This window comes from Streptomyces sp. SID12488 (assembly GCF_010548275.1).
GTDB lineage: Bacteria > Actinomycetota > Actinomycetes > Streptomycetales > Streptomycetaceae > Streptomyces.
This window is the reverse complement of sequence record NZ_JAAGLT010000010.1, coordinates 1-228,770: the sequence shown is the minus strand read 5'-3', so window position 1 is coordinate 228,770 and position 228,770 is coordinate 1. Positions and strand designations below refer to the sequence as shown.

200 protein-coding genes, 2 tRNA genes and 9 pseudogenes (1 of these 211 running past the window's edge) are annotated in these 228,770 nt (G+C 69.9%); 114 read left to right on the top strand and 97 right to left on the bottom strand.

Features of this window, described 5'->3' with window-relative positions:
• Positions 1-792, top strand: partial view of an MFS transporter gene (locus tag G3I56_RS18485; protein WP_164410167.1) — the 3' portion only. Its footprint begins 495 nt before the window's first position; only the last 792 of its 1,287 coding nucleotides appear in the window; its start codon lies beyond the left edge, outside the window; its stop codon occupies positions 790-792.
• Positions 793-901: 109 nt separating this feature from the next.
• On the opposite strand, the gene G3I56_RS18480 is transcribed toward G3I56_RS18485, so the two are convergent.
• Complete coding sequence (locus tag G3I56_RS18480) at positions 902-1,825, bottom strand: LysR family transcriptional regulator (protein ID WP_164410165.1); 924 nt, start codon at positions 1,823-1,825, stop codon at positions 902-904.
• Between the two features lie 120 nt (positions 1,826-1,945).
• Between G3I56_RS18480 and G3I56_RS18475 the strand changes: the two genes are divergently transcribed.
• The 9 genes from G3I56_RS18475 (at position 1,946) to G3I56_RS18435 (ending at position 10,645) form a co-directional block, all read left to right on the top strand.
• A complete protein-coding gene (locus G3I56_RS18475; protein ID WP_203690131.1) occupies positions 1,946-2,950 on the top strand; it encodes a fumarylacetoacetate hydrolase family protein in 1,005 nt (334 codons plus the stop codon).
• A gap of 41 nt (positions 2,951-2,991) precedes the next feature.
• Positions 2,992-3,954 carry a cyclase family protein gene (locus G3I56_RS18470; RefSeq protein WP_164410163.1) on the top strand — a complete coding sequence of 321 codons (963 nt, stop codon included), beginning with the start codon at positions 2,992-2,994 and terminating at the stop codon, positions 3,952-3,954.
• Between the two features lie 211 nt (positions 3,955-4,165).
• A complete protein-coding gene (locus G3I56_RS18465) occupies positions 4,166-5,329 on the top strand; it encodes an FAD-dependent oxidoreductase (protein ID WP_164410161.1) in 1,164 nt (387 codons plus the stop codon).
• On the top strand, positions 5,326-6,357 hold the full coding sequence (locus tag G3I56_RS18460) for an amidohydrolase family protein (RefSeq protein WP_164410159.1): 1,032 nt from the start codon (positions 5,326-5,328) through the stop codon (positions 6,355-6,357). Before G3I56_RS18465 ends, G3I56_RS18460 begins: the two co-directional genes overlap by 4 nt.
• The gene (locus tag G3I56_RS18455; RefSeq protein WP_164410157.1) at positions 6,350-7,288 is read left to right on the top strand and encodes a VOC family protein; all 939 of its coding nucleotides are present in this window, start codon (positions 6,350-6,352) and stop codon (positions 7,286-7,288) included. The genes G3I56_RS18460 and G3I56_RS18455 overlap by 8 nt, the downstream gene beginning before the upstream one ends.
• Before the next feature lie 127 nt (positions 7,289-7,415).
• The gene (locus G3I56_RS18450) at positions 7,416-8,387 is read left to right on the top strand and encodes a fumarylacetoacetate hydrolase family protein (protein ID WP_164410155.1); all 972 of its coding nucleotides are present in this window, start codon (positions 7,416-7,418) and stop codon (positions 8,385-8,387) included.
• Positions 8,384-9,133 carry an SDR family oxidoreductase gene (locus tag G3I56_RS18445; RefSeq protein WP_164410153.1) on the top strand — a complete coding sequence of 250 codons (750 nt, stop codon included), beginning with the start codon at positions 8,384-8,386 and terminating at the stop codon, positions 9,131-9,133. The genes G3I56_RS18450 and G3I56_RS18445 overlap by 4 nt, the downstream gene beginning before the upstream one ends.
• Before the next feature lie 73 nt (positions 9,134-9,206).
• Positions 9,207-9,989 (top strand): CoA transferase subunit A, encoded by a 783-nt coding sequence (locus tag G3I56_RS18440; RefSeq protein ID WP_164410151.1) that lies wholly within the window; start codon positions 9,207-9,209, stop codon positions 9,987-9,989.
• 20 nt (positions 9,990-10,009) lie between these two features.
• Positions 10,010-10,645 (top strand): CoA transferase subunit B, encoded by a 636-nt coding sequence (locus G3I56_RS18435; RefSeq protein WP_164410285.1) that lies wholly within the window; start codon positions 10,010-10,012, stop codon positions 10,643-10,645.
• Between the two features lie 56 nt (positions 10,646-10,701).
• Here G3I56_RS18435 and G3I56_RS18430 read toward each other — a convergent pair whose 3' ends face one another.
• The gene (locus G3I56_RS18430; protein ID WP_164410149.1) at positions 10,702-11,151 is read right to left on the bottom strand and encodes a DUF5707 domain-containing protein; all 450 of its coding nucleotides are present in this window, start codon (positions 11,149-11,151) and stop codon (positions 10,702-10,704) included.
• Positions 11,152-11,482: 331 nt separating this feature from the next.
• On the opposite strand from G3I56_RS18430, the gene G3I56_RS44750 reads away from it, so the two are divergent.
• Genes G3I56_RS44750 through G3I56_RS18415 form a run of 3 tightly spaced genes read left to right on the top strand, consistent with a single transcriptional unit; the run spans position 11,483 to position 14,868 of the window.
• On the top strand, positions 11,483-13,804 hold the full coding sequence (locus G3I56_RS44750) for a histidine kinase (RefSeq protein ID WP_164410147.1): 2,322 nt from the start codon (positions 11,483-11,485) through the stop codon (positions 13,802-13,804).
• Positions 13,801-14,481 carry a response regulator transcription factor gene (locus tag G3I56_RS18420; RefSeq protein ID WP_164410145.1) on the top strand — a complete coding sequence of 227 codons (681 nt, stop codon included), beginning with the start codon at positions 13,801-13,803 and terminating at the stop codon, positions 14,479-14,481. The genes G3I56_RS44750 and G3I56_RS18420 overlap by 4 nt, the downstream gene beginning before the upstream one ends.
• 30 nt (positions 14,482-14,511) lie before the next feature.
• On the top strand, positions 14,512-14,868 hold the full coding sequence (locus G3I56_RS18415) for a hypothetical protein (protein WP_164410143.1): 357 nt from the start codon (positions 14,512-14,514) through the stop codon (positions 14,866-14,868).
• Between the two features lie 316 nt (positions 14,869-15,184).
• Here the strand turns inward: G3I56_RS18415 and G3I56_RS18410 are convergent, their stop codons facing one another.
• Positions 15,185-15,631: a hypothetical protein gene (locus G3I56_RS18410; protein WP_164409915.1), complete on the bottom strand. Its 447-nt coding sequence runs from the start codon at positions 15,629-15,631 to the stop codon at positions 15,185-15,187.
• 356 nt (positions 15,632-15,987) lie between these two features.
• Here G3I56_RS18410 and G3I56_RS18405 point away from each other — a divergent pair, with 356 nt between their 5' ends.
• Both G3I56_RS18405 and G3I56_RS18400 read left to right on the top strand, forming a co-directional pair.
• Entirely contained in the window at positions 15,988-16,875 is an 888-nt protein-coding gene (locus tag G3I56_RS18405) for a cyclase family protein (protein WP_164410140.1), read from the top strand.
• A 224-nt stretch (positions 16,876-17,099) separates the two neighbouring features.
• Positions 17,100-18,041 carry a helix-turn-helix domain-containing protein gene (locus G3I56_RS18400; protein WP_343239983.1) on the top strand — a complete coding sequence of 314 codons (942 nt, stop codon included), beginning with the start codon at positions 17,100-17,102 and terminating at the stop codon, positions 18,039-18,041.
• 14 nt (positions 18,042-18,055) lie between these two features.
• Here the strand turns inward: G3I56_RS18400 and G3I56_RS18395 are convergent, their stop codons facing one another.
• Positions 18,056-18,430, bottom strand: coding sequence for an SDR family oxidoreductase (locus G3I56_RS18395; protein WP_343239982.1), 375 nt, complete (start codon positions 18,428-18,430; stop codon positions 18,056-18,058).
• Positions 18,431-18,655: 225 nt separating this feature from the next.
• Complete coding sequence (locus G3I56_RS18390; RefSeq protein WP_239134964.1) at positions 18,656-19,471, bottom strand: AraC family transcriptional regulator; 816 nt, start codon at positions 19,469-19,471, stop codon at positions 18,656-18,658.
• 321 nt (positions 19,472-19,792) lie between these two features.
• Between G3I56_RS18390 and G3I56_RS18385 the strand changes: the two genes are divergently transcribed.
• Complete coding sequence (locus tag G3I56_RS18385) at positions 19,793-20,575, top strand: MBL fold metallo-hydrolase (protein WP_164410132.1); 783 nt, start codon at positions 19,793-19,795, stop codon at positions 20,573-20,575.
• A 208-nt stretch (positions 20,576-20,783) separates the two neighbouring features.
• Here the strand turns inward: G3I56_RS18385 and G3I56_RS18380 are convergent, their stop codons facing one another.
• The gene (locus G3I56_RS18380) at positions 20,784-21,716 is read right to left on the bottom strand and encodes an NADP-dependent oxidoreductase (RefSeq protein ID WP_164410282.1); all 933 of its coding nucleotides are present in this window, start codon (positions 21,714-21,716) and stop codon (positions 20,784-20,786) included.
• A 159-nt stretch (positions 21,717-21,875) separates the two neighbouring features.
• Between G3I56_RS18380 and G3I56_RS18375 the strand changes: the two genes are divergently transcribed.
• Entirely contained in the window at positions 21,876-22,823 is a 948-nt protein-coding gene (locus G3I56_RS18375) for a helix-turn-helix domain-containing protein (RefSeq protein WP_343239987.1), read from the top strand.
• A gap of 126 nt (positions 22,824-22,949) precedes the next feature.
• On the opposite strand, the pseudogene G3I56_RS18370 reads toward G3I56_RS18375, so the two are convergent.
• Both G3I56_RS18370 and G3I56_RS18365 read right to left on the bottom strand, forming a co-directional pair.
• Positions 22,950-23,156 (bottom strand): annotated as a pseudogene (locus tag G3I56_RS18370) (ISKra4 family transposase); the annotation flags it as partial.
• Positions 23,157-23,351: 195 nt separating this feature from the next.
• Positions 23,352-24,188 (bottom strand): calcium-binding protein, encoded by an 837-nt coding sequence (locus tag G3I56_RS18365; protein ID WP_164410128.1) that lies wholly within the window; start codon positions 24,186-24,188, stop codon positions 23,352-23,354.
• 317 nt (positions 24,189-24,505) lie between these two features.
• Between G3I56_RS18365 and G3I56_RS18360 the strand changes: the two are divergent.
• The 4 genes and pseudogenes from G3I56_RS18360 to G3I56_RS18350 form a co-directional block, all read left to right on the top strand.
• Positions 24,506-25,054 (top strand): annotated as a pseudogene (locus G3I56_RS18360) (IS6 family transposase); the annotation flags it as partial.
• 42 nt (positions 25,055-25,096) lie between these two features.
• Positions 25,097-25,744: a hypothetical protein gene (locus G3I56_RS18355; protein WP_164410126.1), complete on the top strand. Its 648-nt coding sequence runs from the start codon at positions 25,097-25,099 to the stop codon at positions 25,742-25,744.
• Positions 25,745-25,909: 165 nt separating this feature from the next.
• Positions 25,910-26,422: a hypothetical protein gene (locus G3I56_RS43925; RefSeq protein WP_239134963.1), complete on the top strand. Its 513-nt coding sequence runs from the start codon at positions 25,910-25,912 to the stop codon at positions 26,420-26,422.
• Positions 26,314-27,324, top strand: a complete 1,011-nt coding sequence (locus G3I56_RS18350; protein ID WP_343239986.1) for an ISKra4 family transposase — start codon at positions 26,314-26,316, stop codon at positions 27,322-27,324. Before G3I56_RS43925 ends, G3I56_RS18350 begins: the two co-directional genes overlap by 109 nt.
• An 84-nt stretch (positions 27,325-27,408) precedes the next feature.
• Here the strand turns inward: G3I56_RS18350 and G3I56_RS18345 are convergent.
• Positions 27,409-27,482 (bottom strand) — tRNA-Gly (locus G3I56_RS18345).
• A 323-nt stretch (positions 27,483-27,805) separates the two neighbouring features.
• Here G3I56_RS18345 and G3I56_RS43920 point away from each other — a divergent pair.
• From G3I56_RS43920 to G3I56_RS18335, 3 genes are all read left to right on the top strand, one after another.
• Complete coding sequence (locus G3I56_RS43920) at positions 27,806-28,006, top strand: hypothetical protein (RefSeq protein WP_239134972.1); 201 nt, start codon at positions 27,806-27,808, stop codon at positions 28,004-28,006.
• 106 nt (positions 28,007-28,112) lie between these two features.
• On the top strand, positions 28,113-28,688 hold the full coding sequence (gene dcd, locus G3I56_RS18340) for a dCTP deaminase (protein WP_164312339.1): 576 nt from the start codon (positions 28,113-28,115) through the stop codon (positions 28,686-28,688).
• Positions 28,685-29,194 carry a phosphoribosyltransferase gene (locus tag G3I56_RS18335; protein WP_164410122.1) on the top strand — a complete coding sequence of 170 codons (510 nt, stop codon included), beginning with the start codon at positions 28,685-28,687 and terminating at the stop codon, positions 29,192-29,194. The genes dcd and G3I56_RS18335 overlap by 4 nt, the downstream gene beginning before the upstream one ends.
• 71 nt (positions 29,195-29,265) lie before the next feature.
• Here G3I56_RS18335 and G3I56_RS18330 read toward each other — a convergent pair whose 3' ends face one another.
• From G3I56_RS18330 to G3I56_RS18310, 5 genes are all read right to left on the bottom strand, one after another.
• Positions 29,266-30,909 (bottom strand): peptide-N4-asparagine amidase, encoded by a 1,644-nt coding sequence (locus tag G3I56_RS18330; protein WP_164410120.1) that lies wholly within the window; start codon positions 30,907-30,909, stop codon positions 29,266-29,268.
• Between the two features lie 144 nt (positions 30,910-31,053).
• Positions 31,054-32,085, bottom strand: a complete 1,032-nt coding sequence (locus G3I56_RS18325; RefSeq protein WP_239134971.1) for a Yip1 family protein — start codon at positions 32,083-32,085, stop codon at positions 31,054-31,056.
• A 97-nt stretch (positions 32,086-32,182) separates the two neighbouring features.
• Positions 32,183-33,493, bottom strand: a complete 1,311-nt coding sequence (locus G3I56_RS18320; protein WP_164410116.1) for a VCBS repeat-containing protein — start codon at positions 33,491-33,493, stop codon at positions 32,183-32,185.
• Positions 33,494-33,629: 136 nt separating this feature from the next.
• Positions 33,630-34,424, bottom strand: a complete 795-nt coding sequence (locus G3I56_RS18315; protein WP_164410114.1) for an FG-GAP repeat protein — start codon at positions 34,422-34,424, stop codon at positions 33,630-33,632.
• 103 nt (positions 34,425-34,527) lie between these two features.
• Positions 34,528-36,819, bottom strand: a complete 2,292-nt coding sequence (locus tag G3I56_RS18310; RefSeq protein ID WP_164410112.1) for a heterodisulfide reductase-related iron-sulfur binding cluster — start codon at positions 36,817-36,819, stop codon at positions 34,528-34,530.
• Between the two features lie 266 nt (positions 36,820-37,085).
• Between G3I56_RS18310 and G3I56_RS18305 the strand changes: the two genes are divergently transcribed.
• From G3I56_RS18305 to G3I56_RS18285, 5 genes are all read left to right on the top strand, one after another.
• On the top strand, positions 37,086-38,114 hold the full coding sequence (locus G3I56_RS18305; protein WP_164410110.1) for an MraY family glycosyltransferase: 1,029 nt from the start codon (positions 37,086-37,088) through the stop codon (positions 38,112-38,114).
• A gap of 95 nt (positions 38,115-38,209) precedes the next feature.
• On the top strand, positions 38,210-40,054 hold the full coding sequence (gene dnaK / locus G3I56_RS18300) for a molecular chaperone DnaK (protein ID WP_164410108.1): 1,845 nt from the start codon (positions 38,210-38,212) through the stop codon (positions 40,052-40,054).
• On the top strand, positions 40,051-40,704 hold the full coding sequence (grpE, locus tag G3I56_RS18295; protein WP_164410106.1) for a nucleotide exchange factor GrpE: 654 nt from the start codon (positions 40,051-40,053) through the stop codon (positions 40,702-40,704). The genes dnaK and grpE overlap by 4 nt, the downstream gene beginning before the upstream one ends.
• Positions 40,705-40,761: 57 nt before the next feature.
• Entirely contained in the window at positions 40,762-41,949 is a 1,188-nt protein-coding gene (gene dnaJ / locus G3I56_RS18290; protein WP_164410103.1) for a molecular chaperone DnaJ, read from the top strand.
• A 5-nt stretch (positions 41,950-41,954) separates the two neighbouring features.
• Positions 41,955-42,401, top strand: coding sequence for a helix-turn-helix domain-containing protein (locus G3I56_RS18285; RefSeq protein ID WP_164410101.1), 447 nt, complete (start codon positions 41,955-41,957; stop codon positions 42,399-42,401).
• A gap of 60 nt (positions 42,402-42,461) precedes the next feature.
• Here G3I56_RS18285 and G3I56_RS18280 read toward each other — a convergent pair whose 3' ends face one another.
• The 3 genes from G3I56_RS18280 to G3I56_RS18270 all read right to left on the bottom strand — a co-directional run bounded on the left by G3I56_RS18280 (position 42,462) and on the right by G3I56_RS18270 (position 49,090).
• Complete coding sequence (locus tag G3I56_RS18280) at positions 42,462-44,876, bottom strand: PA14 domain-containing protein (RefSeq protein WP_164410099.1); 2,415 nt, start codon at positions 44,874-44,876, stop codon at positions 42,462-42,464.
• 1 nt (position 44,877) lies between these two features.
• Positions 44,878-46,947, bottom strand: a complete 2,070-nt coding sequence (locus G3I56_RS18275; RefSeq protein WP_164410097.1) for a PA14 domain-containing protein — start codon at positions 46,945-46,947, stop codon at positions 44,878-44,880.
• A 151-nt stretch (positions 46,948-47,098) separates the two neighbouring features.
• The gene (locus G3I56_RS18270) at positions 47,099-49,090 is read right to left on the bottom strand and encodes a PA14 domain-containing protein (protein ID WP_164410095.1); all 1,992 of its coding nucleotides are present in this window, start codon (positions 49,088-49,090) and stop codon (positions 47,099-47,101) included.
• 406 nt (positions 49,091-49,496) lie between these two features.
• On the opposite strand from G3I56_RS18270, the gene G3I56_RS18265 reads away from it, so the two are divergent.
• Positions 49,497-50,624 (top strand): substrate-binding domain-containing protein, encoded by a 1,128-nt coding sequence (locus G3I56_RS18265; protein ID WP_203690129.1) that lies wholly within the window; start codon positions 49,497-49,499, stop codon positions 50,622-50,624.
• A gap of 65 nt (positions 50,625-50,689) precedes the next feature.
• Here G3I56_RS18265 and G3I56_RS18260 read toward each other — a convergent pair whose 3' ends face one another.
• The 3 genes from G3I56_RS18260 to G3I56_RS18250 all read right to left on the bottom strand — a co-directional run bounded on the left by G3I56_RS18260 (position 50,690) and on the right by G3I56_RS18250 (position 54,104).
• Complete coding sequence (locus G3I56_RS18260) at positions 50,690-51,532, bottom strand: transglutaminase family protein (protein WP_164410278.1); 843 nt, start codon at positions 51,530-51,532, stop codon at positions 50,690-50,692.
• A gap of 86 nt (positions 51,533-51,618) precedes the next feature.
• On the bottom strand, positions 51,619-52,560 hold the full coding sequence (locus G3I56_RS18255; protein ID WP_164410093.1) for an alpha-E domain-containing protein: 942 nt from the start codon (positions 52,558-52,560) through the stop codon (positions 51,619-51,621).
• Positions 52,557-54,104 carry a circularly permuted type 2 ATP-grasp protein gene (locus tag G3I56_RS18250; RefSeq protein WP_164410091.1) on the bottom strand — a complete coding sequence of 516 codons (1,548 nt, stop codon included), beginning with the start codon at positions 54,102-54,104 and terminating at the stop codon, positions 52,557-52,559. The genes G3I56_RS18255 and G3I56_RS18250 overlap by 4 nt, the downstream gene beginning before the upstream one ends.
• 444 nt (positions 54,105-54,548) lie before the next feature.
• Here G3I56_RS18250 and G3I56_RS18245 point away from each other — a divergent pair, with 444 nt between their 5' ends.
• Positions 54,549-55,658, top strand: a complete 1,110-nt coding sequence (locus G3I56_RS18245; RefSeq protein ID WP_164410089.1) for a helix-turn-helix transcriptional regulator — start codon at positions 54,549-54,551, stop codon at positions 55,656-55,658.
• Here the strand turns inward: G3I56_RS18245 and G3I56_RS18240 are convergent.
• Positions 55,609-56,589 (bottom strand): helix-turn-helix transcriptional regulator, encoded by a 981-nt coding sequence (locus G3I56_RS18240; RefSeq protein ID WP_164410087.1) that lies wholly within the window; start codon positions 56,587-56,589, stop codon positions 55,609-55,611. The two genes, G3I56_RS18245 and G3I56_RS18240, sit on opposite strands and share 50 nt — an antisense overlap.
• A gap of 17 nt (positions 56,590-56,606) precedes the next feature.
• On the bottom strand, positions 56,607-57,584 hold the full coding sequence (locus tag G3I56_RS18235) for a helix-turn-helix transcriptional regulator (RefSeq protein ID WP_164410275.1): 978 nt from the start codon (positions 57,582-57,584) through the stop codon (positions 56,607-56,609).
• 380 nt (positions 57,585-57,964) lie between these two features.
• Between G3I56_RS18235 and G3I56_RS18230 the strand changes: the two genes are divergently transcribed.
• The 4 genes and pseudogenes from G3I56_RS18230 to G3I56_RS18215 all read left to right on the top strand — a co-directional run bounded on the left by G3I56_RS18230 (position 57,965) and on the right by G3I56_RS18215 (position 62,604).
• A complete protein-coding gene (locus G3I56_RS18230; protein ID WP_164410085.1) occupies positions 57,965-58,279 on the top strand; it encodes a (2Fe-2S)-binding protein in 315 nt (104 codons plus the stop codon).
• Positions 58,280-58,608: 329 nt separating this feature from the next.
• Positions 58,609-61,191, top strand: a pseudogene (gene clpB, locus G3I56_RS18225) (ATP-dependent chaperone ClpB); the annotation flags it as partial.
• A 226-nt stretch (positions 61,192-61,417) separates the two neighbouring features.
• A complete protein-coding gene (locus G3I56_RS18220) occupies positions 61,418-61,951 on the top strand; it encodes a YbjN domain-containing protein (protein WP_164410083.1) in 534 nt (177 codons plus the stop codon).
• A 167-nt stretch (positions 61,952-62,118) separates the two neighbouring features.
• Entirely contained in the window at positions 62,119-62,604 is a 486-nt protein-coding gene (locus tag G3I56_RS18215; RefSeq protein ID WP_164410081.1) for a prevent-host-death family protein, read from the top strand.
• 14 nt (positions 62,605-62,618) lie between these two features.
• Here G3I56_RS18215 and G3I56_RS18210 read toward each other — a convergent pair whose 3' ends face one another.
• Positions 62,619-63,221, bottom strand: coding sequence for an ATP-binding protein (locus G3I56_RS18210; RefSeq protein ID WP_164410079.1), 603 nt, complete (start codon positions 63,219-63,221; stop codon positions 62,619-62,621).
• A 150-nt stretch (positions 63,222-63,371) separates the two neighbouring features.
• On the opposite strand from G3I56_RS18210, the gene G3I56_RS18205 reads away from it, so the two are divergent.
• From G3I56_RS18205 to G3I56_RS18195, 4 genes are all read left to right on the top strand, one after another.
• Positions 63,372-64,286 carry a helix-turn-helix transcriptional regulator gene (locus G3I56_RS18205; RefSeq protein WP_164410273.1) on the top strand — a complete coding sequence of 305 codons (915 nt, stop codon included), beginning with the start codon at positions 63,372-63,374 and terminating at the stop codon, positions 64,284-64,286.
• Positions 64,243-64,365: a DUF397 domain-containing protein gene (locus G3I56_RS43915; RefSeq protein WP_343239981.1), complete on the top strand. Its 123-nt coding sequence runs from the start codon at positions 64,243-64,245 to the stop codon at positions 64,363-64,365. The genes G3I56_RS18205 and G3I56_RS43915 overlap by 44 nt, the downstream gene beginning before the upstream one ends.
• Positions 64,366-64,662: 297 nt before the next feature.
• Entirely contained in the window at positions 64,663-65,634 is a 972-nt protein-coding gene (locus G3I56_RS18200) for a hypothetical protein (protein WP_203690128.1), read from the top strand.
• An 84-nt stretch (positions 65,635-65,718) separates the two neighbouring features.
• Positions 65,719-65,904, top strand: a complete 186-nt coding sequence (locus G3I56_RS18195) for a hypothetical protein (RefSeq protein ID WP_239134960.1) — start codon at positions 65,719-65,721, stop codon at positions 65,902-65,904.
• Here G3I56_RS18195 and G3I56_RS18190 read toward each other — a convergent pair.
• The 5 genes and pseudogenes from G3I56_RS18190 to G3I56_RS18170 all read right to left on the bottom strand — a co-directional run bounded on the left by G3I56_RS18190 (position 65,897) and on the right by G3I56_RS18170 (position 70,170).
• The gene (locus G3I56_RS18190) at positions 65,897-67,903 is read right to left on the bottom strand and encodes a hypothetical protein (RefSeq protein WP_164410077.1); all 2,007 of its coding nucleotides are present in this window, start codon (positions 67,901-67,903) and stop codon (positions 65,897-65,899) included. The two genes, G3I56_RS18195 and G3I56_RS18190, sit on opposite strands and share 8 nt — an antisense overlap.
• Before the next feature lie 359 nt (positions 67,904-68,262).
• A pseudogene (locus G3I56_RS18185) lies at positions 68,263-68,466 on the bottom strand (aminotransferase class I/II-fold pyridoxal phosphate-dependent enzyme); the annotation flags it as partial.
• Between the two features lie 80 nt (positions 68,467-68,546).
• Positions 68,547-68,807: a Txe/YoeB family addiction module toxin gene (locus G3I56_RS18180; RefSeq protein ID WP_164410075.1), complete on the bottom strand. Its 261-nt coding sequence runs from the start codon at positions 68,805-68,807 to the stop codon at positions 68,547-68,549.
• Between the two features lie 10 nt (positions 68,808-68,817).
• Complete coding sequence (locus G3I56_RS18175; RefSeq protein ID WP_164410073.1) at positions 68,818-69,075, bottom strand: type II toxin-antitoxin system prevent-host-death family antitoxin; 258 nt, start codon at positions 69,073-69,075, stop codon at positions 68,818-68,820.
• 243 nt (positions 69,076-69,318) lie between these two features.
• On the bottom strand, positions 69,319-70,170 hold the full coding sequence (locus tag G3I56_RS18170) for a helix-turn-helix transcriptional regulator (protein ID WP_164410071.1): 852 nt from the start codon (positions 70,168-70,170) through the stop codon (positions 69,319-69,321).
• Positions 70,171-70,255: 85 nt separating this feature from the next.
• Here G3I56_RS18170 and G3I56_RS18165 point away from each other — a divergent pair, with 85 nt between their 5' ends.
• Positions 70,256-71,041: an SDR family oxidoreductase gene (locus tag G3I56_RS18165; protein ID WP_164410069.1), complete on the top strand. Its 786-nt coding sequence runs from the start codon at positions 70,256-70,258 to the stop codon at positions 71,039-71,041.
• 207 nt (positions 71,042-71,248) lie between these two features.
• Here G3I56_RS18165 and G3I56_RS18160 read toward each other — a convergent pair whose 3' ends face one another.
• Positions 71,249-72,454: a pyridoxal phosphate-dependent aminotransferase gene (locus tag G3I56_RS18160; RefSeq protein ID WP_164410067.1), complete on the bottom strand. Its 1,206-nt coding sequence runs from the start codon at positions 72,452-72,454 to the stop codon at positions 71,249-71,251.
• Between the two features lie 872 nt (positions 72,455-73,326).
• On the opposite strand from G3I56_RS18160, the gene G3I56_RS18150 reads away from it, so the two are divergent.
• The 13 genes from G3I56_RS18150 (at position 73,327) to G3I56_RS18090 (ending at position 87,328) form a co-directional block, all read left to right on the top strand.
• On the top strand, positions 73,327-73,845 hold the full coding sequence (locus tag G3I56_RS18150; RefSeq protein WP_164410063.1) for a DUF2617 family protein: 519 nt from the start codon (positions 73,327-73,329) through the stop codon (positions 73,843-73,845).
• A 156-nt stretch (positions 73,846-74,001) separates the two neighbouring features.
• Positions 74,002-75,630, top strand: coding sequence for a polyamine aminopropyltransferase (locus G3I56_RS18145; RefSeq protein WP_164410061.1), 1,629 nt, complete (start codon positions 74,002-74,004; stop codon positions 75,628-75,630).
• Between the two features lie 95 nt (positions 75,631-75,725).
• The gene (locus G3I56_RS18140; protein WP_203690127.1) at positions 75,726-76,607 is read left to right on the top strand and encodes a carbon monoxide dehydrogenase subunit G; all 882 of its coding nucleotides are present in this window, start codon (positions 75,726-75,728) and stop codon (positions 76,605-76,607) included.
• A 91-nt stretch (positions 76,608-76,698) separates the two neighbouring features.
• Positions 76,699-77,499 carry an aldose 1-epimerase gene (locus tag G3I56_RS18135; RefSeq protein WP_164410059.1) on the top strand — a complete coding sequence of 267 codons (801 nt, stop codon included), beginning with the start codon at positions 76,699-76,701 and terminating at the stop codon, positions 77,497-77,499.
• Between the two features lie 23 nt (positions 77,500-77,522).
• The gene (pyrE, locus tag G3I56_RS18130; protein ID WP_164410057.1) at positions 77,523-78,104 is read left to right on the top strand and encodes an orotate phosphoribosyltransferase; all 582 of its coding nucleotides are present in this window, start codon (positions 77,523-77,525) and stop codon (positions 78,102-78,104) included.
• Between the two features lie 198 nt (positions 78,105-78,302).
• The gene (fbaA, locus tag G3I56_RS18125; protein ID WP_164410054.1) at positions 78,303-79,334 is read left to right on the top strand and encodes a class II fructose-bisphosphate aldolase; all 1,032 of its coding nucleotides are present in this window, start codon (positions 78,303-78,305) and stop codon (positions 79,332-79,334) included.
• A gap of 356 nt (positions 79,335-79,690) precedes the next feature.
• The gene (locus tag G3I56_RS18120) at positions 79,691-81,199 is read left to right on the top strand and encodes an MFS transporter (RefSeq protein WP_164410053.1); all 1,509 of its coding nucleotides are present in this window, start codon (positions 79,691-79,693) and stop codon (positions 81,197-81,199) included.
• Positions 81,200-81,290: 91 nt separating this feature from the next.
• Positions 81,291-81,707, top strand: a complete 417-nt coding sequence (locus G3I56_RS18115; RefSeq protein WP_164410051.1) for a DUF3151 domain-containing protein — start codon at positions 81,291-81,293, stop codon at positions 81,705-81,707.
• Positions 81,708-81,865: 158 nt separating this feature from the next.
• A complete protein-coding gene (locus G3I56_RS18110) occupies positions 81,866-82,711 on the top strand; it encodes a tryptophan 2,3-dioxygenase family protein (RefSeq protein WP_164410049.1) in 846 nt (281 codons plus the stop codon).
• On the top strand, positions 82,704-83,987 hold the full coding sequence (kynU, locus tag G3I56_RS18105; RefSeq protein ID WP_239134959.1) for a kynureninase: 1,284 nt from the start codon (positions 82,704-82,706) through the stop codon (positions 83,985-83,987). Before G3I56_RS18110 ends, kynU begins: the two co-directional genes overlap by 8 nt.
• 255 nt (positions 83,988-84,242) lie before the next feature.
• Positions 84,243-85,139 carry an alpha/beta hydrolase gene (locus G3I56_RS18100; RefSeq protein ID WP_164410047.1) on the top strand — a complete coding sequence of 299 codons (897 nt, stop codon included), beginning with the start codon at positions 84,243-84,245 and terminating at the stop codon, positions 85,137-85,139.
• A gap of 150 nt (positions 85,140-85,289) precedes the next feature.
• Positions 85,290-86,657, top strand: a complete 1,368-nt coding sequence (locus G3I56_RS18095) for a histidine kinase (RefSeq protein ID WP_239134970.1) — start codon at positions 85,290-85,292, stop codon at positions 86,655-86,657.
• The gene (locus G3I56_RS18090; protein WP_164410043.1) at positions 86,654-87,328 is read left to right on the top strand and encodes a response regulator transcription factor; all 675 of its coding nucleotides are present in this window, start codon (positions 86,654-86,656) and stop codon (positions 87,326-87,328) included. The genes G3I56_RS18095 and G3I56_RS18090 overlap by 4 nt, the downstream gene beginning before the upstream one ends.
• Positions 87,329-87,395: 67 nt before the next feature.
• On the opposite strand, the gene G3I56_RS18085 is transcribed toward G3I56_RS18090, so the two are convergent.
• On the bottom strand, positions 87,396-88,553 hold the full coding sequence (locus G3I56_RS18085; RefSeq protein WP_164410041.1) for a peptidoglycan bridge formation glycyltransferase FemA/FemB family protein: 1,158 nt from the start codon (positions 88,551-88,553) through the stop codon (positions 87,396-87,398).
• Between the two features lie 252 nt (positions 88,554-88,805).
• Here G3I56_RS18085 and G3I56_RS18080 point away from each other — a divergent pair, with 252 nt between their 5' ends.
• Positions 88,806-90,029 (top strand): cytochrome P450, encoded by a 1,224-nt coding sequence (locus G3I56_RS18080; protein WP_164410039.1) that lies wholly within the window; start codon positions 88,806-88,808, stop codon positions 90,027-90,029.
• A 577-nt stretch (positions 90,030-90,606) separates the two neighbouring features.
• Here the strand turns inward: G3I56_RS18080 and G3I56_RS45075 are convergent.
• The 5 genes from G3I56_RS45075 to G3I56_RS18055 form a co-directional block, all read right to left on the bottom strand.
• The gene (locus tag G3I56_RS45075) at positions 90,607-92,943 is read right to left on the bottom strand and encodes a CHAT domain-containing protein (protein WP_164410038.1); all 2,337 of its coding nucleotides are present in this window, start codon (positions 92,941-92,943) and stop codon (positions 90,607-90,609) included.
• Positions 92,944-93,074: 131 nt separating this feature from the next.
• Positions 93,075-94,613 carry a CATRA conflict system CASPASE/TPR repeat-associated protein gene (locus tag G3I56_RS18070; RefSeq protein ID WP_164410037.1) on the bottom strand — a complete coding sequence of 513 codons (1,539 nt, stop codon included), beginning with the start codon at positions 94,611-94,613 and terminating at the stop codon, positions 93,075-93,077.
• Positions 94,606-95,064: a CATRA system-associated protein gene (locus G3I56_RS18065; RefSeq protein ID WP_164410036.1), complete on the bottom strand. Its 459-nt coding sequence runs from the start codon at positions 95,062-95,064 to the stop codon at positions 94,606-94,608. The genes G3I56_RS18070 and G3I56_RS18065 overlap by 8 nt, the downstream gene beginning before the upstream one ends.
• A gap of 235 nt (positions 95,065-95,299) precedes the next feature.
• Positions 95,300-96,913, bottom strand: coding sequence for an ABC transporter permease (locus G3I56_RS18060; protein WP_164410035.1), 1,614 nt, complete (start codon positions 96,911-96,913; stop codon positions 95,300-95,302).
• Positions 96,910-97,833, bottom strand: a complete 924-nt coding sequence (locus G3I56_RS18055) for an ABC transporter ATP-binding protein (RefSeq protein WP_164410034.1) — start codon at positions 97,831-97,833, stop codon at positions 96,910-96,912. The genes G3I56_RS18060 and G3I56_RS18055 overlap by 4 nt, the downstream gene beginning before the upstream one ends.
• Positions 97,834-97,906: 73 nt before the next feature.
• On the opposite strand from G3I56_RS18055, the gene G3I56_RS18050 reads away from it, so the two are divergent.
• Together G3I56_RS18050 and G3I56_RS43905 are read left to right on the top strand one after the other, a co-directional pair.
• Complete coding sequence (locus tag G3I56_RS18050) at positions 97,907-98,422, top strand: MarR family transcriptional regulator (protein WP_239134958.1); 516 nt, start codon at positions 97,907-97,909, stop codon at positions 98,420-98,422.
• Positions 98,423-98,534: 112 nt separating this feature from the next.
• Positions 98,535-98,711, top strand: a pseudogene (locus G3I56_RS43905) (IS1380 family transposase); the annotation flags it as partial.
• A gap of 112 nt (positions 98,712-98,823) precedes the next feature.
• Here G3I56_RS43905 and G3I56_RS18045 read toward each other — a convergent pair.
• The 5 genes from G3I56_RS18045 to G3I56_RS18025 all read right to left on the bottom strand — a co-directional run bounded on the left by G3I56_RS18045 (position 98,824) and on the right by G3I56_RS18025 (position 105,970).
• Complete coding sequence (locus tag G3I56_RS18045; protein WP_164410032.1) at positions 98,824-100,263, bottom strand: gamma-aminobutyraldehyde dehydrogenase; 1,440 nt, start codon at positions 100,261-100,263, stop codon at positions 98,824-98,826.
• Positions 100,264-100,524: 261 nt separating this feature from the next.
• Positions 100,525-102,840, bottom strand: a complete 2,316-nt coding sequence (locus tag G3I56_RS18040) for a N,N-dimethylformamidase beta subunit family domain-containing protein (RefSeq protein WP_164410031.1) — start codon at positions 102,838-102,840, stop codon at positions 100,525-100,527.
• A gap of 17 nt (positions 102,841-102,857) precedes the next feature.
• Positions 102,858-103,205, bottom strand: coding sequence for a hypothetical protein (locus tag G3I56_RS18035; protein ID WP_164410029.1), 348 nt, complete (start codon positions 103,203-103,205; stop codon positions 102,858-102,860).
• Positions 103,206-103,386: 181 nt separating this feature from the next.
• Entirely contained in the window at positions 103,387-104,766 is a 1,380-nt protein-coding gene (locus G3I56_RS18030; protein ID WP_164410027.1) for an APC family permease, read from the bottom strand.
• Between the two features lie 220 nt (positions 104,767-104,986).
• Positions 104,987-105,970 (bottom strand): LuxR C-terminal-related transcriptional regulator, encoded by a 984-nt coding sequence (locus tag G3I56_RS18025; protein ID WP_164410025.1) that lies wholly within the window; start codon positions 105,968-105,970, stop codon positions 104,987-104,989.
• 303 nt (positions 105,971-106,273) lie between these two features.
• Between G3I56_RS18025 and G3I56_RS18020 the strand changes: the two are divergent.
• Positions 106,274-106,534: pseudogene (locus G3I56_RS18020) on the top strand (IclR family transcriptional regulator C-terminal domain-containing protein); the annotation flags it as partial.
• A gap of 360 nt (positions 106,535-106,894) precedes the next feature.
• Here the strand turns inward: G3I56_RS18020 and G3I56_RS18015 are convergent.
• Entirely contained in the window at positions 106,895-107,254 is a 360-nt protein-coding gene (locus G3I56_RS18015) for a hypothetical protein (RefSeq protein ID WP_164410023.1), read from the bottom strand.
• 32 nt (positions 107,255-107,286) lie between these two features.
• On the opposite strand from G3I56_RS18015, the gene G3I56_RS18010 reads away from it, so the two are divergent.
• The 3 genes from G3I56_RS18010 to G3I56_RS18000 all read left to right on the top strand — a co-directional run bounded on the left by G3I56_RS18010 (position 107,287) and on the right by G3I56_RS18000 (position 109,262).
• A complete protein-coding gene (locus G3I56_RS18010; RefSeq protein ID WP_164410021.1) occupies positions 107,287-107,913 on the top strand; it encodes an HAD family phosphatase in 627 nt (208 codons plus the stop codon).
• A gap of 140 nt (positions 107,914-108,053) precedes the next feature.
• Positions 108,054-108,491 carry a hypothetical protein gene (locus G3I56_RS18005; protein ID WP_164410019.1) on the top strand — a complete coding sequence of 146 codons (438 nt, stop codon included), beginning with the start codon at positions 108,054-108,056 and terminating at the stop codon, positions 108,489-108,491.
• Between the two features lie 96 nt (positions 108,492-108,587).
• A complete protein-coding gene (locus tag G3I56_RS18000) occupies positions 108,588-109,262 on the top strand; it encodes a class I SAM-dependent methyltransferase (RefSeq protein ID WP_164410017.1) in 675 nt (224 codons plus the stop codon).
• A 138-nt stretch (positions 109,263-109,400) separates the two neighbouring features.
• Here G3I56_RS18000 and G3I56_RS17995 read toward each other — a convergent pair whose 3' ends face one another.
• Complete coding sequence (locus G3I56_RS17995) at positions 109,401-110,930, bottom strand: APC family permease (RefSeq protein WP_164410015.1); 1,530 nt, start codon at positions 110,928-110,930, stop codon at positions 109,401-109,403.
• Positions 110,931-111,084: 154 nt separating this feature from the next.
• Between G3I56_RS17995 and G3I56_RS17990 the strand changes: the two genes are divergently transcribed.
• Together G3I56_RS17990 and eutC are read left to right on the top strand one after the other, a co-directional pair.
• Positions 111,085-112,497, top strand: coding sequence for an ethanolamine ammonia-lyase subunit EutB (locus tag G3I56_RS17990; protein WP_164410013.1), 1,413 nt, complete (start codon positions 111,085-111,087; stop codon positions 112,495-112,497).
• A complete protein-coding gene (gene eutC / locus G3I56_RS17985; RefSeq protein ID WP_164410011.1) occupies positions 112,494-113,300 on the top strand; it encodes an ethanolamine ammonia-lyase subunit EutC in 807 nt (268 codons plus the stop codon). Before G3I56_RS17990 ends, eutC begins: the two co-directional genes overlap by 4 nt.
• A 145-nt stretch (positions 113,301-113,445) precedes the next feature.
• On the opposite strand, the gene G3I56_RS17980 is transcribed toward eutC, so the two are convergent.
• Positions 113,446-114,336: a diacylglycerol kinase gene (locus tag G3I56_RS17980; protein ID WP_164410009.1), complete on the bottom strand. Its 891-nt coding sequence runs from the start codon at positions 114,334-114,336 to the stop codon at positions 113,446-113,448.
• Positions 114,337-114,531: 195 nt separating this feature from the next.
• Here G3I56_RS17980 and G3I56_RS17975 point away from each other — a divergent pair, with 195 nt between their 5' ends.
• Positions 114,532-115,815, top strand: a complete 1,284-nt coding sequence (locus tag G3I56_RS17975; protein WP_164410007.1) for an adenylosuccinate synthase — start codon at positions 114,532-114,534, stop codon at positions 115,813-115,815.
• 79 nt (positions 115,816-115,894) lie between these two features.
• Here G3I56_RS17975 and G3I56_RS17970 read toward each other — a convergent pair whose 3' ends face one another.
• A complete protein-coding gene (locus tag G3I56_RS17970) occupies positions 115,895-117,886 on the bottom strand; it encodes an Ig-like domain repeat protein (RefSeq protein WP_164410006.1) in 1,992 nt (663 codons plus the stop codon).
• A 264-nt stretch (positions 117,887-118,150) separates the two neighbouring features.
• Here G3I56_RS17970 and G3I56_RS17965 point away from each other — a divergent pair, with 264 nt between their 5' ends.
• On the top strand, positions 118,151-119,983 hold the full coding sequence (locus G3I56_RS17965; protein WP_164410005.1) for a 5'-nucleotidase C-terminal domain-containing protein: 1,833 nt from the start codon (positions 118,151-118,153) through the stop codon (positions 119,981-119,983).
• A 73-nt stretch (positions 119,984-120,056) separates the two neighbouring features.
• Here G3I56_RS17965 and G3I56_RS17960 read toward each other — a convergent pair whose 3' ends face one another.
• Complete coding sequence (locus G3I56_RS17960; RefSeq protein WP_164410004.1) at positions 120,057-121,352, bottom strand: hypothetical protein; 1,296 nt, start codon at positions 121,350-121,352, stop codon at positions 120,057-120,059.
• A gap of 342 nt (positions 121,353-121,694) precedes the next feature.
• On the opposite strand from G3I56_RS17960, the gene G3I56_RS17955 reads away from it, so the two are divergent.
• Positions 121,695-122,666 (top strand): hypothetical protein, encoded by a 972-nt coding sequence (locus G3I56_RS17955; RefSeq protein ID WP_164410003.1) that lies wholly within the window; start codon positions 121,695-121,697, stop codon positions 122,664-122,666.
• A 13-nt stretch (positions 122,667-122,679) separates the two neighbouring features.
• Positions 122,680-123,354 (top strand): hypothetical protein, encoded by a 675-nt coding sequence (locus tag G3I56_RS17950; RefSeq protein WP_164410002.1) that lies wholly within the window; start codon positions 122,680-122,682, stop codon positions 123,352-123,354.
• Between the two features lie 10 nt (positions 123,355-123,364).
• Here G3I56_RS17950 and G3I56_RS17945 read toward each other — a convergent pair whose 3' ends face one another.
• Positions 123,365-124,141, bottom strand: coding sequence for a helix-turn-helix domain-containing protein (locus tag G3I56_RS17945; RefSeq protein ID WP_164410001.1), 777 nt, complete (start codon positions 124,139-124,141; stop codon positions 123,365-123,367).
• Between the two features lie 242 nt (positions 124,142-124,383).
• Here G3I56_RS17945 and G3I56_RS17940 point away from each other — a divergent pair, with 242 nt between their 5' ends.
• On the top strand, positions 124,384-125,055 hold the full coding sequence (locus tag G3I56_RS17940; protein ID WP_164410000.1) for a DUF4097 family beta strand repeat-containing protein: 672 nt from the start codon (positions 124,384-124,386) through the stop codon (positions 125,053-125,055).
• A 497-nt stretch (positions 125,056-125,552) separates the two neighbouring features.
• Complete coding sequence (locus tag G3I56_RS17935) at positions 125,553-125,909, top strand: DoxX family protein (RefSeq protein WP_164409999.1); 357 nt, start codon at positions 125,553-125,555, stop codon at positions 125,907-125,909.
• 97 nt (positions 125,910-126,006) lie between these two features.
• Here the strand turns inward: G3I56_RS17935 and G3I56_RS17930 are convergent, their stop codons facing one another.
• The 3 genes from G3I56_RS17930 to G3I56_RS17920 form a co-directional block, all read right to left on the bottom strand.
• A complete protein-coding gene (locus G3I56_RS17930; protein ID WP_164409998.1) occupies positions 126,007-126,441 on the bottom strand; it encodes a hypothetical protein in 435 nt (144 codons plus the stop codon).
• Between the two features lie 103 nt (positions 126,442-126,544).
• A complete protein-coding gene (locus G3I56_RS17925; protein WP_164409997.1) occupies positions 126,545-127,468 on the bottom strand; it encodes a CU044_5270 family protein in 924 nt (307 codons plus the stop codon).
• The gene (locus G3I56_RS17920) at positions 127,465-128,106 is read right to left on the bottom strand and encodes an RNA polymerase sigma factor (RefSeq protein ID WP_164409996.1); all 642 of its coding nucleotides are present in this window, start codon (positions 128,104-128,106) and stop codon (positions 127,465-127,467) included. The genes G3I56_RS17925 and G3I56_RS17920 overlap by 4 nt, the downstream gene beginning before the upstream one ends.
• 195 nt (positions 128,107-128,301) lie before the next feature.
• On the opposite strand from G3I56_RS17920, the gene G3I56_RS17915 reads away from it, so the two are divergent.
• A complete protein-coding gene (locus G3I56_RS17915; RefSeq protein WP_343239980.1) occupies positions 128,302-128,712 on the top strand; it encodes a hypothetical protein in 411 nt (136 codons plus the stop codon).
• Between the two features lie 435 nt (positions 128,713-129,147).
• Here G3I56_RS17915 and G3I56_RS17910 read toward each other — a convergent pair whose 3' ends face one another.
• The gene (locus G3I56_RS17910) at positions 129,148-129,834 is read right to left on the bottom strand and encodes a GntR family transcriptional regulator (protein ID WP_164409995.1); all 687 of its coding nucleotides are present in this window, start codon (positions 129,832-129,834) and stop codon (positions 129,148-129,150) included.
• A gap of 89 nt (positions 129,835-129,923) precedes the next feature.
• On the opposite strand from G3I56_RS17910, the gene G3I56_RS17905 reads away from it, so the two are divergent.
• The 4 genes from G3I56_RS17905 (at position 129,924) to G3I56_RS17890 (ending at position 132,954) form a co-directional block, all read left to right on the top strand.
• Positions 129,924-130,571: an NAD(P)H-binding protein gene (locus tag G3I56_RS17905; protein ID WP_164409994.1), complete on the top strand. Its 648-nt coding sequence runs from the start codon at positions 129,924-129,926 to the stop codon at positions 130,569-130,571.
• Positions 130,572-130,739: 168 nt separating this feature from the next.
• The gene (locus tag G3I56_RS17900; RefSeq protein ID WP_164409993.1) at positions 130,740-131,849 is read left to right on the top strand and encodes an NADH:flavin oxidoreductase/NADH oxidase; all 1,110 of its coding nucleotides are present in this window, start codon (positions 130,740-130,742) and stop codon (positions 131,847-131,849) included.
• 97 nt (positions 131,850-131,946) lie between these two features.
• Entirely contained in the window at positions 131,947-132,378 is a 432-nt protein-coding gene (locus G3I56_RS17895) for a VOC family protein (protein WP_164409992.1), read from the top strand.
• A gap of 189 nt (positions 132,379-132,567) precedes the next feature.
• Positions 132,568-132,954, top strand: coding sequence for a nuclear transport factor 2 family protein (locus G3I56_RS17890; protein ID WP_164409991.1), 387 nt, complete (start codon positions 132,568-132,570; stop codon positions 132,952-132,954).
• A 234-nt stretch (positions 132,955-133,188) separates the two neighbouring features.
• Here G3I56_RS17890 and G3I56_RS17885 read toward each other — a convergent pair whose 3' ends face one another.
• Together G3I56_RS17885 and G3I56_RS17880 are read right to left on the bottom strand one after the other, a co-directional pair.
• Entirely contained in the window at positions 133,189-133,443 is a 255-nt protein-coding gene (locus G3I56_RS17885) for a DUF397 domain-containing protein (RefSeq protein WP_164409990.1), read from the bottom strand.
• Positions 133,440-134,276, bottom strand: coding sequence for a helix-turn-helix transcriptional regulator (locus tag G3I56_RS17880; protein ID WP_164409989.1), 837 nt, complete (start codon positions 134,274-134,276; stop codon positions 133,440-133,442). The genes G3I56_RS17885 and G3I56_RS17880 overlap by 4 nt, the downstream gene beginning before the upstream one ends.
• Positions 134,277-134,400: 124 nt before the next feature.
• Here G3I56_RS17880 and G3I56_RS17875 point away from each other — a divergent pair, with 124 nt between their 5' ends.
• The 5 genes from G3I56_RS17875 to G3I56_RS17855 all read left to right on the top strand — a co-directional run bounded on the left by G3I56_RS17875 (position 134,401) and on the right by G3I56_RS17855 (position 137,198).
• A complete protein-coding gene (locus tag G3I56_RS17875; protein ID WP_164409988.1) occupies positions 134,401-134,853 on the top strand; it encodes a hypothetical protein in 453 nt (150 codons plus the stop codon).
• Between the two features lie 159 nt (positions 134,854-135,012).
• The gene (locus tag G3I56_RS17870) at positions 135,013-135,930 is read left to right on the top strand and encodes a hypothetical protein (RefSeq protein WP_164409987.1); all 918 of its coding nucleotides are present in this window, start codon (positions 135,013-135,015) and stop codon (positions 135,928-135,930) included.
• 117 nt (positions 135,931-136,047) lie between these two features.
• Positions 136,048-136,314: a hypothetical protein gene (locus G3I56_RS17865; RefSeq protein ID WP_239134957.1), complete on the top strand. Its 267-nt coding sequence runs from the start codon at positions 136,048-136,050 to the stop codon at positions 136,312-136,314.
• On the top strand, positions 136,311-136,754 hold the full coding sequence (locus G3I56_RS17860; RefSeq protein WP_164409985.1) for a hypothetical protein: 444 nt from the start codon (positions 136,311-136,313) through the stop codon (positions 136,752-136,754). Before G3I56_RS17865 ends, G3I56_RS17860 begins: the two co-directional genes overlap by 4 nt.
• Before the next feature lie 153 nt (positions 136,755-136,907).
• Complete coding sequence (locus G3I56_RS17855) at positions 136,908-137,198, top strand: DUF3303 family protein (protein WP_164409984.1); 291 nt, start codon at positions 136,908-136,910, stop codon at positions 137,196-137,198.
• A gap of 24 nt (positions 137,199-137,222) precedes the next feature.
• Here G3I56_RS17855 and G3I56_RS17850 read toward each other — a convergent pair whose 3' ends face one another.
• The 4 genes from G3I56_RS17850 to G3I56_RS17835 all read right to left on the bottom strand — a co-directional run bounded on the left by G3I56_RS17850 (position 137,223) and on the right by G3I56_RS17835 (position 142,915).
• Positions 137,223-137,873: a hypothetical protein gene (locus tag G3I56_RS17850; RefSeq protein ID WP_164409983.1), complete on the bottom strand. Its 651-nt coding sequence runs from the start codon at positions 137,871-137,873 to the stop codon at positions 137,223-137,225.
• A gap of 251 nt (positions 137,874-138,124) precedes the next feature.
• A complete protein-coding gene (locus G3I56_RS17845) occupies positions 138,125-140,563 on the bottom strand; it encodes a dolichyl-phosphate beta-glucosyltransferase (protein WP_164409982.1) in 2,439 nt (812 codons plus the stop codon).
• Positions 140,560-141,432 (bottom strand): GntR family transcriptional regulator, encoded by an 873-nt coding sequence (locus tag G3I56_RS17840; protein WP_164409981.1) that lies wholly within the window; start codon positions 141,430-141,432, stop codon positions 140,560-140,562. Before G3I56_RS17840 ends, G3I56_RS17845 begins: the two co-directional genes overlap by 4 nt.
• 118 nt (positions 141,433-141,550) lie before the next feature.
• Positions 141,551-142,915 carry an aspartate aminotransferase family protein gene (locus G3I56_RS17835; protein WP_164409980.1) on the bottom strand — a complete coding sequence of 455 codons (1,365 nt, stop codon included), beginning with the start codon at positions 142,913-142,915 and terminating at the stop codon, positions 141,551-141,553.
• Between the two features lie 145 nt (positions 142,916-143,060).
• Here G3I56_RS17835 and G3I56_RS17830 point away from each other — a divergent pair, with 145 nt between their 5' ends.
• A complete protein-coding gene (locus G3I56_RS17830) occupies positions 143,061-144,818 on the top strand; it encodes a serine/threonine-protein kinase (protein WP_164409979.1) in 1,758 nt (585 codons plus the stop codon).
• Positions 144,819-144,861: 43 nt separating this feature from the next.
• Here the strand turns inward: G3I56_RS17830 and G3I56_RS17825 are convergent, their stop codons facing one another.
• Positions 144,862-145,251 carry a hypothetical protein gene (locus tag G3I56_RS17825; RefSeq protein ID WP_203690125.1) on the bottom strand — a complete coding sequence of 130 codons (390 nt, stop codon included), beginning with the start codon at positions 145,249-145,251 and terminating at the stop codon, positions 144,862-144,864.
• 165 nt (positions 145,252-145,416) lie between these two features.
• Complete coding sequence (locus G3I56_RS17820) at positions 145,417-146,187, bottom strand: SLATT domain-containing protein (protein ID WP_164409977.1); 771 nt, start codon at positions 146,185-146,187, stop codon at positions 145,417-145,419.
• 308 nt (positions 146,188-146,495) lie between these two features.
• On the opposite strand from G3I56_RS17820, the gene G3I56_RS17815 reads away from it, so the two are divergent.
• The 3 genes from G3I56_RS17815 to G3I56_RS17805 all read left to right on the top strand — a co-directional run bounded on the left by G3I56_RS17815 (position 146,496) and on the right by G3I56_RS17805 (position 148,259).
• Positions 146,496-146,861 (top strand): YbaB/EbfC family nucleoid-associated protein, encoded by a 366-nt coding sequence (locus tag G3I56_RS17815; RefSeq protein WP_164409976.1) that lies wholly within the window; start codon positions 146,496-146,498, stop codon positions 146,859-146,861.
• A gap of 146 nt (positions 146,862-147,007) precedes the next feature.
• Positions 147,008-147,607 carry a recombination mediator RecR gene (gene recR / locus G3I56_RS17810; protein WP_164409975.1) on the top strand — a complete coding sequence of 200 codons (600 nt, stop codon included), beginning with the start codon at positions 147,008-147,010 and terminating at the stop codon, positions 147,605-147,607.
• Positions 147,600-148,259, top strand: coding sequence for a DUF5063 domain-containing protein (locus G3I56_RS17805; RefSeq protein ID WP_164409974.1), 660 nt, complete (start codon positions 147,600-147,602; stop codon positions 148,257-148,259). The genes recR and G3I56_RS17805 overlap by 8 nt, the downstream gene beginning before the upstream one ends.
• A 280-nt stretch (positions 148,260-148,539) precedes the next feature.
• Here the strand turns inward: G3I56_RS17805 and G3I56_RS17800 are convergent, their stop codons facing one another.
• Positions 148,540-149,529, bottom strand: a complete 990-nt coding sequence (locus G3I56_RS17800; protein WP_164409973.1) for a hypothetical protein — start codon at positions 149,527-149,529, stop codon at positions 148,540-148,542.
• Positions 149,530-149,800: 271 nt separating this feature from the next.
• Between G3I56_RS17800 and G3I56_RS17795 the strand changes: the two genes are divergently transcribed.
• The gene (locus G3I56_RS17795) at positions 149,801-150,301 is read left to right on the top strand and encodes an SgcJ/EcaC family oxidoreductase (protein ID WP_164409972.1); all 501 of its coding nucleotides are present in this window, start codon (positions 149,801-149,803) and stop codon (positions 150,299-150,301) included.
• Between the two features lie 85 nt (positions 150,302-150,386).
• Here G3I56_RS17795 and G3I56_RS17790 read toward each other — a convergent pair whose 3' ends face one another.
• Positions 150,387-151,739, bottom strand: a complete 1,353-nt coding sequence (locus G3I56_RS17790) for a HAMP domain-containing sensor histidine kinase (protein ID WP_164409971.1) — start codon at positions 151,737-151,739, stop codon at positions 150,387-150,389.
• A complete protein-coding gene (locus tag G3I56_RS17785; RefSeq protein WP_164409970.1) occupies positions 151,736-152,485 on the bottom strand; it encodes a response regulator transcription factor in 750 nt (249 codons plus the stop codon). The genes G3I56_RS17790 and G3I56_RS17785 overlap by 4 nt, the downstream gene beginning before the upstream one ends.
• A gap of 208 nt (positions 152,486-152,693) precedes the next feature.
• On the opposite strand from G3I56_RS17785, the gene G3I56_RS17780 reads away from it, so the two are divergent.
• From G3I56_RS17780 to G3I56_RS17765, 4 genes are all read left to right on the top strand, one after another.
• Positions 152,694-153,974 (top strand): aspartate kinase, encoded by a 1,281-nt coding sequence (locus G3I56_RS17780; protein WP_164409969.1) that lies wholly within the window; start codon positions 152,694-152,696, stop codon positions 153,972-153,974.
• A 215-nt stretch (positions 153,975-154,189) separates the two neighbouring features.
• Entirely contained in the window at positions 154,190-155,266 is a 1,077-nt protein-coding gene (locus G3I56_RS17775; RefSeq protein WP_343239979.1) for an aspartate-semialdehyde dehydrogenase, read from the top strand.
• 389 nt (positions 155,267-155,655) lie between these two features.
• Positions 155,656-156,321: a SigE family RNA polymerase sigma factor gene (locus tag G3I56_RS17770; protein WP_164409968.1), complete on the top strand. Its 666-nt coding sequence runs from the start codon at positions 155,656-155,658 to the stop codon at positions 156,319-156,321.
• Between the two features lie 302 nt (positions 156,322-156,623).
• Entirely contained in the window at positions 156,624-157,679 is a 1,056-nt protein-coding gene (locus G3I56_RS17765; protein ID WP_164409967.1) for a hypothetical protein, read from the top strand.
• Between the two features lie 54 nt (positions 157,680-157,733).
• Here the strand turns inward: G3I56_RS17765 and G3I56_RS17760 are convergent, their stop codons facing one another.
• A complete protein-coding gene (locus G3I56_RS17760; protein ID WP_343239978.1) occupies positions 157,734-158,561 on the bottom strand; it encodes an SURF1 family protein in 828 nt (275 codons plus the stop codon).
• A gap of 242 nt (positions 158,562-158,803) precedes the next feature.
• Here G3I56_RS17760 and G3I56_RS17755 point away from each other — a divergent pair, with 242 nt between their 5' ends.
• Positions 158,804-159,337, top strand: a complete 534-nt coding sequence (locus G3I56_RS17755) for a hypothetical protein (RefSeq protein ID WP_164409965.1) — start codon at positions 158,804-158,806, stop codon at positions 159,335-159,337.
• A 68-nt stretch (positions 159,338-159,405) separates the two neighbouring features.
• Here the strand turns inward: G3I56_RS17755 and G3I56_RS17750 are convergent, their stop codons facing one another.
• On the bottom strand, positions 159,406-160,920 hold the full coding sequence (locus tag G3I56_RS17750) for a helix-turn-helix transcriptional regulator (protein ID WP_164409964.1): 1,515 nt from the start codon (positions 160,918-160,920) through the stop codon (positions 159,406-159,408).
• A gap of 194 nt (positions 160,921-161,114) precedes the next feature.
• Here G3I56_RS17750 and G3I56_RS45070 point away from each other — a divergent pair, with 194 nt between their 5' ends.
• The gene (locus tag G3I56_RS45070) at positions 161,115-164,024 is read left to right on the top strand and encodes a LuxR family transcriptional regulator (protein ID WP_164409963.1); all 2,910 of its coding nucleotides are present in this window, start codon (positions 161,115-161,117) and stop codon (positions 164,022-164,024) included.
• Between the two features lie 42 nt (positions 164,025-164,066).
• Complete coding sequence (locus G3I56_RS17740) at positions 164,067-165,869, top strand: prolyl oligopeptidase family serine peptidase (RefSeq protein ID WP_164409962.1); 1,803 nt, start codon at positions 164,067-164,069, stop codon at positions 165,867-165,869.
• Between the two features lie 303 nt (positions 165,870-166,172).
• On the opposite strand, the gene G3I56_RS17735 is transcribed toward G3I56_RS17740, so the two are convergent.
• Positions 166,173-166,565 carry an ester cyclase gene (locus tag G3I56_RS17735; protein WP_239134956.1) on the bottom strand — a complete coding sequence of 131 codons (393 nt, stop codon included), beginning with the start codon at positions 166,563-166,565 and terminating at the stop codon, positions 166,173-166,175.
• A gap of 126 nt (positions 166,566-166,691) precedes the next feature.
• On the opposite strand from G3I56_RS17735, the gene G3I56_RS17730 reads away from it, so the two are divergent.
• Both G3I56_RS17730 and G3I56_RS17725 read left to right on the top strand, forming a co-directional pair.
• A complete protein-coding gene (locus G3I56_RS17730) occupies positions 166,692-167,270 on the top strand; it encodes a PadR family transcriptional regulator (protein WP_164409960.1) in 579 nt (192 codons plus the stop codon).
• 20 nt (positions 167,271-167,290) lie between these two features.
• On the top strand, positions 167,291-168,274 hold the full coding sequence (locus tag G3I56_RS17725) for an NADPH:quinone reductase (protein WP_164409959.1): 984 nt from the start codon (positions 167,291-167,293) through the stop codon (positions 168,272-168,274).
• 227 nt (positions 168,275-168,501) lie between these two features.
• Here the strand turns inward: G3I56_RS17725 and G3I56_RS17720 are convergent, their stop codons facing one another.
• Together G3I56_RS17720 and G3I56_RS17715 are read right to left on the bottom strand one after the other, a co-directional pair.
• Positions 168,502-170,451, bottom strand: a complete 1,950-nt coding sequence (locus tag G3I56_RS17720; protein WP_164410246.1) for an NAD(P)-binding protein — start codon at positions 170,449-170,451, stop codon at positions 168,502-168,504.
• A gap of 146 nt (positions 170,452-170,597) precedes the next feature.
• On the bottom strand, positions 170,598-171,767 hold the full coding sequence (locus tag G3I56_RS17715; RefSeq protein ID WP_164409958.1) for a cobalt-precorrin-5B (C(1))-methyltransferase: 1,170 nt from the start codon (positions 171,765-171,767) through the stop codon (positions 170,598-170,600).
• A 43-nt stretch (positions 171,768-171,810) separates the two neighbouring features.
• Here G3I56_RS17715 and G3I56_RS17710 point away from each other — a divergent pair, with 43 nt between their 5' ends.
• Entirely contained in the window at positions 171,811-172,590 is a 780-nt protein-coding gene (locus tag G3I56_RS17710) for a cobalt-precorrin-6A reductase (protein ID WP_164409957.1), read from the top strand.
• A 68-nt stretch (positions 172,591-172,658) separates the two neighbouring features.
• Positions 172,659-173,738, top strand: a complete 1,080-nt coding sequence (locus tag G3I56_RS17705; RefSeq protein WP_164409956.1) for a HoxN/HupN/NixA family nickel/cobalt transporter — start codon at positions 172,659-172,661, stop codon at positions 173,736-173,738.
• Between the two features lie 63 nt (positions 173,739-173,801).
• Here G3I56_RS17705 and G3I56_RS17700 read toward each other — a convergent pair whose 3' ends face one another.
• Positions 173,802-174,443 carry a precorrin-8X methylmutase gene (locus G3I56_RS17700; protein ID WP_164409955.1) on the bottom strand — a complete coding sequence of 214 codons (642 nt, stop codon included), beginning with the start codon at positions 174,441-174,443 and terminating at the stop codon, positions 173,802-173,804.
• Between the two features lie 344 nt (positions 174,444-174,787).
• On the opposite strand from G3I56_RS17700, the gene G3I56_RS17695 reads away from it, so the two are divergent.
• On the top strand, positions 174,788-175,165 hold the full coding sequence (locus tag G3I56_RS17695) for a hypothetical protein (RefSeq protein ID WP_164409954.1): 378 nt from the start codon (positions 174,788-174,790) through the stop codon (positions 175,163-175,165).
• Positions 175,166-175,550: 385 nt separating this feature from the next.
• Here the strand turns inward: G3I56_RS17695 and G3I56_RS17690 are convergent, their stop codons facing one another.
• The 3 genes and pseudogenes from G3I56_RS17690 to G3I56_RS17680 form a co-directional block, all read right to left on the bottom strand.
• Complete coding sequence (locus tag G3I56_RS17690; protein ID WP_164409953.1) at positions 175,551-175,898, bottom strand: hypothetical protein; 348 nt, start codon at positions 175,896-175,898, stop codon at positions 175,551-175,553.
• Between the two features lie 175 nt (positions 175,899-176,073).
• On the bottom strand, positions 176,074-177,075 hold the full coding sequence (locus tag G3I56_RS17685; protein ID WP_164409952.1) for a helix-turn-helix domain-containing protein: 1,002 nt from the start codon (positions 177,073-177,075) through the stop codon (positions 176,074-176,076).
• A 269-nt stretch (positions 177,076-177,344) separates the two neighbouring features.
• Positions 177,345-177,775 (bottom strand): annotated as a pseudogene (locus tag G3I56_RS17680) (ATP-binding protein).
• An 86-nt stretch (positions 177,776-177,861) separates the two neighbouring features.
• Here G3I56_RS17680 and G3I56_RS17675 point away from each other — a divergent pair.
• The gene (locus G3I56_RS17675) at positions 177,862-178,755 is read left to right on the top strand and encodes an aminoglycoside phosphotransferase family protein (protein ID WP_164410243.1); all 894 of its coding nucleotides are present in this window, start codon (positions 177,862-177,864) and stop codon (positions 178,753-178,755) included.
• 297 nt (positions 178,756-179,052) lie between these two features.
• Complete coding sequence (locus tag G3I56_RS17670; RefSeq protein ID WP_164409951.1) at positions 179,053-179,925, top strand: GNAT family N-acetyltransferase; 873 nt, start codon at positions 179,053-179,055, stop codon at positions 179,923-179,925.
• 79 nt (positions 179,926-180,004) lie between these two features.
• Here the strand turns inward: G3I56_RS17670 and G3I56_RS17665 are convergent, their stop codons facing one another.
• Together G3I56_RS17665 and G3I56_RS17660 are read right to left on the bottom strand one after the other, a co-directional pair.
• Positions 180,005-184,162 (bottom strand): WD40 repeat domain-containing protein, encoded by a 4,158-nt coding sequence (locus tag G3I56_RS17665; protein WP_164409950.1) that lies wholly within the window; start codon positions 184,160-184,162, stop codon positions 180,005-180,007.
• Positions 184,163-184,539: 377 nt separating this feature from the next.
• On the bottom strand, positions 184,540-184,719 hold the full coding sequence (locus G3I56_RS17660; RefSeq protein ID WP_164409949.1) for a hypothetical protein: 180 nt from the start codon (positions 184,717-184,719) through the stop codon (positions 184,540-184,542).
• A 59-nt stretch (positions 184,720-184,778) separates the two neighbouring features.
• On the opposite strand from G3I56_RS17660, the gene G3I56_RS17655 reads away from it, so the two are divergent.
• Positions 184,779-185,963, top strand: a complete 1,185-nt coding sequence (locus G3I56_RS17655; protein WP_164410241.1) for an FAD-dependent monooxygenase — start codon at positions 184,779-184,781, stop codon at positions 185,961-185,963.
• Between the two features lie 56 nt (positions 185,964-186,019).
• Here G3I56_RS17655 and G3I56_RS17650 read toward each other — a convergent pair whose 3' ends face one another.
• From G3I56_RS17650 to G3I56_RS43900, 7 genes are all read right to left on the bottom strand, one after another.
• The gene (locus G3I56_RS17650) at positions 186,020-187,216 is read right to left on the bottom strand and encodes a sugar ABC transporter permease (RefSeq protein WP_343239977.1); all 1,197 of its coding nucleotides are present in this window, start codon (positions 187,214-187,216) and stop codon (positions 186,020-186,022) included.
• Entirely contained in the window at positions 187,213-187,989 is a 777-nt protein-coding gene (locus tag G3I56_RS17645) for an ATP-binding cassette domain-containing protein (RefSeq protein WP_343239976.1), read from the bottom strand. The genes G3I56_RS17650 and G3I56_RS17645 overlap by 4 nt, the downstream gene beginning before the upstream one ends.
• Before the next feature lie 22 nt (positions 187,990-188,011).
• Entirely contained in the window at positions 188,012-189,121 is a 1,110-nt protein-coding gene (locus G3I56_RS17640; RefSeq protein WP_164409948.1) for a substrate-binding domain-containing protein, read from the bottom strand.
• Between the two features lie 132 nt (positions 189,122-189,253).
• Entirely contained in the window at positions 189,254-190,000 is a 747-nt protein-coding gene (locus G3I56_RS17635; protein WP_164409947.1) for an ANTAR domain-containing protein, read from the bottom strand.
• Positions 190,001-190,012: 12 nt separating this feature from the next.
• Positions 190,013-190,867, bottom strand: a complete 855-nt coding sequence (locus G3I56_RS17630) for a GAF domain-containing protein (protein WP_164409946.1) — start codon at positions 190,865-190,867, stop codon at positions 190,013-190,015.
• A 22-nt stretch (positions 190,868-190,889) separates the two neighbouring features.
• Entirely contained in the window at positions 190,890-192,764 is a 1,875-nt protein-coding gene (locus G3I56_RS17625; protein WP_164409945.1) for a CheR family methyltransferase, read from the bottom strand.
• Positions 192,765-192,772: 8 nt separating this feature from the next.
• On the bottom strand, positions 192,773-193,441 hold the full coding sequence (locus tag G3I56_RS43900; protein ID WP_343239975.1) for a chemotaxis protein CheB: 669 nt from the start codon (positions 193,439-193,441) through the stop codon (positions 192,773-192,775).
• 202 nt (positions 193,442-193,643) lie between these two features.
• On the opposite strand from G3I56_RS43900, the gene G3I56_RS17615 reads away from it, so the two are divergent.
• Entirely contained in the window at positions 193,644-194,018 is a 375-nt protein-coding gene (locus G3I56_RS17615; protein WP_164409943.1) for an STAS domain-containing protein, read from the top strand.
• Between the two features lie 149 nt (positions 194,019-194,167).
• Here G3I56_RS17615 and G3I56_RS17610 read toward each other — a convergent pair.
• The 3 genes from G3I56_RS17610 to G3I56_RS17600 all read right to left on the bottom strand — a co-directional run bounded on the left by G3I56_RS17610 (position 194,168) and on the right by G3I56_RS17600 (position 196,041).
• Positions 194,168-194,241: transfer RNA gene (locus G3I56_RS17610), tRNA-Pro, on the bottom strand.
• A gap of 42 nt (positions 194,242-194,283) precedes the next feature.
• Positions 194,284-195,060, bottom strand: a complete 777-nt coding sequence (locus G3I56_RS17605; protein WP_164409942.1) for a Pr6Pr family membrane protein — start codon at positions 195,058-195,060, stop codon at positions 194,284-194,286.
• 54 nt (positions 195,061-195,114) lie between these two features.
• Positions 195,115-196,041, bottom strand: coding sequence for a metallophosphoesterase (locus G3I56_RS17600; protein ID WP_164409941.1), 927 nt, complete (start codon positions 196,039-196,041; stop codon positions 195,115-195,117).
• A 78-nt stretch (positions 196,042-196,119) separates the two neighbouring features.
• Between G3I56_RS17600 and G3I56_RS17595 the strand changes: the two genes are divergently transcribed.
• Positions 196,120-196,584, top strand: a complete 465-nt coding sequence (locus tag G3I56_RS17595) for a GatB/YqeY domain-containing protein (protein ID WP_164312488.1) — start codon at positions 196,120-196,122, stop codon at positions 196,582-196,584.
• Between the two features lie 31 nt (positions 196,585-196,615).
• Here G3I56_RS17595 and G3I56_RS17590 read toward each other — a convergent pair whose 3' ends face one another.
• Both G3I56_RS17590 and G3I56_RS17585 read right to left on the bottom strand, forming a co-directional pair.
• On the bottom strand, positions 196,616-197,098 hold the full coding sequence (locus G3I56_RS17590) for a hypothetical protein (protein WP_164409940.1): 483 nt from the start codon (positions 197,096-197,098) through the stop codon (positions 196,616-196,618).
• A gap of 62 nt (positions 197,099-197,160) precedes the next feature.
• On the bottom strand, positions 197,161-199,446 hold the full coding sequence (locus tag G3I56_RS17585; protein WP_164409939.1) for a transglycosylase domain-containing protein: 2,286 nt from the start codon (positions 199,444-199,446) through the stop codon (positions 197,161-197,163).
• Between the two features lie 420 nt (positions 199,447-199,866).
• Between G3I56_RS17585 and wblA the strand changes: the two genes are divergently transcribed.
• Positions 199,867-200,205 (top strand): transcriptional regulator WblA, encoded by a 339-nt coding sequence (wblA, locus tag G3I56_RS17575; protein ID WP_053745774.1) that lies wholly within the window; start codon positions 199,867-199,869, stop codon positions 200,203-200,205.
• Positions 200,206-200,251: 46 nt separating this feature from the next.
• On the opposite strand, the gene G3I56_RS17570 is transcribed toward wblA, so the two are convergent.
• Positions 200,252-201,655, bottom strand: coding sequence for an ArsA family ATPase (locus G3I56_RS17570; protein WP_164409938.1), 1,404 nt, complete (start codon positions 201,653-201,655; stop codon positions 200,252-200,254).
• Entirely contained in the window at positions 201,652-202,629 is a 978-nt protein-coding gene (locus G3I56_RS17565) for an ArsA-related P-loop ATPase (RefSeq protein ID WP_164409937.1), read from the bottom strand. The genes G3I56_RS17570 and G3I56_RS17565 overlap by 4 nt, the downstream gene beginning before the upstream one ends.
• 95 nt (positions 202,630-202,724) lie before the next feature.
• Here G3I56_RS17565 and G3I56_RS17560 point away from each other — a divergent pair, with 95 nt between their 5' ends.
• From G3I56_RS17560 to G3I56_RS17545, 4 genes are all read left to right on the top strand, one after another.
• Positions 202,725-202,883, top strand: coding sequence for a DUF4177 domain-containing protein (locus G3I56_RS17560; protein ID WP_164409936.1), 159 nt, complete (start codon positions 202,725-202,727; stop codon positions 202,881-202,883).
• Positions 202,880-203,347 (top strand): RidA family protein, encoded by a 468-nt coding sequence (locus G3I56_RS17555; protein ID WP_164409935.1) that lies wholly within the window; start codon positions 202,880-202,882, stop codon positions 203,345-203,347. The genes G3I56_RS17560 and G3I56_RS17555 overlap by 4 nt, the downstream gene beginning before the upstream one ends.
• Before the next feature lie 147 nt (positions 203,348-203,494).
• Positions 203,495-204,370 carry an NUDIX hydrolase gene (locus G3I56_RS17550; RefSeq protein WP_164409934.1) on the top strand — a complete coding sequence of 292 codons (876 nt, stop codon included), beginning with the start codon at positions 203,495-203,497 and terminating at the stop codon, positions 204,368-204,370.
• Positions 204,367-205,197, top strand: a complete 831-nt coding sequence (locus tag G3I56_RS17545) for an MBL fold metallo-hydrolase (protein WP_164409933.1) — start codon at positions 204,367-204,369, stop codon at positions 205,195-205,197. The genes G3I56_RS17550 and G3I56_RS17545 overlap by 4 nt, the downstream gene beginning before the upstream one ends.
• A 15-nt stretch (positions 205,198-205,212) precedes the next feature.
• Here the strand turns inward: G3I56_RS17545 and G3I56_RS17540 are convergent, their stop codons facing one another.
• The 3 genes from G3I56_RS17540 to G3I56_RS17530 form a co-directional block, all read right to left on the bottom strand.
• Positions 205,213-206,076 (bottom strand): nucleotidyltransferase domain-containing protein, encoded by an 864-nt coding sequence (locus G3I56_RS17540; protein WP_343239974.1) that lies wholly within the window; start codon positions 206,074-206,076, stop codon positions 205,213-205,215.
• Between the two features lies 1 nt (position 206,077).
• Complete coding sequence (locus tag G3I56_RS17535) at positions 206,078-207,157, bottom strand: PQQ-binding-like beta-propeller repeat protein (RefSeq protein WP_164409932.1); 1,080 nt, start codon at positions 207,155-207,157, stop codon at positions 206,078-206,080.
• Between the two features lie 131 nt (positions 207,158-207,288).
• Positions 207,289-207,963 (bottom strand): Crp/Fnr family transcriptional regulator, encoded by a 675-nt coding sequence (locus G3I56_RS17530; protein ID WP_006382668.1) that lies wholly within the window; start codon positions 207,961-207,963, stop codon positions 207,289-207,291.
• 431 nt (positions 207,964-208,394) lie between these two features.
• Between G3I56_RS17530 and nth the strand changes: the two genes are divergently transcribed.
• The 3 genes from nth to G3I56_RS17515 all read left to right on the top strand — a co-directional run bounded on the left by nth (position 208,395) and on the right by G3I56_RS17515 (position 211,528).
• Positions 208,395-209,480, top strand: a complete 1,086-nt coding sequence (nth, locus tag G3I56_RS17525; protein WP_164410233.1) for an endonuclease III — start codon at positions 208,395-208,397, stop codon at positions 209,478-209,480.
• Between the two features lie 100 nt (positions 209,481-209,580).
• Entirely contained in the window at positions 209,581-210,315 is a 735-nt protein-coding gene (locus G3I56_RS17520) for a CoA pyrophosphatase (protein ID WP_164409931.1), read from the top strand.
• Between the two features lie 13 nt (positions 210,316-210,328).
• Positions 210,329-211,528 carry a MarP family serine protease gene (locus G3I56_RS17515; protein ID WP_164409930.1) on the top strand — a complete coding sequence of 400 codons (1,200 nt, stop codon included), beginning with the start codon at positions 210,329-210,331 and terminating at the stop codon, positions 211,526-211,528.
• A 13-nt stretch (positions 211,529-211,541) separates the two neighbouring features.
• Here the strand turns inward: G3I56_RS17515 and G3I56_RS43895 are convergent, their stop codons facing one another.
• The 6 genes and pseudogenes from G3I56_RS43895 to G3I56_RS17485 all read right to left on the bottom strand — a co-directional run bounded on the left by G3I56_RS43895 (position 211,542) and on the right by G3I56_RS17485 (position 219,779).
• Positions 211,542-211,721 (bottom strand): hypothetical protein, encoded by a 180-nt coding sequence (locus tag G3I56_RS43895; RefSeq protein WP_164409929.1) that lies wholly within the window; start codon positions 211,719-211,721, stop codon positions 211,542-211,544.
• Between the two features lie 154 nt (positions 211,722-211,875).
• Positions 211,876-212,856, bottom strand: a complete 981-nt coding sequence (locus tag G3I56_RS17505; protein ID WP_164409928.1) for an alpha/beta hydrolase — start codon at positions 212,854-212,856, stop codon at positions 211,876-211,878.
• Entirely contained in the window at positions 212,853-213,329 is a 477-nt protein-coding gene (locus G3I56_RS17500) for a phage holin family protein (RefSeq protein ID WP_164409927.1), read from the bottom strand. The genes G3I56_RS17505 and G3I56_RS17500 overlap by 4 nt, the downstream gene beginning before the upstream one ends.
• A gap of 108 nt (positions 213,330-213,437) precedes the next feature.
• Positions 213,438-214,889: a Na+/H+ antiporter NhaA gene (nhaA, locus tag G3I56_RS17495; RefSeq protein WP_164409926.1), complete on the bottom strand. Its 1,452-nt coding sequence runs from the start codon at positions 214,887-214,889 to the stop codon at positions 213,438-213,440.
• A 214-nt stretch (positions 214,890-215,103) separates the two neighbouring features.
• Positions 215,104-217,151, bottom strand: a pseudogene (acs, locus tag G3I56_RS17490) (acetate--CoA ligase).
• Between the two features lie 153 nt (positions 217,152-217,304).
• Positions 217,305-219,779 carry a SulP family inorganic anion transporter gene (locus G3I56_RS17485; protein ID WP_164409924.1) on the bottom strand — a complete coding sequence of 825 codons (2,475 nt, stop codon included), beginning with the start codon at positions 219,777-219,779 and terminating at the stop codon, positions 217,305-217,307.
• A 307-nt stretch (positions 219,780-220,086) separates the two neighbouring features.
• Between G3I56_RS17485 and G3I56_RS17480 the strand changes: the two genes are divergently transcribed.
• Positions 220,087-221,364, top strand: a complete 1,278-nt coding sequence (locus G3I56_RS17480; protein WP_164409923.1) for a hypothetical protein — start codon at positions 220,087-220,089, stop codon at positions 221,362-221,364.
• Between the two features lie 94 nt (positions 221,365-221,458).
• Here G3I56_RS17480 and G3I56_RS17475 read toward each other — a convergent pair whose 3' ends face one another.
• Entirely contained in the window at positions 221,459-222,448 is a 990-nt protein-coding gene (locus G3I56_RS17475; protein ID WP_164409922.1) for an ATP-binding protein, read from the bottom strand.
• A 100-nt stretch (positions 222,449-222,548) separates the two neighbouring features.
• Here G3I56_RS17475 and G3I56_RS17470 point away from each other — a divergent pair, with 100 nt between their 5' ends.
• Positions 222,549-223,373, top strand: coding sequence for a Fic family protein (locus G3I56_RS17470; protein ID WP_164409921.1), 825 nt, complete (start codon positions 222,549-222,551; stop codon positions 223,371-223,373).
• A gap of 407 nt (positions 223,374-223,780) precedes the next feature.
• Here G3I56_RS17470 and G3I56_RS17465 read toward each other — a convergent pair whose 3' ends face one another.
• Positions 223,781-224,614, bottom strand: coding sequence for an HAD-IB family hydrolase (locus G3I56_RS17465; protein ID WP_164409920.1), 834 nt, complete (start codon positions 224,612-224,614; stop codon positions 223,781-223,783).
• Positions 224,615-225,132: 518 nt separating this feature from the next.
• On the opposite strand from G3I56_RS17465, the gene ssd reads away from it, so the two are divergent.
• The 4 genes and pseudogenes from ssd to G3I56_RS17445 form a co-directional block, all read left to right on the top strand.
• Entirely contained in the window at positions 225,133-226,239 is a 1,107-nt protein-coding gene (ssd, locus tag G3I56_RS17460; protein ID WP_164409919.1) for a septum site-determining protein Ssd, read from the top strand.
• Complete coding sequence (locus tag G3I56_RS17455; RefSeq protein ID WP_164409918.1) at positions 226,236-227,441, top strand: TadA family conjugal transfer-associated ATPase; 1,206 nt, start codon at positions 226,236-226,238, stop codon at positions 227,439-227,441. The genes ssd and G3I56_RS17455 overlap by 4 nt, the downstream gene beginning before the upstream one ends.
• Complete coding sequence (locus tag G3I56_RS17450) at positions 227,438-228,307, top strand: type II secretion system F family protein (protein ID WP_164409917.1); 870 nt, start codon at positions 227,438-227,440, stop codon at positions 228,305-228,307. Before G3I56_RS17455 ends, G3I56_RS17450 begins: the two co-directional genes overlap by 4 nt.
• 70 nt (positions 228,308-228,377) lie before the next feature.
• Positions 228,378-228,770: pseudogene (locus G3I56_RS17445) on the top strand (hypothetical protein); the annotation flags it as partial.

Below are 228,770 nucleotides of genomic sequence, written 5' to 3'. Positions count from 1 at the left end.
GCCTCGGCGTCGGCCACCGTCTTCTTCGTGGTCGGCGGCGCCGCCGGATCGGCGGGCTGGCGTGTGCCGTTCTGGGTGTACGCCGTGAGCCTGGTGCTCGCCCCGCTGATGGCCACCGTGCTGCCCGACCCGGCGGCTCGCGCGGCCCGCGAGGTCGGCGCGGCCGGTGACGAGGCCCTGGCCGAGTCGGAGGCCCACCGTTCGTTCCCCTGGCGGCAGTTGGCGGGCATCTGCGCCCTCACCTTCTTCGGGGCGATGGTCTTCTACACCGTCCCGGTGGAGATGGCGTACCTGCTCGACGACCTCGGGGTGGAGAACCCCGGCGTGATCGGTCTGGCGACCGCGATCGCCAGTGCCTCCACCGTGGGCGGAGCGATCACCTTCGCCCGGCTCAAGCGTTCTCCCGACCCGATGCTGCCCGCCGTTCTCGCGGTCTGCGCGGTCGGCTTCGGCGTGATGTTCCTCGCGGACAGCACACCGCTGCTGGTCATCGGGGCGGTGGTCAACTGTGTGGGCACCGGCATGCTGCTGCCGGCTCTCCTGACCAGTGCGATGTCCCGGCTGTCGTTCGAGGACCGCGGGCGTGGGACGGGGTTGTGGACGGCGGCCTTCTTCGGCGGTGAGTTCGTCTGCCCGCTGGTGCTGCTCGCCGGGGAGTCGGCGGTCGGCAGTCTCGCCGGTGCGGTGGGCCTGCTGGGGCTGGCTGCCGCCCTCGTCGCGGCGGGGCTGTGGGCGGCCCGCCGCCGCGTGGGCGCAGTCGATCCCCGGCCGCTGCCGGAGCAGTTGGCCTGACGGCCGGTCCAGAGACTGAATGCTCCACTGTGAGTGCCACGATCGCCGTCACTCGCCTGCGGCGCCATCGTGGCCGGTCGCGCAGTTCCCCGCGCCCCTTACGGGGCGCTCAGGCCCCCGCCAAGCCGTTGCCCGACAGCGTCGCGCCCACCTCCGCGGCCTTCTGTCGCAGCCAGATGTGGCCCGCGTCCTGAGCGTGCACCGGGTGCCACCACATCGCCTCCCGCACCGGTACCGCCTCGAAGGGGCAGGGCAGGACGCGCACCGCGGCGGAGCGAACCGCCTTGCGCGCCAGGCGCTCCTGGATCATCGCGATCCGGCGGGTGCCCTCGACCATGTAGGGCAGCAGCTGGAAGGTCTGCACGGACACCTCCACCTGGGGGCTGATCCCTATCATGCTGAGCTGGCGGGCGGCCGGGGCGTCGTAAGGGCGCTGGTAGACGGCCCAGGGCAGACGCCCCAGTTGGTCCAGGGTGAGTTCGTCACCGACCTCGGGGTGATCATCGGCGACCAGGAACAGCCAGCGGTCCTGGTGGAGGTCGACGGCGGGGAAGCCGTCGATGACGCCGTGCGGCATCAGCAGTCCGTCGACGGTGCTCAGCACTGCCGCGGTGTTATCCACGACGGAGGGTGCCGGGTGCTGGAAGGTGAGCCGGATGCCGGGCGCGTCCTCGTGCAGGGTGCGGGCGAGTGCGGCACCGAACACGGCCGCGCCGTAGTCGGAGGCGAGCAGGGTGAACTCGCGGGTCTCCGCGGCCGGGTCGAAGTCGGCCTGGCTGGCGAAGACCCGCTCCAGCAGGTCGCACGCGGTGGCGCTGCGGTCGCGCAGGGCGGCGCCGAGCGGAGTCAGCTCGTAGGCGTTGCCGGTCCGGGCGAGCAGTTCGTCGTCGAAATGGCGGCGCAGCCGGGACAGCGCGGCGCTCATGGCGGGCTGGCTGAGGCCGATGCGCTCGCCGGCCCGGGTGACGTTGCGCTCCTCCAGCAGCGCGCGCAGGGCGAGGACCAGATTGAGGTCGAGGCGGGACAGGTTCACCGGGCAACCACCTAGCAGCGAGAGTCATCCATGGCATGGATTTGGCACATCCACAGGATTAATTTCCGTGATTGGCCGATCGGGGCCAGAGTAGACCGCAACCCAGCAGGAGGAAATCTGATGGCAATGCTCGCGCAACCTGCCGGCCCGTTCGTGCTCGGCACGTTCTCCGCCCAGGACGGGGAGCCGTTTCCCGGCCTCCTGGCCAAGGAACGGGTACTCGATCTGCGCAGCGCCCTGGACTGGGCGCCGTCGGATCTGCGCGCCGTGGTGGAGCGGTGGGAGGAGACCCTCCCCCTCCTGCACGCCCTGGCGGACGACCTGCGCGCACGGGCAGACGACGACGCCCTCGGCCGGCGTCCGCTGGAGGGCCTGCGGGTGCACGCGCCCGTCGAGCCGCGGCAGATCTTCCAGTCCGGCGCCAACTACCGGCAGCACGTGATCGACCTGGAGGTCGCCCACCGCTCTCCCGACGACCCGCGTACGGTCGAGGAGGCACGCGCGGAGATCGCCGCGGTCATGGACCGCCGGGCGGCCGAGGACCTGCCGTACGTCTTCATCGGACTGCCGAGCGCGATCACGGGCCCCTACGACGACGTCACGCTGCCCGCCTGGGCCGAAAAGCCGGACTGGGAACTGGAGTTGGCGGCTGTCATCGCGAAGGCCGCCTACCGGGTGACCGTCGACGAGGCCTTGGAGTACGTCGCCGGATACACCATCGCCAACGACCTCACCGACCGCGCCACCGTGTTCCGCCGGGACATGAAGGCCATCGGCACCGACTGGCTGCGCAGCAAGAACGCTCCCGGTTTCACACCGCTCGGCCCGTGGCTCGTACCGGCCGAGTCGATCGCCGACACCGGTGACCTGCGGGTCACGCTCAGGCTGAACGGCGAGACCATGCAGGACGAGTCCACCAAGGACATGCTCTTCGGGGTCGCACGGTTGGTGTCGTACGCCTCGCAGACAGCTCAACTTCTGCCCGGCGACCTGGTGTTGACCGGCAGTCCGGCCGGCAACGGCATCCACTGGGGACGCCTGCTGCGCGACGGCGACGTCATGGAGGGCTCCATCACAGGTCTGGGCGTGCAGCGCACCCGCTGTGTCGCGGAGGGAACGGCGTGAGAAGGAACGGCGTGAGAGGGAACAGAGTGAGAGGGAACGGCATGAGCCTGGACCGCCGCGACCCGGAGGGCGCGATCGCCGACGCCGCCAAGGCGTACTCCAACTGGGGGCGTTGGGGCGAGGACGACGTGCTCGGCACCCTGAACCTCCTCGACGAGGCCAAGCGTCGTGAGGCAGCGGCCCTGGTCCGGCGCGGCGTCAGTTTCTCGCTCTCGCAGTCCTTCGACATGAACGGCCCGCAGAAGGGCTGGCGCCGGCGCACCAACCCGGTGCACACCATGCTCGACACCGGCACCGACGCCGCCCTCGGCAACCAGGGCTTCCCGCACGGCATCGGCGGCGCCGACGACGTGATCGCCATGCCGCTGCAGTGCTCGACCCAGTGGGACGGGCTCGGCCACATCTTCGACCACGGCAAGGCATGGAACGGCCGGGACTCCGAGAAGGTCGTCACCTCTGACGGCGACCTCGTCACCGGCATCGAGCACATGGCGCCGTACGTCGCCGGCCGCGGCGTGTTGCTCGACGTGGGCCAAGTGGTCGGCGACCAGGGCGAGTTGCCCGACGGGTTCGCCATCACCGAGGCGCATCTCACCGCGACCGCCGAGGCCCATGGGGTGACCGTCGGCCGCGGCGACATCGTCCTCGTCCGCACCGGACATCTCGCCCGCGCCCGGCGGGACGGCTGGGGCGACTACGCGGGCGGCCCCGCGCCCGGCCTGTCGTTCACCACCGCAGGGTGGCTGCACGGCAGCGACATCGCCGCGATCGCCACCGACACCTGGGGTTTCGAGGTCCGCCCCAACGAGTTCGACAACGCCTTCCAGCCGCTGCACCAGGTCGTCATCCCCAACATGGGTCTGCTGATCGGCGAGATGTGGGACCTCGACGCGCTGGCCGCGGACTGTGCGGCGGACGGCGTGTACGAGTTCTGGCTCACCGCCGCTCCCCTCCCCATCACCGGAGCCGTCGGCTCCCCGGTCAACCCGATCGCCGTCAAATAACCGGCTAACCCGCTAACCCACTGACCCGCACGACTGCCGGATGCGCCGTTCCCCGGACAGCGGCGGCGCATCCGGCCCGCACCCCCGGCCCACTCCCTCATCCCCCCTCATCCCCACCCCCGTCCCCACCTCTGGCCCGTGCTCCCAGCGGGCGAGCCGAAGTCCCCGCCGCCCGAAGTCGCGCGGCCCAACCCCGGGAGGAATCCCCGACATGGCTGACAGCCGCACTCTCCCCCAGCCTCCGCCCGGGGGCACACCCACCGTCCTGGTCATCGGCGGGGGCGCCTCGGGCAACGCCGTCACCGTCCTGTTGCGCCGGGCCGGCATCGTGGTCGACCTGATCGAGGCCAGGCCCGACTGGAACGCCACCACCGGCTCCGGCATCACCCTCCAGGGCAACGCACTGCGGGTTCTGCGCGAACTGGGCGTGTGGGAACAGGTGGAAGCCTCGGGATACGCCTTCGGCTCGCTGGGCGTGACGGCGCCCGACGGCACCGTCCTGTTCGTCGCCGAGGACATCCGGACCGGCGGGGAGGACCTGCCCGCCACCCTCGGCATGCAGCGGCCCCAGCTGCAGCGGCTCCTCATCGACACGGTCCGCGCCTCCGGTGCCGACGTCCGCCTCGGCACCACCGCCGAGTCACTGGAGCAGGACGCCGACGGTGTCTCGGTGCGCTTCAGCGACGGCAGCGAGCGCCGCTACGACCTGGTGATCGCCGCCGACGGTCTCCACTCCGCCACCCGCGCCGAGATCGGCATCACGGACAAACCCGAGCCGACCGGCATGGCCATCTGGCGCATCGCCGCCCCGCGGCCCGAGAGCGTGACACGCACCGACCTCGCCTACGGCGGCCCCGTCTACATCGCCGGCTACTGCCCGACCAGCGAGAACACCATCTACGCGTACCTCGTCGAAGGGTGCCGCGACCGCGCCTCCATCGACCCGGCCACCTACGCCGACGAGATGCGCCGCCTGGCGCAGGGCTACGGCGGGGTCTGGCCGGAGATCTCCGAGCACATCACCGACCCGAAGAAGGCCAACTACACCCGGTTCGACCACCTGCTGGTCGAGGACTCCTGGCACCGGGGCCGGGTCGTGCTCATCGGCGACGCCGCCCACTGCTGCCCGCCCACCCTGGCCCAGGGCGCGGCGATGTCCCTGGAGGACGCCCTCGTCCTCGCTGAGCTGCTCACCAGCGGACTGGACTGGGACGGCGAGCTGCTCCAGGCCTACTACGACCGCCGCATCTCCCGGGTGCGGACCGTCGTCGCGGCGTCCATGCAGATCGGCCAGTGGCAGCTGGACGGCGTGCGCGACGCCGACATGCCCGGGCTGGTCGGCCGCACCATGAACCTCCTCAAGGAGCGCCCGTGACCGCCACCCCATCCGCCGCGCCGACCATCGACGTCCACGCCCACCTCGTGCTCCCGGAGATCGAGGAGGCCGTCGCCGGCCATCCCGGTCTCGCCGAGGCCCTCGCCCTCGACGCCCGCCGCAACGGCCCGGCGGCTCTGACCGTGAACGGTCCGATGGTCGGCGCGCGCATCCCGAAGCTGACGGACGTCGCGGTGCGCCTGGCGGCCATGGACGCGCAGGGGGTGGACGTCCAACTGGTCAGCCCCTCGCCGTCCCACTACCACTACTGGGCCGAGCCCCAACTGGCCGAGAAGGTCTGCCGGTTGGCCAACGAGGGCACGGCCGCACACTGTGCGAAGGCTCCCGACCGGCTGTACGGCCTGGGCCTGGTGCCGCTCCAGCATCCCGACCTCGCGGTCGACCTGCTCGGCCACGCCCTGGACCAGGGACTGAGGGGTGTGGAGATCTCCTCGCACGCGCCCGGCCGGGAGCTGTCGGATCCGGCGTACGAACCCTTCTGGTCCTGTGCGGAGGAGGCGGGCGCTCTCCTCTTCCTGCACCCGTTCGGCTGCACCCTCGACCATCGCCTGGACCAGTGGTACCTGTCCAACACCGTCGGCCAGCCCACCGAGAACGCGGTCGCCCTCTCCCACCTGATCTTCTCCGGCGTCCTGGACCGCCATCCGGACCTGAAGCTGATCGCGGCGCACGGCGGCGGCTACCTGCCCACCCACATCGGCCGCTCCGACCACGCCTGGCGGGTCCGCCCCGACGCCCGAGGCTGCGAGCGGGAGCCGAGCAGCTATCTGGAGCAGCTGTACTTCGACTCCCTCGTCCACGGCCCGCACGTACTACGGGAGTTGATCGGGGCCGTCGGCGCCGGCCGGGTCCTGCTCGGCTCCGACTTCCCCTTCGACATGGGCACGGACGACCCGCTCGGCGCACTGCGCGCCGCCGACCTGCCCGACCACGACTTCCACTCCGTCCGCGGCGGAAACGCCGCCGCCCTGCTCAACCTCGTCCGGGAAGGTTCCCCCCATGAGTAACCGACTGCTCACCCACCTCCGGCACGTCGACCTCGCCGTACCCGACTACGACAAACAGCTCGACTTCTACGCCGGCGTCTGGGGCCTGACCAAGGTCGCCGAGGACTCCGGCATCTCCTTCCTCGCCGCCGAAGGCAGCCCCGAGCAGTACGTCGTACGGCTGCGCAAGGCCGACGAGAAGCGCCTCGACCTCGTCTCCTACGGCGCCGCGAGCCCGGCCGACGTCGACACGCTCGCCGAACAACTCCTCGCCGGTGGCGTGCAGTTGGTCACCCAGCCGGGCAAGGTGGAAACGCCCGGCGGCGGTTACGGCTTCCGCTTCTTCGACGTCGACGGCCGCACCATCGAGGTCCTGGCCGACGTCGAGGTCCGACAGCACCGCAGGATCGAGGAGAAGGAGTCGATCCCGGTCAAACTGAGCCACGTCGTCCTCAACTCGCCGGATCTGGACAGGACCAAGGAGTGGTACGAGGAGCACCTCGGCTTCCGGCTGTCCGACACGCTCGGCCATCCGCACATCGGCGACGTCATGCACTTCATGCGGATCAGTAACCAGCACCACTCCATGGCCATCGCCAAGGGCCCGCACACCTCGCTGCACCACATCTCCTTCGAGATGCGCGGGATCGACGAGTACATGCGCGGCTCCGGCCGGGTGATGCGCTCCGGCGCCCGCAAGATCTGGGGTCCGGGCCGGCACATGGCGGGCGACAACACCTTCACCTACTTCCTCGACCCGCACGGCAACACCGTCGAGTACACGACGGAGTTGGAGCTGCTGGACGAGGACACCTGGCACCCGCACGTCTACGACTTCTCGAACCCCGAGGTCACCGACCAGTGGGGCACCGCCAACCCCATGAACGAACTGGTCACCAAGGAGTCCTTCAACGACGTCGACCGCGGCGTGTTCGTCGCCCCGCCGGTCTGACCGGCGAAGCCCCGAGTCCCCGAGGGCGCGGTGGCCCTGTCACCGTCCTGACTCCCACCCCGCGCCCCGGCCTTCGTGCCCACCCGCACGCCGACAGCCGACAGCTGACATCCGACAGGAAACCGCCATGCGTTTCGCCACGTACGAGTACCGCAGCCGACGCCAGGTGGCTGTCGTCGAAGAGGACGGCACGCTCCACGCCCTGCCCGGCGTCAGCTCACTGACCGGCCTCCTCGCCGAGGGAGGCGGCCTGCCCGAGCTGCTCGACGCGGGCTCCGCGGTCCTCGACGTCCCGGCCGGTCCCCATGTCTCCGAGGTACGGCTGTTGCCGCCGCTCCAGCCGCCCACCGTGCGGGACTTCGTCACCTTCGAGGAACACGTCGAGGGTGTACGACGGTCCGTGGACGGGGCCGCCGGGGTACCGGAGCGGTGGTACGCGGCCCCGACGTTCTACTTCGGCAACCCCTACGCGATGTACGGCCCGCACGACGACATCCCCGTGCCCCCGGGCTCGCAGGTCCTCGACTTCGAACTCGAAGTCGCCGCCGTCATCGGCCGCGAGGGCCGCGACCTCACCCCCGAGCAGGCCCGCGACCACATCGTGGGCTACACCGTCTTCAACGACTGGTCGGCTCGCGACCTCCAGTCCGCCGAGATGAAGGTCGGCCTCGGCCCCTGCAAGGGCAAGGACACCGCCACCACACTCGGCCCGTACCTCGTCACTGCCGACGAGCTGGAGAAGTACCGCGACCCGGACGGCTTCCTGCGGCTCGGCCTCACCGCCTCGGTGAACGGCGAGGTCGTCGGCAAGGACCTGCTGTCCAACATGAGTTGGACCTTCGAGGAGATGACCGCCTACGCCTCACGCGGCACCGTCGTCCGCCCCGGCGACGTCCTCGGCTCCGGGACCTGCGGCAACGGCGGCTGCCTCGCCGAGCTGTGGGGTGTACGGGGTGAGCAGTCCCCGCCTCCCCTGAAGCCCGGCGACACGGTCACCCTCACGGTCGAGGGCATCGGCTCGGTCTCCAACACCGTGGTGGCCGGCGCGGAGCCCGTGACCGTTCCGGTCGCCCGCCGCCGCACCAGGGAACGGCCGTGAGCGGCCTCCGTCCCCAACGTCTCCTCGGCAGGGTCGTGGTCGTCACGGGTGCGGCCCGCGGCCAGGGCGCCGCGGAGGCCGAGGCGCTGATCCGCGAGGGCGCCCAGGTGATCGCCGCCGACGTCGCGGAGTCACCCGGCTGCCGCCGTCTCGACGTCACGAGCGAGCAGGACTGGGCCGAACTCGCCGCCGAGCTACGGGAGTCGTACGGCCAGGTGCACGGCCTGGTCAACAACGCGGGCGTCACCTGGCGGGTCCGGATCGGCGACGTACGCCCCGAGGACATGGCCCGGGTCCACGCGGTCAACGTCACGGGTCCACTGCTGGGCATCCAACATCTCACCCCGCTGATGCCGCCCGGCTCCTCGATCGTGAACGTCGGCTCGACCGCCGCGCTCACCGGCCACTACCCGGTCGCCTACACGGCCAGTAAGTGGGCGCTGCGCGGCCTGTCGCGGACCGCCGCCATGGAACTGGGGCCCGCCGGCATCCGCGTGAACACCATCCACCCCGGCTTCATCGAGACGGAGATGACCGCCTCCGCGGCGCCCGCGTTCCGCGAGGCGAACATCCGCGAGACACCGCTCGGCCGCACCGGAACCGTCGACGAGATCACCCCGCTCGTCGCCTTCCTCCTCTCCGACGAGGCGTCCTTCATCACGGGGGCCGAGATCCCGGTCGACGGCGGCCTCACCGCGCACGGCGGCGCCAAGTCCATCTCGGACGCCCTGCGCGCGGACGCCTGAACCGACGACCACGCACGACAGCCACAAAAGACACGACAGCCACGACCGACACCACAGAAAGGCCCTGCCTCCCATGGACAAGGTCTGTGCGAGCGCCGCCGAGGCGGTCGCCGACATCCCCGACGGCGCGTCGCTGGCCGTCGGCGGCTTCGGCCTCAGTGGCATCCCCGGCGTGCTCATCCAGGCACTCCATGCCCAGGGCACCACCGGCCTGGAGGTCGTGTCGAACAACTGCGGTGTGGACGGGCGGGGTCTGGGGGTGCTGTTGTCGGCCGGCCGCATCGCACGCGTGACGGGCAGTTACGTGGGCGAGAACAAGGAGTTCGCTCGCCAGTACCTGTCGGGCGAGCTGGAGGTGGAGCTGGTGCCGCAGGGCACGCTGGCCGAACGGTTGCGCGCCGGGGGAGCGGGCATCCCCGCCTTCTACACCCCGGCAGGGGTGGGCACCCAGGTGGCCAAGGGAGGGCTGCCTTGGCGCTACCGGCCCGACGGCACGGTCGCCCTGGCTTCCCCGCCCAAGGAAACGCGCGACTTCGCGGGCCGCGCGTACGTCCTGGAGCACGGCATCACCACCGACTTCGCCCTCGTACGGGCCTGGCGCGGCGACCGCCACGGAAATCTGGTCTTCCGTAAGTCGGCCGCCAACTTCAACCCGCTAGCGGCGACGGCCGGGCGGATCACCGTCGCCGAAGTCGAACAGCTTGTGGAACCGGGGGAGTTGAGCCCGGACGAAGTCCACCTGCCGGGCATCTTCGTCCAGCGCGTGGTGGAACTGACGGCCGCTCAGGCCACCGACAAGCAGATCGAGCACCTTTCCCTTTCCACGTCTTCGACACGAGGGACCGTACGCGCATGAGCTCCACCCTCGGAACGCGGCTGGGCTGGACCCGGGACCAGATGGCCGCCCGCGCCGCCGCCGAACTCACCGACGGCTCCTACGTCAACCTCGGCATCGGCCTGCCCACCCTCATCCCCGGCCACCTCCCGCCGGGCGTGCACGTGGTGCTCCACTCCGAGAACGGCATCCTGGGCACGGGCCCGTACCCGACCGAGGCCGAGGTCGACCCCGACCTGATCAACGCGGGCAAGGAGACCGTCACGGTGCTGCCCGGGGCCTCCTTCTTCGACTCGGCCCTGTCCTTCGGGATGATCCGGGGCGGCCACATCGACACCGCCGTGCTCGGTGCCATGCAGGTGTCGGAGAGGGGCGACCTGGCCAACTGGATGATCCCCGGCAAGATGGTCAAGGGCATGGGTGGCGCGATGGACCTCGTCCACGGCGCCCGCCGGGTCATCGTCCTGATGGAACACACCGCCAAGGACGGCAGCCCGAAGATCCTCAGGGAGTGCGCCCTCCCGCTCACCGGCGAACGGTGCGTCCACCGCGTCATCACCGACCTCGGCGTCCTCGACGTCACACCCGAGGGACTCGCTCTCGTGGAATGCGCGCCAGGCGTCACCGCCGAGGACATCGCCGCCCGCACGGACGCACCTCTGATCCGGAGGTCATGAACCCTGGACGTGTCGGGCGGGCCGGGACCACGATCCCGGCCCGCCCGACGTTCTGCTCAGCGTGCGAGGTCGAACGTGGCGGCGCTGGGCACGAACGTCGTGTCCCCGTCCTTGGCCGTCGCCAGTGCCGAGACGTACCAGGTGCCCTTGGCCAGTTCGGCCGCCTCCTGCTTCGTGACCTTCAGCGTGTAGGTGCAGCGGGTGGTCTCGCCCGAGGTGCTCCCGCACTTGGCGCTCTCCGCCGAGCGAAGCTCCGCCTCGGTCGGGTTGAGCTTCGAACTCGCGGGCCAGGCAAGGACCTTGAGGCTTCGGATGCCCGAGTCGTCGCTCACGTCCACGGTGTAGGTGAGCGAGCCCGCGCTGCTGTCGGTCGGAGCCGTGTAGCGAGCCGTGCCGCGATCCAGGGTCGGCTCCGTGGGGCCTGCGGCCAGGGCGAGACCACCGGCGGCCACTCCGCCGAGGACGACGACGCCGATGAGGGACGAGAAGAGAATGCGCTTGGACATGGGAGATCCCCCTGAATTGGTTGGAAGGTTGGGCCGGATACGCGGAAGAGCGCGGAAGAGCATGGAAGAACAGCTGGCAGAACCGCTGGTGGAGCCACTGATGGAGCCGGTCTTGGAAGCGGTCGTACAAGCCGTAGAAACCGTAGAAGCGGTGGCCGACCGCGTTCTCGATGTGTTCGAGCCTAGGGCCGGGGGCATGGCGCCGTCCTCACGCCGCAGGACGAGTGGCGCCTCGAACCACAGGTAGAGACTCTGCAACCCAGGTAAGAGGCCGGAATCCGCCTCCAGCCGGAGTCGGGCCGCTCACCTGCGGCCATAGCCTTGATCCGCCATGAATCGAACCGACGACCGGCTGCTCCCGGTCCTGCTGATCTGCGCCCAGGCCGTGGTGTGGCCCGGGGCGCCGCTGGCGCGCGGGACCGTCCCTCCCGTGTCCGCCCTTCTCGTGGCGACCCTCGTCGCCGGAGTGGTGACGGCCGCGCTCGCCCTGCGCCGTACCCGCCCGGTGGCCACCCTCGTCGTGGTCGCCGCCGCCTGCGCGCTGGGTGCCGGACCGCTGCCCGCCGGGGCGATGGCGGTGCTCGGGACCGCGGGTGTCGCGCTGGCCCTGTTCACCGTGGCGACCGAACGCGACGCCTTCACCGCCGTGCTGTGTGTGGTGGCACTTGCCGTCTGGCAGCTCCTGCAGGAAATCAGCCTGCACGGGCTCAGCGACCGCGACGGGCTCGACCTCGTCCTGACCGCTCTGCTGTACGCCGCCGTGTGCGGCGCCGGCCTGCGCGTACGGCGAATCCGTCGCGCACGGCGAGCCGCCGAACAACTCCTGAAACGGGCCGAGTTCGAGCGCCACCGGCTCCCGGCGGTCGAACGGCGCCGTATGGAAAGGGAGTTGCACGACATCAGCGCCCACCACCTGACGGCCGTGGTGGTCACGGCGGGAGCGGCCCTCGGGTTGCGCGACCGCCGACCCGAACTGGCCGAGGAGGCGCTGGAGTTCGCGGTCGAGACCGGCCGCGAGGTCACCCGCGCGCTCGGCGCGGTACGAGCGCCGGCGCCCTCCCGCGGGGATGTGCCGTCACCGGAGGAACGGCTGCTGGACCTGGTCGCCGGGTTCCGGCGCCTGAACCAGCGGGTGGACTGCGAGATAGACCCCCTGCCGGACGGCACCGTCGCGGAGGCGGCGTACGGCATCGTGCGCGAGGCGCTGACCAACGTCGCACGGTATGCCCCAGGCGCGCATACGAGGGTGCTGTGCCGGTACGGCGACACCCGCACCGACGTCGCGGTCACGAGCACGCCTCCGCCGGCCGGTGCGGTGGCGCACGCCATGGGACTCGGCGGTGGCCGCGGGCAGGGCTTCCTGCGCTCCCGGGCACGGGAGGCGGGCGGCACGGTGCACAGCGGCCCGACGGCGGAGGGCGGTTGGGAGGTACGGGCGGTACTGCCGGGCCGGACGGCCACGACGGTGGAGCCGTCGACTCCGAGGAGTTACCGCGTGGCGCAGATGGTGGCGGGGGCGGGCCTGGTTCTGCAGCCGCTGCTGCCCGTGCTGGTCATCCGGGCCGATGAGGCGTCGAGCACGACGCGGGTGTCCGCGGGTGTCTTCTTCGCCCTGCTGGCGGCGGGCCAGGCGGTGGCCCTGCTGTGGCTGCGGAGGGCTCCGCGGACGGCGTACGGGATGCTGCTGGGGCTGGCGCTGCTGTGGCCGGTGGCGATGGCGGTGGGAAACTACGGCGGTCCCGTCCTCCTCCCGCCCGCGCTGAGCCTGTTGGCCACGTGCGCGGCCCTCGCGATGGGGGTTGCCCATGAGCGGGGGAGCGACCGGTCCTCACCGGCCCGCGGCCACGTCACGACCCTTCTCCTCACGGTGCTGGTGCACGCCGCAGCCGCCACCATCGCGGTTCTGGACCGAGGTACGGCCGCTCCCGTCTGGGCGGTCGTCGCGGGAACGACGGTCGGCGCAACCCTCACAGGAACCGCGGCTCACCTGGCCGGACGCCTCCGCACCCGGCGCCGACAAGCCGACCGCCGCGCCCACGACGAACGCCTCGCCGCCTGGACCGAGGAGGCCGTCCGGGACGCCTGGACCGAGCGCCGCCGCATCGCCGCCGGTCTCGAAACCACGGTATTGGCCCGCGCCGCCGACATGGTCACCGAGGCGGAGGCAGGCCGACTCGACGCGACAGCGACCCGTGCCCGGGAGGCCCTGGCCGCGATGCGTACCCTGCTCGACACCGCCCGGGAGGGCGAGACAGAGGCCGAACTACGGCCGCAGCCCACCCTCCAGGCACTCGACCTGCTCGCCCACCAACTCCGGGCCACCGGCCGGGACATCGAGATACGGCTGACCGACCGCGTACCGGAACGACTGCCCACCGCCGTCGACCTGGCCGCCTACCGCGCCGCCGAGACGCTGCTCGCGGCCGGCGGCGAGGAGCCCACCATGCTCGAACTCGACGTGGACAACGGTACGTTGACGCTCACGGCCACCGGGGTGCCCCGCGCCGCCGCCTTGGCCGTACAGGAGCGGCTGACCACGCGGGTCGCGGCGCTCGGCGGCACCGTGACCACCGGCCCGAAGGGGACGGTCCGCCTCCGACTGCCACTCGCCGTCGCGCAGGACATCCCGGACAACGAGGAGAGACACCGATGAGCCTCAACGTGCTGGTCGTCGACGACCAGGGCATCGTACGGGCGGGGTTCGCGGCCGTGATCGACGCCGAGGACGACATGACTGTCGTCGGCGAGGCCGCCGACGGCGCCGCCGCGGTGCGGCTGGCCGAAGAACTGGCTCCCGACGTCGTCGTCATGGACGTACGCATGCCCGAACTGGACGGCATCGCCGCCACCCGCATCATCACCGGACGGGAGAACGCGCCCCGCGTCCTCGTCCTGACCACCTTCGACCTCGACGCGTACGTCTTCGACGCACTGCGCGCCGGCGCCTCGGGCTTCCTCCTCAAGGACGTACTCCCCTCCCAACTGCTGCAGGGCATCCGGGAGGTGGCGGCCGGCGAGAGCGTACTCGCCCCGTCCGCGACCCGCCGCCTCATCGGCCACTACGCGTCCGGACCACCCGCCGCGGTCCCGGTCGGGAGCTCCCCCGAACTGGACAGCCTGACCGGTAGCCAGCGGGGCGTCCTCGCCCTGGTCGCGGCCGGACTCACCAACACGGAGATCGCCGAGCAACTCGGCATCACCGTAGGCACCGTGAAGTCCCACGTGAACGCGCTGCTCCGCAAACTCGGCCTGCGCGACCGCGTACAGGCGACGATCCTCGCGTACGACCTCGGCCTCGCCCGCCCGAACCCGCCGGGCACCCACCTCTGACCACCGAGACGCAACAAGGAGTCCTTCCCCATGACCGGTACCGATTCTGATTCCGATTCCGGGCGATCCCTCCCACGGCGACTGCGCGACCACGTCGGCGTCGTCGGCCTCGCCTACCTCGGCGTCTGTTTAGTCCTGCTCGCGTGGGCACTGGTGGTGACCATCGGCGACAGCTCGGACGAGTCCATGGCCGGCGTCATCCCGCTCCTCGCCACCGCCCCCGCCAGCCTCGTGCTCCTCGCGCTGCCGGACAACATCGTCATGGCCATCATCGCCGTCACTCTCGGGGCAGCGGTCAACACCGCGATCATCGGCTGGTGCACCCGCGCACTGCGCCGCGGCGGTCACATGGACCAACCAGACAACGAACAAACCCCGGGCCACTGACGGGGGGTTTCACTCTGGAGCGGGTGACGAGAACCGAACTCGCACTCTTAGCTTGGGAAGCTGCGGGCATTTGGGGCTGCTTGTGGCGCTGACCTGGGCGAACGGCCAGGCGGCGACCGCGTCGGGCTCTGCCGCTTTCACCGTGGTTCCCCGCTCGCTCTGGTGCGGTTGTGGTGCAAAGGCAGACTGCGCGCCTGCGTCTGTCAGGAGCGGGCGTGGACGGTCCCCGTTCCGTACGGTGTGCTGCTGTCGGGGTGTTCGTGGGGCAGCGGGGCCCGCACAAACTGGTCGTGTCCCTCGCCGTGGTGTTGGGGGATCAACCAGTGTGCGTGTTCGGAGTGTTGGGCAGCGCCGGGGCGATTTCGGGGAGTTCGCGGTAGATCTCGCCCATGCTGCCTTCGGGGAGGTAGCGGCGGGGGAAGGCGATCCATTCGTCGTGCATCTCGAAGAGCACGGCGGTGACCAGCCCCGGGCAGACGACCGCGCACTCCCGGCCGCTGATCCCGTACACCACAACGAGGGACACCATCCGGCCGAACAGCTCGGGAAGGGAGGGGCGGAGGGGGTCCCGCGACGCGAGTTGCTCGGGTTGGACATGCCGAAGGCGGTAGAGCCGGCCGACTTCCGGGAGCGGGGCGGCGTGGAGATGTCCGTCGTCAGGGAGCGGGAAGGCCATGAAGTGGGCCGGGGTCAGGAGGCGCTTGTGCGGTCGCGGATCCGTCAGGCCGCGTCGGCGGGGGCGCGCGTCCCGCTCCTGGTCCACTGCCGGAGCTTCGCTATCCGCCCGAGCCAGTCCATGGCGGTGATCGTAGTGAGGGTTTGAGTTGCCGGGGCTGACCCGAGTCGCCGGAGACGTTCCCTGCTGGACGGCGGCTTGGTGAGATCGCCGTTCTTCGGGTTCTGAGGACCACGTGTCGCAGATGGTCACCCGTCGTGGCACATGAGGTCACCTCGCGAGCCGTGCCGACCGGGATGCTGGCCAACAGACCAGCACGACATCTCCACCCTGTTCAGGGCGGGCTGTGACAGGCCACTGAGCCGGTGTCCACGAGGAGGGACTACCGGCCGCATTTGATGGCGTGCTTGAACCGGTAGTGGCTGAGAAAACGGAGAATTGCCATGAGCAACGAGGAAGAACTGCCCAGCAACTGGGGCCGCTGGGGCGATGAGGACGAAAAGGGCACGCTCAACCTCATCACTGACGAGGTCCGTGCCCGCGCCGCCGCTGAAGTGCGTACAGGTCACTGGGCGTCACTCGCCAGGCCGATCGAGCCCGCGGCGATCATGAGCGGTCCTTTCGTGCCCTCGAGTATCAAAGAGTCGCCGGTGCAGCAGCTGGTGGTTCATCCGGTGAATCCGGGCGACACGACCTGCGCACATGTTGATGTCCTCTTCGTGACTAATCACCATCCGCGCTCCACGCACCTCGACTCGATCTCCCACATCTCCAACAACGGCATGGTCTATCCGGGGAGGCCGGCTGCCGAGGCCATCACCCCGGCAGGGGTCAAGTTCGGCTCCAGCACAGGGTTCAGTGCGGGAATCGTCACCCGCGGAGTCCTGCTGGACCTGGCAGTCGACGGGCCGCTCCCCGAGGGCTACGCGGTGACGGGTGAGGATCTGGAAGGCGCCGAGAAACGTCAGGGCGTTCACGTCGAGTCCGGCGACGCCCTTGTCGTGCGAATGGACTGGGAGTTCGGCCCCAACCCGGAGGTGTCGCAGCCGGGCATCAGCGTCGACGCCGTTCGCTGGATGCACCGGAGGGGGGTTTCGCTGTACGCGGGGGATGTGGGTGACGCGTTTCCGGCGCTCGACCCCGCACATCCCTCTCCGTTGCACTCCATAGGCATCGGGCGCATGGGAATGCCGCTGGTCGATGCTCCGAACGTCGAGGAACTGGTCGTCCTGTGCAGGGAGTTGGACCGCTACAGCTTCATGCTGACCGCGGCGCCTCCGCGCGTCTCGAACGCGACCGGGCTGCCCGTGAACCCCCTCGCGCTGTTCTAGCCGCTCCATGGGGCTCAGGCGGGGCCGGGGGCGAAAACGCGTCCCCGCCCCGAGCCGCTCACCGGGTGCTACCGGGTTCCTCGACGCCGGCGGGTCTGCCAGAACACCGGCAACCACCCTCACCGGTCGCTGAGCAGGACGATGCGCCGGCTTCCCCGCCCTCCCGGTGGCACCATGGACGTGTGCAATCGCCTGTACCACACAGCTTCTGGTCCACATCGGACGTGGCCACCGAGGACACCGGAAACTGGGCGGACGCCATTCGCGACGCCCTCGTGGCATGTTCGAGCCGGCCGGCGAAGGGTGAGGAGCCCTTCGCCGGCCGGCTCGAACATGCCGCCCTGGGCGGAATCGGGCTCTCCACGGTGGTGTCCGGGCCCCAGCAGGTGGCGCGTACGAGCCGGCTGATCGCCCGGGACCGCAGGGAGCTTCTCCTGGTCAACATCCAGACCGAAGGACAGTCCCTGGCCAGACAGGACGGGCGGTCGGCCACGCTGCTGCCGGGGACCATGACCTTCCTGGACAGCACCCGGCCCTTCATGCTGGAGTTCTCCGGGAGTTTCTCCCAGGTCGTCGTCCAGATCCCGCGGGCCCTGCTGCCCGGCCGATCGTTGGTCGGCGTGACGGCGCTGGAGCTGGACGATCACGGGCCCGGCCGGCTCGTCGCCGACTTCCTCCTCGGTCTCGGCCGGCAGCGGCGAAACGAGCCGGGGGTGGCTGCCGCACTGCTGCCGCACGCGGTGGGCCTGCTGGAGTCCGTCCTCGACCTGACCACACGCGACAGCGCAACGCAGACATCCGCCGAACTCACCAGCCAGCGGATCCACCGATTCGTCCGGCAGCACGCCCACGACCCCTCGCTGGACGCCACCGGCGTGGCGGCGGGCTGCGGCTGCTCGCGGCGGACCCTGTACCGTGCGCTCGCAGCCGACGGGCAGACGCTCACCACGCTGATCCGACGTCTACGCGTGGCGCGTGCCCAGCGCCTGCTGCGCGACCGGCCGACTCTGACCCTGACGGCGGTCGCCGTCCAGTCCGGCTTCGGCGGTGCGGCACAACTCCACCGGGCGTTCCAGTCGGTGGCGGGCATGACTCCGGGAACATATCGGGCAGCGGCCATGGACGGCGAGGCGTCCCCCACCGTGGTCGGCAGCGAAGTCCGCTGACCGGCCGACCGGGGTCACTGCACGTGGCATCCCCCGTCGACCTGCAGATTCTGGCCGGTCACGACATCGCTCGCCGCATCGAGCAGGAAAACGACCTCGTCGGTCACGCCGGCGGGGTCGTCGATCCGGTCCAGGGGCGCTGCCTCGGCCCGCTCCCGGATCTGCGACGCCGTGAACAGGCCGGTGTTGAGGTCCGTGTCGGTGAACCCGGGCGATACCGCGTTGACCCGCACATCGGCTCGGGAGACCGTGATCGAGGTACCGCCGGAGCTGGATGCTGTCGCTCGGCCTGTCGCGCGCGGCGAACGTCGGTGATTCGGCGCAGGACCACACAACTGAGCCCCTACCCACGACCAAGCCCACCACCATGCGCACCCAGGCCCAGACACCCGCCGCAGACGACGACGGCGCTCTGCGGCTGACCGCCATGAGCTGCCCAGCGGACAGCGGACAGCGGACAGCGGACCTGCGCACCACGTTCGCCTTGCCGTCCGGAGCGGGCATCTGCTGCGCCAGGGCGGTTCGCATCACCGACTCCCCTTCGGGAAGGTGGTCCGCGGCGTCCGCCCCATCCATATGTGGGACTCGTCTACGCGGTCAGGTGGCGTGGGCGGCTACGCAGGCGGCGACGCGCGTTGGGAGGCGCGGAAGGTCAGAGGGGTTCGGCCGGTGTGGCGTTGGAAGAACTTGCCGAAGTGGGTGGCGCTGGTGAAGCCGAGGTGGGCTGCGATGGTGGCGGCGGGTTCGGTGCCGTGGGCGAGGAGGCGCTTGGCCTCCAGGGCGAGGCGCTGGTCGAGGTAGTCCTTTGCGCTGAGGCCGGCCGCGGTCTGGGTGGCGCGGGTGAGGGTGCGGGTGGTGTAGCCGAGCTCGCGGGCGTATGCGTCGATGCGGTGGGTGCGGGAGAAACCTCGTTCGACGGCGTCGCGAAACCGTAGGAAGGGCTCGGGGGCGGATTCCACGGCCTGACCGTGCTGCTGCAGGTTGGCGAGGCGCAGCAGCACCACGTCGAGCAGGCGGTGCAGTAGGGCGGTGTGGACCGGCAGCGGATAGCGGTCCGACTGGGGGAACTCCGCGGCCAGTTGCTCGGCCGCGGCTGCCAGTACGGGGGCATCCGAGGAGTTGGGGCTGTACAGGGGCGTCGGGGCAGCGGTGACGCCGAGGCCGGCCAATTCCGCGCTCTCGGGGGAGACGAAGTCCTCCTGGAAGAGGATCAGGATGGCCTCGGCCTGGTCGGGATTCTGCCACTGGTGCACCTGGCCGGGCCGGATCCACAGCCAGGAGCCGGGCGCCAGTACGTACGCGGTGAAGTCGACGCGGTGGCGCAGGGTGCCGGAGGTGACCAGGATCAGAGCGTGGAAGTCCTGCCTGTGCGGGTTGGCGATGTGCCAGGGCCAGTCACGGGTGCGGTCGCGGAAGTCGGCCAGGGTCATCACCTCCAGGCCGGCTGGGGACCCTACCGGAGGCTGGAAGACCACCTTCGGAAGTCCCATTTCCCGCCGACCGGGCTTCTGCCGCGCTTGTCGCCTGTGGACCATCACGAGACCGCAGCGTATCTCGCGGGACATGCGGTTCCGCCGAAGTATGGAGTTGTTCCGGAGGCGACCCGCCCGCAGCGTGGAAGGCCGGCCATGTCCGTTGCGGCCGATGGTCGGTCGCGAGCCCGAGCACCAACCATCCGCCCCTTCCCATGCCTCATCACCCCTCACCTCCCACCGTTCACCTCTCACCCGCACTTCGACAGGAGCAGAGCCATGCACGGCACCATCACGGTCATCGACAAGGGCCCGGTCCGCATCCACAGCTACACCGCGCCCGAGGACGGCCTGGACGTCAACACCCAGCTGATCGAGACGCCGTCGCGGATCATCGCCGTCGACGCGCAGTTCGCCCTCGCCTACGCCGACGAGGTCGTCGCCTACGCCAAGCAGCTCGGCAAGTCGCTCGACCGCCTCGTCGTCAGCCATGCGCACCCCGACCACTACCAGGGCACGGCCCGCTTCGGCGTCCCCGTGCACGCCCTGCCGGAGACCACCGCGGAGATCGTCGCCACAGGCGACAAGACCGACCTGCCCACCGGCACCCCGATCCCGCTCGCCGACATGACCCCGACCGTGGAGATCACCCCCGGCACCGAGGTCATCGACGGCATCCCCTTCGTGTTCGAGAAGGTGACCGGCGGCGAGATCCACACCACGCTCGTGATCAAGCTGCCCGAGCAGGGCGTCCTGGTCGCCCAGGACGTCGTCTACAACCACACCCACCTGTGGTTCCTGGACAAGGACTTCGACGGCTGGCAGGCCAACATCGACCGCTTCGCCGCCGAGACCGAGTACGACACGATCCTGCCCGGTCACGGCGAGCCGACCACTCCTGCCATCTGGGCCGAGCTGACCGACTACGTCAACGCCGGCCGGGAACTGCTCGATGACGACGGCGATGCCTACAAGAAGGCCATCACCGAGCGTTACCCCGCCTACAAGGGCGCGGCACTCATCGCCGTCGCCAACGCCTACATGTTCGGCCCCAAGAGCTGACGCGTCTCCCGGGCCGGCGACGCCCGCGTCCATGTGTCTCTCCCTCGAAGCGACACCTCGCCCGCCCTGCCCCGCCTGGCCGTCTCCAGCTGCGACCACGCGCGCACAGCGGGCGAGGTCGTCGAGGCTGGACAATGCGCTGCCGCGCAGGGGGACGTGGAGGGGCCCGGGTCACGGCAGCCGTGACCCCGGCATCCGGCCCGGCGGGTCAGCGGACGGTGAGGACGATCTTGCCCGTCGTGCGGTCCGTCTCACCCAGCGCGTGTGCCTCGGCCGCCTGGGCGAGCGGGAACGTAGCCTCGATGTGGGCCCGGAGTTTGCCCGAGCCGGCCAGGTCGGCGATGGCACGCATGCCCTCGTGGTCGGCCTCAACGAGCATCCCTTCGAGCCGCACACCGCGTTCCGCGGCCTTCTCGGCCTGCTCAGGCGTGCCGCCGCCGAGGAGCGATACCAGGGTTCCGCCCTTGCGCAGCACGCCCAGAGAGCGGGTACGGGTCTCGCCCGCGAGGGGGTCGAGGACCACGTCCACGTCGCTGACGGCCTCGGTGAAGTCGACGGTCCGGTAGTCGATCACCTCGTCGGCGCCCAGCTCACGCAGGAACGCGTGCTTGCCCGCGCTCGCGGTGCCGATGACGTACGCGCCGCGGGCCTTGGCGATCTGTACGGCGAGGTGGCCGACCCCGCCCGCGGCCGCGTGGATCAGGACGCGTTGTCCCGGGCGGACTTCGGCGGTGTCGACGAGGGCCTGCCAGGCGGTGAGGGCGGCGAGCGGGAGGGCGCCCGCCTGGATGTGGTCGATGTTGGAAGGCTTGGGCACGAAGGACCGGGTGGGGGCGGTGACGTACTCGGCGTGGGAACCGGCGCCGTGCGGGTAGGGCAGCATGCCGAAGACCTCGTCGCCCGGCTTGAAGAGGGTGACACCGAAGCCGACCGCCTCGACGACGCCGGAGACGTCCCAGCCGAGGACGAACGGCGGCTCGCCGACGAACGCGCCGCCGGCCCGGTGCTTCCAGTCGGTGGGGTTGACACCCGCCGCGTGGACGGCGACGAGGATTTCGCTGACGCCGGGAGCCGGCCGCGGAACCTCGATCTCCTTCAGTACTTCGGGGCCGCCGTGGACGTCCTGGACCACCGCACGCATCAATGCATTCGAATCAGTCATACGTCAACACTGCGGCAGCGGCCATCACCCGGCAATGGCAAGATTGCCAGCATTCGATAGGATCCTGCCATGGGGCATGAGGTTCATCCCGGTCAGGGGAGTCATCCGGTCCAGCTTCTGGGGCGTCGCCCCCATAGCGTGGCCGTGCTGGCACTCGAAGGCGTCTACCCCTTCGAACTCGGCATCCCGAACAGGGTCTTCGCCGACGCTGACGGGCGGTACGACGTGCGCACCTGCACCGTCGACGGACGCCCGGTGCGCACCAGTGCGGACTTCACGGTGGCCGTCGACCACGGCCCCGAGGCGCTGGAGACCGCCGACACGGTGGTCATCCCACCGTTCGACCACACCCTCGTCTCGGACCGGCTGACGGAACCGATGGCGACCGCACTCGCCCGGATACGGCCGGGCACGCGGATCGTGTCCATCTGCACGGGCGCCTTCCTGCTCGCGGCGGCCGGCTTGCTCGACGGGCGGCCGGCAACCACGCACTGGGTGTTGGCCGACACCTTCCGCCGGCTGTTCCCGAGGGTCGCGCTGGACGCCGAGGTGCTGTTCGTGGACGACGGCGACATCCTCACCTCGGCCGGGGCCGCGTCCGGACTGGACGTCTGCCTCCATCTCGTACGCAAGGACCACGGCAGCGAGCTCGCCAACCGGGTGGCGCGGCGCTGTGTCGTACCGCCGTGGCGGGAGGGCGGACAGGCCCAGTACATCGAGCAGCCCGTCCCAGACCTGTCCTCGGCGGGAACGGCGGCGAGCCGGCAGTGGGCCCTGGAGCGCCTCGACCAGCCGCTGACGCTCGCGGATCTGGCCGGGCACGCGCGGATGAGCGCACGGACCTTCGCGCGCCGCTTCCAGGAGGAGACCGGCACCAGCCCCGGCCGCTGGCTCATCCAGCAACGGGTCCACCGGGCACGGCAGTTGCTCGAGTCCAGCGATCTGTCCGTGGACCGGATCGCGGGCGAGGTGGGCTTCGCGACGAGTGCCTCGCTGCGGCAGCATCTGCACGCGGCGATCGGGGTGTCCCCGCTGGCCTACCGGCGTACGTTCCGCACGGCGCCGACGGGACTGAGCCCCATCTGAACCGGGCACCCCGAAACGGGTCTGCTGAAGGCCCGCCCAAGCCCTACCCGGGAGCAGGCCGCGCCTCGCCCATCCGCGGGACCCTCAAATCGGATGGGTGTGGCTCTCCTTCAGGGACGTTCCTGATCAGGCCGTGAGGTCGTAGTTGTGCTGGTCGGGGGTGGGGTAGAGGCGTTCGTGTTCGCGGGCGAGGTGGTGTCGCCAGTAGGCGGCGAAGTCGCCGTTGTCGATGAGGGCTCGGAGCGTGAGGACGGCCTCGGCCCCGTCGAGTCCCCAGCGGCTGCCGGTGATGTCGAGGCGGTCGCCGATCAGGTGTCGGCAGGCGCCTTCTACCGCCCTGGTGGTGAGTGTCGCGCGCGTGACTCTGTGCCCCTGGCAGGTATGAGGAGGGGTGGTAGGTGTGGGGGAAGCAGAAGACCCATGTCGCAGGGGGCCCGCTGGCCGGGCCCTGTCCGAGATGCCGGGCAGGGGGAGCGTGAGGGAGACCGTGTTCCCTCACGCCTCTGATGGCCCTGAGTTCTGGTTGTTCTAGTTCTGGTAGACCTTGTCGGTGCCCGGGCCGCCGGAGAGCGTGTCCGTGCCCGTGCCGCCGTGGATCAGGTCGTTGCCGCTGTTGCCGTAGATCTTGTCGTTGCCGCTGTCGCCGTACAGCTTGTCGTTGCCCTTGCCGCCGTAGATGAGGTCGGCGCCGGCGCCGCCGTGGATGACGTCGTTGCCGTCGTCCCCGTACATGCCGAAGTCCTGCCCGGCGGCGGTGCCCGTGATGGTGTCGTTGCCGGTGCCGCCGTGGCACTCGGCGTCGCAGTTGGTGATCGTGTCGTTGCCGGCGCCGCCGAACGGGCCCATGGCCCAAACGCCTCCGCCGCCGTCGAGGCGGTCGTTGCCGTCGTCCCCGTAGAACACGGCGGCGGTGCTGCCCTTGAGGACGTCGTTGCCCTTGCCGCCGTGGATCGAGGTGTACGCGGAGCCGGTGACCGTCGCGGTGTCGTTGCCGTCACCGAGGTCGACGTCATAGTCGTCCGAGTCGTCGGAGCCCAGGGGGGCGGCCACCGTGCACTCGGCGACCTTGTGGTTGGTCGCCGACGGGTAGCTGCACTCGTTCGTGGAGATGGTGATGTCGAACGTGTCGCGGAAGGTGAGGAGGTAGTCCTCACCGAACTGCGAGGGGTCGACGTCGACGACCTTCGCGGTGACCGTCAGGTTGTTGGTCTGTCCGGCCCCGGCTTTGTACCAGAGCTCGCCGTCGGCGTGGACGAGAGAGGCCGAACTCGCCGTGACCGCCTGGGCGGTGGACGCCGCGAACACGCCTCCGCCGAGGGCGAGAGCGAGAGAGGCGGTGGCGGAAATGGTCCTTAACGTGCGCATGCAGAAATAACCCTTCGCGGAATCAGTGATGATCAGGCCCGACGAAGAAAGACGCCGGTGAATTCGTCGTCACCGCAACCGCCGTTCGTCACGGCGGTCAGCGGTCAGCGGTCAGCGATCGGCGATCGGCGATCGAGTCGTGAGGCCGCACCTATGTGCGGGGTTGTTGTTTCCGATCACACGTTCAGACACCGCACCCCGGGCAGGGGTTGTACCGGAATTTCACTCAGTTCTCGCAGACCCTTGGTTTGGCACTGTCACGTTGGTTGGCCGGGTGGGATTGATCTTCTGGTTGATCGTGCTGGAGGGGGTTGTCTGTGGGGTCCGTGTCGCTGTCGTACGAGGGGCATCGGTACCCGGTCGAGGTGATCTCCCACTGTGTGTGGCTGTATCACCGTTCCCCGTTGTCGTTGCGCGAGGTCGAGGAGCTGATGTTCGAGCGCGGCGTGACCGTCTCCTACGAGACGATCCGCCGCTGGTGCGCCAAGTTCGGGCCGGCCTACGCCAACGCGCTGCGCCGCCGGCAGCCCCGGCCTGGGGACAAGTGGCACCTGGACGAGGTCTTCATCAAGATCAACGGGGAACAGAAGTACCTGTGACGGGCCGTCGACCAGGACGGGATGGTGCTGGACATCCTGGTGCAGAACCGGCGTGACACCGCAGCGGCCAGGCGCTTCTTCCGCCGCCTGATGAAGAACACGGGTGCGGTGCCGCGGGTGATCGTCACCGACAAGCTCCGCCCCTACGGCGCGGCCCACCGCGAGGTCATGCCCTCCGTCGAGCACCGCTCGCACAAGGGACTGAACAACCGGGCGGAGAACAGCCACCAGCCCACCAGGCAGCGCGAACGGGCGATGAAAGGCTTCGGGTGCGGCTCTTCTGCAGTGAGCTGGTGATGCCGTGCGCCGTTGCCGTTCGTGGTCGGACGGCGGATCGTCGTGTTCCAGGACGTGGTCTTGGAGGCGGCGATGGTGTCGTGGCTGGAGGAGCTTGATCGGCGGGAGACTGCCGCGCGGGAGGAGATCGCCGAACTGCGGGACCAGATCGAGGAGTTGACCAGCCGTCTGGCTGAGCGGGAAGACGTGCTGTCCCGGCTGCAGATCACGCGGGAGACGATGACCGAGATCCTGTCCGGCAACGATACGGTCTCGGTTGCCGGGGTGGAAGCTGGCGCGGGCGAGGCGGAGATGGAGGAGCCCCGGTTGCCGGCGGGCTCGCCGGTCGGGGTGCGGCTGGTGCCGCAGTGGACGCCCGAGCTGTCCGTGGAGGTGCTGCCGGGTCCGTACCGGGACATCGTCGAGGTTCTCCAGGACGCGGTGCATCCGATGCGGGCGCATCACCTGTGTGCCGCGCTGGGCCTGTCGACGGACAAGAGCAAGGTGGAAGGCTTCCGGTCGAAGCTGAAACGGCTGGTCGAGCGGGGCTGGCTGATGGAAGAGGGGCCGGGACTGTTCACGCCGCGTGAGGCTCTGGCGGCGGGCGGGGATGCGCCGGAGCAGGCCGGGTCCTCCGCCGTGCGCCGCCGCGCCGATGTGGGGTCGGGCTCTCGTCCCTAGCGTCGAAGGTGCCACCCATTCGTCCGCCCGAAAAGCGAGAGCCCGATGACCGCAGGCTATGCGGCCGCCGCGACGGCTGACCCCTTTGACCGAGCCGCTTCTTTCCTCACTTGTCTCATCGATTCCCTCTCCCGTCCCGAAGCTCTGCTCCTGCCCCATGAACGGGTGGAGGAAGACGCCGAGAACGGGGCGAGGGAGCTGGCCCGCCTCCTCCTGCAGGGCCACTTCGACCTGCGCGCCCGCCGGGAGGAAGTCGAACTGTCGGCCCTCGACACCGGCGGCCGGGCCCAACTGGCCGCGGGCCGGACCCGGCTGGAGAAAGGCCACCGGCGCCAACTGGCCACCGTGGTCGGGCCGGTGACGGTCACCCGGTGCGCGCTGCGCGCCCCGGGCCTGCCCAACCGCTATCCGGCCGACCAGGTGCTGGGGCTGCCGCGCGAGCGGCACAGCCTGGGACTTCGGCGTCTGGTCGTGCTGGAAGCGGTCCGCGGCTCCTACGACCACGCCCTGGAGGCGATCGAACGCCGTCCGGGGCGCGGGTGGTGGGCAAACGCCAGGCCGAACAGCTCGTGCGGGCAGCCGCGGTGGACATCGCGGCCTTCTATGCCGCGCGCACCCCTGACCCGGCAGCGAGCACGACGCTGCTGGTGCTCAGCGTCGACGGCAAGGGGATCGTGATGCGCCCGGGGCATCTGCGGGAGGCAACAAGGAAGGCGGCGGAACGGGCGACGCGCACGTTCCGCACCCGTCTGTCCGCCGGGGAGAAGACCTGCCGCAAGAGGATGGCCACGCTGGCCGTCGTCCACGACGCGGATCCGGCCGTGCGCCGGCCGCACGACATCATCGCCCCGCCCGGCGGCCGCACCACCCACCGCACCCCGCGCAAGGGGCCCAAGGCTCGCGCGAAGTGGCTCACCGCCTCGGTGGAGCACGACGCCGACCAGGTCATCGCTGCCGCGTTCGACGAGGCGGAAGCCCGTGACCCGCAGCACCGCCGGTGCTGGGTGGTCCTGGTCGATGGTGCCGAGCACCAGTTGGAGTTGCTCCACGCGGAGGCCGCCCGACGCGGCGTCACCATCCATGTCGTTCTCGACATCGTCCACGTGATCGAGAAGTTGTGGGCAGCCTCGCGGTGCTTCCACACCGCCACCGATCCGGACACCGAGACCTGGGTCGGCACCCAGGCCGCCCGGATCCTGGCCGGCGACGCCTCCGGCTCCGTCACCGGCATCCGTACTCAAGCCGACCGGCTGGGCTTGTCCGCAGATCAACGGGCCGCGGCCGACTGGGCCTGCCGCTACCTGGAGAACAACGCCGCCCATCTCCACTACGACCAGGCGCTCCGGGCGGGATGGCCGATCGCCAGCGGCATCGTCGAAGGAACAGCACGTCATCTGGTGGCCGACCGGCTCGATATCACCGGCAGCCGGTGGACCGTCCCCGGAGCCGAAGCCGTCCTGACCCTCCGGGCGCTCATCAGCAACGGCGACTTCCCGCAGTACTGGACCTTTCACACCCGCAGAGAACACGAACGCCTCTACCCCCGGCCCGACCAGCACAACAACGAACTCCCGGCCTGACCGGCGAGCTCACCGCAGAAGAGCCGCACCCAAATCGGATTAGCCAACAAACAAACCCCAGGTCACTGACCTGGGGTTTCTCTCTGGAGCGGGTGACGAGAATCGAACTCGCACTCTCAGCTTGGGAAGCTGATGTTCTACCACTAAACTACACCCGCGAAAGACGCCGAATGGACCGGTGTCCGAACGCTCAGTCACTCTACCGCACGCCAGGCCCCCGGCATCGAAGCCGTGGGGCCTGCCCCGTTTCCGGGGGATTCCGGGGGCGTTCCGGACGTGGGCAGGGCGTGAACCGGATGCGGACCGGACGCGAACCGGACGCGTTTTCGCGGTGCGACCCGGCTGCGAGGGGCCGGAGTTGGGGCGTACGGTGGGGCGCGGAAGAGGGGGCGGCGGGATCGGAGTGCCGCCTGGAGGGTCGCCCTTTTCGTCCCGTAATGTGACGTTCCTCGTCGGTCTCGACAGTGACCGGCGACGGCTCCTGGGGAAGGACTCTGAGGACTTGATCGAGCGCACCGTCGTCCGTTGTGCCGAAGGGCACGTGTTCAGCACCGCTTCGTTCCCGATGCAGCAGGCCGAGCGGCTCGGCCCCGGCCGGCTGGTCCGGTGTCCGCGCTGCGCGCGGCTCCGCAGTGTGGTGCCAGTGACGTTGGAGCAGCAGCGGAGCACCAGCAGTAAGTAGACGCAGTAAGTAGATGCAGTAAGTAGACGCAAGCATGTGAAGCAGTGGCAGGCGCGCGGAACCGGCCGGTGGTGTCGGGTTCGCGCGTCTTGCGTATCCTCGGGGCGTGCTTCTCTCAGACAAGGACATCCGGGCCGAGATCGACTCCGGGCGAGTACGGATCGATCCCTACGACGAATCCATGGTGCAGCCGTCGAGCGTCGACGTGCGCCTCGACCGCTTCTTCCGGGTGTTCGAGAACCACCGTTACCCCCACATCGACCCCTCCATCGAGCAGGCGGATCTGACGCGGCTGGTGGAGCCCGAGGGCGATGAGCCGTTCATCCTCCACCCCGGGGAGTTCGTGCTCGCCTCGACCTACGAGGTCATCAGCCTCCCCGACGACCTCGCCTCCCGCCTCGAAGGCAAGAGCTCGCTCGGGCGGCTCGGGCTCGTCACCCACTCCACCGCCGGGTTCATCGACCCCGGGTTCTCCGGACACGTGACGCTCGAACTCTCCAACCTCGCGACGCTGCCCATCAAGCTCTGGCCCGGTATGAAGATCGGCCAGCTGTGCCTGTTCCAGCTGAGCTCGTCGGCCGAGTTCCCGTACGGCAGCGAGCGGTACGGCTCCCGCTACCAGGGGCAGCGCGGGCCCACCGCGTCCCGTTCCTTCCTCAACTTCCACCGGACGCAGGTATGACGGTCGTACGAGAGAACCTCTCCTACGAACAGTTCGGCGTCTCCGTCCGTGAACTCGCGCAGACCATCGTCGACGACGGGTACGAGCCCGACGTCGTGCTCAGCATCGCGCGCGGGGGTGTGTTCGTGGCCGGCGGGCTCGCGTACGCCCTCGACTGCAAGAACATCCATCTTGTCAACGTCGAGTTCTATACCGGCGTCGGAACCACGCTTCCCATGCCCGTCATGCTCGCGCCCGTCCCCAACACCATCGACTTCTCCGACAAGAAGGTCCTCATCACCGACGACGTCGCCGACACCGGTAAGACGCTCAAACTGGTGCGGGACTTCTGCCTGGACGCCGTCGCCGAGGTGCGTTCCGCGGTGATCTACGAGAAGACGCAGTCCCTCGTGAAGTGCGAATACGTGTGGAAGCGGACCGATGACTGGATCAACTTCCCGTGGAGTGTGTTGCCTGTAGTACGTAAGTCGGGGCAGCCGGTCACCCCGTCCAAGGACGCGCTCTGAGAGCTGAGAAGAACGCCGGGCGGTCCTCGCGTCAAGCGCGAAGGGCCGCCCGGCGTCTTTCCGGCTCGCTGCTAACAGCTCCGCCCGTCCTTCGTCAGTACCCCCTGTTCCGTGCCCAGTGTGCGGTCGTAGCACAGGCCCGGGCCGCGGAGGCGGTAGTGCTCGGTGGTCGTCGCGACCGCGTGGCGTTGGTCGCGGGCCACGCCGAGGGTGAAGGTCGCGTCGCCGTCGTACGTGTCGTCCAGGCGGACGCCGTCGATGCGGGCATGGTCCCCGAAGGACATGATCACGCGGAGGCGGTTGTCCGCGTCGATGGTGGAGCGGCCGTCGAGGGTGTACGTCCGGTCGGTATGGGACGTCACCGGGTGCCTACCGCCGCCCGCGCCGGTCGTGCGGACCGTCTGGTCGTCCGTCCAGCGGCCCTTCTGGTTGTCCGTGGTCTCGTCCGGCGTCCAGGTGTGCGTGATGGCCGTCGTCAGGCGTCGGTCGACCGTCGTCGTCACGCGGCCGTGCGAGGTGTTCAGGTAGCCGGTGGCCGTGAAGTGGCGGCTGCCGGTGGTGTCCAGGGTGCGTGTGGAGCCGTCCGCGTAGGTGTTCGTGACGGCCGGGTCGGTCGCCTTGTACGAGGTCAGGGCGCCCGTCACCACCGACTTGTGGGCGTCCTGCCAGACCAGGATGTTGGTCGGCGCGCTCCAGCCGGTCTGGCCCGCCGGGACGCCTGCCACGGTCACGTCGACCGTGTGTGCCCTGCCGTCGTTCAGGAGGGCGGCGAAGGGAGTGAGGTCGAACTCCAGGGGGCGTACGTCGAAGGCGGTGGGGGAGGGGATCACGCTCCACAGGTACGGCGACCAGCCGCCCGTCCAGATGTTGGGGTAGGGGGAGGCGATCCCGGCGAGCTTTCCGTCGATCGTGACCTGGACCTCGCGGTACGGGCCGTCGTCGCCGCCCTGGCAGGAGTAGGACGCCGACGGGGTGACCGCCGAGTACCAGAACTCCTCGCAGCCGCCGCCCGAGCCGGTCGCGTACACCTCGGCCAGGATGCGCTCGGAGTTGCGCGGGGTGGTGAGCTTCGCGCCCGTGGTGACGCTGTTGCCGTCGCTCAGCGGGATGACCTGGTCGGGGACTGAGCCACCGGCCTTGGCGGGCCGGGTTCCGGGCTCGGGGGCGTAGAACGTCAGGGTGACCTTGACGTCCAGGATGCCGGTGTAGGTGTCGTTGACGACGTTGCCGATGAGCATGTCCACGGACCGGGACTTGCTCAGCGTCTTCTCGTACCGTGTGACGTCCTTCTCCACCGACCAGTCGATGCCGTCCTGCGACGGTTCGGGGGTCGAGGTGCGGAGTATCTGGACGCCGCCGATGTCGAGGTAGCCGAGGCGGTCGTACTGACGGCCGGCGACGCTGCCGTCGAGGCGGAGCACCACCTTCGACCAGTGGCCCGGGGTGCCGCAGGCGGTGGGCGGGGTGTAGGTGCCGGTGTAGGGCGTGAAGTCCTTGAACTTCGCCTGGGCGACGGTCACTTCGCAGGACCTGGTGTGGGGCGTGGAGATGGGCGGAGCGGCCGTCACCGGGTCGTGGTAGTCGGTGCCGAACTCCGACGGGACGGTGGGGGCAGCCCCGGCGGCCGTCGTGAAGGCCGTCAGGGTGAGGCCGAGGGCGGCGGAGACGAGGGTGATCGTCCGGCCGGCTCTCCGGGCGTTGTGGGGAATCGTCATGCCGCGCAGTGAACACCGGTGGGTATGGGGTGGACTAGACCTCTTGGGTCTAATTTGACCAAAAGAGGTCACAGGGACCGACGAAAAGGGAGGTCCCCCGACGTGCGGCCGGGAGCCCTCCCCTCATGTGCGTCAAGGTCGTCCCTAGAACGTCCCCAGCTTCACGATCGACAGCAGGGCGACCAGCTGGATCGCCGACGCGCCCAGGGCCTTCGGCCAGGGGAGGTCGTGGGAGCGGCGGACCATGACGGTCAGGAGGACGCCTGCCGCGACCCACGTCGCCCAGCCCAGGATCTGTACGAAGGGGGCGTCGCCGCCCGCGAACATCGCGACGAGGAGGCGGGGGGCGTCCGTGATGGACATGATCAGCATCGAGAAGCCGACCGTCGGCTGCCAGGCGCCGTCGCCGCCGAGCTGGCGGGCGAGGGTGTGGGTGACCACACCCAGGACGAAGGCGCTCAGGACCATCGCCACGCCCGTCGTCAGCACGATCGGGATCGCGTTGCTGAGCGTCGCGTTGATCGTGGTCTCGCGGGTGTCGTCGAACCCGAAGACGGCGATCAGGCCGTACAGGAACGTGACGACGAGGGCCGGCGCCCAGACCTGGTAGTCGCGCATCTGGAGGAACGTGCGGTCGGGGGAGGTCACGATGCCCCGCAGCAGTTCCTTCCAGCGCAGGCGAGGACCGGACGGCGGCGCCGAGGCGGCGCCGGCGCGGTAGGTGCCGCTCTGGCTGTACGGGTCGTCGTCGACCGTGAACGCCTGGGTGTGACCAGGGTTGTTGGCCGCGTACGGGTCCACCGGGGCGTTCGGGTGCCCGGGCCCGTGTCCCTGTCTGTCGTCGCCGAAGTACTCCGGCTCACCGTGTCCGCCGTGCGAGCCGTGTGCGCCGTAACCACCGCCTGCGGTCGCCTGCGGGGGCCACGGCCGTCCGGCGCCGCTCGAGCCGCCGTACGGCTGCTGCTGCGGCGCGGACGGGTAGCCGTACGACGGGCCGCCCTGCGGGGGCTGCTGGCCGTACGGCTGCTGCCGCGGTTGTTGTTGCGGTCGCGCTTGCGGGGCCCGGTTGTCCCGGCCGCCGCGTCCGATCCTGAATCCAGCCACGTCATCGAACGTACCTGGTCCCGGAGAGTGACGCGTGGGGCCTGGGCTTTTGGGCCCGGCTTTGCTGCCCAGCTGTTACATCCACTAAGGGCGCCCTCAGGCTTCCCCTAGGGGGCGTCGGGGAGGCATTCCGCCTCCGACGCCGAGCCGCGCGGGCGTCCGTCGGCCGTTACAGGAACTCCGAGCTGGAGAACGTCACCGAGGCCTCCGCCGCGACCAGGCCCTTCTTCACCCCGGGGTAGACGGCCACCTCGTCCCATGTCTCGCCCCGGTACGTCCGCACCGCCAGGTCGGCCCGGCCGTCGCCGTCGAAGTCCCCGACCGTGAGGACCCGGGTCGTGCCCCGGTCGGGCGGTGCGACGGTCACCATGCCCGCCGCCGAGAGCCCGGCCGCCGCTGTCGGTGCCCGGAAGATCCTCAACCGCGAGCCGCTGGAGACGAGTTCGTCGCGGCCGTCGCCGTCGAAGTCGCCGGTGTCGAGCATCGAGCCGGGGGAGGCGAGGGTGCCGTCGGTGGGGTCGGGGAGGTCGTAGCGCAGAGACGTTTCGCCCATCGTGCCCACCGCCGCGTCCAGGTCCTTCCCCTTGCCGAAGCGGCCGAGGGCGACGTCGATGCCCTCGGGCAGCACCGTCCCCGTGCGCGTGGGGCCGTTCGGGCCGCCGAGGACGACCGCCGACTTCGCGGTGCCGTCCGCCGTACGGACGACGAGGTCGTCGTATCCGTCATGGTTCACGTCGGCCGTCGGGCCCGTGGGGACGTTGCCGGGGGCGGTGATCGGCGCACCGGCCTTGTTCGGGGCGCCCTTGCGGGTGAACGGGCCCCGCAGATAGCTGAGTTGCACGTCCGATGCGTGGACGACCAGGTCCTGGGCGCCGTCGCCGTCGAAGTCGCCGCACACCGGCTGGTCGGGCCAGTCGTTGCCGGCGCGGGCCTGTGCGGGGATCGTGAGGGCGACCGCGCGGCCGGTGAGGCCGTCCGGGGAGCCGAAGAGGAGCTGGAGCGGCACCGGGGGCTGCCCCTGGCCGTTGTACGGGGGATCCGTCGACACGACCAGGTCGGTGAAGCCGTCCCCGTCGAGGTCGCAGCGGGCCTCCGCGTCGAAGACCGCCGGCAACTGGCCCTTCGTACGGGCCGCTTGACGTGCCGGGGTCAGCAACTGCCGGGCGCCCGGGACGAGTCCGCCCGGGGAGCCGTAGACGATGCCGATACCGGCGTCGTCCGTGTGGAGCTGGTCCTTGACGAGGTCGTTGAGGACGAGGTCGCGGTGGCCGTCGCCGTTGAAGTCGTCGGCGACCTTGCTGCCGTCGCCCTGCGGTATCGGGCGCTGGGCGGGGGCCTTGGCGACCCGGACGGGGGTCTGGTCGGCGGCTGCCGGGTCGTCGCCGGACAGCGGGCCGCAGGCGGTGAGTGCCACCAGGGCGCCGAGGGCCGCCAACCCGCTGGTGGCCGCCGTACCGCGACCGCCTCTTCGCACGCGCACGCGCGCCCGCGCTCGTAGCCGCAATCGCACCCTGCACCTCGTCCGGATCATTGGCCCCATTGACAACGACTCAGCTCAGTAATGATGCACGCGTTCGAGATGCGAAGACACCCCCGTGGCGGTGCGGAACACCACATCAGGGGGTGTCTGGCATCAGGTGGCCGAGGGCGTCGTCAGTCCGCCAGCCTCGCCCCCATGAACGGCCGTGCCCCCCCAGACCCAGCTGCGGGACGGTGAGCGTCAGGGAGCCCGTGCCCGTCGGGCCGGACGAGGTGCCGGGGAACATGTGGAGGCGGCCCGCCTCGTCGGCCGTGGCGATCAGCTCGGCGCGGCCGTCGCCGTTGAAGTCGCGCAGGAGGAGAGAGCCGCCGAGCCCGGCGTTGTCCGGGGCGACGTTGGGAAGGCCGGGGGTGTTGCGGTCGTACTGGCGGGCGTTCCTGCCGGTGAGACCGGTGGAGCCGCCGCGCAGGACGGTGATGGAGCCGTCGGCCCAGCCGTCGGCGCCGATCGCCTCGGAGGGGGCGCCGACGGCCAGGTCGGGGTAGCCGTCGCCGTTGGTGTCGGCGGCTGAGACGTCGTAACCGAAGTAGTCGTAGTCCTCCACGCCGCCGGGGACGCCCGCGGTGTTCTGCGTCAGGGTGGTGAGCCGGCCGGCGGGGCCGGTGGCCGTCCCGGGCAGGATGTGGACCGCGCCGCCCCTGCCGGAGCGGGAGACGCCGATCGCGAGGTCGCCGTAGCCGTTGCGGTCGAAGTCGGCGATCACGGCGCTTGATCCGACGAGGTCGGAGGAGGCGGGCAGGCTCCTCTTCCAGGGCTTGGCGGGGCCGTTCCTGCCGCCCTTGTAGAACCAGACACGGTTGCTGTTGGTGTCCGAGTCGTACCCGATGAGCGCGAAGTCGGTGGTGCCGTCCTTGGTGACCTTGCCGGCCACCACCATCTCCGCCTTGATGTCCTCGCCGTCCCGCGGGTCGACGCCGTCGGCGTCGACCCCGTTCGCCCCTGTTCCAGGCCTGTTCCAGTTCCTACTTCACCGGCTACTTCACCGGCTGCGGCTCCGGCGCGCTCTCCGGCTCCGTCTCGCCAGCCGGGGGCTCGTCGTCCGCCGGGGTCTTCACGGACTCCAGGAGGAGCTGGGCGACGTCGACCACCGTGATGGACTCCTTCGCCTTGCCGTCGTTCTTCTTGCCGTTGACCGAGTCGGTCAGCATGACGAGGCAGAACGGGCAGGCGGTCGACACGATGTCCGGGTTCAGGGACAGCGCCTCGTCGACCCGCTCGTTGTTGATGCGCTTGCCGATCCGCTCCTCCATCCACATCCGCGCGCCGCCCGCGCCGCAGCAGAAGCCGCGTTCCTTGTGGCGGTGCATCTCCTGCTGGCGCAGGCCCGGGACGGCCGACATGATCTCGCGCGGGGGCGTGTAGATCTTGTTGTGGCGGCCCAGGTAGCAGGGGTCGTGGTAGGTGATGAGTCCCTCGACCGGGGTCACCGGGAGCAGCTTGCCGTCGTCGATGAGGTGCTGGAGCAGCTGGGTGTGGTGGACGACCTCGTAGTCGCCGCCGAGCTGCGGGTACTCGTTGCCGATGGTGTTCAGGCAGTGCGGGCAGGTTGCGACGATCTTCTTGGCCGACTTCGGCTTCGCGGACTCCGCGACGACCTTGCCGTCGTCGTCCAGTTCCTCGCCGAACGCCATGTTCAGCGCCATGACGTTCTCCATGCCGAGCTCCTGGAACAGGGGCTCGTTGCCGAGACGGCGGGCCGAGTCGCCGGTGCACTTCTCGTCGCCGCCCATGATCGCGAACTTGACGCCCGCGATGTGGAGGAGCTCGGCGAACGCCTTCGTCGTCTTCTTGGCGCGGTCTTCCAGCGCGCCCGCGCAGCCGACCCAGTACAGGTACTCGACCTCGGTGAGGTCCTCGATGTCCTGGCCGACGACCGGCACCTCGAAGTCGAGCTCCTTGAGCCACTCCAGGCGCTGCTTCTTCGCCAGGCCCCAGGGGTTGCCCTTCTTCTCCAGGTTCTTGAGCATCGTGCCCGCCTCGGAGGGGAAGGCGCTCTCGATCATCACCTGGTAGCGGCGCATGTCGACGATGTGGTCGATGTGCTCGATGTCCACCGGGCACTGCTCGACGCAGGCGCCGCAGGTGGTGCAGGACCACAGGACGTCCGGGTCGATGACGCCGTTCTCTTCGAGGGTGCCGATGAGGGGGCGCTCGGCCTCGGCGAGGGCCGCGGCGGGCACACCGGCGAGCTGCTCCTCGCTGCCCTTCTCCTCGCCCTCCGCCGTCTTGCCGCCGCCCGCCAGGAGGTAGGGAGCCTTGGCGTGGGCGTGGTCCCGCAGGGACATGATCAGCAGCTTGGGGGAGAGCGGCTTGCCGGTGTTCCAGGCCGGGCACTGCGACTGGCAGCGACCGCACTCCGTACACGTGGAGAAGTCGAGCAGGCCCTTCCAGGAGAACTGTTCGACCTGGCTGACGCCGAAGACGTCGTCCTCGCCGGGGTCGGTGAAGTCGATCGGCTTGCCGCCGGACGTCATCGGCTGGAGGGCGCCCAGGGCGGTGGCGCCGGTCGCCTCGCGCTTGAACCAGATGTTCGGGAAGGCGAGGAAGCGGTGCCAGGCGACGCCCATGTTGGTGTTGAGCGAGACGACGATCATCCAGACGAACGAGGTGCTGATCTTCACCGTCGCGGTGAGGTAGATCAGGTTCTGGAGTGTCGCCGTGCTCAGGCCCTTGAAGGCCAGGACGAGCGGGTACGAGGCGAAGTACGCGGCCTCGTAGTGCTCGACGTGGTGGATCGCGCCCTCCAGGCCGCGCAGCACGTAGATCGCGAGGCCGATGGTGAGGATGACGTACTCGACGAAGTACGCCTGGCCCGCCTTGGAGCCCGCGAAGCGGGACTTGCGGCCGGGGCGCGAAGGCAGGTTCAGCAGGCGGATGACGATCAGCACGGCGATGCCGAGGATGGTCATCACGCCGATGAACTCGATGTACAGCTCGAACGGCAGGAAGCCGCCGATGACCGGCAGCGTCCAGTCCGCCGAGAAGAGCTGGCCGAAGGCCTGGGCGAGGGTCGGCGGCAGGGTCAGGAAGCCGACCGCCACGAACCAGTGGGCGAAGCCGACGATGCCCCACCGGTTCATGCGCGTGTGGCCGAGGAACTCCTTCACCAGCGTCACACTGCGCTGGTACGGGTTGTCCGTCCGCAGGCCGGCCGGGACCGGCTGGCCGAGTTTGAAGTAGCGGACGAACTGACCGATGGCGCGTGCGAGCAGCGCGACGCCGATCACGGTCAGGACGAGCGACACGATGATCGCGGCGAGTTGCATGTCGGGCTCCTCAGGCCTGCGCGCGTAACGACTGACGAAGATTGGTGCTGACGGTGATGGGGGATGACCGGTGGAGAGTATTACTAAGCGGTAACTTAGGCAGCCTGTCAGAGACTACCCAACATCCTGGCCCGCACTGTAGTCAGGGGCGGAGTGATCTGGATCGCTGAGGCTTACCTGAGTCGTGGATCGAAGCCGATCGGATCAGACGATGTTAAGTCGTGTTATTCGTACAGAATTGTTACGTTTGCGCCTACCGTGAGCGCGTGCTCTACGGGATCCTCGCCGCCATCGCCGCCCTTCTCCTCGCCGCCGTCCTAGCCGCCCTCCTGCGGACACTCGCCCTGCGCCTCGGCGTACTCGACCGGCGCCGGGCGCGCCCCCTGCCTCTGCTCGGCGGCCTCGCCGTCGTGCTCGCGACGGGGCTGGTCGCGGGGGCGGGGGAGTGGACCGGGTACGCCCCCCTCGGGGACGGCATCGCCACCCTTCTCCTCGCCGGTGCGGGCGTCGGCGCGCTCGGGCTCGTGGCCGACGTACGGCGGGTGAAGGCGCGGTTCCTTGTCGTCGGTACGGCCGTCGCCGCCGCGTTCGTGGTGCCGTACGGGGAGCTGGGGCTCGGCGCCGGACTGCTCGCCGCCCTCTGGATCGTGTTCGTGACCGTCGCCTTCCGGGCCCTGGACCATGCCGACGGGCTGGTGGGGACCGTCGGGGTGCTGACCGCCTTCGGGGTGGCCGTGTGTGCCGCCGTCGAGGTGCTCGACGGGCTCGCCGTGCTGCTGAGCGTGCTGGCCGCCGCGCTCACCGGGTTCCTCATGCACAACTGGCATCCCGCGCGGATCGCCCTCGGCGCGTGCGGGTCCCTGTTCACCGGGTTCGTGCTGGCCTCGGCGGCGGTGGTCGTGCGGACCGGGCACGAACTGGCGTCCAGTGCGGGGGTGCTGTTCGCGCTCACGGCCGTGGCGGGCGCGGATGTGGTGCTGGTGGTGGTGTCGCGGCGGACGGCCGGACGGCCGCTGTCCCGCAGTGGGCCCGATCATCTCGCGCACCGGCTGCGGCGGCTGGGGCTCACCGCGCGCGGGGCGGCCGTTCTGCTCGGCGCGGGTGCCTTCGGGGCGGTGCTGGTGGGGGTGCTCGCGCACGGCGGGTGGGCCGGGGAATCGGGGCTGTGGTGGGTGGCGGGGGTGGCCGGGATGGTCGTACTGGGGCTGCTGAGAGTTCCCGTGTACGGGCTCCGGCGACCTCCGGCCGCACAGTCGGCGCAGGTCAGGGCGGCATTGCGCGTAAGGAACGGATAAGAGTTGAGTGTGGTCGACTCAGCTCTGTTGACCACGCGACGGGAGTGATGCACACTTGAGCCTGTTCCACTCAAGTCATCTCCTGGAGGATCCAAATGGCACGTGCGGTCGGCATCGACCTGGGCACGACTAACTCCGTCGTCAGCGTTCTGGAGGGCGGCGAGCCCACCGTCATCACCAACGCCGAGGGTGCCAGGACCACGCCGTCCGTCGTCGCCTTCGCGAAGAACGGTGAGGTGCTGGTCGGCGAGGTCGCCAAGCGCCAGGCGGTCACCAACGTCGACAGGACCATCCGGTCGGTCAAGCGCCACATGGGCACCGACTGGAAGATCGAGCTCGACGGGAAGAACTTCAACCCGCAGCAGATGAGCGCGTTCATCCTGCAGAAGCTGAAGCGCGACGCCGAGGCGTACCTGGGCGAGAAGGTCACGGACGCGGTCATCACCGTCCCGGCCTACTTCAACGACTCCGAGCGTCAGGCGACGAAGGAGGCCGGCGAGATCGCGGGCCTGAACGTCCTGCGCATCGTGAACGAGCCGACGGCCGCCGCTCTCGCGTACGGCCTCGACAAGGACGACCAGACGATCCTCGTCTTCGACCTCGGTGGCGGCACCTTCGACGTGTCCCTCCTGGAGATCGGTGACGGCGTCGTCGAGGTGAAGGCCACCAACGGTGACAACCACCTCGGTGGTGACGACTGGGACCAGCGCGTCATGGACTACCTGGTCCAGCAGTTCCGCGCCGGCCACGGCGTGGACCTGGGCAAGGACAAGATGGCCCTCCAGCGTCTGCGCGAAGCCGCCGAGAAGGCCAAGATCGAGCTGTCCTCGTCCACCGAGACCTCGATCAACCTGCCCTACATCACGGCGTCCGCCGAGGGCCCGCTGCACCTGGACGAGAAGCTCACGCGCGCCCAGTTCCAGCAGCTGACGGCCGACCTGCTGGAGCGCTGCAAGACGCCGTTCCACAACGTCATCAAGGACGCGGGGATCAACCTCTCCGAGATCGACCACGTCGTTCTCGTCGGTGGCTCCACCCGTATGCCCGCCGTCGCCGAGCTAGTCAAGGAGCTGACCGGCGGTCAGGACGCCAACAAGGGCGTGAACCCGGACGAGGTCGTCGCCATCGGTGCCGCGCTCCAGGCCGGTGTCCTCAAGGGCGAGGTCAAGGACGTCCTGCTCCTCGACGTGACGCCGCTGTCCCTCGGTATCGAGACCAAGGGAGGGATCATGACGAAGCTCATCGAGCGCAACACCACGATCCCGACCAAGCGTTCCGAGATCTTCACGACGGCCGAGGACAACCAGCCGTCCGTCCAGATCCAGGTCTACCAGGGCGAGCGCGAGATCGCGGCGTACAACAAGAAGCTCGGGATGTTCGAGCTGACCGGCCTGCCGCCGGCCCCGCGCGGCGTGCCGCAGATCGAGGTCGCCTTCGACATCGACGCCAACGGCATCATGCACGTCACGGCCAAGGACCTCGGCACGGGCAAGGAACAGAAGATGACCGTCACCGGTGGCTCCTCGCTGCCGAAGGACGAGGTCGACCGCATGCGCCAGGAGGCGGAGCAGTACGCGGACGAGGACCACCGTCGCCGCGAGGCCGCCGAGACCCGCAACCAGGGCGAGCAGCTCGTCTACCAGACGGAGAAGTTCCTCAAGGACAACGAGGACAAGGTCCCCGGCGACATCAAGATCGAGGTCGAGGCCTCGATCGAGGAGCTGAAGGCCGCGCTCAAGGGCGAGGACGTCGCCGAGATCCGCACCTCCACGGAGAAGGTCGCCGCCGTCTCGCAGAAGCTCGGCCAGGCGATGTACGCCGACGCGTCCGCGGCGCAGGCCGCCGGTGACGACGCGCCCGGCGCCGAGGCCCCGAAGGCCGACGACGACGTGGTGGACGCCGAGATCGTCGACGACGAGCGCAAGGACGGTGCCGCGTGACGGAGGAGACTCCGGGCTTCGACGAGAAGCCCGACGTCCCTTCCGGCGCCACCTCCGACGACGCCGAGCCGAAGGACGCCCCCTCTTCGGAGGGGGCGTCCCCGGCCGGGGACGCAGCAGCACAGGTCGCCGGTCTGACGGCGCAGCTGGACCAGGTACGTACGGCGCTCGGTGAGCGCACGGCGGACCTCCAGCGGCTCCAGGCCGAGTATCAGAACTACCGTCGCCGGGTCGACCGGGACCGGGTCGTGGTCAAGGAGATCGCCATCGCGAGCCTCCTGACCGAGCTCCTGCCCGTGCTCGACGACATCGGCCGCGCGAGGGAACACGGTGAACTGGTCGGCGGGTTCAAGTCCGTCGCCGAGTCGCTGGAGACCGTCGCCGCCAAGATGGGCCTGCAGCAGTTCGGCAAGGAGGGCGAGCCCTTCGACCCGATGATCCACGAGGCCCTGATGCACTCGTACGCGCCGGACGTCACGGAGACGACCTGCGTGGCGATCCTGCAGCCGGGCTACAAGTTCGGCGAGCGCAACCTGCGTCCCGCGCGGGTCGCGGTGGCCGAGCCCCAGCCCGGGGCGACGCAGGCCGACAAGGGCGACTCCCCGGAGTCGGCGGACGGCAAGGAGAACGGTGGCCCGGAAGAGGGCTGACGTGAACGCTGACGTGAACAACGTCGAGGGTGACGCGGGGAAGGAGGGACGTCGGGGATGAGCACCAAGGACTTCATCGAGAAGGACTTCTACAAGGTCCTCGGCGTCCCGAAGGACGCCACCGAGGCCGAGATCAAGAAGGCGTACCGGAAACTCGCCCGCGAGTTCCACCCGGACGCCAACAAGGGCAACGCCAAGGCCGAGGAGCGCTTCAAGGAGATCTCCGAGGCGAACGACATCCTCGGCGACCCCAAGAAGCGCAAGGAGTACGACGAGGCCCGCGCGCTCTTCGGCAACGGCGGTTTCCGTCCGGGGCCGGGCGCGGGCGGCGGCTCGTTCAACTTCGACCTGGGTGACCTCTTCGGCGGCGGCGCCCCGGGCGGGGCCGGTTCCGGCCCCGGCGCGGGCGGCTTCGGCGGCGGCATCGGAGATGTCTTCGGCGGCCTGTTCAACCGGAGCGGCGGCACCACTCGTGCGCAGCCCCGGCGCGGCCAGGACATCGACACCGAGGTCACGCTGAGCTTCACGGAGGCGGTGGACGGCGCGACGGTCCCGTTGCGCATGACGTCCCAGTCACCGTGCAAGGCCTGCTCGGGAACCGGCGACAAGAACGGCACGCCGCGCGTGTGCCCGACCTGCGTCGGGACCGGCCAGGTGGCGCGCGGTTCAGGCGGCGGTTTCTCCTTGACCGACCCCTGCCCGGACTGCAAGGGCCGGGGCCTGATCGCGGAGCACGCCTGCCTGGTGTGCAGCGGTTCCGGGCGCGCCAAGTCCTCCCGGACGATGCAGGTGCGCATCCCGGCGGGCGTGGCGGACAACCAGCGCATCCGCCTCCGAGGCAAGGGCGCCCCGGGCGAGCGTGGCGGCCCGGCGGGTGACCTGTACGTCACCGTCCATGTCGACACCCACCCGGTCTTCGGCCGCAGGGAGGACAACCTGACGGTGACGGTGCCGGTGACGTTCGTCGAGGCGGCACTCGGCGGCGAGGTCAGGGTCCCGACCCTGGCCGGCCCGCCGGTCACCCTGAAACTGCCCCCGGGAACGCCCAACGGGCGCACGATGCGCGCGCGGGGCAAGGGCGCGGTCCGCAAGGACGGCACGCGGGGCGATCTGCTGGTCACCGTCGAGGTGAGTGTCCCGACGGAGCTGACGGGGAAGGCTCGTGACGCACTGGAGGCGTATCGCGAGGCCACCGCGGACGAGGATCCGCGGGCGGAGCTGTTCGAGGCAGCGAAGGGAGCTTGACCGAGATGGACGGTCGTCGACGCAACCCGTATGAACTGACCCACGAGACACCGGTCTACGTCATCTCGGTGGCGGCCCAGCTCTCGGGCCTGCACCCGCAGACCCTGCGCCAGTACGACCGCCTCGGCCTGGTCTCCCCCGACCGCACAGCCGGCCGGGGCCGCCGCTACTCGGCCCGCGACATCGACCTGCTCCGCACGGTGCAGGCCCTGTCGCAGGACGAGGGCATCAACCTGGCCGGCATCAAGCGGATCATCGAACTGGAGAACCAGGTCGCCGCGTTGCAGTCGCGGGTGGCGGAGATGGAGTCCGCGCTGGACGGCGCCGCTGCGGCCATGCAGCAGCGGGAGGCGGCGGTGCATGCCTCGTACCGGCGGGATCTGGTGCGGTATCAGGAAGTGCAGCAGACGAGCGCGTTGGTGGTCTGGCGGCCTAAGCGGCAGCAGGACTGACGTAGGTGGACAGACACGCGAGAGGGGCCCGGAGGATTCTCCGGGCCCCTTTCCACGTGGTCACAGCCAGTTGTTCCAGATACCGTAGGCCACTTCGCGCGTGGCGAGTTCGACGCCCGAGGTGTCGGTGAACACCACTCGGTAGTAGTACAGGTTCAGCAGGTTGTCGTGCACGGTGTAGTCCACGTAGAGGGTCGGGCGGCCGACCTTGGCGGTGGCGAGGGTGGCGTAGGTGCCCGAGGCCGGGTCCCAGCGGTCCACTCGATAGTCGGTCAGCAGGGAGCAGTCACCCAGACCGTCGGTCGCTTCGCAGCCGACCTCCAGCGTCGGGTACTGGCCCTCGCGGACCGTGGTCCCGACCCAGCCCTGGGGCCGGGTGTCGGACAGGGGGACCGAGATGTCGGCCGTGTGGAAGAAGTCCGGGCCCTCGTCGAGGTAAGCCCAGTCGTCCGTGGCGGCCACCCGGTAGACGTGGGTGGTGCCGTCCGGGACGGTCGGGCAGAGGATCTCGGTCCCGGCGAGCGAGTCCCCCTTCCAGCAGTTCTTCTTCCAGACGGTGTCGCCGGTGTCCGGGTCGGTGATGCCCTGCCACACGTAGTACGCGGCGACGTCGTCGTCGGCGGGTGGCGTCCAGGTCAGGCGTACGCCGAGCGGAACCTCCTCGGCGGTCAGGTTCCGTACCGGGGACGGGCGCTCGGTGTCCGGCGTGGCCTCCGTGGCCGCTGGGCCGGGCTGCGAGGCGTGTCCGTACCGGTCGACGGTGACGACCCGGTACTCGTACGTCGTCCTGGAGGCCCCGGAGACATCCCAGCAGCTGCCGCGGACCACCTTGCGTCCGGCGTACGCCGGGGCGTCGTCACCGGCCCACCACCAGCTGACCGAGGGGTCCGTCAGCGGCTCGTCGAACGCGCTGCCCGGTTTGCACTTGTCCACGACGACGCTCTCGCCGGTCGCCGGGTCCGTCCGCACGATCCGATACGTCAGGAGCGGTCCGTCGTCGTAGGTCCACGGGTCGGCGCTGCTCCACGAGACGATCACCCCGGGGCCGGCCCGGTTCGCGGTGGTCTCGTACGGGGGGATCGCCTCGGGCCGGTCAGCCATCGACAGGGGCACCTCCGCCGGGGCAGCGGCGTTGTGCCTGGCGTCCGTCGAGCGGACCGCGTACCGGTACGTGTCGGCGGTCGCTCCCAACTGGCGCGGCACGACGTCGGTTTCCTTGGTGGTGTCTCCGCCGGGCAGCGAATCGAGCCAGCTGCCGGTGGCCGGGTCGTACTGGACGACCTGATACGAGGAGGCCCCACCGACGGGTGACCAGACCAGGTGCGGAACCCCCGACCGGTACTCGACGCGGGCGTCGGTGACCGGCGCCGGGGGAGTCAGGTCGGGGGTGGTCAACGTGGTGGCGGCTGAGTAGGCGGACCAGTTCCCGGCTTTGTCACGGGCCCGCCCCCGGTAGGTGACCTCGCTGCCGTCGGCGGGGTACCCCGTGTCACAGATGACGCCCTTGGGACCGGAGTAGACAGTGCTCCAGGTGCCGGTGACGAGCCGCTGCAACTCGTACCAGGCGATGTCGGCCCTGTTCGCCGCGGTGGTGACGAGCTGGGGGCCAGAATAGGGCTGGCCGTCCGGGCACCCGTCCCAGGCCACGGACGGTGCGGCGGGCGGGGTCCTGTCCTCGGTGGTAACAGGCAGGTCGGCGGTGCCCGTCGACTCGTTCCCCGCCCTGTCGAGGGCGCGAACCTCGTAGTAGTACGTCGCGCCTGTCTTCGGGAGCGTGGTGTCGGTGTACGTCGTGGCGGTGGTCGACACGATGGGCTTACTACCGAAGGGGCCGCTCTTCAGCCGCCTGTAGACCCCGTACATCGCGAGGTCCATCTCCTTGTTCTTCGCCCAGGTGAGCTTCGCTTGGCCGGTGACCTTGTCGTACGTGACGGTGGGTGCTGTCGGGGCGAGGGGTTTGACCTTGTCGACGGTCGCCGAAGTGCGGGGTGTGTAGGCGAAGTTGACGTTCGCGTTGCCTGTCCAGGCGGCGTAGTCGACGCGGAGGGTGTGCTTGCCGGACGGGATGGTGAGGTTGACGGCCTTCTTCTGGGTCGTCGTGACGTTCTTCCAGAGGTCGACCTTGGCCTTGCTGTCCAGGTACACCCGGATGCCGTCCTGCGCTGCCACGGTGAGGGCGAAGGGTCCGCCCGACCCGAAGTCCCGTGTCACGGTCCAGCGGACGGAGAAGTTGTCCTTCGGGAGGCCGGTGGCGGGGGCTTTCGCTCCCCAGTTCTCGGCGATGGCGGAGTCGCAGTCCGTCTTCTTCGGGGTGCCGGAGAAGGTGGTGTTCGCGAAGAACTGCCGCTTGTAGACAGGGGAGTTGCAGGTGGTCGCGGCAGCGGCGGGCGTGGCGGCGACGGTGGTGAGCAGGCCGGCCGCCGTCGTGATGACGACGGCGGAGGCGAGCAGGGAGTTCCTGGCTGCGGTCGTCATCTCACGCCTCACTCGGCAGTGTCACGGTGTAGTCCACGTTGGTGAAGGCCTCGGTGCCGTCAGCTGCCACGACCGAGACCACGTAGTGGTTGGTGGTGCCGGTGGGTGCGGTGAGGTCGGTGTAGCGCTTGGTGGTGGCGGCCAGCGGCACCTCGGTCAGCCGGACGTACGTGCCCGTCGAGCCGTCCCAGCGGTAGACGTTGAAGCCTGAGGTGTCACACGTGACGGTGGAATATGCGACGCAGCTCCACGACAGCACCCCGCTTCCCGTCGTCGCGTTTGCCGACGCGGACAGATACCACTCCGCCGTGTCCTCGTGGACGACCGTCGGAGTGAGGTCCAACTCGGTGTAGGTGACCTGGGAGACACTGCTGTCCCAGGCAGCGCGGTCCTCGTCCTCGTACGTCAGGGAGTTGCCGTAGATGTCAACGGCGATGACGTAGTACGTCTTGGTCTCGCCGTTCGCGGGCAGTGGGCCGTCCGTGTACGTGGTGGTGTCGGCATTCACGGTGGCGATGTACTCGCAGTTGTGGTTGCTGCCGCAGTGGTCTCCGTCGGGGTCGCCCGCATAGACCCAATAACGGTCGAGGTCGGTCGCCGTGCTGGCGTCCCAGTTCAGCCGGACGCCGTATTCCAGCGGCTCGGCGGTCAGGCCGGTCACGGGCGGTGGCGGGCTCTCGTCACCGGGGCGAGTGACGGTGATCTCCGAAGAGTCGCCGGAGTAGCGGCCGGCGGTGTTCACACGGTCCATCACGTAGTGGTACGTGACGCCCCGGCGGGCGTCGTAGTCCGTGCAACGGTGGATCGTGTTGCCGGACGCGTCGGTTCCGTCCGCGCTCTTTGTGCAGTCGATCCGCGTGTTGTTGTCGGAGACGACCGGGGACGTCCGTGAGCGATACACGGAGTAGTCCGCGGTCTTACTGCCCAGGGGATCGGTCCAGGTGAACACCACACCCCAACTGGGGGTGGTGACCGCGATGTTCGACGGCGGCGCGATGCTCCGCGTGCTGCTGACGACGTTGGATGCCGCGCTGTTCCCGGCCGCGTCGACCGCGACGACCTCGTAGTCGTACGGATCGCCGTATCTCGCCGACGTGTCGGAGTAGCTCGTGGACGTGGTCTCGGTGAGCTTGGTGAACGAGTTCTCGTTGTCGGCCTGACGGAAGACCCGGTAGGTCTTCACCCCCTTGGACGCCGCCCAGGAGAGGTTGTTGGCCGCTTCGACGCCCTCGGCGGTGAGTACCGGACGGGTGGGCGGAGTCCTGTCGTCCGTGGGAACGGGGCCCTGGTCGGTGCTGCCCGCGGACTCGTTGCCCGCCTTGTCGTAAGCGCGGACCTCGTAGTAGTAGTCGTCTCCCGTGGAGGGCTGGTTGGTCGTGAACCGCAGGCCGGTTGTGGTGCCTGCCCTGGTCCAGTTGCTGGAGCCCGCGATCCGCCGGTAGACGCGGTATCCGGCGAGGTCCAGTTCCTTGTTCGGCGCCCAACTCACGATGCCCACCGCATCGGCGGTCTGGACCAGGAAATTGATGTCGGCCCCGGTCGGCGCGAGTGGCCTGACCTTGTCGACCGTCGCCGAAGTCCTGGGCGTGTAGGCGAAGTTGACGTTCGCGTTGCCTGTCCAGGCGGCGTAGTCGACGCGGAGGGTGTGCTTGCCCTTGGGGACGGTGAGGTTGACGGTCTCCTTCTGGGTCGTCGTGACGTTCTTCCACACGTTGACCTTGACCGCACCGTCGACGTAGACGCGGATGCCGTCCTGCGCTGCGACGCTGAGGGCGAAGGGCCCGCCGGACCCGAAGTCCCGCGTCACCGTCCACCGCACGCCGAAGTTGTCCTTCGGGAGGCCGGTGGCGGGGGCTCGCGCGCCCCAGTTCTCGGCGATGGCGGTGTCGCAGTCCGTCTTCTTCGGGGTGCCGGAGAAGGTGGTGTTCGCGAAGAACTGGCGCTTGTAGACGGGAGAAGTGCACGTCGTAGCGGCGGAGGCGGCCGGGGCTGCGGTGCTGAGCAGGGCGCCGGCGGTGGCGAGCACGAGGGCGGTGGTGGCTGCCTGCGTCGTGCGTCTGGCTGGGTTCAAAGCGGTCCTTCGAGTCCTGATCGTCAAACGACGAGAAGTGGGCCGTTGACGATCAGGACCGGCGAAGGTGTGAATTGGTTGTACGGCTGGTGTGATTTTGTTCGAAAGGTAAGAACGGGCCGCGTGGGGCGCGTGGGAACCGCGGCCGGGCTCAGCCCACCTTGAACGAGATCGTGCTCGCCGGGCCCTTCCGGCCCCCGTAGTAGTCCACCGTCCGCACCTGGAGTATGTAGAAGCCGGACCTGGGCGCTGTCCACGTGAGGGTCGAGTTCGTGGTCGTGGTGTAGCCCGTGTCGCTGGTGAACTTGTACTCGTAGCCCCAGATCAGGCGGTCCGAGGTCGGGGTCAGGGTCGCGGTGAGCGGAGTGTCCGCACCGCCGTGCGCCACGCAGTCGTTCGCTGTGCACTCCGTGTACGGGGCGGACAGGGTGATCGTCGGCGGCAGCGGCGCGGTGGACGTGGCCGGGGTCTCCCGGGTCACCGTGACCACTCCCTCGGGGGCCGACTCGTTGCCGTACTGGTCGAGGGCGACCACGTAGTAGGACGCGCGCCCGATCGGGGCCGTCCTGTCGTCGTAGAGGGTGGCCGTCACCTTGTCCGCGCTGATCCGCGTCCAGGCGTCGTTCGTACCCGTGCGGCGGTAGACCCGGTAGCCGTAGTGGGCGTCCGTCGAGAAGTCCCAGGTGAGTACGGTGGCGCTGTCGCGGAGTGTGCCCGTCAGGCCCGTGGGCGCCGCCGATTCGCCGGGCGCGGGGCGGGTCGCCGTCACCGCCTCCGACACCGGGGAGATGTTCCCGTACGCGTCGATCGCCTGGATCGTGTAGGTGACCGGGACGCCTGCCTCCGCCAGCTGGTCGTTGAACGAGGTGCCGAGGGCGATCTCCGGGCCGTCGGGGTCGGACCCGCCGGCCGGGGCCGCCCACACCTCGTAGCGCTCCACGTCGGCCGAGGAAGCCTGCCAGCGGACCGCGTTGCCCGCCGTCGTACCCTCCGCCGTCAGGCCCGTGACCTGGTCGGGCGCGGTGGTGTCCGGCTCACCCGGGTCGACCGTCGCGGACGGGACGGACTCGTTGCTGTACTTGTCCACGGCCGTGACGCGGTAGTACGCGCGCTGCTTGATGTTCTCCGTGGAGTCCGTGTAGTAGGTGTCGCCGATCGCCCAGCTGATCCGGGTGTACGGGCCCTGCGGCGCGCTCGCGCGGTAGACGCTGTAGGAGAACGCGTCGGCGACCGCGTTCCAGTCGAGCCGCAGCGTGGACGCGGCCACCGTCACCTTGACCCCGGTGACCTGCACCGGCGCTGTCTTGTCGACGGTCGTCGCTGTCACGTCGGTGCTGCCGGTGGACTGGTTGCCGGCCTTGTCGTGGGCGCGTATCTCGTAGGCGTACGTCTGGCCGGTCTTCGGGATTGTGGAGTCCGTGTACGTGGTGGTGGCGGCGGTGGTCGTGGCGAGGGGGGTGCTGCCGAACTTCGTGCCGTTCAGGGCGCGGTAGATCTTGTAGCCGGAGAGGTCCATCTCCTTGTTCTTCGCCCAGGTGAGCTTGGCCTTGCCCGTTGCCTTGTCGTACGTGACGGTGGGTGCTGTCGGGGCGAGGGGTTTGACCTTGTCGACGGTCGCCGAAGTGCGGGGTGTGTAGGCGAAGTTGACGTTGGCGTTGCCGTTCCAGTTGGCGTAGTCGACGCGGAGGGTGTGCTTGCCGGAGGGGATGGTGAGGTTGACGGTCTTCTTCTGGATCGTCGTGACGTTCTTCCAGAGGTCGACCTTGACCTTGCCGTCCAGGTACACCCGGATACCGTCCTGCGCGGCCACGGTGAGGGCGAATGGTCCGCCGGACCCGAAGTCCCGTGTCACGGTCCAGCGGACGCCGAAGTTGTCCTTCGGGAGGCCGGTGGCGGGGGCTCGCGCGCCCCAGTTCTCGGCGACGGCGGTGTCGCAGTCCGTCTTCTTCGGGGTGCCGGAGAAGGTGGTGTTCGCGAAGAGCTGCCGCTTGTAGACGGGGGAGGCGCACGTCACGGTGGCCGCCGAGGCGGGGGTGGCGGCGGCCACCGCGGTGAGCAGCCCGCCGGCGGCGGCGAGCACGACAGCGGTCGCGGTGGTGCTCCTCGCGGCTCCCGTGACCGTCGTACTTCTGGCTGAGATCATTCGGTCCTTCGCATTCTTCGCGTCCGTTCCGGAACGGCGGTATCCAGCCGTCGATCTTCAGGACTCGTGAGGAACGCGCTTGGTTGTACGGATCTTGGACGGGGTCCGGACGGGCACTGGGCGGGTTCTGGACGGGTTCCGGACGGGTCTCCGTGCGCTCGGTCCGCTCGGTCCGGACACTTGATGGAGAGGGTGCGAAGGCTGTTGACGCAGACTTCCGCCACTTCTTCACGCAGGCGACGGAGTGTGATGTTGCACTCCGGATCAGTAGTTCCGCTTGACGCGTGCGGGCTCGCGCGCGTTGTCTTTTCAGACACATGGGCCGCACTGCTGCGTCCACGTCCTAAAAGCACCTGAAGTGAGCACCCGAATGTTTCGTCTGACTCGTCCGGCTCGTCCGATTCACATGAGTCGCGTGGCTCGTTTGCGTCGTTCCGTCACGGCCGTGGCCGCCTCCGTGGTCACGGTCTCCCTTGCCGCAGGCTGCGGCGCACTCGACGCCGGCGGGGAAACCGCTTCCGCGACCCCCGCCAAGGGCAACGACATCACGGTGGGGCTGCTGCTTCCGGAGACGGCGAACACTCGGTACGACAAGTTCGACTACCCGATCATCAAGAGCAAGGTCGAGTCGCTCACCAGCGGCCAGGGCAAGGTCGACTACGCCAACGCCGGTGCGGACTCCGCCAAGCAGGCCAGGCAGTTGCAGCAGATGATCGACGACAAGGTCGACGTCCTGCTCCTCGACGCCGTGGACGCGCACGCCATCGCGGGCGAGGTCAAGAAGGCCAAGGACGCCGGGATTCCGGTCATCGCGTACGACAGGCTGGCCGAGGGCCCCATCGACGCGTACATCTCCTTCGACAACGAGCTCGTCGGCGAGGTGCAGGGACGTTCCCTCCTGGAGGCCCTCGGCGGTGGGGCCAACGAGTCGAAGAAGATCGTCATGATGAACGGGTCGGTGACCGACCCGAACGCCGCGCAGTTCAAGAAGGGCGCCCTCTCCGAGCTGAACGGCAAGGTGACGATCGCGCAGTCCTTCGACACCAAGGACTGGAAGCCGGAGAACGCCGAGGCGAACATGACGAAGGCCATCGCGGCCATCGGAGAGGACAACATCGCCGGCGTCTACTCCGCCAACGACGGCATGGCGGGCGGCATCATCGACGCCCTGGAGGCCGCGGGCGTCACCAAGCTGCCGCCGATCACCGGGCAGGACGCCGAACTGGCCGCCGTGCAGCGGATCATCTCCGGCGAGCAGTACATGAGCGTCTACAAGTCGTACCCGCAGGAGGCCCAGACGGCGGCCGAGATGGCCGTCGCCCGCATCCAGGGCCGCGACATCCAGTTCGACGCCCTCACCCGGGACAAGGTCGACAGCCCCACGACCAAGGACGTCCCCGCCCAGCTGGTGAGCGTCGTCGCCCTGACGACGGCCAACATCAGGAGCACGGTCATCGAGGACGGCATCTACAAGGTGTCCGACATCTGCACCGCGAAGTTCGAGGACGACTGCGAGGCCCTCGGGCTGAAGTAGCCGCACACCGTCCGCGGGCATGGCGTGTACCCCGGGGTACACGCCATGCCCGCGGACGGGTCATTTCAGGCCACTCGCGTGAACTCCACCGTCACCTCCGGCGGCCCCCCGGCCACTCCCCGGTACACGCCCTTGTGCGGTGTCACGTCGTCGTAGTCGCGCCCCCGGCCGACCACCACGTGGGACTCGTCGGCGCGCGTCCGGTTCGTCGGGTCGTAGCCGCACCAGTCGCCCGCCCAGTACTCGACCCAGGCGTGGGACTGGCCCTCCACCGGGCGGTGCAGTTCCGCATCCCGCTCGGGGTGGAGGTAGCCGGAGACATAGCGGGTGGGCAGGCCGAGGCCCCGCAGCAGCGCGATCGTCACATGGGCGATGTCCTGACAGACGCCCGCGCCCTGCTCCCACGCCTCCGCCGCCGACGTGTTGACGCCCGTCGTACCTGGCAGGTACGACACCCGGTCCGCGACCAGCGCCGACACCGCCGTCGCCGTCTCGTGCGGGTCGAGACCCACGGCCACCTCCCGCGCCCGCGCCACCAGCTCGGGCGGCACCGTCGTCCGTCCCGTCGTCGTCGCGTACTCCAGCAGCCGGGAGGTGGCCGTCCGGTCGGCCACCTCGGCCCAGCTCGGCGCGGGGCCCAGGGGACCCGGCGGGGCCGTCTCCACCAGGCTCTGGGCGGTGATCGTGAGGTCGGCGTGCGGATCCATCAGGTCGAAACCCGTGACCTGCGTGCCCCAGTAGTCCCAGTACGACCAGGTCGACGTTGCCGGGTTCACGGTGACCCGGGCGTCCAGCGTGGTCTGGCCGGGGAGCGTCAGCGGGGTCATCCGGACCTCGTTGTGCGAGGAGATCACGGCCTGCGCGTACGCGACATGGGTGACGTGCCGGATACGGAGCCGGCGGGTCATCGGCGCGCTCGTCGACATGATGCTCGTCCCGCCGCTCGGCAGGCCATCGGCTCCGCCGCTCGTCATGCTGCCCGTCTCATTGCCGCTCATACTGCTCGCGCTCCTTCCTGTGCCCACTCCACGGGCCCCTGGTACGGGAAGAACTTCTCCGCGACCGCCTCCGCCGAGGCCATGCAGGCGGCCTGCAAGTCCTGTAGCAGCACCGGGAGTTGGTCTTCCATGGCCTGCGAGTCCAGATACTCCAGGCGGGTGCGCAGCCGCCCGATCGGGCGCCGGGCCGGGTCCTGGCGCGGGCGGCCCAGGGCCGCGAGGCACTCCTCCGCCGTGGTCAGCGCGTGCAGCGCCGAGCGCGGGAAGTCCCGGTCCAGGAGCAGGAATTCGGCCACTCTTGGAGTGTCCCCGAAACCGCTGTAGATACGCGCGTACGCCTCGTCCGCGCCGCTCGCGCTCAGCAGCGTCGGCCAGTCCGGGGCGTGGGCGGCGTCCAACACCCGTACCGACAACAGCCGTACGGTCATGTCCACCCGCTCCAGGCTGCGCCCCAGGATCACGAACCGCCAGCTGTCGTCCCGGCTCATGGTCGAGTCGGCGAGACCGAAGAAGAGCGCGGATCTGCGCCGTACGAGCTCCAGGTAGGCGTACGGGCCCGTGCGTCGGGCCGCGAGCCGCTGGTCGGCGAGGGCGTGCCAGGTGGAGTTGAGGCACTCCCACATCTCCGAGGAGACGGCTTCCCGGGCGCTTCTGGCATTGAGCCGGGCCGCACCGAGCGCGCCCTCGATCGCGCACGTCGAGCGGGCGTCGAAGGCGAGCTGGTCCAACACCTGTTGCATGTCCACGGGTTGGCCGCCCGCGTCGACGCCCAGGATCGCGTAGAGGGAGCGGCAGGCCGCGTCCTCGTCGCGCCAGGGGTCCTCCAGCAGGCGGTGCAGATAGGCGTCCAGGATGCGGCTCGTGGCGTCCGCCCGCTCCACGTAACGGCCCGTCCATGTCAGGGCCTCGGCTATCCGGGAGAGGATCACGTCGTTCACTGCTGCTGCGCCCCTTCCTGTACGAGGGTGAGGTTGCCGTCGGGTCCGTGCTGGCGCGGGGCGACCTCGGGCGGTGCGCCGGCCGGTGGTACCGGGGTCGGGGTCTCGGCGGGCCCCTCGGCGAGCACCCAGGTGTCCTTGGAGCCGCCGCCCTGGCTGGAGTTGACGATGAGGTTGCCTTCCTGGAGGGCGACGCGGGTCAGCCCGCCGGGCAGGACCCAGACCTCGTTGCCGTCGTTCACGGCGAACGGGCGCAGGTCGATGTGGCGCGGCGCCATCCGCTCGCCGGCCAGGGTCGGGGAGGTGGAGAGCGCGACGGGGCGCTGCGCGATCCAGCCCCGGGGGTCGGCGGCCACCGCCGCCCGGCACTGCTGGAGGGTCTTCCGGTCGGCCTTGGGGCCGATGACGATGCCCTGGCCCCCGGCGCCGTCGACGGGCTTGATCACCAGCTGGTCGATCTGGTCGAGAATGGCTTCCAACTGGCCCGGCTCGTCCGGACGGAACGACTCCACGTTCGGAAGAATCGGTTCTTCGGAGAGGTAGTACCGGATCAGATCGGGTACGTAGGTGTAGAGCAGCTTGTCGTCCGCGATGCCGTTGCCGACAGCGTTCGCGAGGGTGACGGTGCCCGACTGGGCGGCGTTCAGGATGCCCGGGCAGCCGATCAGCGAGTCGGGCCGGAAATGGAGCGGGTCGAGGAAGTCGTCGTCCATTCGTCGGTATACGACATGGACGGGCACCTCACCGCGCGTGGTCCGCATCCACACCCGGTTCTTACGGCACACCAGATCGTGCCCCTCGACCAGCTGCACGCCCATCAGCCGGGCCAGCAGGGCGTGTTCGAAGTAGGCGGCGTTGCTCGGACCGGGGGTCAGGACCACGACCCGCGGATCGGTGACCCCGGCGGGCGCGGCGGCGCGCAGCGCGGCCAGCAGGCGCTGCGCGTAGCCGTCGACGGGGACGACGTGCTGCTCGGCGAAGAGGGACGGGAAGACGCGGGTCATCGCCCGCCGGTTCTCGATGACGTAGGACACCCCGGACGGCACCCGGACGTTGTCCTCCAGCACCCGGAAGTCCCCGGCCTCGTCCCGGACGAGGTCGATGCCGGCGACATGGATGCGTACCCCGCCCGGTGGCTCGATGCCCTGGGCGGCCCGGTGGAAGTGCGGTGAGCTGAGCAGCAGCCGCCAGGGCACGACGCCGTCCTCGAAGGCCCGGCAGGGCCCGTAGGCGTCCGCGAGATAGGCCTCCAGGGCCCGTACCCGCTGGGCGACCCCGCGCTGGATGAGATCCCACTCCAGCGCTTCGAGGATCCTCGGTACGAGGTCCAGCGGCCAGGGCCGTTCCTCACCCGCGAAGGCGTAGGTCACCCCGCGGTCGGTGAACGCCCGGGCCATCTGGTCGGCCCGGAAGCGCAGCTCGGTCGGCTCGATGGGCTGGAGTGCCGCCAGTACCGGCTCGTAGGCGGCCCTGACCTCACCCGGCCGCACAAACATCTCGTCCCACGCGTCGGCCAGCGCGTACGCGTCAAATATGTCCGCCATGGCCTGACGGTAGGGGCGGGACGTAACGGGACGATCTCCGAGTGATTTCCGGCAGCTCACGCGAAAGTTGTGGTACGCGCTTTCACTCCGGTCTCCTCGGATCTCCTCAGACCTTCTCAGGTCTCATCGGGTCCCTTCGCGCCGCGCCGGGCAGGCTGATGGCCCCGGCCGGACGGTGACGTCCTGCCGGGGCCGCTTCGGGCGTTCCCCCGTTCGCGCCTCGCGGCGGCCCCGTTACGCCCTTGGGAAGCGATTTCCACAATGCCCTCACGCGCAACGTCCCACCACCGTCAGCTTGTTGCAGGGACACGGGCGGAGGAGGGGCGAAAGTCGGACATAGTAAGGGGATTGGGGGCGCGTGGCGGACCTCGCCTTGTTGCGGACCACGTCCGGGCCGCGCATAGTGGCGCTGCAAAGTGCTGGAACCAGTAGTGGGATGGGGCGATGGCCGGGCACGGGACGGACGAGCATCCACACGGTGCTGACCGACTGTGCGAGGCCGGGGATCGCGTGTATTCCCGGGCCGTACGGCGGGGCCGTGTGCCGCGCCGGGACGCCGAGACGGCGCCGTGCCTGCTCGAACTCGCCCTGCTGCACCCCGACCCCGACGACATGGCCTGGCTGGTGCCGACCTCCCCGCAGGAGGTCATGACCCGGCTGCTGCGCGGCGTCTACGACGAGGTCAGCGCGAGTCAGGGCCGGGTGGGCTCGGCGGTCGCGGCCTTCGAGCGGTACACCTCCCTCGGCGGGGAGAGCCAGTACGCCGGCTCCGGTTCCCGTACCGGGACCGGTACCGGCGGTGGCCCCGGGTTCGGCTTCGGCGAGGGCACGGCCCTGCGTGTCCTGGACGGCCTCGCCCGTATCCAGACCGCGATGGACGAGGCGACCCAGGCGTGCACGACCGAGGTGCTCACCGTCCAGCCCGGCGGCATCCGCCGCGAGTACGAACTCTCGGAGGGCCTGCACCGGGCGCTCGAACTGCGCGGGCGCGGTGTGCGGATGCGCGGCCTGTACAACCATGTGGCCCGGCACGGTCAGGGACTGCTCAACTACCTCGAACTGGTGGGCGGAGCCGCCGAGGCGCGCACCCTCGACGAGGTGATCGAGCGGCTGATCCTCTTCGACCGCACGGTGGCCTTCATCCCGGCGAACGCGGAGCGGACGGTCGCGCTGGAGATCCGCCACCCGGCGCTGGTGCGCTACCTGGGCACGGTCTTCGACCGCCTGTGGCGCCTGGCGGTCCCGCTGACGGCCTCGCTCCCCGACACGGGCATCGAGGGCATCTCGCACCGGGAGCGGTCCATCGCCACCCTGCTCGCGGAGGGTCACCAGGACGCTGTGGTCGCCGAACGCCTGGGGATCAGCGTCCGCACCTGCCGGGCACACATCGCCCGGCTCTCGGAGACGCTGGGGGCGGCCAGCCGGACGCAGCTGGGGGTACGGATAGCGCAGGCGGGCCTGGACTGCCCACCGGCCGTCACCGCGCCGGGCGGCGGCACGGCACTCAGCCTTCCGGCGCCGACTCCGGCTCCAGAATCCCCGACTGCCCGATGAGGTAACCGAGTTGGGCGCGGCTCTCGCTGCCGAGGGTGGCGGCGAGCTTGGCGATGTGGACGCGGGCGGTGCGGACGTTCATGCCGAGGCGGGTGGCGATGACGGCGTCGGTGTGGCCCTCGACGAGCAGGGCGGCGATGGCTTGCTGACGTGGCGTGACGCCGTCGAGGGACGGGAGTTGAACGGCCTGCGGATACATCGGGGTGGCCAGCTGCCACAGCCGATCGAAGGTGGTGGCGAGGTAGTCCACGAGGACCGGGTGGCGGATCTCCAGGGCGAGGGTGCGTTCTTCGTTGGCGGGGATGAAGGCGACGGTCCGGTCTACGATGATCAGCCGCTTGGTCAACTCGTCCAGGGTTCGGGCCTCGACGTCGCCGGTCAACTGCTCGTATCGGGCGCGGACGACCAGGGAGTGGCGGAACGTGTGCTGGTAGAGGGTGCGGATCCGTGCGCCCCGGTCGAGGAGCGCCTGATCACGCGTCAGAGCGTCGGCCAAAACCACAGGGGCGCGACCGTTGTGGGGCTGGATCGTGAGGAGTTCGCTGGAGGCGTCTGCCATGCTCTGGGAGATGGCAAGGTTGATCCGGTCGATGCCACTGAGGACGCTGATCATGGGTGTATCGGCCACCGCGTCCGGGACATCGATGCGCATGAGCGGCTCGAACGCTTCGGCCAGCAGCGACTCCTGCCGCCGCCTCCTGGCCGTGTCCTCCGCGCTCTCGTGCAACAGCCGGGAGAGGGCCACTGCGGCGGCCAGCGGACGCAGTCGGCGCGGGTTCTCGAGGTCGGGCCGAAGCAGCCCGAAGTCGATCAGGCAGGGAGCATCGCCGGCCTCGTCGTCCGGCACGTGGCCCTCGCGCAGCGCGCGGACGTAAAGGCTCATGCCTGCCTCGCACAGTTCCTCAGCCCCGTGCGGGTGCCGTTCAGCCACCGGTGACTCCCTTGTGCTCAGTGTTCCTGGTCGAGGATCCCCGACTGCGCGATCAGGAACCCGAGCTGGGCGCGGCTGCCGCTGCCGAGGGAGGTGGCCAGCTTGGCGATGTGGGCGCGGCAGGTGCGCACGTTCATCCCGAGGCGGCGGGCGATGGCCTCGTCGACGTGGCCCTCGATGAGGAGCTTGGCGATGGAGTGCTGGATGTCGGTGAGGCCGTCGGGCGCGGTTTCGTAGGGGGCGCCAGCACTCAGCGGGACCGAGCGGGACCACATGAACTCGAACACCTTGATCAGATAGCGGACGAGGCCAGGGTGACGAAGCTCCAGGGCGACCTTCTGGTCGTCGCGAGTCGGGATGAAGGCGACGGTCTCATCGCAGATGATGAGGCGCTCGACCAACTCGTCGATGGTCCGGTACTCCACCTTGCCGTTGGAGAACCGGTCCACGTAGGCCTGTTTCTCGGCGCTGTAGCGGGCGGTGTGCTGATAGAGGGTCCGGATGCTCACACCACGTTCGACCAGCGGCCTGTCGCGCTCCAGCCCCTGGATGAGGCTGCGCTCGGGGCGGTGGCCGCTGGGCTGGACGGTGAGCATCTCGGTCCGGCACTGGGCTGTGGCCAGGTCGAGTGCGGCGTTGATGCGGTCGTTGCCCTCCAGCACGGTGATCGAGTGTGTGCTTGCCGTTGACTGGGCACTGAGAGCCATGAACGGCCCGAACGCGTCGGCCAATTCGATCGACAACCGACGGCGCTCGGTGATCTCGGTTTCTATGGGGTTGAGCCGCTGAGCCAGAGCGACCGCCGGAGGCACGGGACGCAGCCATTTCACGTCGTCGGGATCAGGATGAAGCAGGGCGAATTCAATCAGGCAAGGAGCGCTTTCCGCGTCGGTGCGGGCTATGCGTCCGGTGCGCAGAGCGTCCGCATAAAGGCGGCCACCCTCCTCGCATAGATCGGTCACCGCGTGGGGATGTGTCGCTTTAGTCCTATTCATCACCAAATCTCCACCCCCCAGGGTCCTGAACGTGCAGGAACATGATGCATCGATTATGTGGCCATGACGTGCCCGAATGAGCCATCGTTCTACTCAACGGGGGAAGAGGGACCTTCAAGTGAGGATGAAGCCGACTATGCGTAACAGAATGCTTCACTCGGTGCTTGTCGCCGCCTTCTCCGCCGTCGTGGGGTTCGGAACGCTCAGTGGCATCTCCGGCGGGAAGGGCGACACTCGAGCGGACAGTGTCTGGCCGACGGCGGTCGAGACCGTCACTGTTGCCGGTGACAGCGTATGGCCGGTTGCTCCTGCGCGCCCAGATGACAGCGTTTGGGCCTGATGTGACCACTCCCCCTGACGACCGCTCCTTCCGTCGCGAAATGGCAACCGCCTACCGCTCCGGCTGGCACTTCATCGACCTGGTCACTGCCGTCCCCCACAGTGGTGACTCGCTCATGGTGACCGTGTTCGGAGAGCCGGTCGTCGTGACGCGGGACGACGAGGAAGACGTAAGGGCATACCGGTGTCTGCGGCGGCCTCGGGGGGCGCCGCAGCCCGTACGGTGTGCGATTCGGTACGGAATGATCTTTGTGAACCTGGATCAGCGCGATCACCGGCTGGACCACCCCGACATCCCGGACATCCCCGATTTCCAGGACGTACAGACCATCTCAGCCACCCCCCGCAGTGCCTGACGCGATTCCCCCGTCGCAGTAGATCGCTCAGGTACTTCCCCCCAGTAGCGGCGTCACCGTGACCTGAACACGGTGACGCCGCTGCTGTTTCCGGTGAAATATCAGGGTTTGAGGGTGTCCCGTCCCGGATGCCGCGCCCGCTCGCTTGGCTGAAAACGGCCGCCCGCCGCCTCTGCTTCCGCCGCCCATCCGTCAATGAGGATGGGCGGTTTTTGGTCTGCCCAGCCACCCCGTCCACCTTGAGTTGAATAGACTCAACTTTGTGTACGCTGGCTGTGTCAGCCATGACCGGGATCAGTACCGGGTTACAGGGAAGGGAGACAGCGACTGTGGACGCCGAGCTGACCAACAGGAGCCGGGACGCGATCAATGCGGCCACCAGCAGGGCCGTGTCCGGGGGGCACCCGGACCTGACCCCCGCGCACCTGCTGCTGGCGCTGCTCGCGGGGGAGGACAACGAGAACATCGTCGACCTCCTGGTCGCGGTCGAGGCCGACCAGGCGGCCGTACGCGCGGGCGCCGAGCGCGTCCTCGCGAACCTGCCCAGCGTGACCGGCTCGACCGTCGCGCCCCCACAGCCCAGCCGGGAACTTCTTTCGGTCATCGCCGATGCGGCCGAACGGGCGAAGGAGCTCGGCGACGAGTACCTGTCCACCGAGCATCTCCTCATCGGCATCGCCGCGAAGGGCGGCCCCGTCGGGGACGTACTCTCCCAACAGGGCGCCGGCGCGAAGAAGCTGCTGGACGCGTTCCAGAAGAGCAGGGGAGGGCGTCGCGTGACCACAGCCGACCCCGAGGGCCAGTACAAGGCCCTGGAGAAGTTCGGTACGGACTTCACGGCCGCCGCCCGGGAGGGCAAGCTCGACCCGGTCATCGGCCGGGACCAGGAGATCCGCCGGGTCGTCCAGGTCCTGTCCCGCCGTACGAAGAACAACCCGGTGCTCATCGGTGAACCGGGCGTGGGCAAGACGGCCGTCGTCGAGGGTCTCGCCCAGCGCATCGTCAAGGGCGACGTACCGGAGTCGCTCAAGAACAAGCGCCTCGTCTCCCTGGACCTCGGCGCGATGGTCGCCGGGGCGAAGTACCGGGGCGAGTTCGAGGAGCGCCTGAAGACGGTCCTGGCGGAGATCAAGGGCTCCGACGGCCAGATCATCACCTTCATCGACGAACTCCACACGGTCGTCGGCGCGGGCGCAGGCGGCGACTCCTCGATGGACGCCGGCAACATGCTGAAGCCGATGCTGGCCCGTGGTGAGCTGCGCATGGTCGGCGCGACGACCCTCGACGAGTACCGCGAGCGGATCGAGAAGGACCCCGCCCTGGAGCGCCGCTTCCAGCAGGTCCTGGTCGCGGAGCCGAGCGTCGAGGACACCATCGCGATCCTGCGCGGCCTCAAGGGCCGGTACGAGGCCCACCACAAGGTCGTCATCGCGGACAGCGCCCTGGTGGCCGCGGCGACCCTCTCCGACCGCTACATCACCTCCCGTTTCCTCCCCGACAAGGCGATCGACCTGGTCGACGAGGCGGCGTCACGCCTCCGTATGGAGATCGACAGCTCCCCTCTTGAGATCGACGAACTCCAGCGCGCCGTGGACCGGTTGAAGATGGAGGAACTCGCGCTGGAGAGGGAGACCGACCCGGCCTCGCGCGAGCGCCTGGAACGGCTGCGCCGCGATCTCGCCGACAAGGAGGAGGAGTTGCGCGGCCTGACGGCCCGTTGGGAGAAGGAGAAGCAGTCCCTCAACCGGGTCGGCGAGCTGAAGGAGAAGCTCGACGAACTCCGCGGCCAGGCCGAACGGGCCCAGCGCGACGGCGACTTCGACTCCGCCTCGAAACTCCTCTACGGCGAGATCCCCACCCTGGAAAGGGACTTGGAGGAGGCCTCAGAGGCCGAGGTGGAGGCCTCCAGGGACAAAATGGTCAAGGAAGAGGTCGGCCCCGACGACATCGCGGACGTGGTCGGCGCCTGGACCGGCATCCCGGCCGGCCGTCTCCTGGAGGGCGAGACCCACAAACTCCTGCGCATGGAGGAGGAGTTGGGCCGCCGTCTGATCGGCCAGTCGGAGGCGGTCCAGGCGGTGTCGGACGCGGTACGGCGTACACGCGCGGGCATCGCGGACCCGGACCGTCCGACGGGCTCCTTCCTCTTCCTCGGCCCGACGGGCGTCGGCAAGACGGAACTAGCGAAGGCCCTGGCCGACTTCCTCTTCGACGACGAGCGGGCGATGGTCCGCATCGACATGTCGGAGTACGGCGAGAAGCACAGCGTCGCCCGCCTCGTCGGCGCCCCGCCCGGCTACATCGGCTACGAGGAGGGCGGCCAGCTGACGGAGGCGGTGCGCCGCCGCCCGTACAGCGTGGTGCTCCTGGACGAGGTCGAGAAGGCCCACCCGGAGGTCTTCGACGTCCTCCTCCAGGTCCTGGACGACGGCCGCCTCACGGACGGCCAGGGCCGCACCGTCGACTTCCGCAACGCGATCCTGATCCTGACGTCGAACCTCGGCAGTCAGTACCTGGTCGAGCCGCTGACGTCGGCGGAGGTGAAGAAGCAGCAGGTGCTGGAGGTGGTCCGGGCCTCCTTCAAGCCGGAGTTCCTGAACCGCCTGGACGACATGGTCGTCTTCTCCGCCCTGAACGGGCAGGAACTGGAGCGCATCGCGGGCCTCCAGATCGGCCGCCTCGCCAAGCGTCTGGCCGAACGCCGTCTGACGCTGGACGTCACCCCGGCCGCCCTGGCCTGGCTCGCCGACGAGGGCAACGACCCGGCGTACGGCGCCCGCCCCCTGCGCCGCCTGATCCAGACGGCGATCGGCGACCGCCTCGCCAAGGAGATCCTGGCTGGCGAGGTGAAGGACGGCGACACGGTACGGGTGGACGCGTTCGGGGAGGGCCTGATCGTGGGACCGGCGACGGATCCGGAAACGGGACCGGGAACGGGACCGGCAGCGGGACCGGAGGCGGGACCGGCCACGGGCAAGACGCTGTAGTCGTTGGCTGCGGCACGCTGTTTTCGGACGCTCACGGCCGGTGCGGGAGGGCGACTGTTGCCGGTCGGGGGCGAAGCAAGAGAGGGTGGGGAGCGTACGTCTGGTCTCAGCGATGGCCGGACGAGCCAGACGACTGCAGGAGTGTTCACGTATGACCATCGACCCGTCCTCGATCCCTAACTTCGGGGGCCAGCCCGAGCCGCAGCAAGGCCCGGCAGGCCCCGTCGTTCCGGACCAGGACCTTGTGAAGCAGCTCCTGGAACAGATGGAGCTGAAGTACGTCATCGACGACGAGGGTGACCTCGCCGCGCCGTGGGAGCAGTTCCGCACGTACTTCATGTTCCGTGGTGAGGGTGACCAGCAGGTCTTCTCGGTGCGGACGTTCTACGACCGACCCCACCCGATCGAGGGGAAGCCCGCGCTGCTCGAGTCGATCGACGACTGGAACCGGCGGACCCTGTGGCCCAAGGTGTACAGCCACACGCACGACGACGGCACCGTTCGCCTGATCGGCGAGGCGCAGATGCTGATCGGGACGGGCGTCGCCCTGGAGCACTTCGTGTCGTCGACGGTGAGCTGGGTGCGGGCCGCGATCGAGTTCGACAAGTGGCTCGTCGAGCAGCTCGGCCTGGAGCCGGACGCCGAGGACGCCGAGGACGAGAAGCCCGCGGACGACGCAGAGTAGTCCTGTCTGCACGTTTTTACGTCTTTACGCCTGTGCATGGAGGAGCCCGGCCGGGGAGGCCGGGCTCTCGCCGTTTCCGGGCCGGGGTTCTCGGCGCAGCTGAACAGCCCGAGCGCGCCGACGGAAATCAGAGTGCAGTCTGATTGCAGTCCGAGTATGGTCTGAGTATGACCATCGCGCAGTGGGTACCCGAATCGGACGCCGTCACGTTCACCGATCTGTCGCGGAACCCGAAGGCCGTGGCAGCCAAGGCCGCTGCCTTGGGATGTCTGCGTGTCACGCATCGGGACGCCCCCGACATGGTGCTGACCACGGCCATACACGCGGAGCGCGCCGCGGAGAACCTGACCACCGCGTCCCGGTTGTTCCTTGCCCTGATGAAGCAGGACGACGGTGTCAAGTCGCTCCTGCTCGCGCTGCCCGAGGTGTTCCCGTGGGTACGTCACCTGGACAGCGACGAGGCCCGGGAATTCACTGTTGAGCTCCTGGATGCACTGTCCGATGCCGCTGAGCTGGGTACCAGGGAGGCTGTGCACCGAGCGATCGTCTCGTGGCGAGCGACCGCCCGCATCAACGCCGACCCTGACCGGCTCAGGGAAGCACTCCGTCCGCTGGGTGACGTCGATCTCGGTCCGGTCGAGGACGCCGAGTAGCGTCCGTCGATCGTTCAGCTCACGGCAGGGCGACGACCATACTCGCCGACCTCTGCGGGGGCAGACGTGTGAGACGGCACGACGAGGGGCCCGGCGGCTGCCGGGCCTCCGTCGTTGACGGTTTGAGCCCGCGTTTCGATCTGTACGTCCGCCCATACCGTCTTGCCCACGGGTTGCCGAGGCGCCCACCCCCAGCGCACGGCCAGGACGTCCACCAGGAGCAGTCCTCGCCCGGACTCGCCCACGGGGTACGACGACGGCGTCGCCGTGGGTGGCCGCTTCGCGGAGGCGGCGTCCGCGACCTCGACGCGAACCAGGCCCGCAGCCGTGTCGAGAACGAGCCGGAGCCCGAAGTCCCGCCCGGCGATCCGGCCGTGCCGCACGGCGTTCGCGGCCAGCTCGCCGACGACGAGGGCGACCGCGCACGACGCGTCCGACGCCGACGGGTGACCCCACTCCTCCATGCGCCGGACGGCGAGGTGCCGGGCGAGCCGGGCGCCTCGCGGCGAGGAGGCGAACTGCTCGGTGAATGAGGGGAGTTCACGCGACTCGTCTCCCGAGGTGGTCGTTCCTGTCAACACGGCTGGTCCGTCCTTGTCTGTCGAGTTCGGCGCCATGGCGTCATCCCTTGGCGTACGTGATTCGTCACGTTCCGTACTCAAGAGTCGTCCGGTCGACCTACGCTCGACAGGTGACACAGCCTTACTTTTCACCCCGTAAGGAACGGAAGTGACGCTTTGGCCAACGGAATTGACCCCAGCGCGTCGATGGCGGCGCTGTTCGGCTCCCGGGTGCGCAGGCTCCGTACGGCGGCCGGACTGACCCAGGCCGAACTCGGCGTCAAGGCACACGTGGTGAGCACCCGGATCACACAGGTCGAGCGGGCGTCCGGAGCGAGGCCGACGCTGGAGCTGGCGCGTGCGCTGGACGTGGCCCTCGGCGCGAACGATCTGCTGATCGACCTGTGGCCGTACGTGTACCGGGAGGCGTTTCCGGACTGGTTCCAGAAGTTCATGGAGTACTCGGCACGGGCGGTGGTCATCAGGCAGTACGCGGCTCACGTGGTGCCGGGTCTGTTGCAGACGGAGGACTATGCGCGGGCACTTCTGCGGGTCGGCCGAACGCTCGGCAGCGAGGAGCAGTTGGAAGAGCGGGTCGCCCTCCGCATGGGACGACAGGAGCGTCTCGGCGCGCCCGGTCGACCCGAACTGTGGGCGGTCCTCGACGAGTCGGTGCTCAGGCGTCCGGTCGGCGGACTGGAGGCGATGCGGGAGCAGTTGGCGCGGCTGCTGGGGACGGTGACGGAACCTCACATCACTCTGCAGGTGCTGGCGTTCGACCAGGGCGAGCACGAAGCCCTGGGCGGCTCGCTCACGGTGCTCACCATGCCGGACGGCTCGGAGATCGCCTACACGGAAGGCGCGCACTACGGCCAACTCATCGAGGATCCGGACGAGGTCAGGAGTTTCGTGCTGACCTACGATCGGCTGCGGGCGGCTGCTCTGCCCCCGCTCATGTCACTGGACATGATCCGATCCGTGATGGAGGACAACCACCGTGGAGCGAAGGTCCCTTCCCGAACTGAACGGCGCCGCCTGGCGCAGGAGCAGCTACAGCAATCAGGAGGGGGGCGACTGCGTGGAGGTGGCCGACGGGTTCCCGGCCGTCGTCCCGGTGCGTGACAGCAAGGTCCCGCACGGGCCGGTGCTGTGCGTCGAAACCGCCTCCTGGGCAGCCTTCATAGGCGAGTTGAAGGCCTGACGCCACCATCCCCGAGGCGACCGGGCCCCGGTCGCCGTCCGTCGTACGGGCTCACCGGGCCCTTGTCCGCGAGGGTCCGGCGGGCCACTGACCTCCCCAAAGAACCGGGGGAAAGAACTACCCACCCACCCACCCTCCCCGGCCGCGAGGCCCGCGTCACCCGTACGAGTGACCGGCTTGCAGGGGCGGGATCCGGGCGGTTACGTTCGCCGCGACAACCGAAAACAGAAACGGCCCCCGCCGGGATTCCCGTCCCGAACGAGGGCCTGACCAACTCAGGAAGAAGCAAGCTTCCCGATGGCTGAGCCGCAGTCTAACGCGCGCCTGCGCGCCGACGCCGGAGCACCGACCTCCGGCGTGATCCATGTCCGCACCCGCCTCACGGCCGACTTCACCGTGATCTCCAACGCCCTCGCCCAGCGACGCGGCAGCGCGGTCACGGTCGGCGTCGCGGCGTACATCGCCTCGCTCCCCGACCGCTCCTCGGTGACCATCACCGCCCTGTGCGAGCACTTCAGCGAGGGCGAGATCCTCATCTCACGGGCACTCAGGGAACTCGAAGCGGCCGGATATCTGGAACGCCGCCGAGAGCGACTGCCCACCGGGCAGATCCGCACCCGGACGTACTTCTACGACGTCCCGGGCGGCGATCCGGGAGCCGACTCGGACTCGGACTCGGACTCGGATCCGGATCCGGATCCGGACGGGCCGCCCGAGCCGCCGAAGCCGCCTCGGCCCCGAAAGCGGGCCGCCGCTGCTGCGGTCACCCCCGCGTTCGTACCTGCACCCGTCGAGGAAACGGTGGCGGCGCCCGTACGGGCCGAGGTGGAGGCGGAGGCACCGACCCCGCTCGCCGACAGCGACAGCGGCAGCGGCAGCCTGGCCGAGGCCGACCCGCAGGCCATCGCCGTACTCGCCGCCCTGCGCCGGGTCGACCCCCGCCTTGTCCTGACCGCGCGGGAAGCCGCCCGCCTCGCCCCGGCCGTCTCGCAGTGGCTCGCTGCGGGCCTCCTGCCCACACACATCACCGACCACCTCACCGCCCGGCTCCCGGACACCTTCCTGACCCGCCCGGCGGGCATCCTCGCCTACCGGCTCAAGGAGACTCCGCTCGCCCTGCCCGCACCGGCCAGAGGCACAGGTCCCGCAGCCCGCCCGACAGCCGTGCCCATGCGGAACTGCGACGGCTGCGACCGGGGATTCCGCGCGACGGAACCCGGCCGCTGCCGAAACTGCAGGTCGGGGCAGCACCTCCGTGCGGCCGGCTGAGGCGGTGGCTGGGCATGTGGTCCACCGGCAGTTGGAAGCCTTGATGTGCGTCGATGCGAAACTGCGCCAAGAGGTCTGCAACACGTGATGCAGACCCTCCAGTTGCACTCGCTCTCCGACGCCTTGCGTGAAGGGCTTCGGCTGCTCACTCGCGAGGCGACCGAAGTCGCCGCCTCGCGGGAGATCCGCGACTTCTACCAGGGCGCGAAGGCTCCGACTCCCGCAGGTGTTCTGCCCGCGACCGCGGACGACATTGTCAGGATCAGCTGACCTTGACCGTCCAGGACGAGGAGTACGTGTTCGTCAGATCGGTGGTGGCCGGGCGGTAGACCCGTAGCGTCCACGTTCCCGCGCGCGAGAAGGTGATCTTCGCGGTGGCGCTGCCGCTGCTGGTGAGGGTGGCCCTGGTGAGGGTCACCCACGTGCCGTCCTTCTTGAGGGACTGGAAGAGCAGTCCGGTCCCCTGGACGTAGGGGGAGCTGAGCGCGGTGTAGGACACGGGCCTGGCGTGGACCGCGGTCCTGGCCGGGTTCCTGACCGTGAGTACGGCCCTGACCTGCGCGGTCAGGGCCTTGCTGGTCGAGGACGCCCACGTCGGGTTCTTCGCCGCGGTGACGGCACGCCAGGTGCCGTTGTACCTGGCGGTCGTGGTGTAGGAGGCCTTGCCGGTGCTGTCCGCGGTGACGGTCGCCTGGGTCTTCCAGGCGGTGGTCCCCGTCCGCTTGTACTGGAAACCGACCTTGGCACCGGCCGCGGCCTTGGCGCCGGTCTGGGTCACGGTGGCGGTGAAGGTCGCCTTACTGCCGTAGGTGCTGGTGGCCGGGCCGGTCAGCTGGGTCGTCGTGGCGGCCAGGACGCGGATCGGCCGGCTGCTGACGGTGGTGTCGCCGTACTGGGAGACGCTGGTCAGCGTGACGTCGTGCATCCCGGTGGTCGTGGTCTTCCAGGTGCCGGAGGGCCGCGCGGGATAGCTGCCGGTGGCGAACGTCGTGCCGTCGACGTCGAGGGTCCAGTGCTCGGCCCGGCTGACGCCGTCGGCTGCGGACGTCGTGGCGGTGAACTTCCGGCTGCTGCCCGCTACGGGGAAGTCCTGGAAGCCGTCCGTCCAGGTCGGTGTGACCTCGGACACCACCCTGACCGGCAGGTCCACCCGGCCGTGGGCGCCACGGTTGTCGACCGTGTCGAACGCCAGCGTGTGGGCGCCGTAGGGGAGTTGGCCGAGGTCGGCGAAGAAGCGGTCAGGGTTTCCCTCGTAGGTGTACGCGCCGACCGGCGTTGTCGCCTGTGCCTTGCCGTCGAGCGACACGGTGGTGCTGACCGGGTAGGCGTAGTTGAAGTTGGACGGAAACGCCTTGTTGAGCGACGGCGGGTAGGCGTAGTTCACCATCACCGGCGTCTCGCCCGGGTGGATGACGGTGTCGAGCTTCGGCGTGATGGTGAAACCGTGGTCGACCAGGGTGGCGGCCCGGGCCGGGGAACCCGGGCGGCCGTCCTTGTCGTAGGCCACGACATAGACCTCTCCGGCCCACAGGCCGGCCCGGACCGCACTCGTGTCCAGGGTGGTGGTCCATGTCGCGCCGCTTGCCGGGGCGGTCAGGTCGACGGGGGCGGGCCAGGTGCTGTTCGAGCTGAAGTACCGGACGCGCGAGACGCCGTTGTCGCCGGTCGCGGTGGCTCGTAGGGACAACTCGCGGTCCGCGGACAGGCCCACGGGCTGGTGGTTGGTCCAGGCCTCGTCTCCGGGCAGATCGGGCAGGGTGACGACCGGCCGCTCGTTGTCGACGGTGACGACGGCGTTGGCCGTGACGGTCCGCGGGCGGGGGCTGTCCACCTCGACGTGGACGGTGTTCTCGCCGTCGTTGACCAGCGGCACGGTCACCCCGTTCGCGGAGCCCCCGAACTGCTGGGTGGCGGCGGTGCCCAGGGTCGCGTGCAGGGTGCAGGAGGGCAGGCAGTCACCCGGGCTCAGCCGGAAGGCCTGCTTGACCGTGCCGGTGCCCTGGTACACGCCGCTGCCGGTGATGCTGACCACGGCAGTGGTCGGCTCGTCGCCCGGGTCCGCGTGCACCGTGAAGGTGACATCCGTCGTGCCGGTGATCGTCTGCCCGGCGCTGACCGTGCCGTCGCCTCCGGCGTCCGAGGAGATGCCGTCGAACGTGATCACGGCACCGGTGTCGTCCGCGACAGCCGCCGACGCGGGCACGACGGCGCACAGCATGGCAGCGCTCGCGGCAACGGCGAGCGATCTGACGGATCGGGATATACCCACGTCTCTCCTCCTGGGCCTTTGACCCTGGCTCGGCGGAGGCGCCGGGTGCGGTCCGCACGCCGCCTCCGACCAGAGCCCGGTTCCATGGCGGACCCGGAAACGAGGGCGGAACGCAGACCACCCCCGGGCCACTGTGCGTGGGCGGGGAGTGGTTGGCCTGTGTGGCGGCAACTCGATGATCTTTGGACGGACTCCGATCGCGTGTCAAGAACCTCGCCATTTGTCCCAAGGAGTGGAAAGCCCGTCGACAGCGGACTTCGAGTTCACCGTCGCCGGCGAGGAACCGGCAGTGAGCCACCCGGCCGATTCAGGACGCCAGGCGCCGCAAGCGGCTGCCGGCCTCGGTGAGGACGTCGTCCTTCGAACCCGGCCGCGCGCAGGCCGTCGCCGAGCAGGTCGCGCTTGCGGTGGAGGTCGGCGCGGAGACTGTCGAAGTAGGAGTCCGGGAGCGCCAGCGCCTCCGCCACCGCGTACTGGAACGGGCCCGACGCCACATACGTCAGGAACTGCTTCGCCGAACGCACGGCCGTGACCAGGTCCGGGGTGGATGTGACCCAGCCCACGCCGTGTTCACGCACTCATTCGTAGTGATCACTGCGCGATGCTGGGACCGGCAGAGGGTGTGCTCGATCCTTGAGTCCTGTCAGTTTTCGTAGTGGTAGCGGCACTGTGCGATCAGGACGCCGTCCTCGGTGGCCTTGTGGATCAGTCGGTGCTCGTCGTTGATGCGGCGCGACCAGTAGCCCTGGAATCCGTGCTTGAGCGGCTCGGGTTTGCCGATCCCCTCGTTGCCGTTCCGGGCGATGTCCGCGATGAGCGTGTTGATGCGCTTCAGGATCTTCCGGTCCTGAAGCTGCCACCACAGGTAGTCCTCCCAGGCGCGGGAGGAGAAGGTGATCTTCAACTTGCGGCCCTTATCTGTCGGTCGTCAGCTCGCGTACGGTGCCGCCGCCGTTTTCCAGCTCGTCGATGGACGCGAGTAGGCGCCGGGCGTTGGCTGGGCTTCGCAGCAGGTACGCCGTCTCTTTCAGGGACTCGTAGTCCTCAAGGGAGACAATGACGACCGGCTCATGTCCGGCCCGGGTGATAACGACTTCTTCGCGGTCGTCGGTGACGGAGTTGAGTACCTCGGCGTACCGAGCGCGCGACTCGGAATAGGTCATGGTCTTCACGATCAGGCCTCCTTGACGTACAAGAAATTGTACGTTGATGCCTGTGGTAGGGCAAGCGTCAGAGTGACGACCGTCGCCGGGCGGCTCCGGGCGTGAAAGTTCCGTGCGGTGCGGGATGGCGGGCGATGAGGAAGATGAGGAATGCGACGGCTGCGACCGCGGCTTCCGTGCGGCGGAATCCGGCCGTTGCCGGGACCTGCCGGGACCTGCCGGCGACGGTGTTCGCCGTGGCCGGCCGCGACGCTACCGCAGATAGTCGCTGGCCTCGGCTCCGAGGACGTTCAGCAGAGCCAGGGCCTCGGCGCTGCGGGATCCCTGCGGCGCGCTGTAGAGCACGAGGTTCTGGTCGCGGTCCGTGAGCGTGAGTGAGTCGCAGTCGACGGTGATCTCCCCGACGACCGGGTGCCGGAAGGTCTTGGTGAGCATCGGCGCGGCGTGTACGTCGTGCCGCTCCCAGAGTCGGGCGAATTCGGGGCTGGAGTCCCGGAGTTCGTCGACGAGTGCGGTCACCGCGGGGTCGGAAGGGTATCGGGCGAGGGTGGACCGGAGCTCCATGACGACGTGGTGCCGGAACTCCGCGGCGTCGGAGATCCCGTACAGCGGCGCATCGGCGCGGGCCGGTCGGAGGAATGCCCGGCGTGCGAGATTGCGGTTCTCCGGGGCGAGCTCGGCGAAGTCCTCCATGAGCGCCGCCGCGAGGTCGTTCCACGCGAGCACCTCGAACACGGCGGAGGTCACGAAGGCGGCCGTCTGCGGCAGCCGCTCCAGCAGCGCGAGGATGCTCGGGCGGACGTCGCGCCGGTGCAGTCTCGTCCGGCTCGGCGCGGTGCCCGCGAGGACGTGGAGGTGGTCGGACTCGGCGTCCGTGAGCCGCAGCGCGCCCGCGATGCCGGCCAGGACCTCGCCCGACGGCCGCGGTGCCCGGCCCTGCTCGAGCCGGACGTAGTACTCCGTGGAGATGTGCGCGAGGACCGCCACCTCCTCGCGGCGAAGACCCGGTGTCCGGCGTCGCGGGCCCGACGGGAGGCCGGCATCCTCCGGCCGGAGCCGCTCGCGGCGGGTGCGGAGGAACGCCCCGAGCTCATGCTTGTCCATACCCCAAGTGTGCACGCCGCGCGGCGACGGATCCTGGTACCGCCTGTGCCTGAATGCGTTCCGGAGACCGGATGACACTGGCGGCATGACGAACATCATCGACACCGCACCCATCGGCCTGCTCACCGGCAAGGTCGTCTTCATCACCGGCGCCAGCCGCGGCATCGGCGCGGCCGCGGCCCGGCTCTTCGCACGGGAGGGCGCCGCCGTCGTGCTCGCCGCCCGCAGCACCGACGCCCTCGACCGCATCGTCACCGAGATCCGCGCCGACGGGGGCGTCGCCGACGCCGTCGCCCTGGACCTCGCCGACCGTGCCGGCGTCCGCGCCGCCGTCGACCGTGTCGAGGAACTGCACGGACGGCTCGACGGCGCTTTCAACAACGGTGCGGCCGGACAGCAGCAGCCCGGCCCGCTCGACGCCACGACCGACGAGGACATCGACGAGCAGTTCAACGTGAACTTCCGTTCGCACTGGACCGCCATGAACGCCGAGGCCGCACTCATGCGAAGGAACGGGGGTGGGGCGATCGTCAACACCTCGAGCATCGGCAGCCGCCGCGCGAACCCCGCCCTGCCCGCATACGGCGCGATGAAGCGCGCGCTCAACAGCATCACCGAGACCGCCGCGGTGAGCTGGGCCCGTGACGGCATCCGGGTCAACGGCATCACCCCCGGCGGCACCGCCACGGAGATGATCGACGCATGGGAGGCGGCGACCCCCGGCATCGTCGAGCACATCAAGGCATCGATCCCGCTCGGACGGATGGCCGAGCCCCGCGAGGTCGCCGAGGCGGCCGCGTGGCTGCTCAGCGACCGGGCGTCGATGGTGACCGGTGCGATCGTGCCGGTCGACGGCGGAGCCGGCGCCTGAAAACAGCGACCCGGGCCGCTGCCCGCTGGTGACCCCAGGTGCCGCACTGGGTGGGGGCGACCCTGCGTCCAGCAGTGCGGCACCTGGTCTACGCATCGACCAGGCATCCCAAAGACACCGAGTAGTCAGTCCTTTGGGGAAACGGCCCGGTTTTCCTGGGTGAGCGGATGCCGGGGCGTTCGTCCGCGGTGGTCGTCCGGCGCGCTCTCAGGCGGCGAGCCGCTTGAGACGGGCCACAGCCTCGTCTAGAACGTCGGTCCGCTTGCAGAAGGCGAAGCGGACGAAGGGTGCGCCCTCTTCCCGGTGGTCGTAGAAGACCGCGTTCGGGATCGCGACCACGCCGGCCAGTTCCGGCAGGGCGCGGCAGAAGGCGAAGCCGTCGCCGTTTTTGGACAGCTCCGCGCCGAGGGGGCGGATGTCGGTGGTGATGAAGTACGTGCCCGAGGGCCGGAACACCTTGAAGCCCGCCTCCGTGAGCCCCGCTGACAACAGGTCCCGCTTGACCCTCATGTCCTCGCGGAACGCCTCGAAGTAGGAGTCCGGGAGCGCCAGCGCCTCCGCCACCGCGTACTGGAACGGGCCCGACGCCACGTACGTCAGGAACTGCTTCGCCGAGCGCACCGCCGTGACCAGGTCCGGCGTCGATGTGACCCAGCCCACTTTCCATCCGGTGAACGAAAACGTCTTCCCGGCGCTCCCGATAGAGACCGTTCGTTCGCGCATCCCGGGGAAGGAGGCCAGCGGCAGATGGCCGGCGTCGTCGAAGACCAGGTGCTCGTACACCTCGTCGGTGACCACCAGCAGGTCGCGCTCCACGGCGAGCTGTGCAATGGCGGTCAGTTCCTCGCGGGTCAGGACGGTGCCCGTCGGGTTGTGCGGGGTGTTGATCAGGAGCAGGCGGGTGCGGGGGGTCAGCGCCGCCCGGAGCTCGTCCAGGTCCAGGCGGAACGAGCCCTCGTGGGGGCGCAGTGTGACCGGCACGCGAGTGCCGCCCGCCATCGCGATGCACGCCGCGTAGGAGTCGTAGTAGGGCTCCAGGGCGATCACCTCGTCGCCCGGCTCCAGCAACGCCAGCAGGGTCGCCGCGATGGCCTCCGTCGCGCCCGCCGTCACCAGGACCTCGCGGTCGGGGTCGTACGACAGCCCGTACCGGCGTTCCTGGTGCGCCGCGATGGCCGTACGCAGCTCGGGGACGCCCGGACCCGGCGGGTACTGGTTGCCGCGGCCGTCGCGCAGCGCCCGTACGGCCGCCTCGCGGATCTCCTCGGGGCCGTCGGTGTCCGGGAAACCCTGGCCGAGGTTGATCGAGCCGGTGGTGACGGCGAGCGCCGACATCTCGGCGAAGATCGTCGTCCCGAACTCGGCGAGCCGGCGGTTGAGGAAGGGGCGTTCGCTGCTGGTCATGGTCGTCATCCTGCGCCGAAGCTCTGGACTTCCTCAACTCTGCTTTGGCAGGTGAGACAAGCGGGCATCCCCCCGTCACGCAAGACGGTGAGGCGCCCACGGGGGGCCGCCTCGGGGGAACGAAAGGAGGGTGACGTCATGGTCGTAGCCATCTTCGCCATTGTCATCCTGGTGGGCTTGTTCATCGCGGTGAGCGGGGTGACCGCGGCGGTCCGGGCTTCCCGGGGGAGCCGGCAGCGAGCCCAGGCGGCGCACTACAGGCGGGGGCGGCGGAGCCGGGGAAGCGACAGCTGGTGGGCCGGGGGAGTGGCGGGCTCCAGCAGTTCCGGTGACGCCGGGAGCAGCTCGTCGTGCGGTTCGAGTTCCTCCTGCGGAGGCAGCTCGTCCTGTGGCGGCGGATCGTCCTGCGGGGGAGGCGGGGGCGGATGCGGTGGAGGCAGCTGACACGGGGCAGCTGAGCTCCGGCAGGGGGAACCGTATCCGGACCGCAGGGTGAGCGCCCGCCGGGACGACGTGCTGACACGTCGTCCCGGCGGGCGTTCGTACGACCGCTTGCGGGCGTCCTTCGCACGCTCGGGCGTACGCCACGGTTGAACAGTTGAGCTGCGAAGCCCTCTGAGGGATGGAAACCGCACGAAGTTGGGTAAAAACGCTGTGACGGTGCCACTGTTCATGATTCCCTCTAAACCACCAACACAGCCCCTCGGACATCCCCTGCCCCTGGATGTTCCTCATGACTGGGCTGACCGGGCCGATCTCCCGGTGTCGACCCGTGTCGACCGGTAGCGCGCCGGACCCCCACCTCGCTCGTGCACACCTCGTTCACCCGTACGTTGCTCACCCACATCTCACCTCCCTTTGCGTGCTAGCGGAGCCGATCCATGCTCACGACCCTGAACACCACCTACACCGACACGCGCGCGGCCGACCTCGCCTGGGCCCTGGGCCGGGAGCCGTTGCCCGCCCTCGCCACCCTCGACCTCGAACTGGCCGACGCGAAACTTCAGTTGAGACTCCTCGGCGCCTCCCACCAGGTCCTTCTGGAGGAGCGGCAGGGCATCTGTTCGGAGACGGTCGCGTGCATCCCGGGCTCCAGTACCCCCCTCCCGCTCGGCGTGGCCAAACGCGTCGACGACTGGGAGTACGAGTTCGCCGCGAGAGTCGAGATCCTGTCGCCGGAGTCGTTCGCCGGGCGCGCCCAGGAACTGCTGGCCCTGGTCGCCGACCACCCCCACGGCCTGGCGGGCGTCTTCCCCGGCAGCCCGTACGCCTTCACCGCGATGCTGGCCCAGCGCCACGAGGGGCAGGTGCACTGGCGGACCTGGCACGCCTATCCGCAGGACGGGCAACTGGTGGCGACCAGGACCCGGGTGGGGGTACGGGTGGCGGCGGCCCTCTGAGATGCCCTGCGGGTTGCGGCGGCCCACGGGTCGCGGCGGCCGTCCGAGGGACGGCCGCCGGCGAATCGGGGCCCTCGCGCCGACTGCCTCCGCGTAAACAAAGACCACACGTGTGGGTGACGAAGCGTGCCGATGGTGTGACGTAGCGTTCCCAGCGTGATTGAACCGCACGTGTCGGCCCCGCCGGGCAGTCCCCCGTCCTGGGGCAGCCCCGCGCGGCTGCCCGTCCGGCCCGGCGCCGGGCGGTTCCTGGTCCTCGCAGGCGCGTTCGTCTGCGCGGCCTGTGGACTGGTGTACGAACTGGAACTCGTCGCGCTCGCCTCGTACCTGATCGGCGACTCGGTCACCCAGGCGTCCGTCGTGCTCTCCGTGATGGTGTTCGCGATGGGCATCGGCTCGCTCGCTGCGAAACGCCTGCGCTGCTTCGCCGCGGCCGGTTTCGCCGCGGTCGAGGCGGCGCTCGCACTGGTCGGCGGATCGAGCGCGATGGCCCTGTACGCGGTCTTCGCCTGGACCGGCGACTGGGGCGGCCTGTGGGCCAACGGCCCCCGCGTCCTCCTTGTCACCTTCTCTCTCGTCATCGGCCTGCTCATCGGCACCGAGGTGCCGCTGCTCATGGAGCTGATCCAACGCATCCGCCGCCAGGACGCGGGCGGCGCGGTCGCCGACCTGTTCGCCGCGGACTACGTGGGCGCGCTGGTAGGGGGCCTGGCCTTCCCCTTCCTCCTGCTCCCCTGGCTCGGCCAGCTCACCGGCGCCCTGCTCACCGGCACGGTCAACGCGCTGGTCGGCGGCGCCCTCGTCCTGGGCCTGTTCCGACGGGACCTCACCCGGCGCGCGTGCTGGCTGCTGGTGGTGGCCAACGTGACCGTGATCGGAGTCCTGGCCGCCGCGGCCGTACTCGTCGACGACTTCGAACGCGCCGCCCGGCACGCGATGTACGGCGACGACGTACGCGTGGCGCTGCGGACCGGCGTACAGGAGGTCGTTCTCACCGGCGGCTCGGACGGCCGGCCGCTGAATCTGTTCCTGGACGGTCGGCTGCGGGTCGGCGGGCACGACGAGCGGCGCTACCACGAGGCGCTCGTCCACCCCGCGATGGACGGCCCGCACGCGCGCGTGCTCGTCCTCGGCGGCGGCGACGGGCTCGCCGTGCGGGAGGTGCTGCGCCATCCGGGAGTACGGCGGGTGGACGTCGTCGAGCTCGACGCGGGCGTGGTGCGGCTGGCGCGCCGGGACCCGGCCCTCGCCGCGCTGAACGCGCACGCGTTCGACGACGCGCGCGTCCATGTCACGACGGCGGACGCCTTCCGGCTGCTGCGCGGTGCGCGGGCCGCGTACGACGTGGTCGTCTCGGACCTGCCGGACCCGGGCATCACGGCGAGTACGAAGCTGTACTCGCAGGAGTTCTACGGGCTGGCCCGGCAGGTGCTGACCGACGGCGGCCGGCTGGTCGTGCACGGCGGCCCGGTCTCCGCCCGGCCGCGCGCGTTCTGGACCGTCGAGACGACCATGCGGGCCGCCGGGCTCCGGACGGTGCCGTATCGCGTGGCCGGCCCGGACCGTACGGGGCCGGGGGCGGTGCGGGCCCCGCAGGACTGGGGGTTCGTGCTGGCGACGGCCGAGGGGCCCACGCCCCGGCTGCGGGTGGACGGGCCCACCGCGCCCCGGCTGCGGACGCTCACGCAGGCCGGGCTGGCGGCGGACGCGCGGGCTGCGGCGCGGATGCGGGTGGTGGGGGCGGCGGGGGTGCGGGCTTCGACCTTGGTACATCCGCGTTACTGAGGGGTGGGGCCGCGCGGGTGGGATCCTGGGGGATCCCGTGGGAATCCCCGGATGCGCGGGTGCGGTGCGGGTCGTGCTGGGTACCCTCGGGTTCCATGGACCATGAGGTGTTCGTTCCGGTTTTGGCGGAGCGGCTGAGGGACGTGCTCGCCGACCCCGCGCGCATCGCCAGGGCGGTCCCCGGACTCCAGCAGGACGCGGGCACCGAGCCTGCCGTAGCCGGGGTCGCCGGGCGGCTGAAGGTGCGGGTCGGGGGGCACACGATCACGTATCGCGGGGCCTTGCGGGTCGCTGTGGCGGACGGGCAGGACGGCGGCCGGGGCGGTGGCCGGAGCGACGGGGAGTACGTGTACGTCGTGGAGGGTGACGCCGTCGAGGTGCGTGGTGGTGGGGCGGTGAAGGTGGCGCTGACGTTGCGTGTCCGGGAGGTCCAGGGCGGAGGCGGGTCCTTGTTGGTGTTCGGGGGCACGGTCACGGCGGACGGGCGAGTGGCCGACCTTCCCGCGGATGCCGTTGTCGCGGCGGGGGTGCGGTTGCTGCGGCGGTTCGGGGAGGGGCTGGGCGAGGTCGCGGGGGAGCCGGAGGAGGCTGAGCCGTCCGAGGTGTTCGAGGAGTTCGAGGAGCCGTCGGCGGTTGTGGAGATCCAGGATTCCGACGTCGATGTTCCCGAGGTGCCCGACGATCCTGGCGCACTTGCTGACGACGACCCCGACGACGAGGGGGAGCAGGCCGAGCAGGTCTCCGAGGGGTTCGTGGATCCCGGTGAGCCGCCTGCCGAGGCCGCGCACGCGCGTCGGACGATGATCGGGCGCAGCGCGGAGGAAGTGGACCACGCGCCGCCCCGGGGGCGGTATGCCCCGGTGCCGCCTCCGGAGCAGGTGGCGGGGAACGTGGCGTTGCGGTGGGCCGCGCCGGCTGCGGCGTTGGTGGTGGCGTCGGTGATCGTGGTGGGGCGGGCGTTGAAGAAGCGGCGTTGACGCGGTGAACCGGTGGGTGGGTGGGAAACCACGGCCCGGGCCGCAGCGGCCTCGGCTGAACGCCGGGTGAGGGGGCCGGTAGGGTCGGTGTGTGAGTAACGATGAGATCACGCTGGCCGCGGGTGACGCGGAGGTGACCGTACAGCCGGGGAACGGCGGCCGGGTCGGAGGGCTGCGCGTCGACGGAGTCGAACTGCTGTGCCAGGGAGAGCGGTTCGGGTGCTTCCCGATGGTTCCCTGGTGCGGGCGTACCCGCGACGGCCGGTTCCTCGACGGCGGCACCGTACGCCAACTCCCCCTCAACTCCCCGCCGCACGCCATCCACGGCACCGTCCGCGACGGCGCCTGGCGCGTCGCCCGCACCACCGCCGACGAGGCCGTGATCACGTACGACCTCGTGGAGCCGTGGCCCTATGCCGGGCGCGTCACGCAGGTCGTCACGCTGACCCCGGACAGCCTCACGCTCACCATGTCCGTGGAGACGTACGCCGATTCCTTCCCGGCGCAGATCGGCTGGCACCCCTGGTTCAACCGGAACCTCGGCGGCGCGGACGCACCGGCTGAGGTGCAGGTCGCCTTCACGCCCGCCTGGCAGGAGGAGCGTGGCGACGACCACCTGCCCACCGGGGAGCGGATCGACCCGAAGCCCGGTCCCTGGGACGACTGCTTCGGTATGCCCGACGGCGTCGACGTCACCCTCACCTGGCCGCAGCGCCTGGAGCTGAAGGTGACCAGCCCCGAGAAATGGGTCGTCGTGTACGACGAGCAGGACGCCGCCGTGTGCGTGGAGCCGCAGACCGGTCCGCCCAACGGGCTCAACACTCTGCCGCGTCTCGTCACGCCCATCGAGCCCCTGGAAGCCACGATGACGTGGAGCTGGCGAGCCCTCTGACGACCCCGTCTAGGCTGGCTGCCATGAGTGCAGGCATTGATAGCGACAACGACGTAGACGTACGCGGCGCGCTGCTGCGGCAGATCAAGGACAAGGCCGTCGTGCACGGCAAGGTGACCCTGTCGTCGGGTCTCGAGGCCGACTACTACATCGACCTCCGCCTCGTCACCCTCGACGGGGAGGCCGCGCCGCTGGTCGGGCAGGTGCTGCTCGACCTGGCGGCCGAGGCGGGGATCGAGTTCGACGCCGTGGGCGGGCTGACCATGGGGGCCGACCCGGTCGGCACGGCGATGATGCACGCCGCCGCGGCCCGCGGACAGCGCCTCGACGCGTTCGTCGTGCGCAAGGCGGCCAAGGCGCACGGGATGCAGAAGCGCGTCGAGGGGCCGAGCATCGAGGGGCGGCGCGTGCTGGTCGTCGAGGACACCTCCACGACCGGCGACTCGCCGCTCACCGCCGTGGCTGCCGTGCGCGAGGCCGGCGCCGAGGTGGTGGGCGTGGCGACCATCGTCGACCGGGCGACGGGCGCCGCCGAGAAGATCGAGCAGGGCGCCGGAGTGCCGTACCTCTTCGCGTACTCGAAGAGCGACCTCGGCCTGGACTGACCACCTCGGGCCACCGCTCCGAGTGCAGCTTCGAGTACCGGGCCGGGCATCTGGACGGAAACGTCTGGAAAGATGGGGTCGACGATGACGTCGCTTCCCAGGTCTCGCAGCCAGGTCTAGGTCAGGGCCGTAGGTACGCAGTACGCCAGATCTCCAGATCTTCGGATCGCCAACCCGCACATCACGAGGAGCGGACACATGCCCATCGCAACCCCTGAGGTCTACAGCGAAATGCTTGACCGGGCGAAGGCAGGCAAGTTCGCCTACCCGGCCATCAACGTGACCTCGACCCAGACCCTCCACGCCGCCCTGCGCGGCTTCGCGGAGGCGGAGAGCGACGGCATCATCCAGATCTCGACGGGTGGTGCGGAGTTCCTCGGCGGCCAGTACAGCAAGGAAATGGTCACCGGTTCCGTCGCCCTGGCCGAGTTCGCGCACATCGTCGCCGAGAAGTACCCGGTCACGGTCGCCCTGCACACGGACCACTGCCCGAAGGACAAGCTCGACGGGTATGTGCGACCGCTGATCGCCGTCTCCGAGGAGCGCGTCAAGGCCGGCCGCAACCCGCTGTTCCAGTCGCACATGTGGGACGGTTCCGCCGAGACCCTCGCGGACAACCTCTCCATCGCGCAGGAGCTGCTGGCCCGCGCCGCCGCCGCGAAGATCATCCTTGAGGTCGAGATCACGCCGACCGGTGGCGAGGAGGACGGTGTCTCGCACGAGATCAACGACTCCCTCTACACGACCGTCGACGACGCCCTGCGCACGGTCGAGGCCCTCGGTCTCGGCGAGAAGGGCCGCTACCTGCTCGCCGCGTCCTTCGGCAACGTCCACGGCGTGTACAAGCCGGGCAACGTCGTCCTGCGCCCCGACCTCCTCAAGGAGCTGAACGAGGGCGTCGCCGCGAAGTACGGCAAGCCGGCCGGGTCCCAGCCGTTCGACTTCGTCTTCCACGGCGGCTCGGGCTCCTCGGCGGAGGAGATCGCCACCGCGCTGGAGAACGGCGTCGTGAAGATGAACCTCGACACGGACACGCAGTACGCCTTCACACGTCCCGTCGCCGACCACATGTTCCGCAACTACGACGGCGTCCTCAAGGTCGACGGCGAGGTCGGCTCCAAGTCGACCTACGACCCGCGTACGTGGGGCAAGCTGGCCGAGGCGAGCATGGCCGCGCGTGTCGTCGTGGCCACGCAGGACCTGCGGTCGGCCGGCACGAAGATCAAGTAGTTCACTGGCCGAGTGGCTGGGTGGCCGAGTGGTCGAGTGGCTCGGTGGTTCGGTGGGTCAGTGGTTCGTCCGCTGGCCCACCGGTTCGTTCACTGGCTGGGTGGCTGGGTGGCTGGGTGGCTGGGTGGCTGGGTGGCTGGGTGGTTCGGTGGTTCGGTGGTTCGGTGGTTCGGTGGTTCGGTGGCCGAGTGGCCGAGTGACCGAGTGACCGAGTGACCGAGTGGCTGGGTGGTCCGGTGGCCGAGTGGTCCGGTGGGTCTGTGGTTCGGCCACTGGGGCACCGGGTCACCGAGCCGTGGGCCCTTTTGTGAGCCCGGCGGCTGTTTGCGGCGCCGGGCTCGCTGTATACCTGGGGCATGTCGGACGTACGCCTCGCCTCGCCCCAGGGCCGGTGGATCCTGCTGACCACCGTGCTCGGCTCCAGCATGGCCCTGCTGGACTCGACGGTCGTGAACGTCGCGCTGCCGCGCATCGGCCGCGACCTCGATGCCGATCTGGCCGCCCTCCAGTGGACGGTCAACGCGTACATGCTGACGCTGGCCGGGCTGATCCTGCTGGGCGGTTCGCTCGGTGACCGGTACGGCCGCCGCAAGGTCTTCGTGGTCGGAGTGGTGTGGTTCGCTGTCGCCTCGCTGCTCTGCGGCCTCGCCCCGAACGCCGGTGTCCTCGTTGCCGCCCGCGCGCTGCAGGGCATCGGCGGCGCGCTCCTCACCCCCGGCTCCCTCGCCATCATCCAGGCCTCCTTCCACCCCGACGACCGGGGGCGGGCGGTCGGCCTGTGGTCCGGCTTCGGGGGCGTCGGCGCGGCCGTGGGCCCCTTCCTGGGCGGCTGGCTGGTGGACGGTCCGGGCTGGCGGTGGGTGTTCCTGCTGAACGTCCCGGTGGCGCTGTTCTGCGCCCCCATCGCCGTACGCCATGTCCCCGAGTCCGGCGACGGCCGTACGCGGCACGGGCGCTTCGACGTGCTCGGCGCTGCTCTGGGGGCTTTCGCCCTCGCGATGGTGACGTACGCGCTGATCGAGGCCAGGTCCGGTTCCGTGGTTGTCGTGGTCACGGCCGTCCTGGGCCTCGTGGCGGGGGTGGCCTTCGTGTTCGTCGAGCGGCGGCGCGCCGAGGACGCGATGATGCCGCTGGACATCTTCGCCTCGCGCCAGTTCACGGCCGTCAACCTGGTCACCCTGTGTGTGTACGCGGCCCTCGGGGGCTTCTTCTTCCTCTCCGCGCTCCAGCTCCAGGTGGTGGCCGGTTACTCGGCCCTGGGCGCCGGTACGGCCCTGCTGCCGACCACCGCCCTGATGCTGCTGCTGTCGGCGCGCTCGGGCGAGCTGGCGGAGCGGATCGGGCCGCGTGTGCCGCTGACGGTCGGGCCGTTGCTGTGTGCGGCGGGGATGCTGCTGATGCTGCGGGTGGGCGCCGGGGCGTCGTACGTCGCCGATGTGCTGCCCGCCGTGCTGGTGCTCGGGCTGGGCCTGGTGACGCTGGTCGCGCCGCTCACGTCGAGCGTGCTGGCGTCGGTGGGGACGGAGCGGGCGGGGCTGGCGAGCGGGGTCAACAACGCGGCGGCACGGGCGGCGGGACTGGTGGCGGTGGCGGCGTTGCCGCTGGTGACGGGGATGGGGGCGGAGGCGTACCGGTCGGGGGCGGTGTTCGACGAGGCGTTCCGGCGGGCGATGGTGATGTGCGCGGGGGTTCTGGTGGTCGGTTCGGTGCTGGCGTTCGTGACGGTGCGGAGGCCTGAGGTGGGGTGCGCGACGCCGGAGTGCCGGACGCACGGGTGCGTGACGGCTCCGCCGCTGGAGGGGGTGGGCACGGGGGAGGGTGACCGGCCCCTGGAGGCTGTGCCCCCGGACCCCCCTTCGCACTGAACGCGCTCGTCCTCAATCGCCGGACGGGCTAGAGGTGCCGGCCGGGGCTGACAATTCCGGCCCGCCGTGAGCGATGCAGCAGACTGGGGCCATGAGCCTTCACGAAAACCTGCTTGGCGGCCCCGCCCCCACGCATCTCCCCGACTACCCCGAGCCCCGCGAGCTCCTCGCGAACGGGACCGCCCCCGCCGACGTCGCCGCGAAATACCCCACCTCCTCCCTCGCCTGGGCTCAGCTCGCCGACGACGCGTTCGAGCGCGGCAGTGTCGTGGAGTCGTACGCCTACGCCCGTACCGGATACCACCGCGGCCTCGACTCCCTGCGCCGTGCCGGCTGGAAGGGGCACGGCCCGGTGCCGTGGGAGCACGAGCCGAACCGTGGCTTCCTGCGGGCGCTGCACGCCCTCGCCCGTGCCGCCGGTTCGATCGGTGAGCAGGAGGAGTACGAGCGCTGCACCCAGTTCCTGAAGGACTCCTCCCCGACCGCGGCCCAGACGCTCGGTCAGTAGTCCTCCAGCCGCTTTCCGGCTGTCCGCAAGGCCCGTCCGTGAACAGGCGGGCCTTGCGTATCCGGGGCACGATTGTGTTGAATGCCCCGGGGACCGGGGCCCCCGTGTCGGAATTCGGCAGGGGCGGACCGCTACCCTGAGTACAACAGGAGACAGCGATGTCCCTCCAGGCCCAGCCCCCCGAGGCTTCGGAGCCCGAGACCCCGCATCTCGACTTCGCCGGTACCACCCCGTACGAGGACTACGTTCAGGCCGATGTCCTCACCCACCTCCAGCACACCCTCTCCGACGACCCCGGAGAGATGGTCTTCCTGGTGACCACCCAGGTCATGGAGCTGTGGTTCACGGTCATCGTGCACGAGTGGGAGACCGCGGCGAAGGCGCTGCGCGGGGACGACGTGCCCACCGCCGTCGCCGCCCTCAAGCGTTCCGTGCGTGAGCTGGACGCGCTCAACGCCTCGTGGCGTCCTCTCGCCCAGCTCACCCCGGCCCAGTTCAACTCGTACCGCGCCGCCCTCGGTGAGGGTTCCGGGTTCCAGTCCGCGATGTACCGGCGGATGGAGTTCCTGCTCGGCGAGAAGTCCGCGTCGATGCTCGTACCCCATCGGGCCGCACCGCGCGTGTACGCCGAGCTGGAGAAGGCGCTGCACGAACCGAGCCTGTACGACGAGGTGTTGGCGCTGCTCGCGCGACGCGGGTACGCCGTCCCGGATGCCGTCCTGTCCAGGGACGTGTCCCAGAAGTACGAGCCGTCGGCCGAGGTCGAGGCCGCCTGGACCGCGCTCTACTCCGGTGACCCCGAGGCCGAACTCGCCCGCCTCGGTGAGGCGTTGACGGACGTAGCCGAGCTGGTGTGGCGTTGGCGCAACGACCATCTCGTCGCCACCCGGCGGGCGATGGGCGCCAAGGCCGGTACCGGTGGCTCCGCCGGGGTGGCCTGGCTGGAGAAGCGGGCGCAGAAGAACGTGTTCCCCGAGCTGTGGACGGCGAGGTCCCATGTCTGAGCTGCCGTCCCCCAAGCCTTTTTCCGCCGAGCCCCTTTCCCCCAAGCTGCTGCCCGCCAAGGACGATCTGGCCCGGGAGTTGGACTCGCGCGATGAACTCGCCAAGGTGCGAGAGCGGTTCGTGCTCGACTTCGGCGTCACCTACCTGGACGGGAACTCGCTCGGCGCGCTGCCCGCGTCCGTCCCCGGCCGGCTCGACGACGTCGTGCGCCGGGAGTGGGGCGAGCTGCGCATCCGGTCCTGGGACGAGAGCGGGTGGTGGACCGCGCCCGAGCGGATCGGTGACCGTATCGCTCCGCTGGTGGGCGCGGCGGCCGGACAGGTCGTCGTCGGCGACTCGACAAGTGTCAATGTTTTCAAGGCGCTTGTGGGGGCTGTGCGGCTGGCGAGGGGTGGCGAGGGGAACGGGAAGGGCAGTGGAAAGGGCAGTGGTCGGGACGAGATCCTTGTCGACGCCACCACCTTTCCCACCGACGGTTACATCGCCGAGTCCGCCGCCCGGATGACCGGCTGCACCCTGCGTGCGCTCGAACCGGGCGCCGTGCCGGGGGAGTTGAGCGACCGTACCGCCGCCGTGCTGCTCAACCACGTCGACTACCGCAGCGGGCGGCTGCACGACCTGCCCGCCCTCACGGCCGCGATCCACGCCTCCGGCGCCCTGGCCGTCTGGGACCTGTGCCACAGCGCGGGCGCCCTGCCGGTCGGGCTGGACGAGCACGGGGTCGATCTCGCCGTCGGCTGCACCTACAAGTACCTGAACGGCGGGCCCGGTTCGCCCGCCTACCTGTACGTGAACCAGGCGCACCAGGAGCGGTTCGACTCCCCGCTCCCCGGCTGGACCTCGCACGCCGACCCCTTCGGTATGCGGCCCGAGTACGCCCCCGCTCCGGGTGCGACGCGCGGTCGGGTCGGTACGCCGGACATTCTCTCCATGCTCGCCCTGGAGTCGGCCCTTGAGGTCTGGGACGGGGTCGGCATCGACGCGGTACGGGCCAAGTCCCTCGCCCTGACCGACTTCTTCCTGGAGTGCGTCGACGAGTACGTCCCGGAGGGGCGCGTCGAGTGCGTGACGCCGGTCGCGCATGCCGAGCGCGGGAGCCAGATCGCGCTGCGGTGCTCCGACGCGGGCGAGGTGATGGCGCGGCTCATCGAGCGGGGCGTCGTCGGCGACTTCCGGCGGCCGGACGTCCTGCGGTTCGGGTTCACGCCGCTGTACGTCGGGTTCGCGGACGTGGAGCGGGCGGCCCGGGTACTGGGCGAGGTCGTGGCCGGCTGAGTTCTGTGCGAGTTCGGGCTCGGGTTCGGGCTCGGACTTGGTCTCAGGCTCAGGCTCAGGCTCAGACTCGGGCTCGGGCTTGATTCGGCGGCGGTCGGCGTGACATTTACGTCGGCCGTCGCCGGGAATGTACATATGTGCACCGAGCGTCACTTCCGCGTGTCAGCGCACGTCATGGGGCCTGATAGCGTCCCGGCAACGGCCGAATTTCTCGCCAGGTCCGCCAAATCCTTTACGTCGCTGAGAGGTTGGAGCATGCCGGACGATGCCGTAGCACGGGAGCACGCCGCTGCGGGGGCTGCCGCGCGCGCTGCGGAAGAGGCGTCGGCCTTCTCGCATCCGCCCGTCGACCCCGAGGCCACCGCCGCGTACGGCGACCATCCCGACCAGGTGATCGACTTCTACGTCCCGCGCGGCCCCGAGCCGCTGCCGGACGACGCGAGCGTGCCGCTGGTCGTCGTGCTGCACGGGGGTGCCTGGCGGGCGCCGCACGACCACCGGCACATCACGCCGTTCGCCGGATTCCTGGCCCGGCGCGGGTTCGCCGTGGCCAACGTGGAGTACCGGCGGGGCGGGGACGACCCCGCTGTGGCCGGCCGCTGGCCCGACACCTTCGACGACGTCGCGGCGGCGCTGGACGCCCTGCCCGCGCTCGCCGCGACCCACCTCCCACAGGCCGACCCGCGCCGCATGGTCGTCACCGGGCACTCGGCGGGCGGTCACCTGGCCCTGTGGGCCTCCGCCAGGCACCTCCTCCCCGCCGACGCACCCTGGTTCCTGGCCCGTCCCGCCCCGCTGCGAGGCGTGGTCGCCCTCGCTCCGATCGCGGACCTCACCGTCGCCGAGAAGCTGGACGTCTGCTCCGCCGCCGCCCGTCAACTCCTGGGCGGGGAAGGGCACTTCGCGGAGCGTCAGCCCTACGCCGACCCGGCGCTGCTGCTCCCCACCGGCATCGCGACCACCCTCGTACAGGGGCGCGCCGACACGGTCGTACCGGAGATGGTCGCCGAGTCGTACGCGGACGCGGCCGCGAAGGCCGGTGAGGTGGTCGGTGTGACGCTGCTGGCGGACGTCGGTCACTTCCCGCTGATCGACCCGGTGGCGGACGCGTGCGCGGTGGTGGCGGAGGAGATCGCACAACTGGCGTGGTGAGTACTGCCTTTCGCCGTCCTCGCACTCGCACTCGTCCTCACACTCGTCCTCGTGGCGGGTGCCGTAGTACCTGAGGTGGACGGCGGAGAACCCCTCTCACTGCGGACGACCGCGGCCCGCCCGCCGCCTACCTTGCTCTATGTGACTGAGATGACGTACACGCGGATGAACACTGAGCCGAGGACGGCGGTCGACGGGCCGTCGCGCAGCCCCGAGTTCCGGCTGGCCATGGATGCGCTGAAGGGGCTGCGCGCCGACCTGTTCGACGACTTCTTCACCTACCGCCCGCTGCCCCCGAAGGACAAGCCCGGCCGGCTCGCCCGGGTGCTGCCCGGGCCGCTGCGCCCGTTGGAGGTCTGGACGCGGCACGTCCTGGTGGTCGTCGCCGGGATGCTGGCCGTGCGTGTCTCCTTCGACGACAGCGAGGGGGATTTGCTGGCGGCGCTGGCGATGACCTTCTGCTCTCTGGGGCCGATCCTGCTGACGCTGGTCCGGCCGGTCGGGGCCTTCTGGTTCTCCCTGGTCTCGATCCCGGCCGTCGCCTGGGTCCAGGACGGGAACAGCGACTTTCCCTGGCTGCCCGCGAGTTTCGTCGCCCACCTGGTGGTGCTGACGGTCGTGGCCGCCCGGACCCGGCCGCGTACGGCCGCCTGGATGTGGGTGCTGACGGCGGCTTACGGCATAGGCGCCGAGGGCCTCTACGGTGACCGCTACTTTGGCAGCAACGCCATGCCCTTCCTCTCCGTCTCCGCGCTGGCGCTGCTCGTGGTGACCGTGGCGCTGGTGCGCCGGGCCGCTGAGGAGGAGGTGACCGCCCAGCAGACGGTGACCGCGCACGAGCGTTCCAAGCGCACCGTGCTGGAGGAGCGCACGACCATCGCGCGTGAGCTGCACGACGTGGTCGCGCACCACATGATGGTCGTCGCCATCCAGGCGGAGGCGGCGCCCTACCGGGTGGAGAACCCGCCCGAGGAGCTGGCGAAGGCCTTCTCGACGATCCGTGAGAACGCGGTGGCCGCGCTCACCGAACTGCGCCGGGTCCTGGGCGTCGTACGCGCGGAGGACTACGAGGCTCCCGACTCCCCGCAGCCCACCCTGTCCGACCTCGACGGGCTGCTCGCGAACGTGCGCGAGGCGGGCCTCGCCGTCGACAAGGTGGTGACGGGCGCGGTACGTGAACTCCCGCAGGGCGTCGAGCTGTCGGCGTACCGGATCGTGCAGGAGGCGCTGAGCAACACGCTGCGGCACGCGCCGGGTGCGAGCGCGCGCGTCGAAATCGGGTACGTGCTGGGCGGGTTGGGCCTGCGGATAGTCAACGGCCCTGCGGGAATCATGTCGTCGTTCGTGAAGCAGACGCCGACCCAGGGCGCGGGGCACGGTCTCACGGGGATGCGCGAGCGGGTCGCCATGCTCGGCGGCGAGATGACGACGGCCCCGGCGGCCGACGGCGGCTACGAGGTCACGGTCTTCCTCCCGGTCGCGCGCGTCACGGACGAGGACGGAGCGGGCGAGGCATGAGCGCCCCTGCGATCCGCGTACTGATCGTGGACGACCAGGTGATGGTCCGCGAGGGCTTCTCCGTGCTGTTGAACGCGATGCCGGGCATCGAGGTCGTCGGTGAGGCGGTGAACGGCCGCGAGGCGGTGGACCGGGTGCGTGAACTCGCCCCGGACGTCGTCCTGATGGACATCCGTATGCCCGAACTGAACGGTATCGAGGCGACCCGGGAGATAGTCGCGGCGGACGACTCGGCGAAGGTGCTGGTGCTGACGACGTTCGACCTCGACGAGTACGTGTACCAGGCGCTGCGGGCGGGCGCGTCGGGCTTCCTGCTGAAGGACGCGTCGGCACGCCAACTGGCCGAGGGGGTAAGGGTGGTGGCGGCCGGGGAGGCGCTGCTGGCCCCCTCGGTCACCCGGCGCCTGATCACGGAGTTCTCGAAACTCTCCGAGGCGCCGCGTGTCATGGCGGGCGCGCGGTCGGCGTACGGCGAGCTGACCGACCGGGAGACCGAGGTGCTGGTGCTCATCGCGGAGGGCCTGTCGAACGTGGAGATCGCGGGGCGGCTGGTGATCGCCGAGTCGACGATCAAGACGCACGTCAGCCGCATCCTGGTGAAACTGGGCCTGCGGGACCGCACGCAGGCGGCGGTGTTCGCTTACGAGGCACGGTTGGTGACGCCGGGGTGAGAGGCGGCTGGCGGCGGGTGAGGGACGGCTACTGACGTTGGGGGGGTGAGTGGCGGAGGAGGCCCGGTCAGGGGCGTCTGCGGCCGAGGTAGGCCCGCAGCGCCCGTTGCAGCAGCTTGCCCTGGCTGCCCACCGGTAGTTCCCACTCCCCGAGGTACTCCACTGGCCTGCCGCCGGCCCCCGTCTTGAAGTGGAGCCGCCCGAGGAGGCGGTCCTCGGTGAGGGCGGGGGTGATGGAGCGCAGGTCGTACGTCTCGGCGCCCGACGACAGCGCGTCGCACATCATGCGCCACAACAGGGCGCTGCTGGGCCGGAGTTGACGTCCCCGGCGGCCGGAGGCGGGGTACGAGTGCCAGACCCGGGAGCCGACGTTGATCATGAGGGCCCCGGAGAGCACCTCGCCCTCGTACTCGGCGACGTAGAGGCGGAGCCGGTCGTCGTCCTCGGCGTTCAGGGCCTGCCACATGCGTCGGAAGTAGTCCAACGGGCGTGCCTTGAAGCCGTCGTGGGCGGCGGTCGCGGTGTACAGGCGGTGGAACTCGGGCAGGTCGGCGTCCGATACCCACGAGACCCGGACGTCCGCCGACTCGGATGTGTGCAGGGCCTGTTCCCAGTGCGGGGCGAGGCCGGCGCGAAGGTCGTCCTCCGAGCGGCCGGCCAACGGGATCTGGCAGCCGTAGCGCGGCTGGCCGAGGCCGAAACCGCTGCCGTCGTCCTCCTCGCACGGCCGCCACCCGAGCCGCCGCAGCCGTTCCGCGGCGTCGAGGGCGTGCCCGTCGATGCCGGCGGCGGGCAGCTCGCGCAGATGCCGTACGCCGGGGTCGGCGAGGCCGGCCGTCACGGTGGCCGCGTCCCAGTGGCGCACGACCAGGGGTGGCCCTATCCGCACCGAGAACGCCCCGATCCGCTCCAGATGGGCGACGAGCGGATCCAGCCAGCGCTCCAGGCGAGGGGTCCGCCAGTCGATCGCGGGCCCGTCGGGAAGGTACGCGAGGTAGCGCCGCGTCCCGGGCAGCGGACGGTACAGGACGAGCGCCGCAGCGACCATCGCGTCGCCCACCGCCTGATTCGCCGCCTCGCCCTCGAACCAGCCGATGCTCTCCGGAAGCCAGTCGGGCTTCACACCGCCCCACTCGGGGATCTGGAGATGGCTCGCGTCGGGATGCTGGCGGAGGTGGGCCAGATGCTCCTCGCGCGTGATCTCCCGCACGTACAGGCTGGTCATGGGTGGGGTACTCCTGTTCGGGGCGGCCACCCTAAGCCGGGGATCACCGGACGGGTCAAGGGTTCACGGGTTCTCCGTATCCCAGTCGGGCCCGGTGTACCGGACGGGCGGGACAGACGAAGGACAGGCGAAGGGCGGCTGACGGGAACCCGAACTCCACCCGCCGCCTGCTGGGTGCCCGCCGGGTGCCTGTGGCGCCGTACGGTGAGACGTCCCTGGTCAGATGGGGGCGGCTCGGGCTAGCGTCCGTGCATGGCTGCTGCTTCCGACCTGGCTTTCGACCCCTGGGACCCGACGTTCGTCGCGGACCCGTACCCCGCGTACGCCGAACTGCGAGCCCGGGGCCGGGTCGTGTACTACGAACCCACGAACCAGTGGCTGGTCCCGCACCACGCGGACGTCTCGGCGCTGCTGCGCGACCGCCGCCTCGGCCGCACCTACCAGCACCGCTTCACCCACGAGGACTTCGGCCGCACGGCGCCCCCGCCGGAACACGAGCCGTTCCACACCCTCAACGACCACGGCATGCTGGACCTGGAGCCGCCGGACCACACGCGGATCCGCCGCCTGGTGTCGAAGGCGTTCACGCCGCGCACGGTGGAGGGCCTGAAGCCGTACGTGGAGCAGCTCGCGGCGAAGCTGGTGGCCGACCTGGTGAAGGCGGGCGGCGGTGACCTGCTCACGGACGTTGCCGAGCCGCTGCCGGTCGCGGTGATCGCGGAGATGCTGGGCATCCCGGAGACCGACCGCGCCCCGCTGCGCCCCTGGTCGGCGGACATCTGCGGGATGTACGAGCTGAGCCCGTCCGAGGAGACTGCGGCGAAGGCGGTACGGGCGTCGGAGGAGTTCACCGAGTACCTGACCGGCCTGATCGCGGCCCGCCGCAAGGAGCCCGGCGAGGACCTGATCTCGGGCCTCATCGCCGCGTACGACGAGGGCGACCGCCTGACGGAACAGGAAATGATCTCGACGTGCGTGCTCCTGCTCAACGCGGGCCACGAGGCGACGGTCAACGCGACGGTGAACGGCTGGTGGGCCCTGTTCCGCAACCCGGCCCAGCTGGCGGCGCTGCGCGCGGACCCCGCCCTGATCCCCTCCGCCGTGGAGGAGCTGATGCGCTACGACACCCCGCTCCAGCTCTTCGAACGCTGGGTACTGGACGACATCGAGATCGACGGCACGGTGATCCCGAGGGGCAGTGAGGTGGCGCTGCTCTTCGGTGCCGCCAACCACGACCCGGCGGTGTTCACCGACCCGGCCCGCCTGGACCTGACGCGGGCGGAGAACCCGCACATCTCGTTCAGTGCGGGGATCCACTACTGCATCGGGGCTCCGCTGGCGCGGATCGAGCTGGCGGCGTCGATGGGTGCGCTGCTGGAGCACGCGCCGACACTGAGCCTGGCGGCGGAGCCGGTGCGCAAGCCGAACTTCGTGATCAGGGGGCTGGAGGGACTGAGTGTGAGCGTCGAGACCTGAGCCGGGATCCGAGTCTGGATCCGACGCTCCGCAGGACCGCCCGCAGGACCGCCCAGAGGGTCAGGCCTCCGGCGGTTCCGGCGAGGAACAGCAGCGGCAGCTCGGCGTAGAAGACGCTCCAGTCGGGGCCCTGTTCGAAGCGGCGGACCCGGCCCTGGGCCCTGACAGCCCACACCGTCAGTCCGGCGCCCACCCCGAGAGCGACGGTCAGACATCCTGCGGCGGCCTGTCCGCGTTGTCCCATGCCTGTGAGGGACGCCCCTGCGGCGCCGGAGGTTCCCGTTGCCAACTTCCTTACGGGTGCGGCTTCTTGGCTGCCGATGTGCACGGGCGGCGGCTGCCGGCTTGGTGATCGGCCGGGCGGCGTGAACGGTCCGGAGTTCGAGAACGGCTTCGGCACCGTCGAGGTCCCCGCAGGCGCCGGAACTGTCGTCTTCACAAGGTCCGCGTCTGCCTCACCGAGGGTCTCGGTGACCGTCTCCAGGGGTGATCTCCAACCGGGCCGGACGCTCCTCGGCCTCCGCCGGACGCTCGTTCAGCACGGATCGGCACACCTGACGCAGCACAACCAGTCGGTTCAGACGCCATAGTGGACGAAGGAGACCCACGCGCTCGGGTGGTCGGGGCGCCGTGCGCGTTCGCTGAGCAAGGCCCTCCGCAAGGCGTGCGCGCTGCGGCGGGAATTGAGATCGACCCGCCGGGACGCCGGCTCCTGTGACTCCTGCCCGGAACTGGTGATCAGCCTCCGAAGCCAACGAACGAGCCTGCGCCGCATCGGCGGCTTGGCAGTAGTGCGGTCGGTGGTCCCCTCCGCGGGCAGCGGAATGAGCTCCGCGTAGATGTCCTGCGCGATGCGTGCGGTGGGTCCGTCGGGCACCGGCCAGAGCGTCCCGATGACGGCTTGGAACTCGGAATACATGAGAGCGGCGGCGAGGCTGACCCATTCGTCGCGGACCAGGCTGCCTCCCGCCGCCGTCGTGCAGGCCGCGAGCAGCGCGAAATCGGCCTCGCCGGAGGGGAGCTCGGCAAGATCCGCGACGGTCAGCGGGCGGTCGTGGAGCGACAGATGACTCTTGAGAGGCTCGTCCAGACTCTGTACGGCGTGGCAGTCGATGTGGGTCCAGGCGTGCTGTGGGAGCGCCTTGCGTACTTCGTCCCACGTGGCCTCAGGGCCCACCAGGGTGGTGCGCTGCTTCCTGGGCAGTAGCACCGCCAGCTTGGCCAGGGTCCGGGCCGCCGCTGGGAGGTGACCGGCGGCGGGAGCGACCAGGAGGTGACGTTGGCCGGCCCTCTGGCCAAGGACCGGTGTGTCGCGTGTCTTTCGGGCACGAATCAGCGCGCTGACAGTAGGTGTGTAGGAAGACGTCACCCGGTCGAGGACCGAGTAACCGTCCGCTGCGGTCGCAGCGTGCAGCGGCAAGGTGGTCAGAGGCCCGGTGGGAATCCACCACACATGCGTGTCCTCCGGTGCCCCGGGGAGCTCGGGCAGGGCTGCGAGAGCGTCGAGGACGGGCGAGGCCACGGTGCGCCAGAGCCAGCGCAGCACCTCCCGGATGGTGTCCTCACGCCCTTCACCATCGGTCGTGGTCATGGCGGCGAGATAGGTTTGAGCCTGCTGCTCGGCATCGGCAGCGGTGAGGTCCGGGAGGTGGACGACGGCCGGGTGCTCGGCGTCCCGAGTGACGATCACGGCGTCACAACGCCAGGGGCTGACGTTGATGTAGACGACGGGACCTTCCGAAGCCGCAGGCCGGATATGGCGGACGTAGTCCGGTCGCAAGAAGCTGATGTAGGGGAAACCGCGCTGTGCCGTCCGGCTCAGCGAATCCCATTCTCGAACGGCGTCAGAGAGCTCGGCCACACCTGGGGTTCCCCGCCACAGGACGCCCCAGCGGTCGGTGTCCATCCGTGGATCGCCCTTCGCCGAAGCGGACAGGGAGGGCCCGGACGCGCCTGTCGGCGGACCGAGTTGGGTGAGCCCGGCAAAGGCACGGTCCATCCTCGTCACGATGTCCGACGGCAGCCGGGGCGCTGTGGGGACGGCAGCCGCCCCCGGCCGCTCACGCCGGTTCTTTCGCGACTCCTTGTGCGACTCCCCGTGGGTGGACTTCCCGTGGGTGGACTTCCCGGTGGAGGCGCTTGGAGAGGATCCCTGCTCGACGAGTCGCTTGAGCAACTCCTCCTGAGGCGTACGGTTCGTGAGATCCTGCTCCCACACCACGGCCCGTCCCTGTTCCAGGACGCGTGCCGCGAGGGTGGCGTCGCCCGCCGACAAGGCGCTGGCCGCGGCTTCCGAAGCCAACCCCCGGTAGTCGGCCAGGAATTCCAGTACCTGGTCGCGGGCGCCCCAGACGATCAGAGGGAGGAGCGCCACGGCATAGCTCAGGTCTGGGCAGCCGGCCGCGGGACCTTCCTTCGCCACCGCCGCGTGCCCGCTGTCACGCGCAGCACTCAGACGCTCAAGTGCGGTCAATCCTGGCGTACGGCTCTTCTCCCGACGCAGCGACTCGACGGTGGGGAGACGCTCACGCTGAGCGTCGGACAGCGGGGTTCCGGTCAGCGCAAGCCGCAGCTCAAGGGCGTCCGACAGATTGCGCAGCACCCGGGCCCGGGCCAGCGTGTTGCGGGCGGCGTTCTCGTAGGCGATGACCAAGTGGTCGAGTGCCTCGTCGAGATCAGCGATGTCCTCGGCGAGCCGATAGCGGTCGAGCAGAGCGACACCAAGGCTGTTGGCGTACTTGCCCCGGTGCGGATCGTCGCCCGCCGCCGCAGTGATGGCGCGACGGAAGCAGGTGATGGACATGTCGAGGCCGGCCCGGTTCCGGCCTCCCAACGTGGCGGCGTGTGCCGTCAGGCCCTCCTTGAAGGCCTCCGCGACATTCTGCAACCCGGTTGTGGTCTTCTGCCGCTCCACGCTTCGAGACTGGGCCTGCCGTTCGCTTCCCCACTCTGAGCCGCCCCACTGACTGCTGTAGGACATGACGGCATCACTGCCTCTCTCGAACCGGCGAGCCGTGCCCGCCTCATCCTTCGGTTCCGGCCCTGTCATTCCCGCCTGTTGTTGCGTCCGGATGCCGCGAGCACACCCAGGACCGCTCCCACTGCCGCGCCCGCGCAGGTCCACCCCGCGCCGATGTCTCGTCCCCCCAGCGTCGCCATACCTACCCAGGCCAGCGTCGCGCCGACCACTCCCGTGCCCAGGCGCACCTGGACCAGTGGCCAGCGCCGCTCCGGCGCCATGACCCGGAGCACCACAAGCGAAGCGAGCAGGGCAAGGGCGCCGAGAGCCGTGATGACGGCTGGTTTCACCGGGTTGGGCAGCGGCACCGTGTACTGCAGTGACTGGACGGCGGCGAGACTCATCAGGATGGCGCCGATCGCGCCGGTCAAACCGAGGTTGACGGTCTCCTGGCGGCGTTGCCAGCTCCGCTGGACCAGTTGGTCGGCGAGGGCGCCGACCTGCTCGGAGCGGCGCAGCGCGGCCTCCACATAGGTCGCCTCGTCATCAAGGCGTTGGACAAGCCAGTCCGCCAGCGCCTTGTCGTCGGCGAACGGTCCCCCAAGTGCCGGATCGCCGGCGAGGGTGGCTAGGTTGGCGGCGGCGATTTCCACAGTGCGGGCCATCTCACGGCTGTGGGTCGAGCGGTCGACGAGGCCGCGCTCGCGGGCCTGAAGATCCACCAGGGCATGGGCCGCCTTGATGAGCTCCGACTGACGTCCGGGCGCTGTTGGTGCGGCGGCGGTCTGTTTCAACAGTTCCGCGATGGCGGCGTCCGTAGCGGCACGCAGCGTTGCGATGTCCTCGGCCGCTCGCCAAACCCGCAGTTGATAGCGGAGCTTGGCGGCGTGGAGCAGATACTTCGCCAGGCGTGGTAGTTCCCGGTTCCGGTTCGTCCAGGCCCAGGCCGTCAGCTCGGGATCCTTCTCGTGCCCGGCCACGACGACCAGACGGCGTTCGGCCCGTGCGTCCGGGGCAGGCGAGACCTCCCAGACGGCGAAGCCCTGGGGCGTCACAACTCCCGCCGACTCATGGGCGGGCGCGCCGGGTATGCGTGACCGCACAGCCGCGGCCAGGGGGTCGTTCGGCTCGATGGACGGTCGGGACTCGGGCTCGGCCAGCCGGGCCAGATACAGCCGGGCTTCCCCCAGCAGCCCGTCGACGGGCTGCTGGGGTTCCGGTGACGCTCCGACCGGCTGAGCTGCATGGACGGCCCCGGACCACTGCGCGTCCAACTCCGGCCACCCCAGATTCTCGGCGGCGTTCGGAGCCAGCATGACCGAGAGGCAGATGGCGTCGTGTTCCCGGCGTAGAGCGGCCTGACGCAGCCCAGGGCCGGGACTGCTCCTGACAGCCAGCAGCCCCCGCGTGTGCGAAGCCCAGGCCGGTGGGGCGGGATCACCGGGGCCGGACTCCCAGCCGCCCTCGGGCTCCAGACCGACGCCGACCTGTGTCACCGGCTCCGTCATGCCGAGCCGCTCGCCGCACTGGGCCCACAGGTCCCTGATGAATCCGAACGCAGCCGCCCGATGCTCGCCGCCCGTGACGACGAACACATGCACCCCCAGGGCCTCGGCCTCAATCATGCGGGCCCGCACTGTCGGAGTCCGCGTTGCCATGCGGCAGGCCTTCGACGGGTGCGGCACCCAGACTGTGGATCAACTCGTCGATCCGCTCGCGGTATTCCTCGGGAAACGGCAGTGAAGACGCCTCCTCCAACCCCGAAATGCGATGAGGGCCGGCCATCTCGACATCCGCCACAGCACGCCGGAATCCGGTGAGATCCCCTGCCGCGAGAGTTCGCTCCATACCTTCCAGGCTCAGGCCGACCCGCTTCCACCTAGAGGCTTTCAGCGACCAGAGCGGAACATCCCCGAGAACCTCCACAGCCATCTGCCGCAATCCCTCGTCCATATCTGAAGAGCGTAACGACACCTGCTGCAACGTGCCGCACCAGAAGCTGACTTGACGTCCACACCGGGCAACACCGGTCCCCTGTCCCAGCTGCGGCGTCGGCTTCTTCAGTACGTCATCCACGGCCGCACGGTAGGAGACGAACACGAGCAGTCCGGCCACTGCGCCGCGCTGATCGAGAAGATCGCGGAGTCACGGAGCCAGTGACCCCGCAGCGGCACGGGCGAGTCGGGCGTCGACGCAGCCCTCGACCTCGGCCGCTGTCGGCACCCTCGTGAACCGATAAGAGCCTGCGCCACTGGGGAGTTGAGACCGTACGTCGACAGGGGGATGGGTAATTCGGCCGTGTCCGCTCCTGTTACGCGCTCAGGTCCCGCCTCCGCACCCCGACCAGCCCCGCCGAAACCAGCCCCACCGCCACCCCCGCAAGTACCAGCACCGGCGTCCAACTCATCTCCCCGCCCGGCAACTTCGGCAGATGCCCGAACGGCGACAGGTCCAGCACCCCCTGCGGTACGTCCAGCGCCGGTCCGATCCACCCCACCAGCAGCGCGAACCCGGCAACACCCCAGGCTCCGACCGCCAGTCGGGGCGACACCCCGTACAGCAGAACCGCCAGTCCGCCCAGCACCCACACTGCGGGGACCTGCACGAGGCTCGCCGCCAGTACCGGGCCCAGCTCCTTGCCGTACCCGAGTGCCAGGCCCAGGCCGCTCAGCAGCAGGATCCACACCGCACCGCCGAAGGCGATCACCAGGTGGCCGCCGGCCCAGCGCAGCCGTCCCACCGCGTTGGCGAGGACCGGCTCGGCCCGCTGGGAGGTCTCCTCGGCGTGCAGCCGGAGGACCGACGAGACGACGTACAGTGCCGCCACCATGCCGAACATGCCGGCCATCGTGGCCAGGAACGCGTCCTCGATGCCCGACTGCCCGCCCATCCGTTCGATGATCTCCCGGGTCTTCGCGTTGTCGCCGACCAGGTCCGCCGCGCCCTTCGTCAGCCCGCCGAAGGCGACCCCGGCCGCGAGGAACCCGACGCTCCAGCCGAGGACGGCGCCCCGTTGCAGCCGCCAGGCCAGCGCCCCCGCCGTGCCCAGGCGGCCGGTCGCCGGTCCCGGCCGGGTCGGGAAGAAGCTCATGCCGACGTCCCGGCGGCCCGCCAACTCGTAGGCCAGCCAGCCCTGCAGAGCCGTCGCGGCCACGAACAGGCCGAGCACCCACCACCGTTCGTCCGCGAACGGTCGTACGTTCTCCAGCCAGCCGAGCGGTGAGGCCCAAGTCAGCGGTGAGGAACCGTCGTTCGTCGCGGAGTCACCCGCCGCGCGCAGCACGAACGCCGCGCCGAGCAGGCCGCCCGTCAGGCCCTTCGCCAGCCGCGCGCTCTCGGTGAACTGCGCGACGATCGCCGCGAGGGTGGCGAACGCCGTTCCCACGCCCCCGATGCCCAGACCCAACGCCAGCGCACCTGACGCGCCCTGACCTGCCAGCCCGCCCGCGATCAGCAGCGCCAGCGCGGTGTTGGCGACCAGGGCGGTGAGCAGGGCCGCCGTCAGCGGGGCGCGGCGGCCCACCATCGCCGACGAGATCAGCTCCTGACGTCCGCTCTCCTCCTCGTCGCGGGTGTGCCGTACGACGACGAGCAGGCTCATGATCCCGGCGAGGACCGCCGCGTAACCGCCGATCCGCCAGGCGGTCAGGCCGCCGATCGAGTCGCTGAACACCGGGCCGTACGTGGCCCGCAGCGAGCTGTTGGTGAACAACTGGCGGGCGATGTCGGCCCGTTCGGCGGGGGTGGAGTACACGCTCTCCAGGGAGCCCGGGAGGGACAGGACCATGAGGGCCGTCACCGCCACCCATACCGGGATCATCACCCGTTCGCGCCGCAGGTTGAACCGCAACAGCGTTCCGGTGCCAGCCAGTTGGCGTGCACCGGCGGTCCTTCGTACTGCCAGGGCCGACGTGCTGACGGTCATCGGGTCACCGCTTCGTCCTGGTAGTGGCGCAGGAACAACTCCTCCAGCGTCGGTGGCGTCGACCTCAGCGACCGCACGCCCGCCTGCGTGAGGGAGCGCAGCACCGCATCCAACTTGTCGGTGTCGACCTGGAGTTGGATACGGGAGCCCTGGCCGCTCTCAATTTGTTGGATGGCGAGGTCGTGGACGCCGGGCAGATGTGCCAACCCGTTCGGCGCGCCCGCCAGTTCCGCCGTGATGCTCGTCCGGGTGAGGTGGCGCAGGTCGGTGAGGGAGCCGGTCTCGACGGTGCGGCCCTTGCGGATGATGCTGACACGGTCGCACAACTCCTCGACCTCGCTGAGGATGTGGGAGGAGAGCAGGACCGTACGGCCCCTGTCCCGTTCCTCCTCCACGCAGGCCTGGAAGACCTCCTCCATCAACGGGTCGAGTCCCGAGGTCGGTTCGTCGAGGATCAGCAGGTCGACGTCCGACGCGAACGCCGCCACAAGGGCCACCTTCTGGCGGTTGCCCTTCGAGTACGTGCGGCCCTTCTTGGTCGGGTCCAGCTCGAACCGTTCGAGCAGGGTGGCGCGGCGCGCCGGGTCGAGGCCGCCGCGCAGCCTGCCGTACAGGTCGATGACCTCTCCGCCGGAGAGGTTGCGCCACAGGGTGACGTCGCCGGGGACGTACGCGATCCGGCGGTGCACCTCCACCGCGTCCGCCCACGGGTCCCGGCCCAGGATCCGCGCGGTGCCCGAGTCGGCGCGGAGCAGGCCGAGCAGGACGCGGATGGTCGTGGACTTCCCGGAGCCGTTGGGGCCGAGGAAGCCGTGCACTTCGCCGGTCTCCACGGTCAGGTCGAGACCGTCCAGGGCGTGCGTCCTGCCGAACGACTTGTGCAGTCCGGACACCTCGACAGCGGGGCTGGCCTTCGTCATGTTTCCGAACGTACGCTTACTTCAGAAGTTTGTGAAGTTAAGGAAATGTATGAATGGTGGATACACTTCGAGTATGACGACGGAACCGAATCCGGGTGCGGCGGAGAGCGGGCGGGACCCCGAGGCGCTGTCCAAGTTCGTCGAGGGCTTCGCCGCCCAGCTCGTCGAGGCAGGGATGCAGCGCATGGCCGCCCGGGTCTTCGCCGCGCTGCTGGCCTCCGACGCCGGCGCCCTGACCTCCGCCGAACTCGGCGAACAGCTCCAGGTCAGCCCGGCCGCCGTGTCAGGTGCCGTGCGCTATCTGTCCCAGGTGCACATGGTCTCGCGGGAGCGCGAACCCGGCTCGCGGCGCGAGCGGTACCGGGTGCACAGCGACCAGTGGTACGAGGCGCTGACCAGCCGCGACGCCGTCCTCAAGCGCTGGGGCCAGACCTTGCGGGTGGGCGTCGACAGCCTCGGCGCCGAGACACCCGGCGGCATGCGCATCGCCGAGACGCTCGCCTTCTTCGAGTACCTGGAGGGCGAGCTCACCCAGCTGATGGACCGGTGGCGCGAGGAGCGGGCCAGGACGTTCGGGCAGGGGGCCTGACGCGTACGAACGGTGCGATGTGTGCACGTCAGGGACTCCGGCCAAAGAAATGTGCTCAACTCCCGTACTGCTACTGTTCCTCGCTTGGTGAATCGGCGCAGGTTGCATGTCCGTTTGTGTGACCATCACCGACACCATCCACCATGCCGTACTGAAGATCCAGGCATCGGCCTGGACACCCGCCGTCGGACCGGGCTGCGAGATCCGCGATGGCGCCTGGGTCGCCGAGCTCGCCAGGGACTGCCTGACGGGCTGGCGGATGGGGATGCGCCTGATCGTCCGCAAGGAACCCATACTGAGGGGTTCTCGAACTCCTTCGCAGCGGATCCCTTCCTCACTTCGGGCGGATGTCGGGGCCCTGCGGGGCGATCCCACTGGCACTGGCGGCGTCGGCGCGAGCGTCACGCGTCCAGTGACGTCATGACGTGCTTGATACGGGTGTAGTCCTCGAAGCCGTACGCGGACAGATCCTTGCCGTAGCCGGATTGTTTGAAGCCGCCGTGGGGCATCTCGGCGACCAGCGGGATGTGGGTGTTGATCCACACGCAGCCGAAGTCCAGCTTCTTGGACATGCGCATCGCGCGTGCGTGGTCCTTGGTCCACACCGACGAGGCCAGGGCGTAGGCGACGTCGTTGGCATATTCCAAAGCCTGTGCCTCGTCGCGGAAGGACTGGACGGTGATGACCGGGCCGAACACCTCGTTCTGGATGATCTCGTCGTCCTGTTTGAGGCCGGAGACGACGGTGGGGGCGTAGAAGTAGCCCTTGTCGCCGACGCGGTGGCCGCCTGCCTCGATCTTGGCGTGGGCGGGCAGCCGCTCGATGAAACCGGAGACCTGCGTGAGTTGGTTGGCGTTGTTGAGCGGTCCATACAGCACGTCCGGATCGTCGGGCCGACCGGTCTTCGTGCCTGTGGCGGCCCTCGCCAGCGCCGTCACGAACTCGTCGTGGACCGACTCCTGTACGAGGACGCGGGTCGCGGCCGTGCAGTCCTGGCCGGCGTTGAAGAAACCGGCCACCGAGATGCCCTCGACGGCCTGGGTTATGTCGGCGTCGGCGAAGACGACGACGGGGGCCTTGCCGCCCAACTCCAGGTGGACGCGCTTGACGTCTTTGGCGGCGGACCCGGCGACCTGCTTGCCAGCCCGTACGGAGCCGGTGATGGAGGCCATCGCCGGAATGGGGTGTTCGACCATCAGGCGCCCGGTGTCGCGGTCGCCGCAGACGACGTTCAAGACACCCTTGGGCAGGATGGATCCGACGATCGCGGCCATCAGCAGGGTGGAGGCCGGGGTGGTGTCCGACGGCTTCAGGACCACGGTGTTGCCCGCGGCCAGCGCCGGGGCGAACTTCCAGACCGCCATCAGCATCGGGTAGTTCCACGGTGCGACCTGCGCGCAGACCCCGACGGGCTCACGCCGGACGATGGAGGTCATGCCGTCCATGTACTCACCGGCCGAGCGGCCCTCCAGCAGGCGCGCGGCGCCGGCGAAGAAGCGGATCTGGTCCACCATCGGCGCCACCTCCTCGCTCGCCGTCAGCCCCAGCGGCTTGCCGGTGTTCTCGGACTCGACGGCGACGAGTTCCCCGGTTTTCGCCTCGAAAGCGTCCGCGATCTTCAGTAGCAGGCGCTGTCGCTCGGCAGGGGTGGTGTCGCGCCAGGCCGGAAAAGCGGCCGCGGCCGCGTCCATGGCGGCGTCGACGTCCGCCCGGCCGGACAGCGGCGAGGTCGCGTAGGGCTCGCCGGTCACCGGATTGACGATCTCGATGGTCCGCCCGTCGGCGGCGTCCAGGGTCTCGCCGCCGATGTAGTTTCGCAGCGTGCGCAGAACGGTGGTCACTGGGTCTCCAGTTGGCACGTAGGTGGTTCTCGCGTGTTATTGCGGGTCCGGTTGCCGAGGACGATGTCGGACGGCAGCCGCTGGGCCACGTGGACAGGGATGAGGACAGCAGCACCAGCACGGTGCCGGGTACCGGGGTGCGCGAAAGCCGCCGCAGAGCGTGGCCTACGCCCCTGGGCCACGTGCTGGTCTGCGCAGCCGGATGGCGTAAGGCGAGCCGCTCCGCCGGCGGAGCGGCTCGCCTTCGGCAGCAGGGGCGGGCTACTCCAGTGGCTTCTCGTCGCGGAAGCGCCGTAGTACGTTGCCTGTGATCTTCGCGATGTTGTTGTCGTACCCGTTGTGGGAAAGCGATCCGGTCCAGGCGATGGATCCGACCGAGAAGAATCCGCCGCCGCCCTCCAGCGCGCAGTAGACCATGTCCGAGCGGACCGCCGGCTGCTCGGTTCCGCCCATCCCCGGGAGCATCTCGAAGATCTCCTCGGTCACCAGCAGGTAGTTGTCGGAGAAGGGCCCGGAGGTGGCCAGGACCAGGGTTCCTGGCGGCGAGCCGAGCGCCGGGTTCCAGCAGTCGATCTCGGCACCGGCCGCGCCACCACCGATGATGCCGAAGTCGCCCAGGACCTCGTTCTCGCCGACACCTTCGAAGACGAAGGCCGCCCGCGGATCTTGGCTGTCCGCAAGGCGCTCGTAGTAGGTGCAGCGGTCGAAGCCCTGGGCCGCCATGCCGACTCCCACCAGACGCTGCGGAGCCTTGCCCTTGTTGCGCCACAGGCCGCTGGCCTCGCCCGAGGTGGTGTGACGGCGTTCGGCGAAGGGGGACTGGTGGGGGCGGGTGCCGCCGTCGGCCCGGCGCAGCTCCATCAGGTGCGGGGCGTCGGGGTCGTAGGAGACGGTCGCGAAGAACCCGTTGCCGCCCAGGTACATCAGCCTGCCGCCGTTCGCGGTGAACTCCTCAAGGGCGTCGAGCTCGCGCCGCGTGACGTATTCGGGGTGGCTTCCGGTGATCACGACACGGTAGTCGCGCAGCAGGTCGTGGCCTTCCCGGTCGAGGTCCTCGTCTGTGAGGGCGTCGAATTCGCACTCAGCGGTCTCCAGCCAGTGCACGAGGGACAGGTCGGCGGGCAGGCCCCAGGGGCCTTCGCTCATGAACGAGGCCCGATACCGCGGCTGCAGGCTGATCAGCGGGCGGCGGACGCTTCCGAACACCACGCCGGACCCGTCATTGTGGATTTCGTACAGGGAGCGGCCGAACTCGGGGTGGTCCTGCAGGACCAGGTCTTCCTTGTGGACGATGGGCGTGTGCCCGAGGAGCATCTCCATGCCGTCCGCCTCAAACGCGATCCGGTCGTTGGCGTACGCCAGGTAGGTGGCCGTGGGGAACAGGACGGCGACGTCCTTGCGCCGTCGGCCCGGCCCGACGAGGAAGGGCACGTGCTGCTCGACGCCCTCGGCCAGCAGCCGTACCGCGTAGACGCCGCTGGGCAGTTCCTCGGGCACTTCGAAGGTGAACGCCGCAGGCCACTGGGCGTCAGCGAGGTCGTCGTCGTGGAAGTGGATGGCATCGAACTCGTCGGGCGCAAGCCGGAAGTCCTCCACGACACCTTGGAACGTGGGCCCGGTGACGCCCCGGACGGGCGCGTTGACGCAGCGGCCGTGCAGCATGTGCGGCCCCTCGTCGAGCACATCCCACAACAGCAACCCGTCGGGGCGCCGGCTGCGGCCGAAATGCCAGGCAGCCACCGGCTCGCGCGCCTTGAGGGCGTCGTCGGTGGCGCGTTCGACGCGGACGCCACCGATCTTCCCGTTGAACGCGGTTGCCGCGAGCAGTCGGTCACCGTCCGCCCGAGCCAGCGCGCCGATACGGAACGGCATCGAGGAAGCCGTCCAGACCGCCGAGGCGGTTGCGCTCGCCTGCTCGGGTACGGCGGCTGCGGCGGCCGGTGCCACCCGGTCCGCGCAGTGGTCCAGCGGGGTCTGCCGCAGGGTGATCTGCCCCGCCGAACTCGGCAGTTCGACCTCCAGCCGGTACCACTGGTGGGCCGTCAGCTCCTGTTCCAGGGTGAGGGTCCGCCGCTGACCGCCCTCGCTCCATACGAAGGACGGCTTGCCGTCATCGAGCAGCAGGGCCCAGCCGGTCATGGTCGCCGCGTCCCAGGTACCCATGACCGCCTGGCGCTCGCCGGTGAAGCCGACCGAACTCTGGCTGACCCGATAGGCGCCCAGGCTCCCCGAGCGGTTGTCGCGCGGGAGCGTCGGGAAGACAGCGGCGCGGATGACCAGCGCGTCGGGGTTCGCCAGCAGGCCCTTTGGGTCGGGGACTTCGACGTACGAGCCTGGCCGGCAGGCGTAGTACTGCCCCGGATACGTCCCGTCGATGGCGGAGGGGACCTCGGCCTCCAGGAAGCCCGGCCCCGCCTGCCCGTCGTAGCCGTGTCGCAGGCGTACCAGAGCGGCGTCGTAGGCCGGTGGGCCTTCACAGCTGATGTGGAACGACAGTCGCTCGCCGGGGCGGGCGGAGAAGCGATCGGTGTAGCCGAAGACGTTCTGGGTCGTCGTGCGGCCGCTCGAGAGTGCCATGGGCTCCTCGTTTCTTTCTAGTTCTGCAGCAGTTGCGCGCGGCGCGCCGTGAAGATGTACCGCATGGCGTCTTCGTAGTCCTCGAAGGACTGCTGGGTCAGGAGCAGGTTGCCCGGCATGCCCAGGACGATCTGCGCCACGTGCCAGGGGCCGTCGGGACCTTCGGAGAAGATGATGTGCTTGCCCGAGACGGGGAGGCTGCGCAGCGCCCGCAGCACACGTTGAGTGCGGTCGTTTTGCAGTCCCAGCGGAGCCCCGTCATGGGCGGCGGCGACCTCGTCGGTGCACTCCTTGCGCAGGCGTTCTTCGCTGCGCAGACGGAACACTTCGAGCAGCTCGGCGGAGCGGTCTGCACTGGTGCGCATCAGTTCACCTGCTGCTGCTGGGACACCGTTGCGGTGCGGCGGGACAAGGACGATGGGCTCACGGAAGGTGGCCTTTCTTGTGCTGAAGGAGCTCGCGAGCGCCGGGCAGCGACTGAGGCGCCTCGATGTGACGGTGTCTCAGGCCGATGCCTGTGCTGCCCGGCGGTATGCGCGAGTGCGGTCAGGCGTCGGAGCCACCGAGCGCACGGCCGGTGAGCTTGAAGTACGCCGCCACACCGAGGCCGATGACGAGCCAGCACGAGCCGACGATCTTGGCGTTGGGGTCCGCGTTCCACAGCGCGACCAGGAGGAGCGCGGCGCCGAGGATCGGGGAGACCCAGTGGACGAAGAAGCGGCGGCTGCGGCCTCGGACGACGAAGTGGGTGAAAACGCTGACGTGGAGGAGGACGTAGGCGGTGATCGCGCCGAAGGTCACCAGGGTGATCAGCAGTCCCGACTGCTCCACGCCGAGGATGCCGACCCCCACCGACAGGACTGCGATGAAGATCATCGCGTTGAGGGGGACCTGGTGCTTGTCGCTGACCCGTGACAGGAACTTCGGCAACTGCCCGTCGCGGGCCATGCTGAAGACCAGGCGGGCGGAGGTGGCGTTGGAGGCGATGGTGTTGGCGAAGATCGCGATCAGGGCGGCGGTCAGCAGGAGGACAGTCTTGAACCAGCCCGCCATGGCCGTGCCCACCACGTTGTAGAAGGCGTTGTTGACCGGGTCGCCGTCGGCGAATTCCGTCCCGCTCGGGACGAGGATGCCCGCCACGAAGACCTGCACGACGAACAGCGCGGTCACCTGGTAGAGGACGATCATGGTGGCCTTGGAGACGGTTTTGCCACCGCCCTCGGCTTCCTCGTTCAGTGTCGAGATCGCGTCGAACCCGATGTAACTCAGGGCGGCGACCGGAACCGCACCGAGGATCAGGGACCAGGAGCCGCCGTCGGCGGGAACGAACGGGTTGAGCGACAGATGGGCCCGGCCCTGGAGGATGAGCACGGCTGCCCAGACCAGGAACACGGCCAGCACGACCAGCTGGATGTAGAGGAAGATCTTGTTCATCGTCGCGGTGACACTGATGCCCATGATGTTGATCAGGGCGGTCGCGGCGACGAAGATCACCACCCAGATCCAGGCGGGCACCCAGGAGACCACTCCGGTCATCGCGCTGGCCGCGAAGACGCACAGCAGCGCCGGCAGCAGCAGGTAGTCGAGCAGGATGGCCCACCCGGAGACGAACCCGAGGAAGCGGTTGCTGCCCATCCGTACGTAGCTGTAGACCGAGCCGGCGACCGGGAACCGGACCGCCATCTCCTTGTAGCTGACGGCACTGAACAGCATCGCGATCGCGGCCACCACGTAGACCGAGGCGACGGCGCCGGCGGACATGTTGTAGACGACGCCGAACACCGCGACGGGGGCGAGCGGCACCATGTAGATCAGGCCGTAGATGACGACGTCGGCCAGGCTGAGCGTGCGGGCGAGCTCCTGCTCGTATCCGAGTTCATGCAGCCGGTCGCGGTCGTCATCTGTGCCGCCGGGTCTTTCGGACATGGCTTGCGGAGCTTCTGGAACGTTCATGGCCGGGCCTCCTGAGGGATGAACGAGCCCCGGTCGGCTGTCGGTGCCGTGAGCGGCGACAGCAGGGGAAGACGCGGGGTCGGCAACAGCCGGCTCGGCGGGTGAGGACCGCCTACAGCGCGGGCTTTCTTCACCTCGAATATGGCGCTCGGCCACCTTGCGCCTCAATACGCATTCCTACCGACAGCGGCGGTCAGCGGTTCAAGCTGAGAATCCCGTCGCGCAGCGCCGACGCCACCGCGCCGGCTCGCGACGGCTGCTCCATCTTGTGGAGGATCCGCTCCACGTGCGTGGTCACCGTGCGCAGGGAGACGTCTCGCTGCGATGCCAACTGCTGGTTCGAGAACCCCGCCGCCATCCCGTTCAGGATGTCGTACTCGCGCGGCGAGAGTGAATAGGGCAGGGCGGCCGTCGGAAGCTCCTGCACCAGTACGGCCGGTTCCGGCCGTCCCAGCGGATCGGCCACCTTCAGGACCTGCAGCGCGAGCCACCCTTCGCTCGACGCCTGCAGCCCGGTCGCGGCAACCTGCGCCGAGGCCATGAAGCGACGCAGAAAGCCGGTGAACTCGGGCTGCGTGGGCGCGAGCGCCGGGGCGCACGACTCGACGGCCCAGGCACGGCCGGTGTAGTCGATCAGGGTGGCGTTCGCTCCCGGCGGTATGGCGCATCCGGTGGTCTGCCGTCGAGCCACGTCGCACATCCGCGCCAGCGCGGGCACCAGGGCCTTGAGGAGTTCGGCCGCGTCATCACGGAACGCGCCGCGCCCCGCCGCGGAGAAATGCAGCATGCCCGTGTACACACCGCTGTCCGAGAAGAGGCAGGTGGTCATGCCGTCTGCGAAGCCGGCAGGTCCGAGCACCTCGCGGTACATCGGGGACCGTCGGTAGTCGCCCGGCACGTCGTCGATCCGCATCGGCAGGCGCCGCTCCCAAACCAGCCGGTTCTCAGCACTCGCCGCATAGCGGTCACCCAATGCGGCAACCGTTTCATCACCGTAGGTGACCACAGCGAGCGCGCGGTGCGCACGGGCCATCGGGTCCCAGAGCAGGACGGCGCTGGCATCGTGGTGAGTCACCGGCTCAAGCAGCCTCAGCACCGTCATCGCGGCCTCGCGCCGGTCACCGGCTCCGGCTGCATAGGCAGCCTCGACCAGGACTTGGGTGTGGGATGGCTTCATCAGCGGATCCCTCTCGAAGCTGGGCTACCCCACCCCACGATAGCAACGTCCTTCAAGGATCTGAGGGTGAGAGCTGCGGTTGCACATCGCGCTCGGGGTGACCGCGTGGGAGAAGGAGTCGGCTGGTCCTGCTTCTGATCGGTTAACAGGATCCAACGACACGGTCCGGGCGGCAGGCCTGTGCGGGCCGGGCAGGTCGTTCCTCATGCACCAGCGTATTGCGACGTCCTTGCCGAGCCCAGCAGGTTCGGCGTCCCCTCTCTCTCTGGCAGCTCGACACCGAACTGAGGGCGCGGATGGGCCGTCGCGGACGAAGGACTCGCCGCCGATATCCGCTCCGTCGCCGTCCCGATCCGCGAGGGCGACGGACGCGCCTTCGCAGCGATGGACGTCACCGTGCATGCGGCGGAGACATCGCTGGACGCGTTCACCCAGCATCACCTGCCCAAACTCCGGCATGCGGCCAGCGCAATCAGTTCTGACTGGGACGCATGGCAACGCATGCCCGTAACCATTGCCTTCGGGCTTTCATGCTGGGCCACCACTGGCCCTGGACCGACGTGATCACCAGCGCGATCGCTCGCCTGCACGCCCTGCCGGACCCTGGCTGACCAGCGACATCACCCCATCCCGACGAGCAGCAGACCAGTTCCGGAACCGTGGAACCCGGCGCCCACCCGATGCGACAGTCGGGCCCTCGACACTTCCACAGGCAGAAGACCCAGCCCGGACAAGCAGAAACGTCCCGCCCGGCCGAGCTGGCGAGCCGTCATGCAAGATCGAGGTTAGGACCATCCCCTGGAGCACGGTTCGGCTCCTGCCGCCGGGGCCTGCGTAGAGGCGAGTCCCGGCGCGCCGCCTGTTGCTCGGGCCTCCGGCGGCCTGGGGTCTGTAAAGCGAGCGGTGTAATTGGGTTTGGTGTGGCTACAGTTGGCCTGCGGTGAGGCGGCCATCGAAGGCCAGGTCGAAGGCGTTCATGGCGCCCTTCCAGCGCATGGGGACGGAGGGCGCAGCGCGGGTGGAGAGGCGGGCATTCGTAGGGTCGCTGGCCTCAGGTTTGGCCGGGGCGTTCGGTGCGCTGGGCCCACAGCCCACGCCGATCGGGCCGACGCTCATGCCGCCGCCGGACGCCACGAGGCTGCTGTTGCTGACGCCCATGCCTCGTTGACCTTGCTGGAAGAGGTCCACCACACGGAGACCCTGCGGCGCATCACCGTCCTCCACCAGACCCTGCGCACCTCGCATACTCCCGCGAGCCGATCCCTCGCCGAGCACCTCATCCACGCGCGATCCACCTTGACGACAAGGAGCCCGGCATGACCCGGCACGGCCTGATTCTCGACTTCGGCGGGGTGCTCACGACCTCGGTGCCCGCTTGCGCCGCGTGGTTCGACGCTCAGCAGGGATGGCCGGTGGGCACGTTCCTCAACGCCATCGCGGTGGATCCGGTCGGGCGGGACCTGTACGCGGATCTGGAACGCGGGGCCATCACACAGACCGAGTGGAACGAGGGGACCGCCGCCATCCTCGGCACCAACCCCCTCAACCTGCTGGGCCGGGTGCTCGCCGGCCTGCATCCCGAGCCCATGATGATCGACGCGGCCCAGGCCGCCCGGCGTGCCGGGGTGAGGGTGGGTATCTTCTCCAACAGCCTCGGCAGCAACCCCTACGACCCGTACGCGGGCTACCAGTTCGACGAGTTTTACGACGCGGTGCTGATCTCCGAGCACTACGGGATGCGCAAGCCGGACCCGGAGATCTACTCGATCATGCTCGGCCTGATGGGGCTGCCTGCTGAGGACTGCGTGTTCGTTGACGACACCGCCCGCAACCTCCCGCCAGCGGAAGCACTCGGTATCACTACCGTCCTCGCCGCCACCCCGGACGACACGATCCAGCAGGTCGAGGCGTTCCTCGGCCTCACCCTGCGCGAACAGGTCTAGACCCATCCGCAGTGGCGCTGCGACCTCGCAGCGCCACTGCGCACCACCACGCGATCCACGCGGTTCACTCCCTGTCAGCACGTCGCCGAGCACCAACCACCACAGGAGGTACAGCCGTGACGATCGTTCAGGAACGCCCCATGACTGATACGGGAACCCTGCTCACCCCCGAGCTGAGGAACCTGCTCGCAGCCGATGCCCGTAAAGCCGACCCCACCATCACCGCCGACATCGCGGCCCGGGGCGTCGGTCAGATGGCGGCCTTCCTCGCTGCAGGCAGCCGAACCCACCTGCCGCTGAGCCCGTCCGAGCTGGTGGACACCTTCTGGCACGTTTTCATCCTTCGGACCGAGGCGTACTGCGAGTTCTCCCAGCAGGTCGCCGGGCGCATGATCCACCACCGGCCCGAACTGTTGGAGCGCTCCGAACACGGCGGCGCGAAGGCCGTCCGGCAGCGCACGATCGACGCCATCGTGGCGGCGGGCTTCGCCGTCGACCTCGACTTCTGGCCGGAGCTCGACATCGCCGACTGCAACCAGTGCCACGCTGGTTGCCACGACAGCCCCAAGTTGACCTGACCTTCAGGCCGCTCGGTGAACCCACGTATGCCCGGCAGCCTTTCCCGCTGGCCGGGCATACGGTCCTGACCGCCCCACCGCGAGGAGCACGGCACGATGACCGACACGTTGGCCTGGGACACCTACTCGCAGAAGAAACCGGCCCGGCGCGAGACGAACGCGGCGGGCGAGACGACGTGGTTCAACTGGACGCAGTACCCCGACCATGGTCCGGGCGCCGAAGTGATCGGCGCGGGACCGGGTGCCTCGGTCCTGGAGCTGGGGTGTGGCAAGGGCGGGAACCTGGCGCACGTGGCCGCGCTCGGCGCACGGGCTGTCGGCGTGGATCTCTCGGCCGCCCAGCTCGACGCGGCCCGCGAGCGGTGGGACGGCCTGGAGCTTCACCAGCGTGATGCCGTCGACCACCTGGCCGGATGCGGTGAGCGGTTCGACGCGGTGTACTCGGTCTTCGGCGCGGTGTGGTTCACCAACCCCGACACCCTGTTGCCGGCGGTTCGGGACCGACTCTCCCCGGGCGGGATTCTCGCGTTCTCCCAGCGGCCCGCGATCGAGGGTTGCTACGGCTGCCAGGCGTCGTACGTCAACCGGCACGACGACCCCGAACCGCTGGTCGTCAGGCGCTGGGACTACACCCCGGAGGCGTGGGTCGAGCGCCTGAGGGCAAATGGGTTCACCGACGTGACCGCAGAAGTGATCCCGGCCCCGGAGGGAAACCGCAGGACCGGAACACTCCTGGTGCGCGCCGCCCGTCGCTCAGGTAATCAGGGATGAGCAGTCGGGCCCCTGCCCGAACCGCCCCGCCCTCGACCGCCCCGCGAGCCCGGCACCAGGGCTGACGCAGGTACGGTGCGTCGGCCCCGGCCGAGGGGCGTGTTCAACTCACGTGATCAACTCCCGTACCGCTAAAGGCTAACGCTCCTTCGTCTCCTCCAGCACCGTCCGCCCCAGCAGTGCGTACCTCTCGGGGGCGCGGTGCTTGAGGTAGGTGGCGTAGCCGATGCCGCCTGCCGCGATCAGGGCGACCAGCCACGGTGTCGCCTTGAGGACCAGTGAGCCCGACTCGGTGCCCGCCGCGACGCCCATGTTGGACACCAGGAGCACCACCACCGCGAGCATCGCGATGCCGCCGATGAGCGGGGCCGTGAACGTCCGGAACCAGTGGCGGCTCTCCGGGTGGTTCTTGCGGAAGTAGGCCAGGACCGCGAAGGAGCAGACGGCCTGGACGACGAGGATCGCCATCGTGCCGAGGATGGCCAGCAGGACGTACGTACCCGTGTACGGGTCCTTGTGCGCGGCCCAGAAGGCGAGCAGCAGGAGGGCGCTGATGACCGTCTGGACCAGGCCCGCGATGTGCGGGGAGCCGTGGTCGGGGTGGGTGCGGCCGATGGTCCGCTTGAGGGAGGGGAGTACGCCCTCGCGGCCCAGGGCGTACATGTAGCGGGCGGCGCAGTTGTGGAAGGCCATGCCGCAGGCCAGCGAGCCAGTGATCATCAGCCACTGCATGACGACGACCGCCCAGTGGCCGACGTACTGCTCGGTGGGGTTGAAGAACAGGGCGAGGGGGTTCGAGGACGAGGCCGCCTTGACCGCCGCCGCCTCGCCGTTGCCCGTGATCGCCATCCAGGAGACGAAGACGTAGAAGACGCCGACGCCCAGCACGCTGATCATCGTCGCCTTGGGGATGATCTTCTTCGGGTCGCGGGACTCCTCGCCGTACATCGCCGTCGACTCGAAGCCGACCCACGACCAGAAGGCGAAGAAGAGGCCGAGGCCGGCGCTGGTGCCCTGGAAGGCGTTGACCGGGTTGACCGGGCCGAAGGTGAAGCCGTTCGGGCCGCCGCCGTGCAGGGCGACCGAGATCGCCATCGCGGCGAGGATCGTCACCTCGGTGCCGAGGAGGACGATCAGCAGCTTTTCGGCCACCGACACCCCGAACCACGTACCCGTGGCGTTGATCGCGAGCATGATGATCGCGAACACCCACCAGGGGACGTGGGCGCCCGTCTGGTCCTTGATGGTGTCGGTCGCGAAGGTCGAGAAGATGCCGATCAGGGCGGGCTCGAAGACGACGTACGCGAAGGTGGCGAGCAGCCCGGAGGCGAGGCCGACCGTGCGGCCGAGGCCGTAGGAGATGAAGCCGTAGAAGGCGCCGGTGGACGTGATGTGCTTCGCCATCGACGTGAAGCCGACGGCAAAGATTGCCAGGACGACCATTGCGACCAGATAGCTCGCGGGGGCGCCGATGCCGTTGCCGGACGACACCATGAAGGGCACGTTGCCCGTCATCGCGGTGATCGGCGCGGCCGTGGCGACGGCCATGAAGACCACGCCGAGCAGGCCGATCGCGTTCGGCTTCAGCCGGTGAACCGTGCCGTCGTCGCCGGGACTTGTCCCCGTACTCGTATCCCCCGCCGGGGCTACGCCCTCGTCCACTGCCATCGGGTGGCCCCTTCCTGGTTGCTTTGCCGCGCACTGCCGGTGGAGTGGAACTCTGTAGTCCGAATGAGTCGGTAAAGGGTGTCGGCGCGTTAAATGTTTGTCAACCAGACCTTTAGAAATCTGACGGCAACACGTGGCTCGTACGGTCGTCGCCATGAGCACGTACACCTCCACCTCCACGTACTCCTCCACACTCGGTGGCCACAGCTACCGCTTCGACTCCCTCGCGCGCCTGCTCGCCGCCGCGAGCCCCGAGCGCTCCGGCGACCGGCTGGCCGGCCTCGCCGCGGACTCGGCGCAGCAGCGGGTCGCGGCGCGCTGGGCGCTGGCGGAGGTTCCGCTGGCTCAGTTTCTCGCCGAGCCGGTGATTCCGTACGAGGACGACGACGTGACCCGGCTGATAGTGGACACGCACGACCTGGCCGCCTTCGCGCCGGTGGCCGCGCTGACCGTGGGCGGGTTCCGGGAGTGGCTGCTGTCGGAGGCGGCGGACGCCCAGACGCTGGCCGCCGTGTCGCCCGGGCTGACGCCCGAGATGGTGGCGGCGGTGTCCAAGCTGATGGGGAACGCCGATCTGGTCGCGGTGGCAAGGAAGGTGCGGGTGGTGACCGCCTTCCGGTCGACGATCGGGCTGCCCGGGCGGCTGGCCACCCGCCTTCAGCCCAACCATCCGACCGACGACCCGGCGGGCGTCGCGGCAGCCCTGCTGGACGGACTGCTGCTCGGCTCGGGCGACGCGGTGATCGGCATCAACCCGGCGACCGACAGCCCGAGGGCGGTACGCGACCTGCTGGAACTGCTGGACGGGGTCATCCAGCGGTACCAGATCCCCACGCAGTCCTGCGTGCTGTGCCATGTCACCACCAGCGTGGACCTGATGGAGCGCGGGGCCCCGGTCGACCTGGTCTTCCAGTCCATCGCGGGTACGCAGGCCGCGAACGCCTCGTTCGGGGTGACCCTGGGGCTGCTGGACGAGGCGTACGCGGCGGCGGGGGAGCTGAACCGGGGGACGGTCGGACGCAACGCGCTGTACTTCGAGACCGGGCAGGGCAGCGCGCTGTCCGCCGACGCGCATCACGGGGTCGACCAGCAGACGGTGGAGGCGCGGGCCTACGCGGTCGCCAGACGCTACGACCCCCTGCTCGTGAACACGGTGGTCGGCTTCATCGGCCCCGAGTACCTCTACGACGGCCGCCAGATCCTCCGCGCCGCCCTGGAGGACCACTTCTGCGGCAAACTGCTCGGCCTGCCCATGGGCCTGGACATCTGCTACACGAACCACGCCGACGCCGATGACGACGACGTGGCGACCATGCTCACGATGCTCGGGGTGGCGGGCGCGTCCTTCGTGATCTGCACGCCGGGCGGCGACGACATCATGCTCAACTACCAATCCGCCTCGTACCACGACGCGTTGTACCTCCGTGAGGTCCTCGGGCTGCGTCCGGCACCGGAGTTCGAGGCGTGGCTGGACGGCATCGGTCTGCTGGACGAGCGGGGAGCGATCCGGGACGTCTCCGGTACGGCACATCCGCTGACGGCGATCGGAAAGGAACTGGCGGCATGACGGAGCGTCAACTGTCGGCTGTTGCCGATGACTTGACCATGTGGGCGGCGCTACGGCGGCACACGCAGGCCAGGATCGGCCTCGGCCGCGCGGGCTCGGCCCTCCCCACCCGCCACCGCCTGGAGTTGCAGGCCGCGCATGCCGCCGCCCGGGACGCGGTGCACTCGCCCTTCGAACCGGAGGTCGTCGCGGCCGGCCTGACGGGCGAACCGACGGTACGGGTACGCAGCGCCGCCGGTGACCGGCTGACCTACCTCCAGCGCCCCGACCTGGGGCGCCGTCTCGACGACATCGACCGTGCGCATCTCCCCGGCGGTGGCTGGGATCTGGTGTTCGTCGTGGCCGACGGGCTGTCCAGCCGGGCGGTGCACGAGCACGCGGCGCCGATGGTGCGGGCGACGACGGCACTGCTGGATCCGGGGCTGCGGGTGGCGCCGGTGATCCTGGCCGAGCAGGCGCGGGTCGCCCTCGGCGATGACGTGGCCCATGCGATGGGCGCCGCGATGGTGGTCGTCCTGATCGGCGAGCGCCCCGGGATGTCGGCGGCGGACTCGCTGGGCGCGTATCTGACGTACGCCCCGAGGCCGGGTACGACCACTGACGCGGACCGCAACTGCCTGTCCAACATCCGGCCCCCGCTGGGCCTGACGTACGAGACGGCGGCGGGAAAGCTGGCGGCGCTGATGGTCAGGGCGCGGGAGCTGGGGCTGACGGGGGTGGCCCTGAAGGATGAATCGCCCCCGCCGCCCCTTCCCGTCCCATCCCTGGGGGCTGCCGCCCCCAGACCCCCGCTGTCGGCCTGAACGGCCTCGTCCTCAAACGCCGGACGGGCTGAAAGATCAAGCCCCGGCCGGCATCATCCAGCCCCTCCGGCGTTTGAGGAGCGGGGGTTCGGGGGCAGCGCCCCCGAGGACGGGACGGGTAGGGGCGGCGGGGGCGAAAAAACCTTCACCCCGGCAGCGTCAGCCCCCACGCCCCCTCCCGCACCACCCACGTCCGCCGCCGTACAGGCCCGCTGACCAGCCCCGAGTCCGCCCGGTACCGGAAATCCGTCCCGGACACCGTCACCCGCACCCCCACCGCCCCCAGCGGAGACGCCTCCGCCCCCACCGACGCCGGGCGGACCTCCACCCGGGCGCCCCCGGACACCCCCGGCGTCAGTGTCACCGCCTCCACCGGCTGGTCGAGGTCCACGAGGGTCACCCCGTCCACCTCGACGCGCAGCCGCGAGGGCCCGGGGCCGCCCGGCAGCGGGGCCACCCGGGCTCCCCGCGCCCCCCGGACCGGCCGTGCCGCCAGTGTCCGTACCAGGGACTGGCAGCTACGCAGCCAGGGATGAGCCGCGGCCCCCGTGTCCATGTCCGCCTCCGCCTCCTCGGAGCCGTCGGCCGGCCCCCGTAGCGCCGGAATGCGGACCGCGCCCACCACCACCCCGTCGCTGTCGTCGACGAGGAGGTCCAGTCGGCGTTCGGTGCCCTCCAGGACGGCCCGTGCCGCGGCCACCGCGCCAGTGGGGACGCCGAGGGAGCGCGCGAGGGAGAGCACTCCGATCGCGCCCACCGGGACGATCGACAGCGCACATCCGGCCAGTTCCCGCTGCCGGTGCAGCAGGGCCACCGTACGCAGCAGGGCCCGGTCGTCGCCGATCACCACCGGCCTCCGGGATCCCCTCCTGGCCAGTGCCCGAGCGAATTCCTCGGTACTTTCCGGGAGGCACACTTTTGTTCTCGCACCCGCGCTGAGCACGTCTTTCGCGATTCGTACAGACTCGCCGTCCGTCCGCCGGGCGACCGGGTCGATGACCACGAAGAGCTGGTCGGAAGTCGCCACCTCGGTCATGCCTCGCTTCCTCGGGTAGCATCTTTGTGCAAGAGCCCCTTGCGCTATTGCGCCAGGGGCTTGGTCTATTCCGGGGCATCCGGGTCCGACGGGTTGCGGCCGATGATGGTCGCCGGTGTACGAGGCATGAGCTGTCAGCTCTGTCGCGTAAACCCCTGGCCTTGGACATGCCCCGCCCGGAAGGGGTGTACGCGCGTGCCCGCACTTGTGCTGCTCGGTGCTCAGTGGGGTGACGAAGGTAAGGGGAAGGCTACCGACCTGCTTGGCGGGTCTGTGGACTATGTGGTGCGCTACCAGGGCGGCAACAACGCCGGCCACACGGTAGTCGTGGGCGATCAGAAGTACGCCCTGCACCTCCTCCCTTCCGGAATCCTCACACCTGAATGCACACCCGTCATCGGCAACGGCGTCGTCGTCGACCCGTCGGTCCTGTTCTCCGAGCTGAACGGGCTGAACGAGCGAGGCGTCGACACGTCCAAGCTCCTGATCAGCGGTAACGCTCACATCATCACGCCGTACAACGTGACCGTCGACAAGGTGACGGAGCGCTTCCTCGGGAAGAGGAAGATCGGGACCACGGGCCGTGGCATCGGGCCGACCTACGCCGACAAGATCAACCGTGTCGGCATCCGCGTCCAGGACCTGTACGACGAGTCGATCCTGACGCAGAAGGTCGAGGCGGCGCTGGACGGCAAGAACCAGCTCCTCACCAAGGTCTTCAACCGCCGGGCGATCGAGGCCGACCAGGTCGTCGAGGAACTCCTCACCTACGCGGACCGGCTCAAGCCGTACGTCGCCGACACCGTCCTGCTCCTCAACAAGGCGCTCGACGACGGCAAGGTGGTCCTCTTCGAGGGCGGCCAGGGCACGCTCCTGGACATCGACCACGGCACGTATCCCTTCGTCACGTCGTCCAACCCGACCGCGGGCGGCGCCTGCACGGGCTCGGGCGTCGGCCCGACGAAGATCAGCCGGGTCATCGGCATCCTCAAGGCGTACACGACCCGCGTCGGCGCCGGCCCCTTCCCCACCGAGCTCTTCGACGAGGACGGCGACGCCCTGCGCCGCATCGGCCACGAGCGGGGCGTCACCACCGGCCGTGACCGGCGCTGCGGCTGGTTCGACGCGGTCATCGCCCGCTACGCGACCCGCGTCAACGGCCTGACCGACTTCTTCCTCACCAAGCTCGACGTCCTCACCGGCTGGGAGGAGATCCCGGTCTGCGTGGCGTACGAGATCGACGGCAAGCGCGTCGAGGAACTCCCGTACTCCCAGACCGACTTCCACCACGCGAAGCCGATCTACGAAACCCTCCCCGGCTGGTCGGAGGACATCACGAAGGCCAAGACCTTCGCCGACCTCCCGAAGAACGCCCAGGCGTACGTGAAGGCCCTGGAGGAGATGTCCGGCGCACCGATCTCGGCGATCGGCGTCGGCCCGGGGCGCACGGAGACGATCGAGATCAACTCGTTCATCTAGGGCAGCGGAACAGTTGAGGGGCACCCCGTCCGACGGGGTGCCCCTCAGTCGTTCAGCCGTTTCCCGGGTCAGTTCTTACTCAGCTCGTGAAGATGAAGTACTTCCACGCCCCGTGCGTCGTCGTGTTCACGTTGTCGCCCGATGCGCCGTCGAGGTAGGACGAGCGGATGCGGAAGCGGAAGCCGATGTCGTGCGTGCCGCCCAGTTCGACGCGGGAGATGCCGGACGAGTCCAGGGCGAAGTACTGGGAGCCGCCCTCGTACCACGTGCCCTCGTAGAAGTACTCGATCTGGAGGCGCTGCCGGCGGTGCGGGTACGCCGTCATGGACGTGGTGAACAGCGGGACCGTGGCCTGGTGGAAGTAGGCGTACGTCTGGCCGTACACGTTCTTGTTCTTGTACTGGCGGCTGATCGACGTCGACACCTTGACCCTGGTGTAGACCGTGCTGGCCACCGTCTTGGGCGCGTAGCGCGCGTCGCCCGTGAAGCGTGCCGTCAGGCGGGTGTCGCGGGTGGGCTTGTACGTGACCGAGAAGTCGCCGTTGCTGTTGACCGTGCCGGACTTGACCAGCTTGTTGGGCCGGTCGGAGCCGTGCGGGTCGGCCCAGATCTCGACCTTGCGGTTCTTGTAGGTCTTGCCGAGGTGCGCCGTGAACTTGACGCTCTTCGCGTAGTCGTACGTCTTGTTGTTGTTGGAGAGCCCGAGCGAGGTCGCCGCGCGCGAGACGTCGACCGTGTCCGAGCCGGAGGACGCCAGGTGGTCGGCGTCACCCGCGTACGACAGCGAGTACGTCACCTTGCCGCCGGACGGCGGGCTGTTGGTGAAGGAGAACGTGCCGTTCGCCGCGACCGTCGCCGTGCCGATCTTCAGGCCGCTCGGGTTGGTGAGGTCTTTGCGGGTGATCGTCAGCTTGGTGCCGGCGGGGACCGCCACCTTGCTGGTGAGCTTGCCCTTGACCGTCAGCTTCTTCGCCCGGTCGGACTTGGCCGGGGCGGTGACGGAGACGCTGGTGACGGCCTTGGTCGGGTTGTTCAGAATGCGCAGGTCGTAGTTGTTGTCCTGGGCTTCCGTCACCGCGAAGAGGCGGGACCTGTCCGGTGCCCAGCCGAGGCCCGCCGTGGCGAGTCTGCCGGTGCTGCCTCCGTTGACGAGGTCGTAGTCCCGGACCGAGGCCGCGCGGCCCGGCCGGTAGACGTTCAGGCCCTGGCCGAAGTACGTGTCGTTGCCCGCGGCGACCGTGCCGTCGGGGGCGACGGCCACCGAGTTGGCGGACCCCGCGGTGTTGGAGTACTTGCCGTCCGACGTGAGGTCGGAGGTCTTGTACGTCACGTGGTTGTACGGGTCCTGGGCGGCCAGGACGATCCGCCCGCCGTCCGGCGTGACCGAGAGGTCGCGCAGTTCGCTGCCCGCGACGGTCTTGCGCGCGGTGGCGGTCGCGGTGCCCGACGAGACGTCGTACACGCCCACTTCGGTCCAGGCCAGGCCAGGCAGGCCCGCGACCAGGCTGTTCGAGCCCGGCGCGGCGTCCAGGAGGGGAGCGGCGCTCCAGGGCTTGGCCGCGTCGGCGTCCAGGGTGACCTTGTGCTCCGGGTCGGTCAGGTCGACCGAGCCGATGTTGCCGGTGCCCGGGGTGCCGTATCCGAACCACAGTTTGCCGCCCGCGAGGGCCACGGACTGCGGGTTCACGTCACCCGTCGCGTACCGTGCCGACTCCGTGGCCGTGGCCGTGTCGACGGCGACGATCGCGTCGGCGGTGCCGCCCACGTTGTCGGGCACCGTCGCGTACAGCGTGCCCGAGTCGGCCGACAGCTCCAGACCCCTGACGCCGCCCAGGCGGGACAACTCCTTGACGCGGTTGCCCTGGTAGTCCGTGACGACGATCCGGTCGCCGGACGGATCACTGACGAAGACCCGCTGGTGAACGCCGTCCACGACGATGTCCCCGAACGAGACGACGCCCAGGCCCCGCTGGTCGTCCGCCATGGCGGTGCCCGCGACGCCGGTCGTCAGCGCGACGGAACCGAAAGTGAGTGTGACCGCGAGTGCGGTCGAGAGAGTGCGTCTTTGCACGATGATTTCGAACCCCCCGGTACGAAAACGCCCCGGAAACGGGGCCGCTCGGCCCTGAGTGGGCCAGTGGGGAAGAGATTAGGTCACACCACTGACAGAAGGGTCACAGGGGGTTAACGGGAGGGGTGGGATCCGAACCTTTCGCTGGAATTGACCGGGACATGGCCTGTCATGGCCTGTTCTTGGTTCCTGGGTGACCGGTCTGGCGCCACGATCTACGCGTGTAGCCACGCGTGCAGCCACCGATTGCTCAGGAGTTCCCTCATGCCCATCTCGCCCATGAACCGCCGTCAGTTCATGCACAAGTCGGCCGTCACCGGTGCCGTCGTGGCCGCCGCCGGAAGCGTCGCGGCAGCCCCCGCGCAGGCCGCCGACCGCCCCGACAGCGCGCACTGCAAGCCGCCCCGCACCTGGTCCTTCTCCATCCTGGGCACCACCGACCTGCACAGTCACGTCTTCGACTGGGACTACTACACGGACGCCGCCTACAAGGACAAGGCCGGCAACTCGGTCGGCGTCGCCCGCGTGGCCACCCTCATCAAGCAGCAGCGCGCGGAGAAGGGCGAGGACCGTGTCCTGCTCGTCGACGCGGGCGACATCATCCAGGGCACGTCGCTGGCGTACTACTACGCGCGCGTGGACCCCATCGACGCGGGCAAGGGCAAGCGCGGCCCCGAGCACCCCATGGCCATCGCCATGAACGCCATGCGCTACGACGCCGCCGCCCTCGGCAACCACGAGTTCAACTACGGCATCGACACCCTCCGCAAGTTCGAGAGCCAGTGCCGTTTCCCGCTCCTCGGCGCGAACGCCCTCGACGCGAAGACGCTCAAGCCCGCCTTCCAGCCGTACACCGTCAAGCGCATCCGGGTCCCCGGCGCACCGGACATCAAGGTCGGCATCCTCGGCCTCACCAACCCCGGAATCGCCCTGTGGGACAAGGACAACGTCGCCGGGAAGATGACGTTCACGGGGCTCGTCGAGCAGGCGAAGAAGTACGTCCCGCGGATGCGAGCCCTCGGCTGTGACGTCGTCTTCCTCACGGATCACTCGGGCCTGGACGGCAGTTCGTCGTACGGGACCGAGCTGCCGTACGTCGAGAACGCGTCGAACCTGGTGGCGGAGCAGGTGCCCGGGATCGACGCGATCCTCGTCGGGCACACGCACACCGAGGTGTCGTCCTACACGGTGACCAACAAGACGACCGGCAAGGACGTGGTCCTCTCCGAGCCGTACTGCTACGGCATGCGCCTGACCGTCTTCGACTTCGAGCTCGAACTCGAGCGCGGTCAGTGGAAGGTGACCAGCACGAAGGCGAAGACCCTCAACAGCAACGCGGTCGCCGAGGACGAGCAAATCACCAAGCTGCTCAAGGCCGACCACGATCTCGTCGTGAAGTACGTGAACACGGCGGTCGGCACGTGTACGGCGGACCTGTCGGCGGCGGAGGCGTGCTGGAAGGACGTCCCCGTCATGGACTTCATCCACCAGGTCCAGATGGCCACCGTGGCCACCGGCCTGTCGACCGCGGACGCCGCCCTCCCGCTGATCTCCGTCGCCGCGCCCTTCAGCCGCAGTGCCGACATCCCCAAGGGTGACGTCAGCATCCGCGATGTCGCCGGGCTCTACATCTACGACAACACCCTGTACGGCAAGAAGCTGACAGGCGCCCAGCTCAAGGACTACCTGGAGTTCGCGGCGAAGTACTACCACCAGGTGCCGGCGGGCACGGCCGTCGACACCGCGACGCTGACGAACGCCAACAACTTCTGGGACTACATGTACGACACCGCCGCCGGCGTCGACTACGACATCGACATCGCGCAGGCTGAGGGTTCCAGGATCAAGAACCTTTCCTACAAGGGCACTTCGGTCACCGACGACCAGGTCTTCGTCGTGGCGGTGAACAACTACCGTGCCAACGGGGGTTCCGGGTACCCGCACATCGCCGCCGCCGACATCGCGTACAGCTCGACGAACGAGATCCGCCAGCTGATGATCGACTACGTGACGACGAAGGGCACCCTGAACCCCGCCGACTTCGCGGTCACCAACTGGAAGCTGACGCAGGGCGGTACGGCGGTGTTCCCCGCCTGACGTACTTGCCCCGAACGGGCCGCTGACGTACCCGCCCCGGCGAGGGTGGGTACGTCAGCGGCCTCGAACTCCCTTACGCGCGGCGCTGCAACCGTGTGTAGGCGGCCAGGGAGCCTCCGCCGAGCATCAGTGCGGTGCCGCCGAGGGCCAGGACCAGCGTGCCGCCGTTGTCGCCGCCGGTGCTGGCGAGTTGGGTGCCGGTGCCGGCCGGAGTGGTGGCGGGCGCGGTGGATGCGGCGGGCGTGGGCGTGGGCGTGGATGTGGGTGTGGGTGTTGGTGTGGCGCCGGTCGATGCGGATGCGGATGCCGATGGTGCTGCCGACGTGGTCGGGCTCGGGCTCGAGATCGGGCTCGGGGATGCCGACTGGCCGGCGGTCAGCGTGAGCTGGGCGGATGCGGCGCCCACGTACGTACCCCGGAACGGGACGGAGCCGGAGCCGCTTTCGTCGACGATGACGCTCTGAGCGAGGCGGGTCCTGCCTAGCGGAGCGTTCGCCTTCCAGGAGACGCGTACCCGTACGGTGCCGGTGTCGCCCGCCGGGGCCGCGTAGTCGTGGCCGCGCAGGTAGAAGCCCGCGGTGTCGGGTTCGGAGGCCGCGAGCACCGGGGTCAGCGCGGCCCACTCGCCCTCGCGGTACACCTGCACGGTGGTGTGGCGGTCGGTGAACAGGACGCTGCTGACGTTGACGTAGTCGGACGCCGTCGTGTTGGCCACGGTGGCCTCGAACTCGACGGGAGCCCCGCCGGACACGGCCGTGGCGGGTACGCCGGTGAGGGTGGCGGTCAGGCCCTCGACGGGGATGGTGCGCACGTCACGGGCCTGGAGAGCCGAGGAACCGTCGGCGGCCCCCACGGAGGAGGTCAGCTTGACGGACCGGGTGCCGCCGTTGCTGTCGCCGTTGTGCGGCTCGCCCGTCGGCAGCCCGAGGCGCAGGTGGAGGACGCGGCTCTCGCCGGGGCCGAGCGTGATGGTGGGCGGCAGCGTCCCCTGGAACGAACCGCTGCGGTACTCCAGCGGCACCTTCTCCCAGGCCCCGCTGTCGGTGCGGTACCAGATGGCCAGGCCGTTCTCCGGCATGCCGGTCCCGGCGTCCGCGACCAGGCCGAGGAGGACGTCCTCCGGCTCGGTCGCGGAGGTGTTGGTGAGCTTCTCGGTGAAGTCGACCGGCTGTCCGGCCGGCCCCAGCGTGCCGGGCCCGTCCACGGCCAGCTCGGTGTGGCAGCAGGTCTGCGAAGGCCCGGCCGACGGAGTCGGTTCCCCCGGCGCGGCCCACACGGCGGGCGCGGCGACAGCCACCGAGCCCAGCGACATCAGCGCACCGGCCGCCCCCATGGCGAGTGGGCGGCCGATACGGATGGTGCGAAACATGAATCCCCCCGGATTCGCCAAAGGTGTGGTGCGAGGCAGTGCGGTGGTTCAGCGCGCCGCGGTGCGGTGCGAGATACGCGAGCGATACGCGACGCGGCACCGATGTGCCTGACCCGTACGTCCTGGTCCGGAGCGAGCCCCTGCGGCTGTAAGACGCTGCCGGGGCCGGATGGTTGCCGGAGAATTGGGGTTTTTATCCGGACTCAATCACTCCGTGACCTGGGGCGATGTCGAGTGGGGCGGGCGCCCGCATCCGATCTTAGCTATAGAAACGCTTGCGTTTCGATCGGGGTCACCGTAGCTTGTCGGTACGAAACCGTTTCGTATCGATGGGAATATGTGATGACGAGCTCTCCAGTACTCCTGGCCGTCGCTCTCTCCCTCGTTTCCGCGCTCTGCTACGCCACGGCCGCCGTGGTCCAGGAGCGTACCGCCGCCGGAACGGCCAATCTGCGCGGGGCGCTCGCCCGGGGCTCGTGGTGGGGAGCGGTCCTCCTCAACGCAGGCGGCGCGCTGCTGCACGTGGTCGCCCTGCGGTACGGGCCGCTGAGTCTGGTGCAGCCGCTCGGCGTACTGACCCTCGTGGTGGCGGTGCCCCTGGGCTCGCTGGCCGCTCGCCGCCGGACCTCGGGCACGCAGTGGCGCGGTATGGCCCTCACGCTCCTGGGGCTGACGGCACTGCTGACCGTCGCCGCCTCGGGCAGCGGGCCGGACGGCACCCTGAGCACCACGGAGATCCTGCTGGTCGCGCTCGCCGCCGCCACCGTCATCGCGGTGCTCGTACGCCTGGCCTCGGGCCGCTCGGCCATCCACTCGGCCACGGGCGGCCTCGCCTTCGCGGCGGCCTCCGGCATCGCCTCCGGAGTCGGCTCCACGCTGGCCCAGAAGCTCGCCGTCGGGGCGGGGACGACGTGGAGCACGGCGCTGGTCGCGGTCCTCACCGTCGGATTCGCCGCAAGCGGGCTACTGCTCGCCCAGAAGGCGTACGGCAGCGGTCTCGGCGGCCCCCTCGCGCTGCTCACCCTCGTCAACCCGGTCGCCGCGTCCGCCATCGGCGTCACGCTGCTCGGCGAGGGCTTCCAGTACGGCGGGACCGGCACCCTCCTCGCCCTGGCCGGCGCGGCGACGGCCGCCCATGGGGTGGTCCTGCTCAGCCGGCCCCAGCCCAAGATCCGGCCACAGCAAGCACCGCGCCGGACAGGCCCGAACGCCGTACCCGTACCGATGCCGATGCCGATGCCGATGCCGATGCCGATGCCGACGCCGGACCTGCGACCCACCCGGATTCTCACCGGCACGAGCCGGGCGGCCTGAAATGGAGAGCACGATGACGACGCCGATGATGACCGCGCCCATGATGACGATGCCTCAACTGCGCCCTCTGGCGGCCGTACGCGCGGCGGAACTGGTTGACGTGCCCGCGGTGGTACGCATGATCGCGTCGCCCGCATCCGCATCCGCATCAACGCTTCCGGAGGGCTCCCTGCCGGACTGGGAGCAGACGAGGAGTGCCATGCGGCTGGTGCTGGCCCACTACGCCCTCGAAGAGGGCCGGATATGGGTGGCCGAGAGGTCGGACGGCGGGCTCCTCGCGGCTGCCGTCTGGCTGCCGCCCGGCGTCGGGTCCGAGCCCCCCGACACCCGCTTCAGCAGTCTGCTCGCCCGCGAGCTCGCCACCGGCCCGGACGACTGCCCGGCCCTGCCGATGTGGCTGAAGGACGTAGGACCCGACCTGCCGCACTGGAAGGTGTTCCTCGTCGGCGCGCTGCACGACACGAGCGCCTGGGACCACACCGTGGCCGCCGACCTGCTGGCACCGGGCCTGCGAGCTGTCGACGACGAGGATGCGACCGCCGTCGCGATCACGATGTCCCCTCGGCATGGGGACCAGTTGAGGTCCCTCGGGTTCCGCGGCCCGAACGAGGTCCACCTCGGACCGGGCGCGAACGGATGGCTGACGACTCGTCACCCGATAGGCGGGGTAAGCCGGTTGAGCGCCTGAGGGGGACTTGTCACCGATCTTCTCGCGGTGGTTCGGCGGTGGCATCGCCCGAGTCGTCCGAGTCGCCCGAGGGTGCCGCGGGCTTCGTGTGGAGGATCTCGCGGGCCTGCTCCGCCGCGCGGGCGATGCTCTCAGAGACGAAGTCGAGGAAGCGGGCGATGTTCTCCAGGCGGGCGGCGGCCGGGGTGCCGGAGCCGAGGACGCCGACGCCCCGCCGTGCGATGCCGACGAGCTGGGCGGTGGATCGGGCGCTGGCCATCATCGACTCGTACCAGATGTCGTCGTCGACGACATAGCGCTCGCGGCGACGTTCGCCCGGTTCCCGGCGGACCATGCCCTGGCTCTCCAGGAACGCGATCGCCTTGGACACGGACGCGGGGCTGACGTCGAGGCGCTGGACGAGTTCGGCCGCGGTGAGGCTGCCGGAGTCGGTGAGGGTGAGGCAGGCCATCACCCGGGACATCATCGTGGGCATGCCCGAAGCGGTGAGGACGGTGGTGAACACCTCCTCGTACTCGCGTACGGCCTCGGCGTCACGTCCGTAGGCGGGCGCCGGCGTCTGCGGCCCTCGGGGTGTGGTGGTCCTGCGCCGGTGGGCGCGGCGTTCGGTGGCGCGGTGAGCTGCCTCGGCGCGGTAGGAGGTGGGACCGCCGTTGCGCATCACCTCACGTGTGACGGTGGAGGTCGGCCGCTCCAGGCGCCGGGCGATCTCCGCGTAGGCGAGGCCGTCGGTCAGCCCGAGCGCGATCTGCTGACGTTCGGGCTGGGTGAGCCTGCCTCCCGGCATCGCGGTCTCCTCCGTGGTTCCTGCGGTTCCGTAACACCTCAACCATAGCGTTCGCTTCCATTTCATTGCAACGCGCCGAGTGTTCATTGTTGCGTTAAATCGGAAACTATTGCAACGAAATCTCTGCGTTCACCTGCAAGAATGCCGACTGATCGCAACAAGTCTGTTGCTAGATATGTGAACGCAACGTAGCTTTTCCATTGTTGGAAACAAGGGAACGAAATAAGTCCAAGGAGAGCACGATGCAGAAGTTCGACACTCCCGCACCGGTCCTGACCGTCCTCGACATCCCCGCGGGACGTATTCGGTTCATCGCCGCCGACCGCACCGACACCACCGTCGAGATCCTGCCCGCGAACGCCTCCAAGAGCCGCGACGTGAAGGCGGCCGAGCAGATCACGGTCGCCTACGGCGAAGGCGTCCTGCGCATCGAGGCCGCACCGGCGAAGAACCGCGTCCTCGGCCAGTCGGGGGCCGTCGAGGTGACCGTCCAACTGCCCGCCGGCTCCCGCGTCGAGGCGAAGACGGCCAGCGCCGAACTCCGGGGCGTGGGACGGCTCGGCGACGTCACCTACGAGAGCGCGCAGGGCACGGTCAAGCTCGACGAGACCGACAGCGCCCGCCTCACCCTCCAGGCCGGCGACATCACCGTCGGCCGCCTGGGCGGATCCGGCGAACTCCGCACCCAGAAGGGCGACCTCCGCATCACCGAGGCCGTACGCGGCACGGTCACCCTGCGTACCGAGTCCGGCGAGATCACGGTCGGCGCCACCCGCGCAGTCTCCGCGACCCTGGACGCCGCCACCCCCTACGGCCGCATCGACAACGCCCTCAAGAACACGGACGGCGCCACCGCCCAACTCGCCATCCACGCGACCACCAGCTACGGCAACATCAGCGCGCGCAGCCTCTGACCCGGTGGAAGGGCGGCCCTGGTTCCTCTCCCGCTCCTGGGCCCTCTCAAGATCCGTCCCAGATCCCCAGGCGCTTGAGCCGGCGCTGCCGGAGTCGCTCCGCACCGGCTGTGAGGGCAAAGATCAATCCCATGGCCAGCCCTCCCAGTACGGCGGGCAGGGGCCCACCTGCTTCGTCCTCGGCTGACGCCATCAGGAGGAAGAGCGCGATGGGAACGGCCACGCAGAGACCGGTACCGATCGGGTGTCGGGCAACCCACTTCTGGACCCGAGTCGGAGGCAGCTGCCCGCCCAGGGCCCGATCCACAGCCCAGAATCCACGACCAAGTGACCGCCGCCAGTTCGCCATGGCACCAGGTTAGGAGGGCGTTCGGCACGACTGGCGAATCCGGCCGACCACCCATGTCACAAATCCGAGTGGCCGACTCGTCCTCCTGGAGAACGGAATCCCATCCGGAGTGCCCAGTCGCTCTGTTCCCGACAGAAACGGAGAATTCGTGTTCGCCGCCTACCTCACGGTCACGATCCTCGGCGCGGTCTTCAACGGTGCCGCCGCCGTCACCTACTTGATCGGCCACGAATACCCCAAGACCCAGGCGGACATGAAGGGCATATCCCGGAAGTGGGTCCCGGTGCTCGGCATGCTGCTGGCAGCGGGCACTGTGGGGCTGCTGGCCGGGCTCGCGGTGCCGCTCCTGGGAACCCTCGCCGCCTGCGGCCTGGTGCTGTACTTCATCGGTGCGATCATCGCCCACCTGCGGGTGGGCTCCCGCAACATCGTGGGCGGGATCGTGTTCCTCTCCACCGCGACGGCCGTCCTGACCCTGGGCCTGATCGACCACGGCCCTTGGTGACCCGCGGGGCCCGGTTTCATGCGTTCGCCGACCGTCCCCCGGCCGGCCAAGTGTTCAGTCCGTGGCTCGCGGAGTGTCGATGGAAGTTCGCACCTGGTCAGTCGGCCAGATCGCGCGCTTCGTAACTGAGGAGACCGGCAGGCAGAAGGGCGGGGACCAGGGCGTTCAGGTACCAGGCGATGTCGGTGAGCCTGGGTGCTCCCGGAAGGCTTCGCCGGTAGATCGTCGGGAGGAAGTAGCACCGCGTACGGCCTGGCGGGAACAGCAGTTGGCCACCGGTTCCAGCTTCCGGGTGGTAGACGCAGATCGCGACATCGAATGCACGATTCTCCGGGGAGTCCAGCAGGGAAAGGATCTCATCGGCCCGGTCGACGGATGTCGCCTGCCAGTCGAACGAGTCGTCGTCGTTCACCACGTAGGAGAGCCCGAGCGGCTCCTCCAGCGACCATCCCGCTTCCGCCAAGGCGCTCACCACGGTGCTCACGGTGACGGCACGCGCGAACACAAGGTCCACGTCTGCGGTCCTGGACATGTCCGGCTCCTGGTGTGAGGTCCGATCGGAAACGAGCGTATCGTCGCCGACCGAGTCACCGGAGCCGGAGCCGGCACCGCCCCCTCGGAGGGGCGGGCCGCCCTCAGGGGCGTTGCATCACCCGGTCCACGACGCCGCCGACGGCGTGGTAGGACCACTGCTGGTACGTCGTCCCTCCTTCCTTGCGCTGGCCGCGCGTGCCGAGGTACTGATACGTCTTCGCGTCGAAGACCAGCACCTGTTCGACGCCCCCCCGGGGCATGTTGGGGTCGACGTACTGGATACCGACGCCCGGGCGGCCCGCCGCGTCCGTCAGGCCCGGCAGCAACTTGATGCCGGGGACGGTGGCGAGTGCCTCGAACGCCGCGGGGCGCAGCCCCTTCGGCAGAACGGCCTTGCGGAGAAGGTAGGAGAGGCCGGTCTGGACCATCAGCCACTTAAACGGCCCGTCGGGGTCCGGCTTCCCGAGGAGACCGAGCAGCGCGATCGGCAGCTTGACAGGGTCGGTGGGCAGTTGCTTCAGCTCCGACCACCTGTTCGGCGGCCAAAGGCGCTCCCCCGGCTTGAACGGCGGGAACCATTGGGCATTGCCCAGCTCGCCGCCGTACGACTTCTTGGAGCCGTCGACCGAGCTCCAGCTCTCGTCGACGTATGTCTTGGTGCGGCCGCCTCCGACCGGGGTTTCCTTGGTGATCTCCTTGCTGTAGATGAACTGGTCGTCGCGCGGCGCGATCGGCTTTTCGAGCTTGCGTTCCTCGGACGCCGCCCCTCGCAGCACGGTGGCCGCGCTCACCGGCTGGGTGTGAGGAGAGGTCCCCGTGTTCTGCGCGACCACCACGGTCGCGGTGACCGTCCCAGCGGCTACAGCGGCCACCGCGACCCGCAGCAGCGGACGGCGGCCGATGGTCATGGGGGCGGCGGGCTCCCGCATCGCCTGGTGCAGGCGGAAGCGGGCACGGGTACGGGCGGCGTCCGTGAGAGCAGGCGCGTCCGCGTCCCACTCCCTGAGGAGCTTGAGTTCATTCATCGCCGGAAACCTCCATCGTCTGATTCCTCGGATTCCTCTCGGAGAGCGGTTGGATCGGATCCGCCCAATGCCTCGCGAACCTTTCTGCGGGCCCTGTGCAGCCGTGACCGGACCGTCCCCACCGGCACGTTCAGGGCGCGCGCGACCTCCTCGTAGCCGAGGTCGGCCCAGGCGACCAGGAGGAGGACGTCCCGATGCCGGGCGGGCAACCGGGCCAGGGCACCGGCGAGTTCAGGCCCTACCGCCTGCGCGGTGACCCGCGCCGCCACCTGGTCGGCGACCGTCTCCTCGGCCCGGCCGCCGCCGGTGCCGTCCGGGGGCAGCCGTCCGAGCGCTCTCAGCCGCCGTGCCTCGGCACGCCTGTGGCGGCTTATGAGGTTTGTCGCGATGCCGAACAGCCACGGACGGGCGCCGGCCTGCCCCGTGTTGTACCGGAAGCGCTGCTGGAACGCGGTGGTGAAGGTCTCCGCCATCACGTCCTCGGCCGCCTCCCCACCGAGCCGGCGCGCCGCATATCGGTGCACCGAGTCGGCATGGCGGTCGAAGAGCACGGCGAACACCTCGGGCTCGTGCCACGACCGTTCCACCACCGAGGCGTCACTCTCCTGCCCCACTCTGACGTCTGGTTCGACGGTCACCGGGGCTCCTTTCGTCGGATCGATGGTGCTGAAGTCATGTGCCTTTACCGGTACTTCGCCGTTCGCCGGATTCCGGTTCCCCACGTCGTGACCATGCGGGCCCGAGTGGGCCGCGGCTCTTCTCGAATTCAGTCACACCGGGATCCCCGGCCGCGAGAAAATCGCGACGGCAGGAGCAGGACGTAAGGGGCCCGGGTGACTGGTCAGACAGCGAAGATCGCATCGCGCTGCGCGTGCGGCAGCGCGGCGGTGCGACAGCTGAACCAGTTCATCAACCACGGTGAGTTGTGGTGGGATGCCGAGTTCTCCTGCGACAGCTGCGGCACCTACCTGTGTGAACAAGCGGGCCAGGGGCCGGCTCCTGACGATGTGCGGGAGGCGCTGCTCGCGGTGCACGGCCCCGCCAGACTGCGGCTGGCCGAGCCGGTGTCCAGCCTTGTCCCGGCGCTCAAGGCCTTCCGCGAGGCCGAGGCCGTGTCGTTGTCGCAGGCCCGCGAACTGGCCGACAGACTGAGCCACGAGGGTGTGGTGGGCACACTGTCGGAGATGCAGCTTCTGAGGACCCGACTGCGACTCCGCGGGGTTCCGGTGGACATCGACGGGTAGCAACTCGGTCCGACGAACGCCCGGACGGGACAAACCGGCCTCTGTACTTGGTTGGTCGGGCTTCAGTCCGACGCCTGCGCGTGCTCGACGAGCTGGCCTACGGGCGCAGTTGGAACGCTCACCGGTTCTTCCCGCACCTTCCGGGCACGGCCGAGGCGACCCGTGTCCTGACCGCAGACGAGTCGCGGACCTGGTTCGCCCGCGCATCACCCGCCAACGGGGCCCGCCGACCGTCCTGACGCCAGAGATTCGGCTGGCACCCCTTCAGGCGGACACCAGGTAGTGCCGGAACACGGGCACGGGCAGTTGGGTGGACGGTACGCGCCCCGGACTATCGCGGCGTGACCGGATCAGGGGTCAGGGCCCGGGTTCCAGAGACGCTCAACCAGCGCTGGGCAGTGCCCAGTTGGTGGCGGGATGGTGGCGGGCCGATGGTCAGGCCGGGTGGTTCGACGTGCCGGTGACGACGTCCAACGCGTGGCGGCGGTGGGCGGCGAAGAGGGGGAGGGCGGCCTGGGGGTCGCGGGCGCGCAGGGCGGCGGCCAGTGCGTGGTGCTCCTGGGGGATGCAGCCGAGATAGCCCTCGGTGCTGAGGCCGATGCGGGTCAGCAGGAACAGGTGGACCTGGCAGCGGATGGTCTCCCAGGCCGCGGCGAGACGCTGGTGGCCGGTGGCGGCGAACACGGCGTCGTGGAAGGCGATGTCCAGGCGGACCATGGTGTGCGGGTCCGTCGTGCGGTCCATCACGCCGGCCGCCTTCTCGATGGCGGCAAGGTCCTCCTCGCAGGCGTGCGCGATGACCTGCTGGACGGCGAGATCCTCAAGGGCGCCGCGCAGGCTGTCGAGCTCGGCGACATCCTCGGCGGACAGTGTCGTGACCACGGTGCCGCGGTGCCAGGCGCAGTGTACGAGCCCCTCGCGCTCCAGCACGCGCAGAGCCTCACGCACCGGCCCCCTGCTGACCTGCAGTACGCCGGAGAGTTCGACCTCTCGCAGCGGTGCGCCGGGGGCGTATGCACCGCTGAAGATCGCCTCCCGGATCCGATCGGCGACCTCGTCGGCCAGTCCGCGGCGGCGGGCGGGGGCCACCGCACGCTCTCCTGTGGGTTGACTCTTCTCCATGTCCTGATGTTAACATTCTGCCGTTGTCGCAATGTCAACATTAAGACAAGTGGCGCGACTGGTCATCCGGCCAGGAAGGAGACGATTCCGTGAAGGTGTTCCAGATCGGTGCCGCCGGAGGTGTCGGCAGGAGGCTCGCCGCCCTGCTGTCCGAGCGCGGCGACGAGGTGACCGGCATGCACCGCGGCCCGGCCCAGGCCGACACGATCCGCGCGACCGGTGCGACGCCGGTGACCGGCGACCTGATCGCCGACTCTTTCGAAGAGCTGGCAGGCAAGCTCGCCGGGCACGACGCGGTGGTGTTCTCGGCCGGCGCCCACGGAACCGGCATGGACAAGACCACGCTCATCGACGGCAAAGGCCTGGAGAAGGCAGCCGCTGCGGCCGAGGCCGCCGGAGTCCCGCGCTTCGTCCTCGTCTCCGTGTTCCCCGACGCCCTGCGCGGCGACGGAGCGTCCGAAGGCTTCGAGCACTACGTCAGGGTCAAGAAGAGTGCCGACGTCCATCTCACCCGCACCGGTCTTGACTGGCTGATCGTCCGCCCCGGCACGCTGCTGGACGGACCGGGTACCGGGCGGGTCACCGCCGGGCCCGCCGTCGAGTACGGCGACGTACACCGCGACGATGTCGCCGCGTTCATCGACGCCGCCCTGCACGAGCCCGCCCTCAGCCACGTCATCGTCGAGCTGACCTCCGGCGACACCCCCGTCGCGGATGCCGTCGCCCGCCTCGCCTGAACCCGGCGCTCCCGCCCGCCCCCGCATCTCGACGGCGTCTTGAGCGAGTCCTCGAAGCGGCCTACGCCCCAGCCCGTGCAACCTCTGCGCCCGCCATCGCCACGGACCACCCGACCCGCCCGATGGCATCGACCACCGGCCACCGACCACGAAAGAAGCACCACCCGCATGAGTTCCCTGTTCACGCCCCTCACCCTGCGATCCCTCCAGATACCCAACCGGGTGTGGATGTCCCCGATGTGCATGTACTCCGCCGCCTCCGAAGGCCCGGACACCGGTGTGCCGACCGACTTCCACCTCACCCACCTGGCCGCCCGCCCCGCCGGCGGCGCGGGCCTGGTCATGGCCGAGGCCACCGCCGTACGCCCCGACGGACGCATCACCCCCTGGGACCTGGGTCTGTGGAACGACCGCCAGCAGGAGGCGTTCACCCGCATCGTCGAGGCCATCAAGGCGCACGGCGCCGTCCCGGCCATCCAGCTCGCCCACGCCGGCCGCAAGACGTCGATGGACAAGCCCTGGCTCTCCGACCGGTACGTGCCCGAGGCCGAGGGCGGCTGGCAGCCCGTCGCCCCCAGCGCCATCGCGTTCGGCGGACTGGCCGTTCCTCATGAACTGACCCTGGAGGAGATCCAGCAGCTCGTCCGGGACTTCGCGGACTCCGCGCGGCGCGCGCTGGCCGCCGGTTTCCAGGTCGTCGAGGTGCACGGCGCCCACGGCTTCCTGATCAACTCCTTCCTCTCCCCGGCGTCCAACCACCGCACCGACGCCTATGGCGGCAGCTTCGAGAACCGCCTCCGCTTCGCCCTGGAGGTCGTCGACGCCGTCCGCGCCGTGTGGCCCGAGGACCTGCCGGTCTTCTTCCGCACCTCGGCCACCGACTGGCTGACCGAGAATCCCGAGGACGAGCGCGAGGGCTGGACCGGGGACGACACCGTCCGCCTCGCCAAGGAACTGACGGCCCACGGCGTCGACCTGCTCGACGTGTCCACCGGCGGCATGGTCCCCGACGCCAAGATCGTCGCCGGGCCCAACTACCAGGTGCCCTTCGCCGCCCAGGCCCGCCAGGCCACCGGCATCCCCACCGGAGCCGTCGGCATCATCACCGAGCCGCAGCAGGCCGAGGACATCCTCACCAGCGGGCAGGCCGACGCGGTCCTCCTCGGCCGTGAACTCCTGCGCAACCCCTACTGGCCACAGCACGCCGCCCTCACGCTCGACGCCGAGCCGACCTGGCCCGACCAGTACGCCTATGTCGTCGAGCGCCGCAAGCGCTGACACCTCCGCAACCTCATCGCTGCAGCTGCATTGCCCCCGCCCGCCAGAACTGGCAAGCGCCAGACACTCCACGCCCCACGGAAGGAACCCCAGGCCCATGGCCGGTCTCGCTCCCCCCATCCCCCGCTTCCACCTCGCTGTCCCGGTCGACGACCTGGACGCCGCCCGCCGCTTCTACGGCGAGACGCTCGGCCTGGAGCAGGGCCGTAGCGCCGACACCTGGGTGGACTGGAACCTGCACGGCCACCAGTTCGTCACCCACCTCGCCCCGGCCCGTACCGAACAGATACACAACCCGGTCGACGGCCACGACGTCCCCGTACCGCACTTCGGGCTGATCCTGACCATCGACGCCTTCCACCGCCTCGCCGACCAACTACGCGCCGCGGACACCGAATTCATCATCGAGCCCTACGTGCGCTTCGCAGGCGAAACCGGTGAGCAGTGGACGATGTTCCTGCTCGACCCGGCCGGCAACGCCCTGGAGTTCAAGGCGTTCGCCGACGACTCCCAAGTGTTCGCCACGTGACTCCGCCGGGACCCTGCGGCGCGTCCCGGCGGTGAATCGGCAGGTACGCCAGCTATTCATGGGCTGGTGGCTCAACAACCGGAACAAGCCCGGTTCGGGTCTTGGCCAAGTGGCCGCCGACGCAGCCTGACCCACGTCTCGACCAACCCGGCGCAAGAGCGCGCCTCAACCTCAGACCGGAGACACACCATGTCGAAACCGACCTATGTCGCTGACCACATCGCCATCACCGAAGTGCTGGAAAAGTACAATCAGGGCGTCGCCAAGGCCGACAGCGCCATCATGAAGCCCGCGTTCGCCGAAGAGGCGACAATTTTCGGCGTCGAGAACGGCAAGCTCTCCGGCGGTGCGATCACGGGCCTCTACGAGGGGATCGACAGGGATTTCCGACCCTCACCGGAAGGCCGCGCCGTGATCGCCTACATCAACGTCACCGGCACAGCGGCCAACGCACGTGTCGATACCAACGATGTCTCCGGCCTGTGCTTCACCGACTACTTCAACCTGCTGAAAGTCGATGGCACGTGGACCATTGTCAGCAAGATCTACCACACCAACGACGCGCCGAAATCCTGATGCGAACACGGCCGGGCGGGCATGACCTTCCCCCTCTCGGTGGACACGTGGCGTGAGTTGACCGTGAGGTTGCCGGGCAAGAAACGTCCATGTCAGCAGCACACCCGCCGCAGTTCCGTCAGAGCGTGGGCGGAAAACCGGCGAGCAGCCGACGATGTTCCTGCTTCGCCGTGGTCGTCCTCGACGTCCTTTGCCACTGCTGAGGCGCACGCCCAGGCCACGCTGCCGTGTAGTTCAGGAGGTAAGGGCGACGAACGCGGCCCAAGCCTCGCCGGTGACCGTGAGGTTGGGGCCGGTCGGGTTCTTGGAGTCGCGGATGTGGATGGCGGCGGTGGGGGTGTGGGGGCAGGCGGCGATCTCTACGCAGTTGCCGCCGCCGCTGTCGCTGTATGTCGACCTGCGCCAGGCGTAGGCGACTTCGACGCAGTCCCCGCCGCCGCTGTCGCTGTAGCTGGACTTGAACCACCGCAGTGCACTGGCGTCGCTCATGGTTCCTCTCCCGCCAACCGTTCGATGAGGCTGAGTGAGTCGTCGGGACTCAGAGCCTGTGATCGGATCTTCGCATAGCGGTGCGCGAGTTGGGCCACCTCGGGTGGATCGCTTACCAAGATGCCCTGGTCCTCGATCTCCATGAAGACGACGTGGTCGTGGTCCTCGGTGACGAGGAGTTTCATGGGGCCTCGGTCACCGGCGTGCGATCCTCGCAGCCCGCGATCCAACGGCAGTACTTGCAGGCACACATTGTCCCTCTGCGCGTCCTCGGCGAGCGAGCGCAGTTGCCCGTGCATGACGTCCCAATCGCCGAACGGCCGCCGCAGCACGGTCTCTTCGAGGATCAGCTCGATCATCGGGGCCGGGTCGCGGTCGAAGAGTGCCCGGCGGGCGAGCCGCGCCTCGACGAGTTCTTCGCGCTTCTGGTCGGAGATCGCCGGATAGCCGCCCCGGATGAGTGCCTGGGCGTACGGCTCGGTCTGGAAGATCCCGTCGACGACGAAGGTCGCGTACGAGGAGATCGTCACCGCGCCCCGCTCCAGCCCCGCGACTCCCCGGAACCGAGCCGGATACTTCTCGATCAGCATCCACTTCCGAGCCTTCTCGAAGACGCCGAGCCCACCCCCGAGCACCTCCTCCAGCTTGACGAGCATCTTGTCGCTGGCGGGCTGCGCGCACGTCTCCATCGCGCTGACCGCCGATGCGGTGTAGCCGATCAGCTTGCCCAACTCCTCCTGGGTGAGCCCCATTTGCTCGCGCAGGGCCTTGGCGAGGGCGGCGACCATGTGTGCCGTGCCGCCCGCTTCCACCTTGTTGTCCGAACTCGCCATCCGGTCACTCCCGAACTCAACCGAACTCAACTGGTCACCACCGACCCACGCCGAATTCCGACAGCTACCAACTCTCGACGCAGAGTTATGGAAGAAGCTAGCCCCGCCTGCCGAAACTGTCCGCATGAATACAGAAAGTGACGAGACAAACCTCGCCGAACCCCCACTCACCCCTGAGATCCCCGACACCTTCGACATCCCCGACTGGGTCCCGCCCACCGGCATCCAACTCCGCAAGGCGGGCGTCCAGTTCGACGCGGTACGGGTGGACGGCGACGAGGGCAGGGCGGCGGCGGACCGGCTGGCCCGGATGACCGGCGGCGCGCCGGGGCCCGTGGTTGAGGAGGCGAACGGGAGTCGTGCCGTCTACTTCCTCGTGCCCGTGGGTGCGACGACCCACCGGGTCTGGCCGCCGGGCGTCACCTGTCTCTCGTCCGGCCCGTGCCGTATCGCCTTCATCCCCGTCCCGGCGCTCAACGGCCAGACATGGCCGCTGACTTGGCGTTATCGGCCGACGGGGAGAGATCACCTCGTACACGCGTTGCTTTTGAAGGCGGCACTTCACCCCGAAGAGTGAAGAACGCGAACTTCCGCCCCGGAAAAGCCTGTTCAGCTTGCATTCGTCGCTCTGCGTGCCCTTAGAGTCACGGCAACAAAGAACGCCCCCGCGGTGCGCCAACACCCGGGGGCTCGGCACAAGGAGCGCCAGCTCCAAAGCGAAAAAGCGGTGCTCCTCATGCGCATTCATCGTACGACGCCCACGCGCGCCTTTTCAGTGTTCAGCAACGCCCTTCTCCGCGACCGGAGTCTCTCCTGGTGCGCGGTAGGCGTACTGACGTACCTCCTCAGCTTGCCGAACGGCGCCCGCGCCACCATCCGCACCCTTGCCGAGCAGCGCAAGGAAGGGCGGGCGCGGATCGCCGCCGCCCTGCATGAGCTGGAGGAATCCCGGTATCTGCGGCGGGTGGTGCGCAAGGACGAGGAGTCCGGGCAATTCTCCACCGTGTACGAGGTGTTCGACACTCCGTACGACGACGAGCCCCCTGCGGGTGAACCCGAAGAAGTTCAGAACCTGGCCTCCGGTGAGTCGGGATCCGGGGCCTCGGGAGCTCTCCCTTCGGTAGAAAAGACCAGGGAACAAGAACCTCCCTCCCCGCCGTCGGCCGACGCGCCAGCGGCCGAGGTCGAGGCTGGGGCCGACGCCGAGTCGGCGTCGGGCGAGCCCGAGGCTCCGCCGAGCGAACGCACCGCGCTCGCCGCGCGGTTGCTCGACTCGCTCCGGCGCACCGATTCCCGGCTGGCCCTGGGTGCCGCCGAGGTGTTGCGGCTGGCGCCGCTGGTCGAGGAGTGGTGGGCGGCGGGGGCGAGCAGTACTGAGGTGCGCGCTGCACTGACGCAGGGGCTGCCCTCGCCGCTGTACTCACCCCGCGCCATCGTCGAGGACCGCCTGCGCCGCAAGCGCCCGGCTGCTCCAGCCGCGCCGGTCGCTGCTGTCGCGGAGTCGGCCGGGCAGGTGTCGGCCAAGCCAACGGCCGTACCCGTCACGACCGTTGAGATCCGCAAGCCCGGCGCCGCCGGCGGTTATCGCGAGGCGGCACGGCGCGGCGGCGCCCTGGCCCGCGCGCTGATGCAGGGGCGGCCCGCGCCCGCGTAGGCGCGCACAGACTCCCGGTCGTGCGTCCGTGCGGCCGGGTCCTTCGCAAGAAACGGAGTGTCGATGACCGTCACACTCGAACGCCCAGAGGCGGTATACCGTCGGTATACTGTGCTCATGGCTGACACCACGATCAAGGTCGACCCCGCTGTCCGAGACCGTCTTCAGGAGCTGGCGCGGGAGCGCGGGATCAGCATGCGGGACCTCGTGGCGGGGCTTGCCGGGGCCACGCCCACCAAGGAAGAGTTGCGCAAGCGGTACGAGGAGACGCGGGCGTACGTCGAGGAGCACTTCCTCGGCAGGCCGTACACCGACGAGGACGAGAAGGCCGGCGAGAAGCTGTGGGCCGACCTTGAGGCCGGGCGCATCGGAGAGGTTCAGTGACCGAGGAGAAGTCGTACCCGCTGCCGCGTGCCGTCGTCTTCGACGACACCGCCGCGCTCGCGCTCGGCGCGGGCAACAGCATGGCCTCCCGGCTGGTCGTCGAGGCCGAGAAGGACCCGGCGCTGAAGGTCTACGTTCCGGCGCTCAGCCTGGCCGCAGCCGAGTTCGAGCGGGCGGGGGTCGCCGAGCACGTGGGCGCGCTGCCGTCCGTCACCATCGAAGGGCTCGACTTCGCGGCGGCGACCGCCGTGGGCAAGCGCCTGCGGGTCGCGGGCGGCGCCGACGCCGAGGGTGACAAGGGGGAGGCGGACTGGAGTGGGGCCCACGTGCTGCACCTGGCCCTGCCCACCGTGGAGTGGCCTCGCGGCCGGCCTGTCCTGACCCGGGTCCCCACCCGGTACCGGGGCACGGGCATCCGTACCATCCGCGTCGTCGAGTAGAAACCGAAGCTTGAGGGCCCGCGCTCCCAAAGGGACGCGGGCCCCGGGTCGCCGGGTGAGGCGAATGCGCGTACGCCAAGGGGGCGTATCGGGCATATCCTGATTTCGCACGAGTGTGTGCCCGTGTGTGCCGGTCAGGAGAAGGTGAGTGCGATGCGCGTCATGATCAAGGCGCAGTTCGACACGGAGAGGGCCAACGAGGCCATACGCAGCGGCAAGCTGCCGGAGCTGATGAAGGAGACCCTGGATCATCTCAAGCCGGAGGCCGCGTACTTCGGGCCCGAGGACGGTTGCCGGACCTGCTGGCTGGTCGTCGACATGAAGGACAGCTCCGAGATCCCGGCCACCGCCGAGCCGTTCTTCACCCAGTTCAACGCCAAGCTCACGTACACCCCCATCATGAACGCCGACGACCTGCAGAAGGGCCTCTCTCAGATCCGCTGAGCGCGCGCCGCTGAGTGCTCGCGCTCAGCTGAAGACGATCATCGACCCCTGGGCCAGGCTCCGCGTCGCCGCCGCGTTCAGCCCCAGCCACACGTGCCGTTCCCGGGCGAACGGGCTCGAGTCGTGTGGGGCGGGTGCCGCCGGTTCCTCCAGCGAGGTGGGGGTCAGCGGCGGGGACGGGGCCACCGGCGGGTTCGCCGGATCGATGCCGAGCGAGGGGGCCACGAACTCCAGCTCCCTCAGCAGGGTTTGGGACGAGCCCAACGGGCCGCCCCCCGCGAGGAGTTCATCGCTCGAGAGAGGGTGCGGGAAGTCCACGGGGACGTAGGCGCCCGCGTGGTCGTAGTGCCAGACCAGGTGGGACTGCTGGGCGGTCGCCTCGAACATCTCCAGCAACTGCTCGTAGTCACCGCCCAGTTCGTCCACCGGCGTCACCGGCAGACCGCACACCTGGAGGAGATACGCGCGGCGCAGGAAGTGCAGCGCGTCGTAGTCGAAGCCCGCGATCGGGGCCACGTCGCCGGACAGTCCCGGCATGTACGCGTACACCGGGACCGGAGGCAGTCCCGCCTCGCCCAGCACCTTGTCGTAGAGCGCGAGTTCGTCGGCGAAGGGGTTGTCGGGGGTGTGGCAGAGAACGTCGACGAGTGGGACCAGCCACAGGTCACAGGCCAAAGGAGAACTCCTCGCATCGTCGAAGGCGGTGGTCAGGCACCGTTGGCGGAGCAGTCAGGGAAGCGTAATGGGTGACGGGTGGGTCGGACCCCCGTGTGACGGGCCAGACACCGAAAGGAACAGGTCAGGAACGGGTCGGGTCGGGCTGGGTCGGGTCGGGAACGGTCAGGGAGTCAGCGGCTGATCGCGACCGGCCATCCTTCCGGGAAGCCCGGAAGCCCGGAAGCCCGGAAGCCCGGAAGCCCGGAAGCTCACGACCTGTCGTGCAGGTCCCATACCCACACCCCGCCCGTCCACTTACCCTTCTCGCCCGTCAACTGTTCCAGCGTCTCGCGCAGCACCCCGTCGTTGCCCTGTGGGGCCAGCACCAGCACGCCCGCCTTCCAGTACGCGAAGTCCTTCTTCGCCTGCGTCCGCCAGTTGACGCCGATCGTCGGCGCGACGCCCGTGTAGCGGACGTCCCGCAGCATGTTGGAGGTGAAGCGGGGCGCGGCACCGTAGATACCGACGCGCTCGTCACCGTAGGGCCCGTTGAAGTACCCGCCCGGCAGCTTGAAGTCGAGACCGGCCGCCGTCTGCCAGTGCAGCGCCTCCGCGTTCCCGGGATCGGGCAACGGTACCGGGACGAGCGACTCGCCCTTCCCGACGTACGACTTCCACGTGCCGTCCGCGATGAAGGCGGGCACGGGCGTGCGTTCCACCGTCTTCAGTGGGGCCGGGACGATCGGCAGCACGGCGAGGAGGACGGCCAGCGTGCCGAAGTACTGCGAGGTCAGGTTGCGGGTGGCCGCAAGCCGTTCCAGCGCGATGGCCAGAAGCATGCCCAGCGCGGGCGCGCAGATCATCGCGACCCGGCCCTCGATCACCGACTCGAACAGCGGCTTCTTGGCGAGCAGCGCCCAGGGTCCCGGCAGCACGGTGTCGGTCAGCGGGACGCGGAACTCGGGGCCCAGCGACAGGAAGGCGGCGGCGACCGCGGTGAAGGCGAGCGCCTTCACGGCCGTGCGCTCCCACATCCGTACGACGATCGCGAAGGCCAGCAGGACCAGCGGCCAGCCGTAGAAGGCGTTCTGTTCGGTCGGGTTGAGGGAGAGGGCGTTCGCCCGGTCTGCGTTGCCCGCGACTAGGGAGCGTTCGGCGAAGGAGAGCAGCGCGAGCGGGCTGTTGCCCGCGTTGTCGCCGTGCAGGACGCTCTTGTAGCTCTGCGGTCCGGCGAACTGCCAGTACAGGGGGAAGGCGACGATCGGGAGGCAGACCGCGCCCCCGATCAGCAGACCTCGCAGCAGCGGACGCCAGGCGGCCTTCGCCGCGTCCCGGCGTACGGCGGCGTAGGCGAGGGCGAACAGCACCATCCCCATCGCCGCCAGCAGGAGCGGTTCCTCGCCGAGGAAGATCTGGTACGCCGCCATCAGGCCCAGGATCACGCCGTTGCGGCGGACCCGTTCGCCCTCGCACAGCCGTAGGGCGCGGTCGATGATCAGCGGCATCATGAAGAGGATGACGAAGTTGGGGTGCGCGTTGGCGTGGCTGACCATCGGGGGCGCGAAGGTCGCCAGGGCCGCGCCGGCGAAGGCCGCTCCCCGTTGCCGTACGACCCTTTTCACGATCAGCCAGTACCAGGCCGTGGCGGTCGCGGCGAGGCCCAGGGTCATCACCAGGGCGAGGGAGATGGCCGGTCCGGCGAGGAGCGTGATCGGTGCGAAGGGGACGGAGAGGCCGAGCATGACCGTGTTGGCCATGAGGTTCACGCCGTCGGGGAAGCCCTGGAAGTCGGTGAAGAGCGGGTTGCGGAAGTGGCTGATGTTGTCGGCCGTCACCGCGAAGAACCACTCCCACTGGTTCTGGTCCTGGAGGGAGTCGGGGAGGTAGCGGCCGGCCGGGTCGAGCCAGCGGCCCGCGTACAGGGCGACCGCCATGAGGAGGAAGAGGGTGACCGCGAGGAGGTCGGCCGGGCGGACCGCGCGCGCCTTGAGGGCCGTCAGTTCGGCGAGGACGCGGGCGTAGTCCAGCGGGCGTACCTTCGAGCCGGACTGGTGGGCCCAGCGGACCGGTATCTCGGCGACCGGCCAGTCCGCGCGGCGGAAGTGCTGGAGGACCTCGACGTCGATGCCCCAGCCGTTCAGCCGGGACGCGGCGAACGCCGTCCGGGCACGGTCGCCGTCGAACAGTTTGAAGCCGCACTGGGTGTCCCTTATGCCGGGGACGGCGACCCTGCGTATCAGGAGGTTGCCGGCCCGGCCGAGGAGTTCGCGCACCCGGTGCTGGTGGTGCTCGATGGTCGCGCCGGGGACGGAACGGGAGCCGATCGCCGCCGCCGCGTGCCCTTCGGTGAGGGCCTCGTCCAGCACGTCGAGTTCCTCTATGGGCGCGGCCAGGTCGGCATCCGTCACCAGGACACGGGCGCCGCGCGAGGCGGCGACGCCGAGGCGCAGGGCGTTGCCCTTGCCGCGGTTGCGCGGGCTGGTGACGAGCTGGACGCGGGGGTCGGCGAGGCCGGTGACGATGTCACGGGTGCCGTCGGTGGAACCGTCGTCGACGACCACCACCTCCCAGTCGCCCCAACGGCCCTCGTTCTCCCGGAGGTGGCCGGTGATCGCGGCGAGGGTGGGGCCGAGCCGCTGTTCCTCGTTGTAGGCGGGGACGACGACGGTCAGATCGAGGGTGCCGGTGGTGCGCGTGGGGGCGCTCATCCGAGGGAGCCCCCGTTGCCGGCCGGTGCGGTGACCCCGTCGTCCTTCTTCTCCTCGTCGTCCTTGTCCTCGCTTCCGACGGAAGCGAGGACGGCCTGGTCGTTGGCCAGACCCTCTATGAGGGCGAGGGAGTGCAGGTCGTAGTCGTCGACCATCCGGTGCGCCTCGGCGAGGTCGCGGAGGGTCAGCGCGTCGATGACCTCGGTGTACCTGGACCACAGGTGACCGCGCAGGTCGCTCAGCCGGCGCAGGTGCTGCACCGCGCACACCCAGGACTGGACGCGCAGCCGGTGCAGGAAGTCGGTGAGGTACTGGTTGCCGAACAGGGCGCCCAGTTCGCGCCAGAAGCGCAGGTCGTAGCCGATGAGGACGTTCAGCTCACCGGCGGTGGCGGCACGCCGCGCCTCCTCGCCCCGGCGGCGGACACCGGCGAGGACGGCGGCGGCACGGGGGTCGCCGACGCGGACGAAGAAGCCGCGCGGACCCGGGCTGTCGACGGCGAAGCCACTCACCCGGCCGTCCGCCGGACGACCCGCCACACCGGTCGCCAGGCCCTTCGCCAGGCCGTGGAACATACCGTCGGTGACCAGGCCGCGGGCCTCGATCATGCCCCGGAAGTCGGCCGGCGAGTACTCGTGCACGCGGAAGCCGCGGTGCTGGTCCGCCTCCAGCAGGCCCTGGGCCGACAGATCGACCAGGGCCTCGCGGACGGGCGTCGCGGAGACGCCGTACTGCTCGGCGATCTCCTTGACCGTGAACTCCTGACCCGGCTGGAGACGGCCGGCCAGCACCTCGTCGCGGAGCGCGGTCGCGATCTGCTGACGCAGGGTGCTGCGGGTCACGGCGCCGTTGCCGCTGCTGGCGGGCATGGTCGGGGCCCTCCCCCTTCGCGCGTGTGGATGACTACTCGCATATGACTACGAGCACGTCACCTTACGCGTTCGGGTTCCGGGGAGACTTTCCCGTGCGCTTGCCCACTTTCTTGTCCTACGCGGCGGACTCCGTGTACTCGTCGGCGACGGAAAGGGCAGCGTCCAGGGCGGCGAGACCCTCCTTGGCCTCGGCCTCCGTCACGTTGCAGGGCGGGACGACATGGGTGCGGTTCATGTTGATGAACGGCCACAGCCCGTTCGCCTTCGCGGCGGCGCCGAACGCGGCCATCGGGGCATTGGCTTCCCCGGCCGCGTTGTACGGGACCAGCGGCTCCCGGGTCTCCTTGTTCCGTACGAGGTCCAGGGCCCAGAAGACACCGGTGCCGCGGACTTCGCCGACGCTCGGATGCCGTACGGCCAGTTCCCTGAGCGCCGGTCCGATGATGTTCTCGCCGGTGCGGGCGGCCTGCCCGACGATGTCCTCCTCCGCCATCACGGTGAGCGTGGCGACGGCGGCGGCGCAGGCGAGGGGGTGCCCGGAGTAGGTGAGGCCGCCGGGGTAGGGGCGGGTGGCGAACGTCTCGGCGATGGCGGCCGAGATCGCCACGCCACCCAGGGGCACATAGCCGGAGTTGACGCCCTTGGCGAAGGTCATCAGGTCGGGCACGACGTCGAACAGGTCGGCGGCGAACCACTCACCGGTGCGCCCGAACCCGGCCATGACCTCGTCGAGGACGAAGACGATCCCGTACTGGTCGCAGAGCGCGCGCACCCCGGCGAGATAGCCGGGTGGCGGGATCATGATGCCGGCGGTGCCGGGGATGGTCTCCAGGATGATCGCCGCGATGGTGCCCGGTCCCTCGAAGACGATGGTGTCCTCAAGGTGCTGAAGCGCCCGGGCACACTCCTGCTCCTCGGTCTCGGCATAGAACCTGGACCGGTAGAGATAAGGGGCCCAGAAGTGCACGACACCGGCGGTGCCGTTGTCGGAGGGCCAGCGGCGGGGGTCGCCGGTGAGGTTCACGGCCTGCTGGGTACCGCCGTGGTAGGAGCGGTAGGCGGACAGCACCTTGGGCCGCCCGGTGTGCAGCCGAGCCATGCGCACGGCGTGCTCGACGGCGTCGGCGCCGCCGTTGGTGAAGAAGATCTTGTCCAGGTCCCCTGGGGTTCGCTGGGCGATGAGCCGAGCCGCCTCCGACCGCGCCTCGACGGCGAACGCGGGCGCGAACGTCGTCATCCGCCCGGCCTGCTCCTGGATCGCCGCGACGACCTTCGGGTGCTGGTACCCGATGTTCGTGAAGACCAGCCCACTGGTGAAGTCCAGATACCGCCTGCCGTCGTAGTCCCAGAAGTACGACCCCTCGGCACCGGCGACGGCGAGCGGGTCGATGAGCTCCTGCGCGGACCAGGAGTGGAACACGTGCGCGCGATCGGCGGCCTTCACGGCCGCACCGGCCTGGGGATTGGGCTGAGGGGTCATGTGGGGAGCGTAGGCGCCCCGGGTGACCGCGGGATATCGGCGTCCTGTCTGCGGTCCGGCGCTTTACACGACAGGTTGTCGTGTGTCCTAGTGGGAAAGTAGGGGAGCGGGGGAGGGGAGAAAGGGAAGGGGAGGCGGCGCGGGCATGGAGAAGCTCCGGGACGGGGATCCGGTGCGGATCGGGGCGTATCGGCTGGTCGCGCGGCTCGGTGCGGGCGGGATGGGGCATGTGTACGCCGCGCGGTCCGAGCGGGGGCGCACTGTCGCCGTGAAGCTGGTCCGGCGGGAGCTGGCCGAGCAGGACGAGTTCCGGGACCGGTTCCGGCAGGAGGTCGCCGCCGCGCGTCGCGTCGGGGGCCACTGGACGGCGCCCGTCCTCGACGCGGACACCGAGGCCGAGGTCCCCTGGCTCGCCACCGGATACGTCGCCGGGCCGAGCCTGAAGCAGGTCGTCGGGCACGATCACGGGCCGCTGCCCGAGTACTCGGTGCGGGTCCTCGCCGCCGGGCTCGCGCACGCCCTGCACGACATCCACGCTGCCGGGATCGTCCACCGCGACCTCAAGCCGTCCAACGTCCTGGTCACCATCGACGGGCCCCGGGTCATCGACTTCGGTATCGCCCGCGCCCTGGAGACCGTCACGGAGGGCGGCCTCACGCGCGCGGGCGCGCTCGTCGGTTCACCCGGGTTCATGGCACCCGAGCAGGTGCGGGGCGACCGGGTCACCGCCGCGGCCGACGTCTTCTGCCTCGGTTCCGTCCTCGCGTACGCCGTCACGGGCACCCTGCCGTTCGGCGCGGTCGGCAGCGGGGCCCACGCCATGATGTTCCGCATCGCCCAGGAGGAACCCGACCTGACGGGTGTCCCGGAGAGCCTGGCCGCCCTGGTCCGCGACTGCCTCCACAAGGACCCGGCCCAGCGGCCCACACCGGAACAGATCCTGGCGCGTACGGGGGTGTCGGCGGCCCCCGTCGTGGCCGGGACCGACGGATACGAGCGGGACACCTGGCTGCCGGGCGCGCTGATCGCCCAACTGGGGCGGCACGCGGTGCGGTTGCTGGAGATGGAGGCGGACGAGGGCGAAACGGACGAGGCCGAGGCGGAGGCGGTCGAGGCGGAGGCGGAGGGCCACGGGGAAGCGCCGGACGATGTCACGCCCGAACACGCGCCGCCCACCGGACAACCCGCCCATCCCGGCCAGGGACACCCACAGCACCACCCGCAGCCCTTCGCCGCCACCCTCGGTGACAGTCGGCAGCCCCCTGTCTGGCCCGGGGACCCGGCGCTCGAAGAGCATGCCGTCCCGGCCGCGTGGAGCACGACGCCCCCGAACGGGCCCACCCGCGGCGCGACAGGGCGTGCGGATCACGCGGAGAAGCGGAGCAGGAGGTCACGCCTGTCGTTGGCGCTCGGCGTCGCCGCGCTGGTCGTCGCCCTCGGGGCCGGCGCGTCCATAGTCGCCCAGCTGAACGGCGACGAAGGCACCCCGGTCGCGCCCCCGCCCCCGAGCCCCACGCCGACCTCGGCGACCTCGCCGCAGGACGGTGCCGTACCGTCCGGCTTCCTCGGCATCTGGACCGCCTCGATCGACAACTCCACGGGCCACAACACGCGTCAACTGACCATCAGGCAGGGCGAGGTGGGCGACCGGGTGCTGACCCTGGTCGCCGACGGTCCCACGGCTTCCACGGGCACCTACCACTGCGTGTTCGTCGCCGCCCTGTCCGAACAGCCCACCAAGGGCGCCCTGTTGAGGATCACCCCGTCCCAGGTAACCACCGGCGAACCACCCTCCGCCTGCACCCCGGGCGCCGCTTCCACGCTCACTCTCCGCAAGGACGGCACGCTGGAGCGGGCGACGGAGGGGAGCGGCGGAAAGCTGACGTACGAGAAGGAGAGCTGAACCTCGCCGTCTCGTCTCGGACGGGGCGGCGAGGTTCTTGCCGTCACGGGCAGGTGGCCGCCGTGTCGATCCTGATGCCGGTCACGGTGTACGCGGAGGTGAAGACCGCGGTTACGTTCGGTAGCACGCAGATGTACTCGGTCGCGCCGGTGCTGTTCCGGATGTAGCGGAGGTAGGCGCGGTCGTCGTTGCGGGTGTTGTGCACACGGTCCGCGCCCCGGCTGTTGGCGCCGAGGTTCTGGTAGCCGGTGGTGACGTCCTGGTACGCGGCGTTGGGGCTGCCGCTGTTCCAGTCGCTCGTGGTGAGGTAGAAGCAGACGCGAGGATAGGTGCAGCCGTTGTAGGAGTCAGCCGAGGCGGTGGGAGCCATGACCAGTGCGGAGGCGGCAACGGCAGCTGTGGCCGCTCCCACGATGGCAAATCTCTTCGTCATGTTCATGTCGCGAGACCCTGCTCCCGGAATGCCTGATTCAGGAGTGTTCATTCGGCCAGATGCTCCCCGTCTGGCAGACGTATTCGGCCACGAGGAAGCGCCGGCCATCGGTCGTGACGAGCGCCGACGGCACGGGGGCGGTTCCTTCGGCCGCAGCCACCTACCTCACCGCGCCTCCGGCGGCCGTTGCCGGGGCATGTTCGGGCGGGCTCCCGGGGCGACCCCGAACCGGCCCTGATGCACCGTCGCGTCCTGTCGGGGCATCACCATCCCCGCCGACTGGATCCCCAGCGGCGCGGAGCCCGTGCGGAACTCCACCATCCAGTCCGCCGTCTCCGCCCGCACCAGCTCCGTCACGTCCTCCGAGAACCTTCGCAGCACCCCCAGGCACCGGTCGGCGGCCTCGCCCGCCGTTCCCTCCGTCGGGCCCAGGACCTCGCGAACGCTCTCCGACGCCCAGTCGAACTGCAGCACCTGAAGCCGCCGCTGCACGGCCTGCGCGGTCGCGACGTCCCTTATCCACCCCGAGGTGACCCCGAAGAACCGGTCGGCGGCCACGCACGCCACCGCGACCAGCATCGCCAGATACCCCCAGGGGGCGACCCCGCCCATCACCCCGGTGAGATCGAGCAGCGGCAGCGCGGCCCCGGAGACCGCACCGAGCGCGGCCCCCGTACGCAGCGCCCGGGCCCCCCGCCGTTTCCAGACGCGGTCGGCGAGGTACCAGGCCGCCGTCTCCAGGGCCCCCTGCTCCACCCACCGGTACAGCTCGTCGAGGCGCGGTGCGGGCTCGCCCCAGTCGCCGAGGGGGAAGGGCCGGCCGGTCAGGTCCCCGGGCCGCAGCCCGGGGAAGCCCAGCTCAGGGGGACCTTCGCTCCGCCCGTCGTGGGGCGGTCTCTGCGGCGGCCCCTCGGGCTGCATCTCCGGCTGGCTCACCCGGCACTCCCTTAGCTGAGCAGACTGACCACATCACCGTGCGTGACACCGTAAGACGCCCGCGTGACGTCCGATGCCGGTGTAAAGCTGTCGCGCCGCCCTCTTCTTACCGCCCAATGGGTGGCGGTGACCGGGCTTTCGTTTCTTTTCCGCTCGGAAGAAGTCCTTGATCAGGTATAGGCCACAGGACCGGCTCACTCGAAAGAGTGCTGGAGCGACGGCCTACCCGACCACGTAGGCTCGTGCTGAACGCCGAACAGGTAGGTGTTCGCAGGCGGACAACACGTACGAGCAACGAGGAGCTGATCGTGATCCCCGGTGGTGGCCAGCCCAACATGCAGCAGCTGCTCCAGCAGGCCCAGAAGATGCAGCAGGACCTGGCGAACGCGCAGGAGGAGCTGGCGCGGACCGAGGTGGACGGGCAGGCGGGCGGTGGTCTGGTGAAGGCGACCGTGACGGGCGCCGGCGAACTGCGGGCCCTCAAGATCGACCCGAAGGCGGTCGACCCGGAGGCTGCATCTGTTGAGGAGACAGTGGAGACCCTCGCCGACCTGGTCGTGGCGGCCGTACAGGCGGCGAACGAGAACGCGCAGCAGCTTCAGCAGCAGAAGCTGGGCCCGCTGGCCCAGGGTCTGGGCGGCGGCGGAAGCGGCATCCCGGGCCTGCCGTTCTGACGTTCGCGCCGCGCGCCCCGCGTCCCGCCTTCCTCAGGTGGGCGGCGGCCAACTACGGTACGTACAGCAGGAAAGACGGAAACGAGTAAGGAACCACTGAACCACCGAAGTACCGAAGCACCGCAACACCCAGGAAAGGCAGTCCGTTGTACGAAGGCGTGGTCCAGGACCTCATCGACGAACTGGGGCGGCTCCCCGGCGTCGGTCCCAAGAGCGCGCAGCGGATCGCCTTCCACATCCTCCAGGCGGAGCCGACGGACGTACGGCGCCTCGCGCACGCCCTGCTCGAAGTGAAGGCGAAGGTCCGCTTCTGCGCGACCTGCGGAAATGTCGCGCAGGAGGAGTTGTGCGGCATCTGCCGTGACCCGCGCCGGGACACGACGGTCATCTGTGTCGTCGAGGAGCCCAAGGACGTCGTGGCGGTCGAGCGGACGCGTGAGTTCCGGGGCAAGTACCACGTCCTGGGCGGCGCGATCAGCCCGATCGAGGGGGTGGGCCCGGACGACCTCCGTATCAGGGAACTGCTGACCCGCCTCGCGGACGGCACGATCACGGAACTGATCCTGGCCACGGACCCGAACCTGGAGGGCGAGGCCACAGCGACGTACCTCGCCCGCATGATCAAGCCCATGGGCCTCAAGGTCACCCGCCTGGCCAGCGGCCTCCCTGTGGGTGGCGACCTGGAATACGCGGACGAGGTCACCCTTGGCCGCGCCTTCGAGGGGAGACGACTTCTAGATGTCTGACGCCACGCTGCACGACACTGCGCAGGACCCGGACGACTTCGCGGTCCAGATCGCCGACCAGGTGGAGAGCTTCCTGGTGGCCGTCACGGAGGTGGCGAAGGGCGACGAGCCGGACTCGGCGGTGCCCTTCCTCCTCCTGGAGGTCTCCCAGCTCCTGCTGGCGGGCGGTCGCCTCGGCGCGCACGAGGACATCCTCCCGGACGAGCGCTACGAGCCCGACATGGGCCCGGAACCGGACGTGGACGACATCCGCGAGCGGCTTGCGCTGATGCTGGACCCGGTGGACGTCTACTCGGAGGTCTTCGACCCCTACGAGCCCCGCAAGCCCCCGGTCCCGGCCCGTATCTCCGACGACCTGGCCGACGTCATCGCCGACCTCCGCCACGGCATGGCCCACTACCGCGCGGGCCGCACCACGGAGGCCATGTGGTGGTGGCAGTTCTCCTACTTCTCCAACTGGGGCTCGACGGCGTCCGCGACCCTGCGCGCGCTGCAGTCGCTGGTCGCCCATGTCCGTCTGAACCAGCCCCTGGCGGAACTGGACGGCCTGGACACGGACCAGGAACTCGGCGACGAGACCCTGGCCGAGGAGGCCGGCAAGGTGATGGCGGAAGAGATCGCGGAGCCGCTTGGGCTGCGGACGGTCAAGTAAGCGTCATGTAGGTCGTGTTGAGCAGTTGGGTAGCGGTCGGGCGCCGGACGCGGGAGACCCAGCCCGAGGTGTCCGGCGCCGAACAGGAGTCCCGCAGACAGGTGGCGCGTACGGTGACCGGGGCGCATGCGCCGGGTCACCGGCTGGCTGCCTTTCGGCGCCACCGCCAAGCTCCCCGACCCCGTGAACATCACGTTCGACACCGAGCCCCTCAAGGGGTTCGTGGACCGACCGCTCCTGCCGCCGCTCCCGCCTCCTGCGGCCATTCCTGACGGCGTCGCTACTGCGAGTTCACGATCCGGTACTCGCGGGCCGTCACCGACGGCTTCCCCGTCTTCGGGAGGATGGCCAGGGCCATGCCCTGGTAGGTGTTCACCACGGTGTCGCGATCCCGGCCGTTGAAGACCGACTCCACCTCCGTCGGCGTGATGTCGTAGTTCTCGCGGTACGACGCCTTCAGCACGTACTGCGAGGCGTGCGCGGTCGGCAGCGCGGCCAGGACGCCGCCGTCCTTGAGACGCAGGGCGTAGACCGTGTCGAACTCGGCGGGTGTGCTGACGAACACCTTGGTCGCGAACTTCGCGCCCTTGCCGCTGTCACGCTTCGCGTGGGTCTCGATCGCGTCCTTCGCGGCCTCGGTGCTGTGCGAGATGTCCACGCCGGCCTTCTTGCCGCCGGTCGTGTACAGGTCCTCGTACGCCGCGGAGATCTGGTTCGGGGCGAGTGTGCCGACGCGGGTGCCCGCGTCGACGGCGGCGGCGAGGCCGGAGTCGTCGGTGGCGATCGCCGGGAGCGGTACGTCCGAGTGGACCGCCGAGATCAGCTTCCAGTCGTCGTACTCCTTGCCGAAGACCAGCAGCGCCTCGTCCTTCGAGTTGTTGGACGTGGTCGTCACCGCGAACCAGTCCTTGCCCGCCGGGATCCAGTACTTCCGGCCGGTGTAGTGGAACGGGTTCCGGTAAGCGGCCTGGTCCTCCTTCGACTCGGTCTCGAAGAGGCGGTAGTCGGCCTTGCTCTGCTCGTACAGCTGCCCGCCCTCGACGGTGCCCAACAGGGCCGAGTCCTGCTGGGCGTTGGCCTTGTTGTTGACCGACTCGTAGGTGTCGAGGATCTTCGCTGCCTGCGCCTCGGTGACGGCACCCTTCGCCGCGGGGCTCGCCGAGGCGCCGCCGGCGCTGTCCTCCGAGCCCATGTCGCATCCGGTGAGCGCCAGTGCGGCGGCCACCGTCGTCGTCATGCCGAGCGTGAACAGCTTCTGCCGGGAGGTCATGCGGGTGGGTCTCCTCTGCGGGGGGCTTGCGGACCGGGCTTACCGTACTGGGGCAACTGTGCGTGTCCTGGGGAGGACCGGCGGGCCGATGGTGCAGCCCGCGCCGCTTCGGAACGTGACCAGGCCGTCGCCTCAAGTGAGTTGGCGTCTTCCTTCCCGACCCCTGTACGTCCCTTGCACGGGCGCTAACCGGCGAAAAGAGAGGCTGGAGTCACTTCCACCGCAGGAGCTGCGGAGGAGGTGAACCCCCCTCACCCGTACAGGAGTTGCGATGAACCGCAAGACCCGCATACGCGCCGCCCTCGTCACGGCCACCGCCCTCGTCACCGCAGCCACGGTGACGGTCGGGGTCAGCGCGGCGGGTGCCGACCATCAGCCCAAGAAGCCCACCAAGAAGCAGATCGCCGCCCTCTTCGACGGCTGGAACAAGACCCTGCAGACCGGAGACCCGGAGAAGGTCACCGACCGGTACGCGAAGGACGCGGTGCTGCTGCCGACCGTCTCCAACAAGATCCGGACCAACCACGCCGAGATCGAGGACTACTTCGACCACTTCCTGCTGAACAAGCCGGTCGGCACGAAGACCAAGACGATCATCAACATCCTGGACAACAACTCGGCGATCGACACCGGCTCCTACTACTTCATCCTCACCGACCCGAAGACCGGCGAGAAGAGGCGGGTCGACGCGCGCTACACGTACGAGTACGAGAAGCGGGGCGGCAAGTGGCTGATCGTCAACCACCACTCCTCGATGATGCCCGAGGGCTGACCAGCCCGGACCGAGCAGAACGGTCCCGATCAACCAGGTCAACCCAGGTCAGCTAGGTCAACCCAGGTCAGCCAAGTCGGTCAGGTCAGCCGGTGCTCTTCTGAGTTGCCGCCCGCAGGCTGATCACCACGCTCAACCCGCCCCCGGGCGCGTCCGCCAGGGCAACCGTGCCGCCGTCGTCCGTCACCAGCTGTTTGACGACGGCGAGGCCGAGCCCCGAGCCGGAGCGCCCGGTGAGGCCCTGGCCGCGCCAGAAGCGGTCGAAGGCACGGGACTTCTCGGCGTCCGACATGCCGGGACCCCCGTCCGCCACCGTCAACTCCATCTCGTCGCCCCGGGGTTGTGCCCGTACGGTGATCGTCCCGCCGTCCGGTGAGACCTCCAGGGCGTTCGACAGCACGTTGTCCAGTACCTGGTCCAGATGACCGGGGCTGGCCAGCACAAGCAGCCGGCCGTCGGCACTCCCCCTGAGCGCGATGGTGACTCCGCGCTCGTCGGCGGCCGGCCTCCACACCGACAGGCGTTCGTCCACGATGTCCCTGAGGGACAGCGGCTCCGCCGCCGTGACCTTCGCCTCGGCCCGGGCCAGCACCAGCAGCCCGTTGACCAGACGGCTCATCCGGACCACCTCCGCGGTCGCCTGCTCCACGTCCTCCCGTACGAACTCGTCGTCGGTGCCGTCCGCGATGTTGTCCAGCGAGAGGCGCAACGCCGTGAGGGGGGTACGGAGTTGGTGCGAGGCGTCGGCGACGAAGATGCGCTGCGAGGCGACCAGTGTGTCCAGGCGTTCCGCACCCTGGTTGAGGGTGCGGGCCAGCGTCTGCGTCTCCGGCGGGCCCGTCACCGGCGAGCGTGCGGTCAGGTCGCCGTCACTGAACTTGCTTGCCATGCTGTTGAGTTCGCGCAGGGGAGCGGTGATGCGGCGGGCGGCGTACGCGCCGATCGCCGCGGCGGCGGCCAGCACGAGCACGGCCAGTCCCGCCCGGAACCCCCAGATGCTCCACAGCCGCTTGGTCATGTCCGACGTGGAGTACACGATCCGCACGGCCGACTCCCCCTGCGCGGGGACGGTGACCGTCAGTTGCTTGCCCCAGATGAAGTCGGAGCCCCAGTCGGTAGTGACTTCGTTGTCCCGTACGGCCCGGGTCAGGGCGGCGTCCGCCTCGGGCCTCGGCAGTTTCGCGGCGCAGCTGTCGGTGGCCACCTGAACCCTGCCGAGCGTCTCGCGGTCGTACGCCTTGGCCACCTTCTCCAGGGCCTCGCACGAGATCCTGTCGCCGTTGCCGAGGAGCAGCGCCATGGTCTGGGCCTCGCGCTGGACGGACACCTTCGTGTCGTCGCGCAGCTGCTTGGTGAGCGTGAAGGCGACCGGCACCGTGAACAGGAAGATGGCCACCGCGACGAGCAGGATGTAACTCCGGATGAGCTGACGGTTCACGAGGGCTCAGCGTCCTTGGCGATCTCGTTCGGCTCGGGCGTCTCGTTCTTCCCGGTCGTCTCGTTCTTCTCGTTCCTCTCGTCCTTGACGATCTCCAGCCGGAAGCCGACGCCCCGTACCGCCTCGATGGCGATCGCGCCCGTCAACTTCCGCCGCAGCGCCGCCACATGAACGTCGAGCGTCTTCGTCGGCCCGAACCAGTTCGCGTCCCAGACCGCCTCCATGATCTGCTCGCGCGACATCAGCGCGCCCGGCTCCTCGGTGAGGAAGGCCAGCAGGTCGTACTCCTTGGGGGCGAGGGCGACCTCGTCGCCGTCCAGGCGGACGCGGGCGGCCTTGCGGTCGATCGTCAGGCGGGTGCCGTACCGGTCGGGGCCGGCGGCCCGGTCGCGCGGCTGGACGCGCCTCATCACCGCTCTTATGCGCGCGATGACCTCTCGTACGCCGAAGGGCTTGGAGACGTAGTCGTCCGCGCCGAGTTCCAGGCCGACCACCCGGTCCGTCTCGTCGCTGCGTGCGCTGATGACGATGATCGGGACGTCACCGCGTGCGCGCAGCGCCTTGCAGACGTCCAGGCCGTCGGTGTCGGGCAGGCCGAGGTCGAGCAGGACGACGTCGTACGGCTCGGTGTGGCTGAGTGCCGCGCCGCCCGTGGACACCCACGCCACCTCGAAGCCGTAGCGCAGCAGGCCGCGACGGAGTGACTGGGCGACCGGTTCATCGTCTTCCACCAGGAGTACGCGCACAGGCGAACCTTAGCCCGCAGTCCTTGAAACTTAATTCACAGTCGCGACGCGTATGACGCGTATTCCACGGCGAGGTGGGCATGTGCCGTCCGGAGCGGCCGAAGATCGCTGCGGTGAGCGGGACATCTCACCATGCGATACCCCGAAGGGGGAATTCGGCCGCTCGTTAGACTGAGCCGACCGCAGACGGACTGAGCGAGGAGCGCACGTGGGCCTGGTCGTGCAGAAGTACGGAGGCTCATCCGTAGCCGATGCCGAGGGCATCAAGCGTGTCGCCAAGCGAATCGTGGAAGCGAAGAAGAACGGCCACCAAGTGGTCGTCGTCGTTTCCGCGATGGGCGACACGACGGACGAGCTGATCGATCTCGCCGAGCAGGTGTCTCCGATGCCTGCCGGGCGTGAGTTCGACATGCTGCTGACCGCAGGAGAGCGGATCTCCATGGCGCTGCTGGCCATGGCGATCAAGAACCTGGGCCATGAGGCCCAGTCGTTCACCGGCAGCCAGGCAGGCGTCATCACCGACTCGGTCCACAACAAAGCCCGGATCATCGATGTCACGCCGGGGCGCATCCGGACCGCGCTGGACGAGGGCAACATCGCCATCGTCGCCGGGTTCCAGGGCGTCAGCCAGGACAAGAAGGACATCACCACGCTGGGGCGCGGCGGGTCGGACACCACCGCCGTCGCACTGGCCGCAGCCCTCGACGCCGAGGTGTGCGAGATCTACACCGACGTCGACGGTGTGTTCACCGCCGACCCGCGCGTGGTGAAGAAGGCCCGGAAGATCGACTGGATCTCCTCCGAGGACATGCTGGAGCTGGCCGCGTCCGGCTCCAAGGTGCTGCTCCACCGGTGTGTGGAGTACGCCCGCCGTTATGACATTCCGATCCACGTTCGCTCGTCCTTCTCCGGACTGCCGGGCACCTGGGTCAGCAACGAGAATCCCAAGTCGCAAGGGGACCAGCAGGTGGAGCACGCCATCATCTCCGGAGTCGCCCACGACGTCTCCGAGGCCAAGATCACGGTCGTCGGCGTCCCGGACAAGCCGGGCGAGGCCGCGGTGATCTTCCGCGCGATCGCGGACGCGGAGATCAACATCGACATGATCGTGCAGAACGTGTCGGCCGCGTCGACCGGTCTCACGGACATCTCCTTCACCCTCCCCAAGTCCGAGGGCCGCAAGGCCATCGACGCCCTGGAGAAGGCGAAGGGCGGGATCGGCTTCGAGTCGCTGCGCTACGACGACCAGATCGGCAAGATCTCGCTGGTCGGCGCGGGTATGAAGACCAACCCGGGCGTCACCGCGTCCTTCTTCCAGGCGCTGTCCGACGCGGGTGTGAACATCGAGCTCATCTCGACCTCCGAGATCCGCATCTCGGTGGTCACCCGCGAGGACGACGTCCCCGGGGCCGTCCGCGCCGTGCACTCGGCCTTCGGCCTCGACTCCGACAGCGACGAAGCCGTCGTCTACGGAGGCACCGGCCGCTGATGGCTCCGCCCCGATCGACCGCGACCGGACCGGCTGCCGCGCCCCAGTCGGCCACCGTGAGCGGAACGGCCGGTCCTCGGGCGGCCGGGTCCGGACCGGCCGCGTCCCGGTCGACCGGAGCCGGGTCGACCGTCGGTCCTCGGTCGGGCGGGTCAGGATCGGCCGCCGTGCCCCGGTGGGCCGCCGTGAGCGGATCCGTCGGTCCTCGGGCGGCCGTGTCGCGATCAGCCGCAGCCCGGCCGGCCGCGCGGCCCACGCTCGCCGTCGTGGGGGCGACCGGTGCCGTCGGTGCCGTCATGCTGCGGATCCTGTCCCAGCGTGCGGACGTCTGGGGCGAGATCCGTCTCGTCGCCTCTCCGCGCTCGGCCGGTCGCAAGCTGGCCGTGCGCGGTGAGGAGGTCGAGGTGGTGGCGCTGTCGGAGGAGGCCTTCGACAGCGTCGACGTCGCCATGTTCGTCGTGCCCGACGACATCGCCGAGCGGTGGGCGCCGGTCGCCGCCGCCAAGGGCGTGGTCGTCGTCGACAACTCGGGCGCCTTCCGGATGTACCCGGACGTGCCCCTCGTCGTCCCCGAGGTCAACGCGCACGCGCTGCGGCAGCGCCCGCGCGGGATCATCGCCAACCCGCACTGCACGACCCTGTCGATGATCGTCGCCCTGGGTGCGCTGCACGCCGAGTACGGCCTGCGCGAGCTGGTGGTCTCCACGTATCAGGCGGTGAGCGGGGCGGGCCGGGCCGGCGTGGACACCCTGCGACGGCAGCTGTCCCTGGTTGCCGGTACGGAACTGGGGACCAGCCCCGGAGACGTACGGCGGGCCGTGGGTGAGGGGACGGGGCCGTTCCCGGAGCCGGTCGCGCTGAACGTCGTACCGTGGGCCGGTTCGGTCCGGGCGGACGGCTGGTCGTCGGACGAGATGCAGCTGCGGGACGAGACCCGCAAGATCCTCGGGCTGGCCAAGCTCCCCGTGGCCGTGACGTGCGTACGCGTGCCGGTCGTCACCGCGCACGCGCTGACCGTCCACGCCCGTTTCCAGGGCGAGGTCACCGTCGCCGGGGCCCGGGAGATCATCGCCACCGCGCCCGGGGTCGTGCTGTTCGACAACCCGGAGGCCGGCGAGTTCCCGACACCGGTGGACGTCGTCGGCACCGACCCGACCTGGGTCGGCCGGATCCGGCGGTCACTGGACGACCCGACCGCGCTGGAGCTGTTCGTGTGCGGGGACAACCTGCGCAAGGGCGCCGCGCTCAACACCGCGCAGATCGCCGAGCTGGTGGCGGCCGAGCGTGCCTGACGGCACCCTGACGTTTCCCTGACGCCGACCTGACCATTCCCCGACATGCCCTGACCTGCGGGTAACCCTCTGTTCTGGTTCGTCGCGGTCTGTTGATCTTGTCGGAAATCACTCCGGTTACGACAGAAAACGTTTGTAGGATCCAGGTGAGATCGGCGAGAACGAACAGAAAAGAAGATTTTGCTCCCCGCCCTCCGCAACCGCGCGGACGACGGGGAGCGTCTTTGCGGTCGGCCTTCCGGGGCGTGGGACGTCGTGACCATGCGGGGGACGCGCGGTGACCATGGACTTAGGGGAAGTGCGGGACGCATGAGGGTGGCTGTGTCGGATGACGCAAAAGTGATGCCGGATGCGTACAACCCTGACGGGGGTACGCGTGTCCAACATGCGTGGCAGAGGTACTGGACTTCAGAGCGGCGACGCGCGGCACAGCCCTGCGTCCGCCCCGCCGACCCCGCGCGCCCGGTGCGTCCGGCGGCATGCCGGTGATCGCGCCGATGCCCGCAGCGCGGCCGACCCGCATACCCGACCAGCGCGACGGCGCCGACGAGAGCGTGGCGGCGGGGACGACGGTCGATCACCTGACCGAGACGTACCGCGCGCACTACCGCTCACTCCTCGGCCTCGCCGCCCTCCTCCTCGACGACACCGCGTCCTGCGAGGACGTCGTCCAGGAGGCGTTCATACGGGTGCACTCGGCGCGCAAGCGCGTCCGTGACCCGGAGAAGACGCTCGCCTATCTGCGCCAGACGGTGGTGAACCTCTCCCGCTCCGCGCTGCGCCGCCGCATCCTCGGCCTGAAGCTCCTCTCCAAGCCGATGCCCGACATGGCGAGCGCGGAGGAGGGGGCGTACGACCTGCTGGAGCGCGACTCCCTCATCAGGGCGATGAAGGGACTGCAGCGCCGCCAGCGCGAGGTCCTCGTCCTGCGCTACTTCTCGGACATGACGGAGGCGCAGGTCGCCGCGACGCTGGGCATATCGCTCGGCTCGGTGAAGGCGTACGGCTCGCGGGGGATCGCCGCGCTGCGCATCGCCATGGAGGAACCGGCATGAGTGGCGATCAAGGCCGGGATCAAGGCCGGGATCAGGGCGAGGACCGGGAACGGGGCCAGGCCCATGGACCCGAGAGGCAAGCGGCTGAGGGGCCGGGACACGAGGAGCCGGGCTCGGCCGATGCCGGGCGCGAAGGGCGCGGGGGTGCCGCCCCGGGGAGCGGCGGTTTCCGGACCGATAAGTTCCAGGCCGGTAGAGTTCCTGTGAACGGGGCACGATCAAAAGGGAGTTGGCGAGCCGGAGTCCAAGGACCAGGCCGCCATGAGCAAGAGCACAAGCAATCGCACGCAGGGAACGGAACTGTGAATCACGGCCCCGACGACCAGAGCCTGGACGGGCTCGGCTCGGAAGAGCTGGCACTGCGCACGATGCTGCACCAGGCGGTGGGCGGAATCCAGCCGACCGACGCGGTGCTGGACCATCTCCGGCGCGCGGTACCCGCCCGACGGGCCCGCAAGCGGCACGCCGCCATCGGTATGGCCGCCGCCGCGCTCTTCATCGGCACGGCCATCCCGGCCCTGCTGCACGTCTCGAACGTCACCGGTCCCCAGCCCGATCCCTCTCTGATCGCGGGCCACGGCGCGCAGACCGAGGGGGGCTCGGACAACGGCAAGGGCCCGGACGGCGGCGAGAGCACCTCCGTGGGCGGCTCCGACACGGTCAAGGACAAGCCGACGAGCAGTGCCTCCGGCGGTGCGGCCGACCCGGGCAAGGGCAGCGGCAACAGCGGCACGACCGGCGGCGCCAATCCGACGGCCAGCTCCGCGACGACGCCCGCCTGCGAAGGGACCCAGCTGGGCTCGGCCACCGGTTCGGTCGGCAGCCCCGACGGCAGTGGCGCGGTCTACGGCACGTTTCGCGTCGTCAACGTCTCCGCCGCCGCCTGCACGGTCGGCGGCAACGGCACCGTGACGCCGCTCGCGCAGGCGGCGGCGGACCCGTCGAAGGTGAGCGTCGCCGACCATACGGCGGGGGACGCGGCCAGTGGCCTGCCCGACCCGTCGGCCTCGGTCAGCGGACTGGTGCTGGCGCCGGGTGCGGCGTACACGGTGCAGTTCGCGTGGGTGCCCTCGGAGACATGCCCGACGACCGGCACTACCGACGGCGGCAGCACGGGCGACCCCTCGTCGTCACCGACGCCCACACCGAGCGAGAGCACCGACTCGGCCACGACCGGCACCAGTGGCGGCGACATCGGCACCTCGACCCAGATGTTCACGGAGGACGGCACCGTGGCCGACGGCAGCGTGGCGGTGTCCTACACGGCAGAGGGCGGCTCGCCCACGGTGACGACGACTGTGTCGAACGCATGCGCGGGCACGGTGTACAGGACCGGTGTCATGGGGGAGACCACGTAGTACCGGGTAGACCGCACCGCGTACACCGGGTACCGGCGGTATGAACCCGGGCGGTCAGGAGACGGGGGCGTCTTCCCGCGCGGGTTCATCGGCCGGAGCGGCCGGAGTGTCGGATGCGGCGGGTGTGGGCGTGAGCCCCAGCTCCGCGTCCCGCGCGAACTCCGCCTCGCGGCGCACCAGCCGGAACCACATGAAGACGACGAAGCCCGCGAAGACGAACCACTCGCCGGTGTAGCCGAGGTTCTGGAACGCCTTCAGGTCGAGCCCGGTGTCCGCGGGCGCGGTCGCCGGTACGGCCTTCATCCCGGAGTCGCCCTTGTCGAGGGTGACCCAGGCGTCGTACAGGTCGTACGGGACGAGGTTCACCAGCGAGGCCGCGCTGATCGCGCCGGTCTGCCCGGCCGGGAGACCGCCCGCCGCGCTCACCCCGTTGGACCCCGGCGTCTCGGACGCCTGGAGCGCACCGGTGACGGTGACCTCACCGGCGGGCGGGGCGGGGGCCTTCGCGGGGTCGGCGGTACCGGGCAGCCAGCCGCGTACGACGGGCAGCGCCTTGCCGCCGTCGGTCCGCAGCAGGGTCAGTACGTAGTAGCCGCTGCGGTCGTCCAGTTGGCGGCCGGGGACGAGGAGCTGCGTGCCGTACCGCCCGGTGGCGGTGACGCGGTCCCCGGAGGTCTTCTTGTCGACGGGCAGCAGCTCGGCGAGCGGCCGGGCGGCCTCCCCCTTCTCGGCGGAGACCTCCTCGGTGGCGGTCCTGTGGTCCTGCACGCGGTCCTCGAACCGGCTCAGCTGCCACGACCCCATGAACACGCAGAAGGGGATGGCGAGCAGCACGAAGACGTTGATCCCCCACCAACGGGGCGTCAGCAGAAACCGGTACACGCCTTCCAAGGTACGGGGCGGGGGTGGGTGCCGGGTTCGCGGGGTCGGCCAGGGCCGTCAGCGCTGTCAGCTGGTCATGCGGGAAGGCCGCACCCTGCCGCCGGCAATCGGATGGCCGTCGCTCGAGCGGCGGATTGTCCACACCAATCGGCAGGGGATAGCTGGACAATTGCTCGGATGTGAGGATTTGCCGTAAGCCGCCGAACACGGCGGAGTGGCAAGTGAAAGAGAATCCGATCAGCATGAAGAAACTCGTTGTCAAGAGCAGGCGTGCGTTCGCCGTGGGCTTCGTCGCCTCCACGCTCGCCCTGGGAATAGGTGTCGCCGCCCCCGGTGTCGCCTCCGCGCAGCCGGCGCCGGTCTCGGGTAGTGCCCAGCACACCCAGAATCCGCCGAGCAACATGGAATTGGGCATCGACTTCTGGGAGAATATGGGATGGCCGAACTGGCGCAACCTCGGTGACCGGGAGTGGATCGAGGCGGCCCACTGGACTGACAGCAACGGGGTTACCCACTCCGACTTCGTCTTCACCGGCGGCCGGTTCTACGACCGCGACCAGGGCCTCATCAACTTCATGAACAGCCCGGCGGCCCCCAGCTCCAGCCACGGGTACACGGGGACCTTCCAGGAGTACAACACGACCATCTACGACCGTCAGCGGGACGACGTGGTTCCCCGGCGTGACGCCAACCGGATCGTCAGGGCGATCGGTACCGGCGACCTGTTCTGGACCGACGACCACTACTCGACGTTCCACTACGCGGGACGGAGCTAGCACATCTGAAGGGGGTGTGACCGCCGCACGGCGGTCACACCCCCTTCAGCTGCGTCTACGCGTTGTGGTCACGCGGCGTGGCGGTGCCCCTGAGCGTGGCGGGAAGCGGTGAGGAACTCGCGTTCCAGACCGGTCAGCTCGTCGGGTTCCTGACAGCTGAGGAAAAGGCTTTCCGCGATGGCGAGGCGCTTGCCGCGATAGAGGTCGCACTCGTCGTGACCGAGCTCCTGCCAGGCTCCCGCCGCCTCGGTCAGATACCGGTGGTGCAGCAGGCGCTCGCGGTCCTCCTCCAGCCACCGACGCAGCCTGGGAGACTCGCTGATCACGGCGTCGTGGGTGAGCTCCGCGGAGTTCTCGCCGAGTGTGACGAGCCGGGCGCCGACCAGCGTGTTCAGCACCGGCCGCGTCTCCCGGTCCTCGAACGCGCGCAGCTCGGACGGCCGCACCGGCCGGCGCACGTAGGAGCGGTTCTCGTCGGGGGCGACAAAACGGCGCAGCACCCTGCGCGCGGTGAGCCGCTGCCGGGCGCACAGCCGGTCGAACACTTCCTCCGCGGTGGTGGCGAGGGCGCCCCGCACCCCGCCCGTCTCCTCGTAGTCGGCCAGGGTGAGCACCCGGCCGCGTCGGCGGCACCAGACGCGCAGTAACGCGTTCGAGAGCATGGGCAGCATGGTGGGCTGCCCGAGGAAGTCGTCGATCAGCCGGGCCGTGAGATCACGTTCCACGGCGAGCCCGGCCGCCGCCGCCGGGCGGACGATCGCCTCGCGCAGCTCCGCCGACGTCATCCCCGGCATCCGCACGGTGCAGTCGGTCAGTGCGTCGAGCCAGGGTGTCCGACGCGGGCACCACCACAGGAAGTCCGGCCTGAGGTTGAGGACCACCCTCAGCCGCGATTCCGGTCGCCGCGCGGCCACCAGCAGCTCGACGAACCGCAGCCGCTCGTCCAGGTCCGGCACCGGCGTGCCCAGCTCGTGGGACTCGTCGACGACGATCCAGCGTTCCGGGTCGTCGGCGCCGGGCGACAGCAGCTGCTCGTACGTGGTCGCCGGCCGTGGTCCCGGCGTGATCAGGTGGACGGTGACCGGGTGTCCGGCGCACCGCGCGGCATCTCGCAGGACCGGCAGCAGGCCGGCGCGCAGCAGCGAGGACTTCCCGCTGCCCGACGGTCCGGACAGCGCGGCGAACCGCTTCGTGCGTATGAGGTCGAGCAGGCTGTCCACCACACGGTCGCGCCCGAAGAACAGGTGCCGCTGCTCACTCTCGAACCGCTCCAGCCCCCGGTAGGGCGACAGGGCGACGTCGTCGTCCCGGAACGCGGCCGACTCCTCGGCGGCCTGCGACCACCGTTGCTGCCATTCGTCCGGATTCCCGCCACAGGCCCGGGCGAAGGCCACGACCACGGCCAGGGACGGCAGCCGGTCGCCCGCGGCGGCCTGGGCCAGCGCGGTGGGGGAGTAGTGGGCACGGCACGCCATCGAACGGTAGGTGGGGCTGCCGGCGTCGCTCCGCAGCGCACGCAGTTCGCTCGCGAAGCGCTGAACGGGACCTTCGCCGGGATCCAGCGGTTTCTCGGGACGACCCATCTTTCCTTCCCTGCCTGGGCACGCGCCCTGCACGGGGATGCGCCTCGGCCGGGACGCACGTTGCCCGGGGGCGCATGTCCGACGCTGCCGGTACCGGTGGGACGGAACAATGGGGGCCGCTTAGAGTGGGTATGTACGGCCGCCAAGATGGGTAGCGGCGCACGGCAGCAGTGTCCGCGAAGGACGGTGACGGGGTGGCCGGGACGGCTGACCAGTGTGGTGCTGCGGGCTTCGGACGGGGCTTCGCGTTCGTCGGACGCCGCCACGAACTCGACCGGCTGCTCAACGCCGTTCGGCGGCCACCAGCTGTGGTGATGGTGGAGGGCGACGCCGGCATGGGGAAGTCCCGGCTGGTGAAGGAGGCCACCGCGATCCTGCGGTCGGAGGGCTGGCGGGTGGTCACCGGGTTCTGCCACCCGCTGCGCGAGCCCCTGCCCTACGGGCCGGTGGTGGACGCGCTCGGCAAGGTCGCTCCGTGGCTGCCGGACACCGGTCTTCCGCCCACGGCCGGCGCGCTGGCTCCGCTGCTGCCGGACCTGGCCGACCGCCTGCCACCGGCACCGCCCGAACCGCGTGACCCGCGTGCGACACGCCACCAGTTGATCCGGGCCGTGCGCACGGTGCTCGCCTCGATCGGGCGCGTGGTGATGGTGGTCGAAGACCTCCACTGGGCCGACGACGCGACCCGCGAGCTGCTCCTGCTGCTCGCCCGGGACCTGCCCGAGCACTTCGCGCTGGTGGTGACCTATCGGGCCGAGGACCTGCCGCCCGGGACCCCCGTCCTGGGCGCGGCCTACCGGCCTCCGCCCGGTGCGGACGGCACCGTGATCCGGCTGTCGCCGCTCACCGGGACGGACATCGCCGACCTGGCCGGAATCGCGCTCGGCACACAGGCCACGCCCGAGCTGTGCGCGGTGCTCCACCGCCGCAGTGAGGGCCTGCCGCTGGTCGCCGAGGAAGACCTGCTCACGCTCCGGGACCAGGCCCGCCGCGACGTCGGGGAGCTGGAGCGGGCCGCTGTGCCCAGCGGTCTGCGGGAAGCGGTCACCGAGCGTCTGACATCGCTGTCACAGGCCGGGGCGGCGGTGGTGGACGCGGCGGCCGTACTGGCGGTGCCCGCCACCGAGGCGCTGCTCGCCGAGGTCGCGGGACTGGACGGCGACACGGCCACCGAAGCGCTGACCGAGGCGCTGCGGGCGGCCGTGCTGCGCGAGACCGGCACCGGCCGGTACGCCTTCCGCCACGTGCTGGCCCAGCAGGTCGCCTACCGGCAGATCCTCGGGCCGCGCCGGGTCCGCCTGCACCGGCGTGCCATCGACGAACTCCAGACGCACGACCCGCTGCCGCTGGTGCAGATCGCGCACCACACGCTCGCCGTCGGCGACCGGCAGGGCTGGCTCGATCGCACCGAGCAGGCCGCCGAACAGGCCGTCGCGCTGGGCGACACCGGCACCGCGGGCACGCTCCTGCACCAGATCCTGGCGCAGTCCGGGGCGGACACCGAGCGACGTTCCCGGGCCGCGCTCGCGCTCGCCCGTATCGTCAACTTCGGCGTCGACTACGCGGCGACCGTCCGCGAGCTGCACGGCGTGCTGGCCGATCCGCGGCTGCCTGCGGCCACCCGGGGTGAGATCCGCATGGAACTCGGTCTGACCATGCTCAACATCGACCGCGACCCTGCCGGCTTCCGCGAGCTCGAACACGCCATCGACGAGCTGGCCACCCTCCCGCACAAGGCGGTGAAGGCGATGATCGCGCTGGCCCTGCACGACCTGGACGGCGCCGCCACGCAGGGGTGGACATGGCTCGGCCGGGCCGAGCAGGCCGTGGCGGATGGTACCGACGAGACGAGCCGGATGGTGGTCAGGAACGTCCGACTGCTGTTGATGGCCAGGGACGGTGATCCCGCCGTCTGGCCCTTGGTGGACCGGCTGCCGCGGCGCGGCGCTGACGGCGTGGTGCTGAGACAGGCCATTTTCGCCCTGTACAACCTCACCCTCGCGGCCATCCAGCTCGGCCACGACCGGCGGGCCCGCGCCCTGCTGCTCGAGGTGAGAGACCTGGCCGACGGCGTGGACGGTCGGCCGTTCGAGTGCCTCGTCCGCTCCCAGGAGCTGCGCGTCGACCATTTGGTCTGCCGCTGGGCCGGCCTGGACGGCGAGTACGCCGCCCTGGAACGCGCTCACCCCGATATGAGACAGGTCGAGGTCGACCGACTGCTTTACCAGGGACACCGGGCCCTCGCCCAGGGCCGGCACTCCCGGGCCCTCGACCACTTCATCGCCGCCGCGGAGCACGGAGGCACCTCGGCGGACAGCACCATGGGGATCGCCGCCGCCCTCACGGCTGTCCGGCTCGCCCAGCACGACCCGCGGGCGGCCTGGGCGGCCGCCGAACCGGCGTTGTCGACGTTGCGTGGACTCGGTTCCTGGACACGGACCTTCGGCCTGCTTCCCGTCGCGGTGGAGGCCGCGCTGGGCTGCGGGCATCGCACGGCGGCCGAACAACTCGTGACGGAGGCCGAGTCCGGTGTCCGCGACCGGGACGCGCCGGCTGCCCTGGCCGAACTGGAACTGGCCCAGGGACTGCTGCTGCTCCGTGCCACCGGACCGACGGCGACCACCGAGCGGGTGAAAGCCGCCGAGCACTTCGCCGAGTCGCAGCGGAGGTGGCAGGAGATCGGCCGCCCCTACGAGGTGGCCAGGGCCGCCGAACACCGGGGCGACGCCCTGACGTGCGCCGAACCGGAGGACGCGGCCGGACACCTGGCCGAGGCCGTGCGCGGCTACACCGACCTGGGTGCGACCGGTGACGCCGCGCGCTGCCAGCACCGCCTGCGTGAACTCGGCGTGGCGGCGGTGGGGCGCCGTGGCCGGCGCGGCTACGGGAGCGAGCTGTCGCCCCGGGAACTGGAGGTCGCCGGGTTGCTGTCCGGCGGCGCCACCAACCAGGACATCGCCGAGACCCTGTTCCTGTCCCCGCGCACCGTCGAGAAACACGTGGCCCGGGTGCTGACGAAGCTGGGCGCGTCGAGGAAGGACGTCCACACGGCCCTGCCGGACTCCGGCGGCGACCGATCCGGCGGGACACCGCTTCAGCGTTAGATCGTGCGCCGCGGCAGACCGCCGATCGGGTTACATAGAGACATGAGCTACGCAGAAGCCATGCCCGACTGGGAGAAGCGGTTCCGAGCCCCGCGTGTCTCCCTCCCCGACTGGGCGGAAGACGCCCCCGACCGTTCGCTGTTCGTGTCCAACGCGACCGGCACGTACGAGATCTACGCCTGGGACCGGGCGACCGGTCACCAGCGACAGGTCACCAACAGGCCGAACGGCACGACGGACGGTGTGCTGTCGCCCGACGGCGAGTGGATCTGGTGGTTCGACGACAAGGACGGCGACGAGTTCGGCGTGTGGCGCCGACAGCCGTTCGCGGGCGGCGCGGACGGGACCGAGGACGAGTTCGCGACTCCCGGTCTGGATGCCTCGTACCCGGCGGGGTTGGCGCTTGGCCGGGACGGACGTACGGCGGTCGTGGGGCGCTCGACGGACGAGGAGGGCACGACGATCCACCTGGCGGTGGCGGGCGAGCCCCCGGTGGTGATCTACCGGCACCGCGAGTCGGCGGGCGTCGGCGACCTCTCGCACGACGGGTCGCTGATCGCGATCGAGCACACGGAGCACGGCGACGCGATGCACTCGGCGCTGCGCGTCCTGCGCCCGGACGGTACGACGGTCGCCGAACTCGACGACACCAAGGGCGGCGCGCAGGAACTCGGCCTGGATGTGCTGGGCTTCGCGCCCGTCGAGGGGGACACGCGGCTGCTCGTCGGGCATCAGCGCCGGGGCCGCTGGGAGCCGCTGGTGTGGGACGTGGTGAGCGGCGAGGAGACGGACCTCGGCCTCGACCTGCCGGGTGATGTCAGCGCGGAATGGTATCCGGACGGCTCGGGACTCCTGATCGCCCACGGCTTCGAGGCGCGCAGCGAACTGTTCCGCTACGACCTGGGCTCGCGCGAGCTGGTGAAGGTGCCCACGCCCCCCGGTTCGGTCTCCGGGGCGACGGCCAGGCCCGACGGCAGCGTGGAGTACCTGTGGTCGTCGTCGGCGCAGCCGTCGTCGGTGCGCTCGACGACGGGAGCGGTGGTCCTGGACCCGCCCGGGCTGAAGTCGCCGGGCTCGGTGCCGGTGGAGGACGTGTGGGTGGAGGGGCCGGGGGGCCGTATCCACGCCCTGGTGCAGAAGCCGGCGGGTGTGGAGGGCCCGTTCCCGACGGTCTTCGACATCCACGGTGGGCCCACCTGGCACGACAGCGACTCGTTCGCGGCGGGACCGGCGGCCTGGGTCGACCACGGGTACGCGGTGGTGCGGGTCAACTACCGGGGATCCACCGGGTACGGGCGGGAGTGGACGGACGCCCTCAAGCACCGGGTCGGTCTGATCGAGCTGGAGGACATCGCGGCGGTCCGGGAATGGGCGGTGAGCTCGGGCCTCGCGGACCCGGACCGGCTGATCCTGACCGGCGGTTCCTGGGGCGGCTACCTCACGCTGCTCGGCCTCGGCGTCCAGCCCGACGCGTGGGCACTGGGCCTCGCGGCGGTGCCGGTTGCGGACTACGTCACGGCGTACCACGACGAGATGGAAGCCCTGAAGGCGATGGACCGCACCCTGCTGGGCGGCACCCCGGAGGAGGTCCCGGAACGCTTCGAGGCGTCGTCCCCGCTGACGTACGTCGACGCGGTGCGAGCCCCGGTGTACATCTCGGCCGGGGTGAACGACCCGCGCTGCCCGATCCGCCAGATCGACAACTACGTGAAGCGGCTGGAGGCGAGGGGCGCGGTGCACGAGGTGTACCGGTACGACGCGGGCCACGGATCACTGGTGGTGGACGAACGGATCAAGCAGGTCCGGCTGGAACTGGAGTTCGTGGAGCGGCACTTGGGGGTGTGAGGGGAGTCTGGGGCGGGTGCTGCCCACCCGCCCTACCCGCCCCACCCGTCTCCGTCCGTTTGCCTGGAACCCTCGAAAACTGCTTTCCGCGAGGCGGGGGCGACGGCGAGTTGAACGCATCGAGCAGGTCGGGCTCTGTGCCGACGACGACCTTGACGAAGTCGGAGAAGACCGGCCTCTTGCGGTGAACCCGCGCCGGCCGCCCGCGCTCCGGTGCGGGCCTTCGCCCTCTGCCACCGCGCCGTACGGGCCCTTGGCATCGGCAGCCCCGTGCGGCAGAAGGCCCACCCGGCGCTACGAGGTTCACGACGCCGGTACGGCACCGATCTGCTGCATCACCCCGAGGAGATCGGGCTGGCCCCGTTCGCCGACGATCCGGCCGTCGGCCAGGTAGTAGAAGTTCATGGCCTGCACCGAGATCTTGTTGCCGCTCGCCGGGATCCCGAAGAATTCACCGTCGTGGGTTCCCCGCATGGTGAACCGCGCGGCCACGGTGTCGCCTTCGGTGACCGTCTCCTCCAGCGTCCACTCCACATCCGAGAAGCCGCCGCGCATCATCCCGATGACTTCCAGGTACCCATCGGGCCCCCGCAGTGGTTCCGGGTGACTGGGCGCGTGGAACACCGCGTCCGGAGAGATGACCTCGTGGGCGAGATCCTCGTTGCCCGTGTTGATGAACTCGACGAAACGGTTCATCACTGACTCGGTGGACTGCGATGGCATCTTGCTGTGCCTCTCCAGAGACGTTTGGGCGGATACCTGCGAGCGTAACATCGAATCGATGTTCATATCGATTCGATGCATGCGTGCGAAGATGGACTCATGCTGGAACTCGCGATACTCGGCTTCCTCGCCGAGGGACCCCTGCCCGGACACGAGCTGCGCCGCCGCATCTCACAACTGACCGGCTACACGCGGCCGGTCAGCGACGGCAGCCTGTATCCGGCGATCAACCGTCTGACCAAGGCGGGCTTGATCGAGCGGCGCGCCGACCCGGCCGCGGGAGCAGCCAGGTACGTGCTCAGCATGACCGCGGCCGGACGGGCCGACATGCTTCAGCGCCTGCGCACGCCCGCCGACCACGAGATCACCGACTTCACCCGGTTCTACGTCGTCCTGGCCTTCCTCTCCCACCTGCCCGACGTGGCCGAACAGCACGCGGTGCTGCGCAGACGGTTGGACTTCCTGGAAGAACCGGCGAGCTTCTTCTACGACAGCGAGCGGCCCCTGCGTGCCGAGGAGATCGCCGACCCCTACCGGCGGGGCATGCTGCTCACCGCCCGCGCCACCAGCCGCGCCGAACGGACCTGGCTGCGCGAGACCCTCGGCGAGAAGCCGCCCGCATTCGACACCACGATCACCGACAGCGATCCACATGCGCCCGCCGCTCCCGCGAACTGACCGCCCACGGAGGTACCTCCATGCTTGCTTCCTGGTACGACGACCAGGGCCCCGCCGCCGATGTCCTGCACGTCGGCGAACTCCCTGATCCTCTCCCCGGCCCCGGCGAGGTCCGCGTCAGCGTCACCGTCTCGGGCGTCAACCCCGGCGACACCAAGAAGCGGCGCGGCTGGCTCGGTTCGTCCATGCCCTGTCCGCGGGTGATCCCGCAGAGCGACGGCGCCGGAGTCATCGACGCCGTGGGCACCGGAGTGGACGCCCGCCGCGTGGGACAACGGGTCTGGGTGTACGGGGCCCAGTCCTACCGCCCCTTCGGCACAGCCGCCCAATACACCGTCGTACCCGACCACCAGGCCGCACCCCTGCCGGGCCACCTCAGTGACGAGTTGGGCGCGAGCCTCGGCATCCCCGGTATCACCGCCCACCGCACCGTCTTCGCCGACGGCCCGGTCGACGGCCAACTGGTCCTGGTCCATGGCGTTCTCGGCGGTGTCGGCTCCCTGGCCGCCCAACTCGCCCGCTGGGCGGGTGCCACCGTGATCGCCACCGTCCGCCGCACCCCGGACCTCGACCGCGTCGACCCGGCCGTCGTCTCCCACGCCGTCGCCCTGGACACAGGCGACCCCGCCGCGGCCATCCGCTCGTACGCGCCGCGGGGCGTCGACCGGATCATCGAGGTCGCGCTGTCCGACAACGCCGACCTCGACAACGCCGTCGCCGCCCAGGGCGCCATCATCGCCGCCTACGCCACCCGCACGGACCGCACCGAGATCCCCTTCTGGCCCCTGCTGTTCAACAACGTCACTCTCCGCCTGCTCGGCAGCGACGACTTCCCCGCCGAGGCCAAGCGCCAGGCCGCCCGCGACCTCACCTCCGCCGCCGCCGTCGGCGCCCTCACCATCGCAGTCGGCGATCGCTACCCGCTGGAAGACATCGCCAAAGCCCACGACCACGTCGACGCCGGCGGTGGCCACGGCCGCATCCTGGTCACCATCCCCCAATAGCGCAGACTCGGAACACCGCCCTGCTCAACTGCCCAGCTCTGTGCGGCGGTCCGTCGCGCGGCCAAGTAATCGGGCCAGTTCCCGCCGACGAGGGTGGACGGCATCAGCAGAGCGGGTCTGTCTGAGCGCCAGATTCGCAGAAGACCCGACGCTGTCCGCCGAGTGCACGGTCGCGAAGCTTCCCGACTACACAGACAAGCACGGCAGGCGCCGGCAGGCCGAGAAAGCTACACCCCCGCCCGCTCCCCCCGCCGCCTCCCCAGCAGCTCCGCCAGCCCTCGCCGGGTGGCGGCCAGTACCACCCGGTCCTCCGCCCGCAGTACATACGTCGCCGGCAGATCCCACACCAGCCCCGACGGCCGTCCGTCCGCCCCGACGGCCCCTGCCCCCGTATCCAGCGCCAGCACCCGCCAGGCCCCCGCCCGAAACGCCTCCCCGACCGTCAGCCCCTCCAACTGCGCATGCCCGCCCACCCGCATCGCCGCGAACAGCAGCACCCGCCGCTCGACGGGAATCGTGCCCAGGATCTGCGTCCGGCGCCCCATCATCGCTCCGGCGAACGCGGGCGCCGCGAGGTGCGACACGCTCCGGCTGCGGGTGGTCGCGCCGGGGTGTGCCGCCCGCAGGGTGCGGTACACGGCGGTGGCGAAGTCGTCGTCGTACAGGCGCAGGACGACGCGCAGGTCGGGCCGTACGGAACGCCCGTACAGCACCGCCTCCAGGTTCGTCGTGTCGGCGCTGGTGAGGGCGAGGAGAGCCTGCGCGCGGTTGATCTTCGCGGCCTCCAGGACGCCCTCCTGGGTCACATCGCCCAGCACCACGGGCACCCGCAGCCGCCGCGCCGTGGCGAGTCCGCGCGCGTCGGGATCCGCCTCGACGCACACCACCGGGATGTTGAGTTCGCGCAGGCGGGTCAGCACGCGGGTGCCGATCTTGCCGAGCCCGAGCAGCACCACATGCCCGCTCAGTCCACGCGGCGGCTTCCGTACCGCGGACCCGCTGCGGAACGTACCGAGCGCCTCCAGCACGGCGGCCAGCAGCACCGGCAGCAGCAGCAACCCGACCAACCCGGACAGGAGTTGGAGGATCTGGCGGGGCATCGAGGCCCCGATCGCCGGGTCGTTGATCGCGAAGAGGTCGAGCAGGGTCAGGTACGTCGCGTGGACGGGATGGTCGCCCGTCGCGATCGTCAGCGCGATGGCGAGGGCGATCACGCACCCGAGCATCCCGGCCAGCGACCACCGCAGCCGCCGCGAGAACAGCGAGGCGAACGGCGGCACCACGCCCCACCCCCGCCCGCCCGACATCGACGTCCCGGAGTACGCGTACGCCACCTGCTGGAGCACGACCGTCCCGCGCCCGGTCGCCGCCGCCACCGCCGCCTCGTCGGGGAGCAGTTGGGGCCCCTGGGCGCCGCTGCCCTCCGAGCCGTCCGCACCGGCCGGGTCGCTGCTCGTGGCGGAGAGCAGGGCGAGGGTGTACAGGCCCGGGTCGGCGACCTCACCCGGCGCGGGCGGCAGCCGTTCCACCGCGCGCAGCAGCAGCCCGGCGGTCTGAACGACCTTGCTGGTACCGGTGATCGCGGTGGCGGCGAGGGCCGGGGCGGCCGTGTCGGCGTCGGACAGGACGGTGGTGGACGCGTCGGAGCGGCTGTCCGGATAGCCGCCGCTGTCGCCGTCGCCGTCACCGGTGTTGTCGGCCGCTGCCGCCAACGCCGAGGCCTGGTCTAGGAGTTCCCCGATGTGCTGGCCCAACCGCCGGTTGTAGAGCCGGAGTACGAGCTGCAGTCGTGGATTGAGGCGGCGGGCGGTGAGCGCGGCGCGGATGTTGGTCTCGTCGTCGTCGTACACGAGCGCAAGGGCCGCGGCCCGCTCCGCACCGGCCTCGGCGAGCACAGCCTCGGTCAGCTCGACGGCCTCCAACACCCCTTCGTGCGGACCGGGTTCACCACTCGCACTCCCACCACCCCCGCCGGTGGGCCCGTTGCCCGCCGCCCGGTTGACGGCCGCGGACATCCGGTCGAGCAGCGCCGACGCGGTTCCGGCGGTCCGGACGACCACCGGCGGCCGTACGTTCCGCTCCGAGGGCGGGACGACGAGCGTGACCTGCTCGCCGTACACGTTGCGGAGTTCGTGGGCCAGCCGGTGCGCGAGCCCGTCGTCGCCGCACACGATCATGTGCGCGGCGGGATCACCGGCACGAGGACCGTTCGGACCGTTCGACCCGCTCTGACTCGGAAGGTTCCCCAGGATCGCCACGAGGAAGAAGACTGCCTCACCGGGACGGGTGGTTGCAGTCCGGGGCCTGTCGGATGATCAGATCCTCAGGCCACGCCGCTGCGCCCCACCACCTGCCCCGCCCGGTCGATGCAGATCACGTCGACCGCGACGGGCGCCCCGCGCAGTACCGCGAGGGCCTCGTCGCGCGCGGCCACCGCCACCAGGTCGCCGAGCGGGACCCCGGCCGCCGCGCACAACTGGAGTGCCGCGAGGCCGGTGTTGGCGTCCGCGACCTCGGCGGCCAGCGTGTCGCTCGCACCGCCGCGCCGGGCCAGTTCGGCGAGGAGGCCCTTGTCGACCTGGGAACGGGCGGAGTGCAGGTCCAGATGACCGGCCGCCAGCTTCGACAGTTTCGCGAACCCGCCGCAGATCGTGAGCCGTTCGACGGGATGACGCCGTATGTACTTCAGTACCGCCCCCGCGAAGTCGCCCATGTCGAGCAGGGCTTCCTCGGGCAGCCCGTACGCGGCCACGACCGTCTTCTCCGAGGTCGAGCCGGTGCACCCGGCGACATGGGTGTGTCCGGCGGCCCGGGCCACGTCCACGCCCCGCCGGATCGAGTCGATCCACGCCGAGCAGGAGTAGGGGACCACGATCCCGGTGGTGCCGAGGACGGACAGCCCGCCGAGGATGCCGAGCCGCGGGTTCCAGGTGGAGCGGGCGATCTCCTCGCCGTGGTCGATGGAGATGGTGATCTCGACATCGCCCCCGCCTCCGCCCCCGCCTCCGGTCCCGTCTCCGGGGCCACCCCCGTTCCCGTGCAGGGCGGCCACCCGGCCGACGTGGTCGCGCATCAGCTGCCGGGGGACCGGGTTGACCGCCGGTTCGCCGACCGGCAGCGGCAGCCCCGGCCGGGTGACCGTGCCGACGCCAGGACCGGCCCGGAAGACGACGCCCGACCCGGCCGGCAGCAGGCGTACGGTCGCCCGGACCAGCGCGCCGTGGGTGACGTCCGGGTCGTCGCCCGCGTCCTTCACGATGCCCGCCATGGCGTACGAGCCGGTCAGCTCCTCGGTGGCCAGCGCGAACGCCGGTGTCTGGCCCCTGGGCAGCGTGATCGTCACCGGGTCGGGGAAGTCCCCGGTCAGCAGAGCGGTGTACGCGGCTGTCGTGGCGGCGGTCGCACAGGCGCCGGTGGTCCAGCCGGGGCGCAGGCCGGTGTGCTTGAGTTGGGCGCCGCGCCCGCCCTTCGCCTCAGCCTCACTGCTACTCATCTGCTCATCGCCGCTTGCCGCTCATGAAGGGAACCCGGTTCTCGTGTCGCACGTACTGATCCTGGGCGGAACCGCCGAGGCTCGCCGCCTCGCCGAGCTCATCGCGGCCGAGGGGACCCCGCAGGACCTCCGGGTGACGAACTCCCTGGCCGGACGTGTCTCCACGCCACGGCTGCCGCCCGGTGAGGTGCGCGTCGGCGGTTTCGGCGGGGCCGAGGGGCTCGCCGAGTGGCTGCGCGCGCACCACGTGGACGTGCTCATCGACGCCACTCACCCCTTCGCCGGGACGATCGGTTTCCACGCGGCACGGGCCGCCGCCACAGCCCATGTTCCCCTGCTCGCGCTCCGGCGCCCCGGCTGGGTGCCGGTCGAGGGCGACGACTGGCACGGGGTCGGCTCCCTGGCGGAGGCCGCCGCGCTGCTGCCCGGGCTGGGCCGGCGGGTGTTCCTCACCACCGGGCGCCTGGGTTTGGCCGCCTTCGCCGTCACCGCGCTGGACGAGCTGTGGTTCCTCGTTCGTTCCGTGGACGCACCCGAGGCCCCCCACCCGGCCCGTATGGAGGTGCTGCTCGACCGCGGCCCCTTCACCCTCGACGGCGAAGGCGGGGAACGCGAGCTGCTGCGCCGCCACCGTATCGACGTCCTCGTCACGAAGGACAGCGGCGGCCCGGCCACCGCCCCGAAGCTGACAGCGGCCAGGGAGGCGGGGCTGCCGGTGATCGTCGTAAGGCGCCCGGCGGTACCGGAGGGCGTGCGGGTGGCCGACAGCCCGGAGCAGGCCCTGCACTGGCTCCTGCACCGGCTGGTATCCCGACACTCCTGACCCAAATCTGCCGGGACCTTTACTGCACATTGATTGCAGGTAGTGGGTGATGGCAGAAAGCTGGGGCGATGAGTCGTGAGGAGTGGATCAGGGTCGGTGGCATGGCCGCCTTCATCGTGGCGCTGCATGTCATCGGCTGGTTCACGCTGGTGGCGATCGTCGCGCCCCAGCACTACAGCGCGGGTGGGAAGGCCTTCGGCATCGGCATCGGCGTGACCGCCTACACGCTCGGTATGCGGCACGCCTTCGACGCCGACCACATCGCCGCCATCGACAACACGACCCGGAAACTGATGGGCGAGGGGAAGCGCCCGCTGTCCGTCGGGTTCTGGTTCTCGCTGGGCCACTCCAGCGTCGTCTTCGCCCTCGCCCTTCTGCTGTCACTGGGTGTCAAGGCGCTCGCCGGGCCGGTCAAGGACGACGACTCCCACCTGCACAACGTCACCGGCCTCATCGGTACGACCGTCTCCGGGACGTTCCTCTATCTCATCGCCGGTATCAACCTCGTCATCCTGGCCGGCATCTGGAAGGTGTTCCGGCGGATGCGGACCGGTCACTTCGACGAGGACGCCCTCGAGGAGCAGCTGAACAGCCGGGGGTTCATGAACCGGCTGCTGGGTCGCTTCACGAGGTCGATCACCAAGTCGTGGCAGATGTATCCGCTCGGTCTGCTCTTCGGCCTCGGCTTCGACACGGCCACCGAGGTCGCGCTCCTGGTGCTGGCAGGTTCGGGCGCGGCCTCGGGGCTGCCCTGGTACGCGATCCTGTGCCTGCCCGTCCTCTTCGCGGCCGGGATGTCGCTGCTGGACACGATCGACGGCTCGTTCATGAACTTCGCGTACGGCTGGGCCTTCTCCAAGCCGGTCCGCAAGGTCTACTACAACCTCACGATCACCGGACTGTCGGTCGCCGTCGCGTTCATCATCGGCACGGTCGAACTGCTGGGTCTGATCGCCGACCAGGCGGACCTGCACGGCCCGTTCTGGGACCGGGTCTCCGGCCTCGACCTCAACATCGTCGGCTACGTCATCGTCGGGCTGTTCTTCGGGACCTGGGCCGTCGCCCTGGTGGTGTGGAAGGTCGGCCGGATCGAGGAGAGGTGGACATCGGGACTGGCGAAGCCGGAACCGGCGGAGTCGAACGCGTAGCCGCTCCCTGGTCCCTGCTCCCTGGTCCCTGGTTCCCGGTCCCGTGTTTTGGGCCGCCTCCGCTCACTCCACCTCGCTGGCGATGGCGTTGACCGCCGCCGCCGCGATGGCGCTCCCGCCCCGGCGCCCCCGTACGACCAGATGCTCCAGCCGGGACGGGTGCCCGGCCAGCGCGTCCTTCGACTCGACCGCGCCGACGAAGCCCACCGGAACGCCGATCACGGCGGCAGGGCGGGGCGCGCCCTCCTCGATCATCTCCAGCAGCCGGAAGAGGGCGGTGGGCGCATTGCCCACGGCCACCACGGCACCCTCCAGCCGGTCGCGCCACAGCTCCAGCGCGGCGGCGCTGCGCGTGGTGCCGAGCTTCGCTGCCAGGTCCGGTACGGCCGGGTCGGTGAGCGTGCAGATGACCTCGTTGCCGGCGGGGAGCCGCTTGCGGGTGATGCCGCTGGCCACCATCGAGACGTCGCAGAGGACGGGGGCGCCCGCGCGCAGGGCCGCGCGGGCGCGGGTGACGACGTCGGGTGTGTAGCCGAGGTCGCCGGCCAGGTCGACCATCCCGCAGGCGTGGATCATCCGTACGGCGACCTGGGCGACGTCGGCGGGCAGCCCGGCGAGGTCGGCCTCGGCGCGGATGGTGGCGAAGGACTGGCGGTAGATCGCGGCGCCGTCCTTCTCGTACTCGAACACTCGGTTCTCACTCATCGTCGACGTTCGTGCTGAGGGCCCGGTGATTCTACGAATGTACGAGCCCTTTCTCGCCATGCCTGGACGGTTGCTTCGCAGCCGGAGCCGGTGGCGTCAGTCGGGCACAGCTCGTCCGGTGTTGCCTGCCCGACGGCATGAGGGTGCGATATGTGAGCGCATGGGCTTTTTACTGTCATCTGAATATGGCAGATCTAATCTATGGAACAATTAGTCGAGTATCAATAATTTGTGCTACTTGTCAATATATTCCATTAAAATTAAGACAATCAACCCGTCTCGGTGAGAGTCTCTTCCTCGCCGACCGTGTGCAAACCGCGCACGGTCGACACAGGGGAGGCTTCATGCGTGGATCGTTGGCCGGCAAGGCGCGTTCGGTACTTGTGGGCTCGCTGATGTCGCTGGGGGTTGTCGGCCTCAGTGCTGCTCCGGCAAGCGCCTGGACGGGGGGAAATGTCTGGGTGAACTTCGGAAGCTGGAATTGCCCTGTCGGCGGCTCGGTGGTCGGCGTGTACTGGGCGGTGGACGCCTATTCCAGCGGCCCGGCGGAGGGTGACTGGGGTGACAACGTCATCTATCCGCGAGTGCGGGTGGGGGCTGGCTCCTACAACACTCTGAGCTACCAGGTCATGTGTAAGAAGTGGGGCTGGTATACGTACCGCGGCGTCGTGAGCCAGCGGAGCCTGACGCCGTACAAGTCGGGGCTCAGCTACACCTACTGACCTGCTCGGTGTGACCATGGCGGTCCGGGCGATCTCGAAGCCGGGGTGAACTTGCAGGTGTGCAGATCCCGGTGACGTGACGATGCCCGGCGCTGCCGCGACTGACACAACGAAGCTCCGCTGCGTAGGTGACCTTGTCAAGTCACCTACAGGCAGCGGAGCTTCGATGTGCCGCCGGTCTGCTGTCCGTCACCTGGGATCCTCCTCAAAAGCCCGTTCCCGAAGGAGACGCGTTGCTGGGACTACTCGGCTTCTACGACGAACTCGACGACCGTCCCGGCCGCCCTGACCAGTTCGTCGGCCTTCCTGGCCACCTTGGCGAGGAAGGTAGCCGGAGCAGTACGAGCGGCTTCCTCCGCGCCGAACGCCTACTCCCACTTCCAGCTCACTCGCGGACTGCCTTCATGGCCTCGTCCAGGACCGAAGTCACTTCCCGAAGGGCCTCCTGAGCGATGGCCGGATCTTCGTGCTCCAGTTGGCTCTGCGTACGGGCGTAACGGACGGACAGATCGGGACGACGCCCGATTTCGATGTTCCTGGCCCACGCCAGTACCCAGCTCTGCACGGGGCTGAGGGATTGCCACTCGACCGCCAGGGCGAAGGCCTCGTCCTTCTGGGCCTGCATCTCCTCCAGGCGGCCCGGATCGACGACGGCAAGGGCCGCACGCAGGGCGTCAGGGGTGTGCTCGGGACGGGGGATCAGCTCGTGTCCGTGGTCAGACTGGGTGCTCATCGTGTCCTCCTGGGGGTGCTGTCGCCAGGGTATCGAGCGGGGGGCGGCAGCCGAGCGAGCCTCGGGAGGAGCCGGGAAACGCGGCGGCGGAGAATCTGTCCAAGGGCGACGAGCTGACCATGGCGGGCCCCTGAGTCCTTCGTGTGGTTGAGCCGCTGACGTGCGCGCGCATGCGTCAGGCGGCCATCGGAACGGCCACCCGGCAGTCGCGGCAGCGACCCGGTTCGGGTCCCCGGAACCCCCGGTCGCAGCCGTCGCAGTTCCGGAGCGGGTGTCGGACGCCGACGGTCTCCGCCGGGGAGGGAGGGTTCCCGAAGGGCGCCGGAGGCGGCAGCTTCGCGGTGAGCCGGTGGGCCAGGAAGGCGGCCGGGCGGCGCATGCCTTCGGGTGGGAGGTCGCTGATCAGCGCGTGTCGTACGGCGGTGGGGCTGACGTCGCGTTCCAGCCAGGCGGCGACGCCGGGCGCGAGGTGGGCCGTGTCGCAGGCGGACAGGAGCAGGTCGGGGTCGAGACGACGTAGGCCGACGAGCAGGTCGGTCGCGGCCTGGAGGAGACCTGCTCCCTTGTACGCGGGCTGCGGTACGGCGGGGAGAGGTTTGCGTGGGGCGCGCTTCTTGGGCGGGCCGGGGTTGGTGGGGTGTGCGGGGCGGGTCGGACGGGCGACCCCGACCGCGACTTCTGCTCCGGTGCCAGCTCCGGTGCCAGCCCCGGTGTCGGCCCTGGTGTCGGCCCTGGTGTCGGCCCTGGCGTCGGTATTAGCAGCGGCATTGGCAGGGCGCTCCGCGTGATGCCCCGGCCGGTTGCAGGAGACCGTGCGGGTGACGATGTTGCCGCCGGGGGTGCGTTCGCGGGTTCGGCGCAGGTAGCCGTGGGTTTCGAGTTCGCGCAGGGCGGCGGCGATACGGTCCGGGCCCTCGGGGAACCTCTTGGCGAGGGTCTTGATGTCGACGGGAGAACCCGCTTGCAGCGACTGGATGTGGGTGCCCAGGCCGATCGCGAGCAGTGACAGCTCGGGGTGCTGGGCGAGGTGGTTGCCGATCACCGTGAAGCGGGTGGTGTGGCGGGCGTTGTCGTGGATCACCCCGGAGACGCCGGATTTGGGGTGCCGGTGGGGGTGATTTTTGCCCGCTGGGCGGGACGGGGCGCACGGGGGCGCGCTAGGGTTTTTCGTGTCCATCGGGAAGGTCTTGCTTCCTTGGTGGTCAGGCCCTCGCATTGGGATGCCAGTCCCGGCGAGGGCCGTCGTATGTCCGCTGTCTGCGGTTGTCTGTGGTGGTTCTGCTGCGCTGAGCGTAAGGCAGGCAACCGGGCACAAATCCAGCTGAGTTGGTGATGTTCACTCGGGCGAGTGAGTTTGCGCGGCGGCGGCTGTACGGGCCGTGGTGGCCGTCCCAGCGGGCGGGAGGGGTGGGGTTTGGTTGAGGTTCTTTCTCTCCGGTGTTTCTTTCAAAGAAGACCGCTGGTCGCACCGGAACACAGGGAATCGAGTTCCGGTGCGACATCGATTTCCGCCCACACCGTTTTGCGAGGCCGGAGCCCCGGACCCCACCCCCATCGATCGGCAAGCGCCTCGACGAGGGCGAGTCCCCGCCCGGACTCCGCATCGTCGGACGGAGGTTGGGGACACGGCGGGCGGTCTCCGGCCGTGTCGGTCACCTCGATACGCAGGGTGGTGCCGATGACGTACGCCGTGAGCCGGAAGTCGCGGCCCGGGACGCGTCCGTGGGTGACGGCGTTGGCTGCCAACTCGGCCACGATCTGCGGGCCGGGTCCACCGGCAGTCCCCAGGAGCGGAGTTGTTCGGCGGTGAGCAGCCGGGCCAGGCGGGCGCCATGGGGCGTAGAGACCGGCCCGAACCTGGCCTTCACCCCCGCCACTTGGGCCGACTTCGTCCCGTACGCGACCGAACGCTGAAAAACGGGCTGCGTGGAAGCTGTCCGTCGGACAGCATCGCGGGGTGACCATGCATGAAGACCAAGTGGACGTGACCCCCGAGACAGTCGCTGCCCTGATCCAGGACCAGTTTCCCGAGTGGAGCGGCAAGGAGATCCGGCTGCTGGAGTCGACCGGCACGGTCAACGCCATCTTCCGTATCGGGGACGATCTTTCCGCACGCTTCCCACTGCGTCGGGCGGATGCCGCCGAGACGCGGGTGGTTCTGGAGCTGGAAGCACAGGCGAGCGCGGAGCTGGTGCGGGTGTCTCCCTTCCCTGTCCCGGAACCTGTGACCCTGGGCGAGCCCGGAGCGGGCTACCCCATGCCGTGGTCCGTCCAGACGTGGCTGCCGGGAACGGTCGCCTCGGAGGCCGACCCGAGTGGCTCGGATGTTTTCGCACAGGACCTGGCGACCTTCATAGCTGCCCTCCGGAAGGTCGGGACGGCCGGACGGCGCTTCAGCGGCGGCGGGGGTCGTGGCGGCGTACTCACCGACCACGATGAATGGATGGAGGAGTGCTTCGAGGAGAGTGCGGGGCTGCTCGACGTGCCCCGGCTGCGCCAGCTGTGGAGCCACTTGCGGGAGCTGCCGCGCGAGAGCGCCGACGTGATGAGCCACACTGACCTGATCCCTGGAAACGTGCTGGTCGCGGGCGACCGGCTCTGCGGTGTCCTCGACGCCGGCGGCTTCGGCCCGGCCGACCCCGCGCTGGATCTGGTCAGCGCCTGGCACCTGCTGCAAGAGGGCCCGCGCGAGGTGCTCCGCCGGACACTGGGCTGCGACGATCTCGAGTGGGAACGCGGTAAGGCATGGGCGTTCCAGCAGGCGATGGGCCTCGTCTGGTACTACGTCGAGAGCAATCCGACGATGAGTGGGATGGGGCGCCGGACACTTGATCGCATTCTGGAGTCGGCGGAGTGATGCCGCCCTGGCGCCCTGCCGCTCCGACGGCCTCCGGTGCGGCAGGGTGATGATCGTTACGCCCCTTCGGGCACAGAAGAAACCCGACCGCTGGCGACGGGGGATGCACCAGCGATCGGGCTATGGCCAAGGGTAACAACACTGCATGCTCAGTGGGAGGCGACTGCTGTCCTCTGACGACCAGTTGTGACTGGGATCACTCCCTTTCACTTCTGTTTCGGTACAACCGTTTCCACGGGCCGTAGGCAACGCCGAGTTAGCGCTTCACGGCGTCGACGGCTTCGGAGATCATGAGGCATGCGCCCGGACGACTGGTACCTCACCGAAGACTTGGACCAATTCCTCGCCCGAGCGGGAGACTTCCTGCGCTCCCGGCCCGCCCTGCACACCACCGCGCTGACCACCTTCGAGAAACTACGAACGGGCGGACCGAAGGCGGAGGCAGAGGCGAGCGCCGCCGACACTCCCCTCTTCGGCCACCTGGAGCGATCGGGCGAGGTCGGTGCCGTTTTCTACCGCCTCACCCGGCGAAACCTCCTGAGCGTCACCACCCTCGACCCCGAGCAGGCCGACGGCCTCGCCGACCGCCTGCTCGCCCTCGGCCACAGCCTCCCGGGCGTCAGCTCGGTACTCGGCACCGCGACCGCTTTCGCCGAGGCCTGGCAACGGCGCACCGGCGCGACGCCGACCTTCCGCACCGCGATCAACCTGTACCGCCTCGGCACCCTCACCCCACCACAGCCGGTCCCGGCCGGCCGGGGCCGACCCGTGGGCGAGAACGAGCACGAGCACCTCATGCAGTGGTGCCGTGAGCTCGCGGAGGAGTTCGGGGAAGACGTCACCATCAACGCCGACACCTGGTCCGGCACTCGCTTCGGCGAGAAGACTTACACCTACTGGGAGACCCCGGACGGCACCCCCGTCTCCATGGCGGGCGTCAACCCCCTGGTCGCCGGCCACGTCCGCGTGGACCCCGTCTACACCCCGGCCCACCTGCGCGGTCGCGGCTACGCGGGCGCCGTGACGGTCGAGGTCACACGCGCCGCGCTCGCCGCGGGCGCCACGGACGTCGTCCTGTACACGGACCCGGCCAACCTCACCAGCAACGCCCTCTACCAGCGAATCGGCTACCGCCAGATCGCCGACTGGGGCGTGTACGACTTCGCGTGAGCGAGGGAGGGGGAAGGGGAGGAGGAGGGGGAGGGGATGACCCGGCCCGCCCGTCCCCCTTGTTTCTTACTCGTCTGTCCTACTCGTCGCACGGCGGCTCGTACGACAGCCGTGGCAGATACTCGTGCCACCTCTCCGCCGTCAGGACACGCCGGGTCGTCGAGCAGATGTGGGCGACCGCCGCATCGACGTCGAGATTCCACAGCCGGACCGTGTCCGCCCCGCTCGACACCCCGACGATGCCGCCGCGAGGGCTGAACGCCAGGAAGTTGCCCGTCTTGGCGTTGGGACTCATCGACTGCCCGATGGACGTGGCCCTCGCCGGATCGCCGACGTCCCAGAGCCGGACCCCGTTGTCGTTGCCGCCGCTGGCCAGCACCTTTCCGTTCGGGCTGAACGACAGCGCCTCCACCGCTTCGGTGTGCCCGGTGAGCGGCGAGCCCAGGCTGTGCGTCCCGACCGGGTCGGTGACGTCCCAGAGGCGGACCGTGCCATCGTCGCTCCCGCTGGCCAGCGTACGGCCGTCCGGACTGTAGGCGAGCTCGTTGACGGGACCACGATGTCCCTTGAGCACCTTGCCGAGAAGGGCGGCCCTGGCCGGGTCGGCGACGTTCCAGAGCCGGATCGTGCCGTCCGAGCTCGCGCCGGCCAGGGTGAGACCGTCCCGGCTGAAGACGAGGGAGCTGACGTAGCCCTTGTACCCGGTGAGCTGGGAGCCCAGCGGACGCAGGTGGGCCGGGTCGCTCGCGTCCCACAACTGGATGGTGAAGTCCTCGTAGGCCGTGGCCAGTGTGCGTCCGTCCGGGCTGAACGCCACCGAGGCGGCGAACCGCGTCCTCACCTTGACGGGGGCCGCCCAGGTGACGGGGTGCTTCGGATCGCTGACGTTCCACAGCTGCACCGTGCTGTTTCCGGCCACCATCGCGAGAGTGCGGCCGTCCGGGGAGAACACCGGCGTCCGTACCTCGCCCTCCCCGGGCGTGAACGGTTCGCCCTCTGCCACGGGGTGTTCGGGCCGCTCCACGTTCCACAGCCGGACCCGTCCGTCGCGCGAACCTGTGGCGAGCAGCTTGCCGTCCGGGCGGAACACCCCGAGGCGGCCGATCATGTCCGACATCGGCAGCGACCACAGCCGGACCCTGCTGTCGCCGCTTCCCGTGGCGAGCGTACGGCCGTCGGGGCTGAAGCCCAGCGCGTACATCTCGCCGCTGCTGCCCGCGAGGGGTTCGCCGACCTGCGAGGGGTACTGCGGATCGCTGACGTTCCACAGACTCGCGGTGCTGTCCGCGCTGGCGGCGGCCAGCGTCGTCCCGTTCGGGCTGAAGGCCACCGACCAGATCGCGTCGGTGTGGCCGGTCAGCGGTGCGCCGAGCTGGGCGGCGTGCGCGGGGTCGGACACGTCCCACAGCCGGATCGTGTCGTCGGCGGCGCCGCTGGCGAGGGTGCGGCCGTCGGGGCTGAAGGCCACCGAGTGCACCAGGCCGGTGTGCCCGGTCAGTTTCGCGTCGTACGGTTTCGGATCGCGCGGATTCGACACGTCGTACAGCCGGATCGTGTTGTCGTCGCCGCCCGCCGCCAGTTTCCGCCCGTCGGGGCTGAACGCGATGGCGCGTACGGCGGCGTCCGCGCCGGTGAGGGTGCCGATCGGCTTGGGGCGGGCCGGGTCGGCCATGTTCCACAGACGGACCGTGCGGTCCTCGCTCGCGGAGGCGAGCGTACGGCCGTCCGGGCTGAAGGCGATCAGATAGATCGTGCCGTCGTGGCCGGTCAGGGGCGCGCCGAGAGGGCGCGGACGCGCGGGGTCGGACAGGTCCCACCGGCGGATCGTGCCGTCGTCGCCCGCACTGACGAGGGTGCGGCCGTCGGGGCTGAAGACCGCGCTGCTCACCCAACTCGCGTTCCCGACAAGGGGTTTCCCGATCGGCTTGGGGTTCGACGGGTCCGCCACGTTCCACAGGCGTACGGTCCTGTCGTAGCTGGCGGTGGCCAGGAGCCGCCCGTCCGGGCTGAACGTGGTGAGGTAGACGGCACCGGTGTGGCCGATCAGCGGGGTGGACAGCGGTGTGTTCACGATCGAGATCAGCCGGCTGCGGGTGCTCGCGTCGTCCGGGCGAAGCTCGTGGGCGACCAGACTGAGCTGCGCCGACAGCGACGGATCCGTGTACTGGACGCGGTCGGCCTCGGCGAGCACGTTCTCGAACACCGCGTCGTCGCGCTGCTGCCGGGCGATCAGCGCCGCACCCCCGGCCAGCAGGGCCAGCACGACCACCACGGCGACGGCGGCACGGCTGATCAGGACGGTACGACGGCGCAGCCTCACCGAGGCGGTCAGGAACTGCACCGCGCTGCGGGTCAGGAAGGTGTCGCCGGCGGACTTCGCCCAGGTGTGCGCCTGCTCCAGCCGGGAGCCCCGGTAGAGGAGCGACGTGTCGCGCTTCGACTCCTCCCAGGACCGGCTGTCCTCCTCCAGGCGCTGACGCAGCAGGTTGCCGCCCCGGTCCTCGTCGATCCAGTCGCGCAGGCGCGGCCAGGCGTGCAGCAGCGCCTCGTGGGTGATCTCCACGCTCTCCGCGTCGAGCGTCACCAGCCGGGCGCGCACCAGCGCTTCCAGGGACTCCTCCGTCTTGGCCGGGTCCGCCGACTCGGCGGCCAGCTGCCGTCGCGTACCGCGCCTGCGGGTGGCCTGGGTGTCCTCGCCGAGGCGTACCAGCCGCAGCAGCAGCAGCCTCGCGGCGGTACGGGCCGCCGGGTCGAGGCCGGTCCAGGCGCGCTCGGCGGTCGCCGCCACCGCTCCCTGGATACCGCCGGCCGCGCGGTAACCGGACAGTGTCAGGCGGCCCGCCTTCCTGCGCTGCCAGGTGGCGAGCAGGGCGTGCGAGAGGAGCGGCAGCGCGCCCGCGTCGTGCGTTCCGCGCGGTCCGTCGGCGCTCACCTCCCGCACGATCAGCTCCGCGAGCCCCGGTTCGAGCTCCAGGCCGACGGCCTTGGCCGGTCCGGTCACCGCTTCCCGCAGCTCGGTGCCGGTCAGCGGCCCGAGGACCATGTGCCGGTGCTGGAGCGCGTCGGCGAGTTCGGGATGGCGCAGGCACTGGTCGTAGAAGTCGGCGCGGATGCCGAGGACGACGAGAGCGGGCGCCCCCTCGCCGGAACGGTCCCCCTCGCCGGAACGGGCCCGCTCACCGCGCCCTGGGGGCGAGGATGCGGCGTGCAGGACCTGGACGAAGGTGTTGCGGACCGTTTCGTCGGGGCAGAGCGTGAACGTTTCCTCAAACTGGTCGACGATGACGACGGGCCGGCCGGGCGCGGAGACGGAGGCGTCGGAGGCGTGGGAGGCGCTGGAGCCGGAAGCAGTGACGTCGGAAGCAGTGACGTCGGAAGCAGCGGAGTCGGGGGCGTCGCGGCGGGCCCAGGCGGTGACCGTCTCCCGTACGGCATGGGCGAATTCGGGCGTACCGGGCTCGATCGCCGGCTTCCCGGCGGGCGACAGGATCTCCGCGAGCCCGGGTATACGGCGGGCCAGCTCGGCGAGGGGATCACTGCCCGGGACGAGCTGAAGGACCTCCCGGGCCTGCTGACCCGGGCCGCCCAGCGCCCCCTCCCGCAACGCGGGCACCAGCCCGGCGCTCAGCAGGGAGGACTTGCCCGCTCCGGAGGCGCCCACGAGCATGACCAGACCGCCGGAGCCGGTGGCCGTGGTCGCCGCGGTCTCCGCTGCTTCCGCCGCTTGGAGCTGGGCGACGAGGGCGTCGGTGCTCCGCTCCCGGCCGAAGAACCATCGCGTGTCCTCCAGACGGTACGCGGCGAGGCCCAGGTAGGGGCACACCCCGCCCGGCACGGCCGCGACCTCGACGGCCGAGGACTCCTCGTCGTCGAGGGACCCCGTGACGCGGTCACCGACCGGGTCGGCGACGGCACGTTCCCACAGGTGCTGCCACTGGACCATGTCGTACAGCCCGGGGGAGACGGCCACGGGCCGGTCGCGCCGGGCCTGCGGGACGAGGACGCTCAGTACGGCGGCGAGGGCGGCGAACTGGGCGGGCACGTTCTTGGCCCGCCGCCAGTCGCTGATCCGCTGGACGGAGACCCGCACGGGGCGCCCTCGGTCGTCGACCCGCTGCAACTGGACGACGGCTTCGGCCACCCGTTTGAGGGGAGGATTACCGGCCTCCTTGTACAGCAGCGAGAGTCGCTCCGCGAAGACCGTGCGTGCCCCTGAGTCGGAACTCAAGGTCTCCACCCCTTACTTCCCCCGCGTGCGTCATCCGGTTTCATCCGGACCGGAAAACCCATTCTATATGGCTGACCTGCGGTTAAGCCGTCCGCCCTGTACCGGAACCTCCTCTCTTGGGCCCATGGATGGCAGGATCATGACGCAACAAAGAACCAGCCACGTGGCGTCCACCCGGACCACCAGCGCAGCGATCCCCAGGGCAACTCGGGAACCGAGTGTTCTCGGCCAGTTTCGGTCGGAGGTCGCCAGCCGGGTGCGACGGTCGCGCCACGCGGCCTGAGATCCGCGGAACCGGCACAGTACGGACACCGCCCGGGTCCTCGTCCATTGTTCGGCACCGGTCCCCACGTGGGGAGGGACTGGTGCCGAACGGCGTTGTGGGCTCAGTACGGCGCCGGTACGCGCAGGGCCTTGTTGTGGTTGCAGGGCCCGGCCCTGTTGTGGTTGTCGGGGGAGAACCACGGAGCGCCCGGATTCTGGTCGCCGAAGCCGAAGCCGAAGCCGAAGCCGAAGGTGGCGGCAGGGGCGGCGGTAAAGGCGGCGGCAAAGGCTCTCGACGACACCGCCTCCTGGGGCGAGGATCGATCCGTACGACGCCGATCGGCGGGGCGGGGGGCAGGGCATCAGGGCGATCGTCGTGGGAGCGGGTATCGGCGGGCTGGCCGCGACACTGAGCCTGCGCGCGGCCGGCCACGAGGTCACCCTCGTCGAGCAGGCTCGGCGCTTCACCGAGATCGGCGCCGGCATCCAGCTCGCGCCCAATGCCACCCGCGTACTGCGCCGGCTCGGCCTGCTCGACACGGTCGCCGCCCGGGCCGCCCACCCCTCCCGGCTGAGCTTCCGCACCTGGTCGGACGGCACCGAGATCTGTGGCTACGTCCTCGGCCCCGAGGTCGAGGACGAGTTCGGGGCGCCCTACCTGCAGGTCCACCGGGCCGACCTGCACCAGGCCCTGGCCGCCCGGGTTCCGCCCCGCTCGGTGCGGCTGGACACCCAGGTCGTGGGCATCGACCAGGACGACAGGGCCGCCTACGTCACGACGGCCGGCGGTGAACGCCTCGGCGCGGACCTGGTCGTGGCCGCCGACGGGGTCCGGTCGGCGGCCCGCCAGTGGCTCTTCGGCGCCGACGAGGCCGTCTTCTCCGGCACCGCCGCCTACCGGGCGCTGCTCCCGGCCGCAGCGGTGGCCGACCTGGACCTGCCGGAGTACGCGGGCTGGCTGGGACCGGGCCGGCATGTCGTCCACTACTGGGTGCGCGCCGGTCAACTCCTCAACCTGGTCGCCGTGTTCACGACGGAGGCGGAAGCCAAGTCGGAGTCGGCGCGCGAGTCATGGACCGCCCGGGCGGAACCGGGAGAACAACTCCGCGAGTTCGCCGGCTGGGACCGCCGACTGCTCACCGCCCTCGAACGCGCCGGCCAGGTGTTCCGGTACGGCATCAACACTCGTACCCCGCTGGCCCGTTGGAACGTCGGCAGGGTGACTCTGCTCGGCGACAGCGCCCACGCGATGGTGCCGTTCCAGGCCCAGGGCGCCGCCCAGGCGATCATGGACGCGGCGGTCCTGGGCGACTGCCTCGCGGACACGGCACCGGCGGAGATCCCGGACGCGCTCACCCGGTACGTACGCCGACGGCTCGCCACCGCGACGCGGGTGCAGGCCGGTTCGGCGAGCGCGGGCGACGCCTACCACCTGCCGGACGGGCCGGAGGCCGAGGCCCGCAACGCCCGCATGGTGGCGTACGGGCACGAGAACAGGTTCGGCCCGCACGCGACGGCGTGGCGGGACGACGTACCCGAGGAATGAGGAACGAGGAATGAGGAACGACCGGAGGAATGACCACAGGACCGAGTGGTCGTCTCTCAGGCCCGCCCGCGCGACTCGGGGGCGCGCCGTGCCAGCGAGTCGAAGATCACCGCGGTGATCAGCACCCCGCCCGTGATCATGAACTGGACGGCGGTCTCGACGCCCAGCAGCGCCATGCCGGAGGCGATCGACTGGATGATGAGCACCCCCAGCAGCGCGGACCAGGTCGAGCCGCGTCCGCCGAACAGGCTGGTGCCGCCGATGACGGCGGCGGCGACGGCGTTGATCAGCAGCATGCCGGAGCCCGAGACGGGGCTCGCCGAGGTGAACCGCGACGCGACGAACAGCCCGCCGACCGCCGCCAGCGTCCCCGACACCATGAACACCGAGATCCGTACGCGCGTCACGTCGACCCCGGCCCGCCGTGCCGCCTCCACTCCGCCGCCGAGGGCGAGCACCTGCCGTCCGTAGGGCGTGCGGCGCAGCAGCAGGTCCGAGGCGACGATGACCCCGAGGAAGATCAGCAGCGCCAGCGGCAGCCCCTCGAAGCCGCCCAGTACGGAGACGGTGGTGAACGCGACCACCGCGAGCAGGGCCGTACGCACCCAGATCTCGGCCACCGGCCGGCACGGCATCCCGGCCCCGGCGCGACGGCCGTGGTCGCGGAGGGAGACGAACAGATAGGCGGCCGTACAGAGCGTCGCCAGGCCGTAGGTGAGGACGGGGGCGCTGAAGTAGCGGCTGGTCAGCGTGGCGACCAGCCCGTCCTCGCTGAAGTGGATGGAGCTGTCCGGGCCGAGCAGGTAGAGCATCAGACCGCTCCAGGCCAGCAGCCCGGCGAGGGTGACGACGAAGGCGGGTACGCGGAACCGGGCGAAGAGGAACCCGTGGACGGCCCCGATGGCCGTACCGCAGAGCACCGCGATGACCACGGCGAGCCATTCCGTCATACCGAGGTTCACGTTCAGCGCCGCGAACAACGCGCCTGCCAGACCGGCGAGCGACCCTACCGACAGATCGATCTCGCCGATCAGCAGAACGAAGACGATGCCGACGGCGACCATGCCGGTCCCGACGATGTCGACGCTGAGGACGGACAGGTTGCGCGGCGACAGGAAATTGTCGTTGAGGCACTGGAAGACCACCCAGGTCACGACGAGCGCGAGGAGCACCGGGGCGGGCCCGAGCCCGCCCTCGCGCACCTTGCGGCGCACGGCACCGGCGCACGCCACGAGCCGCGAGTTGAGGTTCACGGCCACACCTCGTCCGCATGCGGCCGATGGGCGACGGCGTGGTCGGCCGCCCCGGTGATGGAGGAGATGATCTGCTCCTGGGAGGTCGTGTTGACGTCGAAGAGGCCGTTGTTGCGGCCCAGCCGCAGGACGGCGACCCGGTCGGCGACGGCCTTGATGTCACTCATGTTGTGGCTGATGAGAAGCACCCCGAGCCCCTGGTCGCGCAACTCCTCGATCAGGTCGAGGAGCTGGTTGGTCTGCTGGATGCCCAGGGAGGCGGTGGGCTCGTCGAGCAGCAGCAGCCGGGGCGAGCCCAGAAACGAACGGGTGATCGCGACGACCTGCCGCTGCCCGCCGGAGAGACTGGCGAGCGGCACCCGTACGTCGGGAATCCGGATGGCGAGCGTGTGCAGCAGCTCGCGGGTACGACGTTCCATCTCGACTTCGTCGAGGATGCCGAAGCGGTGGATCTCCCGGCCGAGGAAGAGGTTGGCGACGACATCGAGGTTCTCGCACATCGCGAGGTCCTGGTAGACGGTCGCGATCCCGAGCAGGCTGGCGTCCTGGGGCCGCCGGATCTGGACGGCGCTGCCCTCCCACTCGACGACACCCTTGTCCGGGGGACCGACCCCCGAGATCACCTTGACCAGGGTGGACTTCCCGGCGGCGTTGTCACCGACCAGGGCGACCACCTCCCCGGCCCTGACCTCCAGCTCGATGTCGACCAGTGCCTGTACGGCGGCGAACCGCTTGGAGACACCGCGCAACGCCAGCAGGGGCTGACCGGGCACGCTGCCACCTCCTTAGGACGCGTCAGGTGAGGCCGGCCCGGTCACAGGCGGCCCGAAGAGCAGGCGTACAGATCTCGTCGACGGTGTACATACCGTCCTTCACCAACGTCTCCCCGATATTGCCGACGGTCACCGGGACGGACGGCAGCAGGACCGCCGGCACGTCCTTGGTGGTGGGACTGTCGACGGACTCGGTGGCGATGGCCTCGACCTTCTCGCCGCGACCGAGGGCGACGGCCATCTCGACGGTCGCGTCGGTCGCGCGCTTGAAGGGCTTGTAGACGGTCATGTACTGCTCGCCCCTGACGATCCGCCGTACGGCCATGAGGTCGGCGTCCTGCCCGGTGATCGGGGGCAGCGGCCTGACCTTGGCGGAGTTGAAGGCGGAGACGACGGCACCGGCCATGCTGTCGTTGGCGGAGAGAACACCGTCGATGTTCTCCGCGCCGAGGGCGGCGATGGCGCCGGTCATGTTGACGTAGGCGTTCTCGGGCCGCCATCCGACGGTGTCGTACGACTTGCCGATCGTCACCCGGCCCTTGAGTACGGCGAGCGCGCCCTCCTTGTACCACCCGGCGTTGGGGTCGGTGGTGGCCCCGTTCATCATGACGATCCGCCCACCGTCGGCCTTGCTGCCCATGGCCTTCAGCAGCCCCTCACCCTGTAGGCGTCCGACCTCCTCCCCGTCGAAGGTGACGTATCCGGAGATCGGCCCCTGCGCGAGCCGGTCGTAGGCGACGACGGGAACACCGGCCCGGTGCGCGGCCTCGACGGAGGGACGCATCAGCTGGGGGTCGACGGCGGCGAGGATGAGCACGTCCACACCCCGGGTGATCATCGCCTCGAACTGCTGCTGCTGAACCGCCGGGTCGGCCGTGGCGGCGACGGTCGCGGCAGGACAGTCCGGGCACAACTGCTTCAGCTTCTTCACGATGAGCGGCTTGTCGAACTGCCCGAACCGCGAGGCACCGCCTCCGGGCAGGAGAACACCCACGCTGGGGCTGTCACCGCCGACGCCACCGCCCCCGTTGCCGTCCCCGCCGCCGCAGGCCCCGAGGAGGACCAGACCGGCGGCGACCGAGACCGCGAGGAACCTGCGCTTCATGGCTGGACGGCCGGCACAAGGACCCATGTTCGGTTCCTTAGAACATTTGTGCGATTTCGCGATTTCGCGATTTCCGAGTAATGGACATATGTGGATGTGTATGGATGTATGCGAACTCAAGGCCAAGCGTAGCCAAGCCGCCGGGGTCCCGCTCGGAGGTCAGGGCGTGGAACGGGTCAGATCGGAATCCGCGCGTCCCTCGACCACCTCGCGGGCCACGTCCTTCAGCGGCCGCTGATGTGAACGCGCGTGTCTGCGCAGAAGATCGAAGGCCTCGTCCAGAGGCACCGCCCGGAGGGTCGCGAGCACACCCTTGGCCTGTTCGATGACGACGCGGCTGGTCAACGCCTGTTCCAGCTGGGCGGTGTGCCTCCGGCTGCGGTCGGCCTCGCGGGCGCGTTCCAGGAGGACGGCGGTGAAGTCCGCGAGCGACCGGCCGAGGTCCAGCGTCGCCGGGGAGAAGGCGTGCCGTGTGCAGGACAGCAGGACGAGCGCACCGCTCGTTCCGCTGTGTACGCCCAGGGGGAGGGCCACGACGTGGGCGTAGCCCAGCCTCAGCGCCCGTGGGGTGTAGTGCGGCCACCGCCGCATGGTGAGACGGCTGTCGAGAGCCACCTGGGTCCAGGGCCGTGCGTCAGCCTGACGAAAGTCGTGGCCGGGCCCCTCCCGCCACCCGACGGCTTCGTGTTCCAGGCGTGACACCTGAGGATTGGAGCCCGACACGTGTGTCGCGCGCGTCGCGTCGTGGCCATCGGGGGCGAACACCACGGTCGCGGCATGGATGCCGAGCAGGGCAGGGGCACGATGTGCCAGCACGGACAACGGCCCGGACATGTCCGAAGAACCGTTCGCCGTGCTGCCGGCCAGGGCTATGAACGCGTCGGCCAGCCGCTGTTCGGGCGTCATGGCACCTCTCCCTCAGATGAATTTCCGGTCCCCGTGCACGATCTGCCGGGCGAGGGCGTCGGACGACACCTCCTCGGCGAACGCCACGGCCTTGATGAGCGCCAGCGCGTCCATGACGGAGCAGCCGATCCGTACGGACAACATGCCGGCCGCCTGGTGCACGGTGGCCCGCACGTCGGTTCCGCCGTAGAGGTCCGGGTCGGCGTCGGGATCGAGCAGCACGATGCGGGTGAGGGCCTCGGCGACCTCGGTGAGGTGGGCGGACGTCGCGTTCGCGGGCCTAGGGTCGAACACCGTCAGGGCACCGACACAGCTGCCCTGTATCCGCAGCGGTACGGCGGCCACCGAGGCGATGCCCAGCGACACCAGGGAAGGCCCGTACCCCGGCCAGCGCTCCTCGATCTCGGGCCCGGACACATGCACCGGACGGCGCTCCACCGCCGCGTCCTGGCCCGGACCCTCGCCGAGTACGTACTCCAGGTCCTGGGCCGCGCGCGAGAGCTGGTCGGAGACGGCGACCGCGAGATGGTTCTGCTCGGTGTCGAGCAGTGCCATCGCCGCGCTGTCGGTACCGCACGCCTCCGCGACCACCGTCATGAACCGCGGCCGGGTGCTCCGACCGCCGGTCCACGCCGCCGCGCGGAGGGCGAAGCTGTCCTGGAGGCGGGCCGAGGCTCGATGGCACTCGGCGGTTCTGCGATGCGTACTCGCGATCTGGCTGTGGAACTCCCCGCCGGGTTTGGCCGCCAGCAGTTCGTGCCGCTCGGCGGCGGCCTCCGCCCGGTCAGCGCGCTCATGGGCCAGCGCGGCACGTTGCCGTGCCATCGCCGCCAGACCGAGGTCTTCCCTGCGCCCCTGCGGGTCCATGAGCCCAGGCTACGCCGCAGGATCAGTCGGGGACATCGCCCCGGCTCTCTTCCATCATCAGGACGACGCCACCGTGGTTCCCGCCGAACGGGGAGAAGAACACGTCGCAGCTGATGGGCCGGCCGATCCGGCTCAGGGCCTCGACGCCGATCGGGCCGGAGCGACTGCGGGTCTCCAGGCACCGCTCCACGACGGGCCGCAACTCCTTCGTGGGCAGCCCGAAGTCCAGTTCGAAGAAGGGCTCGCCGATCACCTCGTCCACGCGCAGCCCCCACAGTTCGACGGCGCCCCGGTTCCAGCTCTTGACCTTCAGGTCCTTGCCCAGGACCACCACACCCGCCGCGATGCTCTTCAGAACTGCCTCCAAAAACGCCCTGGCCTCGTCCAGTTCGTCCGTGCGGATGCGCATCTCCTCGTTCATCGTCTCCAGTTCCTCGTTGCCGGACTGGAGTTCTTCGTTGGTGGTCTCCAACTCTTCGTTGGTGGACTGGAGTTCCTCGTTCGTCGTCTCCAGTTCCTCGATGCTGGACTGGAGTTCCTCGTTGGTGGTCTCCAGTTCCTCGTTAGTTGACTGGAGTTCCTCGTACGCCGTCTCCAGTTCCTCCCGGACCCTCTTGACCTCGGCCTTGAGATGCGTGGCGACGGTCACGTCGGTGAACGAGATCACGGTGGCGATGTGCAGCCCACCGGGTCCGGAGAGCGGCTGGATGAGGATGTCGTAGTACTGGACGTCCTCGCCCGTCCGGCGCTCGACCCGGTTGACCCGGAGGGTCCGGCGCTCGTGCATGGACTGGTCGATCAGAGAACGGAGTTCGACCGGCCGGTAGGAGACTTCCAGGTCCTGGAAGGGACGGCCGATGTCCCCGCTGGTCAGGCCGAGCTGGATCCTCGCCTGGTTGTTGACCGTCACGACGGTTCCGTCGCTGTCGAGGGCGATCAGCGGGGTGGGTCCGGCGTCGAGCACCAGGTCGCGCAACTGGCGGGCGCGCGCCACCGAGTGCACCTCGGCGCCTGAGCCCGTCCTGATCTTCAGGGGGGCCGGATGGTAGGTCAGTCCGTTGCTGCCCGTCCGGCGCCGGAAGACCCGCTGACGCATGTTCACCACTTCGAAGCGCTCACTGTCGTTCAGCAGCATCTCGGCCTTGCCGAGGAAGAGGAAGCCGCTGGGACGCAGGGCGAAATGGAAACGGTCGACGATCTGTGTCTGCGCCTCGACATTGAAGTACATCAGCGTGTTCCGGCACACGAGCAGGTCCAGCCGGGAGATCGGGGCGTCACGGGTGATGTCGTGCCGCCCGAAGATCACCCGGCGGCGCAGGTCGGGACGGAAGCTGAACTGCGCGCTGTTCTGCTCGAAGTACTTCTCCCTGAACTCCGAGGAGAGCGGTTCCAGCGACTTCGCCGTGTACAGCCCGGAACGGGCTTCGCGCAGCGCTTCCTCGTCGACGTCCGTGGCGTAGATCTTGACGCGCCGCAGGCACTCCTCGATGCCGAGCGCCTCCGAGAACATCATGGCCATCGAGTACGCCTCCTCACCGCTGGAGCAGCCCGCGCTCCACACCCTGATCTCCTGCTCCGGATCGAGGGTGGTGAGCAGTTCGGGTACGACCTCGTGCTGGAGGAGGGTCCAGGCCTCCGGGTCGCGGAAGAAGGAGGTGACATTGATCAGGATGGTGTTGAAGAGGACACCGAATTCCTCGGTGTCGGTCTCCAGGAGATCCTGGTAGTCCGGGTACGAGCGATTACCGACGTCCGTCATCCGCTTGTGGATGCGCCGGGCCAGCGTCGAACGCTTGTAGCCCGTGAAATCGAAACCGCGGGCTTCCCGGATGAATACGAGCAGTTCCTCCAACGCCTCGTTGTCTTCGCCGTCTTCGTCGTTCCGCGGTTCGCCCATCACTGCCTCTATGGCTGCCTCTCGGCCCCGACGAGTCTCCGCACGACCGCGGCGATCTCCTCAAGGGGTAGCAGGAAGTCCACCGCTCCCGTGTCCACCGCCGACTGCGGCATCCCCGGGAAGTCCGCGGTCTCCGGATCCTGGACGATCACCGTACCGCCGCGTGACTTCACGGCGCCGACTCCCGCGGCTCCGTCCCGGCCGGTCCCGGTGAGCACGCAGGCGATCGCCTCCGACCCGTAGGCACCGGCGACCGACTCGAAGAGAAGGTCGGCTGAAGGGCGTACGAAGTGGACGAGCTCGGCGCTGGACAGGCGCAGGACGCCGTCGGAGTCGACGAGGAGGTGCCGGTCGGGAGGGGCGACGTAGACGGTGCCGGGCCGCACCTGCTCGTCCGCCTCGGCAAGCTTGACCTGAAGTCTGGTCCGGCGTCCGAGGACCTCGGCGAGCACCGTCCGGTGCCGCGGGTAGAGGTGCTGGACCAGCAGGACCGGCACCGGCAGCTCGGGGCCCAGCCCTCCGAGCAGCGCGGTCAGTGCCTGGATGCCGCCCGCCGACGAGGCGACGGCGACGACGCGGTAGTGATCCGCGGGCGGCTGGTGGGGAGTCGAAGCGGCCGACGAGCGCCCGGGTTCGCGGCCGGCGCCTTCCGGAGCGACTTCCTGATCTGAGTGCACTCTTCGGGCTCCTAAATCAAGAATATCTACAAAATTACACCCGAACGGTGGAGCCCACTCCGGGATGAAGCGTTTCCTTTCGAGGCGTCGACCTAAAGTCGACCTTGTCGTCACCCGCCCGTGCCCCCGGTGGCTGTGGATATCCAGTGCCGCCCGCTTCGCCGTTGAGGCGGGCATCTCGCGAAACCATGGAGATGCCGCGATGCCCCGGGAGCCAGCTTCCCCTGCCCAGCAGATTCACGTCTACGAGACCGAAGGACGAACCGTCGTCCAGTTGTCCGGCGAGATCGACATAGCCGTCGTCCTCCGGGTCGCCGCCGAGGTGGACGCGGCCACGAGCCGACCGAATACCGACGTGGTGATCGATCTCGGCCCCGTCGAGTTCCTGGACTGCTCAGGCCTGGGCCTCCTCTGCCGCGCCCGCCGCCGAACCGAGGAACGGGGCGGACACCTGACGCTCGCCTGCCCCCATCCCCACATCCACAGGATGCTCCGGATCGTGGACCTCGACCGGGTCTTCACCGTCACATCCACCGTGAACGAGGCGCTCGGCGTCCGTAAGCCCATAAGCCAGTGAGCCGCACGCCGGTGAGCCGAGGCCGGAAGACGACTCCGGGGGAGCCGAATCCGCAGCCCACCCCCAACTGGCCCCCAAACCGGCCCCCACAACGACTCAGGGACCCGACCCGCAATGCGGATCAGGCCCCTGACCTGGTGTTAAAGCTGTCGGGGTGGCGGGATTTGAACCCACGACCTCTTCGTCCCGAACGAAGCGCGCTACCAAGCTGCGCTACACCCCGATGTCGCTGCTTGTCCTGCTTGTCGCGGCGACTTCGCTTACTTTAGCCCACGGGTGGCCCCAGGCGAAATCCGGTTTTGGCGCGGTGGTGGACGGGGTTCGGGCGGATGTGGTCGAGGGTTACGAGGAGGACGGCGAGGGCGTAGAAGGCGAGGCCGAGGAGGAGGGCGTTGCCCAGGACGCTCTTGTAGCCGTGCTCGGCCACGTCGAGGAAGCCGTACAGATAGCGGTTCGGCGTGCCCGGGAGCAGCAGTTCGCCTCGGGCGAGGGAGAAGGCCAGGTACGCCAGGGGGTACAGGAGCCACGGTGCCGCCTGGCGCAGGTGCAGATGGCCGGAGGTGGTCAGAAGCAGCAGGTTCACGAGCGCCGCGATCGGGACCGCCGTATGCAGGATCTGGTCGGTGATGACGTGCCAGCCTGTCGGCGGAGACGGTGTGGCGAACGGGCTCGACGGGTTGGACACCAGCAAGTGGTGGACCAGGGCCCCGATCACGACGTACAGGAGCGTCGCGCCCGTCAGGGTGGCGGGCAGGGGGCGGTGGGCTGTCCAGGCGCGGCGGGCCGAGACGGTCATGACCAGGGCCAGCAGGATGCTGCTCTGGATCGTGAACAGGCTCAGGACGTGGAGTGGGCTGCCGAGGAGCAGTTCGGCTGTCACGGCCGTGGCCGCCGTGGCGGCGGTGAGGAGGCGGAAGACCGCCGTCACGGGGCGGCGTATCGGCGGCACTACCGCCGTGGCGGGGACGGGGGAGGCGAGGAGGGCCGGTCCGCCCGGGAGCGCGGGGAGGTCCGGGATGTCCCTGGGTATCGGGGCGGTCATGCCCTCACGCTAGGGCGGGAGGGCAAATGGGGCGATCCGGGCGGTCTGTGTGGGTTACGCCTGTGCCGTCAGCGTCAGGAGGGTGACCTCGGGCGGGCAGGCGAACCGTACCGGCGTGTAGCGGTTGGCGCCGCAGCCCGCCGAGACGTGGAGGTACGACGTCCGGCCCTCCGCCGTGTGTGTCGACAGGCCCTTCACCCGGTCGGTGTCCAGGTCGCAGTTGGTGACCAGGGCGCCGTAGAAGGGGATGCACAGCTGGCCGCCGTGCGTGTGGCCGGCCAGGGTCAGCGGGTAGTCGTCCGCGGTGAACGCGTCCAGGACCCGGAGATAGGGGGCGTGGACGACGGCCATCGAGAAGTCCGCCGTCTTCGAGGGGCCGCCGGCCACCTGCGCGTAGCGGTCCCGCTTGATGTGCGGGTCGTCCAGGCCGGTCAGCTCCACCGACATGCCGTCGATCTTCAGCGTGCCGCGGGTGTTCGTCAGGTTCAGCCAGCCCGCCGTGTCGAAGCCGTCGCGCAGGTTCTCCCACGGGTTGTGGACCACGTCGACCGTGGGCGGGTTGCCGTTGAGACCGTGTTTGCCCTGGGTCTTCTCGAGCAGGTACCGGGCGGGGTTACGGGGTTTGGGGCCGTAGTAGTCGTTCGAGCCGAAGACGTACGCGCCCGGGAACTCCATCAGCGGGCCGAGCGCGTCGAGCACCTCGGGCACGCCCTCCGGGTCGGACAGGTTGTCGCCCGTGTTGATCACGAAGTCGGGGCGCAGGCCGGCCAGGGAGCGGAGCCAGCGCTGCTTCTTGTACTGCCCGCCGACCATGTGGATGTCGGAGACCTGGAGCACACGCAGGGGCCGCATGCCTGCGGGCAGCACTGGCACGGTCACCCGTCGGAGACGGAAGGAACGGGTCTCGAAACCCGCCGAGTAGACGAGGCCGGCGGCGGCAACGGCCGTGATTCCCAGGGGTACTGCGTATCGCGCGCGCATGCTCCCATCGTGTCAGGCCCGGACGGACGGTGGAAATCCACGGGCGGTGCCCTTCCCGCACCTGCGACAATCGATCCCATGACCACGCTCAAGTCGAAGCTCAGGGAAGACCTCAACGCCGCAATCAAGGAGCGCGACGAGCTCCGCTCCTCGACGCTCCGGCTCACCCTCACCGCGATCACCCAGGAAGAGGTCTCCGGCAAGGAGAAGCGCGAACTCTCCGACGAGGAGGTCACCAAGGTGATCACCCGTGAGGCGAAGAAGCGCCGTGAGGCCGCCGACGCCTTCGCGCAGGGCAACCGCCCCGAGCAGGCCGAGCGCGAGAAGGCGGAGGGCGTGCTGCTCGCCGCCTACCTGCCCAAGCAGCTCGACGACGAGGAGCTGAACCGGATCGTCGCCCAGGCGGTCGAGGAGGCGAAGGCGGCCGGTGCCGAGGGGCCACGTGCCATGGGCCAGGTCATGAAGATCGTGAACCCGAAGGTCGCGGGCCTCGCCGAGGGCGGCCGGGTCGCCGCCGCCGTGAAGAGGCTCCTCGCGGGCTGAGTGCCTCTTCGTCCCACAGCGGTGGAGTGCGTCAGCCGACCCTCGCCGCCACCTCCGTACAGGAGTCGTCCGCATCGTGCGCGACGATGCGGACGCTCTCCCGGGTGGCCGCCGACATGGGCAGGTCGACGGTGAAGCAGCGGTCGGCCATGGACTCGGCCGGGCCGAAGACAGACACCGAGCGCTGGTAGACGCGTGCGAACAGCACGACGACCTGCGTCCGGCCGTTCGCGGAACTCAGCTTGTACAGCAGGCCGTTGCCGTGTCCGTTGCCCGTGGCCCTCGCCAGGGTGTCCTCGACGTCCTGGCGGGAGAGCGTGCCGCCCCTGGCGACGAGGGCGTCGGCGAAACGGCGGGCGTCGTCACGCGTGTTCTCGAGGGCGGTGTGTTTCCGGGCGGACTCTCGGTGGTCCGCGACGACCCAGGAGGCCACGAGCGTCACCACCAGCGTGAGCAGGACCGCACCGAGGGCCTTCGCCCAGGGTGCGGTCCTGCCTCGTTGCTCAGGTGTCATGCCGGCCTGGATTCTCGCCAGGGACTTCCGGCGTCGCCCGGCGTCGATCCCCGGCCGGGACGTCAGCCCCGGCCGCCTCCGTTGCCGTTTCCATTGCTCTGGCCCTGGAAGAGGTTCTCGGGGATGGAGAAGGACGGGGTCGGGAACGTCGTGTTCCCGCCGTTGTCGTTGTTGCCGTCCGTGTTGCCGCCATTGTTGTTGCCGTTGTTGTTCCCGCCGTTGTCGCCCCCGGTGTCACCGTCGTTGTCGCCGTTGTCGTCCGGCTTGGGGACGGTCGGTTCGATGATGGGGACGAAGTTGAAGTTCCCGGACGGCTTGCCCTCGAGGGCGCCTGCCATGGCGTCCTTCCAGATGGGGCCCGGGACCTTGCCGCCGAAGACGAGGTCGTAGTACTCGCCGCCGATCGTGATGTTGCGCATCTTCACGTTCTGCATGGCGCTGCCGACCCAGACGGCGCCGGACAGGGTCGGCGTGTAGCCGACGAACCAGGCGTTCTTGCGCTCGTCCGTCGTACCCGTCTTACCCGCGTTGTCGCGGCCGTCGGTGAGGCCGGCCGACTGACCGGTGCCGGAGTCGATGACGCCCTTGAGCAGGGTGCTGATCGTGTCCGCGGTGGTCTCCGACATCGCGCGCGTGCACGTCGACTTCGGGACCGCCAGCGACTTCTGCCCACTGCCGGTCTTCTGCGTGATCGACGTGATGGCGATCGGCGTGCAGTACGTGCCCCGGGAGGCGAAGGCCGCGTACGCGCTCGCCATCGTCAGCGGGGAGATGCCCTTGGAGCCGAGGGCGATGGCGGGCACCTCGGGCAGCTTGTCGCCGTTGCCCTGCGTCACGTGCAGCGCGTCGGTCATCTTGACCACCGGGCACAGACCGATGTCGGAGATCATCTGCACGAAGTAGGTGTTGACCGACAGCTCCATCGCCTTACGAAGGCGGTACGGGCCCTTCTCCGACTCGCTCTCGTTCTCGACCTTCGCCTTCTCCTGGTTGATCCACGGACTGCCGCTGCACGTCTGGACCGGGCTCGGGTACTCCATCTCGTACGGCGCCGAGTACTCCTGGATCGGCGGGCGGCCCTCCTCCAGGGCGGCCGCCGCCACGAACGGCTTGAACGTCGAACCGGTCGGGAAGCCGAAGTTGGAGCCGCCCCGGTCGTTGCCGACCGAGTAGTTGATCTCGGTCTCGTTCTTGCCGTAGCCGTACGGCTTCGACTGGCCCATGCCGAGGATCTTGCCGGTGCCCGGCTGGACCAGCGTGACCGCCGTCGCCACCTTGTCCGACTTGTACACGTGTTCCTTGATCGACGCCTGCACGGACGCCTGGGACTGCGGGTCCAGCGTCGTACGGATGGTCAGGCCGCCCTGGTTCCAGATCTTCGTCCGGGCCTCGCGGGTCTTGCCGAAGACCGGGCTGGCGAGGAACTCCTGCTCGACGTACTTGCAGAAGAAGCCCGCGCCCTTGACCGCCGCGATGCAGCCGTTCTTGGGCTGGCTGACCTTCAGGCCGAGCGGCTGCTCCTTGGCGGCGGCGGCCTCCTGGCGGGAGATGTCACCGACCTCGGCCATGCGCTGGAGCACGGTGTTGCGGCGCTTGGTGGCCTCCGCCGGGTCGTTCACCGGGTCGTACCGGGTCGGCGACTGGACGATGCCGGCCAGGAGGGCCGACTGGGCGAGGGTGAGGTCCTTCGCGGACTTGGAGAAGTAGCGGCGGGCGCCGGCCTCGACGCCGTAGGCCTGCTGGCCGAAGAACGTGATGTTCAGGTAGTTCTCGAGGATCTTCTTCTTGCCCAGCTCCTCCTCGACCTGGATCGCGAACTTCAGCTCCTTGATCTTGCGGCCGATCGTCTGCTGCTGGGCCTGCGCGACCTTCGTCGGGTCGTCGCCGGCCTCCTCCACGAAGACGTTCTTCACGTACTGCTGCGTGAGCGTGGAGGCGCCCTCCGCGACGCCACCGCTCTGCGCGTTCTTGTTGAGCGCACGCAGGACGCCCTTGAGGTCGACCGCGCCATGCTCGTAGAACCGGGAGTCCTCGATCGCGACGATCGCCTTCTGCATGTACGGCGAGATGTCCTTGAGCTCGACGACCGTGCGGTCGCGCGAGTAGACCGTGGCGAGCTGGCCGCCCTTGGCGTCCAGGATGGTGGTGCGCTGGCTGAGCGGCGGGCGCTTCAGGTTGGCCGGGATCTCGTCGAATCCCTCGACCGAACCTTTGGCCGCGAGACCGAGCGCGCCGGCGGCGGGCAGGGCGATGCCCGCCATGACGGCTCCCGCGAGCACGCTGACACCGAGGAACTTGGAGGCCTGCTGGATCACCGACAGGCCACCGCCCGAGCGCTTGTTTGGCATGAGGGCAGCCTACGTTCTCATTCGCCGGACACACGTATAGGCCTTGGCCTAAGCTGTTCACAACTGTCACAGCAGTGAGGTCACGTATCAATACGTCCGCGAGACCCGAAACGGTTCGGATGTTGTCCAACTTTTTTGTGGATTTTTTTGTGGACTACGTGCCCGGATCCACCTCGTGTGTCACATGGTGTCCGTTGTGAACCGGCCGAAACCTCCCGCTTCGTCGGGATGGTCGCGCATGTCGGTCGCTCACTCCCCCGGGTGATCTGCCGCTTACCCATAGTCCGTTCGGGCCATTCAAGATTGGGCCCGAAGGGGGTGTTGCGCTGTGCCCTCCTTCCGTAACGTCCTCAACTGGCGGCGGTGAATATGCCGCTGCCGCCGTGGGGGAGCCTCGATTCGGGAGAGGACGGCGCCGGTATGGGCTGGGTTACCGACTGGAGTGCGCAGGCGGCCTGCCGCACTACCGATCCGGATGAACTGTTTGTTCAAGGAGCAGCGCAGAACAGGGCCAAGGCGGTGTGCACCGGATGTCCGGTACGCACGGAATGCCTGGCTGACGCGCTCGACAACCGCGTCGAGTTCGGCGTGTGGGGAGGAATGACGGAGCGGGAGCGCCGCGCACTGCTGCGCAGGCGTCCCACCGTCACCTCGTGGCGTCGGCTGCTCGAAACAGCGCGTACGGAGTACGAGCGGGGGGCGGGAATCCTGCCCCTCGATGAGGAAGAGGTGTACGAGAACTACTTGGCGGTGGGCTGAGCCTCTCGGTCGGTCACCGCCGTCCCGATCAGTCACTCGTCGTCGGTCACTCGTCTCCGGAAGGCTTCGACAGCTCCGGAAGCGCCGGCAGCTCCGGCCGTTCGGTCGCGAGCCGGTCGCCGATGTTCCGCAGGCCCGCGAGGTCATGTACGTCGCCGGGCAGTGCGGCGACCTCGGTCACCGCCACCTCCGGGTGGCGCGCGGTGAAGCGGTCGCGTGTGCGCTGCTCGCGGGAGAGCAGTTGCATACGGTCGGCGTGCAACCGGAGCAGGCCTGCGGTGAGTTGTCGGACGGTGGGTTCAACGCTGGGTTCACCCGGGTCGGCGGTCGGGCCACTGTCGGTGGCGCTGGGGGAGCCTTCGACGTGTTCTTCGACGTCCGAGTGATCCAAGTGATCCGGATGGTCTGGCTGGTCTGAACTGCCGTACGTGTCGGGAGAGTTACGAAGTCCAGCTTTCCCGTCCTCCTGATCGACAATGCGGGGCTCTTCAAGATTTTCTGCGGCGGCGAGCGCACGCTCGGCCGACAGCTGGGCGGCGCCGCTGCCGTGGACCCGGTTGAGCACCAGTCCGGCGAGCGGCATGTCCTCCGCGGCCAGCCGTTCCACGAAGTAGGCGGCCTCGCGCAGCGCGTCCCGCTCCGGGGCCGCCACCACGAGGAACGCCGTGCCGGGTGCCTGAAGCAGCTGGTACGTGGCGTCGGCGCGGGTACGGAAACCACCGAAGGTGGTGTCCATCGCGGCCACGAACGTCTGGACGTCCTTGAGGAGTTGGCCGCCCAAAAGCTTGCCCAGGGTGCCGGTCATCATCGACATCCCGACGTTCAGGAACTTCATTCCCGCGCGCCCCCCGAGCTTCGCCGGCGCCGTCAGCAGCCGGATCAGTCGGCCGTCGAGAAACGAACCGAGCCGCTTCGGGGCGTCCAGGAAGTCCAGCGCGGACCGGGACGGAGGCGTGTCGACGATGATGAGGTCCCAGTCGTCGCGTGCCCGCAACTGCCCCAGTTTCTCCATCGCCATGTACTCCTGCGTGCCCGCGAAGCCCGCCGAGAGCGACTGGTAGAACGGGTTGGCGAGGATCGCGGCGGCCCGCTCACCGTCGGCGTGCGCCTCGACGATCTCGTCGAACGTCCGCTTCATGTCGAGCATCATGGCGTGCAGTTCGCCGCCGCCGTCGACGCCCTTGACCCGCCGCGGCACGTTGTCGAGCGAGTCGATGCCCATGGACTGGGCGAGCCTGCGGGCCGGGTCGATGGTGAGTACGACCACCTTCCGCCCCCGCTCGGCGGCGCGCAGCCCGAGTGCCGCCGCGGTGGTCGTCTTACCGACCCCGCCGGCTCCGCAGCACACCACGATCCGCGTGTTCGGATCGTCGATCAGCGGATCCACCTCGAGCACGCGCGCGGGGGACAGGCCATGGCGGGGTGCGGTGTTGTGCGGGTCCGGGCTCATGACATCCTCTGCTTCCGCAGCTCGTGGGCCAGTTGATACAGACCTGCCAGGTCCATACCCTCGGTGAACAGCGGCAGTTCGTGCAGCGGCAACTGCAACTCACCCAGCACTGAACGCTGTTCGTGCTCCAGCGCATACCGCTCGGCGTACTCCTCGGCCTGGGTAAGCAGCGGGTCCACCAACTTCTCGGCGTTCCCGCCGCGCCGCGCCCCGCCGAGCCCGGCGGCCGACAGGGACCGTGCGAGCGCGCCGCGCGGAGCCGCCCGCAGAAGTTCCAGCTCGGCCTCGTCCAAAACCTCGGGACGGACCATGTTGACGATGATCCGCCCCACCGGCAGCTTCGCCGCCCGCAGCTCGGCGATACCGTCCGCGGTCTCCTGGACGGGCATCTCCTCCAGCAGTGTCACCAGGTGCACCGCCGTCTCCGGCGACTTGAGCACGCGCATCACGGCCTGCGCCTGATTGTGTATCGGGCCGATCTTCGCTAGGCCGGCCACCTCGTCGTTGACGTTCAGGAAACGGGTGATGCGGCCGGTCGGCGGGGCGTCCATCACGACGTGGTCGTAGACGAACCGCCCGCTCTTGTCCTTCCGGCGGACCGCCTCGCACGCCTTGCCGGTCAGGAGGACGTCCCTGATCCCGGGGGCGACGGTGGTGGCGAAGTCGATCGCCCCGAGTTTCTTCAGGGCACGGCCCGCGCTCCCGAGCTTGTAGAACATCTGGAGGTAGTCCAGCAACGCCTGCTCGGGGTCGATGGCGAGGGCAAACACCTCCCCGCCCCCGGGAGCGACGGCGATCTTCCGCTCCTCATAAGGCAGCACTTCTGTCTCGAAGAGCTGCGCGATGCCCTGCCTGCCCTCGACCTCGACGAGAAGCGTGCGCTTCCCCTCGGTGGCGAGGGCGAGCGAGAGCGCTGCGGCGACCGTGGTCTTTCCGGTCCCGCCCTTACCGCTGACGACCTGGAACCTGCTCACGTATTCGAGGTTAACCAGTCCGGCGCGAAGCTACGCCGGGGGCTGTGGACAACGTGGGCGTGGAGTGCCCGGCGCCAGCGGATAAAGTCGCCTCCATGACCAAGTGGGAATACTCGACCGTGCCGCTGCTCGTCCACGCCACGAAGCAGATTCTGGACACCTGGGGCGAGGACGGCTGGGAGCTCGTCCAGGTCGTGCCCGGGCCGAACAACCCCGAGCAGCTCGTGGCGTACCTGAAGAGGGAGAAGTCGTGAGCGCGGTCGAGGCGCGCCTCGCCGAGCTGGGGCTGACGCTGCCCCCGGTCGTGCCGCCGCTGGCCGCGTACCAGCCGGCCGTGCGGTCGGGGGTGTACGTGTACACCTCGGGCCAGCTGCCCATGGTGGACGGGAAACTCCCGGTCACCGGCAAGGTCGGCGCGGAGGTCACGCCCGAGGAGGCCAAGCAACTGGCCCGCACGTGTGCGCTGAACGCGCTCGCGGCCGTCAAGTCGGTCGCCGGTGACCTCGACCGGATCGCGCGCGTCGTGAAGGTCGTCGGCTTCGTCGCCTCGGCGCCCGACTTCACGGGCCAGCCCGGGGTCGTCAACGGTGCGAGCGAACTCCTCGGCGAGGTACTGGGCGACAAGGGCGTCCACGCCCGTAGCGCGGTAGGCGTGGCGGTACTGCCACTCGACGCGCCTGTCGAGGTAGAGGTCCAGGTTGAGCTGAGCGATTTTTAGCCCGTCCGGCGTTTGAGGACGAGGCCCCTTCAGGGCCGAAGCGGGGGTCTGGGGGCGGCAGCCCCCAGGGGCGGGACGGGTAGGGGCGGCGGGGGCGAGAAACCCCGGGGCCTCGAACATGCGCCCACCACCGGATAGCCTCCGCCCATGGCAAACGGGCAGTGGTACCCACCGGAGTGGCCGGACCTCATCCGCGGACTCGCCGAAGGCACCCTCACCCCGGTCACCCCCAAGCGCGCGGCCACCGTCATGCTCCTGAAGGACACCGACGCCGGCCCCGTCGTCCACATGCTGCGCAGACGCGCCTCCATGGCCTTCGCCGGGGGCGCGTACGCGTATCCGGGCGGCGGAGTCGACCCGCGGGACGACGACCACCTGATCCGCTGGGCAGGTCCCACGCGCGCGTGGTGGGCGTCCCGGCTGGGCCTGGGCACCGACGAGACGTCCGCCCAGGCGGTCGTCTGCGCCGCCGTACGGGAGACGTACGAGGAGGCGGGCGTCCTGCTCGCGGGCCCGGCCGCCGATTCCGTGGTCGGTGACACCACGGGCGACGACTGGGAGGCGGACCGCGCCGCCCTGGTCGCCCGTGAACTGTCCTTCGCCGAGTTCCTGGACCGCCGCGGGCTGGTGCTCCGCTCGGACCTCCTCGGGGCGTGGGCCCGCTGGATCACCCCGGAGTTCGAGTCCCGCCGCTACGACACCTGGTTCTTCGTCGCCGCGCTTCCGCGGGGCCAGCGCACCCGTAACGCCTCCACAGAGGCGGACCGCACGGTGTGGATCGAACCGGCCGACGCGGCAGCCGCGTACGACAGGGGCGAGCTGCTGATGCTGCCGCCCACGATCGCGACCCTGCGCGCGCTGGCACCGTACGACAGCGTCTCCGGGGCCCTCGCCGGGGCTCTGGAGCGCGACCTGGCCCCTGTCCTGGCCAGGGCCAGCCTGGAGGACGGCGAGATCGTGCTCGCCTGGCCGGGGCACGAGGAGTTCACCAAGCACATCCGGATCGGCGGAGCCCCGGCATGACCGAAGCCGCCGCTCTCCCCGGCCAGCCGCGCGGCGGAGTCCTCTCGGGACCCGCCACCGCGCGCGCGGTCAACGTCCTCGCGCCCAACGCCTCCGCGATGACCCTCGACGGCACGAACACCTGGATCGTCTCCGAGCCGGACTCCGAACTGGCCGTCGTCGTCGACCCGGGACCCCTGGACGACGTACACCTCAGGCATGTCGTCGACACCGTGCGGAAGGCCGGCAAGCGGGTCGCGCTGACGCTGCTCACGCACGGGCATCCGGACCACGCGGAGGGCGCCGGACGGTTCGCCGAGCTGACGGGGACGCACGTGCGGGCGCTCGATCCGGCGCTGCGGCTGGGGGACGAGGGCCTCGGGCACGGGGACGTCGTGACCGTCGGCGGGCTGGAGCTGAGGGTCGTACCGACGCCGGGGCACACCGCGGACTCGCTGTGCTTCCATCTCCCGGCCGATCAAGCCGTTCTGACGGGAGACACCGTCCTGGGGCGCGGAACGACCGTGGTGGCCCATCCTGACGGCCGCCTGGGGGACTATCTGGACTCTCTGCGGCGGCTCAGGTCTCTGACGGTGGACGACGGAGTCCGGACGGTCCTGCCGGGTCACGGTCCCGTCCTGGACGACGCCCAGGGCGCTGTCGAGTTCTACCTCGCCCACCGCGCCCACCGGCTCGCCCAGGTCGAGACGGCGGTCGAGAACGGCCACACCGACCCCGCCGATGTCGTCGCCCACGTGTACGCGGACGTCGACCGCTCCCTGTGGCCGGCCGCCGAACTGTCCGTACGCGCCCAGCTGGAGTACCTCCGCGACCACGGCCTCATCTAGCCCCGGCCCGGGCCCCTATTCGGGCCTGGGTGCCTTGACGCCGTGCACGCGCGTGTACTCCTCGGCGAGCCACGAGCCCAGCTCCTCGACGTGCGAGCGCGAAAACGACCGCAGGACGGCCGGGTCGTCCGTCGGCTCGTGGCCCAGTGACGCCGCCTCCCTCATGCGCGGGCCCCACTGCGGGTAGTACGCGGCGAACGACTCGGCCATCTCGTACAGGTCGCTGGTCCAGCCCTCCCAGCGAGGCATGACCAGTGTGAAGCCGGTACGCACCAGCCGACGGGAAATGCCCCGCACGCGTGCGCGTACCGCCCCCGCAGGAGCCCCCGGGGCGGTCGCCTCGGCGATCAGGCGCCCCCAGCGCGGGAGGCACAGGGCCAGGTCGCCGTTGGTCTCACGGGCGAGGAGGGAGTCGGGACGGTAGCGGGGCAGGTGCCCGGCGAGGTCCTCGCCGTGGAGAGGCGTACAGAGGCAGGCCACGAACCAGCCCAGGTCGTGCCTCTCCAGGTCGCTCAACACCTGTGCCCGAGAGGCCAGCAGCGTGCCGGAGCCGTCGATCTGCTCGAACTCGTCGTCGAGCTCCGCGTCCAGCGCGCGGGCCGCCGCCCGGTCCGCCTCCGTGGGCTCATCGCGCAGGACGAGCAGAAGGTCCAGGTCGCTGCGGCCCACGCGCGCGGTGCCGCGCGGGATGGACCCGTAGACGTACGCGCTGTGCAGCCGCGCCCCGAAGACGTCGACGACCCGGTCGCGGGCCGCACCGACGACGGGCCGGAAAACGGGCGGCACGCGCGCGAGGGAGCCCTCACGCGCGATGAACCCGTGCTCGTCCAGCCCCGGGCGCGCCGACACCCCGTACGTCACGTCACGTCCAGACGTCACGTCACTTCCAGCGGAACACGCGCAGACGCCGGGTCTCGCTCACCGCGTGGCAGACCACAGCCAGGCGGTCGCCCCAGGCCGCGTACCGCGCCCGGTAGCTGAAGCCGGGGAACCTGCGCTCCGCGACGACCCGCCCGTCAGCGGGGTCGAGGACGGTCACCCGGCTGCCGTAGCCGTTGCCCACCAGGAAGTACCCGCGGTGGGCCAGAGGATGGAGCGTACGGCCGTGATCCACGCGCCACTCCCAGAGCTGCTCGCCGGTCCGGACGGAGTAGGCACGCAGGAGCGTGTCGGCGCTCTTCTCGTCGCCGGCGGGTTCGTCCGGTTCCAGCCCGACGGCGAGCGTGTCGCCGACGACGCCGACCGCGGGCCCGAAGTCCTTGTAGCCGTCGGGAAGTTCGACGTGCCACTGGCCGTCCTCGCGGACCACGTACAGCCGGGGGCGGGAGCGCTCGCCGTCGTTACGGACGGACAGGACCGGCGGGTCCGTCGCCAGGACGGAGAACCGGTCGCCCGCACGGTCCGGAAGCGACCGCTCCCACTGGAGGTCGCCGGTTCGTGTGTCGAGACACCGGACGACCGGCGGCGCGTCCGCCTCCCGGCTGGCGACGGTCACTGTCCGGCCGCCGCCGATCGCCACCTCGCGCGCGTGGTCGGCACCGACGTATCCCAGCTGCTTCTTGGACTGCTCACGCGACCAGGCCACGGCCCCGGAGCCGAGAGCGAGGGCGGTGAGGCGGACGTGCGTGGCGCCCGGCTCGCCGTCGTCGTGGTGCAGGACGACTCCCAGGCCGTCCTGGGCGTCCTGGGACACCCTGACGATCACGTCCCGGCCCGGCGGCTGCCAGGTCCAGAGGGGCTCACCGGTCGCCGGTGCGTACGCCGTCACGCGGTCGAAGCGGGCCAGGGTCACCGCCTCGTCCGTCGCCCACAGACCGAGCGGCTCGCCGAGGTCCCGCTGCTCGAACTCGGACTGCCACAGCGTCTGCGCCTCCGGGTCCCGGCGGAACAGGCGCAACCGGCGCTTCGCGGGCTCCGGCGCAGCCGCCCAGACCGACTCGGGTGCTCTGTCCTGGTGCATCCCACCCACCCCTTGGTTCGGTTCAGCACGTTCTCGTCACCGCGTGGCCCCCGCCCCGGTGAACCCCTTGAAATGCGAGAGGGGCCCCGCCGTGCGGCAGGGCCCCTCTCATGCGTACGGACGGCTCCCGGCTAGCGCGAACGCTTCGCGAGGCGCTCCACGTCCAGCAGGATCACGGCCCGCGCCTCCAGGCGCAGCCAGCCGCGGCCCGCGAAGTCGGCGAGCGCCTTGTTGACCGTCTCGCGGGAGGCGCCGACGAGCTGGGCAAGCTCCTCCTGGGTCAGGTCGTGCACGACGTGGATGCCCTCCTCCGACTGCACGCCGAAGCGGCGCGAGAGGTCGAGCAGGGCACGCGCGACGCGGCCCGGCACGTCGGAGAAGACCAGGTCGGACATCTGGTCGTTGGTCTTGCGCAGACGCCGGGCGACAGCGCGCAGGAGCGCGGCGGCCACCTCGGGGCGGGCGTTCAGCCAGGGCTGGAGGTCGCCGTGGCCGAGGCCGAGCAGCTTGACCTCGGTCAGTGCGGTGGCCGTTGCCGTGCGCGGGCCCGGGTCGAACAGCGACAGCTCGCCGATCAGCTCGCCGGGGCCGAGGACGGCCAGCATGTTCTCGCGCCCGTCCGGAGACGTGCGGTGGAGCTTGACCTTGCCCTCGGTCACCACGTAGAGCCGGTCACCCGGGTCGCCCTCATGGAACAGGGCGTCACCGCGCGCGAGGGTCACCTCACTCATGGAGGCGCGGAGCTCCGCGGCCTGCTCGTCATCCAGCGCCGCGAAGAGCGGGGCGCGCCGCAGAACGTCGTCCACGAGTTCTCTCCTTGTCGACCTGCTCAGGGGATCTTGCTCCCCGGTTAACGGGGACCGGTTCCCCATCTTGCCGGACGGTCCAAACAGTGTGATCTGTCACAAGGATGCCGCACGGGTCTCCCGGGCAGTGTGGCAGGGGGCCAATTGGGCGCCGATCTCCAGGGTCCGGGGCGGATGTCAGTGCCGGGCTCTAGGCTGGCCGGGTGTCCAAATCGCCGGTGGGAGCACAGGCCAAGGGGGCTGAGCGGGTGGCCGCAAGGCGTGATTCCGCTGTGGGCGAACAGGATGCGGGTGGGGGTCGGAATGCGGAGAAAGCGGCAGAGGTGATGTCGGTGGAGAAAGCCGCCAAGAAGGTGACCGTGACGGCCGAGGCAGGTGCGACGGCCGCGAAGAGCGCCCCAAAGAAGCAGGCCGCGCGATCGGCCGGGACGGTGAAGAGAGCCGCACCGGCGAAGAGGGCTGCCTCCGCGGCGGCGAAGAAGCCGGCAGCAAGGAAGTCGACCGCGGCGGAGCCAATCGCAACGAAGAAGACCGCGACCAAGCAGGCCGCCCCGACGAAGGCTGCCCCCACGAAGTCGGCCGCCGCCAAGCCCGTCTCCAAAGCCACTGCTTCCAAGACAGCCGCCTCTAGGTCGGGCGTCGCCAGGGCAGCCGTCTCCAGGACGGCCGCGTCAAAGACCGGCGTCGCCAAGACCGCTGCCCCGAAGCCCGCTTCCAAGGCCGCCGCCCCGAAGCCGCCCCGGGACGAGTCGCCCACCGCGCTCGTCCGGCGTGCTCGCCGGATCGACCGGGAGCTCGCCGAGGTCTATCCGTACGCCCATCCCGAGCTGGACTTCGAGAACTCCTTCCAACTGCTCGTCGCCACGGTCCTGTCGGCCCAGACCACCGACCTGAGGGTCAACCAGACGACACCGGCCCTCTTCGCCAAGTACCCCACCCCCGAGGACCTGGCCGCCGCCAACCCCGAGGAGGTCGAGGAGATCCTGCGCCCGACCGGCTTCTTTCGGGCCAAGACCAGGTCGGTCATAGGGCTGTCCAAGGCCCTGTCCGAGGAGTTCGGCGGCGAAGTGCCCGGCCGCCTCGAAGACCTCGTCAAACTCCCCGGTGTGGGCCGTAAGACGGCCTTCGTCGTGCTCGGCAACGCCTTCGGGCGCCCCGGCATCACCGTGGACACGCACTTCCAGCGGCTCGTGCACCGCTGGCAGTGGACGGCGGAGAAGGACCCGGACAAGATCGAGGCGGCCGTCGGCGCGCTCTTCCCCAAGAGCGACTGGACGATGCTCTCGCACCACGTGATCTTCCACGGCCGCCGAATCTGCCACGCCCGCAAGCCCGCCTGCGGCGCCTGCCCGCTCGCCCCGCTCTGCCCGGCGTACGGGGAGGGCGAGACCGACCCGGAGAAGGCGCACAAGCTCCTGAAGTACGAGAAGGGCGGCTTCCCCGGCCAGCGACTGAACCCGCCGCAGGCCTACCTCGACGCGGGCGGCATCCCGGCGCCGCCGCAGGCGGCCGGATGAGGCTCGGGGCGAGGTGCGAGGCGATGACCGGGAGCCATCCGGCATCGGCGGAACCAACAGGGCAGCCGCAGGCGTTGGAAGCAGCAGAACGGGGGTGGCGGTGACGCGCGCTAGCAACACACAGGGCGGCGAGGCAACGCTCAGCAAGGACGGCCTGCCCGGCTGGCTCGATCCGGTGGTGCACGCCGTCGAGACGGTCGAGCCGCTCCAGCTGAGCCGCTTCCTGCCGCCCGAGGACGGCGCGGGCCGCCAGTCGGCCGTCCTGATCCTCTTCGGAGAGGGGGAGGGCAAGGGCGGACACCAGGGCGGCGACGGCAGCGATGGTGGCGGGCCCGAGCTGCTGCTCATGGAGCGGGCCACTTCGCTGCGCTCCCACGCCGGGCAGCCCTCCTTCCCCGGCGGGGCCCTCGATCCCGAGGACGGCGATCCGCAGGGCGACGGGCCGCTGCGGGCCGCGTTGCGCGAGGCCGAGGAGGAGACGGGGCTCGATCCGGCCGGCGTCCAGCTCTTCGGCGTACTGCCCAAGCTCTACATCCCGGTGAGCGGCTTCGTCGTCACGCCCGTGCTGGGCTGGTGGCGCGAGCCGACACCGGTCGGGGTCGTCGACCCGAACGAGACGGCCCGGGTCTTCACGGTCCCCGTGGCGGATCTCACGGATCCGGCCAACCGTGCGACCGCCGTGCACCCGAGCGGCCACAAGGGTCCGGCATTTCTGGTCGAATCGGCCCTCGTGTGGGGCTTCACGGCCGGGATCATCGACCGGCTCATGCACTACTCGGGCTGGGAGCGCCCCTGGGACAGAAACAAGCAGGTCCCGCTGGACTGGCGCGCGTGACAGGGTGGCCCTTGTGAACGTGCTGGACATCTTGTTGCTGGTCGCCGCCGTGTGGTTCGCGATCGTGGGCTACCGCCAGGGGTTCGTCGTCGGCATCCTGTCGGTGATCGGCTTCCTGGGCGGGGGTCTCGTCGCCGTCTATCTGCTGCCCGTCGTCTGGGACGGCGTGACCGACGAGGCCGAGGTGAGTACGACCGCCGCCGTCGTCGCGGTCGTCATCGTGATCGTCTGCGCCTCCGTCGGCCAGGCCCTGACCACCCACCTCGGCAACAAACTGCGCCGATTCATCACCTGGTCGCCCGCCCGCGCCCTCGACGCGACCGGCGGGGCCCTCGTCAACGTCGTCGCGATGCTCCTGGTCGCCTGGCTGATCGGCGCCGCCCTCGCGCAGACCACGATGCCCACGGTGGGCAAGGAGGTCCGCGGCTCCAAGGTGCTGGCAGGGGTGTCGGAGGTGCTGCCCTCCGATGCCGACACCTGGTTCAAGGACTTCACCTCGGTCCTCGCGCAGAACGGCTTCCCGCAGGTCTTCAGCCCGTTCGCCAACGAGCCCATCAAGGACGTCGATCCGCCCGACCCCGCGCTCGCCGACAGCGCAGTCGCCGTCAAAGCCCAGCGTTCCATCGTCAAGGTCATGGGCACCGCCCAGAGCTGCGGCAAGGTACTGGAGGGCACCGGCTTCGTCTTCGGCGAGCGGCGCGTGATGACCAACGCGCATGTGGTCGGCGGCGTCGACGAGCCCACCGTCCAGATAGGCGGCGAGGGCAGGAAGTACGACGCGACGGTCGTCCTCTACGACTGGGAGCGCGACATCGCCGTACTCGACGTACCCGATCTGCGCGCGCCCGCGCTGCGGTTCTCGACCGAGGACGCGGGCAGCGGGAAGAGCGCGATCGTCGCCGGTTTCCCGGAGAACGGTTCGTACGACGTCCGGCCCGCGCGCGTGCGTGGTCGCATCACGGCCAACGGCCCGGACATCTACCACCGCGGCACGGTCCGCCGCGATGTCTACTCCCTGTTCGCGACTGTCCGCCAGGGCAACTCCGGCGGCCCGCTGCTCACGCCTGAAGGCAAGGTGTACGGCGTGGTCTTCGCGAAGTCCCTCGACGACCCGAACACCGGTTACGCGCTCACGGCGGACGAGATCCAGGAGGACATCGCCCAGGGGCGCACCGCCAACCAGCAGGTGGACAGCGACAGTTGCGCGCTCTGAAGCCTTGAGGGGTTCAGGGGCGGGGGTGGCGCAGGCGCATCGAGACCCAGCGGGCCCGACGGCGCAGGATGCGCGGGATTCCCACCTTCAGATCGGTCCCCGCGATGTGCGGGGAACCTCCTTGGTGGGAGCTCAGACCGTGGCCCGAGCGGCGATTGCGTGCGGCGTCACTGTAGTCGTGCGTCCAGCCCATACCCCGACGTCTGCCCCTGCCCCAAGGTCGATAACCGCCCCATGGGCCCCCAATCGGCCTATGCGCCGGGCAATTGGCTGTTCGTAGTACACCTGTTCCAGTTCTCGGATACGAGGCGCGCCGGCACCCTCACCCTGTCGGGTCACCAGCCCGGTCACCGGTCCGGTTCGGGGTCCTTCAGCCAGTTGATCAGTTCCGTCGAGAACGCGACCGGATCCTCCTCGTGCGGGAAGTGCCCCAGCCCGTCGAACAGGCGCCAGCGGTACGGCGCTTCGACGTACTCCCCGGAGCCGGCCGCGCTGCGTGTGCGCAGTACCGGATCGAGTGAGCCGTGCAGATGGAGAGTCGGCACCCGCACCGGCCGTTTCATGCGCCGGTTGAACTGGATGCCGTCCGGACGTGCCATCGAGCGGATCATCCAGCGGTACGGCTCGATCGCGCAGTGCGCGGTGGACGGGATGCACATGGCTCTGCGGTACGCCTCCACCGCCTCGTCATCGGGCAGCCGCGGCCCCGACCAGTCCCGGATCAGCCGCCCGACGAGCGCCCCGTCGTCCGCGATGAGCTGCCGCTCGGGGAGCCAGGGCCGCTGGAACCCCCAGATGTAGGAGCCGGCGGCCGTCTGCCTGACGTCGGAGAGCATCGCCGAGCGCCAGCGCCGGGGGTGGGGCATCGAGGCGACCACGAGCCGCCGTACCAGCTTGGGGCGCATCACCGCGGCCGTCCACGCCAGGTATCCGCCCAGGTCGTGGCCGACCAGCGCGGCGTCGGGCTCGCCAAGGGACCGGACGACGCCCGTGATGTCGAGGGCGAGGTTCGCGGGGTCGTAACCCCGGGGCGTACGGTCGCTGCCGCCCACGCCCCGCAGGTCCATGGCGACGGCCCGGAAGCCGGCGTCGGCGAGGGCGGTCAGCTGGTGCCGCCACGTCCACCAGAACTGCGGGAACCCGTGCACGAGCATGACCAGCGGCCCGTCGCCCACCTCGGCGATGTGGAACCGGGCGCCGTTCGCGGCGACATCCCGGTGGATCACCTCGCGCCCACCGGGAAGATCGAGCCGTACGGCCGAGGCGGGTTGCGTCGATGAGGGCTGGGCGGACGCGGGTTGCGCCGGGGGTGTGGCGGGGTCCGTCATGAGGACGAGCGTGCCACAACCTCGACCGCGTCACTCACCGGGGCGGGCCGGGGGTGCGGCTTGGCGTTCTGGAGGACACCCGCCGTCTCCTTCACGGACGCGGCGACCTTCTGCGGGCCCTTGCCCTTCTTGGCCTTCTTCGCGAAGACGACGCCGACCAGCACCAGGAGGACGGCGAGGAGGACGTTCGCGGCGAACGACAGCAGGAAGCAGACCGCGAGGTTCCAGTCGCTCCAGGTCCGAATGCCGTACGCCAGTGCGAAGTTGAGCATCGGCAGGGAGAACACCAGTACGGCGGCGGCCACCGTGAACGCACCGCCGCTCGTCACACCGCGCTTCACGTCCTGCTTGAGCTGGGCTTTCGCCAACGCGATCTCGTCGTGCACCAGCGCGGACATCTCGGTCGTCGCCGAGGCGAACAACTGGCCGATGCTGCGTTCGGCGCCGACCGGGCTGCCGTCGGGTGCGCTCATCGAGATCTCCCTGTTGTGTTGGTCGTCCTGCTCGGATGTCTGAACGTACGGCCTGACGCAAGCACCTGACCGGGTGTCCGACCGGATGTCTGACGTCTACGTGTCAGATCATGCCGGACCGTCACCCTCGTCGCCCGCCCCGCCCACCCCTTCGGCAAGCCGGTCCCGCTCGGCGGCCTCCAGTTCGGCGGCCTTGAGCCCGGCGACGCGTCGGTGTTCTGCCGCCTTCCCCTCGTAGATGTCGGCCATGCGCAGGTGGTACGCCGGATCGTGCTCCTCGTAGATGTCGGGGATGCCGTCGAGGTCGTCGTCGCGCTCCTCCGCCTCCCAGAGCTTGCGGTACCTGGCGTTCCGCATCTTCAGCAGGACGGTCGCGGCGAGCGCGGCGATGAGCGAGCCGGTCAGGACGGCTGCCTTGACCCCGTCGGTGAGCGCGGGGTCGCCGTCGAACGCGAGTTCGCCGATCAGCAGCGAGACAGTGAACCCGATGCCGGCGAGTGAGGCGACGGCGAAGACGTCGGCCCAGGCGAGGTCGTCGCTGAGCGAGGCGCGGGTGAAACGTGCAGTCAACCAGGTCCCGCAGAAGATCCCGAGCGTCTTCCCGACGACGAGCCCGAGCACGACCCCGAGGGTCTCGGGCTGTGCGAACACGTCCCCCAGCACCCCGCCGGACACCGAGACACCCGCACTGAACAGAGCGAACAACGGCACGGCGAGCCCGGCGGACAGGGGCCGCACCAGATGCTCGACGTGCTCGCCGGGTGAGCACTTCTCCCCGGCCTCGGTCCGGGTCGTGCACCGCAGCATCAGGCCCATCGAGACACCGGCGACGGTGGCGTGGATACCACTGTTGTACATCAGCCCCCAGATGACGAGCGCGAGCGGGACGTACACGTACCACCCGCGTACGCCCTTGCGCAGCAGCAGCCAGAAGACCACGAGGCCGACGAGCGCGCCGCCGAGCGCGGCGAAGTTCAGGTCGTCGGTGAAGAAGACCGCGATGATCAGGATGGCGAAGAGGTCGTCCACGACGGCGAGCGTCAGCAGGAACGCGCGCAGGGCGCTCGGCAGGGACGTACCGATGACGGCGAGCACGGCGAGCGCGAAGGCGATGTCGGTGGCGGTCGGCACGGCCCAGCCGGCGAGCGAACCGCCGCCGGTGACGTTGGTGAGGGTGTAGACGAGTGCCGGTACGGCCATTCCGCACAGGGCGGCGACGACGGGCAGCGCGGCGGCCCTCGGGTCGCGCAGATCCCCGGCGACGAGTTCGCGCTTGAGTTCGATGCCGGCGACGAAGAAGAAGACCGCGAGCAGTCCGTCGGCGGCCCAGTGCTGGAGGGAGAGGTCGAGCCCGAGGGCGGCGGGCCCGACGTGGAAGTCGAGGACCGCCTCGTAGCTGTCCTTGGCCGGGGTGTTCGCCCAGATCAGCGCGGCGATCGCGGCGACGAGCAGCAGCACTCCGCCGACGGTCTCGGTCCGCAGCGCGTCCGCGACGTACGTCCGCTCGGGCAGCGAGAGCCGTCCGAGGAGCTTGCGGCTGGGGGTGCGGGGGGCGGCCACGGGGAGTCCTCCGGTCGGTGGGCAGCACGAAACGCATGCCGACCAGACTTCCCGGCGCACCTTGGCGATCCTCGCGGATCTTGTCGCGTTGTTGACGCGATCGTCAGCCTACCCAAGGTGCGCGGGATGCGCCGCCCGGAGGAACCCCTCTCGTAGATCTACCGTCGACCTCTTGTCGGTCTCCGGTCCTCTCCTGGCTCTGCTTCTGGCGCTTCTAGTCCTCGCTGCCCGCCGAGGGCAGCTTCGTCTGGATGAGGTCCATGACGGTGGAGTCGGTCAGGGTGGTCACGTCACCCAGTTCCCGGTTCTCGGCGACGTCACGCAGCAGGCGGCGCATGATCTTCCCGGAGCGCGTCTTGGGGAGCTCGGCGACCGGCAGGATGCGCTTGGGCTTGGCGATCGGGCCGAGGACCTTGCCTACGTGGTCGCGCAGTTCGGCGACGAGGCTGTCGGTCTCGGTGGCCGTGCCGCGCAGGATGACGAAGGCGACGATGGCCTGCCCGGTGGTCTCGTCCGCGGCCCCGACCACGGCCGCTTCGGCGACGGAGGGGTGGGAGACGAGGGCGGACTCGACCTCGGTGGTGGAGATGTTGTGCCCGGAGACGAGCATGACGTCGTCCACGCGCCCGAGCAGCCAGATGTCGCCGTCGTCGTCCTTCTTCGCGCCGTCACCCGCGAAGTACTTGCCCTCGAACCGGGACCAGTACGTGTCGAGGAACCGCTGGTCGTCGCCCCAGATGGTGCGCAGCATGGACGGCCACGGCTCGGTCAGCACGAGGTAGCCGCCGCCCCCGTCGGGCACCTCGCGCGCCTCGTCGTCGACGACGGTCGCGGAGATCCCGGGAAGCGCCCGCTGCGCGGAACCCGGCTTGGTCTCGGTCACGCCGGGCAGCGGGGAGATCATCATGGCGCCGGTCTCGGTCTGCCACCAGGTGTCCACGATGGGCGTCACGTCGCCGCCGATGTGCTTGCGGTACCACATCCAGGCCTCGGGGTTGATCGGCTCGCCCACCGACCCCAGCACCCGCAGGGAGGAGAGGTCGAACTTGGCGGGGATGTCGTCGCCCCACTTCATGAACGTACGGATCGCGGTCGGCGCCGTGTAGAGGATCGTCACCCCGTACTTCTGGACGATCTCCCAGAAGCGGCCCTGGTGCGGGGTGTCCGGCGTCCCCTCGTACATCACCTGGGTGGCGCCGTTGGCCAGCGGCCCGTACACGATGTACGAGTGCCCGGTGACCCAGCCGACGTCGGCCGTGCACCAGTAGACGTCGGTCTCCGGCTTGAGGTCGAAGACGGCGTGGTGGGTGTAGGCGGCCTGGGTGAGGTAGCCGCCGGAGGTGTGCAGGATGCCCTTGGGCTTGCCAGTCGTACCGGAGGTGTAGAGGATGAACAGCGGCTGCTCGGCCTCGAACGCCTCGGGCGTGTGCTCGGCGCTCTGCCGCTCGACGACCTCGTGCCACCACACGTCCCGGCCCTCGTGCCACTCGACGTCCTGCCCGGTACGGCGGACGACGAGCACGTGCTCCACGTTGTCGACGCGCTCGACGGCGGCGTCGACGGCGGGCTTGAGCGCGGACGGCTTGCCACGCCGGTAACCGCCGTCGGTGGTGATGACGATCTTGGCGTCGGCGTCCTGGATACGGGTGGCCAGCGCGTCCGCGGAGAACCCGCCGAAGACGACGGAGTGCGCGGCGCCGATCCGGGCACACGCCAGCATCGCGATCGCCGTCTCCGGGATCATCGGCATGTAGACGGCGACCCGGTCGCCCTTCTCGACTCCCAGCTCCAGCAGGGCGTTGGCCGCCTTGGAGACCTCGTCCTTGAGCTCGGCGTAGGTGATCGCCCGGCTGTCGCCGGGCTCCCCCTCGAAGTGGATGGCGACCCGGTCGCCGTTCCCGGCCTCGACGTGCCGGTCGACGCAGTTGTACGCGACGTTGAGGCTGCCGTCCTTGAACCACTTGGCGAACGGCGGGTTCGACCAGTCCAGCGTCTCGGTCGGCTCGGTGGCCCAGGTCAGCCGACGGGCCTGCGCGGCCCAGAAGCCGAGCCGGTCAGCCTTGGCCTGTTCGTACGCCTCCGCCGTGACGTTGGCAGCTGCGGCCAGCTCGGCGGGTGGCGCGAACCTGCGCTCTTCCTTGAGCAGGTTGGAGAGGGAGGACGGCTCACTCATACTTCCCTCTCCTCCCTCAACAGGCTGGCCAGGCTTTCGTTGCTCACGACATCTCCCTTTCCCAGGGTGTCCGTTGTGTCCCAGGCCACAGCTCATCAGACCGGAGGGCCCGCTGACAAGGGCCGACAGAAAATTGGTTTAGACCTTTAAGGCCTTCTCGGGTCTCTTCTGTCGGCGCGCCTCTCCATGAGGGGCACAACCAAGGTCACGTACGTGATGGTCGCCCGGTTCACCCCTCCCCGTCAGGCGGGCACTCCGGTCGCCCGCACATGATCGAACACCTCGTCCCCGCCCACCGCCCCGGTGAGCAGATAGGCCTGCGCCTCACCCACATGGAAATACATCCCGTGCAGATCGAGCTCGCCCTCCCGCAGTGCCCGCGCCACCGACTCGTGCGCCCGGAGGTGCTCCAGCTGCTGGACCACGTTGGTCAGGCAGAGCTGCTCGACCGCGTCGGCGGGTGCCCGCCCGGCGAGCCGCGTCCAGGGCCGGTCCGTCGCGGTCATCCGCTCCAGGCTCGGCAGGCCGTGCCGCAGCCACCGCCTGAGCGGCGTCCGCGCCCCGTCGGGCTCCATGTTCAGCAGCGCCTGCATGGCCCCGCACCCGGAGTGCCCGCACAACGTGATGGAACGCACCTTCAGCACGTCCACCGCGTACTCGATCGCCGCCGCCACCGAGTCGTCCCCGCTGTCCTCGCCGGGCCGCGGCACCAGGTTGCCGACGTTCCGTACGACGAACAGGTCGCCGGGACCACTGGAGGTGATCATCGACGTGACGAGGCGCGAGTCGGCACACGTCAGGAACAGCTGTGAGGGCTGCTGCCCCTCACGCGCCAGCCTGGCCAGCTCCCCGCGCACCAGCGGCGCGGTGTTCCGCTGGAACGCGCTGATACCGCGCGCCAGTTGCTGCCCGCTCGGCTCGACGGCACCGAGCGACCCCGCGGATTCGGCCGGGTCGGCCGACTCCGGCAAGCCGGAGGAACCGGTCCAGCCGCTCTCCCCGCCGGACCCGTCGGCCGTCCCCCCGCGCCCCGGTCCGGACTCCGGGCCCTCGCACTGGTGGTTGCGCCAGGGTGTCCAGGGCCGGCAGCGGCAGTCGGAGGCGTCGGCGGGCTCGGCGATGCGCGTCCCTGACCGGCCGGTCACCTCGACGGTGCCGCCCTGCGCGGTGTGCGTGTTCTGCCAGTGGTGCAGGGATTCGTACGCCGCGTGGTCCATGAACGAACCGTCCAACTCCACGACGGCGTGGGCCCCCTGGGGCACGAGGTGCAGGGTCCGGCTGAGCCGGGGCACCGCGAGGAACGTCAGCTGTCCTCGGACGTGTACGTAATGGGTTCCCCCTGTCTCGGTCTCGTCGTTTCTCACTTCATGGGTGATCCGGGTGCGGGCGAGGCGGTTCAGGGCGACGGCGACGGCGACCGCGACGCCCAGCAGTACTCCTTCGAGGACGCCGAAGACGACGACGCCCAGGGTCGTCACCGCGTAGACCAGGACTTCGCGGTGGCGGGTCACCGTGCGAATGTGGTGCAGGGACACCATCTGGATGCCGACGGCCATCACCAGGGCGGCGAGTGAGGCGAGCGGGATCAGCTCCAGGATCGGAACCATCAGCAGCGCGGCGACTACTACGAAAACGCCGTGCAGCATCGTGGAGTTCCGGCTCACGGCACCGGCTTGCACATTCGCCGAACTCCGCACGGCCACACCCGCGACCGGCAGTCCGCCGAGCACCCCGGACACGACGTTGGCGGCGCCCTGGCCGAGCAGTTCACGGTTCAGGTCGGAGCGACCGACCCGGGCCGAGGTTCCCGACCGCCCGGCCCCTCCGGCCAGCAGTTCCGGGCGGGAGGCCACCAGTTTGTCCACGGCGACCGCGCCGAGCAGCGACTGCACGCTGCACACCAGCGTGACGGTGAGCACGGCGGCGGCGACGCCGAGCACGGGTCCTTCGGGCAGCCCGGCCAGCGCGTGGCTGCGCCAGGACGGCAGGTCGACCTTGGCCAGGGTCAGCCCGGCGAGTGCGGCGGTGAGTGTGGCGCCGCTGACGGCGACGAGCGCGGCCGGCACCTTGCGCAACACGCGTCCCACCCGGCCGGGAAGCCGTGGCCAGGTCAGCAGCAGGGTCAGGGTCAGCACGCTCATCGACACAGCGGCGGGGTGCAGGCCGGCCAACTGGGCGGGCAGCGCGCGGATGTTGTCGAGGACCGAGCTCTCCGGCGTACCCCCGAGGACGATGTGCAGCTGGGCGACGGCGATGGTCACGCCGATCCCGGCGAGCATGCCGTGGACGACGGCGGGGCTGACGGCGAGCGCCGTGCGGGCCACGCGCAGGCAGCCGAGGCCGAGTTGGGCGAGCCCGGCGAGGACGGTGATGGCGCAGGTCGTACGCCATCCGTACCGCTGGATGAGTTCGGCGGTGACGACGGTGAGTCCGGCGGCGGGACCGCTCACCTGGAGCGGGGAGCCGCCGAGCCGTCCGGCGACGAGTCCACCGACGGCGGCGGCGACCAGGCCGGCCTGGAGCGGGGCGCCGGTGGCGAGGGCGATGCCCAGGGAGAGGGGCAGGGCGATCAGGAAGACCGCGATGGAGGCCGACACATCGGCGCCCGCGATACGGAAGCGGCGGGGCGGTGCCGGCGGCGGTGGGGGGCTGTGGGGCTGGTGCATGCGCTCAGTCCGAGTCGGGTCGGGGGCACGAGTGGGGACGCAGGCAGACATGTTTCCCGTCTCCTCCGGGGCAGCGCGGTCGCGGATCAGGTGGTCCCTCCGTCGATGGCGGGGGGTCGGGTCGCGGCCGTGGGTCACGGCGTGCAAGCGGCGGGACTTTCAACGCTCGGTAAATGGATCGTAATGCACAGTAAAGTACGCGTATGTATTTTCGGGGCAAATGGGTCAATAAATCACTCTGGTGAGTGAACTGAACTTTTGATCGGCTTGTCGTACTAATTCCTTCTTGGTCTCCGTGTGACCTTGACGGCGCCGCGCCCGAAAGCGCCGGCCCGAACGAAGGAAGAGGTGGGCGGACATGGCCGTCACCAAGAAGATCGCCGCGGGCGTCGTGGCCGTCGCGGCCTGTGCCGCGTCACTCGCCGGCTGCGGAGCGGGAACCACCGGCTCCTCCGGTGCGAAGGAAGGCACGCACGGTGCGAAGAAGGCGGCGCCGGCGCCGGCGCCCAAGAGTGCGGTCCGGTTGATCGGCGACGGCTCCACCGCGTACACCGGAGCCCAGCCCTATCAGCCCAGGCCCGAACGCCTCAAGCCCGGCCAGAAGCCGCCCCAGTTCGTCGTCTTCTCCTGGGACGGCGCGGGTGAGGACGGCCAGCGGCTGTTCTCCCGCTTCCGCGAGGTGGCCAAGGCCAACAAGGCGACGATGACGTACTTCCTGAGCGGCGTGTACATGCTCCCGGAGGACAAGCGCGACCTCTACCGGCCGCCCCAGCACTCACCGGGCCGCTCCGACATCGGCTTCAACGACGAGCAGGGCATCTTCGACACCGTGAAGCAGCTGCGGCTCGCCTGGCTGGAGGGCAGCGAGATCGGCACCCACTTCAACGGCCACTTCTGCGGCAGCGGGGGTGGGGTCGGCGAGTGGTCGGTCGAGGACTGGAAGGACGAGATCGCCCAGGCGAAACGTTTCGTGAAGTCCTGGAAGACCACCACGGGCATGAAGAAGGCGTCCCCGCTGCCCTTCGACTACGAGAAGGAACTCGTCGGCGGGCGCACGCCCTGCTTGGAAGGGCAGAAGAACTTCATGAGCGCGGCCCGCGAACTGGGCTTCCGCTATGACACGAGCGGTGTCAACGACCAGGTCTGGCCCGCGAAGAAGCAGGGCCTGTGGGACCTGTCCATGCAGCTCGTCCCGGTCCCCGGCCGCAGCTTCGAGACGCTGACCATGGACTACAACTTCTACATGAACCAGTCCGGTGCGCGTACGGGCGCCGAGAACCGGCACGAGTACTGGGGCGACCAGTTCCGCGACGGCCTCCTCAAGGGCTTCGAGCGCGCCCACGACGGCAACCGCGCGCCCCTGCTCATCGGCAACCACTTCGAGTCCTGGAACGGCGGCGTCTACATGCGTGCCGTCGAGGAGGTCATCGAGCGCGTCTGCACGAAGGCCGACGTCCGGTGCGTCTCCTTCCGGCAGTTGGCCGACTGGTTGGACGTGCAGGATCCGCAGACCCTGGCGAAGATGCGCACGCTCGGGGTCGGCGAGGCTCCGAAGGAGGGCTGGGCGAGCTTCCTGGCGGGACGCCCGGCGCCGGCGCCGAAGGGGGTACCCGGGGCCCCGGCGGCCAAGCGGTAGCGCTCCGCTGGGTGCGGGCCGTTCGCGGCGGGTTGTTCGCGGCGGTTCGTCGGGTGCGGGTCCGTGGGGGCTGGTCGCGCAGTTCCCCGCGCCCCTAAAGGGGTGCTGCGGTTGCCGCCAACTCCTCGCGCAGTACGAAGTCGGGGTCGACCTGGGCCGCCAGGTCGACCCCGGTGCGGGCGTTGGCCCAGGAGTGGGCGTTCTTCAGGTGGAAGTGGACCATCTGGTGTGTGTAGCGCTCCCAGTCCCGCAGCTCGTACGTCGCGTCGACGGCCGCGTGCAACCGGCGCAGGGAACGGCGGTTGGTGTCCTCCAGGAACTCGAACCGGGAGGACCGGCCCTTCTCCAGGGCGCGCACCCAGTCCGAGTGCCCGACCGTTTCCAGGAGGTCGTCCCCGACCTCGGTGCGGAGGAAGTCGAGGTCGTCCTGACCCTGCACCTTGTTGCCGACGACCTTCAGGGCGACTCCGAAGTCTTGGGCGTACTCCTTGTACTGGCGATAGACGGAGACTCCCTTCCGGGTCGGTTCGGCGACGAGGAACGTGATGTCGAAGCGGGTGAACAGGCCGGACGCGAAGGAGTCGGAGCCCGCGGTCATGTCGACGACGACATACTCGCTCGGGCCGTCCACGAGATGGTTCAGGCACAGCTCCACCGCACCCGTCTTGGAGTGGTAGCAGGCCACTCCGAGATCGGCTTCGGTGAACGGGCCGGTGACCATCAAACGGACGGCGCCGCCGTCGAGTTCCACCGGCCGTGCGCAGGCGTCGTACACCGGATTGGTCTCCTGGATCCGCAGCAGCCGAGAGCCCGCGCCGGGCGGTGTCGTCTTGATCATCGCGTCGGCGCAGGCGATGCGCGGGTTCGTGCCGCGGAGGTACTCCTTGATCAGCTCCATCCGCTCGCCCATCGCGGGCATCGCGGCGGCTTCGGCGTCGTGGAGGCCCAGTGCGGCGCCCAGATGCTGGTTGATGTCGGCGTCGATGGCGAGGACCGGTGCCCCGGAGGCGGCGAGATGGCGGACGAACAGGGAGGACAGCGTGGTCTTGCCGCTGCCGCCCTTCCCGACGAAAGCAATTTTCATGTTCACTAACGGTAGTGGAGTGACTGCCGTGGGTGTCCAGGGGCGTGAAGAAGTCCACTCATTCGTGGGTTGGCTCCTCTGAGTGCGTAGGGTCGTACTCATGAGTACGACAGGCGCGACCGCCGACCCGCTCGCGGCTCTGGGATCACTGCCCGGGGTGGCCGACTCCGTGGAGTCCGTGCGCAAGGCCGTGGACCGGGTCTACGGGCATCGCATCATGCGGCGGCGCAGCAACGAGATCACCGGCGAGGCGGGGCTGCGCGGTGCGCGCGGCTCCGCGGCCCTCTCCGGTGCCGACTGGGCCCTCGAAGAGGTGCGCCGGCGCACCGACTTCAGCGGTGACGACGAGGCCCGGGTCGTCGGCGCGGCCCTCCGGCTGACCGCGGAGGCGGGTCAACTCCTCTCCATCTGGCGCCAGTCACCGCTGCGCGTGCTGGCCCGGCTGCATCTGGTCGCCGCCGCGGGTACGGGCGACGAGGTGGGGCGCCCGCGGCAGGACGGTGAGCCGGTCGACGAACCGTTGGTCGAACTGCCGCTGCCGAGCGCGGCCGAGGTGTCCGGACGGCTGGAGGGACTCGCCGAACTGATCATCGCGGGAGGCTCGGCCCCCGCCCTGGTCACGGCCGCCGTCGTGCACGGCGAACTCCTCGCCCTGCGCCCCTTCGGCTCCCACAACGGCCTCGTCGCGCGCGCGGCCGAGCGGATCGTCCTGGTCGGCAGCGGCCTCGACCCGAAGTCCGTGTGCCCGGCCGAGGTCGGCCACGCCGAACCGGGCCGCGCGGCCTATCTGGCGGCACTCGACGGCTATGTCTCCGGTACTCCGGAGGGCATGGGCGCGTGGATCACCCACTGCGGGCGGGCGGTCGAACTCGGCGCGCGTGAATCGGTGGCCGTATGCGAGGCACTGCAACGTGGGGCGGCGTAGGAAAAGGCGGTGAAGAGAAGCGAAAAGGCCCTCTGCGGAGGGCCTTCAACGGGTTACGGCGGTACGAGGATTCGTACCGCCGCCAGCATGTTCACCCGGGTTACCAAGCGTCCTCGGAGTATTGCCCATCAGGTCGGGAACAAGGCCCGTCACCTGGTGCGGCTGGCCCGTAATCGACGGGTCGACGTCGCGTGGGTGCCCAGTGTTCATGCTAGGTCCGTGGGGCCAAATGCGTTATTAGGGTGATCCTTTCGGATGTCCTTGGTCTCGCGGGCCGTTGACTCCTTTCTACTCCTGGACCCGGGCAAGCGGAAGCCCTGACTGCACTTCTTTACTTTTGTCCTCAAAGGGGAGCGAATCGGGCGCTGGTGTACCGGATGGCCCTGGGCGGGGCCGGGAGGGGTGGCTCAGACGGCCGTCGGGCGGCGCCTGCTCGCGTACCAGACGAGGCCCGCCGTGGCCGCCGCCGCGCCTATGGCCGCGGCGGCGACCAGAGCTGGACGCGGCGGTACTGAGAGCGCGGGCAGGCGCTGCTTCAGCCTGACCGGGCGGTGGAAGTCCAGGATCGTCCACCCGCGGGCGACCGCTTCCCGGCGCAGTGCGCGGTCCGGGTTCACGGCGTGCGGATGGCCGACGGACGACAGCATGGGGACGTCGGTGATGCTGTCGCTGTACGCGTAGCAGCGCGCGAGGTCGTATCCCTCGGACTTGGCCAGTTCCTTGATCGCCTCGGCCTTGGTGGGTCCGTACGCGTAGTACTCCACCTCGCCGGTGAAGCAGCCGTCGTCGCCGACGACCATGCGCGTGGCCACCACTCGGTCCGCGCCGAGCAGTTCGCCGATCGGCTCGACGACCTCCGCGCCCGACGTGGACACGATCACCACGTCACGGCCGGCGGTGTGGTGCTCCTCGATGAGGGAGGCCGCCTCGTCGTAGATGATCGGGTCGATCAGGTCGTGCAGCGTCTCGGCGACGATCTCCTTGACCTGCTGGACGTTCCAGCCGCGGCACAGCGCGGACAGGTACTGGCGCATGCGCTCCATCTGGTCGTGGTCGGCACCGCCCGCCAGGAACACGAACTGGGCATACGCGGTACGCAGGACGGCCCTGCGGTTGATCAGGCCGCCTTGGTAGAACGACTTGCTGAACGTGAGCGTGCTCGACTTCGCAATGACCGTCTTGTCCAGGTCGAAGAAGGCGGCTGTGCGGGGCAAGGAGTGGTTTTCCACGAGGCTGAGCATAGGCGCCCACCATTCGGCGTAAGGTACCGCGCGCGGGTTTGCCTGAGAGGGCCCTCGGGTACACCATGGAAGTCACGGATCGTTCGCGACCGTGCTAACCCGGTCCGGCTCCTCCCCCCCCCGAGTCGAACCGTGGGGACGACCCCCGCTCTCCCCCCCCGGCGGGGGTCGTCGCATGTCCGGGTGGGTTTTCTTTTTCCCCAAGCACACTTCTCGCGGCCATGGTGCCGTCCCGGGCGGCTCCGGCCGCCTCTTTCGCATGCCCACCTGTCGTCACTGTGGGTAACTGAATCGCTGCTCTGTGGAAAGTCGTACAGCGGTCACCTGTTTGAGTGAGAGCGATATCCACAACCGTCGAGTTGTCCACAGATTTCGACCAAGATCCACACGATTTCCGCCTTCGCTGCACCGTGATTCCAGCGCGTCCCGCCGCCGGCCAGTTCGTGGCCGGTTCCGTTTGGCGGACGCGTTCGGCCGGTTTCTGTCGGCCGTTCATATAGCGAAGGGGGCCGGAAAACATGGCGGGAGCCATCACACACGACAACGATCAGCCCGCGGCCGGGGGACGGCAGAGCGGACCGCTGATCGTCACCGAGGACGCCGACCTGCTGGACGACCTGTTGCGCCTGTGCGCGGCGGCCGGTGCCACACCCGAAGTGCACCACGGGGTGCCCGAGCGAGGCGGAGGCTGGGAGGCGGCACCGCTCGTCCTCGTCGGCGACGACGCCGTACGGCGGGTGCGCGGAGCCGCGCGCCGCCGTGGAGTGGTGCTGGTCGGGCGGGACCAGGACGACTCCGGGGTCTGGCGGCGGGCCGTCGAGATCGGCGCCGATCACGTCCTGATGCTGCCTGACGGCGAGCAGTGGCTCGTCGATCGGATCGCCGACGTCGCCGAGGGCGTAGGCAGGCCCGCGCTCACCGTCGGCGTCATCGGCGGCCGGGGCGGGGCCGGAGCGTCCACGCTGGCCTGCGCGCTCGCCGTCACCTCGGCGCGCGAGGGACTGCGCACCCTGCTCGTGGACGCGGATCCGCTGGGCGGCGGACTCGATGTACTCCTCGGTGGCGAGACGGCCGACGGACTTCGATGGCCGGCCTTCGCCGCCTCACGCGGCCGGGTCGGCGGCGGCGCCCTGGAGGAGTCGCTGCCGAAACTGCACTCCCTGAGGGTCCTGAGCTGGGACCGCGGAGACTGTGTGGCCGTCCCGCCCCAGGCCGTACGGGCGGTGCTCGCCGCGGCCAGACGGCGCGGCGGCGCGGTCGTCGTCGACCTCCCGAGGCGCATCGATGACGGAGTCGCGGAGGTCCTCGCCCAACTGGACGTCGGGATCCTGGTGGTCCCCGGCGAGCTGCGTGCTGTCGCGGCGGCCGGCCGGGTGGCGTCCGCCGTCGGCATGGTCCTGCGTGACCTGCGTGTGGCGGTACGGGGGCCGTACACGCCGGGACTGGACGACCACGAGGTGGCCCGGCTGCTCAACCTGCCCCTGGCAGGTGAGGTCCCCGTCGAATCGGCCCTGACACGCCCGCACGAGGGCAAGGCCCCGCCGGGAGCCGCCGCACGCGGGCCGCTTGCCCGGTTCTGCACGGTGTTCTGGGAGCGGGCGCTGGCCGAGGCAGGCAGCGTATGAACGGCGTGCGCCGGGACGAGGGGCCGGGGGCGTCCACCGGGCTGCTGGAGGGCGTACGGCAGTGGCTGGCCGAGAGCGGGGCCGAGGCGACACCCGCGCGCGTGGCGCAGGCCCTGCGCGAGCAGGGACGGGTGCTCGGGGACGCCGAAGTGCTGGGCGCCGCCGAGCGGCTGAGGTCGGAGCTGGTCGGCACCGGCCCGCTGGAGCCGCTGCTCGCCGATCCGTCGGTCACCGATGTGCTGGTGGCGGCCCCTGACCGGGTGTGGGTGGACCGGGGCGGCGGACTGGAACTGACCGCCGTCTCCTTCCCGGACGCGGGCGCCGTACGACGGCTCGCGCAGCGTCTCGCCGCGGTGGCCGGACGGCGGCTCGACGACGCCCGGCCGTGGGTCGACGCCAGGCTGCCCGACGGGACCCGTCTGCACGCGGTACTGCCCCCGGTGGCCGTCGGCTGCACCTGCCTGTCGCTGCGGGTGGTACGGCCGCGCGCGTTCACCCTGGACGAGCTGATGGCCGCGGGGACGGTGCCGCCGGGTGGCGACCGGGTACTGCGGGCGCTGCTCGACGCACAGCTGTCCTTCCTGATCAGCGGTGGCACGGGTTGCGGCAAGACAACCCTCCTGAGCGCGTTGTTGGGGCTGGTGGGCCCGGGCGAGCGGATCGTGCTCGCCGAGGACTCGGCGGAGCTGCGGCCCGACCATCCGCACGTCGTACGGCTGGAGACCAGACCCGCCAACCAGGAGGGCGCGGGCCTGGTCACGCTCGAGGACCTGGTGCGGCAGGCCCTGAGGATGCGGCCCGACCGGTTGGCGGTCGGGGAGGTGCGGGGCGCCGAGGTCGTGCATCTGCTTGCCGCCCTGAACACGGGTCACAGCGGTTGCGGGACGGTCCACGCGAACGCCGCGGCGGACGTACCGGCGCGGCTGGAGGCGCTGGGTACGGCCGCGGGGCTCGACCGGGCCGCGCTGCACAGCCAGTTGGCGGCGGCGCTGTCGGTGGTCCTGCATCTCGTCCGCGACCGGGCCGGGCGGCGGCGGATCGCCGAGGTGCATGTGCTGGAGCGGGATCCCTCTGGGCTGGTGGTGACAGTGCCGGCGCTGCGGTGGGGCGAGGAGGCGTTCGCGTACGAGCGGGGGTGGGAGCGGCTGCGAGGGCTGCTCCGTGCCGGCGGTGACAAGGGGCAGGGGAGTGAAGGCGCATGACGGGGACGGCAGGGCTCGCGGTGGGCGCGGCCGGGATGTGCGTCGGGGCGGTCTGCTGGCTGTTGGGCGGGCGGTATCCAGGGGCGCGGCGGGCGGAGTTGCTGCTCGCCGGGGGCGGGGCGGTGGGGACCGGGCCACCCCCGTGGGAACGGGCGGTCGGTGAACTGCGGCGGCTGCGCGGGTGGTTGAGGGCCGAGTGGTGGTCGGTGGCCGTCGGGCTGGTGGTGGCGCTGCTGGGTGCCTCCGTGGTGCCGGCGCTGGCGGGCGCGGCCGGGGTGCCGCTGCTGCGCCGGGTCAGGCTGGCCGCTGAGGTGCGGCGGGCGGAGGAGCAGCGGGGCGACGAGGTGATCGCGCTGTGCGGGGCGCTGGCCGGTGAGGTGCGCGCCGGGCGGCAGCCGGGGGAGGCGCTGTTGCGGGCGGCACGCGACTCCGGCGGCCTCGGTGAGGCACAGGCGTCGGTACTGGCGGCGGCACGGTTCGGCGGGGATGTCCCCGGGGCGCTTGCCGCGGTGGCCCGACAACCGGGTGCGGAGGGGCTGTTGGGACTCGCGGCGTGCTGGCGGGTGGCCGTGGACCAGGGTGCCGGACTCGCGGCCGGACTGGACCGCCTCGAAGGGGCCCTGCGCGCCGACCGGGACCAGCGCGCCGATCTGCGCGCCCAGTTGGCGGGCGCCCGGTCGACGGCGGTGATGCTCGCGGGCCTGCCGGTGCTCGGCCTTGTCCTGGGCACGGCACTGGGCGCCGACCCCCTGCACGTGCTGCTGCACACCGGCGCTGGGCTGGGCTGCCTGCTGGTCGGCGGGGTGCTGGAGGGCATGGGCCTGTGGTGGGCGCTGCGGATCGTGCGGGGAGCGGAGGCGGCATGAGGGCCGGGGGAGTGGCTGACGGAGGCCGTCGCGGTACGGCTGTCGAGCGGTGCCGGAGAAGGGAGTCGGCGTGAGCGCGGAAGTTTTCCACAGGCTGGGGGTGGTGCTGGGGGCCGCGCTGGCCCTGGGGTGGCTGCTGCGGTGGATCGAGACGGTACGGCGTGAACGGAGAGTGCGCCGGAGGCTGGCCCGGCTGCTGGCGCTGGAGGCGGAGCGGGAACACGGCCCGGCGGGACGGTGGTTCGGGGCGCGGGGTGCCGTACGGCGCTGGCTGCCCGTGGCGGGTGCGGTGAGCGGCGGATGGGTGCTGGTCGGCGGTGTGGCCGGCGTCGTGGTGGGGCTGGTCGCCGGGGTCGGGCTGTGGCGGTGGCGACTGCGGAGGGCGGCCGGTGGTGCGGCGGCGGACGTCGACACCGCCGAGGCGGCCAGGCAACTCCCGCTCACCGCCGATCTGCTGGCCGCG

Excerpts from the sequence above, each read along its gene's own strand:
- G3I56_RS18475 (WP_203690131.1), top strand. The coding sequence starts at position 1,946 with ATGGCAATGCTCGCGCAACCTGCCGGCCCGTTCGTGCTCGGCACGTTC.
- G3I56_RS18470 (WP_164410163.1), top strand. The coding sequence starts at position 2,992 with ATGAGCCTGGACCGCCGCGACCCGGAGGGCGCGATCGCCGACGCCGCC.
- G3I56_RS18465 (WP_164410161.1), top strand. The coding sequence starts at position 4,166 with ATGGCTGACAGCCGCACTCTCCCCCAGCCTCCGCCCGGGGGCACACCC.
- G3I56_RS18455 (WP_164410157.1), top strand. The coding sequence starts at position 6,350 with ATGAGTAACCGACTGCTCACCCACCTCCGGCACGTCGACCTCGCCGTA.
- G3I56_RS18450 (WP_164410155.1), top strand. The coding sequence starts at position 7,416 with ATGCGTTTCGCCACGTACGAGTACCGCAGCCGACGCCAGGTGGCTGTC.
- G3I56_RS18440 (WP_164410151.1), top strand. The coding sequence starts at position 9,207 with ATGGACAAGGTCTGTGCGAGCGCCGCCGAGGCGGTCGCCGACATCCCC.
- G3I56_RS18430 (WP_164410149.1), bottom strand. The coding sequence starts at position 11,151 with ATGTCCAAGCGCATTCTCTTCTCGTCCCTCATCGGCGTCGTCGTCCTC.
- G3I56_RS44750 (WP_164410147.1), top strand. The coding sequence starts at position 11,483 with ATGAATCGAACCGACGACCGGCTGCTCCCGGTCCTGCTGATCTGCGCC.
- G3I56_RS18420 (WP_164410145.1), top strand. The coding sequence starts at position 13,801 with ATGAGCCTCAACGTGCTGGTCGTCGACGACCAGGGCATCGTACGGGCG.
- G3I56_RS18415 (WP_164410143.1), top strand. The coding sequence starts at position 14,512 with ATGACCGGTACCGATTCTGATTCCGATTCCGGGCGATCCCTCCCACGG.
- G3I56_RS18405 (WP_164410140.1), top strand. The coding sequence starts at position 15,988 with ATGAGCAACGAGGAAGAACTGCCCAGCAACTGGGGCCGCTGGGGCGAT.
- G3I56_RS18390 (WP_239134964.1), bottom strand. The coding sequence starts at position 19,471 with ATGACCCTGGCCGACTTCCGCGACCGCACCCGTGACTGGCCCTGGCAC.
- G3I56_RS18385 (WP_164410132.1), top strand. The coding sequence starts at position 19,793 with ATGCACGGCACCATCACGGTCATCGACAAGGGCCCGGTCCGCATCCAC.
- G3I56_RS18380 (WP_164410282.1), bottom strand. The coding sequence starts at position 21,716 with ATGCGTGCGGTGGTCCAGGACGTCCACGGCGGCCCCGAAGTACTGAAG.
- G3I56_RS18365 (WP_164410128.1), bottom strand. The coding sequence starts at position 24,188 with ATGCGCACGTTAAGGACCATTTCCGCCACCGCCTCTCTCGCTCTCGCC.
- G3I56_RS18335 (WP_164410122.1), top strand. The coding sequence starts at position 28,685 with ATGACGGTCGTACGAGAGAACCTCTCCTACGAACAGTTCGGCGTCTCC.
- G3I56_RS18330 (WP_164410120.1), bottom strand. The coding sequence starts at position 30,909 with ATGACGATTCCCCACAACGCCCGGAGAGCCGGCCGGACGATCACCCTC.
- G3I56_RS18310 (WP_164410112.1), bottom strand. The coding sequence starts at position 36,819 with ATGCAACTCGCCGCGATCATCGTGTCGCTCGTCCTGACCGTGATCGGC.
- dnaK (WP_164410108.1), top strand. The coding sequence starts at position 38,210 with ATGGCACGTGCGGTCGGCATCGACCTGGGCACGACTAACTCCGTCGTC.
- dnaJ (WP_164410103.1), top strand. The coding sequence starts at position 40,762 with ATGAGCACCAAGGACTTCATCGAGAAGGACTTCTACAAGGTCCTCGGC.
- G3I56_RS18285 (WP_164410101.1), top strand. The coding sequence starts at position 41,955 with ATGGACGGTCGTCGACGCAACCCGTATGAACTGACCCACGAGACACCG.
- G3I56_RS18280 (WP_164410099.1), bottom strand. The coding sequence starts at position 44,876 with ATGACGACCGCAGCCAGGAACTCCCTGCTCGCCTCCGCCGTCGTCATC.
- G3I56_RS18270 (WP_164410095.1), bottom strand. The coding sequence starts at position 49,090 with ATGATCTCAGCCAGAAGTACGACGGTCACGGGAGCCGCGAGGAGCACC.
- G3I56_RS18265 (WP_203690129.1), top strand. The coding sequence starts at position 49,497 with ATGAGTCGCGTGGCTCGTTTGCGTCGTTCCGTCACGGCCGTGGCCGCC.
- G3I56_RS18260 (WP_164410278.1), bottom strand. The coding sequence starts at position 51,532 with ATGACCCGCCGGCTCCGTATCCGGCACGTCACCCATGTCGCGTACGCG.
- G3I56_RS18250 (WP_164410091.1), bottom strand. The coding sequence starts at position 54,104 with ATGGCGGACATATTTGACGCGTACGCGCTGGCCGACGCGTGGGACGAG.
- G3I56_RS18245 (WP_164410089.1), top strand. The coding sequence starts at position 54,549 with ATGGCCGGGCACGGGACGGACGAGCATCCACACGGTGCTGACCGACTG.
- G3I56_RS18235 (WP_164410275.1), bottom strand. The coding sequence starts at position 57,584 with ATGAATAGGACTAAAGCGACACATCCCCACGCGGTGACCGATCTATGC.
- G3I56_RS18230 (WP_164410085.1), top strand. The coding sequence starts at position 57,965 with ATGGCAACCGCCTACCGCTCCGGCTGGCACTTCATCGACCTGGTCACT.
- G3I56_RS18220 (WP_164410083.1), top strand. The coding sequence starts at position 61,418 with ATGACCATCGACCCGTCCTCGATCCCTAACTTCGGGGGCCAGCCCGAG.
- G3I56_RS18215 (WP_164410081.1), top strand. The coding sequence starts at position 62,119 with ATGACCATCGCGCAGTGGGTACCCGAATCGGACGCCGTCACGTTCACC.
- G3I56_RS18210 (WP_164410079.1), bottom strand. The coding sequence starts at position 63,221 with ATGGCGCCGAACTCGACAGACAAGGACGGACCAGCCGTGTTGACAGGA.
- G3I56_RS18205 (WP_164410273.1), top strand. The coding sequence starts at position 63,372 with ATGGCGGCGCTGTTCGGCTCCCGGGTGCGCAGGCTCCGTACGGCGGCC.
- G3I56_RS18200 (WP_203690128.1), top strand. The coding sequence starts at position 64,663 with ATGGCTGAGCCGCAGTCTAACGCGCGCCTGCGCGCCGACGCCGGAGCA.
- G3I56_RS18170 (WP_164410071.1), bottom strand. The coding sequence starts at position 70,170 with ATGGACAAGCATGAGCTCGGGGCGTTCCTCCGCACCCGCCGCGAGCGG.
- G3I56_RS18165 (WP_164410069.1), top strand. The coding sequence starts at position 70,256 with ATGACGAACATCATCGACACCGCACCCATCGGCCTGCTCACCGGCAAG.
- G3I56_RS18160 (WP_164410067.1), bottom strand. The coding sequence starts at position 72,454 with ATGACGACCATGACCAGCAGCGAACGCCCCTTCCTCAACCGCCGGCTC.
- G3I56_RS18150 (WP_164410063.1), top strand. The coding sequence starts at position 73,327 with ATGCTCACGACCCTGAACACCACCTACACCGACACGCGCGCGGCCGAC.
- G3I56_RS18140 (WP_203690127.1), top strand. The coding sequence starts at position 75,726 with ATGGACCATGAGGTGTTCGTTCCGGTTTTGGCGGAGCGGCTGAGGGAC.
- pyrE (WP_164410057.1), top strand. The coding sequence starts at position 77,523 with ATGAGTGCAGGCATTGATAGCGACAACGACGTAGACGTACGCGGCGCG.
- fbaA (WP_164410054.1), top strand. The coding sequence starts at position 78,303 with ATGCCCATCGCAACCCCTGAGGTCTACAGCGAAATGCTTGACCGGGCG.
- G3I56_RS18120 (WP_164410053.1), top strand. The coding sequence starts at position 79,691 with ATGTCGGACGTACGCCTCGCCTCGCCCCAGGGCCGGTGGATCCTGCTG.
- G3I56_RS18115 (WP_164410051.1), top strand. The coding sequence starts at position 81,291 with ATGAGCCTTCACGAAAACCTGCTTGGCGGCCCCGCCCCCACGCATCTC.
- G3I56_RS18110 (WP_164410049.1), top strand. The coding sequence starts at position 81,866 with ATGTCCCTCCAGGCCCAGCCCCCCGAGGCTTCGGAGCCCGAGACCCCG.
- kynU (WP_239134959.1), top strand. The coding sequence starts at position 82,704 with ATGTCTGAGCTGCCGTCCCCCAAGCCTTTTTCCGCCGAGCCCCTTTCC.
- G3I56_RS18100 (WP_164410047.1), top strand. The coding sequence starts at position 84,243 with ATGCCGGACGATGCCGTAGCACGGGAGCACGCCGCTGCGGGGGCTGCC.
- G3I56_RS18095 (WP_239134970.1), top strand. The coding sequence starts at position 85,290 with ATGACGTACACGCGGATGAACACTGAGCCGAGGACGGCGGTCGACGGG.
- G3I56_RS18090 (WP_164410043.1), top strand. The coding sequence starts at position 86,654 with ATGAGCGCCCCTGCGATCCGCGTACTGATCGTGGACGACCAGGTGATG.
- G3I56_RS18085 (WP_164410041.1), bottom strand. The coding sequence starts at position 88,553 with ATGACCAGCCTGTACGTGCGGGAGATCACGCGCGAGGAGCATCTGGCC.
- G3I56_RS18080 (WP_164410039.1), top strand. The coding sequence starts at position 88,806 with ATGGCTGCTGCTTCCGACCTGGCTTTCGACCCCTGGGACCCGACGTTC.
- G3I56_RS18070 (WP_164410037.1), bottom strand. The coding sequence starts at position 94,613 with ATGATTGAGGCCGAGGCCCTGGGGGTGCATGTGTTCGTCGTCACGGGC.
- G3I56_RS18060 (WP_164410035.1), bottom strand. The coding sequence starts at position 96,913 with ATGACCGTCAGCACGTCGGCCCTGGCAGTACGAAGGACCGCCGGTGCA.
- G3I56_RS18055 (WP_164410034.1), bottom strand. The coding sequence starts at position 97,833 with ATGACGAAGGCCAGCCCCGCTGTCGAGGTGTCCGGACTGCACAAGTCG.
- G3I56_RS18050 (WP_239134958.1), top strand. The coding sequence starts at position 97,907 with ATGACGACGGAACCGAATCCGGGTGCGGCGGAGAGCGGGCGGGACCCC.
- G3I56_RS18040 (WP_164410031.1), bottom strand. The coding sequence starts at position 102,840 with ATGGCACTCTCGAGCGGCCGCACGACGACCCAGAACGTCTTCGGCTAC.
- G3I56_RS18035 (WP_164410029.1), bottom strand. The coding sequence starts at position 103,205 with ATGCGCACCAGTGCAGACCGCTCCGCCGAGCTGCTCGAAGTGTTCCGT.
- G3I56_RS18030 (WP_164410027.1), bottom strand. The coding sequence starts at position 104,766 with ATGTCCGAAAGACCCGGCGGCACAGATGACGACCGCGACCGGCTGCAT.
- G3I56_RS18025 (WP_164410025.1), bottom strand. The coding sequence starts at position 105,970 with ATGAAGCCATCCCACACCCAAGTCCTGGTCGAGGCTGCCTATGCAGCC.
- G3I56_RS18010 (WP_164410021.1), top strand. The coding sequence starts at position 107,287 with ATGACCCGGCACGGCCTGATTCTCGACTTCGGCGGGGTGCTCACGACC.
- G3I56_RS18005 (WP_164410019.1), top strand. The coding sequence starts at position 108,054 with ATGACTGATACGGGAACCCTGCTCACCCCCGAGCTGAGGAACCTGCTC.
- G3I56_RS18000 (WP_164410017.1), top strand. The coding sequence starts at position 108,588 with ATGACCGACACGTTGGCCTGGGACACCTACTCGCAGAAGAAACCGGCC.
- G3I56_RS17995 (WP_164410015.1), bottom strand. The coding sequence starts at position 110,930 with ATGGCAGTGGACGAGGGCGTAGCCCCGGCGGGGGATACGAGTACGGGG.
- G3I56_RS17990 (WP_164410013.1), top strand. The coding sequence starts at position 111,085 with ATGAGCACGTACACCTCCACCTCCACGTACTCCTCCACACTCGGTGGC.
- eutC (WP_164410011.1), top strand. The coding sequence starts at position 112,494 with ATGACGGAGCGTCAACTGTCGGCTGTTGCCGATGACTTGACCATGTGG.
- G3I56_RS17980 (WP_164410009.1), bottom strand. The coding sequence starts at position 114,336 with ATGACCGAGGTGGCGACTTCCGACCAGCTCTTCGTGGTCATCGACCCG.
- G3I56_RS17965 (WP_164410005.1), top strand. The coding sequence starts at position 118,151 with ATGCCCATCTCGCCCATGAACCGCCGTCAGTTCATGCACAAGTCGGCC.
- G3I56_RS17960 (WP_164410004.1), bottom strand. The coding sequence starts at position 121,352 with ATGTTTCGCACCATCCGTATCGGCCGCCCACTCGCCATGGGGGCGGCC.
- G3I56_RS17955 (WP_164410003.1), top strand. The coding sequence starts at position 121,695 with ATGACGAGCTCTCCAGTACTCCTGGCCGTCGCTCTCTCCCTCGTTTCC.
- G3I56_RS17950 (WP_164410002.1), top strand. The coding sequence starts at position 122,680 with ATGACGACGCCGATGATGACCGCGCCCATGATGACGATGCCTCAACTG.
- G3I56_RS17945 (WP_164410001.1), bottom strand. The coding sequence starts at position 124,141 with ATGCCGGGAGGCAGGCTCACCCAGCCCGAACGTCAGCAGATCGCGCTC.
- G3I56_RS17940 (WP_164410000.1), top strand. The coding sequence starts at position 124,384 with ATGCAGAAGTTCGACACTCCCGCACCGGTCCTGACCGTCCTCGACATC.
- G3I56_RS17930 (WP_164409998.1), bottom strand. The coding sequence starts at position 126,441 with ATGTCCAGGACCGCAGACGTGGACCTTGTGTTCGCGCGTGCCGTCACC.
- G3I56_RS17925 (WP_164409997.1), bottom strand. The coding sequence starts at position 127,468 with ATGAATGAACTCAAGCTCCTCAGGGAGTGGGACGCGGACGCGCCTGCT.
- G3I56_RS17910 (WP_164409995.1), bottom strand. The coding sequence starts at position 129,834 with ATGGAGAAGAGTCAACCCACAGGAGAGCGTGCGGTGGCCCCCGCCCGC.
- G3I56_RS17900 (WP_164409993.1), top strand. The coding sequence starts at position 130,740 with ATGAGTTCCCTGTTCACGCCCCTCACCCTGCGATCCCTCCAGATACCC.
- G3I56_RS17895 (WP_164409992.1), top strand. The coding sequence starts at position 131,947 with ATGGCCGGTCTCGCTCCCCCCATCCCCCGCTTCCACCTCGCTGTCCCG.
- G3I56_RS17890 (WP_164409991.1), top strand. The coding sequence starts at position 132,568 with ATGTCGAAACCGACCTATGTCGCTGACCACATCGCCATCACCGAAGTG.
- G3I56_RS17885 (WP_164409990.1), bottom strand. The coding sequence starts at position 133,443 with ATGAGCGACGCCAGTGCACTGCGGTGGTTCAAGTCCAGCTACAGCGAC.
- G3I56_RS17880 (WP_164409989.1), bottom strand. The coding sequence starts at position 134,276 with ATGGCGAGTTCGGACAACAAGGTGGAAGCGGGCGGCACGGCACACATG.
- G3I56_RS17875 (WP_164409988.1), top strand. The coding sequence starts at position 134,401 with ATGAATACAGAAAGTGACGAGACAAACCTCGCCGAACCCCCACTCACC.
- G3I56_RS17870 (WP_164409987.1), top strand. The coding sequence starts at position 135,013 with ATGCGCATTCATCGTACGACGCCCACGCGCGCCTTTTCAGTGTTCAGC.
- G3I56_RS17865 (WP_239134957.1), top strand. The coding sequence starts at position 136,048 with ATGGCTGACACCACGATCAAGGTCGACCCCGCTGTCCGAGACCGTCTT.
- G3I56_RS17855 (WP_164409984.1), top strand. The coding sequence starts at position 136,908 with ATGCGCGTCATGATCAAGGCGCAGTTCGACACGGAGAGGGCCAACGAG.
- G3I56_RS17845 (WP_164409982.1), bottom strand. The coding sequence starts at position 140,563 with ATGAGCGCCCCCACGCGCACCACCGGCACCCTCGATCTGACCGTCGTC.
- G3I56_RS17840 (WP_164409981.1), bottom strand. The coding sequence starts at position 141,432 with ATGCCCGCCAGCAGCGGCAACGGCGCCGTGACCCGCAGCACCCTGCGT.
- G3I56_RS17835 (WP_164409980.1), bottom strand. The coding sequence starts at position 142,915 with ATGACCCCTCAGCCCAATCCCCAGGCCGGTGCGGCCGTGAAGGCCGCC.
- G3I56_RS17830 (WP_164409979.1), top strand. The coding sequence starts at position 143,061 with ATGGAGAAGCTCCGGGACGGGGATCCGGTGCGGATCGGGGCGTATCGG.
- G3I56_RS17825 (WP_203690125.1), bottom strand. The coding sequence starts at position 145,251 with ATGACGAAGAGATTTGCCATCGTGGGAGCGGCCACAGCTGCCGTTGCC.
- G3I56_RS17805 (WP_164409974.1), top strand. The coding sequence starts at position 147,600 with ATGTCTGACGCCACGCTGCACGACACTGCGCAGGACCCGGACGACTTC.
- G3I56_RS17800 (WP_164409973.1), bottom strand. The coding sequence starts at position 149,529 with ATGACCTCCCGGCAGAAGCTGTTCACGCTCGGCATGACGACGACGGTG.
- G3I56_RS17795 (WP_164409972.1), top strand. The coding sequence starts at position 149,801 with ATGAACCGCAAGACCCGCATACGCGCCGCCCTCGTCACGGCCACCGCC.
- G3I56_RS17755 (WP_164409965.1), top strand. The coding sequence starts at position 158,804 with ATGAAGAAACTCGTTGTCAAGAGCAGGCGTGCGTTCGCCGTGGGCTTC.
- G3I56_RS17750 (WP_164409964.1), bottom strand. The coding sequence starts at position 160,920 with ATGGGTCGTCCCGAGAAACCGCTGGATCCCGGCGAAGGTCCCGTTCAG.
- G3I56_RS17740 (WP_164409962.1), top strand. The coding sequence starts at position 164,067 with ATGAGCTACGCAGAAGCCATGCCCGACTGGGAGAAGCGGTTCCGAGCC.
- G3I56_RS17735 (WP_239134956.1), bottom strand. The coding sequence starts at position 166,565 with ATGAACCGTTTCGTCGAGTTCATCAACACGGGCAACGAGGATCTCGCC.
- G3I56_RS17730 (WP_164409960.1), top strand. The coding sequence starts at position 166,692 with ATGCTGGAACTCGCGATACTCGGCTTCCTCGCCGAGGGACCCCTGCCC.
- G3I56_RS17725 (WP_164409959.1), top strand. The coding sequence starts at position 167,291 with ATGCTTGCTTCCTGGTACGACGACCAGGGCCCCGCCGCCGATGTCCTG.
- G3I56_RS17720 (WP_164410246.1), bottom strand. The coding sequence starts at position 170,451 with ATGATCGTGTGCGGCGACGACGGGCTCGCGCACCGGCTGGCCCACGAA.
- G3I56_RS17715 (WP_164409958.1), bottom strand. The coding sequence starts at position 171,767 with ATGAGTAGCAGTGAGGCTGAGGCGAAGGGCGGGCGCGGCGCCCAACTC.
- G3I56_RS17705 (WP_164409956.1), top strand. The coding sequence starts at position 172,659 with ATGAGTCGTGAGGAGTGGATCAGGGTCGGTGGCATGGCCGCCTTCATC.
- G3I56_RS17700 (WP_164409955.1), bottom strand. The coding sequence starts at position 174,443 with ATGAGTGAGAACCGAGTGTTCGAGTACGAGAAGGACGGCGCCGCGATC.
- G3I56_RS17695 (WP_164409954.1), top strand. The coding sequence starts at position 174,788 with ATGCGTGGATCGTTGGCCGGCAAGGCGCGTTCGGTACTTGTGGGCTCG.
- G3I56_RS17690 (WP_164409953.1), bottom strand. The coding sequence starts at position 175,898 with ATGAGCACCCAGTCTGACCACGGACACGAGCTGATCCCCCGTCCCGAG.
- G3I56_RS17685 (WP_164409952.1), bottom strand. The coding sequence starts at position 177,075 with ATGGACACGAAAAACCCTAGCGCGCCCCCGTGCGCCCCGTCCCGCCCA.
- G3I56_RS17675 (WP_164410243.1), top strand. The coding sequence starts at position 177,862 with ATGCATGAAGACCAAGTGGACGTGACCCCCGAGACAGTCGCTGCCCTG.
- G3I56_RS17670 (WP_164409951.1), top strand. The coding sequence starts at position 179,053 with ATGCGCCCGGACGACTGGTACCTCACCGAAGACTTGGACCAATTCCTC.
- G3I56_RS17640 (WP_164409948.1), bottom strand. The coding sequence starts at position 189,121 with ATGGGTCCTTGTGCCGGCCGTCCAGCCATGAAGCGCAGGTTCCTCGCG.
- G3I56_RS17635 (WP_164409947.1), bottom strand. The coding sequence starts at position 190,000 with ATGACGCCCGAACAGCGGCTGGCCGACGCGTTCATAGCCCTGGCCGGC.
- G3I56_RS17630 (WP_164409946.1), bottom strand. The coding sequence starts at position 190,867 with ATGGACCCGCAGGGGCGCAGGGAAGACCTCGGTCTGGCGGCGATGGCA.
- G3I56_RS17625 (WP_164409945.1), bottom strand. The coding sequence starts at position 192,764 with ATGGGCGAACCGCGGAACGACGAAGACGGCGAAGACAACGAGGCGTTG.
- G3I56_RS17615 (WP_164409943.1), top strand. The coding sequence starts at position 193,644 with ATGCCCCGGGAGCCAGCTTCCCCTGCCCAGCAGATTCACGTCTACGAG.
- G3I56_RS17605 (WP_164409942.1), bottom strand. The coding sequence starts at position 195,060 with ATGACCGCCCCGATACCCAGGGACATCCCGGACCTCCCCGCGCTCCCG.
- G3I56_RS17600 (WP_164409941.1), bottom strand. The coding sequence starts at position 196,041 with ATGCGCGCGCGATACGCAGTACCCCTGGGAATCACGGCCGTTGCCGCC.
- G3I56_RS17595 (WP_164312488.1), top strand. The coding sequence starts at position 196,120 with ATGACCACGCTCAAGTCGAAGCTCAGGGAAGACCTCAACGCCGCAATC.
- G3I56_RS17590 (WP_164409940.1), bottom strand. The coding sequence starts at position 197,098 with ATGACACCTGAGCAACGAGGCAGGACCGCACCCTGGGCGAAGGCCCTC.
- G3I56_RS17585 (WP_164409939.1), bottom strand. The coding sequence starts at position 199,446 with ATGCCAAACAAGCGCTCGGGCGGTGGCCTGTCGGTGATCCAGCAGGCC.
- wblA (WP_053745774.1), top strand. The coding sequence starts at position 199,867 with ATGGGCTGGGTTACCGACTGGAGTGCGCAGGCGGCCTGCCGCACTACC.
- G3I56_RS17570 (WP_164409938.1), bottom strand. The coding sequence starts at position 201,655 with ATGAGCCCGGACCCGCACAACACCGCACCCCGCCATGGCCTGTCCCCC.
- G3I56_RS17560 (WP_164409936.1), top strand. The coding sequence starts at position 202,725 with ATGACCAAGTGGGAATACTCGACCGTGCCGCTGCTCGTCCACGCCACG.
- G3I56_RS17550 (WP_164409934.1), top strand. The coding sequence starts at position 203,495 with ATGGCAAACGGGCAGTGGTACCCACCGGAGTGGCCGGACCTCATCCGC.
- G3I56_RS17545 (WP_164409933.1), top strand. The coding sequence starts at position 204,367 with ATGACCGAAGCCGCCGCTCTCCCCGGCCAGCCGCGCGGCGGAGTCCTC.
- G3I56_RS17535 (WP_164409932.1), bottom strand. The coding sequence starts at position 207,157 with ATGCACCAGGACAGAGCACCCGAGTCGGTCTGGGCGGCTGCGCCGGAG.
- G3I56_RS43895 (WP_164409929.1), bottom strand. The coding sequence starts at position 211,721 with ATGGGCTGGACGCACGACTACAGTGACGCCGCACGCAATCGCCGCTCG.
- G3I56_RS17505 (WP_164409928.1), bottom strand. The coding sequence starts at position 212,856 with ATGACGGACCCCGCCACACCCCCGGCGCAACCCGCGTCCGCCCAGCCC.
- G3I56_RS17500 (WP_164409927.1), bottom strand. The coding sequence starts at position 213,329 with ATGAGCGCACCCGACGGCAGCCCGGTCGGCGCCGAACGCAGCATCGGC.
- G3I56_RS17485 (WP_164409924.1), bottom strand. The coding sequence starts at position 219,779 with ATGTCTGCCTGCGTCCCCACTCGTGCCCCCGACCCGACTCGGACTGAG.
- G3I56_RS17480 (WP_164409923.1), top strand. The coding sequence starts at position 220,087 with ATGGCCGTCACCAAGAAGATCGCCGCGGGCGTCGTGGCCGTCGCGGCC.
- G3I56_RS17475 (WP_164409922.1), bottom strand. The coding sequence starts at position 222,448 with ATGAAAATTGCTTTCGTCGGGAAGGGCGGCAGCGGCAAGACCACGCTG.
- G3I56_RS17470 (WP_164409921.1), top strand. The coding sequence starts at position 222,549 with ATGAGTACGACAGGCGCGACCGCCGACCCGCTCGCGGCTCTGGGATCA.
- G3I56_RS17465 (WP_164409920.1), bottom strand. The coding sequence starts at position 224,614 with ATGCTCAGCCTCGTGGAAAACCACTCCTTGCCCCGCACAGCCGCCTTC.
- ssd (WP_164409919.1), top strand. The coding sequence starts at position 225,133 with ATGGCGGGAGCCATCACACACGACAACGATCAGCCCGCGGCCGGGGGA.
- G3I56_RS17455 (WP_164409918.1), top strand. The coding sequence starts at position 226,236 with ATGAACGGCGTGCGCCGGGACGAGGGGCCGGGGGCGTCCACCGGGCTG.
- G3I56_RS17450 (WP_164409917.1), top strand. The coding sequence starts at position 227,438 with ATGACGGGGACGGCAGGGCTCGCGGTGGGCGCGGCCGGGATGTGCGTC.